Source organism: Streptomyces sp. NBC_00019 (genome assembly GCF_045041015.1).
Taxonomy (GTDB): Bacteria; Actinomycetota; Actinomycetes; order Streptomycetales; family Streptomycetaceae; genus Streptomyces.
The window spans coordinates 2886523-3117208 of sequence record NZ_CP108302.1 but is presented as its reverse complement, the minus strand read 5'-3'; the positions used below and the strand labels follow the sequence as shown (position 1 = coordinate 3117208).

Sequence of the window (230686 nt, the reverse complement as noted above, 5' to 3'; positions counted from 1 at the left end):
GTCCTCCAGGAACGGGCCCGCCTTCGCCGCGACCCCGTTGACCTTGTCGGCGAGTGTCTGGGTGCCCTCCGAGACCTGCTGCGAGCCGTCCTCCAGGTCGCCCGCGCCCTTGTCGAGCTTCTTCAGCCCCTTGGCCAGATCGCCGCTGCCGCTCTTGGCGTCCTTCAGTCCGTCGGCGAGGTCCTTGGACCCCTTCTCGGCCTTTCCGAGCCCGCCTTCGAGCTTGTCGGCGCCCTTGGCGGCCTTGACCGTCGCGCCGTGGATGTCGGAGAACGAGATGAAGATCCGGTCCAGGAAGGACCGCGACGCCTTCGTGGACGCGGCCTGGCGCACCTCGCTGAAGACCGTGCGCGAGATCTGCCCGACGATGTAGTTGTTCGCGTCGTTGGTCCGCACCTGGAGTGCGCCCGTCTCGGGGGAGTCGCCCGCGCTGGACGCGATCCGCGCGCTGAAGTCGGTCGGCACGGTCAGCGACAGGTAGTACGTGCCGTCCTCCACGCCCGCGCGTGCCTCGGCGGCGCTCACCTCGTGCCACTCGAAGACGTCGCTGTCGTGCAGCCCCCGGGTGATGTCGTCGCCCGCCGCGAGCTTCCTCCCGTCGGCGGTCGTCCCCTTGTCGTCGTTCACGAGCGCCACGGGGATGCGGTCCAGCCGGCCGTACGGATCCCAGAACGACCACAGGTACAGGGCGCCGTAGAGCAGGGGCAGCACCAGCAGCGCGACCAGCGCGGCCCGCGGCAGCTTCCCCCGTCCGAAGCGCCGCAGCTCAAGCGCGGCCAGTCGCGGCGAGCGCATCGACGTCCTCCTTCTTCCGAGCCGAGCCCTGAGGGGCGCTTTGCGTGGACACCTTCACGGCCTCCTCGGGGGCCTCACTGCACGCCGCCACGACCGTGGTCCCCGTCTCGGCGATCGACGTCAACAGCGCCCAGACCTCGGCCCGTTCCGCGTCGGACAGCTTCAGATCCGTGTCGTCGACGCCGAGCAGCCGCGGCCGCCCGATCAGGGCGAGCGCGACGGACAGGCGCAGCGCCTCCAGCCGCTCCAGATCGCGTACGGCGGTCCGGGAGCCCTTGGGCAGGGCCTCCCGGTCGAGACCGGCGGCGCTCAGGGCGGTGTCGATCCGCAGCTTCGCCTCGTCCGTGCGCTCGGCACGCGGCCGCAGCAGTCCGCGCAGGGAGTCGCCGAACCGGTGCTGCAGCAGCGCCCGTTCGCGCAGGTGCTCCCCGACGGTCAGGGCCGGGTCGAGGTCGGTGACACCGGCGACGTTGGCCACGGCGCTCATCTGCCGCACCGCCGCGAGCTGCTTCGGCAGCCGGGCCCCGCCCACGGCCGCCGTCCCCTCGGACGCCTTCATCCGCCCGGTGAGCGCGAGCAGCAGACACGTACGGCCCGACCCCGACGCCCCCTCGACGGCGATCAGCGCCCCGGGCTCCGCGTCGAGGCCGATCCCTCGGAACGCCCAGCCGCGCGGCCCCTTGAGCCCGAATCCCTCGGCTGTGACGGCGACTCCGCCCACAGCCCACCCCCTGATGTCCAGAACTGCCGGAGTTTTTGAACTGACTGGTCAGTGCAAAAACTAACCCGAACCTTCGATCGAAGCAAAAGCCCAGGTCAGAACGGATTGTCAGTGGCATACCTCACGATGGGCACATACGGCATCCCGTATCGGGACGTGCCGTCACACAGACGACAGGAGGTTCGTCATGGCCACCTACCACGCAGCAGCCGCCCGCCGGCGCCGCGCCACCGGCCCTGCCCCCTCACTGACCGGACCGGCGAGCGACGTACACCCCGTGCTCCGCCGGACCACGGCCCCGCCCGCCGCCCTCGACCTGCTCGCCCAGGCCCGTGCCGGACTCGACGAGGCCGCCGTCCTGGAGACACCGAACGAGCGCTATGCGACAGCCCACCTCGCCGCCCTGCGCACCGCCGCCGCCGTGCTCGCCGCGCGCGGGCGTCCGGAGCCCTCGCCCCGACGCCGGGCCAAGATCCGGAGCGCCTGGGAAGTGCTCCCCGAAATAGCTCCCGAGCTCGCCGAGTGGAGCGCGCTCTTCGCCGCCGGCGCCCGGCGCCGTGCCCGAGCCGAGGCCGGCATCCAGGGTGCGGCCACGCGCCGGGACGCCGACGACCTCATACGCGACGTGGCGATGTTCCTGCGCCTCGTCGAGCGGATGCTGGTCCTCCAGCCGGTCCTGCCCCAGCCCCGCCAGGACACGGACCGGCCGGAGCCCGACGACCACGACACGGGCCGGGACATGCCGGACGCGGGCTGACCCCTCCGGCACGGCACGGGCTCTGCCGCCCGGATGCCACGGTGGTCGGGCGAGGTGACGGAGGCAATAGGGTGGAGGGCGCCTGAAGCCCTCTTTCTCCGGTACCCGGTCGGGGAGGGCAGACCGATCGCTCCGCCGCGCAAGAGGCGGTGCCGCGCCGAGGAGTCAACTGCCGTGTCGGACCCGCTGCGACCCCGCGCCTCTCTCCGTACCGCCGTGGTCTGGGAGGTCCTCCAGGACGCCCTCGAACGGCGGGTCAAGGCCACGGGCCGGGACGCCCTGGACGTCCTCGACACCGGCGGCGGCAGCGGCAACTTCGCCGTGCCCGTCGCCCGTCTCGGACACCGGGTCACCGTCGTCGACCCCAGCCCCAACGCGCTGTTCGCCCTGGAGCGCCGAGCCGCCGAGGCCGGCGTCGCCGACCGGGTGCGCGGTGTCCAGGGCGACGCCCACGGTCTCTTCGACGTGGTCGAGCGCGGCGCCTACGACGCGGTGCTGTGCCACGGCGTCCTGGAGTACGTGGACGACGCGGCCGAGGGCATCCGCAACGTGGTGGCCGCCCTGCGCTCCGAGGGCGTCCTCAGCCTGCTCGCGGCGGGCCTCGGCGGCGCCGTGCTCGCCCGCGCCCTCGCCGGCCACTTCAAGGAGGCCAAGCAGGCGCTCGAGGACCCGAACGGACGCTGGGGCACCGGCGACCCCGTACCGCGGCGCTTCACCGCCGAGCAGCTCACCGAGCTGGTCGAGGGCGCGGGCCTCGAGGTCGGTGCCGTGCACGGCGTGCGGGTCTTCGCGGACCTGGTCCCCGGCGTGCTGGTCGACACCGAGCCCGGAGCCCTGGAGGCCCTGCTCAAGCTGGAGGAGGCGGCGGCCGAACTCCCCGCCTTCCACTCCGTGGCCACACAGCTTCACGTGCTCGGTGAGACCCGAGGGACCGTCGAGACCTGAGGCAGCCCTCCTGGTGCAGCGCTGATCAGGGACTTGGGTGCACATGGAGTACGCCACAGGCCCCCCGATCGGGCGCCCGGCGCCGTATGATCGAGGGAGACCGTCCGGCATGACGGGTCGGCCGCTGGGGAATGCAAGATCTAGCGGGCCGGGACGTGCATGGCGGAATCCCGGTTGGCCAATTGGCGTAGAGGGGCGGGTTTCAAGGGGGCGATTCCCTGCCTATCCTGAAGGGACCCCCCGGGTCGCCCCGGCGACTGCACGATGAGGAGGATTCCGTGCCGCTCTCGGAGCACGAGCAGCGAATGCTCGAGCAGATGGAGCGAGCGCTGTACGCCGAAGATCCCAAGTTCGCGACAGCGCTTGAGGGAAGCGGGCTGCGCACGTACACCCGGCGACGGGTCTACCAGGCGGTCGCGGGCTTCCTCGTGGGTATCGCGCTCCTCATGGCAGGAATGGTCGCCAAGCAGGTCTGGCTCAGCGTGGTGGGCTTCCTCGTCATGCTCGGCTGTGCGGTACTCGCCGTGACCGGCTGGCGCAAGGCCCCCAAGCCGGGTGAACAGCCCGCGGCCGGTGCCCCGCACGCGCGCCGTCAGGCCAGGCAGAAGCGCTCCATGATGGACCGTATCGAGCAGCGCTGGCAGAAGCGCCGCGACGAGCAGGGCGGCCATTAGCTCGACCAATAGCTGACGCGTGAGGGGGTGACCACCCTCCGGGAGGGTGGTCACCCCCTCACGCACGCCCTTTTGACAGCGCCGATCGCCCCTTCGGTGATCGGCCCGATCAACGCCCGATCCAACGGCTGAGGCCCCGACCCGCTCGCACGGGTCGGGGCCTCAACCGTTGCTCCGAGGGCTCAGCTCTCCTGGCCCGACGGCTGCTTGCGCAGCGTCGGCCTGGCCGCCGCCGCACGGGCCGTCACACCGGTCCACCACTCCGAGACCGCCCACACCACTCGTACGGTTGAACGCGGCGCGAACATCGCCCGCAGCTTCGTACGCCGGGTCACCGGGACGGCCAGTCCGGCGATCGCCCGCCGGACGTCCTCCGCGAGCCCCGCCGTCGGGCGCGGCCGCGGCGCGTAGAGAACCTGCTCCACCGCGTCCGCCACCCGGTGCACCGCGATCGCGGCCGTCGGGTCGAGATGCCCCAGTCTCACGATCCGCGCCGCCGCCTTGCGCGGGGTCTGCGAATCGTCCGGCAGGATCCCGAAGTCCCACGCCGTATCGGTCAGTTCCAGCCAGACCGCAAGGGTGTGCAGCGCCGCGTCCGCCTCACTGCGGCCGTGCGCACCCAGCCGAACCGCCCGGGTGCGGCGGCGCCACACCATCGGCGCCAGTGGGATCGCCAGCGCGGCGAGCCCGCCGAGGACCCAGGCGAGCACGACGGTCCACTTCGGACCACCGCCGTCCGTGACCGGCAGGGCCGCGGCGGACTCGCTCGGGCACGCCTCCAGCTTCTTCTGCTCCGCCGTGCAGCTCTCGCTCGCCGAGGGGGCGGTGGAAGGCGCGGCGCGCGCCGACCGGGACGGGACGCCCGGGTCGGGCAGGTTGCTGTTCGGGCTGTCCGTCTGCGTGTACTCGGGCTGGGTGCCCCGGGTCGGAGTCGGCTCGAAGCGGGTCCAGCCCACGCCCTCGAAGTACAGCTCGGGCCAGGCGTGGGCGTCCCGCAGCCCCACCGACACCGTGCCGTCGGCCTGCGGCGTACCCGGCGCGAAGCCCACCGCCACCCGGGCCGGGATGCCCAGGGTGCGGGCCATCGCCGCCATCGCGAAGGAGAAGTGGACGCAGAAGCCCTGCTTGTCCTTCAGGAACCGGGCGATCGCCTGGGAGCCGGAGCCGACCTGCACCTGGGTGTCGTACTGGAAACCGCCCGTCAGGGAGAAGTACTCCTGGAGCTTGACCGCCTGCTCGTAGTGGTTCGCGGAGCCCTGGGTGACCTCACGAGCCGTGGTGGCCACGACCGCCGGAAGCGAGTCGGGCACCTCGGTGTAGTCGCGCCTGATGTCCCCGGGCGGCGCCGGGGCGGCCGCCAGCTGCTCCGCCGTCGGCTGCACGACGAGGCTCTTGACCTCGTACGTCGCCCCGCTCGTGGTCTGGTCGTGGTCGCCGACGAGGGTCATGCCCTCGGGTTCGTAGCGCCAGTCCCCGTCGATCTGCACACCGCTGGGCGGGTACGGCATCGGCAGCCAGTCCTGGCGGTAGTCCTTGGCGGCCGTGACACTGGTCGTGATCTCGGCGCGCCGGATGTCGGCGCCGAGGCCGATCGGCGTGGGCAGCTGGTCCGGCACCTTCTCGATGTCGCGCTTGGACGGCTTCCAGGTCCGGCCGTCGAAGTCGTCCAGCGAGACGATCCGCAGATAGAGGCTGCCCTGGTCCTCGGGCTCGGTGCGCAGGGACAGGACCTGGCGGTCCTCGTCCACGTTGAGGTTGTCGCGCAGGGACACCAGCGGGTTCACCGCGGAGATGGTGCCGCCGCTCCCGCTGCCGCCGCCCACACCCGCCCCGGTGCCGTCCAGGAGGCCGCCGTCCATCGCGGGCAGCGCGACCGGTACCACCAGGGCGAGCCCCAGTGCGACCGCGCCGATGCGCCGCCCGGTGCGGACCGGCGCCACCACGCCGGGCTCCCCGCCCGGGGTGCGCGGTGCCCCGCCGAAGACCCGGCCCCACTGGGAGAGCCGGTCGCGTCCCTCGGACAGCAGCAGCATCAGATAGCCGGCCGCCGCGACCAGGAACCACAGCCAGTCGGCGCCGCCGTCGGAGAGCCCCGCGGCGACGGAGTACAGCGCCAGCAGCGGCAGCCCGGCCGGAGCCGCGCTGCGGAAGGTCACCGCGAGGGTGTCCACCGCGAGGCCGATGACCAGCACACCGCCGATGATCATCAGCCGGATGCCGTCGGACTCCAGCGGTGCCGGGATCGCGTACCGCGCGACGTCGTCGCCGCCCTGCTGGAGCAGATCGGCGAACCGCTGGAACGCCTCCGGACCCGGGACCAGCCCGGCGACCGCCTGCTCCCGGGTGAAGACCAGGGTCAGCATCATCAGCGTGACCAGGGCCTGTGCGGCCACGGTCAGCGGCCGCGCCAGCGGCACCCGCCGGGTCGCCGCGCCCACCAGCGACTGGACACCGAGCAGCAAGGCCGCCTGCAGGATCCACGAGGCCGGTTCGACCAGGGGCAGCAGGGCGCAGGACGCCATCAGGGTGGCCGCCCAGGCGCACAGCGCCAGTCGTGCCCGCCCGCTCATGCGCGTGCCCCCTCACTGCCCGGCCCGCTCGTCGCACCGATGCCGGAGCGCTCACGGTCCGCCTGGCGCCACAACTCGCCCAAGGAGGCGCCCCGCGGCACGCTCAGCGCCGTCCAGCCCGCCTCACGCAGCATCCGCAACCGCTCCTCGCTCCTGTCCAACGGGCCGGCCACATCGGTCGGTTCCCGCCCCCAGCCGCCGCCGTCCAGCACGAAGGCGACCGCGCCGCCACTGCGCTGACGCATCTTGGCGGCCACTGCGGCCTGCTCCTCGTCGAGGTCGCCGAAGAAGGCGATCAGCAGTCCCTCGTTGCCCCCGCGCAGCAAGTCGTACGCCCGGGACAGACCCGTGCCGTCGGAGTGGTCGATCACCGCGAGGGTGTCCATCATCAGCCCGGCCGCGTCCGCCGACTCCTGGCTCGCGCCCGCGAAGCCGTCCGCGCCCTCGCCGGGCACCGAACTGCCGGTGTCCGTCAGCAGTCGTACGGAGAAGCCTCGTTCGAGCATGTGCACCAGCGCCGACGCCGTGCCCGACACAGCCCACTCGAAGGGCGAGTCGGGGCCCGCGCCGCGGAAGGCGAGGCCCCGGGTGTCCAGCAGCACCGTGCAGCGGGCGCGCTGCGGCTGCTCCTCGCGGCGCACCATCAGCTCGCCGTAGCGCGCGGTGGAACGCCAGTGCACCCGTCGCAGATCGTCGCCGTAGCGATAGCCGCGCGGGATGACGTCGTCCTCGCCGGCCAGGGCGAGCGAGCGGTTCCGCCCGTCGCCGTACCCCTTCGCCTCACCGGCGAAGCGCACCGGCGGCAGCGGCTCCACACGCGGGATCACCGTCAGGGTGTCGTACGACGAGAAGGACCGGGTCAGCTCGCACATGCCGAATGGGTCGGTCAGACGCAGCTGGAGCGGGCCCAGCGGATAGCGGCCGCGCAGGTCGGAGCGGACGCGGTAGGACACCTCGCGGCGGCCGCCCGCCTCCACCCGGTCCAGCACGAAGCGGGGACGCGGGCCGAGGACGTACGGCACCCGGTCCTGGAGCATCAGCAGACCGGTGGGCAGCCGCGAGACGTTGTCCATCCGCAGATGGACACGGGCCTCGCTGCCGGAGGGCACGCGCGCGGGGGAGAGCCGGCGGCTGCCGGCCACCCGGTAGCGGGTGCGGTAGAGCACGGTCGCGCAGACCAGCGGCAGCAGCGCGAGGAGCAGCCCGACCCGGAGCAGATCGCTCTGCCCCAGGACGTACGCGCAGATGGCGGCTGCGATCCCGGCGGCCAGGAACGAGCGGCCGCGGGTCGTCAGACCGGCCAGCGCGGTGCGCACCCCGCCCTTGTCGCCCCGGTCGGCCTCGCTGTGGGCCGGCCCGGCGGCGGTGGTCATCACAGCCTCCGCGGCGGCTGCTGGCCGTACGCCTGCGTGCCGTGCCCGAGCCCGGCGCCGCCCTGCTGCTGGGGCACCGGAGTGCGCTGCAGGATCTCCTGCACCACCTGCTCCGCCGTACGCCGGTTGAGCTGGGCCTGGGCGGTGGGCAGCAGACGGTGGGCCAGGACAGCGACGGCGAGCGCCTGGATGTCGTCCGGCAGCGCGTACTCCCGGCCGCTCAGGGCGGCGGATGCCTTCGCCGCGCGCAGCAGATGCAGCGTCGCGCGCGGGGAGGCGCCGAGTCTGAGGTCGGGGTGGGTGCGCGTGGCGGCGACCAGCTCCACCGCGTACCGCCGGACCGTGTCGGCGACGTGGACTCCGCGCACGGCGTCGACCAGCTTCACGATGTCGTGCGCGTGCGCCACCGGCTGGAGGTCGTCCAGAGGGCTCGCCCCGCCATGGATGTCGAGCATCTGCAGCTCGGCCTCCGCGCTGGGGTAGCCGATGGAGACCCGCGCCATGAAGCGGTCGCGCTGGGCCTCCGGCAGGGGATAGGTGCCCTCCATCTCGACCGGGTTCTGTGTGGCCACCACCATGAACGGGCTCGGCAGCTCGTACGTCTGCCCGTCGATGGTCACCTGCCGCTCCTCCATGGACTCCAGGAGTGCCGACTGGGTCTTCGGCGAGGCGCGGTTGATCTCGTCGCCGATCACGATCTGCGCGAAGATCGCCCCCGGCTTGAACTCGAAGTCCCGGCGCTGCTGATCCCAGATGGACACCCCGGTGATGTCCGAGGGCAGCAGGTCGGGCGTGAACTGAATACGCCGCACCGAGCAGTCGATGGACCGCGCCAGTGCCTTCGCGAGCATGGTCTTGCCGACGCCCGGTACATCCTCGATCAGAAGATGCCCTTCGGCGAGCAGTACGGTCAGCGAAAGCCGTACGACCTCGGGCTTGCCCTCGATCACACCCTCTACCGAACTGCGGACACGCTCCACAGTGGCAGTCAGATCTGTGAGGCTCGCTCGATCGTCATAGGTCGTCACCCGGCCCTCCTCGGCCCGTTCTTTCTCCGGGCCGACGCTCTGCGTTGCGGACCGGCCCACCCCGAATCACGGACACCGCCCGGAAAAGGTTCCGCGCGACGTCCATCCACGCATTCTGGCTGCCGTTACCGATTCGTGTCACTCGCCTGTGGACAACTGCCCGCGATATGTCGGGGCTTGCGGCCTTTTGGGCACCCCTGAACCGGAAATCAACAGGAGAACGACAGCTTCGGTGGTGGGTCAGGAGGGGTCGATCTCGCGCAGCAGGCCCGTCTTCACGTCGAACACGAAGCCACGGACGTCGTCGGCGTGCAACAGGAACGGCGAGGTGCGCACCCGCTGCATGGACTGCCGTACGTCCTGGTCGACGTCCCGGAAGGACTCCACGGCCCAGGCCGGGCGCTGGCCGACCTCCATCTCCAGGTCGGTGCGGAAGTCCTCGGTGATCTGCTCCAGGCCGCAGCCGGTGTGGTGGATGAGCACCACGCTGCGGGTGCCGAGCTTGCGCTGGCTGATGGTGAGCGAGCGGATCACGTCGTCGGTGACCACGCCGCCCGCGTTGCGGATGGTGTGGCAGTCGCCGAGCTCCAGGCCGAGCGCCTTGTGCAGGTCGAGACGGGCGTCCATGCAGGCCACCACGGCCACGTGCAGGACGGGACGGGCGTCCATGCCGGGGTCGGTGAAGGCGGAGGCGTACCGCTCGTTCGCGTCGACGAGACGGTCGGTGACGGTGTCGCCCGGTATGGCGCCTTCGGTTGCGGTGGCGCCGGATGCAGAAGTCGTCATAGCCACGACGGTACTGGTCACAGCCGTTCCGGTCCTGTCGTGAGATGGGAAAAAGAGCGTCATCACGTCCTTCGTGTGAGGTAACCCACAGCGGACGGTATGCGTATGAGCGGGTGATTTCCGGTGGTCCGTCGCTCCGTCCCGGAGCCGGGCCGCGACGCGCAGGCCGGTTGATTGACCGCGAGTCACCGTGGACTAAAGTGACGCGAAGCGGGAGGCGAGGTCTCCCTGCTGGACTGAATTCCCCAGGAGAAACCGGCCAGATCGCCGGATCTCCCCACGTGCGCGGCGCGCACGTACGGCTCGGCCTCCTCCCGCTCCCGGCCGGCTGACGCTTTTGGCGCCGGCAGGCCTCCCCTTCACGAGCGGGCGGGGACCCGGCGGTGCGTACCGCCTCGCCGGATCTGAGAGGGCCCCTTGAGCCAGAGTCGACACGTCCCGGTGATGCTCCAGCGGTGCCTGGACATGTTGGCCCCCGCCCTCCAGACCCCCGGAGCGGTCGTCGTCGACTGCACGCTCGGCCTCGGCGGCCACAGCGAGGCACTCCTCCAGCAGTTCCCCGAGGCCCGGCTCGTCGCCCTCGACCGCGACAAGGAGGCCCTGCGCCTGTCCGGCGAGCGCCTCGCGCCGTACGGGGAGCGCGCCACCCTCGTCCACGCGGTCTACGACGAGCTGCCCGAGGTACTGGAGCGGCTCGGCCTCCCGCGCGTGCAGGGCGTCCTCTTCGACCTCGGCGTCTCCTCCATGCAGCTCGACGAGGCCGACCGCGGCTTCGCCTACGCCCAGGACGCCCCGCTCGACATGCGCATGGACCAGACGACCGGCGTCAGCGCCGCCGAGGTCCTCAACACCTACCCGGCCGGCGAACTCGTGCGGATCCTGCGGGCGTACGGCGAGGAGAAGCAGGCCAAGCGGATCGTGTCCGCGATCGTGCGCGAGCGCGACAAGGAGCCGTTCTCCCACAGCGCGCGGCTCGTCGAGCTGATCCGGGACTCCCTGCCGCAGGCCGCCAAGCGCACCGGCGGCAACCCGGCCAAGCGCACCTTCCAGGCGCTGCGCATCGAGGTCAACGGCGAACTGGCCGTCCTGGAGCAGGCGATCCCGGCCGCCGTGCAGGCCCTCGCGGTCGGCGGGCGGATCGCCGTCCTGTCGTACCACTCGCTCGAGGACCGCCTGGTCAAGCAGGTGTTCGCGGCCGGTGCCGCCACCACCGCGCCCCCCGGGCTGCCGGTCGTCCCCGAGCAGTACCAGCCGCGGCTCAAGCTGCTCACGCGCGGTGCCGAACTTCCCACGGAGGAAGAGGTCGCCGAGAACCGGCGAGCGGCTCCCGCGCGGTTGCGCGGCGCCGAGCGCATCAGGGAGGCGCTGGAATGACGGACACGAGGGGGCTGGGGCGCGTGAGCGAGTGGGGAAACCGGACTCACTGGAGGTGCAGTGAGCAGGAAACCTGAACTCAAGGGCCGGGCCGCTCGTCTGGCACGGCTCTTCCCGACCACGGGGGGCCGAGGACAGGCCGCCCGCACCCCGTTCGTACTCCTCGTCGTCCTGCTCCTGGGCGGCGGTCTCATCGGTCTCCTCGTGCTGAACTCCGCGCTCTCCGAAGGGTCGTTCAAACTCGACGACCTCCAGAAGGAGACCAAGAGCCTCACCGACCAGGAGCAGGCCCTCCAGCGGGACATCGACTCCTACTCCGCCCCGGACGCTCTCCAGCGCCGCGCCCGCGAGCTCGGCATGGTCCCCGGCGGCGACCCCGCCTTCCTCGACCCCGACGGCACCGTCAAGGGCGTCCCGGGCGCCGCGGCCGAGCAGTCCTCGGCCCAGGTCGTACGGCCGCCCGAGGCGATCGTCCCGCCGGCCGTCACGTCGGCACCCCCTTCGCCGTCGGTCACCCCCACGCCCACGCCCACCCCCTCCACCGCCCCGTCCTCCGCGACCCCGACCCCCGGCAGGTGACGGAAGTGTCCGACAGGGAACCGCCGCGCCGCCGCGTGCCCGGACCCACCAAGCCCGCCCCCGACGCCCGACGGCGCCCCGCGGGCCCCGGTGCCCGCCCGGCCCGCCGCCCGGCGCCCCGCCCCCAGGCCGCGCGCCCCACGGGCCCGCGCATCATCCGGCTCGGCAGCCCCCGGCCCCGGCTCCGCATGGTCGGCCTCGGCCTGGCCCTCGTACTGATCGCCTTCGCCGTACGGCTGCTCCAGGTCCAGGCCGTCGACGCCAGCACCTACGCCGCCAAGGCCGAGCAGAACCGGTACGTCGGCTACACCCTGGCCGCCGAGCGCGGCCAGATCACCGACCGCTCCGGCGTGGCCCTGGCGACCAGCGTGGACGCGTACGACATCACGGCCGACCCCACGCTCTTCACCCGCGAGCAGCTCAAGATCGACGACGGGCCCGAGCAGGCCGCCGCCCTGCTCGCCCCGATCCTCGGCCAGGAGCAGGCCGAGCTGACCGAGAAGCTGCGGACCAACGGGCAGTACGTCAAGCTCGCCGGCCGGCAGACGCCGCAGGTCTGGAAGCAGATCAAGGACCTCAAGAGCGCACTGGCCAGCAAGGCGGACGACGACCGCACCACCGTCAACGTCCTCGCCGGTGTCTTCGCGGTCGCCACCAGCAAGCGCGTGTACCCGAACAGCGACCTCGCCGCCGGGATACTGGGTTGGGTCAACGCCGACGGCAAGGGCGGCGGCGGGGTCGAGCAGAAGCTGAACTCCCTGCTGTCCGGCAAGGACGGCAAGATCCGCTACGCCCAGTCCGGCGGCCGCCAGGTCCCGACCGCGGGCTCCACCGAGACCCCGGCGGTGCCCGGCAGCGACGTCGAACTCACCATCGACCGCGACATCCAGTGGGCCGCGCAGGACGCCATCACCGAGCAGGTGAAGAAGTCCAAGGCGGACCGCGGGTACGTGATAGTGCAGGACACACAGACCGGCGAGATCCTCGCCATGGCCAACTCGCCCGGCTTCGACCCGGGCGACCTGTCCCAGGCCGACCCGGGCACCCTGCACAACTGGGCTCTGGAGGACGCCTACGAGCCCGGCTCCACCGCCAAGGTCATGTCGATGGCCGCCGTGCTGGAGGAGAACGTCGCCACGCCGCAGACGCACGTCGTCGTGCCCAACCGGCTGCACCGCGGCGACCGGCTCTTCAAGGACGACATCGACCACGAGACCTGGTACCTCACGCTCAACGGCGTGCTCGCCAAGTCCAGCAACATCGGCACCATCCTGGCGACCGGTCAGCTCGGCAAGACCCAGGCGCAGGCCAACCAGGTCCTCTACTCGTATCTGCGCAAGTTCGGCCTGGGCAGCTACAGCGGCCTCGACTTCCCCGGCGAGACCAAGGGCATCCTCGCGGCGCCGCAGGACTGGTCGACCTCGCAGCAGTACACGATTCCTTTCGGCCAGGGCGTCTCCCTCAACGCGATGCAGGCCGCGTCCGTCTACTCGACGATCGCCAATGGCGGCGTACGCGTCGAACCCACGCTCGTCCGCGGCACCCAGGGACCCGACGGACGCTTCGCCCCCGCCGCGAAGCCCGAAAAGGCGAGGGTGATCAGCGAGAAGACGGCGAAGACCCTCGCCCGGATGCTGGAGTCCGTCGTGGACGACCGGGAGGGCACCGGCGCCAAGGCGCGCATTCCCGGCTACCGGGTCGCGGGCAAGACGGGTACGGCCAACCGCGTGGATCCGGCCACCGGCAAGTACCGCGGCTACACCTCCTCGTTCGCCGGATTCGCGCCCGCCGACAACCCCCGTGTCACCGTCTACTGCGCCATCCAGAACGCCACCAAGGGCAGCTACTTCGGCGGCCAGATCTGCGGACCCGTCTACAAGCAGGTCATGGAGTTCGCCCTGAAGACCCTCCAGGTCCCGCCCACCGGGGCCAAGTCCGCCAGTCTCCCCGTCACCTTCAAACCCTGACCTGCACTGCTCGGCACGGAACCACCCAGGAACCAGCTCGTGACAACGATCACTCCCGATTCCGGGAACCAGGGCGCGCCCATGCCCTCACTTCGCTCCGAACGGGGTGTGCCCGGTACGCTCACCGCCGTGCCACACGCTGATCAGTCCCAAACCACCCAGAAGGGCCATCCCGTGACATATCCGGGGCCGCCCAGGCCGGTTCAGGTCTCCGCCACACCCCTCGCGGAGCTCGCCGGTCAGCTGGGTGCCGAACAGCCGGGGAGCACCGCGGAGGTCACGGGCATCACCCATGACTCGCGGGCCGTCCGCCCCGGCGACCTGTACGCCGCCCTCCCGGGCGCCCGCCTGCACGGCGCCGACTTCGTCACCCAGGCCGCCGGCCTCGGCGCGGTCGCCGTGCTGACCGACCCGACCGGCGCCGAGCGCGCCGCGGCGACGGGGCTTCCGGTACTGGTCGTCGACGACCCGCGCGCGCGGATGGGCGAACTCGCGGCCACCATCTACGGCCGTCCGGGCCGCGATCTGCTCCAGATCGGCATCACCGGCACCTCCGGAAAGACCACCACCGCGTACCTGGTGGAGGGCGGTCTGAAGGCCGTCCGCAACACCGGACTCATCGGCACCGTCGAGATGCGGATCGGTGACGAGCGCATCAAGTCCGAGCGCACCACCCCCGAAGCCACCGATCTCCAGGCCCTGTTCGCGGTCATGCGCGAGCGCGGTGTCGAGGCGGTCGCGATGGAGGTGTCCAGCCACGCGCTGGTGCTCGGCCGGGTCGACGGCTGTGTCTTCGACATCGGCGTCTTCACCAACCTCAGCCCGGAACACATGGAGTTCCACTCCGACATGGAGGACTACTTCCGGGCCAAGGCACAGCTCTTCACGCCGAAACGCAGCCGGCTCGGCGTGGTCAACGTCGACGACGAGTACGGCCGCAGGCTCGCCAAGGAAGCCACGGTCCCGGTCGTCACCTTCTCCGCCGAGGGCCACCCCGACGCCGACTGGCGTGCCGAGGACGTCCACGTCGGCCCGATGGACTCGACGTTCACCGTGGTCGGCCCCAAGGGCGAGCGGATCGCCGCCAGGTCCCCGATCGCCGGGCCCTTCAACGTGGCCAACACCCTCGCCGCGATCACCGCCCTCGCCGCCGCGGGCCTCGATGCGCAGACCGCCGCCGACGGCATCGCCGCGGTGCCGGGCGTGCCGGGGCGCCTGGAGCGGGTGGACGCCGGCCAGCCGTATCTCGCGGTCGTGGACTACGCCCACAAGACGGACGCCGTCGAGTCCGTTCTCAAAGCGCTCCGCAAGGTCACCGAGGGCAAGCTGCACATCGTGCTCGGCTGCGGCGGGGACCGCGACACGACCAAGCGCGTGCCGATGGGCGCCGCCGCGGCCCGGCTCGCCGACACCGCCGTACTGACCTCCGACAACCCCCGCTCGGAGGACCCGCTCGCGATCCTTGCAACCATGCTCGAGGGCGCGGCGTCCGTACCAGCACACAAGCGCGGCGAGGTCCAGGTCTTCGAGGACCGGGCCGCCGCGATCGCCGCCGCCGTCTCCCGCGCACAGCCGGGCGACACCGTGCTGGTCGCAGGCAAGGGCCACGAGCAGGGCCAGGACATCGCCGGAGTGGTCCGTCCCTTCGACGACCGCCAGGTGCTTCGAGAAGCCATCCAGAAGACCCAGGGATGAACTTGTGATCGCCCTCTCTCTCGCCGAGATCGCCTCAGTCGTCGGCGGGCAGACCCACGACATACCGGATCCGTCCGCCCAGGTCACCGGATCCGTGGTCCGGGACTCCCGCGAGGTGGAGCCCGGCAGTCTCTTCGTCGCCTTCGTCGGCGAACGCGTCGACGGCCACGACTTCGCCGAGCAGGTCGTCGCGTCGGGCGCGGTCGCCGTACTGGCGTCGCGGCCCGTCGGCGTGCCCGCGATCGTCGTGGACGACGTGCAGAAGGCCCTCGGTGCCCTCGCCCGTCATGTCGTACGACGTCTCGGCGCGACCCTCGTCGCCCTGACCGGCTCGGCGGGCAAGACCAGCACCAAGGACCTCATCGCCCAGGTGCTGCAGCGCAAGGCGCCGACGGTGTGGACCCCCGGCTCGCTCAACAACGAGATCGGGCTGCCGCTGACCGCCCTCAGCGCCACCGACGAGACGAGGTTCCTCGTCCTGGAGATGGGCGCCCGCGGCGTCGGCCACATCCGCTACCTCACGGATCTGACGCCCCCGAAGATCGGCCTCGTCCTCAACGTCGGCACCGCACACATCGGCGAGTTCGGCGGCCGGGAGCAGATCGCGCAGGCCAAGGGAGAGATCGTCGAGGGTCTGCCGGAGGACGGCACGGCCGTTCTCAACGCCGACGATCCTCTCGTACGGGCCATGGCCTCCCGTACGAAGGCGAAGGTGATCCTTTTCGGAGAGTCCGACGAAGCGGACGTACGCGCCGAGAACGTGAGACTCACGGACACCGGACAGCCCTCCTTCAGGCTTCGCACACCCTCCGGTGCAAGCGACGTGACCATGCGCCTGTACGGTGAGCACCACGTGTCGAACGCGCTCGCAGCGGCCGCCGTCGCCCATGAGCTGGGTATGTCCGCGGAAGAGATCGCCACCGCGCTCTCCGAGGCGGGCTCCCTCTCCCGCTGGCGGATGGAGGTCACCGAGCGCCCGGACGGCGTGACCGTCGTCAACGACGCCTACAACGCCAACCCAGAGTCCATGCGGGCCGCCCTGCGCGCCCTGGCAGCCATGGGCCGGGGGCGGCGGACCTGGGCGGTGCTCGGCAAGATGGCCGAGCTCGGGGACGAGGCGCTCGCCGAGCACGACGCGGTCGGACGGCTCGCCGTCCGGCTCAACGTCAGCAAGCTCGTCGCGGTCGGGGGCAGGGAAGCGTCCTGGCTCCAACTGGGCGCATATAACGAGGGTTCGTGGGGTGAGGAGTCGGTGCACGTGTCCGACGCACAGGCGGCGGTCGACCTGTTGCGCAGTCAGCTGCGCCCGGGAGACGTCGTACTCGTGAAGGCGTCCCGTTCGGTCGGCCTGGAGAGCGTCGCCACGGCGCTGCTCGGCGCCGAGGGTGAGGTTGCCGCCCGATGATGAAGCAGATCCTGTTCGCAGGAGTCATTGGTCTGTTCCTGACCCTGGTCGGCACCCCGCTGCTGATCAAGCTGCTCGCGCGCAAGGGGTACGGCCAGTACATCCGCGACGACGGCCCGCGTGAGCACGCCAGCAAGCGCGGTACGCCGACCATGGGCGGTATCGCCTTCATCTTCGCGACGGTGGCCGCCTACTTCCTGTCCAAGGTCATCACCGGCTACCCGCCGACCTACTCGGGTCTGCTGGTGCTCGGCCTGATGGTCGGTATGGGTCTGGTCGGCTTCCTCGACGACTACATCAAGATCGTCAAGCGCCGCTCGCTGGGCCTCAGGGCCAAGGCCAAGATGGCCGGCCAGCTGATCGTTGGCATCAGCTTCGCGGTGCTCGCGCTGATGTTCCCGGACGCCCGCAACAACACCCCGGCCTCCGACAAGCTGTCGTTCATCACGGACTTCGGCTGGAAGATCGGCCCGGTGCTGTTCGTGGTCTGGGCGCTGTTCATGATCCTCGCGATGTCGAACGGCGTGAACCTGACGGACGGTCTGGACGGCCTGGCCACCGGTGCCTCTGTACTCGTCTTCGGTGCCTACACCTTCATCGGTGTCTGGCAGTTCCAGGAGTCCTGTGCCAACGCGGGCACCCTGACCAACCCGGGGGCCTGCTACGAGGTACGAGATCCCCTGGACCTCGCGGTCATCGCCTCGGCGCTGATGGGCGCCTGCCTCGGCTTCCTGTGGTGGAACACCTCGCCGGCGAAGATCTTCATGGGCGACACCGGTTCGCTCGCCCTCGGCGGTGTCCTCACGGGCCTGGCGATCTGCTCCCGCACCGAGCTCCTCGTGGCCATCATGGGCGGCCTGTTCGTCCTCATCACGATGTCGGTCGTCATCCAGGTCGGCTCCTTCAAGCTCACCGGCAAGCGCGTCTTCCGAATGGCGCCGCTCCAGCACCACTTCGAACTCAAGGGCTGGTCGGAAGTCCTTGTCGTGGTCCGTTTCTGGATCATCCAGGGCATCTGTGTGATCGTCGGCCTGGGGCTCTTCTACGCGGGATGGGCAGCGGAAAAGTGACCGACTGGCAGGGGAAGCACGTCACCGTCGCCGGACTCGGCGTCTCCGGCGTCCCGGCGGCCAAGGTGCTGCACGCGCGTGGAGCGATCGTCACGGTCGTCAACGACGGCGACGACGCACGCGCGCGTGAGCAGGCCGCCGAACTGGAGGCACTGGGCATCCCGGTGCGTCTCGGCGACGGCGCGACCCTGCCCGAGGGCACCGAGCTCATCGTCACCGCACCCGGCTGGAAGCCCGACAAGCCGCTGTTCACGGCGGCCCGCGAGGCCGGCGTCGACGTCTGGGGCGACGTGGAGCTCGCCTGGCGGCTGCGCGGCCCCGACGCGGCCCCCTGGCTCGCGATCACGGGCACCAACGGCAAGACCACGACCACCCAGATGCTGGCGTCCATCCTGAAGGCGGCCGGCCTGCGCACCGCCGCCGTCGGCAACATCGGCGTCTCCCTGCTGGACGCGGTGCTCGGCGAGGAGCAGTACGACGTACTCGCCGTGGAGCTGTCGAGCTACCAGCTCCACTGGGCGCCCTCCCTGCGCGCCCACTCCGCCGCCGTCCTGAACCTGGCGCCGGACCACCTCGACTGGCACGGCTCCATGGAGGCGTACGCCGCCGACAAGGGCCGTATCTACGAGGGCAATCGCATCGCCTGTGTCTACAACGTGGCCGACAAGGCCACCGAGGACCTGGTGCGCGGGGCGGACGTCGAGGAGGGCTGCCGGGCCATCGGCTTCACCCTCGGCGCCCCTGGCCCCTCCCAACTCGGCGTCGTGGACGGCATCCTGGTCGACCGCGCCTTCGTCGAGAACCGGCAGAAGAACGCCCAGGAGCTCGCCGAGATCTCCGACGTCAACCCGCCGGCCCCGCACAACATCGCCAACGCCCTTGCCGCGGCGGCGCTCGCACGCGCCTTCGGGGTGCCCCCCAAGGCCGTACGGGACGGTCTGCGGGCCTTCACGCCGGACGCGCACCGCATCGCGCACGTGGCCGACGTGGACGGCGTCGCCTACGTCGACGACTCCAAGGCCACCAACACCCACGCGGCGGAAGCCTCGTTGGCGGCGTACGAGTCCATCGTCTGGATCGCGGGAGGGCTCGCCAAGGGCGCCTCCTTCGACGAACTGGTCGCCAAGTCGGCAAAGCGACTTCGTGCTGTGGTTCTGATCGGCGCCGACCGGGCTCTGATCCGCGAAGCCCTCGCGCGACACGCGCCGGAAGTACCCGTGGTCGACCTCGACCGGACCGACACTGGGGCGATGCTCCAGGCGGTGACGGAGGCGAAGCGGCTGGCACAGCCCGGCGACACGGTGCTGCTGGCCCCGGCCTGTGCCTCCATGGACATGTTCACCAACTACAACAAGCGCGGTGACGCGTTCGCGGAGGCGGTTCGCGAACTCGGCTCCTGACCGACGTAGCGGAGGCTCTGATGCCCAGCAGCCGTACCGGCCGACCGCCCGTGCAGCGGGCCGTCAGACGTCCCGCCGCTTCCCGGACAGCGCGCCAGAATCCCGTCCAACGGCTCTACACACGCGCGCGCCACGCCTGGGACCGGCCGCTGACGGCGTACTACCTGATCCTCGGCGGCAGTCTGCTGATCACCGTGCTCGGTCTGGTGATGGTCTACTCGGCCTCCCAGATCAAGGCGCTGCAGATGTCGCTGCCGGGCTCGTACTTCTTCCGCAAGCAGCTCCTCGCCGCCGCGATCGGCGCCGTACTGCTGCTCGTCGCCTCGCGGATGCCGGTGAAGCTGCACCGGGCGCTGGCCTACCCGATCCTCGCGGGCGCCGTGTTCCTCATGGCGCTGGTGCAGGTGCCGGGGATAGGGATGGCGGTCAACGGCAACCAGAACTGGATCGCGCTCGGCGGTTCCTTCCAGATCCAGCCCAGTGAGTTCGGCAAGCTCGCCCTGGTGCTGTGGGGCGCCGACCTGCTGGCCCGCAAGCAGGACAAGAAGCTGCTGACCCAGTGGAAGCACATGCTGGTGCCGCTCGTCCCGGTCGCCTTCATGCTGCTCGGGCTGATCATGCTCGGCGGCGACATGGGTACCGCGATCATCCTCACAGCGATCCTTTTCGGCCTTCTGTGGCTCGCGGGGGCGCCGACCCGGCTGTTCGTCGGGGTACTGTCGGTCGCCGCCGCGATCGGCATGATCCTCATCAAGACCAGCCCCAACCGGATGGCCCGGCTCCAGTGCATCGGCGCCACCGACCCGGGCCCGGGCGACGCCTGCTGGCAGGCCGTGCACGGAATCTACGCGCTCGCATCCGGCGGAATCTTTGGCTCCGGGCTCGGCGCCAGTGTGGAAAAATGGGGCCAACTCCCGGAAGCACACACGGACTTCATCTTCGCCGTCACCGGTGAGGAACTGGGCCTGGCGGGGACGCTGTCGGTGCTCGCCCTCTTCGCGGCTCTAGGCTATGCGGGTATCCGCGTGGCCGGCCGCACGGAGGACCCCTTCGTCAGGTATGCCGCGGGAGGCGTGACCACCTGGATCACCGCACAGGCGGTGATCAACATCGGTGCGGTGCTCGGCCTGCTGCCGATCGCCGGTGTCCCGCTCCCGCTGTTCTCCTACGGAGGATCCGCCCTGCTGCCGACCATGTTCGCCATCGGGCTGCTGATCGCCTTCGCGCGCGACGAGCCCGCTGCACGGGCAGCGCTTTCGCTGCGGCAGCCCCGCTTTGGTAGAAAGCGGGGTGGCGGGGGACCCACGGGGCCTCGGAGATGGAACACGATGCGACGGCGTGCCTCGGCGCGTTCGTCCGGAGAGCGGTGAATTTCGGTGCATGTCGTACTCGCCGGTGGGGGGACCGCCGGCCACATCGAGCCCGCGCTCGCCCTCGCGGACGCCCTGCGCAGGCAGGACCCGACCGTGGGGATCACGGCCCTCGGCACGGAGCGCGGCCTGGAGACCACGCTCGTCCCGCAGCGGGGCTATGAACTCGCGCTGATCCCGGCGGTGCCGCTGCCACGCAAGCCCACCCCTGAGCTGATCACCGTCCCGGGCCGGCTGCGCGGCACGATCAAGGCCGCCGAGCAGATCCTGGAGCGCACCAAGGCGGACGCCATCGTGGGCTTCGGCGGTTACGTGGCCCTGCCCGGCTATCTCGCCGCCAAGCGGCTCGGGGTGCCGATCATCATCCACGAGGCCAACGCCCGCCCCGGCCTCGCGAACAAGATCGGCTCGCGGTACGCCGCCCAGGTCGCCGTCTCCACCCCGGACAGCAAGCTCCGGGGCGCCCGCTACATCGGCATCCCGCTGCGCCGCACCATCGCCACCCTCGACCGGGCCGCGGTCCGCCCCGAGGCCCGCGCGATGTTCGGCCTCGACCCCAACCTGCCGACCCTTCTGGTCTCCGGCGGCTCCCAGGGCGCCCGCCGCCTCAACGAGGTCGTCCAGCAGGTCGCCCCCTGGCTCCAGCAGGCCGGCATCCAGGTCCTGCACGCGGTCGGCCCGAAGAACGAACTGCCGCAGGTGCACCAGATGCCGGGGATGCCCCCGTACATCCCGGTACCGTACGTGGACCGGATGGATCTCGCGTACGCCGCGGCCGACATGATGCTCTGCCGTGCGGGCGCGATGACCGTCGCCGAACTCTCCGCCGTCGGACTGCCGGCCGCCTATGTCCCGCTGCCCATCGGCAACGGCGAACAGCGGCTCAACGCCCAGCCGGTGGTCAAGGCGGGCGGCGGTCTGCTGGTCGACGACGCGGAACTCACCCCCGAATGGGTCCAGCAGAACGTGCTGCCCGTGCTCGCCGACCCGCACCGGCTCTACCAGATGTCCCGCGCCGCCGCCGAGTTCGGCCGCCGGGACGCCGACGACCTGCTCGTCGGCATGGTGTACGAGGCGATCGCCGCCAACCGTGCACACCGCTAGGCACATGTGACGAAGGGCAGGCAGCGTGGCCGGAACGACGACCGCCGAGCGCGGTGAACGCCAGCAGGAGTCGTCCGGCCCGCCCCCTGTCCGACGGTTGAGGGTGCCTCAGCCTCGTACGATCATCGTTCTCGCCGTCGTCCTGGTCCTGCTGGGCGCGGGCGGCGTCTGGGCCCTGTACGGCTCGCAGTGGCTGCGCGTGGAGCGGGTGGCCGTCTCCGGTACCGGCGTTCTGACGCCCGGACAGGTGCGCGAGGCGGCCGACGTACCGGTCGGATCGCCGCTGATTTCCGTCGACACCGATGCGATTGAGGCACGGTTGCTCCGGAAATTGCCCCGAATTGACTCGGTTGACGTGGTCCGCTCCTGGCCCCATGGAATCGACCTGAAAGTGGTCGAGCGCACTCCGGTTCTGATTGTCGAAAAGGGCGGAAAGTTTGTCGAAGTGGACGATGGCGGCGTCCGTTTTGCCACGGTTTCCCAGGCTCCGAAAGACGTTCCCGCACTGGAATTGACGGTCTCCGAGTCGGGCTCCGCCGCCGCGAGCCTGCGCCGCTTCGGCGAGGACCGGCTCGTGCGCGAAGCCGTCCGGGTCGCCGGTGACATTCCGGCCGCCGTCGCGAAGAGCGCCCGGACCGTCAAGGTGCGTTCGTACGACGACATCTCACTGGAGTTGGGCGACGGCAGGGCCGTCGCGTGGGGGAGTGGCGAGAAGGGTGCCGCCAAGGCCCGTACGCTCACTGCTCTTCTGAAAGCGGCGCCCGATGCGCGGTACTTCGACGTCTCGGTCCCCACCGCCCCTGCGTCATCAGGGAGTTGACGTACATCCGCGCAGGCCAGCACCCTGGTTGGCTACCGCTACGGCTGATCACATAGGGTGAAAAGAAAAACGGGAGGTTCGGCGTGTTCGTTGAACGTGCGCCACTTGTCGACTTAGTGTCCTGTTCAGAAGACTCCAGGGAACAGACACACTGGTAACCCTAAACTTCAACGTTAGGGTTCGGGTCGGCGCTATGGACCGTCCCATTCGGCATCCGTCGCGTATCGCATCACCCGCGAGACGACGACACGTAACTCGAGGCGAGAGGCCTTCGACGTGGCAGCACCGCAGAACTACCTCGCAGTCATCAAAGTCATCGGTGTCGGCGGCGGTGGTGTCAATGCCATCAACCGGATGATCGAGGTCGGTCTCAAGGGCGTCGAGTTCATCGCCATCAACACCGACGCTCAGGCGCTGTTGATGAGCGATGCCGACGTCAAGCTCGACGTCGGCCGTGAACTCACCCGCGGACTCGGCGCCGGAGCCAACCCGGCCGTCGGCCGCAAGGCGGCCGAGGACCACCGCGAGGAGATCGAGGAGGTCCTCAAGGGGGCCGACATGGTCTTCGTGACGGCCGGCGAAGGCGGCGGCACCGGTACCGGCGGCGCGCCCGTCGTGGCCAACATCGCCCGCAACCTCGGCGCCCTCACCATCGGCGTGGTCACCCGCCCCTTCACCTTCGAGGGCCGCCGTCGCGCCAACCAGGCCGAGGACGGCATCGCGGAACTCCGCGAAGAGGTCGACACCCTCATCGTCATCCCGAACGACCGGCTGCTGTCCATCTCGGACCGCCAGGTCTCGGTCCTCGACGCCTTCAAGTCGGCCGACCAGGTCCTGCTCTCCGGTGTCCAGGGCATCACCGACCTCATCACCACGCCGGGTCTGATCAACCTCGACTTCGCCGACGTCAAGTCGGTCATGTCCGAGGCCGGTTCGGCTCTCATGGGCATCGGCTCGGCCCGTGGCGACGACCGCGCGGTGGCCGCAGCCGAGATGGCGATCTCCTCGCCGCTCCTCGAGGCGTCCATCGACGGCGCCCGCGGCGTCCTCCTTTCCATCTCCGGTGGCTCCGACCTCGGTCTGTTCGAGATCAACGAGGCCGCCCAGCTGGTCTCCGAGGCGGCCCACCCCGAGGCCAACATCATCTTCGGCGCGGTCATCGACGACGCCCTCGGCGACGAGGTCCGGGTCACCGTGATCGCGGCCGGCTTCGACGGCGGCCAGCCGCCGGCCCGCCGGGACACCGTCCTCGGTTCGACCTCGTCCTCGGCCCGCCGCGAGGAGCCCACCCCGGCGCGGCAGACCGAGAGCCGTCCGTCCTTCGGCTCGCTCGGCAGCGTCACGCCGAAGGAGGAGCCGGAGCCCGCGCCCGATCCGGTGGCCGACCTCCCGGTCGCCCCGCCGGTCCCGCCGTCGCGGACCTACTCGGACAGTGCGGCCGAGGAGCTGGACGTGCCGGACTTCCTGAAGTGATAGGACAGCGCGACACCGTGAGCGGCGCGCACTTCGCCTTCACCGACAGGTGGGGCGGGGTGAGCGCCGTTCCGTACGAGGAGCTCAACCTCGGCGGGGCGGTCGGCGACGACGCCGGCGCCGTACGCACGAATCGCGAACTGGCCGCCAAGTCGCTGGGGATCGACCCCGGCCGGGTGGTCTGGATGAACCAGGTGCACGGGGCGGAGGTGGCCGTGGTCTCCGAGGCGTGGGGTGACCGTCCGGTGCCGGAGGTCGACGCCGTCGTCACCGCCGAGCGCGGCCTCGGCCTCGCCGTCCTCACCGCCGACTGCACGCCCGTTCTGCTCGCCGACCCCGTGGCCGGAGTCGTCGGCGCGGCCCACGCGGGGCGGCCCGGCATGATCGCGGGGGTCGTCCCCGCCGCCGTACGGGCCATGACCGAACTCGGCGCCGAGCCCGCCCGGATCGTCGCCCGCACCGGACCCGCCGTCTGCGGCCGGTGCTACGAGGTGCCGGACGCGATGCGCGCCGACGTGGCCGCCGTCGAACCGACGGCGTACGCCGAGACGAGCTGGGGCACCCCCGCGGTGGACGTGACCGCCGGAGTGCACGCGCAGCTCGAACGGCTCGGGGTGCGCGACCGGGAGCAGTCGCCGGTGTGCACGCTCGAGTCGGGCGACCACTTCTCGTATCGCCGCGATCGCACCACGGGGCGACTCGCGGGATATGTCTGGCTGGACTGAGAGAGCATGACGGACCGTAAGGGCGAACTCGCCGCAAACCTGGCGCAGGTGGAGGACCGCATCGCCGCCGCGTGCGCGGCCGCGGGCCGCAAGCGCGAGGAGGTGACCCTGATCGTGGTCACCAAGACCTACCCCGCGAGCGATGTACGCATGCTGTCGGAGCTCGGTGTGCGCGACGTCGCCGAGAACAAGGACCAGGACGCGGCACCCAAGGCTGCCGAGTGTTCGGATTTGCCGCTGACTTGGCATTTCGTGGGCCAGCTACAGACCAACAAGGTGCGTTCTGTGGCTGGTTATGCCGATATGGTGCAGTCCGTCGACCGTGGTCGACTCGTCACGGCGCTCTCCAAGGAAGCGGAGCGGCAGGGGCGGGAACTCGGCTGTCTGATCCAGGTCGCGCTCGACGCGAACGAAGGCGGACGCGGGGAGCGCGGGGGCGTTGCACCCGATGGAATCGAAGAGTTGGGCGAACTCGTGGCAGAGGCGCCGGGTCTGCGGCTGGCGGGTCTGATGACCGTCGCACCGCTCACCGGTGTTTACGCGGGACGCGAACTCGCGGCGTTCGAGCGGTTGATGGATTTGTCGACCGACCTGCGCCGAGCCCATCCGGCTGCGAACATGGTGTCGGCAGGGATGAGTGCGGATCTCGAGCAGGCCGTGGCGGCCGGAGCGACACATGTGCGCGTCGGTACGGCGGTACTCGGAGTCCGCGCGAGGCTCGGGTAACGTCGCCAGGAAGTCGGACCACAGCAGAAAATATGGTCATTACCGCCGAAAGGCGGGTGTAACGACCACGTGGATCGCGGGCACTTGGCAGTTCGTCAGCCGATCCACCACAGAGCGGAGGACTCAGAGCATGGCCGGCGCGATGCGCAAGATGGCGGTCTACCTCGGCCTCGTGGAGGACGATGGTTACGACGGCCGCGGGTTTGACCCCGACGACGACTTCGAACCCGAACTGGACCCGGAGCCCGAGCGTGACCACCGGCGGCATGAGCCGGTGCATCAGGCGCACAGCGCACATCAGTCCCAAAGGGACGAAGAGGTGCGAATCGTACAGCCGTCGGTGTCGCGCGAGCCGATCGCCCGTTCCGCTTCGCTGGCCGCTGAATCCGGACGTCCCGCGCGCATCGCGCCCGTGGCGTCCATCACACAAGAACGTCAAAGCCTGGAGAAGAACGCACCGGTGATCATGCCCAAGGTCGTGTCGGAACGAGAGCCTTACCGGATCACCACGCTTCACCCGCGGACCTACAACGAGGCCCGTACCATCGGGGAACACTTCCGTGAGGGCACCCCGGTGATCATGAATCTGACTGAGATGGATGACACAGATGCCAAGCGACTTGTCGACTTTGCGGCTGGTTTGGTGTTTGGTCTTCACGGCAGCATCGAGCGGGTGACGCAGAAGGTGTTCCTGTTGTCGCCTGCTAACGTCGATGTCACGGCGGAGGACAAGGCCCGTATCGCAGAGGGCGGGTTCTTCAATCAGAGCTGAGACAGCCGACCGGTAAGAAGTAGGAACAGGGGAGAGGGAAAGACAGGCCATGAGCGTGTTCGCGCAGGTGATCTACATCGCGCTGATGGTGTTCCTCATCGTGCTCATCTTCCGGTTGGTCATGGACTACGTCTTCCAGTTCGCCCGCTCGTGGCAACCTGGCAAGGCGATGGTGGTCGTTCTGGAGGCCACCTACACTGTCACCGATCCACCGCTGAAGCTGCTGCGGCGGTTCATCCCGCCGCTGCGTCTCGGGGGCGTGGCGCTCGACCTGTCCTTCTTCGTACTGATGATCATCGTCTACATCTTGATCTCCATCGTGGGGAATCTCGCGAGGTGAGAGTGGACGATACGGTCTTGCCGACTGCCGATGACTACGTTGAGGTGAAGAGATGCCGTTGACCCCCGAGGACGTGCGGAACAAGCAGTTCACGACCGTCCGCCTCCGAGAAGGCTATGACGAGGACGAGGTCGATGCCTTCCTCGATGAGGTCGAAGCCGAACTGACGCGCCTGCTGCGCGAGAACGAGGACCTGCGCGCCAAACTGGCCGCGGCGACGCGTGCTGCTGCCCAGAACCAGCAGAACATGCGCAAGCCTCCGGAGGGCCCCGGCGGCCCCCAGGACCAGCAGCAGGGCGGTATGCAGCAGCAGGGTATGCCCCAGCAGGGCGGTATGCCGCAGCAGGGTATGCCCCAGCAGGGTGGAATGCCGCAGCAGGGCATGCGTGGGCCCGGCGGCCCCGTGCCGGCCGGCATATCGGGCCCGCCGCAGCAGCAGATGGGCGGCCCCATGGGTGGCCCGCCCCAGCTGCCGAGCGGTGCGCCGCAGCTGCCTGCCGGTCCCAGCGGTCAGGGTGGCCCGCAGGGTCCCGGCCCGATGGGTCAGGGTCCCGGTCCGATGGGCCAGGGTCCGATGGGTGGCCAGCCCCCCATGCAGCAGCAGATGGGCGGCCCCATGGGCGGTCCGATGGGTGGCCCCATGGGCGGTGGCCCCATGGGCGGCCCCGGTCAGGGTCCCGGTGGCGACAGCGCCGCGCGTGTCCTCTCGCTGGCCCAGCAGACCGCCGACCAGGCGATCGCCGAGGCCCGTTCCGAGGCCAACAAGATCGTCGGCGAGGCGCGTTCGCGTGCCGAGGGTCTCGAGCGTGACGCCCGTGCCAAGGCCGACGCCCTGGAGCGGGACGCGCAGGAGAAGCACCGCGTCGCGATGGGCTCCCTGGAGTCCGCCCGCGCCACGCTGGAGCGCAAGGTCGAGGACCTGCGCGGCTTCGAGCGCGAGTACCGCACGCGGCTGAAGTCCTACCTGGAGTCGCAGCTGCGTCAGCTGGAGACCCAGGCCGACGACTCGCTGGCCCCGCCGCGTACCCCGGCGGCCGCGTCGCTTCCGCCGTCCCCGGCGCCCTCCATGGCCCCGGCCGGCGCGAGCGCCCCGTCGTACGGCGGCAACCCGGGTGGCATGGGCGGAGCCCCGGCTCCGGCGGCGCCGTCCTACGGTGGCCAGCAGCAGATGTCGCCCGCGATGACCCAGCCGATGGCTCCGGTCCGGCCGCAGGGCCCCGGCCCGATGGGCCAGGCCCCGTCGCCGATGCGCGGGTTCCTCATCGACGAGGACGACAACTGACGTGTAGTACGCCTTAGGCGTCGGCAGCGTTCAAAGGGGCGAGCCCTGGACTCCGGTCCGGGGCTCGCCCCTTTTACGCGTGTTGATCGTCGTGCCCTGTGTCTGTATCCGTGCAGGCGAGGGAACCGGAAGGGCCCGGCCCCCCGAGTGGGGAGACCGGGCCCTCGGCTGTCCTGCGGTTACGCCTTGCGCAGGCGGAACGTCAGCGACAGACCCTCGTCGGTGAAGGCATCGCCGTATGTGGCGTCCGCCTCATCCTGGTGGCTGGGCTCATTCAAGAAGGCGGTCGCCAGGACCTCGTCGGCGATCAGGCCTGCGTGCTCGGTCAGGGCCGCGAGCACCGCCGGGTCCGTGGACGTCCAGCGCAGCGCGATGCGGTCGGCCACGTCGAGGCCGCTGTTCTTGCGGGCCTCCTGGATCAGACGGATCGCGTCACGGGCGAGGCCCGCCTGCCGCAGCTCCTCGGTGATCTCCAGGTCGAGAGCGACCGTGGCACCCGAGTCGGACGCCACCGACCAGCCCTCGCGCGGGGTCTCGGTGATGATCACCTCGTCCGGGGCCAGGGTGATCGTCTCGCCGTCGACCTCGACCGACGCCGTGCCCTCGCGCAGGGCGAGGGACAGGGCGGCCGCGTCGGCGTTCGCGACGGCCTTCGCCACCTCCTGGACGCGCTTGCCGAAACGCTTGCCCAGGGCGCGGAAGTTGGCCTTGGCGGTGGTGTCCACCAGGCTGCCGCCGACCTCGCTCAGCGACGCCAGGGACTCGACGTTCAGCTCCTCCGTGATCTGCGCGTGCAGTTCACGGTCGAGGGCGTCGAAGCCGGTCGCGGCGATGAGCGCACGGGACAGCGGCTGACGGGTCTTCACACCCGACTCCGCGCGCGTGGCCCGGCCCAGCTCCACGAGCCGGCGCACCAGGACCATCTGCTTCGACAGCTCCGGGTCGATGGCGTCGAGGTCCGCCTCCGGCCAGGACGCCAGGTGCACCGACTCCGGGGCGCCCGGGGAGACCGGAACCACCAGGTCCTGCCAGACCCGCTCGGTGATGAACGGGGTCAGCGGGGCCATCAGCTTCGTCACCGTCTCGACGACCTCGTGCAGCGTGCGCAGCGCGGCCTTGTCGCCCTGCCAGAAGCGGCGACGGGAGCGGCGGACGTACCAGTTGGACAGATCGTCGACGAACGCGGACAGGAGCTTGCCGGCGCGCTGGGTGTCGTACGCCTCCAGAGCCTGCGTCACCTGGTCGGTGAGCGCGTGGAGTTCGGAGAGCAGCCAGCGGTCCAGGACCGGGCGGTCGGCCGGGGCCGGGTCGGCCGCGGACGGCGCCCAGTTCGACGTACGCGCGTACAGGGCCTGGAAGGCGACGGTGTTCCAGTACGTCAGGAGCGTCTTGCGGACGACCTCCTGGATCGTGCCGTGGCCCACGCGGCGGGCCGCCCACGGGGAACCGCCGGCCGCCATGAACCAGCGGACCGCGTCCGCGCCGTGCTGGTCCATCAGCGGGATCGGCTGCAGGATGTTGCCCAGGTGCTTGGACATCTTACGGCCGTCCTCGGCGAGGATGTGGCCGAGGCACACGACGTTCTCGTACGAGGACTTGTCGAAGACCAGGGTGCCGATGGCCATGAGGGTGTAGAACCAGCCGCGCGTCTGGTCGATGGCCTCGGAGATGAACTGCGCCGGGTACCGGCTCTCGAACAGTTCCTTGTTCTTGTACGGGTAGCCCCACTGCGCGAACGGCATCGAACCCGAGTCGTACCAGGCGTCGATGACCTCCGGCACGCGCGTGGCCGTCTTCGCGCACTGCGGGCAGTCGAAGGTGACGTCGTCGATGAACGGGCGGTGCGGGTCCAGGCCCGACTGGTCCGTGCCCGTCAGCTCGGTGAGCTCCGCGCGGGAGCCGACCACGGTCAGGTGGTCGTCTTCGCAGCGCCAGATCGGCAGCGGGGTGCCCCAGTAGCGGTTGCGGGACAGCGCCCAGTCGATGTTGTTGTTCAGCCAGTCGCCGTACCGGCCGTGCTTGACCGTGTCCGGGAACCAGTTGGTCTTCTCGTTCTCCTGGAGGAGACGGTTCTTGACCTCGGTGGTGCGGATGTACCAGGACGGCTGCGCGTAGTAGAGGAGCGCGGTGTGGCAGCGCCAGCAGTGCGGGTAGCTGTGCTCGTACGGGATGTGCTTGAAGAGGAGGCCGCGCTGCTGGAGGTCCGCGGTGAGCTGTTCGTCCGCCTTCTTGAAGAAGACGCCGCCGACCAGGGGGACGTCCTCCTCGAAGGTGCCGTCGGGGCGGACGGGGTTCACCACGGGCAGGCCGTACGCGCGGCAGACCTTGAGGTCGTCCTCACCGAAGGCGGGGGACTGGTGGACCAGGCCCGTACCGTCCTCGGTCGTGACGTACTCGGCGTTGACGACGAAATGTGCCGCTTCCGGGAACTCCACGAGCTCGAACGGACGTTGATAGGTCCAGCGCTCCATCTCGGCGCCGGTGAAGGACTGGCCGGTGGTCTCCCAGCCCTCGCCGAGCGACTTGGCGACGAGCGGCTCGGCGACGACGAGCTTCTCCTGGCCGTCGGTCACCACGACGTAGGTGACGTCGGGATGGGCGGCGACCGCGGTGTTGGAGACCAGCGTCCAGGGCGTGGTCGTCCACACCAGGAGCGCGGCCTCACCGGCGAGCGGACCGGAGGTGAGCGGGAAACGGACGTACACGGACGGGTCGACGACCGTCTCGTAGCCCTGCGCCAGCTCGTGGTCGGAGAGGCCGGTGCCGCAGCGGGGGCACCAGGGGGCGACGCGGTGGTCCTGGACCAGCAGGCCCTTGTTGAAGATCTCCTTGAGCGACCACCAGACCGACTCGATGTACTCGGGGTCCATCGTGACGTAGGCGTCGTCGAGGTCGACCCAGTAGCCCATGCGGGTCGTCAGCTCGGAGAAGGCGTCGGTGTGGCGCAGCACGGAGTCGCGGCACCTGGCGTTGAACTCCGCGATGCCGTACGCCTCGATGTCCTGCTTGCCGGAGAAGCCGAGCTCCTTCTCCACCGCGAGCTCCACCGGGAGGCCGTGGCAGTCCCAGCCGGCCTTGCGGGCCACGTGGTAGCCGCGCATGGTGCGGAAGCGGGGGAAGACGTCCTTGAAGACGCGCGCCTCGATGTGGTGGGCGCCGGGCATGCCGTTGGCGGTGGGCGGGCCCTCGTAGAACACCCACTCGGGGCGGCCCTCGGACTGCTCCAGGCTCTTGGCGAAGATCTTCTGCTCGCGCCAGAATTCGAGCACGGCGTGCTCGAGGGCGGGCAGGTCGACCTGGGCGGGCACCTGGCGGTACGTAGGCGATGTCATCAGCGAGCTTCCTCCGGCGGACTTGCTGCCTTCCGTCCGGAGGGACGAGAGCTGTCTTGTGTACGCCGGTCTCGGCGCGCTCCCGCGGTACCACCCTCCTTGGCTCCCCGGTGCGCCTTCCACACCGATGAGCCCCCTCATTGGGGTCGCGATGCCGGGTCTACCACCCCACGAGGGGGCTTCTTCCGGCGGCTCCGGGGTGATCTTCGCGTCGCGCTCGCCCCCGGGCTTCCACCGTCCCCGGGTCGCTCTTGGCTGCGTACGCCGCTACTCGTCCCCATCCATGCTTTTCGCTCCGCCCAGTGTACGGCGCCGCACGGACAGCGGCCGACCGGTTTTCCGGGCCCCGGGGACGCGGGCGTCGCGCGGCGGGGAGTGACCCGAATGGAGCGGTACGCGTGTTCGGATTCTGGGACGCACGGCACGGCGGATTACCCGGCGGGGAGCTGGGCACAACGCATGCAGGTTCGGCGCGCCCCATGCGCGAGCCGGGCGAATCGGGCGGTGTGCCCCGTTGCCGTGGGACTCAAGTCGATTTATCGTCCCAGCACGATTCGCGTGCAAGATCACAATATGTGAAGGGGCCGCGGCCATGGTGGCGAAGAAGACCGCCGTACAGCAGTCGGCGTCGGGCAGTTCGGGGGCTGCCAAGGCCTCCGGTGGTGCGGCCAAGGACGTGGGTGGGAAGAAGAGCGCACAGGGGGGTGCAGAGGGGCGTGCCGCCAAGGCCGTGAAGACGGTGGGCGGCGCCGCGAAGAAGACCCCGGCCAAGAAGGCCACGGCGTCCAAGGCGGCTCCCGCGCGGAAGGCCGTCGAGGAGGAGGGGCCCGAGAGACCGGCGGCCAGGAAGTCCGCCGCGAAGAAGGCGGCGGCCACGAAGACGACTGCCAAGAAGGCGGCGGCGAAGAAGGCGGCGGCGAAGAAGGCGGCGGCGAAGAAGGCGGCAGCCAAGAAGACGGCCGCCAAGAAGACCGCTGCCGCGAAGAGCACCTCGACGAAGAGCACCTCCACGAAGAGTGCGGCCGGCAAGAGCACGGCCGAGAAGGCGGGCGCGGCGCAGGCCGCGAAGCAGACGGGAGCCACGACGGTGGTTGCGAAGAAGACTCCTGGCACGGCCACGGCGGCGCAGACCGCCGTCCCCAAGGCACGCCTCGCCGCGGCGGTGGAGCCGGGCGAGCTCGCGGTCCGCCCCGGCGAGGACCCCTGGACGCCGGAGGAGGTCCAGGAGGCGCGTACCGAGCTGCAGTCCGAGGCGCTGCGGCTGAGCTCCGAGATCACGTCGTCCGAGGAGTCCCTCGTGGGCCTGATGCGGGACTCCGGGGACGGCGCGGGCGACGACCAGGCCGACACCGGCACCAAGAACATCACGCGCGAGCACGAGATGGCCCTCGCGGCCAACGCGCGCGAGATGCTCATCCAGACCCAGCGTGCCTTGGACCGCCTCGACGCGGGTACCTACGGCCTGTGCGAGAACTGTGGCAACGCCATCGGCAAGGCACGTATGCAGGCCTTCCCGCGGGCCACGCTCTGCGTGGAGTGCAAGCAGAAGCAGGAACGCCGGTACTGAGGGTGCGGTGGGGCGTGCCGTACCCTCGTCCTCAGTCAGGCACCTAGGTCGAGGGACTCACGTGGCAGAGGCGGAGCGCATCATCGGTACGCCGGACTCCCCGGAGGGAGCGGAGACCGAGCCGGAGCAGTCATCCGGTGCGGAGAGGCAGGGGAGCGCCGAGGCGCGGCCCAGGGGGAAGCGGCGGATCGCCGTGCTGTTCGCGGTCGCCACGTTCGCGTACGCCCTCGACCTGGTCAGCAAGATGATTGTGGTCGCCAAGCTGGAGCACCACGCGCCGATCGAGATCATCGGGGACTGGCTGAAGTTCGAGGCGATCCGCAACGCGGGCGCGGCCTTCGGCTTCGGCGAGGCCTTCACCGTGATCTTCACGGTGATCGCGGCCGCCGTGATCGTGGTGATCGCCCGGCTCGCCCGCAAGCTCTACAGCCTGCCCTGGGCGATCGCGCTGGGCATGCTGCTGGGCGGTGCCCTCGGCAACCTCACCGACCGGATCTTCCGCTCGCCCGGCGTCTTCGAGGGCGCGGTCGTGGACTTCATCGCGCCCAAGCACTTCGCGGTGTTCAACCTGGCCGACTCGGCGATCGTGTGCGGCGGCATCCTGATCGTGCTGCTGTCCTTCAAGGGCCTCGACCCGGACGGGACCGTCCACAAGGACTGAGGGGCCGAGAGGGGTCCCGGCCGAGGGTTTTCCACAGGCTCGCGTCGGGGCCGTCGGCGCTGTCCTGCATACTCGTCGGGTGAGCCCGATTCCCGAGATCCGTACCCTGCCCGTGCCCGACGGCCTGGAGGGCGAGCGTGTCGACGCCGCCATCTCCCGCATGTTCGGCTTCTCCCGTACCAAGGCCGCCGAACTCGCCGCCGCGGGGAAGGTCGCGGTCGACGGGTCGGTGGTCGGGAAGTCCGAGCGGGTCCACGGCGGCGCCTGGCTCGAGGTGGAGATGCCACAGGCGCCGGCGCCCGTGCAGATCGTCGCCGAGCCCGTCGAGGGCATGGAGATCGTGCACGACGACGATGACGTGGTCGTGATCGTCAAGCCCGTCGGCGTCGCCGCGCACCCCTCGCCGGGCTGGAGCGGGCCGACCGTCATCGGCGGTCTCGCCGCCGCCGGCTACCGGATCTCGACCTCCGGCGCCGCCGAGCGCCAGGGCATCGTGCACCGGCTGGACGTGGGCACCTCCGGCCTCATGACGGTCGCCAAGTCGGAGCGGGCGTACACCTCGCTCAAGCGTCAGTTCAAGGAGCGCACGGTCGACAAGCGCTACCACACGCTCGTGCAGGGCCACCCGGACCCGACGAGCGGCACCATCGACGCGCCCATCGGCCGCCACCCGCAGCACGACTACAAGTGGGCGGTCACGGCCGAGGGCAAGCCGTCGATCACCCACTACGACCTCATCGAGGCGTTCCGCGCGGCCTCCCTGCTCGACGTGAAGCTGGAGACCGGCCGCACCCACCAGATCCGCGTCCACATGGCCGCCCACCGCCACCCCTGCGTCGGCGACCTGACCTACGGCGCCGACCCGACCCTCGCCAAGCGGCTGCACCTGAGCCGCCAGTGGCTGCACGCCGTCCGCCTCGGCTTCGAGCACCCCGGGGACGGACAGTGGGTCGAGTTCGAGAGCGACTACCCGGCCGACCTGCAGAAGGCCCTGGACCAGGTCCGCGAGGAGACGTACGGATGAGCCTGCCGTCGTACGCGGTCCGGGTCGCCAAGGACCCCGCCGACCGCGAGCTGTGCTTCGCGGTCCGCAAGGAGGTCTTCGTCGCCGAGCAGGGGGTGCCGGAGGACCTGGAGTACGACGCGTACGACGCCGTCGCCATGCATGTGCTGGCCGTGCGGGACGACGGGGTGCCGCTGGGCACCGGGCGGCTGCTGTACGGCTCTCCGGCCGCGGACAAGGTCGGCGGTGATCTGACGCTGGGGTCGCTCGGGCGGCTCGCCGTCACCCAGGAGGCGCGCGGACTGGGGGTCGGCGTCGCGCTCGTGCGGGCCATCGAGGACGCGGCACGCGCGCTGGGGCTGGCGGCGGTGGATCTGCACGCGCAGACCCATGCGCTGGGGTTCTACGAGCGGCTGGGGTACGAGGCGTACGGGCCGGAGTACCTGGAGGCGGGGATAGCGCACCGGGGGATGCGGCGCGCTCTGTAGCGCGGGGTGCGCTCGGTGACACAGGGTGCCGAAAACGCTGGTGAGAACCGTGGCGTGGCAGGCTTGAGGTCTGTCGTCCGAACGCCCCAGAGCTCATCGGAGTGCTGACCGTGGATCAGTTGGCCCTGCTGTTCGTGCTGTTGCTCGGGGCCGTGGTGAGCGTCCCGGTCGGGGACCGGGTCGGGTTGCCGGCGCCGGTGCTGATGACCCTGCTCGGGATCGTCCTCGCGCTGCTCGACTTCGTGCCCAACGTCGAGATCTCGCCGGAGCTGATCCTGCCGCTCCTGCTGCCACCGCTGCTCTACGCCGCCGTACGGCGGACTTCCTGGCGGCAGTTCGTGGCCAACATCAGGCCGATCTTCCTGCTCGCCGTGGCGCTGGTGTTCGTCACCACCCTGTGTGTGGCCGTCGTCGCGGGCGCGATCGTGCCGGGGCTGCCGATCGCCGCCGCCGTGGCGCTCGGGGCGCTGGTCGCACCGCCCGACCCGGTCGCGGCGACCGCCGTCGCCGGGCAGCTCGGGCTGCCGCGCCGACTGGTGTCGATCCTGGAGGGCGAGGGGCTCTTCAACGACGTGACGGCGATCGTGCTGTACCACGTGGCGATCGCCGCGGCCGTCAGCGGCTCGTTCTCGCCCTGGCGGGCCGGCCTCGACCTGGTGCTGTCCGCCGTGGTCGCCGTCGTCGTCGGCGTCGCCCTCGGCTGGGGCGCCAACAAGCTCATGGATCTGCTCGACGACGCGACCCTGCAGATCGGCCTCAGCCTCCTCGTGCCGTACGCCTCCTATGTGCTGGCCGAGGAGCTGCACGGCTCCGGGGTGCTCGCCGTGCTCACCACCGCCCTCTTCCTCGCCGAGTACGCCACCGACGCCGACGACGTGCTCACGCGCCTCGCCGGGCACACGTTCTGGGACATCGTCGACACGCTGGTCACCGGCGTGGCCTTCGGGCTGATCGGGCTCGAACTGCACAACGCCATCCGGACCGCGTCCGGGCGGTGGGGCGAGATGCTCGGCTGGGCGGCCGCGATCGTGGGGGTCGTCGTCCTCGTACGGCTGCTGTGGCTGTTGCCCGCGACCTGGGTCGCCAAGCGGCTGCACGCCAAGCAGGACTACGACGAGGAGATCCCGATGACCTGGCGGGAGACCGTCGTCATGTGGTGGTCCGGGATGCGCGGGGTGGCGTCCGTGGCGCTGGCCCTGGCGATCCCGCTGAAGACCGACGACGGGTCCGCCTTCCCCGACCGGGACGAGATCGTCTTCATCGCGTTCGGCGTCATCATGGCGACCCTCGTGCTCCAGGGACTGACCCTGCCCTGGCTCGTGAAGAAGCTCGGCGTGAAGGCCGACACCGAGCGGGAGAAGGAGTTCGAGAAGACGCTGGCGATCCGGGCGGCCAAGGCGGCCAAGCGCAGGCTGAAGGAGATCGAGGAGGTCGAGGAGCTGCCGGAGGAGCTGTCCGAGCAGATGCTGCGACGGGCCTTCGACATCGGGGTGCGGATCAGCCCGGACATGGGGGACGAGGAGCGGCGGGAGGCGCACGAGCAGCGGGCGCGGCGGCTCAAGCGGATCCGGCGGATCCAGGGCGAGATGATGAGCGCCGCGCGGCACGAGGTGCTGGCGGCGCGCAGTGAGCCGGGGGCCGATCCCGAGGTCGTGGACCGGGTGTTGAGACACCTCGACGTGCGCAGCCTGCGGTGAGCTGTCCGTCGTATGGCAGTCGTGTGAAGGGCAACGACTGCACGGGCGGCCCTTCTTAGGGTGGTGCCATGTCTCGCAACATCGTGATCAGTGGTGGCGGTACAGGGATCGGGCTCGCGGCGGCGCAGGCCTTCGCGGCGGACGGGGACCGGGTGCTGCTGCTCGGGCGGCGGGCCGAGGTGCTGGAGAAGGCCGGGGTGCCGGGGGCGCTGACGTACGCGGCCGATCTCAGTGACACGGCGCAGGTGCGTGGGGTCGCCGGGTTCGTCGCCCGGGAGCTGGGGACCGTGGATGTGCTGGTCCACAGCGCGGGCGGGACCGGGCAGCTCGAACCGCCCGCCTCCGGTGAGGATCCGCTGGACGCCGTCGCCCATGCCTGGACCGTCAACTTCCGGCTCAATCTGCTGACCGCGGCGCTGCTCACCGAGGCCCTGAAGGACCGGCTCGCCGAGCCCGGCGGGCGGGTGCTGTTCGTCAGCTCCATCGCCGCCTACCGCGGGTCCGGCAGCGGGGCGTACGCGGCGGCCAAGGCCGGACTGCATCCGTACGCCCATGATCTGGCCCGGGAGCTCGGACCGCGCGGGATCACCGTGAACGTCGTCGCGCCCGGCTACATCGAGGACACCGAGTTCTTCGGGGCGGCCATCGACCCCGCCCGCCGCGCCCGGCTCGTCGCCGACACCGCGAACGGTCGCGCCGGGACGCCCGGGGACATCGCCGGCACGCTGCAGTGGCTGGCCTCGCCAGGGGCCGGACATGTCACTTCGCAGATCGTGCAGGTCAATGGGGGCGCCGAGCGGGGGCGTTGATCTCGGCGAGGTGAGCGGGTTGGTGCGGGTGGGGCTGTTTCGTCCGTCGGCTCCGGTCGTCCGCGTTGGCCCGTCCTTTCTGCTGGGGGTTCGGGGGTCGACCCCCGGGAGAATGCAGTACTTCGCAGATCGTGCAGGTCAATGGGGGCACCGAGCGCGGTCGGTGAGTGGTCGTCAGTGCCGGGGGTGTCGAACTGCTCGGCGAGCGAGGTTCAGCGGCCGGTCCTCGGGGGCTCGTGGGCACGGCGGGGGGCGCCGTCCGGGGAGGGGGACGGGCGGTTGCCGTTGGTGCCCGGGGGCAGGGACGCGTCCGCCGTGTTGACGCGGGGCAGGGCGTGCGGGTGCTGTTCGGACAGCCACTGGATCATGCGCTCGCGGACCGTGACCCGGACCGTCCAGATGTCGTCCGCGTCCTTGGCGGTCACCAGGGCCCGCACCTGCATGGTGTTCGGGGTGGAGTCCGTGACGGTCAGGTCGCAGGCGCGGCCGTCCCAGGCGGGGCAGTCGCGGAGGATGTCGCGGAGTTTCTCGCGCATCGCCTCCATCGGCGCCGAGTGGTCCAGATGCCAGTAGACGATGCCGGTCATCTGGGCACCGCCGCGCGACCAGTTCTCGAACGGCTTGGACGTGAAGTAGGAGACGGGCATCGTGATCCGGCGCTCGTCCCACGTCCGCACGGTCAGGAAGGTCAGCGTGATCTCCTCGACCGTGCCCCATTCGCCGTCCACCACGACCGTGTCCCCTATGCGCACCATGTCACCGAACGCGATCTGCAGCCCCGCGAACATGTTGCTCAGCGTGGACTGCGCCGCGACACCAGCGACGATGCCGAGGATGCCGGCCGAGGCCAGCAGCGAGGCGCCGGCCGCGCGCATCGGCGGGAACGTCAGCAGCATCGCGGCGACCGCCACCACACCGACGACCGCGGCGACCACCCGTGTGATCAGCGTCACCTGCGTGCGCACCCGGCGGACCCGGGCGGGGTCGCGGCTGGCGCGCGCGTAGCGCGTGTACGTCGTCTCGACGACCGCGGCCGCGATCCGGATCACCAGCCAGGCCGTCGCCCCGATCAGCACCAGCGTCAGCGCCTGCCCGACGCCGACCCGGTACTCGCGCAGCAGCCGTGCCTCGTCGTACGACCCTCTGAGCAGGGCCGCGCAGATGACCAGTTGGTAGGGGATGCGCCCACGGCGCAGCAGACCCCACAGCGGGGTCTCGTGGTGCCGTCCGTCGGCCTTGCGCAGCAGCAGGTCCGTGGCCCAGCCGATGACCAGCGTGAGCAGAACCGAGCCACCGATCACGATCAGCGGGCGGAGTACGTTCTCCATGTCCCCGAACCTAACCGGCCCGGGGCGGACATGAACATGTGACTTCGGCGGCGATGTGGGTACGGCCGCGGAACGGCACTGTCGTACCCGGCTGGCACCATGGCCTCATGAACATCATGCTCTTTCACTCGACCTACGGCCTGAGGCCCGCGGTGCGGCAGGCCGCCGACCGGCTCCGCTCCGCGGGGCACGAGGTGTGGACGCCGGACCTCTTCGAGGGGCATACGTTCGAGACGGTCGAGGAGGGCATGGAGTTCAAGGACCAGGTCGGCAAGGACGAGCTGCTCAAGCGGGCGGTGCTGGCCGCCGCGCCCTACTCGGAGCGGGGCCTGGTGTACGCCGGGTTCTCGTTCGGCGCCTCCGTCGCGCAGACCCTCGCCCTCGGTGACGACAAGGCGCGCGGGCTGCTGCTTCTGCACGGCACCTCGGACATCGCGGCCAACGCCTCCGTGGACGACCTGCCGGTCCAGCTGCATGTGGCCGAGCCGGACCAGTTCGAGACCGACGACTGGCTGAGCTCCTGGTATCTGCAGATGGGCCGGACCGGCGCGGACGTCGAGGTGTACAGATACGCCGGGGCCGGCCACCTCTACACCGACCCCGGCCTGCCGGACTACGACGAGGAGGCCGCCGAGGCCACCTGGCGGGTGGCGCTCGGCTTCCTGGAGTCCCTCTAGGGTCAGCCCGCGGCGCGGTAGGCGGCCCAGTTCTGCTGCATCCGCGTCACCTGGCCCGAGGTGAACTGGTACATGCAGTCGTCGTACGTGTAGTCCATGAAGTTGTGGATCGGGTCGACGCCCGGCTTGCTGGTGCAGGTGTCGCGGCCGACCGGGCACTCGTAGGCGGCGCTCTTCTCGGCCGGGGTGTCGTCGACGTAGTCGCCCTTGCCGGTACAGCCGCCCTGGAAGGTGTGGTAAAGCCCCATCCAGTGGCCGACCTCGTGGGTCGCGGTGTCGCCCTCGTCGTAGTTGGCGGCCGAGCCGCCGGGCAGGGACTCGTCGAGGAGGACGACGCCGTCCATCGAGGGGCCGGACTTGTAGGAGCTGGGGAAGGTGGCCCAGCCGAGGAGGCCGTCGCCGAGGTTGGCGGTGTAGACGTTCAGCGCGTTCGCGCCGCCCTTGCGCAGGGCGGTCTTCATCGCCTTCTCCGCCGTGGAGCCGTAACCGACGTTGTACCAGGCGGCGTTGTCGGTGTAGTCGGTGCCGGCCAGCGTGAACTGGTAGCCGGAGTCGACGTTTCCGGTGCCCTGGCCGGCGTAGGCCGCGTTCAGGACGCTCAGCTGGGCGCTGATGTCGGAGGAGCTGAGCTGGCCGGTCGCCCCGTTGTGGATGACGTGGAAGTACACCGGGATGGCCGTCGAGGCGGCCGCGGCGAGGCTGCGGCTGCCGGAGGACGGCAGCTTGTCGAGCTTCTGCCTGAGGTCGGCGTCCAACGACTGGGCCTTCGCGGAGCTGATCTCGTTGGGCTCGGCGACGGTCCCGCCGTGCGCGGGGCGGGCCTCGCGGGCCGCGGTGTGGGTGTCCGTGTCGGCGCAGTCGGCGGCCGGAGCCTGGGCCGCCGCGATACCGGTGGGCGCCGACAGGGGAGTGAGCATCAGGGTTCCGGCCACAACGGCCGTGCCGAGAAGGCGTCTGCGCATAACAGGGGATATCCGGGCAAGCGCACGCATGCTGACTCCTAGCTGATGCGTTGGGGAGAGCGGACGCAGGGGTCTTCCTGGCCGCCGCCCGGAGATTACGTGTACATGCTCAGCCTGTAAATGCCTTCTGACCGGGCGAGTAGCGCTTCCGTATACGAATGCGGCTTGCGCTACCCGCCGTTGGCCAGAAGGTGACTACACGGGGTCGTATGTCCGTTCGACCTTCTGGGTGCCGCTGCGCGTGCGGTACGAACGGGCCCAGGACGAGGTCGCGTTCGCCTTCGTCTTGTCGGACAGCACGTAGTAGTCCATCTGCGCCCGCTCGGCGGTGATGTCCAGGACGCCGTATCCGTGGCGGTCCGTGTCGACCCAGTGGACGTGCCGGTTGGCGAGCTGGATGACCGGCGCCGCGAGCGCGGTGACCGTGCCCTCGGGGACCTTGAGGATGTCGTCGAGGTTGTCGGAGGTCACCGAGGTCACGACGAACTCCGTGGCGGCCGAGGCGGACAGCGGGTACGTCCCGGCGTTCACCGGCACGTCATTGGCCCACGCCATGTGGATGTCGCCGGTCAGGAACACGGTGTTGCGGATCGCGTTGGCGCGCAGATGGGCGAGGAGCTCGCGGCGGTCGTCCGTGTAGCCGTCCCACTGGTCCGTGTTGAGGGCGAGCCCCTCCTTCGGCAGGCCCAGCAGCTCGGCGAGCGGCTTGAGGAGGTCCGCGGAGAGCGAGCCGATGGCGAACGGCGAGATCATCACGGAGTTGCCGACCAGCCGCCAGGTGGTGTCGGAGGACTTCAGCCCCGCCTTCAGCCAGTCGAGCTGGGCGCGCCCGGTGAGCGTACGGTCCGGGTCGTCGACCGAGCCGTTGCCGACGGCCACCTGCTGCGAGCGGAACGAGCGCAGGTCGAGGAGTGAGAGGTCGACGAGCTTGCCGAAGCGCAGCCGACGGTAGGTGGTGCCGGCGATCGCCGTGCGCACCGGCATCCACTCGAAGTAGGCCTGCTTGGCGGCGGCCTGACGCGCGGCCCAGGCGCCCTCCGCGCCCTCGGTGTGGTTCTCGGCGCCGCCCGACCAGGCGTCGTTGGCGAACTCGTGGTCGTCCCAGATGGCGACGACCGGAGCGGCCGCGTGGAGCGCCTGAAGGTCCGGGTCGGTCTTGTAACGGCCGTGCCGGGTGCGGTAGTCGGCCAGCGAGAGGATCTCGTGGGCCGGCGCGTGCGGGCGTACGACGGTGTCGCGCGTCCCGTACTCGCCGGTGCCGTACTCGTAGATGTAGTCGCCCAGGTGCAGCCAGGCGTCCAGGTCGCCGCGGGCCGCGAGATGGCGGTACGAGGAGAAGTAGCCGGCCTCCCAGTTGGCGCAGGAGACCACGCCGAAGCGGAGGTTCGTCACGGCCGCGTCCGCCGCCGGCGCGGTGCGGGTGCGCGCCGGCGGGGAGTCGGTGCCGCCCGCGGAGAAGCGGAACCAGTAGTCGGTGGCCGGTTCCAGGCCGCGGATGTCGGCCTTGACGGTGTGGTCGGTGGCGGCGGTGGCGGTCGTGGTGCCCTTGGCGACGACGTTGGTGAACGCCTTGTCCTTGGCGACGACCCAGCCGACCTCGGTGTCCGGGCCGAGCCCGGAGCCGGGTATCGCCTCGGCGGAGGGTGTCACCCGGGTCCACAGCAGGACACCGTTCGGGAGCGGGTCGCCGGAGGCGAGACCGTGCAGGAAGGCGGGGGCCTCGGCGGCGCGGGCCGGGATCGCGGCGGCGAGGGGGCCGGCCAGTACCGCGCCGGCAGCGGCGGCCTTGACCACCGTACGGCGGCGCGGTGACAGGGAGTTGAGACGCTCGGATGCTCTGAATCTACTGGTCACGACCGATCAGGTTACTGATCGGTATGAACGAGAGCGGGCGAACCGGTAAAAGTTCGCCCGCTCTTCGGATGACGGTCGGTCAGGCCTTGAGGGCCGCCTCGAGCGCCGTGTTGAAGTCGGCCACCGTCATCGGCGCGTTCTTGCCGTCGGAACCGGTCAGCGCCTTGCCGTCCATCTTCAGCGTCGGGGTGCCGGTCACCCCGCTGTCGTCGAACGTCTTGGACATCTCCAGCGCCCACTTGTCGTAGGTGCCGTTCTTCACGGCGTTCTGGAACGTCTTGTTGTTCTTCAGGGCGTCGACGGTGTTCGCGATCTTGATGAGGTAGGCGTCGTCCTTGAACTTGTCGTCGGACTCCTCCGGGTGCCACTTCGTCGAGTACATCGCGGTCTTGTACTCGAGGAAGGCCTCGGGGCTGACGTTGAGCGCCGCGCCGAGCGCGCTGAGCCCGTTCTTGGAGCCCTCGCCGCCCAGGCCGTTGTCGAGGAAGGTGGCGCCGACGTACTGGATCTTGAACTTGCCGTCCTCGACGTCCTTGTCCACGGTCGAGCCGACGGTCTGCTCGAACGAGGCGCAGACGGGGCAGCGCGGGTCCTCGTACATGACGAGGGTCTTCTTGGCGGTGCTCTTGCCGATGGTGACGGTCGTGCCGTTCGTGCCCGTGGTGTTGGCCGGCTTGACGAGCTTGTCGTCCTTCGCGGCCTCCCAGTAGTCCGGCTTGTTGCCCTGGACGACCGCGTAGCTGATGCCGCCGGCTATCGCGAGGACGCCGACGAGGGAGCAGGCGACGATGACCTGCCGCTTGACCTTGTCGCGCTTGGCCTGGCGCTCGCGCTCCTGGCGCAGCCGCTCACGGGCCGCCGACTTCGACGCCTGGCTGTTCCGCTTGCTCATGGGTGATCTCCGTAAGGGGACGCGCACACCTCGTGTGCGGGATGCATGGGGGGGACTGGTGGTGCTCGGGTGCTGTCCGGTCAGGCGAAAGCGACCGAGCACGGCGGTCCACGCCGTCCCAGGGAGTGCACGAGGATCCGGTCGCGCACGACGGCCGTACGACGACCGGGGTGCCGCGGGGCGCGGGTCGCCGGGGTCCGTCGTACCGCCACCGCGGCGACGGCCAGCAGGAGCGGCCGGAACGTGGTCGCCGTCACCGCGCCGACCAGCTGGGCCAGGGCGCGCTCGCCGCGGCGCAGCCAGGCGGCGGCGAGCAGGCCGACGCCGATGTGCGCGCCGAGCAGCAGCCAGGCGGCCTGCGGATCGGCGTGGGCGAGGGCGCCCGCGAGGCGGTCGGTGTCGGTGCCGGTCACACGGGCCAGCGGACTGCCGACGCTGCTGCCGTCACCGCAGAACACATCCCAGCCGACCGAGCGCAGCGGACCGGTGACCGGTCCGCCCGCCGCGCCGTAACAGACGTGCTGGCCGGCGGTGAAGACGGTGTCGGCGGCCAGCTCCAGCGGCACCAGCAGGGCGGCGATCCGCCCGAAGCCGCGCTCGCGGCCGGCGAGGGCGTAGGCGAGGACGAACACGGCGGCCGCGACGAGGGCCACCGTGTTCAGCGGCAGCGGGACCCGGGACAGCAGCACGTGCGACGTGGTGCTGAGTGTCACGACGAGTGCCGTGAACAGCGCCGCGCGGAGCGCTCGCAGTCGGGTCCCGGATATGTCCATAGCGGAGGAGAGTGTGTCACGCGGGCCTGTAAGGGACCCCTAAAGGGTCCCTGTGAGCGGCCCTATCGTTATCGATCGATTCGGTCAGAGGCCGGTCTGCGGTCGGTCGGCGGACCGAGGATTCAGAGGCCCGGAATGCGGCCGTTGCGGAACAGGTCCACGAAGATCTGGTGGTCGGTACGCGCGCGTGCCCCGTAGTCGTGGGCGAAGGAGACCAGCAGGTCCGCGAAGCCGTCCTCGTCGGCCGCGATGGCCGCGTCGATGGCCCGCTCGGTCGAGAAGGGCACCAGGGACTCGCCGGACTGGTCGTCCGCCGCCCCGTGCATGGTGGCGGTGGCCCGGCCGAGGTCGGCGACGACCGCCGCGATCTCCTCCGGGTCGTCGATGTCGCCCCAGTCCAGGTCGACGGCGTACGGCGAGACCTCGGCGACCAGCTGACCCGAGCCGTCCAGCTCGGTCCAGCCCAGCCACGGGTCGGCGTGCTGCTGCAGGGCGCGCTGCGAGAGCACCGTGCGGTGGCCCTCGTGCTGGAAGTAGTCACGGATCGCCGGGTCGGTGATGTGCCGGGAGACGGCCGGGGTCTGGGCCTGCTTGATGTAGATCACCACATCGTTCTCGAGGGCGTCGCTGTGGCCCTCCAGGAGGATGTTGTACGACGGCAGCCCCGCCGAGCCGATGCCGATGCCGCGGCGGCCGACCACGTCCTTCACCCGGTACGAGTCCGGGCGGGTCAGCGAGGCGTCCGGCAGCGTCTCCAGGTAGCCGTCGAAGGCGGCGAGCACCTTGTAGCGGGTGGCCGCGTCCAGCTCGATGGAGCCGCCGCCCGGCGCGAAGCGGCGCTCGAAGTCGCGGATCTCGGTCATCGAGTCCAGCAGGCTGAAGCGGGTCAGCGAGCGGGCGTCGCGCAGCGCGTCCAGGAGCGGGCCCTCGGCGGTGTCCAGGGTGAAGGGCGGCACCTCGTCGCTCTTCGCGCCGGTGGCCAGGGCGTGGATCCGCTCGCGGTAGGCGGCCGCGTAGACCTTGACGAGCTCGGTGATCTGCTCGTCGCTGAGTGCCTTCGCGTACCCGATGAGGGCGATCGAGGCGGAGAAGCGCTTGAGGTCCCAGGTGAAGGGGCCGACGTACGCCTCGTCGAAGTCGTTGACGTTGAAGATCAGCCGGCCGGTGGAGTCCATGTACGTGCCGAAGTTCTCGGCGTGCAGGTCGCCGTGGATCCACACGCGCGAGGTGCGCTCGTCCAGGTACGGGCCGCCCCGCTTGTCCGAGTCGAGGTCGTTGTAGAACAGGCACGCCGTACCCCGGTAGAACGCGAACGCCGAGGCCGCCATCTTCCGGAACTTCACCCGGAACGCGGCCGGGTCGGCGGCCAGGAGCTCGCCGAAGGCGGTGTCGAAGACGGCGAGAATCTCCTCGCCGCGAGGCTCGTCGTTGAGCTGCGGTACCGACATCGCTGGGTGCCTCCTGGTGCATGTGTACGACAGCGTTTCTGTCGTCTCAACGGGCGGGGCCGGACGAAAGTGCCCGCGAAACCCTCGCTGTGAAGGTACGCGGGGCAGGCCTCGGAGTGTCAGTGCCGAGGCATAGACTTCGACGCTGTCCCCCGAACTGTCCGTCCGCCTGTCGCCGACCGTTTTCCATGGAGGCCGAACCGTGTCAAAGCCGCCGTTCACGCACCTGCACGTCCACACCCAGTACTCGCTGCTGGACGGTGCCGCGCGGCTCAAGGACATGTTCGACGCGTGCAACGAGATGGGCATGACCCATATCGCCATGTCCGACCACGGCAACCTCCACGGGGCGTACGACTTCTTCCACACCGCGAAGAAGGCCGGGGTCACCCCGATCATCGGGATCGAGGCCTATGTCGCTCCCGAGTCCCGGCGCAACAAGCGCAAGATCCAGTGGGGCCAGCCGCACCAGAAGCGGGACGACGTCTCCGGTTCGGGTGGTTACACCCACAAGACGATCTGGGCGGCCAACTCGACCGGTCTGCACAACCTCTTCCGGCTCTCCTCGGACGCGTACGCCGAGGGCTGGCTGCAGAAGTGGCCCCGGATGGACAAGGAGACCATCTCCCAGTGGTCCGAGGGCCTCATCGCCTCCACCGGCTGCCCCTCCGGCGAGCTCCAGACCCGCCTGCGCCTGGGCCAGTTCGACGAGGCGCTGAAGGCGGCCTCCGAGTACCAGGACATCTTCGGCAAGGACCGCTACTTCCTGGAGCTGATGGACCACGGCATCGAGATCGAGCGCCGGGTCCGCGACGGCCTCCTGGAGATCGGCAAGAAGCTCGGCATCCCGCCGCTGGTGACGAACGACTCGCACTACACCTACGCGCACGAGGCGACCGCGCACGACGCCCTGCTGTGCATCCAGACCGGCAAGAACCTCTCCGACCCGGACCGCTTCCGCTTCGACGGCACCGGCTACTACCTGAAGTCCACGGACGAGATGTACGCCGTCGACTCCTCGGACGCCTGGCAGCAGGGTTGCGCCAACACCCTCCTGGTCGCCGAGCAGATCGACACCTCCGGCATGTTCGAGGCGAAGAACCTCATGCCGAAGTTCGACATCCCCGAGGGCTTCACCGAGGTCACCTGGTTCAAGGAGGAGGTCCGCCTCGGCATGGAGCGCCGCTTCCCGGGCGGCGTCCCCGATGACCGGCAGAAGCAGGTCGAGTACGAGATGGACGTCATCATCCAGATGGGGTTCCCGGGCTACTTCCTCGTCGTCGCCGACTTCATCATGTGGGCCAAGAAGAACGGCATCGCGGTCGGCCCCGGCCGAGGCTCCGCGGCCGGCTCGATCGTCGCCTACGCCATGGGCATCACCGACCTCGACCCGATCCCGCACGGCCTGATCTTCGAGCGGTTCCTCAACCCCGAGCGCGTCTCCATGCCCGACGTCGACATCGACTTCGACGAGCGCAGGCGCGTGGAAGTGATCAGGTATGTGACCGAGAAGTACGGCGCCGACAAGGTCGCCATGATCGGCACCTACGGCAAGATCAAGGCCAAGAACGCGATCAAGGACTCCGCGCGCGTGCTGGGCTACCCGTACGCCATGGGCGACCGCCTCACCAAGGCCATGCCCGCCGACGTCCTCGGCAAGGGCATCGACCTCAACGGCATCACCGACCCCTCGCACCCGCGCTACAGCGAGGCCGGCGAGATCCGGGCGATGTACGAGAACGAGCCGGACGTGAAGAAGGTCATCGACACCGCCAAGGGCGTCGAGGGCCTGGTCCGGCAGATGGGTGTGCACGCCGCCGGCGTGATCATGTCCAGCGAGCCCATCGTCGACCACGCCCCGATCTGGGTGCGGCACACGGACGGTGTGACCATCACGCAGTGGGACTACCCGCAGTGCGAGTCGCTCGGCCTGCTGAAGATGGACTTCCTCGGCCTGCGCAACCTGACGATCATGGACGACGCCGTCAAGATGGTGAAGTCCAACAAGGGCATCGACCTCGACCTGCTGGCCCTGCCGCTCGACGACCCCAAGACCTTCGAACTGCTCCAGCGCGGTGAGACCCTCGGCGTCTTCCAGTTCGACGGCGGCCCCATGCGCTCGCTGCTGCGTCTGATGAAGCCCGACAACTTCGAGGACATCTCCGCCGTCTCGGCGCTCTACCGTCCCGGCCCGATGGGCATGGACTCGCACACCAACTACGCGCTGCGCAAGAACAAGCTCCAGGAGATCACCCCGATCCACAAGGAGCTCGAGGAGCCGCTCGAAGAGGTCCTCGCGGTCACCTACGGCCTGATCGTCTATCAGGAGCAGGTGCAGAAGGCCGCCCAGATCATCGCCGGGTACTCGCTCGGCGAGGCCGACATCCTGCGCCGCGTGATGGGCAAGAAGAAGCCCGACGAGCTGGCGAAGAACTTCGTCCTCTTCCAGGAGGGCGCAAAGAAGAAGGGCTACAGCGACGAGGCGATCAAGGCCCTGTGGGACGTCCTGGTCCCCTTCGCCGGCTACGCCTTCAACAAGGCGCACTCCGCCGCGTACGGCCTGGTCTCGTACTGGACCGCCTACCTCAAGGCCAACCACCCCGCCGAGTACATGGCCGGACTGCTCACCTCCGTCAAGGACGACAAGGACAAGTCCGCCGTCTACCTCAACGAGTGCCGGCGCATGGGCATCAAGGTGCTCCCGCCGAACGTGAACGAGTCGGTGCACAACTTCGCCGCCCAGGGCGACGACGTGATCCTCTTCGGCCTCGAAGCGGTGCGCAACGTCGGTACGAACGTGGTCGAGTCGATCATCAGGAGCCGCAAGGCCAAGGGAAAGTACGCCTCCTTCCCCGACTACCTCGACAAGGTCGAGGCGGTCGCCTGCAACAAGCGCACCACGGAGTCGCTGATCAAGGCGGGCGCCTTCGACACCATGGGCCACACCCGCAAGGGCCTCACCGCGCACTTCGAGCCGATGATCGACAATGTCGTGCAGGTCAAGCGCAAGGAGGCCGAGGGCCAGTTCGACCTCTTCGGCGGGATGGGCGAGGAAGAGACCAGCGAGCCCGGCTTCGGACTCGACGTGGAGTTCACCACCGACGAGTGGGACAAGGCCTATCTGCTCGCCCAGGAGCGGGAGATGCTCGGTCTGTACGTCTCCGACCACCCGCTCTTCGGCCTGGAGCACGTGCTGTCCGACAAGGCCGACGCGGGCATCGCCCAGCTCACCGGAGGTGAGCACGCGGACGGCGCGGTCGTCACCATCGGCGGCATCATCTCGGGCCTGCAGCGCAAGATGACCAAACAGGGCAACGCCTGGGCGATCGCCACCGTCGAGGACCTCGCCGGCTCCATCGAGTGCATGTTCTTCCCGGCGACCTACCAGCTCGTCTCGACCCAACTCGTCGAGGACGCAGTGGTGTTCGTCAAGGGCCGCCTCGACAAGCGCGAGGACGTGCCCCGGCTGGTGGCGATGGAACTCCAGGTCCCCGACCTGTCCAACGCGGGCACCAACGCGCCCGTGATCCTCACCATCCCGGCCACCAGGGTCACCCCGCCGATGATCAGCCGCCTCGGCGAGATCCTCACCCACCACAAGGGCGAGAGCGAGGTCCGGATCAGGCTCCAGGGTCCGACGAAGACCACGGTCCTGCGCCTCGACCGGCACCGGGTGAAGCCGGACCCGGCGCTCTTCGGCGACTTGAAGGTGCTGCTCGGCCCGTCCTGCCTGGCCGGATAGGACATGTCGAGAGGGCGTACCCGTGAACCGGGTACGCCCTCTCTGTGTGCCTGGGTCTCAACGGCCCGTTATGAAGATGTCAGTTGTGGCCGAAGCGCTTCTGCTTGCCCTTGCGGGCCATGTCACCCGGAGTCACCTGGGTCATGCGCTGCTCGGCCTGCGCCTCCATCGAGGACTGCTGGGCCTCCTGCTGACCACGCTCGGACTGCGGCTGCTTGCGGTCACGGTTCTTGTTCTTGGCCATGGTGATCTGCCTCCTGAGGGGGATCTAGGGGCCAGGGCCGGGACCAGATTCACATACGCTGACAAAGAACGCATTTCGGATAATTACCGTCTGTGACAGGGCTTGTCGCCCTGCGATGTTCCGAAACGCCACGCCGAAGATCGAGTTCCGGCCGTTAACCTCCGCGCGGTCGGGCAGACTCGAAGGAAGTCCGAAGTAAACCGCCTCGGAAGAGGGTGAGTCGCGTGGACCGATGCATCGTCCTGGTGGACGCCGGGTATCTGCTGGGCGCCGCCGCCTCCCTCCTTGCCGGGGAACCCTCGCGATCCCGGATCACCGTCGATCACACCGCCCTCATCCACGGCCTGCGCGAACGCGCCGAGTCGGACACCGAACGGCCCCTGCTGCGCATCTACTGGTTCGACGGCGCCCCCGACCGCGTCCCCCAGCCCGAGCACCGCAGGCTGCGTGTGATGCCCCGGGTCACCGTCCGGCTGGGCGCCCTGACCCGCAGCGACGGACGCTGGGCCCAGAAGGGCGTCGACGCGGCCATGCACGCCGAGCTCACCGAGCTGGCCCGCAACCGCGCCTGCTCCGACATCGTCCTCGTCACCGGCGACGGCGATCTGCTGCCGGGCATGATGGCCGCCAAGGAGCACGGCGTCGCCGTACACCTGTGGGCCGTCCAGGCCGCCGACGGGGACTACAACCAGTCCGAGGACCTCGTCGCCGAGGCCGACGAACGGCGCGTCCTGGACCGTACGTGGATCACCAAGGCCGTACGCGCCAAGGATCTCGGCGGGATCTGCGCGCCGCCGCCCGCGCCGCGTCCCGAGATCGCCGCGATCCTGTCCGCGCCGCTGCCCGACTCCGCACTCGCCGCGGCGGCCGAACGGTCCGCCGACGAGAGCGACCACGCCCCCGCCGCCTCGGAGAACGGCACCCAGGAGCGGGTGCCCGCGCCCAAGGGCGTGCCCACCCCCAAGGACCTGGCCGCCCTGCGCGGTCCCGGCGCCCAGCCGCAGCAGCCCGCGAACGCGACCCTGCGCTGGTCCTCCGACAAGGGCTGGGTCGACCGCCCCGGCGGCGCCGCCGAGCCGCCCGAGGTCGCCTCGATGCCCACCCTCGCCCAGCTGACCAGCGCCGAGCAGCGATGGGCGGACCGCGAGGAGGACATCACCACCGTCGGCGGCGATCCGTTCGAGGTGGGGCAGGTCTTCGCGCGGCGCTGGATGGAGCGGCTGGGCGACCAGGGCCATCTGCAGAAGCTCTCGGGCATGTATCCGCGCGTCCCGCACCGGATCGACGGTGAGCTGCTGCGGTACGCCGCCCGGTTCGGACTGCTCGCCCACAAGGACGACCAGATCGACGAGCACGACCGGTACGCCATCCGTGCCGGGTTCTGGCGCGAGATCGACGTACGGACCGCCGCCGAGCACGCTCCCGCGGGGGAGTGAAACGGCACATACGCCGCCCCCAAGGGCGAGCGGAGCTTGCCGACCCCGTACTCTCGTCCCTTGTGAGTACGCGCGCGGCACAGGCACTTCGGCACGGTGACGATGTCGTGTGCGCCGTGCGCGGGCTGACCAAGACCTATCCCGCGGTGCGCGGCCGGCGCGGGGTTCCCGCGACCCCCGAGGTGCGTGCCACCGACGATGTACGGCTCGACATCCGGCGCGGCGAGATCTTCGGACTCCTCGGGCCGAACGGCGCCGGCAAGTCCACCCTCGTACGGCAGCTCACCGGGCTGATGCGGCCCGACCGGGGCAGCGTCGAGATCCTCGGCCACGACATCGTGCGGCACCCGGAGCGGGCCGCGCGGATCCTCGCCTACCTCGGCCAGGAGTCCACCGCCCTGGACGAACTGACCGTCTCGCTCGCCGCCGAGACCACCGGGCGACTGCGCGGACTCGAGGCGCGGGCGGCGCGGGCCGAGCGGGACGCCGTACTCGACGAACTGGGTCTCACACCGCTCGCCGGACGGGCCATCAACAAGCTCTCCGGTGGCCAGCGGCGGCTGGCGTGCCTCGCGGCCGCGCTGGTCGGGGAGCGGCCGCTGCTGGTGCTCGACGAGCCGACCACCGCGATGGACCCCGTCGCGCGGCGGGCCGTCTGGTCCGCCGTGGACCGGCGGCGGGCCGAGCGCGGGACGACCGTGCTGCTCGTCACCCACAACGTCATCGAGGCCGAGACCGTCCTCGACCGGGTCGCCGTCCTCGACCAGGGCAAGGTGATCGCCTGCGACACCCCCGTCGGGCTCAAGGAGCAGGTCGCCGGGGAGGTCCGGGTCGACCTCGTATGGCGCGAGGCCGCTCCGCTGCACGTCCCCGAGGTCGCCGCGCTCCAGGACCGGGCCGTCGCCTCCGGGCGCCGCTGGACGCTGCGGCTCGCGCCCGAGGAGGCGCGGGCGGTCGTCGCGACGGTGACCGGGGGAGCGGCTTTCGCCGCCCTCGACGACTTCACCCTGGCCACGCCGAGCCTGGAGGACGTCTATCTGGCGCTCGGCGGGGCGGCGCAGCAGGGGCTGGTGAAGGCGTGAGCGCGACGCGGGACCTTGAACCGGGCTTGAGCGCGCGGGCCGTAGCATCCGTACGGAACAGGACGAACGCCGGAGTGAACCCGTCTGTGAGAGGGAGCAGCGCCACGTGAGTGTCGTACCCGCCGAGGTTCTGCCGGGCAGCGCCCGGGCCGTCGAGGAGACGGCCCGCGGCGCGGCCGAGCTCGGGCCGCGTGCGCGGCTGTGGCCGTCGCTCGCGGCCGTGTACCGGGCGCAGCTGTCCCGTGCGCGGGTGGCACGCATCCCGCTGCTGTTCGTGGCGACCTTCCAGTCGGTCGGGATCATGGTCCTCATGCGCGGGGTCGTGGACGGTGGGGCCGAGGCGCAGGCCGTGGTCGCGGGGTCGTCGGTGCTCGTCGTGGCCTTCGTCGCGCTGAACCTGCTCGCGCAGTACTTCGGACAGCTGCGGGCCAGCGGTGGGCTCGACCACTACGCCACGCTGCCGGTGCCGCCGGCCGCCGTGGTGCTCGGGGCCGCGGGGGCGTACGCCTCCTTCACCGTGCCGGGGACCGTGGTGACCGCGGTGTTCGGGTGTGTGCTGTTCGGGCTGCCGCTGGCGAATCTGTGGGTGCTCGTCGCCGTGATCCCGCTGGCGGGTGCGGCCCTCGCGGGGCTGGGGGCGGCCTTCGGGCTGCTCGCGCCACGGCCGGAACTGGCCACGGTGCTCGGGCAGTTGGGGATGTCCGCGGCGCTGCTGCTCGGGGTGCTGCCGGCCGACCGGATGCCGGAGGCGGTGCGGTTCCTGCGGGATCTGCTGCCGTCGACGTACGGCGTGGAGGCGTTCGCGCGGACGTTCGGACCGGATCCCGACTGGGCGTTCGTGCTCGGTGACCTCGCCGTGTGCGGGGTCGTGGGGGTCGTGTCGCTGGCCGTCGCCACCTGGGCGTACCGTCGGGCGGCCGTCCGGTGACGCGCCGCACAGGCGGGCCTGGCACGATGTCAGGGTGACCGCACCGTTGACTCCGCCCCCGCCGCCGCACGAACAGCCCCCGCACGACGCGTGGCAGTCGCCTGCCGCCGGGTACGCGGCTCCCGCGCCCCATGAGGCCGCGTACGACGGTCCCGGAATGGCGACCGAAGTGATCGAGGCCGTTGTCGTCGCTGTCGCCATGGCGGTCGGTGGGGTGCTGCTCGGGGTGCTGTGGTGGTGGCTGGCTCCGCATGTGCCGCTGGTCGGGGACGTCGTCGACAAGAGCTGGGTCGTCTACCTCGGGGACACCGAGGGGGAGCAGGCGATCGGGGTCGACGGAACGTTCACTCTGCTGGGGTTGGCGTTCGGCCTCGTGAGTGCGCTCGTGGTGTTCCTGGTGCGGCGGCGCGGTGGTGTGCCGCTGGTCGTGGCGCTGGGGGTCGGGGGGTTCCTCGGGTCGCTGCTGGCCTGGCGGGTCGGGATCTGGCTGGGGCCCGCGCAGGATGTGATCGCCCATGCGAAGTCCGTGGGCAAGGGGGTCACGTTCTCGGCGCCGTTGAAGCTGGAGGCGAAGGGGGCGTGGCTGGCGTGGCCGCTCGGGGCGCTGGTGGTGCATCTGGGGCTCACGGCGCTGTTCGGGCCGCGGGATCCTGAGCCGTATCCGCAGCAGGGGCCGTACGGGCCTCATGGGGCGCCGTCGGTGTAGGGCTTCGGTGGGCGGTGGTCGCGGCGAGGGTTTCTTCGCCCCCGCCGCCCCTACCCGTCCCATCCCTGGGGGCTGCGCCCCCAGACCCCCGCTGTCGGCCCTGAAGGGGCCTTGTCCTCAAACGCCGGGCGGGCTGAGATGCCTGACCGGCGTTGAGAGGAGCCCCCAGCGGGTGGGTGGGGGCTCGGGATGGCAAACCCCGTCCTCGCACGCCGGACCGGCTGAGATGCCTGGTTCTATGCCGGTCGGCTGCCGTGGTTTGCTCGGCCCTTTTTTGTGCGCCACTTTCGCTTTCGCGTTTTCTTCGACATGTCCCTCGTGCTTAGTCGAGGAACACGGCCGCGTCGAGGGGTCAGGCGCGGCCGATGGGGGCCAGGGTCGCTTCGGTCAGTTCGGAGAGGGACTCGGGGGTGAGTTCGACCTCCAGGCCTCTGCGGCCCGCCGAGACGCAGATCGTGGGGTGGGCCGAGGCCGAGGCGTCCAGGACCGTCGGGAGCTTCTTGCGCTGGCCCAGCGGGGAGATACCGCCCCGGACGTAGCCCGTGGTGCGTTCGGCCAGGGCCGGGTCGGCCATGGCGGCGCGCTTGCCGCCGACCGCCGTGGCCAGCGCCTTCAGGTCCAGCTGGCCGGCGACCGGGACCACCGCCACCGTCAGGGCGCCGTCGACGTCGGCCACCAGGGTCTTGAAGACGCGCTCCGGGGAGACGCCCATCGCCTCGGCAGCCTCCTCACCGTAGGAGGGGTGGTTCGGGTCGTGGTCGTAGGCGTGGACCGTGTATTCCACGCCCGCCGCCGTCAGCGCCACCGTCGCGGGCGTGCCGCCCGACTGCTGCTTCTTCGACTTCTTCGCCATTGAGGGCCCCGGCTCAGTTCAGGCTCGTCGGACCGCGCGTCAGGTCCGACGCCGGCAACGACGGCAGGTTACGGATGATGGACGTCTCCGAGCGAAGGAGTTTCAGCTCGTCGCGCAGGCGGGACGCGGAGTCGGGAGCCTGGAGCAGGCGCTGCCTGGTCGGGGTGTCCAGCATCATCGCCGCGGCCACCAGGTAGGACACCACCGAGGGCTCGTCCGGCAGCTCCGAGCCCGCCGTGAGCGAGCGCTCGCGGGCGCCCGCCAGGCGCTTCTGGTACTGGCGGAAGGCCCTGAGGACGCCTTCTGCCAGCGCGCCCGCCCCCTCGCCCGGCTCCTCCGGGAGCTCTTCCAGCTCCGCCGTCAGGAACGGGCCCGAGGCGTCCACCGACAACAGACGCACGCGCCTGGTGCCCGTCGCCAGCACCTCGAACGTGCCGTCCTCGCGCTCCCGGATGGTCGCCGCGTCGGCCACGCACCCGGTGCCGTGGAACGCCTTGATCGGGTCCGTGCCGAAGCCCGCCGCGGGCCCGCGTTCGGGCAGGGCCGTCGGGTCGGGCATCCCGGGGGAGCTCACGGCGACCTCGAGGCCGTCGCGGATCGCCACGACGGCGAAGCGGCGCGATTCGTCCTCGGGGGTTTTGAGCAGTTCGCGCATCATGGCGCGATAGCGCTCCTCGAAGACGTTCAGCGGCAGCACCAGCCCCGGGAACAGAACCGAGTTCAGAGGGAAGAGGGGAAGACGGACGGTGGTCACGGCGCAGAAGCCTAATGGTCGCCGGGGTGTGCACGTTCCGTGTGCCCACTCCGTGGATGTCCGGAGGCCGCGTGCAGGCGGACCTCTTCGCGCAGTTCCAGGAACCGGCCCAGCGGATCGTCGGAGAGCTGGTCCCAGGGGAACGACGTGGCGTACGGGCCGATGAGCCTCACCTGTTCGAGAGCGTCCGTCCAGCGGCCCAGGCGGGACAGGACGTACGCCAGCTTGTTCCGCATCTCCGCCGGCCACGGGTCGGCCGCCGGGAAACGGTCCGACAGCGCGATCGCCCGGTCCGCCGCCGCGTCCAGCCGCTCGTGCGGTACGTCGGGTCCGCAACCGTCGGTCAGATAGGCGAGGGCGGCACGCGTCGGCAGTGCCTGGACGAGGGAGTCCGCGGGGGCGTCCTGCGCGGCCGTCTCCGCGAAGTCGAAGCACTCGTGGTGGGAGCCGTGCCAGCTGTCGGCGAGGTAGCGCATGGCGGCGGCATGGCAGCCGTAGTGGTGCGGGGCGCGGCGGATCGCCGCTTCCCACAGCTCCTCGAAGTACTTGTGCCCGGCGTTCGAGCCGTGTGCGTGGTCCAGCGCTATCCGCCACGGCACCGGATCGCGGTCGTCGCCGCGCGCGGCGGCCGTGATCAGCGGGCTCACCTCGCGCAGCAGCTCCGCCCTGGCCGGCGACTGCCAGGCGCGGGCCACCGCGAGCTGGGCGCCGACCAGCAGCATGTCCGGGTCGTGCGGGGCGGCCGTACGCCAGTCCTCGAACCACTCGGCACGTGACTGCGCGAAGGACGCCAGTCGTACGGCGTACCGGTCCCGGTTCTCCCACCCGGCGCCCTCGCGGGTCGCGGCGAGCAGCTGGGACGCGGTCCGCCAGGAGCCCTGCCCGGCGGCCACGAGGGCGGGGCCCAGACGGTCGTCCGGCGCGTCGAGGAGCACCTCGCCGTCGGCCGGGAGCGCGACGGCGGGTTGCTGGACGAGGGTCCTGGTCGTCCTTGAGGTGCGGACGAAAGGAGGCAGCAGAGCCATGGTGTCGACCATTGAAAAGCCGCTGGTCGAGGATGCGCCAGAGGTTTCGAGCAAAGTGCGGAAAGTTGTACGGCGGTAGGTCAAGAATCGGTAAAGCGTTTACTGTTCAACTACTGTTCCATCGCTGTGCCCTGCGGCCTAGCTCCGCCGCAGCAGCCTCGTCGCTCCGGCAGCCACCGTCGTCGCCAGGATCCAGCCCAGCAGGATCATCACCGCGGCCAGCCACTGCCAGCCGCCCCTGAGTTGCCAGAACCCGACCTGCCCCAGGTCGATGACCGGCAGGAGCAGGTCGAGGGCGAACAGGGCCGGGTTCCAGTACGGCGCCTCGCCGCTCTTGATCGGCGGATGGTTCGCGTGTGCGAAGGCCAGCGAGGCCGCCGCCCACAGCACCGCCATCCACACCAGGGCCCGCCCCGGCCGGTACCCGTAGGCGACCGTCCAGTCCTGCGCGTACCCCCACAGCTTGGCCGCGGGCGGCAGCGTCTCGCGGCGTCGGCGCTGCTTGGCGAGCAGCACCTCGCGCGCGTCCTCGTCCTCGCCGCCGGTCCGCAGCACGGTCGCCAGCCGCTCGTACGGCTCCGGGTTGTACTCGGCGGTCGCCGCGGTCACCCACTCCAGCCGCTCGGCCAGCGGGAACGGGCCCCTCGGTACCAGGTTCTCGTAGCTGAAGCCGCCCATGTGCAGCCGCCCAGGGCCCGGCCAGCTGTCCGTGCGGTCCATCAGGTTCACCACACGCGCCCCCGACAGCACGACCGTGCCGCGAGCCGGCCGCTCCCCGAGGAAGCGCAGCTCGGGCGTCTGGATGCGGCGCAGCGACACCTCCTGGTCGTCGGTGAGCGTGAACCGCGCCCGCTCGAAGTCGAGGGCATCCCCGAACCGCCCGTCGTCCAGGCGCAGTCCGCCCTCGCACGTGAACCGCTGGATACGCGTCCCGCGCGCCGGAGTCGCCCCGCTCAGCAGCGGGCTGCCGATGCCCGCCGGGGTCAGGTACATCGAGCGCTCGACGGTCAGCTGCGGCGCGTTCAGCGCGAGCCGTGTGTACGGGTTGGCCAGCTTCGCGCCGCGCAGGCTCAGCGAGACGCCGATCTTGGCGCTGCGCAGGCTCAGCTCGCCGTGCGACTCAAGGAGCTCGGCCTGGAGATCCTGCCCGACGGTCATGCCGTCGGCGGCGATCGAGCGGCCGCTGCGGTCCCGGTAGACGATCGCCTGGTTGAGCAGCAGATCGGTGCCGATGTGGGCGTCGGTCAGCCGTACGCCGTTGTGGAAGCGGCAGCGGGGGAAGTGCAGGTCGCCCTCCGTGTGGATGCGGGCCGCCTCCAGGCGCGGCACCGAGCAGTCCACCATCCGCATGGTCGTGAAGCGGGCCTCCGGCATCAGGACGTCCCGCTCGAAACGGCAGCCCCGCATCTCCACGTACGGCACCACGATGCCGCCGGCCAGCTCCAGCGTGCCGCTGATCTGCACCCCGCTGAGCTTCAGGGACGACACCCGGCCCGCGAGCGCGGGCGGTCCGTCGAGGAGCAGCCAGCAGACGATGCGGGCCCGCACGGTCCGCTCGGGTCCCCACGGATGCCCGCCGTGCGGATCGTCGACGACCGAGTCGCCGCTGCTCAGGTCGTACACGCTGCCGTTACGGAAGGCCTGCCACATCCCGGCCTCGGCGGCGGTCAGATCGTCCGGCAGGTCCCCGTCCTGGATGCCGGCCCCGTCGGTCACGGCTCTTCCGTCCCTCTCAGTCGCTCACTCGTTTCGCACAACTGTTCATGCCCGCTCGGTGACGCCCTGAACGCTAGACGTGAAGGGGATCTTCCAGGTTGCGTATCAGCCATTGGAATGCCCGAACGACGCCGAACCGCGGTCTGAGAGAATTGACCCCGTGATCTCCCGAATCGATCTGCGCGGCGACGCCCTCCCCGAGGGTCCCGCCCTGCGCGACCTGCTGCCCCGAGCCGACTTCGACGTTCAGGCCGCCCTCGAGAAGGTGCGTCCGATCTGCGAGGCCGTGCATCATCGGGGCGACGCGGCGCTGATCGACTTCGCCGAGAGGTTCGACGGAGTGCGGCTGGAATCCGTACGGGTCCCGGCCCAGGCCATCAGCGACGCGCTGGAATCCCTCGACCCGGCCGTGCGCGCGGCCCTCGAGGAGTCCATCCGCCGCGCCCGTCTCGTCCACCGCGAGCAGCGTCGCAGCACCCACGCGACCCAGGTCGTGCCCGGCGGTTCCGTCACCGAGAAGTGGGTGCCGGTCGACCGGGTCGGGCTGTACGCGCCCGGCGGACGGGCCGTCTACCCGTCCTCCGTGATCATGAACGTCGTCCCGGCCCAGGAGGCCGGCGTCGAGTCCCTCGCCCTCGCCTCCCCGGCGCAGGCCGACTTCGGCGGCCTCCCGCACCCCACGATCCTCGCCGCGTGCGCGCTGCTCGGCGTCGACGAGGTGTACGCCGCCGGTGGCGCGACCGCCGTCGCGATGTTCGCCTACGGCACCGAGTCCTGCGCGCCCACCACCATGGTCACCGGCCCCGGCAACATCTGGGTCGCCGCGGCCAAGCGCTACTTCACCGGCAGGATCGGTATCGACGCCGAGGCCGGGCCGACCGAGATCGCGATCCTCGCGGACGACACCGCCGACCCGGTGCACGTCGCCTCCGACCTGATCAGCCAGGCCGAGCACGATCCGCTCGCGGCGGCCGTCCTGGTCACCGACTCCGTCGCGCTCGCGGACGCGGTCGAGAAGGAACTGGAGCCGCAGGTCGCGGCCAGCAAGCACATCGACGACCGGATCGTCCCCGCCCTCAAGGGCCGGCAGTCCGCGATCGTCCTCGTCGACGGCATCGACGAGGGGCTGCGGGTCGTCAACGCCTACGGCGCCGAGCACCTGGAGATCCAGACGGCCGAGGCCACCGCGGTCGCCGAGCGGGTCCGCAACGCCGGTGCGATCTTCATCGGCCCCTGGGCTCCCGTGTCCCTCGGCGACTACGCCGCCGGATCCAACCACGTCCTGCCCACCGGCGGCTGCGCCTGCCACTCCTCCGGGCTGTCGGTGCAGTCCTTCCTCCGGGGCATCCACATCGTCGACTACTCGAAGGACGCGCTGGCCGACGTGGCGCATCACGTGGTGACGCTGGCGGAGGCGGAGGATCTGCCCGCGCACGGCGCGGCGATCAAGGCTCGGTTCGGGTGGAAGGTTCCTGAAGGCAAGTGACTGGCATCGACGATCTCCCCGTACGGGACGAGCTGCGCGGCAAGTCCCCTTACGGCGCGCCCCAGTTGGACGTCCCCGTACGACTGAACACCAACGAGAACCCCTACCCCCTGCCCGAGCCGCTGGTCGAGCGCATCGTCGAGCGGGTGCGCGAGGCGGCCCGGAACCTCAACCGCTACCCGGACCGGGACGCCGTGGAACTGCGCACGCAGCTCGCCAAGTACCTGACGGACACGTCCGGTCACGAGGTGGGCCTGGCCAACGTCTGGGCCGCCAACGGCTCCAACGAGGTCATCCAGCAGCTGCTGCAGACCTTCGGCGGACCGGGCCGAACGGCGATCGGCTTCGAGCCGTCGTACTCGATGCACGGGCTGATCTCGCGCGGCACCGGCACCGGCTGGATCTCCGGTCCGCGCAACGAGGACTTCACGATCGACCTCGCCGCCGCCGAGCAGGCGATCGCCGAGAACCGGCCGGACGTCGTCTTCATCACCACGCCCAACAACCCCACCGGCACCGCGGTCCCGGCCGAGACGGTCCTCGCGCTGTACGAGGCCGCGCAGGCCGCCAAGCCGTCGCTGGTCGTGGTGGACGAGGCGTACATCGAGTTCAGCCACGGCGCCTCGCTGCTGCCGCTGATCGAAGGTCGGCCGAATCTCGTCGTCTCCCGGACGATGTCGAAGGCCTTCGGCGCGGCCGGCCTGCGCCTCGGCTACCTCGCCGCGCACCCGGCGGTCGTCGACGCCGTACAGCTCGTACGACTGCCCTACCACCTGTCGGCGATCACCCAGGCGACCGCCCTGGCCGCCCTGGAACACACCGGCACGCTGCTGAAGTACGTCGAGCAGCTGAAGTCGGAGCGGGACCGGCTGGTCACCGAGCTGCTGGCGATCGGGTACGAGGTCACGGCGTCGGACGCCAACTTCGTGCAGTTCGGGCGGTTCGACGACTCCCACACCGTGTGGCAGAAGATCCTCGACCGGGGTGTCCTGGTCCGGGACAACGGAGTACCGGGCTGGCTGCGGGTCACCGCCGGAACCCCCGAAGAGAACGACGCGTTCCTCGACGCGGTCCGTGAACTGAAGAAGGAGCAGAGCGCATGAGCCGCGTAGGCCGCGTAGAGCGGGTGACGAAGGAGACCTCGGTCCTCGTCGAGATCGACCTCGACGGGTCCGGCAAGGTCGATGTGTCGACGGGTGTCGGTTTCTACGACCACATGCTCGACCAGCTCGGCCGCCACGGTCTGTTCGACCTGACCGTGAAGACCGAGGGCGATCTGCACATCGACTCGCACCACACCATCGAGGACAGCGCCCTCGCCCTCGGCGCCGCCTTCAAGCAGGCGCTCGGCGACAAGGTCGGCATCTACCGCTTCGGCAACTGCACGGTTCCGCTGGACGAGTCCCTCGCCCAGGTCACCGTCGACCTCTCCGGCCGCCCCTACCTCGTGCACACCGAGCCCGAGAAGATGGCGCCGATGATCGGCGAGTACGACACCACGATGACCCGGCACATCCTGGAGTCCTTCGTCGCCCAGGCCCAGATCGCGCTGCACGTGCACGTGCCGTACGGTCGCAACGCGCACCACATCGTGGAGTGCCAGTTCAAGGCGCTGGCCCGGGCCCTGCGCTACGCCTCCGAGCGCGACCCGCGCGCGGCCGGCATCCTCCCGTCCACGAAGGGCGCGCTGTGAACGGGCTGTCGACCGTCCTGATCGTCGTCGGCCTCTTCCTGGCCGGCGGGATCTACTCCTTCGTCAAGCAGGGGATGCCGAAGCAGCTCATCGTGCTGCTCTCCATCGGCGCCGCGATGTGTCTCGTCGCGGGCGTCATGAGGCTGGAGGTGTGGAATTGAGCGCGTCCGCCAAGAAGGTAGTCGTCTTCGACTACGGCTTCGGCAACGTCCGTTCCGCCGAACGGGCCCTCGCACGCACCGGGGCCGAGGTCGAGATAACGCGTGACTACGACAAGGCCATGAACGCCGACGGCCTGCTGGTGCCCGGCGTCGGCGCCTTCGCCAGCTGCATGAAGGGCCTCAAGGAAGCGCGCGGCGACTGGATCATCGACCGCCGGCTCTCCGGCGGGCGCCCGGTCATGGGCATCTGCGTCGGCATGCAGATCCTCTTCGCGCGCGGCATCGAGCACGGCGTGGAGACCGAGGGCGTCGACGAGTGGCCCGGCTCGGTCGAGCCGCTGCAGGCCGACATCGTGCCCCACATGGGCTGGAACACCGTGGACGCGCCGGCCGGCACCCAGCTGTTCGCCGGCCTGGACGCGGACGCCCGCTTCTACTTCGTGCACTCCTACGCCGTCCACGACTGGACCCTGGAGACCTCGAACCCGGCGATGCGGGCACCGCTCGTGACCTGGTCCACGCACGGCAAGCCCTTCGTGGCCGCCGTGGAGAACGGTGCCCTGTGGGCCACGCAGTTCCACCCCGAGAAGTCCGGCGACGCCGGTGCGCAGCTGCTGAACAACTGGATCGGAACCCTCTGATGCCCTCGAACCCCTCACGGCTCGAACTCCTGCCCGCCGTCGACGTCCGTGACGGCCAGGCCGTCCGCCTCGTGCACGGCGAGTCCGGCACGGAGACCTCGTACGGCTCGCCGCTGGAGGCCGCCCTCGCCTGGCAGCGGGCGGGCGCCGAGTGGCTGCACCTCGTCGACCTGGACGCCGCGTTCGGCACCGGCGACAATCGGGACCTGGTCCGCCAGGTCACCGAGGCGATGGACATCAAGGTGGAGCTGTCCGGCGGCATCCGCGACGACGCCTCCCTCGCGGCGGCCCTCGCCACCGGCTGCACCCGAGTGAACCTCGGCACCGCCGCGCTGGAGACCCCCGAGTGGGTCGCCAAGATCATCGCCGAGCACGGCGACCAGATCGCGGTCGGCCTGGACGTACGCGGTACGACCCTCAAGGGCCGCGGCTGGACCCGCGACGGCGGCGACCTCTACGAGACGCTGGAGCGCCTCGACAAGGAGGGCTGCGCGCGGTACGTCGTCACGGACATCGCGAAGGACGGCACGCTGCAGGGCCCGAACCTGGAGCTGCTCCGCAGCGTCTGCGCGGCCACGGACCGGCCGGTCGTGGCCTCCGGCGGGGTGTCGTCGCTGGACGACCTGCGGGCCATCGCCGAGCTGGTACCCCTCGGTGTCGAGGGCTCCATCGTCGGCAAGGCCCTGTACGCGAAGGCGTTCACGCTGGAAGAGGCCCTGGAGGCGGTGGCCGAGTGAGCGATCTGCGACGCGTCTCGACCGGCGCGCCCTGGGAGGAGGCCTTCGGGTACTCCCGCGCGGTGGAGCTGCCCAACGGTCTGGTGCTGGTCTCCGGCTGCACGTCGATCGTGGACGGTCAGATCGCCGGGGGCGGTCCGTACGAGCAGACGGTCAACTCCTTCAACGTCGCGTTCGCGGCGCTGGAGCAGCTGGGACTCGGCCCGGCGGACGTCGTGCGTACGCGCATGTACCTCACCCATGGCCGGGACGTGGACGAGGTCGGACGCGCTCACAAGGAGCTGTTCGACGCCGTCCGGCCCGCCGCATCCATGATCATCGTCTCCGGCTTCGTGGACCCCAGCCTGGTCGTCGAGGTCGAGGTGGAGGCATTCCGCCCCGGCGGAGAACCCGGAGTGTCCGTATGACCCTCGCCGTACGAGTCATCCCCTGCCTGGACGTGGACAACGGCCGGGTCGTCAAGGGCGTCAACTTCCAGAACCTGCGCGACGCGGGCGACCCCGTCGAGATGGCCAAGGTGTACGACGCCGAGGGCGCCGACGAGCTGACGTTCCTGGACATCACCGCCTCGTCGGGCAACCGCGAGACCACGTACGACGTGGTGCGCCGCACCGCCGAGCAGGTCTTCATCCCGCTGACCGTCGGCGGCGGTGTGCGCACCGCCGAGGACGTGGACAAGCTGCTGCGGGCGGGCGCGGACAAGGTGGGCGTGAACACGGCCGCCATCGTGCGCCCCGAGCTGATCAAGGAGATCGCGGAGCGGTTCGGGCGCCAGGTCCTGGTGCTGTCGGTGGACGCGCGGCGCACTCCCGAGGGCACCTTCGAGGTCACCACCCACGGCGGCCGCAAGGGCACCGGTATCGACGCCGTCGAGTGGGCGCACCGGGCCGCCGAGCTGGGCGCGGGCGAGATCCTGCTCAACTCGATGGACGCGGACGGCACGAAGGACGGCTACGACCTGGAGATGATCGCCGCCGTCCGCAAGCACGTGACGGTTCCGGTGATCGCCTCCGGCGGTGCGGGCAGGCTCGCCGACTTCGCTCCGGCCATCGAGGCGGGGGCGGACGCGGTGCTGGCGGCTTCGGTCTTCCACTTCGGGGATCTGCGGATCGGCGAGGTGAAGGACGCGCTGCGGGAGGCCGGACACCCCGTGCGGTGACGTGTGTGAGGCGTTGACGTAAGCCCCGGGCACCTGGTGGTCGGGGCTTACCTGTGGGCAGATGCAAAAGAGAAATTGCGCAAAAATCATTGCGCAACTTTTCTTTCGTATCTACGGTGGAGGCATGACAGGCAAGGAACGGGACCGGCGGATCACGGACGTGGGCACCCTCAAGGCGCTCGCGCACCCGTTGCGGATGAGGCTGTACCGGAATCTGACCCTGGCCCGTGTCGCCACCGCCTCGCAGCTGGCCGAGGCGGTCGACGAGGCCGTCTCGCTGGTCAGCTACCACCTGCGCAAGCTCGCCGAGCACGGCCTGATCGAAGAGGCCCGGCCGCAGAGCGCGGACGGCCGGGAGCGGTGGTGGCAGCCCGCCTCGGACGGCGTGAGCATCCGCGACGAGGACTTCCGCGACGCCCCCGAGGGGGCGGCCGCGCACACCGCGGCCAGCAGGCTCTTCGCCGAGCAGCGCATGGACATGTACCGCCGCTGGCTCGACGAACGCGCCCACTGGAGCCACGAGTGGAACCGGACGGCCGAGTCCTCCGAGGCCGCACTCCGCCTCACCGCGGACGAACTGGCCGAGCTGAACAAGGAGATGCTCGCGCTGCTTCACAAGTACGACGAGCAGGGCCGGACCGCCGACGCCGCAGGCGACACCGAGGGCCGCGAGAACGTCGCGGTGCACACGTACGCGTTCCCGTTCCGCGCCTGAGAGGACCCGGTTCCGTGCCCGCCACGCTCATACCCGCGCCCGACGTCACCCCCCGGCCCGCCCACCGCGACGGCAACGTTCTGCGCTGGCTCGCCGCCTACACCTCCTCGATGGTCGGCGACAGCGTGTACTACATCGCCCTGTCCTGGGCCGCCGTACAGGCCGGAAGCCCCTCGCAGGCCGGTCTCGTGATGGCGGCCGGCGCGCTGCCGCGAGCGGTCCTCATGCTGGGCGGGGGAGTGATCGCCGACCGGCTCGGGCCGCGCAGGGTCGTCATCGGGAGCGACGTGGTGCGCTGCGCGGCGGTGCTGGCAGTGGCGGCTCTGCTGTTCCTCACCAGCCCGGGCCTGTGGCCGCTGGCCGTGCTCGCCCTGGTCTTCGGCGCCGTCGACGCCGTGTTCGTGCCGGCCGTGGGCGCCCTCCCCGCGCGCGTGACGTCACGCGACCAGCTCGCGCGCGTGCAGGGCATGCGAGGTCTGGGCATCCGCTTCGCGAGTGCCGTCGGCGGACCGCTCGGCGGGTTCGGCGTGGCGGTCGGCGGCTCGGCGGCGGCGTTCGGCCTCGCGGGGCTGCTGATCGCCGTGTCCGTGCCGCTGCTGGTCTCCGTACGCATCCGGGAGGTGCCCGCCGACGACGGGACGCCCGGGGCCCAGGGCACCGCCTGGAGCGACCTGACGGCCGGCCTGCGCTACATCCGCGGCCACCGTGTCCTCGCCCCGCTGATGCTGGCCATCGCGCTCGGCGACCTCGGCTTCGTCGGCCCCCTCAACGTCGGCCTGACCCTCCTCGCCGACGAGCGCGGCTGGGGCGCCGCGGGGATGGGCTGGATGCTCGCCGGGTTCGGCGTCGGCGCGGGTGCCGCGTCCCTGCTGCTGACCGTCCGAGGGCGGCTGCCGCACGCGGGGCGGGTGGCGGCGTACACGATCATCGCGGGCTCGGTCGCGATCGGGGCCCTCGCCCAGGCGCCGAGCATCGCCGTCGCCGTCGGCACGGCCCTGCTGGTCGGGCTGCTCGCCGGGCTCAGCGGCGCGATGTGCGGGGCCCTGCTGCAGACACAGGCCGACCCCGCCTACCTGGGCCGGGTCACCGCCGTGGCCAGTCTGGTGAGCCTGGGCTTCGCCCCGCTGAGCATGCCGCTGTCCGCCGCGGCCATCGGAACGTGGGGGACGGGCCCGGTGTTCGTCGTCAGCGCGGCGGTCTGCGGGCTCGGCGGGGTCGTGGCCCTGTGCGTAAGGGATCTGCGCCGCGCCGAGCTCCCGAAGTAGCTCCTAGATCCCCAGCTCCTTCGCCTCGTGCAGCTTGGCGATCGCGTCCTTGTCACCGTCCAGCTCCACGTGCGCGGCGCTGTGCCGGCCGTACAGGAACAGCAGGAGCTCCGAGGGCTCGCCGGTCACCGTCACGACCGGGGCACCGCGGTGGGCCACCGCCGTCTGGCCGTCAGGGCGGCGCAGGACGAGGCCCGTGGGAGCGCTGCGGCCCATCAGGCGGGCGGTGCGCTCCAGACGGGTCCAGAGGGCGTCCTGGAAGACCGGGTCGAGTTCGCGTGGAGTCCAGTCGGGCTGGGCGCGGCGGACGTCCTCGGTGTGGACGTAGAACTCGATCGTGTTGGACGCCTCGTCGATCTGCTTGAGGGAGAAGGGGGAGAAGCGCGGCGGGCCGGTACGGATCAGCTGGATCAGTTCCTCGTACGGCTTGGCCGTGAACTCCTCCATCGCCTTGTCCAGACGGGAGGCGAGCTGCTTGATGAGCAGACCCCCGGCGGCGTCGGGGCGGCGCTCGCGCACCGTCACGTGCGCGGCCAGGTCCCGGGTCTGCCAGCCCTCGCACAGGGTCGGGGCCTCGGGACCGGCGGTCTCCAGAAGATCGGCGAGCAGAAGTCGTTCACGCTTGGCGAAAGTCGACATGCCGTCAGCCTACGACCGCACGTCGGGTCCGCACAGTGGACACCACGCCAGCCGTGTCAGTGGCGCGCGGCACAATGGCAACCATGACCAGCACGCCCCAGCCCAGCAACACCCTCGACCCCGAGATCGCCGCCCGCCTCAAGCGCGCCGCCGACGGGCTCGTCCCCGCCATCGCCCAGCAGTACGACACCGGTGAGGTGCTGATGCTCGGCTGGATGGACGACGAGGCGCTGCACCGCACGCTGACCACCGGCCGCTGCACGTACTGGTCGCGCAGCCGCCAGGAGTACTGGGTCAAGGGCGACACCTCCGGCCACTTCCAGTGGGTCAAGTCGGTCGCGCTCGACTGCGACGCCGACACCGTGCTGGTCAAGGTCGACCAGGTCGGCGCCGCCTGTCACACCGGCGCGCGCACCTGCTTCGACGTCGACGTGCTGCTCAAGGACGCCGATTCCGGCGTGTCCGCCTCGGATCAGTAAGGTCAGCCGCCATGGACCTCGAGACCTTCCGCAAGCTCGCCACCGACCGGCGTGTCATCCCGGTCACGCGCAAGCTCCTCGCCGACGGCGACACCCCGGTCGCCCTCTACCGCAAGCTCGCCGCCGAGCGCCCCGGCACCTTCCTGCTGGAGTCCGCGGAGAACGGCCGCTCCTGGTCCCGCTACTCGTTCGTGGGCGTGCGTTCCGCCGCGACCCTCACGTCGAGGGACGGCCAGGCCCACTGGCTCGGGGCCCCGCCCGTCGGCGTCCCCGTCGACGGCGACCCCCTCGCCGCCCTGCGCGCCACCATCGAGGCCCTGCACACCCCCCACCAGGAGGGCATGCCGCCCTTCACCGGCGGCATGGTCGGCTACCTCGGCTACGACATCGTGCGCCGCCTGGAGAAGATCGGCCCCGGCGAGCGCGACGACCTCCAGCTGCCCGAGCTGACCATGCTCCTCACCAGCGACCTCGCGGTGATGGACCACTGGGAGGGCTCGGTCCTGCTGATCGCCAACGCGATCAACCACAACGACCTCGACACGGGCGTCGACGAGGCCTACGCGGACGCGGTGGCCCGCCTCGACGCCATGCAGGCGGACCTGTCCCGCGCGGTGTCCCAGCCACCCGCCGTCCTCCCGCCCTCCGAGGTCCCCGAGTACACCGCGCTGTGGGGCGGCGCGGACTTCCGCGAGGCCGTCGAGGACATCAAGGAGCGCATCCGCGCGGGCGAGGCCTTCCAGGTCGTCCCCTCGCAGCGCTTCGAAACGCCGTGCACGGCAAGCGCGCTGGACGTGTACCGGGTCCTGAGGGCCACCAACCCCTCCCCGTACATGTACCTCTTCCGCTTCGACGGCTTCGACGTCGTCGGCTCCTCCCCCGAAGCCCTGGTGAAGGTCGAGGACGGGCGGGCCATGGTCCACCCCATCGCCGGCACCCGGTGGCGCGGGGCCACCCCGCAGGAGGACCAGGCTCTCGCCGACGAACTGCTCGCCGACCCCAAGGAGCGCGCCGAGCACCTGATGCTCGTCGACCTGGGCCGCAACGACCTGGGGCGCGTCTGCGAGCCGGGCTCCGTGGAGGTCGTGGACTTCATGTCCATCGAGCGGTACTCGCACGTGATGCACATCGTCTCGACGGTGACCGGCAAGGTCGCCCAGGGCCGCACCGCGTTCGACGTCCTGACGGCATGCTTCCCGGCGGGCACCCTCTCCGGCGCCCCCAAGCCGCGCGCGATGCAGATCATCGACGAACTCGAACCGTCCCGGCGCGGGCTGTACGGCGGCTGCGTCGGCTACCTCGACTTCGCGGGCGACTCCGACACGGCCATCGCCATCCGCACGGCCCTCCTCCGCGACGGCACGGCCTACGTCCAGGCCGGCGCCGGCATCGTCGCCGACTCCGACCCGGTCGCCGAGGACCAGGAGTGCCGGAACAAGGCGGCCGCGGTGCTCCGCGCGGTGCACACGGCGAACCGACTCGGGCAATAGGGCGCTTCTCATACGAACCCCGGGTGACGCTTCGCCTGGGGTTCGGGCGATAGTGGACTACGTGACTGTTGTTCCTCCCCCCCGTTCCGAAGCCGCCGGACCCGCCAGGGCCGGACGGCTCAGCCTCGCCGTAGCCCTACTCTCCGGCGCGCTCGGCGCGGCCGTGGCGCTGCTCGCGACCCGTCAGCAGTGGTCGGAGGGCACCGCGACCGTGGCCGGCGGCGACTTCCCGCTGACCGCCAAAGGCAGCGACGTCACGGGCGTGCCCGCGGCCCTCGCCATAGTGGGCCTCGCCGCGCTCGTCGCCGTCTTCGCCGTCCGTAAGGCCGGCCGTTTCGCGGTCGCCGCGCTGCTCGCGCTCTCCGGCGCCGGGATCGTCGCGGCGGCGCTGCTCGGTGTCAACGACGCGTCCGCGCTCGACGAGCAGGCCGCGAAGGCGTCCGGCGACGCGTCCGCGACCGTCGCCGCGCTGAGCCATACCGCCTGGCCGTACGTCGCCGCTGCCGGCGGGGCGTTGATCCTGCTGGCCGGGTTGCTCGCGCTGCGGTACGGGCGGCTGTGGCCCGCGATGTCCGGTCGGTACGAGCGGAACGGTGCGCCGCGTCCCGTCCGCAGGCCGAAGGCGGCCGACCCCGACCGGCCCGAGGAGATGTGGAAGGCCCTGGACCGAGGGGAAGACCCCACAGGGGCGTAGCGGGGATTGATTTTCGGCTGCGCGCCGGTGGGGGCTGGTCGCGCGGTTCCCCGCGCCCCTTAGGTTGGTTGGACCACCCCCGATCACTCTGCACGCGTGCGTGCGGAACAATGGATCCTGAGCGTCCGGCTCAGACACGTTTACAGCAACGAGGAGCAAGTCATGGCGGGCAGCAGCCACGGTCACACCCCGGCCGCCTGGACCGGTGTCACTATCGCCTTCATCGGTTTCTGCGTCGCGGGCGCCTTCATGGTGCTGGCCGAGCCGCTGGGATTCTGGGCGGGCATGGTGATCGTGGTCGCCGGCGGCATCATCGGCTGGATCATGAGCGCCATGGGTCTGGGCATGCCGAAGGATGCGCACAAGGCGCTCGTGACCTCGGCGCAGACCGAGAGCTGATCGCTGTACGGCAGTCACGTACGACTTCCTGAGGGGCGGCCCCGTGCCGCCCCTCACGCGTGTCCGGGCCCGGGCGAGGCACAATGCAAGGCGTGAACGCCGACAGCCACAGGGTGACGCCGTACGCGGCGAGGGCGGGACGGCTGGCCGTGCCCGCGGGGGTCCTCGCGGCCGTCGCGGGCGCTTTCGCGTACGTCGCCGCCGTGGACCCCAATGAGCCGGGCCACTACCCCGTCTGTCCCCTCCTGCGCTACACGGGCCTGTACTGCCCCGGCTGCGGGGGACTGCGCAGCGCGCACGCGTTCATCCACGGGGACTTCCTGACCGCGCTCCAGGCCAACGCGCCCGCCGTGCTCGGCTATCTGGGCTTCGCCGTGCTGTGGACCGTCTGGGTGGTCCGTGCCGCGCGCGGTCGACCGCTGCGGCTCGATCTCGGGCCCGTGCACCTCTGGGCCGTCGGCGCATCGCTGCTGGTCTTCACGGTTGTCCGGAACCTACCGTTCGGTGGCTGGCTGCACCCTTGATCAATTGGCGAACGTCCAGGTAGTGGGACCGGCGTCAACCGGATGCGAGGCCTACGCCTTCCTCCGGATACCATCGCAGTGACCACCTCTTTTCTCTGGTCGCTGGAACTGTCAACCGTCTGGAAGGGGGCCGCTCGCGTGAGTGTGCTCGACGAGATCATCGACGGAGTCCGTGCCGACCTCGCGGAGCGGCAGGCGCGCGTCAGCCTCGACGAGCTCAAGGAGCGCGCGGCGAAGGCTCCCGCGGCCAAGGACGGCGTGGCCGCACTGCGCGGCGACGGCGTCAAGGTCATCTGCGAGGTCAAGCGCTCCAGCCCCTCCAAGGGCGCGCTGGCCGCGATCGCCGACCCGGCCGGGCTCGCCGCGGACTACGAGGCGGGCGGCGCGGCCGTCATCTCCGTCCTCACAGAACAGCGCCGCTTCGGCGGCTCGCTGGCCGACCTGGAAGCCGTCCGCGCGCGTGTGGACATCCCGGTCCTGCGCAAGGACTTCATCGTCACGTCGTACCAGCTGTGGGAGGCCCGCGCGTACGGCGCCGACCTCGCCCTGCTGATCGTGGCGGCCCTCGACCAGCCCGCCCTGGAATCCCTCATCGAGCGCGCGGTGTCCATCGGACTCACCCCGATCGTCGAGGTCCACGACGAGGACGAGGTCGAGCGCGCGGTGGACGCCGGCGCCAAGGTCATCGGCGTCAACGCCCGCAACCTCAAGACCCTCGAGGTCGACCGCGGCACCTTCGAGCGCGTCGCCCCCGAGATCCCGGACCACATCGTCAAGATCGCCGAGTCCGGCGTCCGCGGCCCCCACGACCTCATCGCCTACGCCAACGCCGGCGCCGACGCGGTCCTGGTCGGCGAGTCCCTGGTCACCGGCAAGGACCCGAAGTCCGCGGTCTCCGACCTGGTCGCGGCGGGCGAGCACCCGGCCCTGCGGCACGGGCGCAGTTGATCTTTAGATAGGCTTGCCCCGATGACGCTCACCATGACACCCACGGACAGGTACGCCCGCCTCGCGCGCGGCTGCCGCCCTCGTGGCTGCCGCGCGCCCGCACGCCGGGTGCACGGCAGGCGTGTGCGCTACGTCATCGGAGACGAACCTGGGCAGGTAAACGGCCGTCGATGGCAGCGCGCCCTATAGGGGCGCGGGGAACTGCGCGACAAGCCACGGACGGCCTTTCGCCGTCGAACAAACCCCGCCCCCACGGCGATTAGTGCTGTTCACACACCACTCACCGTGAGGTTCACTCATGCCCAGCGAGTTCTTCATCCCCGACCCCGAGGGTCAAATCCCCAGCGCCGAGGGCTACTTCGGCGCGTTCGGCGGCAAGTTCATCCCGGAGGCCCTCGTCGCCGCCGTGGACGAGGTCGCCGTCGAGTACGACAAGGCCAAGCACGACCCCGAGTTCGCCCGCGAGCTCGACGACCTGCTGCTCAACTACACGGGCCGCCCCAGCTCCCTCACCGAGGTACCCCGCTTCGCGGAACACGCGGGGGGCGCACGGATCTTCCTGAAGCGGGAAGACCTCAACCACACCGGCTCGCACAAGATCAACAACGTGCTCGGCCAGGCCCTGCTCACCAAGCGCATGGGCAAGACCCGTGTCATCGCCGAGACCGGCGCCGGTCAGCACGGTGTGGCGACGGCGACGGCCTGCGCGCTGTTCGGCCTCGAGTGCACGATCTACATGGGTGAGATCGACACCCAGCGCCAGGCCCTCAACGTGGCCCGGATGCGCATGCTCGGCGCCGAGGTCATCGCCGTGAAGTCGGGGTCGCGCACCCTCAAGGACGCGATCAACGAGGCGTTCCGCGACTGGGTCGCCAATGTCGACCGCACGCACTACCTCTTCGGCACGGTCGCGGGACCGCACCCCTTCCCGGCCATGGTCCGTGACTTCCACCGTGTCATCGGTGTCGAGGCCCGCCGGCAGATCCTGGAGCGGGCCGGCCGCCTCCCCGACGCGGCCGTCGCCTGTGTCGGCGGCGGCTCCAACGCCATCGGTCTCTTCCACGCCTTCATCCCGGACGCGGACGTACGCCTCATCGGCTGCGAGCCCGCCGGGCACGGTGTGGAGACCGGCGAGCACGCGGCGACCCTGACCGCGGGCGAGCCCGGCATCCTGCACGGTTCGCGCTCCTACGTCCTGCAGGACGAGGAGGGCCAGATCACCGAGCCGTACTCGATCTCGGCCGGTCTGGACTACCCGGGCATCGGCCCCGAGCACTCCTACCTCAAGGACAGCGGCCGCGGCGAGTACCGCGCGGTCACCGACGACGCGGCCATGCAGGCCCTGCGCCTGCTGTCGCGCACCGAGGGCATCATCCCGGCCATCGAGAGCGCCCACGCGCTGGCCGGTGCGCTGGAGGTCGGCAAGGAGCTGGGCAAGGACGGGCTGATCATCGTCAACCTGTCCGGGCGGGGCGACAAGGACATGGACACGGCCGCGCGCTACTTCGGCCTGTACGACACCGACGCCGAGGTCGCGGCCGACGCCGCCGACCTCGCCGAGATCGAGGGGGACGCCAAGTGAGCGGGAACATCCAGCTGTTGACGGACACCCTCGCCGGCGCCAAGGCCGAGGGCCGCTCCGCGCTCATCGCCTACCTCCCGGCCGGGTTCCCGACCGTGGACGGCGGCATCGAGGCGATCAAGGCCGTCTTCGACGGCGGTGCCGATGTCGTCGAGGTGGGTCTGCCGCACAGTGACCCCGTCCTCGACGGCCCGGTCATCCAGACCGCCGACGACATCGCCCTGCGCGGCGGCGTCAAGATCGCCGACGTCATGCGGACGGTGCGCGAGGCGTACGAGGCGACCGGGAAGCCGGTGCTCGTGATGACGTACTGGAACCCGATCGACCGCTACGGCGTCGAGCGCTTCACCGCCGAGCTCGCCGAGGCGGGCGGGGCCGGGTGCATCCTGCCCGACCTGCCCGTGCAGGAGTCGGCGCTGTGGAGGGAGCACGCGGAGAAGCACGGGCTGGCCACGGTCTTCGTGGTCGCGCCCAGCAGCAAGGACGCGCGGCTCGCCGAGATCACCGCGGCGGGCAGCGGGTTCGTGTACGCGGCCTCGCTCATGGGCGTCACCGGCACCCGTGCGTCGGTGGGCGCACAGGCGCAGGAGCTGGTCGAGCGCACCCGTGCCACCGGCAGCGGCCTGGCCGTCTGTGTCGGGCTCGGGGTCTCCGACGCCGCGCAGGCCGCCGAGGTGGCCGGCTTCGCGGACGGCGTGATCGTCGGTTCGGCCTTCGTGAAGCGGATGCTGGACGCGCCGGACGACAAGGCGGGGGTCGAGGCCGTCCGTGAGCTCGCCGGTGAGCTGGCGAAGGGCGTGCGCAAGCAGGCGTGACATCCCGTAGGCAGGCGGGACATTTCGTACGGGTCACTCGAACGGGTGGACCTGGGACCGGGGAGGCGCGGTGCGCCTCCCCGGTTCGTTCTGCGGGTGTGAGCGAGAAGAACCGTGAGGGAAAGCGCACCGCCCGCGAGCGGCTGGCGGTCGAGCGAGAGAAGCAGAAGACCGCGGAGAAGCGACGGCGGACGCTGATCGTGGGTGCGAGCGTCGTCTGTGTCCTGGGCCTCGCGGCGGTGATCGGAGTGGTCGCCGCCAACGCGGGCAAGGACGACACCGGCGACTCCGCGGACGGCCCGGTCGTGGCGCCCTCTGGGGCCAACGGCGACGACAACCTCGCCATCCCGGTCGGAAAGGCGAGCGCCAAGTCCACGCTCACGATCTGGGAGGACTTCCGCTGCCCGGCCTGCAAGTCCTTCGAGGACGCCTACCGCTCGACGATCCATGAGCTGACGGACTCCGGCCAATTGAAGGTGCAGTACCACCTCGCGACGATCATCGACGGCAACATGGGCGGCTCCGGCTCCCGCAAGGCGGCCAACGCGGCGGCCTGCGCCCAGGACGCGGGCAAGTTCACCGCCTACCACGACGTGCTGTACGAGAACCAGCCGCAGGAGACCGACGACGTCTTCGCCAAGGACAGCAAGCTCATCGAGCTGGCGAAGAAGGTCGACGGCCTGGACACGACCACGTTCCGTACCTGTGTCGAGGACGGCACTCACGACACCTGGGTCGCCAAGTCCGCGGCGGCCTTCAGCAACGGCGGATTCTCCGGCACCCCGACCGTCCTCCTCGACGGCAAGAACATCTACCAGGACCAGACCATGACCCCGGCGAAGCTCAAGCAGCAGGTGCTGGAGGCGAACAAGGGGTAGGAGTCTTCCGACCCTCCCGTTATGGACCCGTAGCCGGGCTGCCTGCCGTGGGCGGGGCCCGGCACGGTAGCGTCGGACCTGCCATGGAACTTGCCTACATTCCCAGCCCGTCGCGCGGGGTGATCCACCTCGGCCCCATCCCGCTGCGCGGCTACGCGTTCTGCATCATCATCGGTGTCTTCGTCGCAGTCTGGCTCGGCAACAAGCGCTGGATCGCCCGAGGCGGACGGGTCGGCACGGTGGCCGACATCTCCGTCTGGGCCGTGCCGTTCGGTCTGCTCGGCGGCCGGCTCTACCACGTGATCACGGACTACGAGCTGTACTTCAGCGAGGGCCGCGACTGGGTGGACGCCTTCAAGATCTGGGAGGGCGGTCTCGGCATCTGGGGCGCGATCGCGCTCGGTGCCCTGGGCGCCTGGATCGGCTGCCGCCGCCGGGGCATCCCGCTGCCTGCCTACGCCGACGCCATCGCCCCCGGCATCGCCCTCGCCCAGGCGATCGGCCGCTGGGGCAACTGGTTCAACCAGGAGCTGTACGGGCGGGAGACGGACCTTCCCTGGGCCCTGCACATCACGTCCTCGACGGACGGCCGGGTGCCGGGCTACTACCACCCGACCTTCCTGTACGAGTCCCTGTGGTGCATCGGCGTCGCCGTCCTCGTCATCTGGGCCGACCGCCGCTTCAGGCTCGGGCACGGGCGGGCGTTCGCGCTGTACGTCGCCTCGTACTGCGTGGGCCGGTTCTGGATCGAGTACCTCCGCGTCGACGACGCCCACCACATCCTGGGCCTGCGCCTGAACAACTGGACCGCGCTGGTCGTGTTCCTGCTCGCGGTGGTCTACATCGTGGTGTCGGCGAAGAAGCGGCCGGGCCGGGAAGAGATCGTGGAACCCGAGGTCGACGGTTCCGACGGAGAGACCGCGGCTGAGGAGAAGGCCGAGGACGCCGACTCCGCCGAGGCCGCGGAAGAGGCGAACGACGACGCAAAGGATGACGTCAAGGACGAGGCGGAGTCCGCGAAGAAGACCTGAGAATCTGTCGTACGACGATGAGGGGCGCCCCTGGATCCAGGGGCGCCCCTCATCGTCGTACGGGGTCAGATCCGGTGGGCCAGGGACAGGGTGCGTTGTGCCGTTGCCACCACTGCCGCGTCGATGAACCGGCCGTCGGGCAATGCCTGGGCTCCCCGTTCCACCGCTGCCGCCTTCACGATCGTTTCCGCCTGTTCGATCTCCCATGCCGTGGGGAGGTAGGCCTGTTCGATCACCGGGAGCTGGCGGGGGTGGATGGCGGCCCGGCCCAGGAAGCCCAGGGTGCGGCCGTGGGCGCAGGAGGCTGCCAGGCCCTCCAGGTCGCGGATGTCGGGGTGGATCGACTGAGGCGGGGGAGGGAGGGACGCCGCTCTGGCCGCCACGATCACTCGGGAGCGGGACCAGTCGAGGCCCGGGTCGTCCCGTACGCCCAGGTCGGCCCGTAGGTCCGTCTCGCCCAGGGCGATGCCGCGCAGGGACGGGTGGGCGGCGGCGATCTCGTAGGCGCGTTCCACACCGAGGGCTGTTTCGAGGAGGGCGTACAGGGCGAGGGCGGCTCCGGCGGTGGGGGCCGTGTGTGCGGCGATGCGGGTGATCTGCTCCGGGGAGGTCACCTTGGGGAGACGCAGGCCGGTCAGGCCGGGGAGGGCGGCCAGGGCTTTCAGGTCGGCGGCGGCGAGGGGACCGTCCAGGGCGTTGACCCGGACGTGGACGGGCTGCGGCTGCGGCTCGGCGAGGAGTGCCGCGGTGGCGTCACGGGCGTAGGCCTTGCGGTCGGGGGCGACCGCGTCCTCGAGGTCGATCACCACGACGTCGGCGCCGGCGGTCAGGGCCTTCGCCACCACCGGGGAGCGGTCGCCCGGGACGTACAGCCAGGTCAGTGGTGTCATACCGCGCCCTCCTCGCGCAGCCTCGCCAACTCGCCCTCCGTCAGGCCCAGTTCCGCCAGGACCTCCTTGGTGTCGGCGCCGTGTGGCCGGCCCGTCCAGCGGATCGCGCCGGGGGTGTCGGAGAGGCGGAAGAGGACGTTCTGCATACGGAGGGGGCCCAGGTCGGGGTCGGCGACCGTGGTGATGGTGTCCAGGGCCTCGTACTGGGGGTCCGTCATCACGTCCCGGACGTCCTGGATCGGGGCCACCGCGGCCTCCGCCTTCTCGAAGGCGGCCAGGACCTCCGTGCGGGTGCGCTCGGCGATCCAGGTGCCGACCGCCTCGTCGAGGACGTCGGCGTGGCGGGCCCGGTCGGCGCCCGTGGCGAACCACGGCTCGGCGGTCAGGTCCTCGCGGCCCACCAGACGCAGGACGCGTTCCGCGACCGACTGGGCCGAGGTGGAGACGGCGACCCAACCGCCGTCCGCGGTGCGGTAGGTGTTGCGCGGGGCGTTGTTGGCGGAGCGGTTGCCGGAGCGTTCCTGGACATAGCCCAGCTGGTCGTACCAGGTCGGCTGCGGGCCCAGGGCCATGAGGATCGGCTCGATGATCGCCATGTCCACGACCTGGCCCTCGCCCGTGCGGTCGCGGGCGGCGAGCGCCGTCATCACCGCGTACGCGGTCGCGAGTCCCGCGATGGAGTCGGCGAGGCCGAAGGGAGGGAGCGTCGGGGGTGCGTCCGGTTCGCCGGTGATCGCGGCGAAGCCGCTCATCGCCTCGGCGAGGGTGCCGAAGCCGGGGCGGTGGGCGTAGGGGCCGAACTGACCGAAGGCGGTCACGCGGGTGAGGATCAGACGGGGGTTGGCCGCGGAGAGTTCGTCCCAGCCCAGGTCCCACTTCTCCAGGGTGCCGGGGCGGAAGTTCTCGATGACGACGTCCGCCGTCGCGGCGAGGCGCAGGAGCGTCGCCCGGCCGCCCGGCCTGGAGAGGTCCAGGGTGATCGTGCGCTTGTTGCGGCCGAGGAGCTTCCACCACAGGCCGATGCCGTCCTTCGACGGGCCGTGGCCACGGGAGGGGTCGGGCTTGGACGGGTGCTCGACCTTGATGACCTCCGCGCCGAAGTCGCCGAGCATCGTGGCGGCGACGGGGCCGGCGAAGAGGGTGGCGAGATCGAGGACGCGGAGGCCGGTGAGGGGGGCGGTGCCGTGCGGGACCTTCATGCCGTGCACTGCTTGTCGATCTCGGGGCGGTACGGCATCGACGCCGAGGCGCCCGCCCGCTGGACCGAGATGGCCGCCGCCGCGGCCGCCCACTTCAGGGACTCGCGCATGGGCCGGCCTTCGCCGAGTGCCACCGCGAGGGCGCCGACGAAGGTGTCGCCCGCGCCGGTCGAGTCCACGGCGGCGACCTGGGGGGCGGGGACGGTGAAGGGCTCGGCGTAGCGGGACACGTAGAGGCTGCCCGCGGAGCCCAGGGTGACGACCACCTCCGGCACCTCGTCGAGGAGGGCGATCGCCGCGGCGTGCGGGTCGGTGCGGCCGGTGAGGGTGGACGCCTCGTGCTCGTTGGGGATCAACAGGTCGGTGGCGGCCAGGAGTTCGATGGGCAGGGGCTGGGCGGGAGCCGGGGTGAGGATGGTGCGGACACGGTGGGCGCGGGCCGCCTCGGCGCCCGCGATGGCCGCGGCGAGGGGGATCTCCAGTTGGAGGAGCAGGGCGTCGGCGCTGGCGATGAGGCCGTCGTCGCCGGGCGCGAGGCGGTCGACCGTGCCGTTCGCGGCGGGGATCACGACGATCGCGTTGCCGCCCTCGTCGTCGACGACGATGTGGGCGGTGCCGGACGGGCCCTCGACGGTGCGGAGGTGGTCGGTGTCGACGCCGGAGTGTTCGAGGGTGGAGCGCAGCTGGGTGCCGTAGGCGTCGTTGCCGACCGCGCCGATCATCGAGACGGTGGCGCCCGCGCGGGCCGCGGCGATCGCCTGGTTGGCGCCCTTGCCGCCGGGGATTGTACGGAACTCCCGTCCCGTCACGGTCTCTCCGCGCTGCGGGGCCTTGGCGACATAGGCGACGAGGTCCATGTTCGTGCTGCCGAGTACGGCGATGTGCGTCATGGGCGGGAAGCCTCCAGGCGGGTGAGGTGGGCGAGGGCGTCGAAGCCGGTGCCGTCGAAGTCGGCGACGGAGGTGGCGAGGCGGTTCTTGAGGGGGGTGGTCCAGCGGTCGGGGAGTCGCTCGGGGGTGCCGGTGAGGAGACCGGCGACGCTGCCCGCGGTGGCGCCGTTGGAGTCGGTGTCCCAACCGCCGCTCACCGCCCGGCAGATGGAGCCGGTGAAGTCGCCGTCGGCGTGGGTGAGGGCGGCGGCGATGAGGGCGGTGTTGGGGATGGCGTGGACCCAGTGGTGGGTGTCGGCGTAGGTGGCGTGGAGTTCGTCCACGACCTCGTCGAAGTCGTCGGTGCGCCGGGCCAGCCGGATCGCGTGGTGGACGGCCCGGGAGAGGCGGGAGGCCGGGGGGATCACGGTCAGGCCGGTGCGCAGACAGGAGTGGATGTCGTGGGTGCCGGTGGTCGCGGTGGCGATCGTGGCCGCCGTGAACATCGCCGCGTAGACGCCGTTGGCGGTGTGGGTGAGGGTGGCGTCCCGGTGGGCCTGTTGCGCCGCGGATGCCGGGTCGCCGGCGTTGGTCCAGCCGTGGACGTCGGCTCGGATCAGGGCGCCGATCCATTCGCGGAAGGGGTTGCGGTGGCGGGCCGTGCGCGGGGGGTTCAGGCCGAGGAGGAGGTTGCGGTAGGCGATGCGTTCGGCGGTGAAGGTGCGGCCGGCGGGGAGTTCGTCCAGCCAGAGGCCGGCCACGTCCGTGGGGGTGAAGTCCCTGCCGTGGCGTTGGAGCAGGAGGAGGTTGAGGAGGGGATAGTTGAGGTCGTCGTCCTCGGGCATGCCGTCGATGTTCTCGGCGAGGGAGGTGGGGGCCGAGCGGCGGTTCCAGGGGTGGGCTCGCAGGAGGTCGGAGGGGACTCCTCGGGCGGTGAAGTAGGTGTTCAGGGGCCAGTTGCCGGTGGATCTGGCCAGGTCACGGATGGCTTCCAGGGGGAGCTTTTCGACGGGTTTGCCCAGAAGGCAGCCGACGGCTCGGCCCAGCCAGGCTGCTTCGAAGCGGGAGCAGGGGACGAGGGGTACGGCGTCGGCGCCGGACGGCCAGTCGGGGCACAGTCGTCTGATCTTTGCCAGGTCCGTCGGTTCGTGGTCCTCCAGCCTGCTCGGCAGATCCGCCAGTTCGTCCAGCAGGTCCTTGGCCAGTTGCCGGAGATACCTGGACGGAGGTTCCGGGGAGGCGCCTGCGCGGAGGGGGGCCTCCTTGCCGCCCGCCGCCTTCCATCTCGCCGCGATCACCGACGCCTCGCGGCCGTCCAGCGCTGCCTGGCGGAGTTCGTGGCCCAGGAGGTCTTCGGGTTGGACCCAGGTCAGTCGGAGCATCTCGGGCCTTCGATCTCGGTGAAGGCGGACTCGTGGGCGCGCCGGCGGCGTACGTCCCGTTCGAAGATCTCCCGGGTCACCTCGGTGAGCGTGGTCGCCGGGTCCCAGAGGTCCAGGCGGCTGGCCTCCGCGACCTGCTTCGCCCAGTCGTCCGGGGGCGGTGAGCCGAGGGCGCCCGCGATCGCGCCCGCCATCGTCGCGGTCGAGTCGCAGTCACGGCCGTAGTTCACCGCGCCCAGGACCGCGTGGCGGTAGTCGCCGCCGGCCACCAGCAACATGCCCAGCGCGACGGGGAGTTCCTCGATCGCGTGCAGGCGGGAGGGGCGGCGGGCGCCGAGGGAGGGGGCGCGGTAGTCGGGGCCCACCGTGTCGTACGGCGCGATCGCCTCCCTGAGCGGCTTCAGGGCCGACTCGAAGTCCGTGTGGTCCTGGGCTGCCTCGCAGACCTTCAGGATCGCCGTCCGGGTGCCGTCCTTCGCCAGGGACAGACAGGTGGTCACGACCGACTCCGGGGTCGCGTTCGGGGCGCAGGCCGCCGCCACCGCCGCCGCGAAGACTCCCGCCGCCTCACGGCCGTACGACGACTGGTGGGCGCCCGCGATGTCCAGGGCCTCGGCGTAGGCGGTCCGTGGGTCGGCCGCGTTGACCAGGCCGACCGGGGCCATGTACATCGCGGCGCCGCAGTTGACGATGTTGCCCACGCCTGCCTCGCGGGGATCGACGTGGCCGTAGTGGAGGCGGGTCACCAGCCACTTCTCCGCCAGGAAGACGCGGTGGAGGGGGAGAGCCTCCTGTTCGAGCTCCGGGATCCAGCGCGGCGTTGTCATCAGGTCCGGGACCAGGTGGTCCGCGATCGCGTACGCGTCCAGGTGGTCGCGGACCTTGGCGTAGACCCTGACCAGGGCGTGCGTCATCAAGGTGTCGTCGGTGACGTGCCCGTCGCCCTTGTGGTACGGGGCGATGGGGCGGGCGGTGCGCCAGGCGTCGCCGCTCCAGGGGCCGACGATGCCGTGGACGCGGCCGGCGTGACGTTCGAGGATCTGGTCGGGGGAGTAGCCCTCCACCGGGCCGCCGAGGGCGTCGCCGACGGCCGCGCCCACGAGGGCGCCGGTGATCCGGTCCTCGAGGCTGGTTTCTGATTCTTTGGGCGTCATGCCCGAATCATCCTCCCGGGAGGGCCGGTTGTGTGGCTTCCAGGAGTTCGGCGAGTTCTACGAGGTCGGTGCCGGTGAGCCGGGGGAGGGCGCAGCCGGAGAGGGTGCGGCAGGCGTCCCGCCAGGTGGCGGGGATCGCCTGTCCGCCGCCCAGTGCGCCGGTGAGGGCGCCGGTCAGGGCGGGGGCCGAGTCGGCGACCCGGGAGAGACAGGCCGCCGCCGGTACGGCCTCTGCGATCCGGCCGTTCGCCGCGGTGGCCAGGGCCAGGGCTACCGGGACCGTTTCGGCTGCCGCGATGCCGTAGCTGTAGACGTGGTCGACGATCTGGTGTTCCAGGAGGGGGATCAGGGCGAAGGCGTTCTCGGCGTCGCTTGCCAGCTTGAGGGCGTGGCGGGCGTTGCGGCCGATCTCGGTCGCTTCGGGGAGTTCGGTGAGGGCGGCTGCGGTGCAGGTGTGGATGTCGGCGCCGTTGAGGGCGAGGGAGAGGGCTGCGGCCATGGCTCTCGCCCCGTGCACGCCGTCGCCGTCCTGGGTGTAGCGGGCATCGAACTCGGCCAGGTCCGCGGCGAGTCGGGGGTTGCCGGGGTGGGCTGCGGCGAGGACGCAGGCGCGGATGCAGGCCGCGTCGTCGAAGTAGTGGGGGTTGTCGTGGCCGGTTGCGGGTGGGCGTAGGCCGGTGGCGAGGTTGCCGAGGCCCGCTCTCACCGAGATGCGGGCGCGTAGGGGGAGTACGGCGGATTCGATCTCGGGGGCGCGGTCCGCCGCGGCGGCGACCTCGCTGGCGAGGGCGTTCCAGGTGAGGTCGATCGCGGCTCTGGCGCGGCGTTCCCGGCTGAGGTCGCCCAGGGCGGTGTCGTCGCCGGCTCGGAGAAGGGCCTCTGCGGCGAACGCCGCCCATTCCGCGTCGTCGGAGGGGCCCAGGCGGAGGGGCTCCGGGGGTTGGTTCAGGGCGATGGGGACGGGGAGGGTCGTCGTCGCGTTCTGTTCGGCGAAGGTGTCGAGTTCGCGGGTCAGGCGGCGGGTCCAGTCGGGCATGCGGGCGGCGCGGTGGCGGGCTGCGGGCCAGCCGGCGGCGTCGCCTGCGGCGAGTCCGAGGAGGAGGCCTTCGATACGCCGGGGGCGGGCGGGTGCCTGTGGCAGCGGTGCGGCGCCAACGGCCTCGGCTTCGCCTTCGGCCCGGGTGTTCTTGCCCGCACCGCCCGTGCGGGTTTCGTTGTCGGGTGCGGGTGGCCCCTGTGGGGCTGCTTCGCCGTCGGCGGCCGCGACTGTGTTCGTTCCTTCCCCCCACGGTGCCGGTGGTCTCATTCCGCCGCCTCCAGCGTGAACGTCGTCGGATGTGTTCCTCGTACCGCCCCCGTCAGCCGGTCCGCCACGTCCAGTACGTGATGGCCCGCCATCGCCGGGAGGCAGCTGCCCTTCGCCGGGCCGATCGCCGCTGCCCAGTCCGCCGGGATCGCGGACGCGCCCTTTGTCGCGCCGGCCAGGGCGCCGGCCACCGCTGCTGTCGTGTCCGCGTCCCTGCCCATGTTCACGGCGGTCAGGACCGAGTCCACGAAGTCGCCGTCGGCTGCCGCGTACGCGCCGAAGGCCAGGGCGACCGCCTCGGGGGCCAGGTCGGTCCAGGGGTAGCCGCCGATCACGACGGCTGAGCGGACGGCGCGTTCGCCTCGGTGGGCCACCGCCACCGCACGGCGCAGCGATCTCGCCGTCCAGGAGTCGTCCGGGACCACCGCCAGCGCCGAAGCCACCACCGCGATCGTGGGGGCGCCCGCCATCGCCGCCGCCACGCCCGCCGCGACCGCCTGGCCGCCGTAGATACCCTCGCCGTCGTGGCTCACCGAGCCGTCGATCGCCACCAGCCGCGCCGCCTCCGCCGGGCGCCCCGCCGCGAAGACGCCGAAGGGGGCCGCCCTCATGGCCAGGCCGTCGCTCCAGGCATGGCGGTGCTGGGCCGAGATGGGCGCCGCCAGCCCTCTGCGGAGGTTCTCCAGGGTGCCGCGTTCGCTGAAGCCGGCGCCCCGGAACGGGCCCTCGTCCCGGTCCGCGATCCACTCGTGCCACGCCGCCTCCACATGGGACGGCGTCAGCGCCGAGCCGTGGCGGCACAGGAGCAGCCCCGAGAAGATCGCGTACTCCGTGTCGTCCGTGCCCGCCGGGGTCTTGGCCACGTAGCCCGTGATGCGGCCCCAGCGGGCCCGGATCTCCGAGGGCTTCATGTTCTCCGCAGGGGCGCCCAGGGCGTCGCCCACGGCCAGGCCCAGCAGTGCGCCGCGTGCCCGCTCGCGGAGTCCGGCGGCGTCCCCGGGCGTCGGGACCGAGGGAATGCAGGCGATGGATGCCATACGCGGCCTCTCCTACGGAGGCTCCGCACAGGGCGCGGGGCCTTTGCGGATGTGTCCCACCGGCACACGTCACCAGAGCATCAGGGGACCCAGCGTCACCCGGTCGACATCTGAGCGGGCTCCCGATCGTATGCGCATTCGACGGTAAAACCGCAGGTTAGCTCAGCCTTTCCTTGCTGGCGGGCAGGAATTTCAGTGCGTAGAGTCTGGTTGTCGATAATTAGAATCAGTCCAAACATAGCTTTGGCTCAGCTTCCTGGGGGATCCCGCATGGCCATCATCGAGACCGAGGCGCCACTGCACGTGGCGCACCGTGACAACCACACGCACCGGGATGTGAACGGGGGGTGGTTGCGGCCCGCCGTCTTCGGGGCGATGGACGGGCTCGTCTCGAACCTCGCCCTCATGACCGGTGTCGCCGGCGGGGCTGTCGGGCAGCAGGCCATCGTGCTGACCGGACTTGCCGGGCTCGCCGCCGGCGCCTTCTCCATGGCCGCCGGTGAGTACACCTCCGTCGCCTCGCAGCGCGAGCTCGTCGAGGCCGAGCTGGATGTCGAGCGGCGGGAGCTCCGCAAGCATCCGCAGGACGAAGAGGCTGAGCTCGCGGCTCTCTACGAGGCTCGGGGCGTCGAGCCCTGGCTCTCCCGCGAGGTGGCCAAGCAGCTGTCGCGGGATCCCGAGCAGGCCCTGGAGATACACGCGCGCGAGGAGCTCGGGATCGATCCCGGGGATCTGCCGTCGCCGCTCGTGGCCGCCGTGTCGTCGTTCGGCGCGTTCGCGCTGGGGGCCCTGCTTCCCGTACTGCCTTATCTGTTGGGCGCCACCACGCTGTGGCCCGCCTTGCTGCTCGCGCTGGTCGGGCTCTTCGCCTGCGGTGCCGTTGTGGCCAAGGTGACCGCACGGAGCTGGTGGTTCAGTGGACTGCGACAGCTCGCGCTCGGTGGTGCCGCGGCCGGTGTGACGTACGCCCTGGGCAGTCTGTTCGGAACGGCCGTAGGATAGGTCGACTGGAACTTATGCGATGGGCCGCATAAGTAGCCGTTACTCACTGGTTTCGAATGCTTAACCACTGGGCATGAGCCGTAAGCGCTGTGGGCAATGACGCCTGCCGCGCACCCGCGAGGTGGGCGACGCCGCTCCCCCCGCCCCCTGGGCCGATGGACACTGATCTGTCCTGTTCGGTCCCACATACTTCAAGCCACGTCCGCGACACCCGCTTCGCGACCTCGTGGCGTCCGCATGTTGGAACGGGGTATCCGGTTCCCGAGATCCGCTCCATCATGTAACCTGCACGAAATTTTGCGCACACGCAGAGGGCCAACGTCGTCCCTCGGCACGCAGATATGCCACTTGAGACGACGACGGGAGAGCCGATGCGTACGCCGCGCCAGCCGTCCCAGCACTCCGCGAATGGCCAGAAGTGGTCCTTCATGGATGCTCGCCCTGCTGCGCAGGGTATGTACGACCCCCGCAACGAAAAGGACGCCTGTGGCGTCGGATTCGTGGCCACCCTCACCGGCGAGGCGAGCCATGCGCTGGTCGAGCAGGCGCTGACCGTTCTGCGCAACCTGGAGCACCGCGGTGCCACCGGCTCCGAGCCCGACTCGGGTGACGGCGCGGGCATCCTGACCCAGGTCCCGGACGCGTTCTTCCGCGAGGTGGCCGAGTTCGAGCTGCCCGAGGCCGGTGCGTACGCCGTCGGTATCGCCTTCCTCCCGGAGGACGGCACCGAGGACGCCATCTCGCAGATCGACACCATCGCCGCCGAAGAGGGCCTCACCGTCCTCGGCTGGCGTGAGGTTCCGGTCGCGCCCGGACTCCTCGGCGCCACCGCGCGTTCGACGATGCCCGCCTTCCGCGAGCTCTTCGTCGCCGACGGCACCAGCACCGGCATCGACCTCGACCGCAAGGCGTTCGTGCTGCGCAAGCGCGCCGAACGCGAGGTCGACGTCTACTTCCCGTCGCTCTCCGCGCGCACGATCGTCTACAAGGGCATGCTGACCACCGGCCAGCTCGAGCCCTTCTTCCCGGACCTGTCCGACCGCCGCTTCGCCTCGGCCGTCGCCCTCGTCCACTCGCGCTTCTCCACGAACACCTTCCCGTCGTGGCCGCTCGCGCACCCCTACCGCTTCGTCGCGCACAACGGTGAGATCAACACCGTCAAGGGCAACCGCAACTGGATGGTCGCCCGCGAGTCGCAGCTCGTCTCCGACCTGTTCGGCAACGACGACAAGGCCCTCGAGCGCGTCTTCCCGGTGTGTACGCCGGACGCCTCCGACTCGGCGTCCTTCGACGAGGTGCTCGAACTGCTCCACCTCGGTGGGCGTTCGCTGCCGCACTCCGTGCTGATGATGATCCCGGAGGCGTGGGAGAACCACGACTCCATGGACCCGGCCCGGCGCGCCTTCTACCAGTTCCACGCCACGATGATGGAGCCCTGGGACGGCCCGGCCTGTGTCACCTTCACCGACGGCGTCCAGGTCGGCGCGGTGCTCGACCGCAACGGTCTGCGCCCCGGCCGCTACTGGGTCACCGACGACGGCCTCGTCGTCCTCGGCTCCGAGGTCGGCGTCCTCGACATCGACCCCGCCAAGGTCGTCCGCAAGGGCCGTCTGCAGCCCGGCAGGATGTTCCTCGTCGACACCGCCGAGCACCGCATCATCGAGGACGACGAGATCAAGGCGCAGCTCGCCGCCGAGGCCCCCTACGCGGAGTGGCTGGAGGCCGGCGAGATCGAGCTCTCCGACCTGCCCGAGCGCGAGCACATCGTGCACACCCACGCCTCGGTCACCCGCCGCCAGCAGACCTTCGGTTACACCGAGGAAGAGCTGCGCATCATCCTCGCGCCGATGGCCAAGACCGCCGGCGAGCCGCTCGGTTCGATGGGCACGGACTCGCCGATCGCCGCGCTGAGCGAGCGACCGCGTCTCCTCTTCGACTACTTCACCCAGCTGTTCGCGCAGGTCACCAACCCGCCGCTGGACGCGATCCGCGAGGAGCTCGTCACCTCGCTGCGTTCCTCGCTGGGCCCGCAGGGCAACCTGCTGGAGCCGACCGCCGCGTCCTGCCGGACCGTCACCCTGCCCTTCCCGGTCATCGACAACGACGAGCTGGCCAAGCTCATACACATCAACGCCGACGGCGACATGCCCGGCATGAAGGCCGCGACGCTCTCCGGCCTGTACCGGGTCTCCGGCGGCGGCGACTCCCTCGCCGCGCGCATCGACGAGATCTGCGCCGAGGCCGACGCCGCCATCGACAACGGCGCCCGGCTGATCGTCCTGTCCGACCGGCACTCCGACGCCGAGCACGCGCCGATCCCGTCGCTGCTGCTCACCGCGGCCGTCCACCACCACCTCATCCGCACCAAGCAGCGCACCGAGGTGGGTCTGCTGGTCGAGGCCGGTGACGTCCGCGAGGTCCACCATGTCGCCCTGCTGATCGGCTTCGGCGCCGCGGCCGTGAACCCGTACCTGGCGATGGAGTCCGTCGAGGACCTCGTCCGCGCCGGCACCTTCCTCTCCGACATCGAGGCCGAGCAGGCCATCCGCAACCTGATCTACGCGCTGGGCAAGGGCGTGCTGAAGGTCATGTCCAAGATGGGCATCTCGACCGTCGCCTCCTACCGCGGCGCCCAGGTCTTCGAGGCCGTCGGTCTCGACACCGCCTTCGTCGAGAAGTACTTCAACGGCACGGCCACCAAGATCGGCGGCGTCGGCATCGACGTCATCGCCAAGGAGGTCGCCGCCCGGCACGCCAAGGCGTACCCGGCGTCCGGCATCGCGCCGGCCCACCGCGCCCTGGACATAGGCGGCGAGTACCAGTGGCGCCGCGAGGGCGAGCCGCACCTGTTCGACCCGGAGACGGTCTTCCGCCTCCAGCACTCGACGCGCACCAACCGCTACGACATCTTCAAGAAGTACACGGACCGCGTGAACGAGCAGTCCGAGCGGCTGATGACGCTCCGTGGACTCTTCGGCTTCAAGTCGGACCGCCCGTCGATCTCCGTCGACGAGGTCGAGCCGGTCTCCGAGATCGTCAAGCGCTTCTCCACCGGCGCCATGTCGTACGGCTCCATCTCCAAGGAGGCGCACGAGACCCTCGCCATCGCCATGAACCAGCTGGGCGGCAAGTCCAACACCGGTGAGGGCGGCGAGGACGCGGACCGGCTGTACGACCCGGCGCGGCGGTCCAGCATCAAGCAGGTCGCCTCCGGCCGCTTCGGTGTGACCTCCGAGTACCTGGTCAACGCGGACGACATCCAGATCAAGATGGCCCAGGGCGCCAAGCCCGGTGAGGGCGGTCAGCTGCCCGGCCACAAGGTCTACCCGTGGGTCGCCAAGACCCGTCACTCGACGCCGGGCGTGGGCCTCATCTCCCCGCCGCCGCACCACGACATCTACTCCATCGAGGACCTGGCCCAGCTGATCCACGACCTGAAGAACGCGAACCCGCAGGCGCGGATTCACGTGAAGCTGGTCTCCGAGGTCGGCGTCGGCACGGTCGCCGCGGGTGTCTCCAAGGCGCACGCGGACGTCGTCCTCATCTCGGGCCACGACGGCGGTACGGGCGCGTCGCCGCTGACGTCCCTCAAGCACGCCGGTGGTCCCTGGGAGCTGGGCCTCGCCGAGACCCAGCAGACCCTGCTGCTCAACGGCCTGCGCGACCGCATCGTCGTCCAGACCGACGGCCAGCTCAAGACCGGCCGTGACGTCGTCATCGCCGCGCTGCTCGGCGCCGAGGAGTTCGGTTTCGCGACCGCGCCGCTCGTCGTCTCCGGCTGCGTCATGATGCGCGTCTGCCACCTGGACACCTGCCCGGTCGGCATCGCCACCCAGAACCCGGTGCTCCGCGACCGGTTCACGGGCAAGGCCGAGTACGTCGTGAACTTCTTCCAGTTCATCGCCGAAGAGGTCCGCGAGATCCTCGCCGAGCTGGGCTTCCGCACCATCGAGGAGGCCGTCGGCCACGCCGAGACCCTCGACGTGACCCGCGCGGTCAACCACTGGAAGGCGCAGGGCCTGGACCTGGCTCCGCTCTTCTACGTGCCCGAGCTGCCCGAGGGCTCCGCTCTGCACCAGGTGATCGAGCAGGACCACGGCCTGGAGAAGGCGCTCGACAACGAGCTCATCAAGCTCGCCGCCGACGCCTTGGCCGCGTCCAGCGCCACCGACGCCCAGCCGGTGCGCGCCCAGGTCGCGATCCGCAACATCAACCGCACGGTCGGCACCATGCTCGGCCACGAGGTGACGAAGAAGTTCGGCGGTGCGGGCCTGCCCGAGGACACCATCGACATCACCTTCACCGGGTCCGCGGGCCAGTCCTTCGGCGCCTTCCTGCCGCGCGGTGTCACGCTGCGCCTGGAGGGCGACGCCAACGACTACGTCGGCAAGGGCCTCTCCGGCGGCCGGGTCGTCGTCCGCCCGGACCGGGGCGCCGACCACCTCGCCGAGTTCTCGACGATCGCGGGCAACACGATCGCCTACGGCGCGACCGGCGGCGAGCTGTTCCTGCGCGGTCGTACCGGTGAGCGCTTCTGCGTCCGCAACTCCGGTGCGCTGGTGGTCTCGGAGGGCGTGGGCGACCACGGCTGCGAGTACATGACCGGCGGTCACGCGGTGGTCCTGGGCGAGACGGGCCGTAACTTCGCGGCCGGTATGTCCGGTGGCGTCGCGTACGTCATCGACCTGGACCGCGACAACGTCAACGCCGGCAACGTGAGCGCCGTAGAGACGCTGGACGAGGCCGACAAGCAGTGGCTGCACGACGTGGTGCGCCGCCACGCCGAGGAGACGGGCTCGACGGTCGCCGAGAAGCTGCTCGTCGACTGGGAGACGTCCGTGGAGCGCTTCAGCAAGATCATCCCCAGCACGTACAAGGCAGTGCTCGCCGCCAAGGCCGCCGCCGAGCAGGCCGGTCTCTCCGAGACCGAGATCACCGAGAAGATGATGGAGGCGGCGATCAATGGCTGACCCGAAGGGCTTCCTGAACCACGGCCGTGAGGTCGCCAAGTCCCGCCCCGTCGACGTACGTCTGAAGGACTGGAACGAGGTCTACGTCGCCGGCTCCCTGCTGCCGATCATCAGCAAGCAGGCCAGCCGCTGCATGGACTGCGGTATCCCGTTCTGTCACAACGGCTGTCCGCTGGGGAACCTCATCCCCGAGTGGAACGACTACGCCTACCGCGAGGACTGGGCGGCCGCGAGCGAGCGTCTGCACGCGACCAACAACTTCCCGGAGTTCACCGGTCGCCTCTGCCCGGCTCCCTGCGAGTCGGCGTGTGTCCTCGGCATCAACCAGCCGGCCGTGACCATCAAGAACGTCGAGGTCTCGATCATCGACAAGGCGTGGGACAGCGGTGACGTCGAGCCGCAGGCCCCGGAGCGTCTGTCGGGCAAGACCGTCGCGGTCATCGGCTCGGGCCCGGCGGGCCTGGCCGCCGCCCAGCAGCTCACGCGGGCCGGCCACACCGTCGCCGTCTACGAGCGCGCCGACCGCGTCGGCGGCCTGCTGCGCTACGGCATCCCCGAGTTCAAGATGGAGAAGCGGCACATCAACCGCCGTATCGAGCAGATGCGCGCGGAGGGCACCCGCTTCCGTACCGGTATCGAGATCGGCCGCGACCTCAAGGCGACCGACCTGCGCAAGCGGTACGACGCCGTCGTCATCGCCGCCGGTGCGACGGCCGCCCGTGACCTCCCGGTCCCCGGCCGCGAGCTCAAGGGCGTCCACCAGGCGATGGAGTACCTGCCCCTGGCCAACAAGGTGCAGGAGGGCGACTTCGTGGCGCCCCCCATCACCGCCGAGGGCAAGCACGTCGTGGTCATCGGCGGTGGCGACACCGGCGCCGACTGCGTGGGCACCGCCCACCGCCAGGGCGCGGCCTCCGTCACGCAGCTGGAGATCATGCCCCGCCCCGGCGAGGACCGGGCGCCGAACCAGCCGTGGCCGACCTTCCCGATGCTCTACAAGGTCACGTCCGCGCACGAGGAGGGCGGCGAGCGGGTCTACTCCGTCTCCACCACCCACTTCGAGGGCGACGAGGACGGCAACGTCCAGTGGCTGCACCTCAGCGAGGTCGAGTTCATCGACGGCAAGCTGACCTCGAAGCCGGGCACGGAGCGCAAGATCCCCGCCCAGCTGGTCACCCTGGCGATGGGCTTCACCGGCACCGACCGGGAGAACGGTCTGGTCGAGCAGTTCGGCCTGGAGCTCGACGAGCGTGGCAACATCGCCCGTGACGCCGACTTCCAGACCAACGTCCCCGGTGTGTACGTCGCCGGTGACGCGGGCCGTGGCCAGTCCCTCATCGTGTGGGCGATCGCGGAGGGCCGCTCGGCCGCCCGCGGCGTCGACCGCTTCCTGACCGGTGCCAGCGAACTGCCGGCCCCAATCCGTCCGACGGACCGTTCCCTGATGGTCTGACTGTTCGTCAAAAAGCCTTAACCGGCTCACAGAACGTCCCGTACAAAGGCGTACGGAACACTGACGGCGCCTGCCTTTCCAGTCCCCGACCGGACGGACGGCAGGCGCCGTCGCATGCTCAGGAAGCCTCGAGCCCCTCGAACTCCACCGTGGCGTCCTCGGTGTAGGCGCCCACCCGGCCCTGGAGATAAGGGCGTTCGGCGTCGGTGAAGTTCACGAGCTTCTTCCCGTCGACCTCCACGGTGAGCACCGTGCCCTTCTGCTCCACCCGTACCGAGGATCAGTCGCCCACCGGGTACTCCTCGTGCCCCGTGGCCAGGAACCGCTGGCCGCCCGGATACGCCGGGTCCCGCTTGCCGAGTTCCCAGCCGTTCGGCTTGAGGGTGATGTAGTAGAAGTGCTCCGGGTCCGTGTACGCCCATACCAGCCAGGGCACTTCCCGCGGGTTCGGGTGCGGGGTGCGCAGCTGCTCGACCGTGCGCATCCGTGCCTCGAAGCTCAGGTCGTCGTAGGACGCGGTGCTGACGACGAGCCCGGCATGGGTGGTACCGGGGTCCTCGGCGGGCATCGGGGACAGCGAAAGCGAGTCGTCGTCGCCGGTGTTGGTGCCGTGGCCGTTGAACACGGAGGTCCAGCGGCCGTGGGTGGAGCCGTCGGACCAGGGGGCGGTCCGTCGTGGCTCCGGGTCCGAGCCGCACTGGCTCACCATGACGGACAGTCCGATCGCGAGCGTGAGGGCCAGTGCGACTCCGGCCAGGATGCGGCTCCTGCGCCCCGGCCCCGACGGAAGCTCCGGCGAGGGCCCTGGTGGACGCGCCGACGGAGGCCCCGACCGAAGTCCCGGCCGAAGCCCCGCCCGAAGTCCCCGCGGAATCAGGGGAATCCGTCGGCGCGAGCGCAGGAGTGACGGTGTCATGCCGTCGAGTATGGCCCGGATGCCGTCAGCCCGACCGGGACATCGGCGGCGAAGTCCTCGGCCAGTTGGTCCAGGATCCGGCGCGCGGCCCTGCCGTCGCCGAACGGATTGCCCGCGCTCGCCATCCGCCGGTACTCCACCGGATCGTCGAGGAGCTTCTCCGCCCAGGCCACGATGGTGTCCGGGTCCGTGCCGACCAGCCGGGCCGATCCGGCCTCGACCGCCTCGGGCCGCTCGGTGGTCGTCCGCAGCACGAGCGAGGGCTTGCTGAGACTGGGGGCCTCCTCCTGGATGCCGCCGGAGTCGGTGAGGACGAGGTCGCACTCGGCCAGGGTCGCCGCGAAGTCCAGATAACCGAGCGGCTCGACGAGCGAGACGCCCTGATGACCGTCGAGTTCGGGCAGCAGCACGTCGCGCACGGCCGGACTCTTGTGCAGCGGCAGCACGATCTCCACGTCCCCCCCGCCGGGCGAGCCGGACCAGCGCCCGTCCCATGCCGCGCATCCGTTCACCCTGGTTCTCCCGGCGGTGCAGGGTGACCAGGATCCGCTTGGGGCCCGTGGTGCGGAACGCGGAGGCTCCGGTGCCCTCGGCGAGCACCCACAGCAGGTTGTCGATCACCGTGTTGCCGGTGGTGAACACCTGCTCCTCGGAGACGCCCTCGTCAGTCAGGTGCCGGGCCGCGGCCGGGGTGGGGGCGAAGTGCCAGCGGGCGATACGGCCGATGAGGCTGCGGTTGAGCTCCTCCGGGAACGGGTTGTCGATGACGCCGGTGCGCAGCCCCGCCTCCACATGGGCGACCGGGATCTTCTCGTAGAAGGCGGCCAGGGCACCGGCCAGCGCGGTCGTGGTGTCCCCCTGCACCACGACCAGGTCGGGTCGTTGCTCCCGCATGGCCCCGCCGAGCTCCCCGACCAGCCGGGCGGTGAGGTCGGACAGCTGCTGCCGGCTGCGCATCACGTCCAGGGCGATGCGTACGTCGACGCACAGCATGCCGAGCATCTGGTGGAGCACCTCGCGGTGCTGGCCGGTGGTGACGACGATCGGCTCGAACTGCGGGCTCGCGGCCATCGCCCGCGCCACGGGCGCCAGTTTGATGGCTTCCGGCCGGGTGCCGAGCACGAGCATGGCGCGTACGGGCATGACAGACGGAGGTGTGGACATGGGTGCCCCCCTTGGGCATGCGTGATCGGCGCAGCGACCACGTCGAGGGTGATGAGAGAGGTCCTACGAGAAGGAGATGAGGACCCGCGCGGGGATCGGGCGCGGCCTGAACGTCCTCAGGTGCGTGCGGTCTTCAGCCAGCCCCGCTGGCCGGTGAGCATCCACCAGAAGCCCCACCAGCCGGCGAAGAACCAGATGTAGCCGTAGAAGACGAAGACATGGGCGAGCAGGACCGAGCGCACCAGGCCCAGCTCCCGCTCACGCTTGGCATAGATGAAGCCGTACGCATAGGCGGCCGTGAACGAGAGCAGATACGGGCCGAGCAGCCACATGGGCGAGACGAGCGACTGTCCTGCCTGGACGGAGGCCACGGTGGTGGCGCCGACGGCGACGAGGAAGGACAGCGGCAGCAGCGAGGTGAGCAGGATGAGCACCGGGCTGGAGAGGTGGTAGAGCAGGTCGAGTGCGGCACGGGTCGGGACGTCCCTGAGGATGAGCGGGACGAGATTGGCCGACTGCAGGTGGCCCTGGAACCAGCGGGATCGCTGGCGGATCAGGCGCCGCAGGCTGAGCACGGCCTGCTGGGAGACCGCGGCGGTGGTGCAGTGCTGGTTGGTCCAGCCCTTGGCGATCAGCCGCACCCCGAGGTCGAGGTCCTCGGTGAGGCTGTCGCTCCAAGGACCGACTCCCTTTTCGGCGTTCAGGGTGTTGAGCGCCGACAGCCGCATGAACTGCCCGTTGCCGCCCATGCCCACGCTGCCGATGGAGCGGCGTGCGCTCTGGAAGACGTCGCCGTAGACGACGAACTCCATGTCCTGCATGCGGGCGAGCAGCCCGAGATGCCGGTTGTACATACGGACGCAGATCTGGACAGCGCCTGTTCTCGGGTTGTCGAAATACGGGTCGACCGACTGCACGACATGCGGATCGAGCCGCCCGTCCGCGTCGACCACGCACAGGACCACGTCTTCCGGGTCATGACCGGCGAGCAGACCGGATTCCCGCAGGTGACGTACGCCGTCGTTGAGTGCTGCACCTTTGCCTTTACGGGCATTCGGCGGAGCGCGCCGGTGCAGTCGGACCACGGTCGGGTCGGCGGCCAGAGCGATCTCCGAAGTGTGGTCGTCCGAACCGTCATCGATCACCAGTGCCATAAAATTCCGGGCAGGCAGCGAAGTGATCCGCGCCAGACTTTCGGAAAGTACTTTCTCCTCGTTGAGGCAGGCGAGAAGAAATACATAGAACCGGTCTCTCCGGTCTGTTCGAGAACGGCGAATTCTGCGCCTCGACAGCAGAAAGAGGCTGGTGTTGTAGCAGCCTGCCATAATGATCAAAGTGACGCTCGACCACAGGAGCAGCTCAGTGATCATGACTGCTCCCGGCGGTGGCCTGCGCTTTTTGTGCCTGGCGGCGCAGTCGTATCCGGACCAGCAGTATCAGGCAGGCGGTCAGGCAATAGAGCAGGAATCCGGCCCCCACTTCGGCACTGGGGCCTGCCGATCAATAACTCTTAGGTTTTCGTGGGCTGTTGGGTCGTAGGATGCGGGGGTGTCGGAGGGGACGAAGGCAGAGTTGGTGGATGCGTTCGGGCTGTTGCTGCCGCATCTCGATGAGCGCCAGCAGCGCCTGATGCTGGGCGCCGCGGCCCGCGTTCTGGGCCACGGTGGGATCCGCATGGTGGCCGGAGCGGCCGGGGTGGCGGAGTCCACGGTGTCGCGCGGGAAGCGGGAGCTGGAGCACGCGGAGGAGCCCGCTGGCCGGGTGCGGGCACCGGGCGCGGGGCGGAAGCCCTTGCGGGAGGCCGATCCGGGGCTGGTGCCCGCGTTGCTGGCGCTGGTCGAGCCGGACCAGCGCGGCGACCCGGAATCTCCGCTGCTGTGGACGGTGAAGTCCACCCGGAATCTGGCGGCCGAGCTGACGCGCCAGGGGCACCGGGTCGCTTCGGACACGGTGGCCACGCTGTTGAAGGCGGAGGGCTTCTCCCTGCAGGGCACCTCGAGGACCACCGAGGGGGCCCGGCATCCGGACCGGGACGCCCAGTTCCGCTACATCAACGACCAGGTCACGGCGTACCTCGCCGACGGGCAGCCGGTCATCAGCGTGGATGCCAAGAAGAAGGAGACGCTGGGCAACTACGCGGTCATCGGACGCGAGTGGCATCGCGCCGGGCAGCCGGTGCAGGTGCGTGCGCACGACTTCCCCGAGAAGGGCGCCCAGAAAGCGGTGCCGTACGGGATCTACGACATCGGCGCGGATACCGGCTGGGTGTCGGTGGGCTGCGACGGGGACACCTCTGCCTTCGCGGTGGCCACTTTGCGCCGCTGGTGGAACGGTGAGGGGCACCGCCGCTACCCGCACGCTTCTCGCCTGCTGGTCACCGCCGATGCCGGAGGCTCCAACGGCTACCGTGTGCGTGCCTGGAAGAAGGAACTCGCCGATTTCGCCTATGAGTCGGGCCTTGATGTGACTGTCTGTCACTTTCCACCGGGAACATCGAAGTGGAACAAAATAGAGCACCGGCTGTTCTCGCAGATCAGTATCAACTGGCGTGGCAGGCCCCTGACCAGCCACGAAGTCGTCGTCAGCACCATCGGAGCGACCACGACACGCAGCGGGCTGTCCGTCCACGCCGAGCTCGACCCCGGCGCCTACCCCACCGGCGTCACCGTCCCCGACACCGTCATGGAGCGTCTGCCCCTGACGCCGCACGAGTGGCACGGCGCATGGAACTACACGTTGCGCCCCGAACCACTCGCTCCCGAACCGCCCCCGCCCAGCACCGAGTTCGGGCGCTTTCCCACCGGGGACAAGCTCCCCGCCTGGCTGCGGCACCCCAGCCTCACCGGACTCGAGCCCGCCGCCTTTGACGATCTCGCCGTCCGCTACCGAGCCTGGCGTGCCGAGCACCCGCCGATCTTCCTGCCCGGGAAACGCCCCGACGGCGGCCCCGGCGCCGGCGGCAGACGGCTCTCCGTCTCCGACCAGCTTGTCGTCTTCCTCCTCAAGCGGCGCTGGTCCATGACGAACACCGTTCTCGCCGAGGCGACCGGCCTGGCCAAGAGCAGAATCGGCGCGACCCTCCAGGAGGTCACCCCCGTGCTCACCGCGCTCGGGCACAAGATCCCGACCGGCGCCCTCACCGTGACCACGGCACAACAACTCGCCGCGATCGCCGGGCACGACCCCACCCTCCCGTAATCCCCATCAAGATCGACGAGTTATTGATCGGCAGGCCCCTGGGCTTCGGCGTAGTCGCGTGACGCCCGGTTTGTGATCAGTTGAGGCCGAGGAGCGTGAGCGGGCGCCGGGGGTCGCGGGCGTTGTGGCGGAGGCCGGCCGCGATGTTCTTCGCTCCGGCTGTTCGGAGGGCTCCGATGGCGAGGTTGCGCCAGGTGGCCATCGCGCGAGGCGCGTTGCCGGTCCGTACTTGCGAGGCGTCCTCGGCGAAGGTGGTGTCGCGGACGTGGTGCAGGGCCTCGATCGTCCAGTGGTCGTGGACAAGTCGGGCGAGCTGGGACGGGGTGGCCTGCTCGGCGGTCAGGCTGGTGACGGCGTACACGGTCTTGACAGCGGTCTTGCCGGTCTTGCGGTCGGTGCGACGGCGCTTGATCTGGACGGCCTGGCGGGCTCCGGGGAAGAGAAGGTTGTTCACCGTGGCGACCTTGATCCGGCGGATCTCCGAACGTCCGTGGCCGGTGCCCTTGGTGCGGCCCTGAAGCGGGATGTCCCGGATACAGAGACTCGTTGGTCTTCTCCCCTACGTCCAACTGGGCAATGACCAGGCCGGTGGTGTGCTCCAGCGCCGCGAGCAGATGGACCTTCCGGTCCTTTGCCCTGGCCGCACCCCGTAGGCTCTTGCCGTCCACGGCCAGGCCGCGCAGCCCGGCAGCCCCGGCCGTCTTTGGTCTGCGGGTCCGCGAGCCAGCTCCCGACGGCTCGGTCCAGCGCGTCGCCGTCGATGCGGACCAGCAGCCGGCGGACCGTGGTCTCGGCGGGCAAGACCCTCCTGGGCAGAAGCGGATCAGGGCGGGCGCCGACCTGTTCCAGCACATACTCTGGGGCGTCGGTGATCCACTCGCCGACCGCCAGCAGCGATGTCGCCCCAGCCGGCACCGCGCACGCGGTGAGTGCGAGCACGACGGTCAGGCGGTGGCGCACCCCGCGTGGATCACGCGGGTCCGGCACCTCGGCCAGCCGCTCCAGCAGGCCCGGGACCTCCTCGGGTCCGACCTGCGGATTCTCGCGCAGTTGGTCAAGGGCAGGAGGGATCAGAGATGATGCGTCGGCAGGCACGGTCTTCCACTTGGATCACGGGGCGTAGTGAACTCTATGATCTTGGAAGCCGTGCCTGCCATTACGAGAGGGCCGCTGAGCTGGCAGATCGCCACGAACCTGGCGTCACGCGACTACGCCGAAGCACTGAGGTCCAAGCCCTCACGTCGAACGCTTCGGCGCAGTTGCGGATCACGAACCAGGCATCGTGCAATTACGCAGAAACCTTGCTACAAGCCGGTGCGCAATTCACTGGAACCCTGCGAGTAATTTCAGTGGCGGATCTTCGTGCGGTCCTCTTCGATGAAGCTTGTCGTGCGGGTCTCCGTCCTGATTTGATTTGACTCGCCCGAACCGACCGGCGGCAGGTTCACCGTAATGTTGCAGGTCTGGGTTTGCGTAGCGGTTGTGGTGGCTGCCCCGCCCGTAGCGGCCGCATCACCAGTTGTCGCGTCACCGCCGGTGGTAGTGACGGATTGGCTACACAGAGCGTCCGCTGGTACTTCGGCGACGGGGGCGGGCCTGCTGGTTTCTTCGATCCTGCTGAAGTACTTCTTGCGGTGATACTTCGTGACATAGAGCGAATCGTCGGAGTGGCCGTCGTGGGACTCTCCGGCGTGCGCGGGGCGGGATTCGTGATTGTGCCCGGGGGGGAGATCCTCGGCATGGGCACTGCCCACGCCGGAGACACTCAGCGCGCCGATTGCTGCACTGAGTAGGGCGGTCTTCATGCCAAGTCGCATGGGAGCCTCCATGGAGTAGCTGCCAGGGTTTGTCCAGGGACCTCTGTCCAACGCGGCAGTGGCCATTTCGTTCTCCTATATTCACCCGCTTGCTTCACGCACTTGCGGGGCGACTTGGAGAAGAGGGTCCCCCAGGTGTCCGGGTGCGTACACACCCCCGGCTGTCTCGATCGTGCGCGTGATTGTGATTCCCCCCGAGATGCGGAGGATTAGTGGGTGAGAACCCAAGGCTTCAGCGTTCTCGTGTGGGCCCGGTTCCTGGCGGCTTATCAGCTCGGTGGCGCTCCGGAAGTCGACAGCCCAGACCGCGACACCACCTTCGCCGAAGACGCCTCCCAGCTGTGGACCGGCAACACCCCCGCGCGATGGCCACCTGGCGCAACCTCGCCATCAAAGTCCTCCGCGCGGCCGGAGCGAAACATCGCGACCGACCTACGCCGCGACCCTCGCCGCTCCCTCGCACTCCCCGACCTCGAATGATCACGAACCGGACGTCATGCGACTACGCCGAAGCCCTTCACTTCGGCACGGTGACCGCCAAGCCCGTCCAGCAGTACACGGCCGGCATGGTCAACTCGTACACGGCCGTGGTCTACATCGGCTCGACCTACTGCTGCTGCGACACCCCGGACGCCTTCTACCAGGACGCCTCCACCACGACCAAGCCAGTGATCTGGATGGGCGCCAACATCTGGAACATGGCGAACTCCGTGGGCGTAGCCCAGTTCACGCAGAAGTACGGCTGGGACCCGACGACGTCGTACTACGAGGACGGCGGTTCGATCGGCACCGTGACACAGGTGACGTACAAGAACCAGACCCTCACCCGGAAGATCCCGGCGGGCCAGGACGGCGGCGTGCTGCGCCCCAACGTCCTCACCGGACCCGGCTATCCCGCCGTCACCAGGGTCGCGGAGGGCCTGGACAGCTCCAACGCCCACACCTTCGGATGGGCCGTGCGGTCGTCCAACCTGACCTACATCGGTGAGATCCCGTTCGCGTACGTCTCCGAGAGCGACCGGATCATCGTCCTGGAGGACCTCCTCTTCGACGCCCTCGCGCCGGCCACCACCGAACGGCACCGCGCGCTCCTGCGCCTGGAGGACATCAGCCCCAGCTCGGAACCCTCCGAACTACGGTCGATGGCCGACCTGTTGAAGGCGGAGAACATCGCGTACGGCATCAACGTGATCCCCGTCTACACCGACCCCAACGGACCTACAACAACGGGGTCCCCGAGACGGTCACCCTCGCCCAGCGGCCGCAGGTGGTCAGCGCCCTGAAGTACATGCTGGCCCGGGGCACGGTCCTCATGAACCACGGCTACACCCACCAGCTGGGCACCGTCGCCAACCCCTACAACGGCGTCACCGGCGACGACTTCGAGTTCTACCGGGCCCACGTCGACGCCTCCGACAACGTCGTCTACGACGGCCCGGTCGCCGGGGACTCCACCGCCTGGGCACAGGGCCGGGTGACCAGCGCGCTCGCCGCGTTCACCGCCGCGGGGCTGCCGAAGCCGACGCTGTGGACCACCCCGCACTACGCGGCATCGGCCACCGACTACCAGGTGTTCAGCGCCAACTACGCGGCCCGACTGGAGCGTTCGCTGTACTTCTCCGGAACGCTCAGCGGGAACTCCGCCGGACCCAACGTGTTCATCGGCCAGTTCTTCCCGTACGTGGTGCGGGACGTGTACAGCACCAAGGTGCTGCCCGAGAACATCGGCAACTACGAGCCGGACGCGTACAACAACCATCCGCCACGGCTGCCGGCCGACCTCATCGCCTCGGCCAAGGCCAACCTGGCCGTCCGGGACGGGGTCGCCAGCTTCTTCTACCATCCGTACTTCCCGACCCAGCCGCTCAAGGAGACGATCGACGGCATCGAGGCCCTGGGCTACGCCTTCGTCAGCCCGACGAGCCTGTGAGGACATCGGTCATGAAGAGGAGGGCCGTCGCCGCTGCCGCGGTGGCGGCCCTCCTCGCCGCCGGCTGTACGACCACGAAGGCCTCCAGCGGCGCCGGCGGCAAGGAAGCGACCTCGACGATGCGCGGCATCACCCTGCCCTCCTGGTACCGCACCGACTACGAAAGCCCCGCCGCCGACCGCTATCTGCGGGACATCCGGGCGACCGGGGCCCGCTGGGTCACCTTCACCCCGACCTGGTACCAGCGGCGGCGCACCGACACGGTCATGCGCCCCACCGAGGAGACCGCGAGCGACGCGAGCCTGGAACGGATCGTGCGCCGCGCGCACGCGGCCGGCCTCGAGGTGATGATCAAGCCGCATGTGGACCTGCCCGGCGACGGCGACCGCGCCGAGATCCGCCCCCGCGACAGCTCCGCCTGGTTCGCCTCCTACCGCCGATTCCTCACCCACTACGCCGACCTCGCCACCGACACGGGCGCCGAACAGCTCGCGGTGGGCACCGAACTCGCCGGGGTCTCCCGCGACACCGAGGCCTGGACCAGGGTCGTCGACACCGTCCGCGACCACTACGACGGCCCCCTGACCTACGCCGCCAACTACGACGAGTACCGCAGGATCCGCTTCTGGAAGGAGCTCGACCTCATCGGCATCGACGCCTACTGGCCGCTGTCCGGCAAACCCACCGCGGACACCGCACGGCTGCGCCGCGCCTGGCAGCCGATCGCCGAGGAGCTCGCCGCGTTCGCCCGGCGCCAGGACCGGCGGATCCTGTTCACCGAGGCCGGCTACGTCAGCCAGCGCGGCTCCACCACCGCGCCGTACGCCTGGGACCTCAGCCACCGCGGCGGGGAGGCCGAACAGGCCGCCGCCTACCGGGCGTTGCTGGAGACGTTCACGGGCCGCGACTGGTGGGCCGGGGTGTGCTGGTGGATGTGGGACGACTGGCCGGACAGCGGCGAGACCCCCGCGAAGCTGGCGTACACCCCGCACGGCAAGCCGGCGGAGCGGGTACTGCGGGAGACGTGGGGCGCGTCCCCGGACGTCTCCGAGGGGGCCTCCTAACGCACCTCGAAGGTCTCCCCGTACACCTGCCACGTCAGCGGCGTGCCCAGGTCCAGCTTCCCGTCGTACAGGAACCGCCGTTGCGCGGTGTCGACGCGGGACGTGTCGATGTCCCCGTGCCTGGTGCGCATGGCCTGCTCGCGGATGTCGAGGAAGATGTCGAGGTAGGCCTTCTCGGAGCCGCCCTCGGAGGGCGGGTCGGCCTCGTGGATCGCGCGTTCGCGCAGGCCGTAGAAGCTGGTGGCGTTGGTGCCGGGGCCGTGGAAGACCATGGCGTCGTAGTAGACGAACTGGCCCAGCGTCCCCAGACCGTCCAGCTTGGCGAGGCGGACCGCGGGGTCGAAGTAGACGCGGTCGCGTTCCTCGTCCTGGGCCTGCCGGAAGGCCGCCACCTCGGCCTCCGCCTTCCACGCCTTCGTGAAGCCGGGGTCCAGGCCCTCGTGGGAGTCCGTGCCGTCGACCTCGCGCAGGGCGGGCAGATAGCGGGCCAGACCGTTGTCCGGGTGGGCCTTCGTGTAGCGCTCGACCAGGGTGAGCAGGTCGTGGGTCCCGGTGCAGAAGCCGATGATGCCGGCCGTGTAGCCCTGGCCGTCCCCGATGTCCTCGATGTAGCCGTAGGCGGAGCGCCAGTCGAGGGTGGAGTTCTCGGCGCTCGCCACGATCTGCTGGGCCAGCTCCTTCTTGGCGGGTGCGGACAGCCCGGCCGGCAGGGCGGCGATCGCCTCGTCGTCCGCCGCCTGTTCCTCCTCGGCACGGCTCTTGGCCTCCTCGAGCGCCCGCTGCGAGGCGGACACCGACGGCTGTCCCGGGGTGTCGGCGGAGTCCGTGGGGGCGAGCAGGTAGGCCGCCGCCGTGATGACGACGGGTACGGCCGCGAACAGCACAACGGTCCTTGCTCGTTTCACCGGGTCAGCTCCGAGACTTTCGCGATCGACAGGACCACGAGCAGCGCCAGCAGCGCCACACAGGCGACCGTCTGGATCAACCCGCGCCGTGGTCCGCGGGGAGCATACGCGTACGCCAGCGTCACGGCGCCGCCCGTGAGCAGGCCGCCGAGGTGGCCCTCCCAGGAGGTGAAGGCCGCGGAGGCCACGAGCCACACGAGCAGGAAGACCATGAGGCGGTTGACCGCCCCCATGTCCGCGCCCACGCGGCGGGCCAGGACGTAGTACGCCGACCCCAGGCCGAAGATCGCCCCCGAGGCGCCCACGGCCCCCTCCCCAGGGGCGGCGAGCAGGAGCACCGCGACCGAACCGCCGACCGTCGACAGAAGGTACAGCGCCAGATAACGGACCCGGCCCAGCATCGGCTCCACGACCCGGCCGAGCTGCCACAGCGACCACATGTTCATCACGATGTGCATCAGGCCGAACGTTCCCTCAGTGGGCTCCAGATGCAGGAAGCCGCCGGTCAGCAGCCGCTCCCACTGCCCCGCCACCACGCCCTCCGCGTGGAAGTCCGACGGGTAGGAGGACTGGTAGACGTAGGGGCCGCCGTCCGGGCCCACCAGACCGGCGGTCAGCATCGAGAAACGGTCGACGATCTCCGGGCGGATCACCTCGCCGAGGTACGCCAGGACATTGAGCCCGATCAGGACGTACGTCACCAGCGGCACCGCCGACACCCGCCCGCCGACGACCGTACGGGCCTGGCGGATGGATCGCGCGCCCTCCTTCACGCACTCCACGCACTGGTGGCCGACGGCCGCCTCGCGCATGCAGTCCGGGCAGATGTACCGCTCGCAGCGGGTGCAGCGGACATGGGACTCCACCTGGGGATGGCGGTAACAGGTGGTGACGGCGGACTCGGGTTCCACGGCCGGCTCCTAGGGACAAGGGACGATCGATGAGCCGGTTGGTACGGCGGCGAACAAAATAGCGAACGCCTGGGGACAGGGCGAGCGGCGGGCCTCCGGTGACGTACGCTCGGCACGTTCAAAGGGGCGACAAGGGGGAGCTCGGATGTCCGCGATCAGTCTCACCAAGGTCGAGGAGACCGCGCCCGCGCTGGTCAGCCTCTACAAGAGCGCAGGGGTCTCGCTGCGCAAGCACGGCCTGGACGGGCTGCGGGCGGCGGTCTACCTCGTCGTCGACTACTCCGGGTCCATGAAGCCGTACTACAAGGACGGCAGTGTGCAGGCGCTCGCCGACCGGGTGCTGGGACTGTCCGCGCACCTCGACGACGACGGCACCGTGCCGGTGGTGTTCTTCTCCACCGAGGTCGACGCCGAGACCGAGATCGCCCTCGCCGATCACCAGGGGCGGATCGAACGGATCGTGGCCGGGCTCGGGCACATGGGCAAGACCAGCTACCACCTGGCCATGGACGCGGTCATCGACCACTACCTCGACAGCGGCTCGCGGGAACCCGCCCTCGTCGTCTTCCAGACCGACGGCGGCCCGATCAACAAGCTCGCCGCCGAACGGTACCTGTGCAAGGCGGCCAGGCTGCCGCTGTTCTGGCAGTTCATCGGCTTCGGGGACGCCAAGAGCAAGCAGTTCGACTACCTGCGCAAGCTCGACGAACTCGCCGTCCCGGACAAGCGGGTCGTCGACAACGCCGGGTTCTTCCACGCCGGCGCGGAGCCGCGGAAGGTGTCCGACACCGAGCTGTACGACCGGATCGTCGGGGAGTTCCCGAAGTGGCTGGTGGCCGCGCGAGCGCAGGGGATCATCCCGCCGGGCGCCTGAACCGGCCGCCGGCCGGGGCGAGTTCGCGGGAGTCCCTCGCGGGGCTGCGCTCGCCGTTGGCTTAGCCGCGTCGTCGTGTCACTCTGAAAGGTGATCCGACGAGAGAGGCGACGGCCTATGGACGGCGCGCGATCGGTGGACGAGGCGCGGGGACGGGCCCCCGCGAAGGGCGAGAAGATCGCCGACTGGGCGGACGGGCGGCTCGGCCTGTACGGGCTGGCCAAGGCCAATATGCGCAAGGTCTTTCCCGACCACTGGTCCTTCATGCTCGGCGAGATCTGCCTCTACAGCTTCCTCGTCATCATCCTCACCGGCATCTATCTCACCCTGTTCTTCGAGCCCAGCGGCGTCGAGGTCGTCTACCACGGCTCGTACGAGCCCCTCAACGGCATCGTGATGACCCGGGCGTTCGAGTCCACGCTCGACATCAGCTTCGATGTGCGCGGCGGGCTGCTGATCCGGCAGATCCACCACTGGGCGGCACTGGTCTTCGTCCCCGGGATGCTCGTGCACATGATGCGGGTGTTCTTCACCGGAGCGTTCCGCAAGCCGCGCGAGCTCAACTGGGTGTTCGGCTGGACCCTGTTGATGCTCGGCATCCTCACCGGACTGACCGGCTACTCCCTCCCCGACGACCTGCTGTCCGGCACCGGCATCCGCTTCGCGCAGGGCGCGATCCTGTCGGTCCCGATCATCGGGACGTATCTCTCCTTCTTCCTGTTCGGCGGGGAGTTCCCGGGCCACGACATCATCCCGAGACTGTTCCCGATCCATGTCCTGCTGCTGCCCGGGATCATGCTGGGCCTGGTGGTCGCGCATCTGATCCTGGTCTTCTACCACAAGCACACGCAGTACCCGGGGGCCGGCCGTGACGAGAGGACGGTCGTGGGGATGCCGTTCCTGCCGGTGTACACGGCCAAGGCGGGCGGCTTCTTCTTCCTCGTCTTCGGGGTGCTGGCGCTCATGGGCGGTCTCGCCCAGATCAACCCCGTGTGGGCGTTCGGCCCCTACCGTCCCGACCTGGTCACCACCGGCGCCCAGCCCGACTGGTATCTCGGCTTCTCCGAAGGCCTGATCCGGGTGATGCCGGGATGGGAGATCAACGCCTGGGGTCACTCCCTGGTGCTGGGTGTCTTCATCCCCTTCTCGCTCTTCCCGCTGATCCTGCTCGCCATCGGCGTCTATCCCTTCGTCGAGGCGTGGATCACCGGCGACAAACGCGAGCACCACATCCTGGACCGGCCGCGCAACGTCCCCGTGCGCACCGGCCTTGGCGTGGCCTGGCTGAGCCTGTACGTCGTCCTGCTGATCGGCGGTGGCAACGACATCGTGGCCACGCATCTGCATCTGTCCATCAACGCGATCACCTGGTTCGTGCGGATCTCCGTCTTCGTCGTGCCGGTACTCGCGTTCATCGTGACGAAGCGGGTCTGTCTGGGGCTTCAGCGCCGGGACCGGGACAAGGTGCTGCACGGCCGGGAGTCGGGCGTCATCAAACGGCTGCCGCACGGGGAGTACGTCGAGATCCACGAACCCCTCGCGCAGGACCAGCTGCACACCCTCACCCAGCACGAGCAGAACCCGCCGTACGAGATCGGACCGCTCGTCGACGCGAACGGTGTGCGGCGGCCGGTCACGGTCTCCCAGCGGGTGCGGGCGCGGCTGGCGTATGTGATGTTCGGGCCCGAGACGCGGATTCCCAAGCCGACGGTGGAGGAGTACCGGCAGATCAGCAGCGGCGACCACCACTGAGGAGGACGGCGGCCCGGCACTCGTCCGGGCTGCCCCAGGCGGTCCGCAGGGCGCGGGCCTTGGTCAGCCACAGCGACAGGTCGTACTCCGCCGTGTACCCGATCGCGCCGTGCAGTTGGAGCGCGGTACGGGCGGTGGTGTACGCCGCCTCGCACGCGGTGACCTTCGCGGCGGCGACGTCCTCCGGGGCCAGGGTCAGGGCGGCGCCCAGGAGCAGGGGACGGGCGAACTCCAGGGCGATCTCGGCGTCGGCGAGTCGATGCTTCACGGCCTGGAACGAGCCTATGGGGGTGCCGAACTGGGTGCGCTGTCTGACGTAGGAGACGGTCTTGCCGAGAAGTGCGAGGCCGACGCCGAGGGCCTGGGCGGCGGTGGTGAGGCGGGCCAGCAGCAGGGCGGGGGCGAGGGACGCCGGGTCGGTGGCGAGGAGCTCACCGTGGTGGGGGGTGGCCGGGAAGAGGCGGCGGGCGGGGTCGAGGGAGGGGAGCGGGGGGCCGGGTGGGGGTGCGAGGCGGAGTTCGGTGGGGGTGACCGCGGCGGGACCGCTGACGGACGCGGAGACCGTCAGCCGTACGTCGGCCATGTCCGCGTCCAGTGCGTACGGCCCCGTGGTCAGGGTCGCCGCCGATTCGCCCGAGGCCAGTGCGGGCAGCAGGCGTTTCGCCGGGCCCTGGTCGTCCAGGCCCGCCAGCAGGGTCGCCGCCGCGACCGTCTCCACCAGCGGGCCGGGCACCGCGTGCCGGCCCAACTCGACGAAGGCCAGCGTGAGTTCGACGGGTCGGGGACCCAGACCCTCGTATGCCTCCGGAACCGCCAGCGCGAAGACCCCCGCCTCCGCGACACGCGCCCACAGCGCGCGTCCCTTCACATGGTCGCCCCGGCTCCAGTCCCGTATCACCGCCGGGGTGTCCGCGGCGGTCAGCATCGCGTCCAGCGAGGCGCTGAAGGCATGCTGCTCGGCGTCCATGAGGAACCTCATCACCGGCGTCCCTTCGGCAGGCCGAGCAGGCGCTCGGCGATGATGTCGCGCTGGATCTCGTTGGTGCCCGCGTAGATGGGGCCGGCGAGGGAGAAGACGTAGCGCTCGGACCAGTCGGTGTCCGCCAGTTCGCCCTCGGGGCCGAGGAGATCCAGGGCCGTCTCCGTCAGCGCGATGTCGTACTCCGACCAGAAGACCTTGTTGAGGCTGGACTCCGGGCCCAGTGATTCGCCGTCCAGGACGCGGGAGGCCGCCGCGAAGGTGAAGAGCCGGTAGGCGCGGGCTCCGATCAACGCGTCCGCCACCCGGTCGCCGGTCTGTGCCGGGCTGCCCTGGGATTCCCAGAGGCGGTGCAGACGGTCCGCGGCGGCCAGAAAGCGGCCGGGGGAGCGGAGCTTCAGCCCCCGTTCGTTGCCCGCCGTCGACATCGCGATCCGCCATCCCTGCCCCGGTTCCCCGATCACGTCCTCGTCCGGCACGAACACCTCGTCGAGGAAGAGTTCCGCGAAGGCCGGCTTGCCGTCCAGGCGGGCTATCGGGCGGACCGTGACGCCCGGAGCACGCAGATCGAACATCAGGTACGTCAGGCCCTGGTGAGGCTTCGGGGCGTCCGGGTCGCTGCGGAACAGGCCGAACGCGCGGTCCGCGAAGGCCGCCCGCGACGACCACGTCTTCTGCCCGCTCAAGCGCCAGCCGCCCTCCGTACGGACCGCCTTCGAGCGCAGGGACGCCAGGTCCGATCCGGCCTCCGGCTCCGACCACGCTTGCGCCCAGACCACCTCGCCACCGGCCATCGACGGCAGCACCCGCGCGCGTTGCTCCTGCGTGCCGTGGTCGAAGAGGGTCGGTGCGAGCAGGCTGACGCCGTTCTGGTTGACGCGTCCGGGGGCGCCCGCCGCGTAGTACTCCTCCTCGAACAGCAGCCAGCGGACCAGCCCCGCGTCCCGGCCGCCGTACGCCGTCGGCCAGTCGACCACCGACCAGCGGTCCGCGGCCAGTTCGGCCTCCCACGCGCGGTGCGCCGCGAAGCCCTCCGCCGTCTCCAGGGAGGGCAGCGGCTCGGACGGCACATGGGCGGTCAGCCACGCGCGGGCCTCGGCCCGGAAGGCCTCCTCTTCCTGCGTGAAGGCGAGGTCCATCGGCAACAGCCCTTCGACGGCGCTTCCCTAACAAGTGTTTGGTAGGTTAGCGTGGTCCTATGACAGGCGTCGAGACTCCGGCGTACGAGCCAGGGCACGCACTGCTGAGCGGGCGCACCGCCGTCATCACCGCGGCGGCCGGCGCCGGCATCGGCGGCGCCACCGCACGGCGGTTCCTGGAGGAGGGTGCGCGGGTGCTGATCAGCGACGCGCACACGCGGCGGCTCAAGGAGTCGGAGGCCGAGCTCGGGCGGGACTTCCCGGGCGCGGTGACGGCCCTGCCGTGCGATGTCACCGACGAGTCCCAGGTGCGAGCCCTGTTCGACACCGCCGTGGCGGTACACGGACGGCTGGACGTCGTCGTCAACAACGCAGGGCTCGGCGGGACCGCACCTCTCGTCGACATGTCCGACGACCAGTGGTCCCGCGTCCTGGACGTCACGCTGACCGGCACCTTCCGCTGCACCCGGGCCGCGCTGCGGCTGATGCGCGACTCCGGCACCGGCGTCATCGTCAACAACGCCTCCGTCATCGGCTGGCGAGCCCAGGCGGGGCAGGCGCACTACGCCGCCGCGAAGGCGGGCGTGATGGCGCTGACCCGGTGCGCGGCCCTGGAGGCGGCCGAGTTCGGGGTGCGCGTCAACGCGGTGGCGCCGAGCCTCGCCATGCATCCGCACCTCGCGAAGGTGACCACGCCGGAGCTGTTGGAGGAGCTCACCGCGCGGGAGGCGTTCGGGCGGTACGCCGAACCCTGGGAGGTGGCCAACGTGATCGTGTTCCTGGCGTCCGGCTACTCCTCGTACATGACGGGCGAAGTCGTCGCCGTCAGCAGCCAGCACGCCTGACGAGCGGAGCGTCCAGAATGATGTCGTGCCGACCAAGAAGAAGCCGCAGGTGACCCCCGCCGCGCCCGCCCGTCGCCGGGAACTCCTCGACACCGCCGCCGAGGTCTTCGCCGAGCAGGGCTACAACGCCACCACCGTCCGCAAGATCGCGGACCACGCGGGCATGCTCGCGGGCAGCCTCTACTACCACTTCGACTCCAAGGAATCGATGCTCGAGGAGATCCTGCGGACCTTCCTCGACGAGCTCTGGGACGGCTACGACACCGTCCTGGCCGCCGAACTCGGGCCCCGCGAGACGCTGGAGGCCCTGGTCACCGAGTCGTTCCGGGAGATCGACCGGCACCGCGCCGCCGTCGCGATCTACCAGAAGGAGAGCCGGCAGCTGGTCGCGCAGGAGCGGTTCGGGTTCCTCGCCGAGTCGCAGCGCAAGTTCGAGAAGGCGTGGCTGTCCACGCTGGAGCGCGGGGTCGCGGCCGAGGTGTTCCGGGCCGACCTCGACGTCCGGCTCACCTACCGGTTCGTCCGCGACACCGTCTGGGTCGCCGCGTCCTGGTACCGGCCCGGCGGACAGCACAGCCCGGAGGAGATCGCCCGGCAGTACCTGTCGATGGTGCTGGACGGGATCGCCGTACGTACGTAACTCATTGAGGATTCCGAGGAGTCTGGGGAGTTGGCATGGCCGAGGCCTACATCGTCGAAGCGGTCCGGACGCCTGTCGGGCGGCGCAAGGGAGGGCTCAGCGGGGTCCATCCCGCCGACCTGGGCGCGCATGTCCTGAAGGAACTGGTGGCGCGGGCCGGGGTGGACCCGGGGGCCGTCGAGGACGTCGTCTTCGGCTGTCTGGACACGGTGGGGCCGCAGGCCGGGGACATAGCGCGGACCTGCTGGCTGGCGGCCGGGCTGCCCGAGGAGGTGCCGGGCGTGACCGTGGACCGGCAGTGCGGATCCTCCCAGCAGGCGGTGCACTTCGCGGCGCAGGGCGTGCTGTCGGGGACACAGGATCTGGTGGTCGCGGGCGGGGTGCAGAACATGTCCCTGATCCCCATCGCCTTCGCCACCCGGCAGGCCGCCGAGCCGCTCGGGCTCACCCAGGGTCCCTTCGCGGGCAGTGAGGGCTGGCAGGCGCGGTACGGGGGCAAGCCGGTGAACCAGTTCGTCGGCGCCGAGATGATCGCCTCGAAGTGGGGGATCAGCCGCCAGGACCAGGAGGAGTTCGCGCTGCGCTCGCACCAGCGGGCGGTGCGGGCGATCGACGAGGGGCGATTCGAGCGGGAGACCGTCGCCTACGGGGACGTATCCGTCGACGAGGGCCCGCGCCGGGACACCTCGCTGGAGAAGATGGCCGGGCTGAAGCCGGTCGTCGAGGGCGGCACGATCACCGCCGCGTGCTCCTCGCAGGTCTCGGACGGGGCGGCGGCCATGCTGCTGGCCTCGGAGCGGGCGGTACGCGAACACGGGCTGACGCCACGCGCCCGCGTGCACCACCTCTCGGTGCGCGGCGAGGACCCGATCCGCATGCTGTCGGCACCGATACCCGCCACCGCCCACGCCCTGAAGAAGACCGGCCTCTCCATCCACGACATCGACCTCGTCGAGATCAACGAGGCCTTCGCTCCGGTCGTCCTGGCCTGGCTGAAGGAGACCGGCGCCGACCCGGAGAGGGTCAACGCCAACGGCGGAGCCATCGCCCTCGGCCATCCCCTGGGCGCGACGGGCGTCAAGCTGATGACCACCCTGCTGCACGAACTGGAGCGCACGGGCGGCCGGTTCGGCCTGCAGACGATGTGCGAGGGCGGGGGCCAGGCGAACGTGACGATCATCGAGCGGCTCTGAGCGGTTGAGGTGCGGGACCGCGCCCCGTAAGGGGCGCGGGGAACTGCGCGATCCACCACGGACGACCGGCACTCGCCGAACAGCATCAGCCTCCCGAGCTGCTGGGCGCCCGGCGCGCCTCGCGCACCCCGCCCGCCGACAGCGCCCCCACGACTTCCGCGGCCTCCGCCATCACCCGGTCCACCAGCTCCGCACACGACGGCAGGTCGTCGATCACCCCGGCGACCTGCCCGGAGGCCATCACTCCGAGATCCGTACGGCCGTCCACCATCGCCGACCTGAGCAGCATCGGCGTGTTCGCGGCGAGGAGGACCTGGCTCCAGGTGAGGTCCTTGCCGTGCTTCAGGGAGAGGCCGTCGCGGATCATCTGTCGCCAGGTGAGTCCGGACAGGCGGCGGAAACCGGTCGCGTGGCGGACCGCCCGCACAAGGACCTTCGCGCGGCCGGAGTTCTCCAACCCGGTCACCAGGTCCGTGCGCAGCATCCGGTGCGGCAGGCCGTCGACCGCCCGCGTCACCATCACGTCCTTCACCGTCGCCGCCAGATATCGCGCCTTCACCGCGTCCGGCACCGTCGAGTCCGACGTGAGCAGGAACCGGGTGCCCATCGCGACGCCCGCCGCCCCGTACGCCAGCGCCGCGACCAGCCCCCGCCCGTCGAAGAACCCTCCGGCCGCCACGACCGGGATGTCCACCGCGTCCACCACCTGCGGCAGCAGCACGGTCGTCGCCACCTCGCCGGTGTGACCGCCGCCCTCCCCGCCCTGCACGATCACCGCGTCCGCCCCCCACGCCGCCACCTTCTCGGCATGCCGGCGGGCACCGACGGACGGGACGACGACCACCCCCGCCTCCTTGAGCTCGGCGATCAGCTCCGCGGAGGGCGCGAGGGCGAAGGAGGCGACCCGCACCCCCTCGTCGATCATCAGCCGCACCCGGTCGCCCGCGTCCGCCGCGTCGGCACGGAGGTTGACCCCGAAGGGCTCGTCCGTACGGGACTTGACCTCGCGGATCGCCGCTCGCAGCTGATCGAGGGTCATCGTCGCCGAGGCCAGGATGCCCAGCGCGCCCGCGTTCGCCGTGGCCGACACCAGGCGGGGGCCCGCCACCCAGCCCATCCCGGTCTGCACGATCGGATGGCGGACCCCGACCAGCCGGGTGAGTGCCGTGTCCATCAGACGGCGACCTCCCGGGCGCGGATGCCGGCCGGGTCGAGCACCTCGCGGATCAACTCCAGCTCGTCCACGGTCGGTTCACGCGTGTACGGCACCTCGTCCGGGATGTTCAGGGCGAACCCCGTGGCCTCCGCCACCTGCTCGAGGCTCACCCCGGGATGCAGCGAGGCCAGCCGCATCGAGTGGTCCGGCGTCGCGAAGTCGAAGACGCCGAGGTCGGAGACGACGCGCGGGATGCGATGGAAGCGGGCGCCGGCAGCACGGTCGTAGCCCACCCCGCACACCAGGTCGACCTTCTCGACGAAGACCCGCCGCGAGTGCCGGGGCACCCAGTAACTCGTCGGGTTGTTGAGGGTGTTGACCGGCGCCCCCCGCACCCCGAGCAACTGCCGCTTCGGCTGCGCCCAGTCGCCGATGCAGGAGATGTTCTGGTTGCCGTACCGGTCGATCTGGCTCGCGCCCATCATCACGTGCCGCCGCCCGCCCGTGACCAGGGTCAGATGCTGCCGGTACGGCAGCCAGCCCTCGACGGTGCCGTCCGGGCGGACCAGCATCGCCTCGCCGTCCGTCAGCAGCAGATCCGGGGCGAAGGTGAGCCGCGCGAGACGGGCGCCGACGGACGGGATCAGACCCATGGGGCTCGCCAGGATCTCACCGCCGTCCCGCCAGGCCTCGGCACAGGCGATCACGCAGTACTCGGCGCGGGTGGGCGGCACAAGCGAGGCGTTCACGATCCCTCCTTCAGGTACCGTGCCGCGAACTCCGGCCAGGGCGTGGTCGCATAAGCCTTCTGCCAGGCCTCGTCCCGCCCGTAGTCCGGCGCGCAGGACGTGAAGTGCGCCCCGTTCGGGGCCTCGACGACTCCGGTCACCACATGCCGCTTGACCAGCAGCGACTGCGGCGGAGCCTCCTTCGTCAACTCGGCTGTGTCGACGACCCGTTCGCACGAGACGTACGCGGTGTCCGCCGCCTCGCAGAAGAGGTCGTCGAAGTACGGGTCCGGGCCCAGACACTGCCCGTTGCCCAGCCGGTCGGCGCGGTTGACGTGGACCAGGGCCGCGTCCAGACGCAGGGCGGGCATGGCCACGAACGTCTCGCCGTCGTCGTACGGCGAAGTCACCGTCCGCAGCCCGGGGTTGACCCGCATCACGTCCGAGCCGACGCCCGCCCGCACCGGCAGGAAGGGCATGCGGTTCGCCGCCGCGTGCAGCCCCCACATGAACATCGCCTCGTCGATCTCCATCAGCTCGAAGGCGCCGCGCTCGCGGGCCGCGCGGTAGTGCGGTTCGAGGGGGATCGAGTCGAGGGTGACGAAGGCAGCCACCAGCTTGCGGATCCGTCCGGCCGCGGCGAGCATGCCGACGTCCGGGCCACCGTACGAGACGATCGTCAGGTCGGTGACATCCGACCGGAGCAGCGCCCTGACCAGGGCCATCGGTTTGCGGCGCGAGCCCCAGCCGCCGATGCCGAGGGTCATGCCGCTGTGCAGCCGGGCCACGGCCTCGTCCGCGGTCATGGTCTTGTCGCTCACCTATCGGCCCTCCTTCCCGAACCTGTCACGGATGCGGTCGGCCACCCCGGCGGTGCTCGCCTCGAAGGTGAAGCCCTGCTCGAAGCGGTAGCTGCGGTGCACGTCGACCGGGTCGATACCGTTGATCGCGGCCTTGGCGAGCCGGAGCAGTTCCCCGTCCTTGGAGGCGATCTCACGCGCCAACTCCAGGGCCGCCTCGAGGAGTTCGGCGCGCGGCACCACCCGCCACACCGAACCGTGCGCGTGCAGCTCCGCCGCGGTCGCCGTGCGGGAGGTGAAGTACAGGGCACGCATGAGGTGTTGGGGGACCAGCCGGGCCAGATGCGTGGCCGCGCCCAACGCGCCCCGGTCCAGCTCGGGCAGCCCGAAGGTGGCGTCCTCGCTCGCCACGATCGCGTCCGCGTTGCCGACGAGGCCGACACCGCCGCCCAGGCAGTAGCCCTGCACGGCCGCCACCACCGGGACCTCGCAGTCGTACACCGCCGAAAAGGCCTCATAGCAGCCGCGGTTGGCGCCGACGAGAGCCGAAGGGCCCTGTGCCTGGATCTCCTTGATGTCCACGCCCGCGTTGAACCCCCGGCCCTCGGCGGCCAGCACCACGCACCGCACCTGCGGATCGCGGCCCGCTCCGCGCACCGCGTCGGCGAGCGCGAACCAGCCGTCCACCGGCAGGGCGTTCACCGGGGGGAAGTCGACCGTGACGACGGCGATGCCGTCTTTTCCGTGCCCCGTTTCCGGGGACGAGGTGGAGACACCCATGGAAGCATCAGCTACCTTTCCACCAAACGTTTGTTAGGTGAAGGGTAGCGGCGAATGGAGCTGAAGGGGAGGGTCGCGGTCGTCACGGGCGGCACGAGGGGAGTCGGTGCCGGGATCGCGCAGGCGTTCGTGAGCGCGGGAGCGGACGTCGTGGTGTGCGCGCGACGGCCACCCGAAGTGCCGCTGGAGGGCGCCGAGTTCGTGTCCGTGGATGTGCGGGACCCGGACGCGGTACGCGCCTTCTTCGCCGCGTTGCCCCGTCTCGACGTCCTCGTCAACAACGCGGGCGGCGGGCCGTTCCGGCTGCTGGCGGACGCGGACGCCGAGCGGCACACACGGGTGGTCGAGCTGAACCTGCTCGCCCCGCTCACGGCCTCCCTCGCGGCGTACGAGCACCTGAAACGGTCGAAGGGCTCGGTCGTCATGATCGGCAGCGTCAGCGGCAGCCGCCCCTCGCCGGGATCGGCGGCGTACGGGGCGGCGAAGGCCGGGCTGGAGAACCTCGCCCGGTCGATGGCGGTGGAGTGGGCGCCGGACGTACGGGTGAACACGCTGGTCGTCGGCATGGTGCGCACCGAGCTGGCCCACCTCCACTACGGCGACGAGGACGGCATCGACGCCGTCTCCCGCACCGTCCCGCTCGGCCGGCTGGCCGAGCCCGCGGAGATCGGCGCCGCGGCCGTCTTCCTCGCCTCGGACGCCGCCGCGTACATCACCGGGGCGTCGCTGCTGGTGCACGGGGGCGGGGAACGACCGCTTTTCCTGGACGCGGCAACTGCCAACAAGGAGACCTGAGATGAGCGGAATCTGCGACGGCCGGGTCGTCGTCGTCACCGGGGCCGGCCGCGGACTCGGCCGGGCGCACGCGCTCGCCTTCGCCGCCGAGGGGGCCCATGTCGTCGTCAACGACCTCGGCGTCGGCCTCGACGGGGCGCCCGACGCGGACAGCCCGGCCGCACAGGTGGTCGCGGAGATCCGTGCGGCGGGCGGCGAGGCCGTCGCCCACGGCGGCGACATCGCGACGACCCCAGGGGCGAGCTCCCTGATCACCGCCGCGCTGGAGACGTACGGCCGCCTCGACACCCTCGTCAACAACGCCGGGTTCCTGCGCGACCGGATGCTGGTCAACCTCGACGAGGACGACTGGGACGCGGTGATGCGCGTCCACCTCAAGGGCCACTTCCTGCCGCTCAAGCACGCCGCCGCGCACTGGCGGGCGGAGGCGAAGGCGGGACGAACGCCGGTCGCCCGGATCGTCAACACCAGTAGCGGGGCCGGGTTGTTGGGCTCGGTCGGGCAGGGCAACTACAGCGCGGCGAAGGCGGGGATCGTGGGCCTGACACTCGTCGCCTCGGCGGAACTCGCACGCTACGGCGTCCAGGTCAACGCGATCGCCCCGGCGGCACGGACACGGATGACGGAGCACACCTTCGCCGACACCATGGCGGCACCGGGCGAGGGCTTCGACGCGATGGCCCCGGAGAACGTCTCCCCGCTGGTGGTGTGGCTGGGGTCGGCGGCGAGTGAGGGGGTGAGCGGCCGGGTCTTCGAGGTGGAGGCCGGCCGGATCACGGTGATGGAGGGCTGGAGGCCGGGACCGAGCACGGACAAGGGGGAGAGGTGGACCCCGGCGGAGGCGGGGGAGACGACACGGAAGCTGCTTGACCAGGCGGAAATGCCGGGACAGGTCTACGGAGCGTAAGTGGACCCACTCAGGGGCGCGGGGCTGTATCGATTTACGGCTCCGCCGCGTGGGCGCGACCAGCCCCCACCGACCCGCAGACGACGACACACCTCCTACGTGTCACACTCCAGCACGGTCCTGCACAACCCACACCGCGCCCGAACCCGCCCCCGCACCGGCACCCTGATCTTCTGATGACAGGTAGGACAGGGAAAGGACACCCGCAACCCACCGGCACCCCCGTCAGGAGTGAACGCATACGACGCACCGGACTGCGGAACATGAGCCCGCCGGTCACGCGCGTACCGCCGCCGCCCAGCCCAGCCGGCAGCGGTGAGCGGAGGCTGCTGCTCGTCCTGCCGCGCCTTCGCCATCCCCTTCACATACGCCGTGTAGGCCTGCGCACTGGTGAACCACACCGACGGATCCTCACCGAACACCAGCGACCGCTTCGCCAGCACGTACCCGAACTCCTCCGGCGTCAGATACCCCAGCTTCTGCGAGGACGCCGCGTCCTCCCGGTACGCGTCCAGCAGCAGCCACCCCGCACCGAGATACGTCGTCGCCGTGTCCGTGAGGATCTCGTTCTCCCTCAGACCCGGGAACGACAGATCGAGCCGGTGCAGATAGACATGCATCACCTCGTGCGCCAGCGCCGCCCCGATGTCCCGGCGATGGGTACGGAAACGGTCGTTCAACTCCACGAAGTACTCGGGCCCCGCGGCCAGTTCGACGTTCGCCGCATGCGTCATCTCCCGGAAGCCGACGATCATCCGGGCGTCGGGGAGCCGGTAGTGCCGCACCAGCTCACGGGCCACCCGCTGCGTCCCCAGATGGAGATCGTCCGTGTCGCAGAACGCCATGTCGGCGGGGGCCACGCTGGTCGAGAACGTCTGGACGGTGTCGTACGACAGCCGTTTCCAGAGCGCGGTGATCGAGGCCCGCACCGTCTCCAGGTGCGGGTAGCCGTGCTCGACCGGTCCGTCGTTCGCCACGCCGGTACCCCCAAGACGCCCTGAACCCGACTCCACTCTACGAGGGTGCGGGCGGATTTTCCCCGGCCGACGACCGCCCTGGCATACTCCCGGCCGTGACCATCGAACCCGGGACCTCCCTGCAGGTAGGCGACAAGGACGAGGCCCTGGAGCAGCGCCTCGACGACGAGCTCACCGCCTTCAACGCCGAGGCGACCGGCGCCGGCACCCCGGCACCCCTCACCGTCCGTGCCACCGACGCCGGCGGAGAGCTGGCCGGCGGGCTCACCGCGTGGATCTGGGGCTCCTGCTGCGCCGTCGACATGCTGTGGGTGCGCGCGGACCAGCGCCACGCCGGCTGGGGGACCCGGCTCATGGGCGCCGCCGAGGAGGAGGCCGTGCGCCGCGGCTGCACCGAGATGATCGTGTCCTCCTTCACCTTCCAGGCCCCCGGCTTCTACAAGGGCCTCGGCTTCCGCGAGACCGGCCGCACGGAGGGCATCCCCGGCGGCCACCAGGACGTGCACCTGCACAAGGTCATCGGCGCTTGAGAAGCGGCGCCCGGGACGCCTTCTCCCACTCCAGCACCCATACGTCGTTCAGGCCCTCCCGCAGCACAGGGCCGGGCACGTACAGCGCCCGCTGCGGGCCCGCGGACCAGTAGCGGCCCAGGTTGAAGCCGTTGACCCACACGAACCCCCGGGTCCAGCCCGGCAGTTCGAGCAGCGCGTCCCCCGCGCCCCGCACGGTGAGGGTGCCCCGGTGGAGACCCGGGGCTCCTTCTTCGGGAAGCGGCCGGAAAGCCATCCCGTCGACGTCCTCCAGCGCGTCCAGCCGCAGCCCACGCGCGCGTACCCCGTGCAGAAACTGCCGCTCGTGCAGCAGCCCCCCGGTGATCCCCTTCGCCTCCCCGGTCCGCGGCCCGTAGTTGACCCGCCCCAGGGACTCCACCCACAGCTCCACGCGCGCGTGCCCCGCCACGGGCTCCTTCAGCCGCTCGTCCTCCTCGGTGAGCACCCCGGCCCGCTCCCCGTCGACGTACACCACCGCCAGATCCCGCACCCCGCGCGCGATCAGCGGGTAGGGCTGCCGGGGCCCCGGGACGGTCACTGCGTAGCGCACCAGGCCCCGGTCCACGTCCAGTTCCTCGAAGGTCGGAGGGACGGGGGAGAGGGTCTCCGGGCCGCCGAGCGTCTCCAGCACGTCGCTCAGGGACGCCCAGCCGGTCAGCTCCACCTCGGCGGGAGAGCCCAACTGCGCCGGCTCCAACGGCAGTTCGGGAAGCGGGCCGTCCGCGTACTCGGCGAGGACTTCCCTGAAGCGCCAGAACTTGTCCGTGGGAAGGCCGAACTCGTCGATCGGCGCGTCATAGTCGTACGACGTCACATCCGGCTCCAGCACACCGTCGTGCAGATCGCCACCGCCCCGGTTCGCGCCCGCCCACCCCGCGAAGCTCGTCCCGCCGTGCGCCATGTAGAGGTTCACGGAGGCCCCGCACTCCAGGATCTCCCGCAGGGCCGCCGCCGCGTCCCCGGGATCCCGTACGACGTGCTCGGCGCCCCAGTGGTCGAACCAGCCGCACCAGAACTCCATGCACATCAGCGGCCCGGCGGCCCGGTGCCGGCGCAGGGTCTCGAAGGCCACGCGCGCGTGGGAGCCGAAGTTCACCGTGGCGAGGACACCGGGGAGCGAGCCGCCGGTCAGCATGTGGTCCTCGGGGCCGTCGGAGGTGAACAGCGGGACCGTGACGCCCGTCTCGCGCAGGAGGGAGGCCAGCCGGCGCAGATACTCCGCGTCCGAGCCGTAACTGCCGTACTCGTTCTCGACCTGCACCATGATCACCGGACCGCCGCGGTCGATCTGCCGGGCCACGACCTGGGGCAGCAGCCGGCGGAACCAGCGCTCGACATGCCCCAGGTACTCCGCGTCGCCGGTGCGCGGCCGCCCCGTCAGCCAGTGCGGCAGCCCGCCGTTCTCCCACTCGGCGCAGATGTACGGCCCCGGCCGCACGATCGCCCACAGCCCCGCCTCCCGCGCCGCGTCCAGGAAACGGCCGAGGGCCTCCACATCGTCGTAGGAACCCGGCCTCGGCTCGTGAAAGTTCCACGGGACGTACGTCTCCACGCAGTTCAGGCCCATCGCCCGCAGCATCGCCAGCCGGTGCCCCCACTGCGCCTCGTGCACCCGGAAGTAGTGCAGCGCACCGGACAGCAGCCGCACCGGCCGCCCGTCCAGCAGAAAGTCCTTTTCCCCCACCGTGAACTCGCTCATACGCCCCACCCTCACCTCTGGCGCAGGTCAGGGTCCATGGACAAAGATCGGCGCAGCTTGGACGGATGAAACGGGGCCTGCCGATGTACCACACCTGGATGCGGTTCCTCACGCCCGGCCCCGCCCACCACCGCCTCGGCCTCGTCTGCCTCGGCGTCGGCCTCCAGTACGGCGCCCTGCCCACCGTCGGCCCCCGCACCCTCGACCACCACGTCGCCGTCGTCATCAGCACCGGCGGCGGCTGGTACGAGGACGCCCGCGGCCGCCGTACGACCGTCACCGCGCCCGCCCTGCTGTGGCTCACCCCCGGCGTCCCCCACCACTACGCGCCCGACCCCGAAACCGGCTGGGACGAGGGCTTCGTCGACTTCACCGGGCCCGCCACCGCCACCTACACCGAACTCGGCTACATCGAACCCGGCCGGCCCGTCGTCCCCCTGACCGACGCCACCGGACCCCGCGCCGTCATCGGACGCATGGCCCGCGCCGCCCGCCGCGACAACCCCCTCCTGGAGGTCGAGACCGGCGCCGCCGTCCACGAACTCCTCGTCGCCCTGCGCCGCGCCCGCGCCGACCTCACCCCCGACGGCCACCAGGTCCTCAAGGCCCTCGCCCGCGACGCCTTCACCCCCATGTCCGTCGCCGACCACGCCGCCCGGCACGCCATGACCCTCGCCGAACTGCGCACCGCCGTGCGCCGCGGCGCCGGCTGCAGCCCCAAGGACTACCTGCTCGGCATCCGCCTGGGCCGCGCCAAGGAACTCCTCGCCGCCACCGAACTCCCCGTCGCCGCCGTCGCCCGCCGCGTCGGCTACGACGACCCCGCCTACTTCTCCCGCCTGTTCACCCGCCGCGTCGGCACCGCCCCCGTCCGCTTCCGCGCCCAGCAGGGCCGCGCCGTCCCCGGCGGCTGGAGCGACCAGGTACCCGACCCCGACGATCCACCCAGACTCCCCGGCACCGACGCCACCTAGGGGCCACGGCGGCCGCCTCCGGCCCCACCGAGGCGACTCCGGCGGATCCTTCGCGTGCTGAGCCCCGCGCCGAGGCGACCCGAGCCGACCCGACGACCGAGCCGGGCCGCTCCACGCGCCTTCGCGGGCGGCTCTCCGCAGGGACCGGGCCCGATCGCGGACACCTCGACGGCGTCCCCGCAGCCGCCACGTAGGGTGGTCGCCCATGACCACCAGCACCAACGGAACCGGTGACGTCGACCCCGCCGTGCGCGAGGAGCTCGCCCGGCTGCGCGACAGCATCGACAACATCGACGCCGCCGTCGTCCACATGCTCGCCGAACGCTTCAAGGCCACCCAGCAGGTCGGCCACCTCAAGGCCCAGCACCAACTGCCGCCCGCCGACCCGGCCCGCGAGGCCCGCCAGATCGAACGGCTGCGCACCCTCGCCGAGAACGCCAAGCTCGACCCGGCCTTTGCTGAGAAGTTCCTCAACTTCATCATCGCCGAAGTGATCCGCCACCACGAGCGGATCGCAGAGGATGCGGTCAACGGCACCTCGTCACAGGCGAGCTGACCTCGGCCGACGCCGAAAGGGCGTGACAGGCGGGCCCGCGAGAGGCATGCTGCGCTGTGCACTCCTTGTCAGCTGACGAGCACTCCCCGTCAGCTTTTCGGACATAAGCTGGTTGTCCCACGCGGGAGGGACGTCGGGCCATGCCGTCGGATGCCAAGATCCTCATCGTCGACGACCACGAGGACACGCTGTACGCCCTGGAGAGCGCCCTCGCCCCGCTGGGGTACCGGCTCAGCCGAGCCACCAGCGGCGACGAGGCCCTCAAGCAGGTACTCCGCGGGCAGGTCGGCCTGCTCCTCCTCGACGTCCGCATGCCCGGCGTCAGCGGCCTCGACGTCGTGCGCTACATGCGCCGCCTCGAACAGACCCAGCACATACCCGTCGTCCTGCTCACCGGCTTCGGCACCGACCACGAACTGACCTCCACCGCCTTCGGGCTCGGCGTCGCCGACCTGATCACAAAACCCATCGACCCCTGGATACTGCGCACCAAGGTCCGCTACCTCTACGACGACCACCGGCGCCAGCTCGTCCTCCAGGAGGAGATCCGCGAACTGCGCGCCCTCGTCAAGAACCACGGCGAGGCCCACGACCGCCCCTCACGCCCCGCCCTGCCCCACCCGGACACCAGGGTCCCGCTCCAGCGCGCAGAAGGGGCGCACCACAGCAGTCTCGAACAGGACCGGACATAGGCCGCGTACCGATCCGCCCCTGTGCCCGGCCAGTCCCATCAGGCAGCATGTCCTGCATGTCCGTACTGACGCGCGACGAAGCGCAGACCCGTGCCAAGCTCCTCGACGTCCACCGGTACACGATCGACCTCGATCTGACGACCGGCGACGACACCTTCGACTCCCGCACCGTCATCCGCTTCACCCTGCGCACGGACGGCGACACCTTCGTCGAGCTCAAGCCCGCACAGCTGCGCTCCGTCGCCCTCGACGGACAGCCCCTCGACCCGGAGGCCCTGGACGGCGATCGGCTGCCCCTGAAGAACCTCACCGCCGGCGAACACGAACTCCGCATCGACGCGAGCATGCGCTACTCCCGCACCGGCGAGGGCATGCACCGCTTCACCGACCCCACCGACGACGAGACCTACCTCTACACCCAGCTCTGCATGGACGACGCCCCCCGCGTCTTCGCCGCCTTCGACCAGCCCGACCTCAAGGCCGTCTTCGAGCTGACCGTGAAGGCCCCCGAGAACTGGACCGTCCTCGCCAACGGCATCACCGAACACCTCGGCGACGGCCACTGGCAGGCCGCCCCCACCCCGCAGATCTCCACCTACCTCGTCGCCGTCGCCGCCGGCCCCTACCACTCCGTCACCACCGAACACCGAGGCCTGCCCTTCGGCCTGCACTGCCGCCGCTCGCTCGCCCCCTACCTCGACGCGGACGCCGACGAACTGTTCGAGGTCACCAAGCAGTGCTACGACCGCTACCACGAGAAGTTCGAGGAGCCCTACCCCTTCGACTCCTACGACCAGGCGTTCGTCCCCGAGTTCAACGCCGGCGCCATGGAGAACCCCGGACTGGTCACCTTCCGCGACGAGTTCGTCTACCGCTCCGCCGTCACCGACACCGAACGCCAGACCCGCGCCATGGTCATCGCCCACGAGATGGCCCACATGTGGTTCGGCGACCTCGTCACCCTGCGCTGGTGGGACGACATCTGGCTCAACGAGTCCTTCGCCGAGTACATGGGCTACCAGACCTGCGCCGAAGCCACCCGCTTCGCCGACACCTGGACCGACTTCGGCGTCGCCCGCAAGGCCTGGGGCTACGAGGCCGACCAGCGCCCCTCCACCCACCCCGTCGCCCCCGACCCCGAGGTCGTGCCCGACACCGCCTCCGCCATGCTCAACTTCGACGGCATCTCCTACGCCAAGGGCGCCTCCGCGCTACGGCAACTGGTGGCCTGGCTCGGCGAGAAGGACTTCCTCGCCGGCATCAACACCCACTTCGCCCGCCACAAGTTCGCCAACGCCACCCTCGCCGACTTCATCGACTCCCTCGCGAGCAGCACCGAACGCGACGTCCACGCCTGGGCGGAGACCTGGCTGCGCACCACCGGCGTCGACACCCTCAAGCCCCAGGTCACCCCCGGCGACGAAGGCACCTACACCCTCCAGGTCGAGCAGACCGGCAGCCGCCCGCACCGCATCGCCGTCGGCCTCTACGACCGGACCCTGGCGGAAGGCGCGGCCGACACGGGCCGCCACCTCGTCCTGCGCGAACGCCTCGACCTCGACATCCCGCAGACCGCACCCCAGCCCATCGGCAAGCGCCCCGCCCTCCTGCTCCTCAACGACGGCGACCTCAGCTACGCCAAGGTCCGCTTCGACGCCGACTCCTTCGACACCGTCCGCGCCGCCCTGTCGGGCCTGCCCGACCCGCTCACCCGCGCCGTCGTCTGGAACGCCCTGCGCGACGCGGTCCGCGACGGCGAACTGGCGCCCACCGCCTACCTCGAGGCCGCCCGCACCCACCTCCCGCACGAGACCGACCTCGCCCTCGTCCAGGGCGTCCTCGCCTTCGCCTCCGTCCAGGTCGCCGGCCGCTACGTGAATTCCGAGGAGCGCCCCGCCGCCCTCGCCACCCTCACCTCCCTGTGCCGCGACCTCATCCGCCGCACCGAGGACGGCGACAACCCCGGCCTGCGCCTGATCGCCGTACGCCACTTCATCGACGTCGCCGCCCACCCCGACACCATCGCCGCCTGGCTCGCCGACGGCACCGTCCCCGGCGGCCCCGAACTCGACCCCGAACTGCGCTGGCGCGTCCTGGCCCGCCTCGCCGTACTCGACGCCACCGACGAGACCGCCATCGCCGCCGAACTCGACCGCGACCCGTCCGCCACCGGCCAGGAGGGCGCCACCCGCTGCCGCGCCGCCCTGCCCGACGCGGCCGCGAAGCGCACCGCGTGGGAGGCCATGTTCGCCCACGACGACCTGTCCAACTACCTGTTCACCGCCACCGCCCAGGGCTTCTGGCAGCCCGAACAGGCCGAACTCCTGCAGGAGTACGTCCCGCGCTACTTCGAGGACGCCGTCGCCCTCGCCGCCCGCCGCGGCCCCGCCATCGCCGACGCCGCCGGCCGCTACGCCTTCCCCGCCTACGCCGTCGACGCCGACACCCTTGGCCACGGCGAACGGTGCCTGCGCAACGCCGAGCCCATCCCGGCCCTGCGCCGCAAGCTCGCCGACCAACTCGACGACCTGGCACGCGCGCTGCGAGTGAGGGAGTCCTAGTACCTCAGGCGTAGGCCGCGGTTGCTCCCGGGAGACGACGCGGGAGGGTGATCGTCCGCCCTAGGCTACGGACAGTCAAGGACGATCAACTCTGGGAGACAGACCCGTGATCTTAGTAACCGGCGCCACCGGAAACGTCGGCCGTGCCCTCGTCGACCGCCTCGTCGCCGCAGGCCGACCCATACGCGCCCTCAGCCGCGACCCGCAGAAGGCCGCACTGCCCGACGGGGTGGAGGTCATGCGCCTCCACCCCGACAGGTCCGTCTTCGAAGGCGCCACCAAACTCTTCCTCTACGTCCAGGCCGCGAACGCCGAACTCCTCACGGCGGCCCGCGAAGCCGGCGTCCGGCACGTCGTGTTCCTGTCCGCCGGATACGTCAAAGCAGGCGCCGACGACAGCAACCCCCTCCAGGTCATGCACGCCAACGCCGAACGCGCCATCCGCGACAGCGGCCTGGAATGGACCTTCCTGCGCCCCCACGCCTTCGCCGTCAACGCCCTTTCATGGGCGGCGCAGATCCACGCCGGCGACACCGTCCGCGGCGTCTTCGCCGACGCGATGAGCGCACCCATCCACGAGGACGACATCGCCGCCGTCGCCGAACACGCCCTCCTCGACGTCGGCCACGAAGGCGCCACCCACATCCTCACCGGACCCGCAGCGACCAGCAACGCCGACCAGATCGCCGCGATCGGCCGGGCCCTCGGACGCGACCTGGAGTACGTCGAACTCCCGCCGGAGCAGGCCGCCACCGAACTGTTCTCCCACATGCCGCCACACCTCCTCCAGTTCCTGCTGAAGAGCTGGGCCGCCACCGTCGGCGTGACCCCGGAGATCACCGCCACCGTCGAGAAGATCACCGGAAGGCCGGCCCGCACCTTCGAGCAGTGGGCCCGGGACCACGCCGAGGACTTCCGGGGCTGACCCCCCCAACACGTTCTCCCCGCACGGAAGTACCCCCTTTCGGGTCTGAATCGTTGAACCTTTCGGGCGCGCCCACGCAACCGCGTACAAGCTGGAACTCCCTCTGGCGGCGCGCCCCGGAGGACAACCATGAGCACCCCGCCACTGGCTTCCGGCCCCGAAGGCCCCCGCGCCCTGCGCCCGTTGCTCGACACCGTCCTCGAAGCGCTACGAGACGGCGCGAGGGAGCGCGGGGGCCCGCTGCCGAGGGGAGGCCCGGAAACGGTCGGGACCCGCGTACGGCACGCGGTGGGCGACGTACTCCCCGACGAGGGCGACCCGGAGGCGCTACGCCACCTGGTACGGGCCCTCGCGGCAGGCTCCGCCGACCCGGCGGACCCCCTATGCGCCGCCCACCTGCACTGCCCACCCCTCGCGGTAGCAGCGGCAGCCGACCTGGCGGCATCAGTCCTCAACCCGTCCCTGGACTCCTGGGACCAGGCACCGGCAGCGTCGGAGCTGGAGCGACTGGTAACTCGGGTACTTGCCAATGAGGTCTACGTCGATGTGCCTAGGGGCGCGGGGAACTGCGCGACAAGCCCCTACGGGCCCGCAGCCGACAACGAGCCCGACTCCCTCGTGACAACTGGCGGCACCGAATCGAACCAACTGGCCCTTCTCCTGGCCCGAGAAGCCCTGGGCGCCGGTGTCCGCCTGGTCTGCGGAGCCAACACCCACCACTCCCTGCCCCGAGCCGCCTGGCTCCTGGGCCTCCCCGACCCGGTGATCGTCCCCGCGCCCGCAGGCACCCTGGACCCCGCCGCCCTGGACGCCGCACTCACCGACCTCCCCGGCCCCCACCTCGTCGCCGCCACCGCAGGAACCACCGACGCCGGCCTTATCGACCCGCTCCCCGAGATCGCCGCGGTCTGCCGATCCCACGGCGCCCGCCTGCACATCGACGCGGCGTACGGCGGAGGGCTCCTCTTCAGCACCCGGCACCGGGACAAGCTCACCGGCCTGAGCGCCGCAGCCACCGTCACACTCGACCTGCACAAACTCGGCTGGCAGCCGGTCGCCGCAGGCCTCCTCGCCGTCCAGGACGCCCGCGACCTCGCCGCACTCCAACAGCGCGCCGACTACCTCAACGCCGACGACGACACCGAAGCCGGCCTTCCCGACCTCCTCGGCCGCTCCCTGCGCACCACCCGCCGCCCCGACGCCCTCAAGATCGCCGTCACCCTGAAAACCCTCGGGCGCACCGGACTCGGCCGACTCGTCGACCAAGTCTGCGCACGGGCAAGGGAGTTCGCCGAACTCGTCCAGAACCACCCGGGGTTCGAGCTCCACGACCCGCCCACCATCAGCACGGTCCTGTTCCGGCCGGTCCACGCCACCGACGACGACATCGCCGCCGTACGCCGAAAACTCCTCACCGACGGCCGCGCCGTCCTCGGCCGGGCCCGCCTCGACGGCCGGCTCTGGCTCAAGGCCACCCTCCTCAACCCCCACACCCGGCCCGACGACCTGGCCGCGCTCCTGAAAGTCGTGGAAGGAACCACCCACAGATGACCCCCACACCGCCCCACCAGCAGCCCGACGCACCCCGCGACCTCGTCGGCATCGGCATCGGCCCCTTCAACCTCTCCCTCGCCGCCCTCGCCCACCCCCTCGCCGAACTCGACACCGTCTTCTACGAACAACGCCCCGCCTTCGACTGGCACCCCGGCCTCCTCATCGACGGTGCCAGAATCCAGGTCCCCTTCCTCGCCGACCTGGTCACCCTCGCCGACCCCGCCAGCCCCTGGACCTTCCTCAACTACCTCAAGAGCCGCGACCGGCTCTTCCCCTTCTACTTCGCCGAGCGCTTCCACATCCAGCGCGCCGAATACGACGCCTACTGCCGCTGGGTCGCCGAGAACCTCCCCGGACTCCACTTCGGCCACCAGGTCGACGCCGTCCGCTGGAACCCCGAACGCGACCTCTTCGAGGTCGACTTCACCCAGCTCGACACCGACGGAGAAGCCGAAGCCCTCGGCCGGACGTACACGAAGAACATCGTCCTCGGCGTCGGCACCGAGCCCTACATCCCCGAACCCCTCAAACCCCTCGTCGAGGCCACCGGTGTGCCCGTCATCCACGCCGCCGACTACCTCGCCCACCGGGACGCCTTCCAGCGCGCCGAACACGTCACCGTCGTCGGCACCGGACAGTCCGGCGCCGAGATCTTCCTCGACCTGCTCCGCACCCGCCCCGCGGGCCGCGAAGGCCTCCACTGGCTCGGCCGCACCGAGGCCTTCGCCCCCATGGAGTACTCCAAGCTCGGCCTGGAACACTTCACCCCCGACTACACCCGCTACTTCCACGCCCTTCCCGAAGCCGAACGCGACCGCCTCGTCACCGCCCAATGGCAGCTCCACAAAGGCATCGACGCCGACACCATCGCCGCCATCCACGACGAGCTCTACCGGCGCGCCCTGCACGGCGGCTGGCCCGACACCGTCCTCACCCCCGGCGTCCGCGTCCGCACCGCGGGATGCGTCGCCACCACCAAGGTCGAACTCCACCTCGAACACACCGAGCAGAACACCCGCTCCCGCCTCACCACCGACGCCGTCGTCCTCGCCACCGGCTACCGCGAACGCCCCCTGGACCGCATCCTCGCCGGACTCGACCCCTACCTGCGCCGCGACAGCCGCGAACGCCCCCGCGTCGACGAACAGTTCCGCCTCGTCCTCGACCCCTCCGTCACCGGCACCCTCTACGTCCAGAACGCCGAACGCCACACCCACGGCGTCGGCACCCCCGACCTCGGCCTCGCCGCCTGGCGCAGCGCCACCATCCTCAACTCCCTGACGGAGAAGGCCCCTTACCCCCTCCCCACCCGAACGGCCTTCACCACGTTCGGCCTCGACCAACAGCCCCAGATCCCGGCCGCCCGCCAGGCCCAGACACTCACCCCACTGGTCGAGGGACGCTAGGAGAAGAGCGCGCACGCCAACGGCGCCGACGTGAAAGCCTCGCCGGCGCCGTGGACGTAACTCTGCCGAACCCTGTGGAAGGCCCGGACCACTAGAAGACCGGCGTACCGTTCCGCGTCAGCTTCCAGTCCACCGACGCGAAGTCGGCCGGGTTCAGCACACCCTTCGCCGTCACCCACTCCGCGATCCGCGTACGGATCTCCGTCGACTCCGCCCACAGCTCCTTCGCCGAAGCCACGTGCGGGAACGCACCGCCACCGTTGGCACGGTAGTTGTTCACCGCGAACACGAACTGCTGCGCGTCGTCCAGCGCCGCACCGTTGTAGGTGAGGTTCTTGATCCGCGAACCCGCCGCCTGCGCGATGTCGATCTCGTACGACAGCCCCGACACGTAGTCGTAGTTGTAGTCCGGACGGCTGTTCGCGTTCGTCAGCTTCTCCACGTCCACCACGGCGTCCGCCGCGGTCTGCACGAAGTACTGCGCCGAGTACTCCAGGTACGCCTTGATCTGCGCACCCGTCAGCAACTTCGCGACCAGCGTGTTGTCGTACACGTACAGGCTCGACAGGTCCCGGATCGTCACATTGCCCGCCGGGATCTCCGACGTACGGGAGAACGGCGAGGCCTGCGAGAGGACCGGCAGCGCGGCGTACTCGGTGCTCGCCAGCGCCGCCTTGACCACATCCTCCTGGACCTTCGTGATCAGGTCGATGATCGGGGCGTCCTTGTAGCGGGCCTCGACCGTCGTCAGCGTCTCCGTGGCCGTACCGACGACCTGGTTGACGTACTCCACCACGATGTCGTGGTCGTCCTTCAGCAGCTTCGTGATCTTCGGGTCGTCCGCGACCGTCTTCGAGTCACGCACCGTCGCCTTCACCGACTCGACCGTCCAGCGGCCCTTCGAGAAGACCAGCTCGAAGTCGAACAGGGACAGCCGCTGCGCGTAGCAGAGCGGCTCCGACAGGACGACCGTCCTGCCGGTCTTCTCGTTGGTGACCAGCAGCTCGGCGATCTCCGTGTGCGCGTGCCCGACGAGGATCGCGTCGATGCCCGGCACCTGCTGGGCCACCAGCGCCGCCGAGTTCTCGATGTACGGCAGTTGGTCACCGTACGACGAGGTGCCCGAGGAGCCGGAGTGCGCCGACACGACGACCACGTCCGCACCCATCGACCGCAGCTTCGGCACCCACTTCGCGGCCTGCTCCTCCAGGCCCGGGAACACCAGCTTGCCCTCGACGTACGCCTTGTCCCAGATCGCGATGCCCGGGTTGGTCAGACCGAGGACGGCCACCTTGACCGGCGGGAGACCGGGCGGGCAGATCTTCTTGATGAAGTAGGGCGGGAAGGCCGGCTTCAGCGTCGTCGCGTCCAGCGCGTTCGCGCCGAGCAGCGGGAAGTGGCACTGGTCCTCGAACTTGCGCAGCGTCTCGATGCCGTAGTTGAACTCGTGGTTGCCCAGCGCCACGGCGTCATAGCCGATCGCGTTCATCGCCGCGGCCATCGGGTGGACCGGACCGCCCTTGGCGGTGATCGGGTCCACCTTCGCGTAGTAGTACGTCAGCGGCGTGCCCTGGATCGTGTCGCCCGCGTCGATGAGCAGCGTGTTGCGGCGGCCCTTCTCCGCACGGACCTGATCGACCAGGGTCGAGACCCGGGCCAGACCCTTCGCGTTGCCCTTGGCGTCCGTGTACTCCGTGTCCTTGAAGTAGTCCCAGTTGAAGATGTTGCCGTGCAGGTCGGTGGTGCCCATCACCGTGAAGGAGTACCGCTTTGCGGGCTTCTGCCCCTTCTTGGCCTCCGCCGCCTCAGCCGCAGGAGCCCCCACGGCACCGGCCAGCGCGACGCCCGCACCGGTCACGGCGGACTTCTCCAGGAACTTCCTGCGGTTCAACGGCATGTCTTGATCTCCTCGGGGAACGGTCAACAACGCGCGTAGATTCTGACCCGCACACGCCGAACCGCAACACCCCCTACAGGTTTCGATCTGATGACCCAACCTGTCACCCGACGAGCTGACAACACGCCAAGAAGTGACAGAGTGGGTCGTATGACCACACCAGCTGCGGACGACCCCCAACCCTTCGTGCCCTACGGCACCCCCGACGCCCCCCGCATCGCCGTCCGCGGCGAAGCCCGCCTCGAAGTCGACCCCGAAATCGCCCGCATCGGCGTCAGCGTCGCCGCCCGCGGCAAAGACCGCCGCACCGCCCTCGACGACCTCACCCGCCGCAACGCCACCGTCCTCGACCTCATCAAGACCTACGGCGACGCCGTCGAAAGGCTCGAGACAGGCGCCTTCTCCATCACCCCCCAGCTCAAGGAGAAAGGCCGCGGCGAACGCGTCCACGCCTACCACGGCAGCGTCCACGTCACCGCCGAACTCACCGACTTCACCGCACTCGGCGAACTCACCACACGACTCGCCGACCTGGACCTCACCCGCGTCGACGGCCCCTGGTGGGCCCTACGCCCCAACTCCCCGGCCCACCGCCAGGCCCGCCAGCAGGCCGTCAAAGAAGCCGTCCAGCGAGCCCGCGAATACGCCGAGGCACTCGGAACCACACTCGCCGCCCTCGTCGAACTCGCCGACATCGGCGCCGAGAACGCCCAACCCCTCGCCCCCGCCGCCCCCGGCAGCCGCATGCGCTCCATGTCCTACGCCGCGGCCGAGGACGACGCCGCCGCCCCCCTCGACCTCGAACCCCAACGCCAACGCGTCTACGCCCAGGTCAACGCCCGCTTCACCATGGCACCACCGAAGCTCTGAAACCGAGGGGAATTCGCACAAGGGAACGCTCATCGGAGCACCCCGGCGCACAATTCAACCCTTGTCAACAACCCGTCATCCAAAGGTTGTTGAGTAGTCACCGCCCACCAAATCCCTACCCACCGGTAAGCCCTAGGGTCAAAACATGCGCCGAGCAAAGATCGTCTGCACCCTGGGCCCCGCCACCGACTCATACGACCAGATCAAGGCACTGGTCGAAGCCGGAATGGACGTAGCCCGCTTCAACCTCAGCCACGGCAGCTACGCCGAGCACGAGGAGCGCTACCACCACGTCCGCAAGGCCTCCGACGAGACCGGCCACAGCGTCGGCATCCTCGCCGACCTTCAAGGCCCGAAGATCCGCCTCGGCCGCTTCACCGAAGGACCCGTACTCCTTGAACGCGGCGACACCTTCACCATCACCGTGGAAGAAGGCGCCGAAGGCGACCGGCAATCCTGCGGAACGACATACGCGGGCCTCGCCGACGACGTCAGCGCGGGCGAGCGCATCCTCGTCGACGACGGCAAAGTCTGCCTCGAAGTCACCGCCGTCGACGGCCCCCACGTCCACACCACCGTCATCGAAGGCGGCATGGTCTCCGACAACAAGGGACTGAATCTGCCGGGTGTGGCCGTGTCGGTGCCGGCCCTCTCGGAAAAGGACGAGGCAGACCTGCGCTGGGCCCTGCGGACAGGCTTCGACGTCATCGCACTGTCCTTCGTCCGATCCGGCCGCGACATCGACGACGTCCACCGCATCATGGACGAAGAAGGCCGACGCCTCCCCGTCATCGCCAAGGTCGAAAAACCCCAGGCCGTTGAAGCGATCGAGGACATCGTCGCCGCCTTCGACGGCATCATGGTGGCGCGCGGCGACCTCGGCGTGGAGATGCCCCTCGAACAGGTCCCCATCGTCCAGAAGCGCGCGATCAAGCTGGCGAAGCGCAACGCCAAGCCCGTCATCGTCGCCACCCAGATGCTCGACTCGATGATCGAGAACTCCCGCCCGACAAGGGCCGAGGCGAGCGACGTGGCGAACGCCGTCATCGACGGCACGGACGCCGTGATGCTGTCCGGCGAGACCAGCGTCGGCAAATACGCCATCGAGACCGTCCGCACCATGGCGAAGATCGTCACAGCCGCCGAGGAAGACATCCTCGCCAAAGGCCTCCCGCCCCTGACCGAACGCAACAAACCCCGCACCCAGGGCGGCGCGGTCGCCCGCGCGGCAGCCGAAATGGGCGACTTCCTCGGCGCCAAATTCCTCGTCGCCTTCACCCAGTCCGGAGACACCGTCCGCAGACTCTCGCGCTACCGCTCCCCGATCCCGCTCCTGGCGTTCACCCCCGAGCCGGCGACCCGCTCCCAACTGAACCTGACGTGGGGAGTGGAGACCTTCCTGGGCCCCCAGGTCGACTCCACGGACGCGATGGTCGACCAAGTGGACGAACTGCTCCTGAAGTACGGCCGCTGCGAGAAGGGCGACACCGTGGTGATCACCGCGGGTTCGCCGCCCGGGGTTGCCGGGTCGACGAACCTCGTCCGGGTGCACCACATCGGCGAGGACGACAGTCCCAAGTAGTCAGTGTTTCGGGCCTACGTGGGTGTCCATGAGGGCGACTGAGGCTTTGCGGGCGATGGAGATGTTGAAGGGGTCGCTGCCTCGGGCGAGGGTCGTCCATTCGACGCCGACGAGGTCGAGGGTGTTCGTGAAGAGCTTCCTGATGTCGTCGGACTTGTTGGTGAAGAAGTACCGGGGGTATTCGTAGCGCTTGCGTTCACCGGCTACGAGGCGGGTCGTCCAGTTGGTGATGCGGCAGCCGTCGGAGTGGATGAGGCCGCGGATGAATTCCCAAGGGTGGGCGTCGACGATTTCCTGCTGCCAGGGTTCGAGGGCGATGAGGCGGTCGTGCTTCTTGCCGGGTCCGTGCTGGGGGAAGAGGTGGGGCCAGTGCTTGCTGGAGCCCGTGACAGCGACGCAGCCCTGCTTCTTGACACGGCACACGCTGTTGTCCGGGCGAACGGAGCGCATCGCGGCCTCGCACTCGTCGATCACACCTGGCCAGGCGTTGTCCAGCACGATGCGCATGAAGTAGACCCCGCGCCGGTGGAGGTTGATGCACCCGTCGCCGAGGTAGAGGCCCAGTAGATACGAGTACTTCTCGGGTGCGTCCGGAGGCCCGGGGAATTCCTGGCATCGCGGGCATGGTTTGCCACTGCGCCTGACGGGATCAATGCGTGTTTGCCAGGAGCGGATCGCGAACCGCGAGACGCCGACTTCTTTGCTCACGGAGTTCAGGCTGCGCCCTTGAGCGACGAGGGCCAAGGCTCGCTTGCGTGTGCTGACGTCGTACATGCGGCCACTCTGTGCGAGTGATCGCGAAGACACGCAGCAAAAAGCGGATGTTCACGAGAACGTGGACATCCGCTTACTGGGTTAACCTTCGAATCGAAGGAAAAGTGCCCCGGGTGGGATTCGAACCCACGCTGTCGGTGGTTTGAGCACCGTGTCTCTCCCGCTGGACTACCGGGGCTTCCTCTAAAACAAAGGTTGGCGGTCACCCGCCGTGCCCCCACCTTACCGCAGCTAGGTAGGCTCTTGGGAGCAGCACCCCTGCCCTGAACGAGGAGCCCCCGTGACCGCCCCCGAGTCGCCCCAGCCCGTAGACGCGCCCGACGACGACAAGTCGCACGTGCCTCCGCTGACGACCCGTGTCGTCATCGCCGAGGACGAGGCCCTCATCCGGCTCGACCTCAAAGAGATGCTGGAGGAAGAGGGCTACAGCGTCGTCGGCGAGGCCGGTGACGGTGAGCAGGCCATCGAGCTCGCCCGTGAGCACAAGCCGGACCTCGTGATCCTCGACGTCAAGATGCCGAAGATGGACGGCATCTCCGCGGCCGAGAAGATCGCCGAGGAGCGCATCGCCCCCGTCCTCATGCTCACCGCCTTCTCGCAGCGCGACCTCGTGGAGCGCGCCCGCGACGCCGGTGCGATGGCGTACCTGGTGAAGCCCTTCAGCAAGAGTGACGTCGTACCGGCGATCGAGATGGCCGTGTCCCGGTTCACCGAGTTGAAGGAGCTGGAGGCCGAGGTCGCCGACCTGACCCTGCGCCTTGAGACCCGCAAGCTCGTCGACCGGGCGAAGTCGATTCTTCAGACCGAGTACGGGCTGACCGAGCCTGCCGCGTTCCGTTGGATCCAGAAGACGTCGATGGACCGCCGTATGTCGATGCAGCAGGTCGCCGAGGCTGTCATCCAGGACGCCGACGAGAAGAAGGCCGGGAAGGGCTGACCTTCCCCGAACACATCCATGCGAGAGGCCCGCGTCCCCAGCAGGGGGCGCGGGCCTCGTCGTACAGCGGTCACCGGGACGAGGACTCAGTCCTCGCCGAGGTACGCCTTCCGTACCGACTCGTCGTGCAGCAGGTCCTGGCCCGTGCCCGACAGTACGATCTTGCCGATCTCCATCACATGGCCGTGGTCGGCCAGCGACAGTGCTGCTTGGGCGTTCTGCTCGACCAGCAGGATCGTCGTGCCCTGGGACTTCAGCTCGGCGATGGTCGCCATGATCTTCTGCATCATGATCGGTGAGAGACCCATGGACGGCTCGTCCAGCATCAGCAGCTTCGGCTGGGACATGAGCGCGCGGCCCATGGCCAGCATCTGCTGCTCGCCACCGGACAGGGTGCCCGCGGCCTGCTTGCGGCGCTCTCCGAGGATGGCGAAGAGGTCGTAGGCGCGCTGGATGTCCTTCTCGATGCCCGGCTTGTCGTTCCGGAGGAAGGCGCCGAGCCGCAGGTTGTCCTCGATCGTCATGCGCGGGAAGATGTGCCGCCCCTCGGGGGAGTGGGCGAGGCCGAGCGAGACGATCTGGTGGGCCGGGGTCTTCTTGAGGGACTTGCCGTCGAACTTGATCTGGCCGCCGACGGGCTTGAGCAGACCGGACAGTGTCCGAAGCGTCGTCGTCTTGCCGGCGCCGTTGGTGCCGATGAGGGTGACGACCTCGCCGGCCTCGACCTTGAACGAGATGCCCTTGACGGCCTCGATCTTGCCGTAGGCGACCCGGAGGTCCTCTACTTCGAGCAGTGCGGTCATCGGTCGTTCTCCTTGCCGGGCGCGGCGTCGGTCGTGGTGTCGGCCTGGGCCTCGGCTGCTTCGACCTCCGCGGCTTCTTCGTCGCCGGGGGCGTCCTCGAAGGGCTCTCCGAGGTAGGCGGCGATGACGCGCTCGTCGCCCTGGACGGTGGCGCTGTCGCCTTCGACGAGTTTTTCGCCTTGGACGAGGACGGCCACGCGGTCGCAGAGGTTGAAGATGAACCGCATGTCGTGCTCGATGACGAGGACGGCGATGCCCTTGTCGCGTATGGCGAAGACCAGTTCTTCGGTGGCTCGCGTCTCCTGGGGGTTCATGCCGGCGGTGGGCTCGTCCAGGAGGAGCAGGCCGGGTTCGCTCGCGAGTGCTCGTGCGATTTCCAGCTTGCGCTGTTCGCCGTAGGGGAGGTTGCGTGCGAGGTGTTCGGCCTTGTTGGCGAGGCCGATGAACTCCAGGAGTTCCATGGCGCGTTCGCGGGAGGCCTTTTCGGCGCGGTGGAAGCCGGGGCCGCGCAGGAGTGCGGACCAGAGGCCTTCCTTCGTCCTGGTGTGGCGGCCGACGAGGACGTTTTCCAGGACCGTCATGTTGGCGAACAGGCGGATGTTCTGGAAGGTGCGGGCGACGCCGGCGGCGGTGACCTTGAACGACTTGGGCGGCAGGACGTTGCCCTTGTAGCGGACCTCTCCCTCGGTGGGGATGTAGAGGCCGGTGAGGCAGTTGAAGAAGGTCGTCTTGCCGGCGCCGTTGGGGCCGATGAGTCCGACGATCTCGCCGCTGTTGACGGTGAGGTCGACGTTGCGTACGGCGGTGAGGCCGCCGAAGCGCATGGTGACGCCGCGGGCGTCCAGGACGGTCGTCCCGGTGACGGTGGTGGTGTCGGTGGTCATGTGTCAGGCCCCTGTCTTGCCGAGGACTGTGGGCGCTTCGGCCTCTTCGTGGAATTCGAGCTGGCGACGCCGGTTCGGGATGAGGCCCTCGGGGCGGAAGCGCATGAGGAGGACGAGCGCGAGTCCGAAGGCGAAGAGCTGGTAGTCGCCGAGGAACTGGAGCTTGGCCGGGATGAGGTAGAGGAGTGCGGCGCCGACGAGGGGGCCGGCGATGGTGCCCATGCCGCCGAGGACGACCGCTGCGAGGAGGAAGGCCGAGTTGGGCGGTACGACGTGGGCGAACTGGTACTGCTCGGGGGTCACGGTGTAGGTGACGTGGGCCTGGACGGCGCCGGCGAGGCCGGCGAGGGAGGCGCCGAGGGCGAAGGCGATGAGCTTGACGCGGAAGCCGTTGATGCCCATGGCGAGGGCGGCGGTCTCGTCTTCGCGGATGGCGATCCAGGCGCGGCCGATGCGGGAGTCACTGCTGCGCTGGAAGACGACAACGACGATCAGCGTGATGATGAGCATCAGCAGGAAGTAGTTGGCGAATCGCGCGATGGTGAACCCGAGGATGGTGTGTTCGGCGCCGAAGTCGAAGCCGAGGATGTTGAGGTTCGGGATCGAGGAGATGCCGTTGGAGCCGTTGGTGATGTCGGGTCCGGAGGTGCCGTCCATGTTGAGGACGGTGATGCGGAAGATCTCACCGAATCCGAGGGTGACGATGGCGAGGTAGTCGCCGCGCAGTCGGAGGGTGGGGGCGCCGATGAGGACGCCGAAGACCATGGCGACTGCGGCGCCGAGGATTGCGGAGAGCCAGAACGGCAGGTGGATGTCGAACGGTGAGGAGGGGGAGCCGGAGACCATGGCCGCGGTGTAGGCGCCGACGCCGAGGAAGGCGACGTATCCGAGGTCGAGGAGGCCGGCGAGGCCGACGACGATGTTGAGGCCGAGGGCGACGGTGGCGAAGATCAGGATGTAGACGCCGATGGTCGCGTACTGGTCGTCGGACTGGGTGAAGGGGAAGAGCGCGGCGGCGATGAACGCGCCGAACATGGTGATGGTGCGGTGCTTGCCGGTGACGGCCGAGACCCGGGCCACGAGCCCGGCCTTGGCGAGGGCGGCGAAGCCGAAGCCGACGGTGATGAGGAAGCCGATGAACTGTTCGTCGTATTCGGTGCCGATGCCGTAGGTGAAGACGGTCAGGCCGACGGCCATGGCGGCGACGATGACGAGGATCTCGGCGTAGGCGGGGAGCGTGGGTGCCTTGCTGGGGGTGCCGGAGGCGATGGAGGCCTTGAAGACGGTCCACTTGTGGCGTGCGTTGTGCCTGAACTGCTCCCAGCCGGTGTCGTCGGGGTCGACGGGGTCGGGCTCGGGTCGTACGAAGGGCAGGGAGAAGGCGCCGAGGACGCCTGCCAGGGTGACGATCGCGACGATGTAGCCGCCGGGTTCCAGGTTGACGATGCCGCCGAGCTGGACGGTGATCGCGATGACGGTGTACCAGGCGGTGGCGAAGGTGCCGAGTGCGGCGAGTTTCAGGGCGCTGTCGGCGCCGGCGGGGGTGAGCCAGCGCAGGCCCGTGACGCCGTAGGAGGCGACGCCGAAGAGGGCGGTGAGGGCGCCGCCGATGAGGACGAGGACCTGGAGGCCGCCGGGGTAGCCGGTGACGGTGAGGTCGCCGGGGAATTCGCTGGTCCAGGTCCAGGCGAGGAAGGTGGAGACGACGGCGAGGGCGCCGCCGGCGGTGGCGAGGGCGCGGCCGACGTTCTCGGGGAGGCCGATGAGGCCCTTGGCGTTGCCGTCCTTGCTGACGGGGGCGCTGGGGGTTTCGGTGGTCTGTGTGGTCATCGGTGTCACGCCCTGTCAGCGACGCGCTCGCCGAGCAGGCCTTGTGGCCTGACGAGGAGTACGAGGATGAGGAGTACGAAGGCCCAGACGTTGGCCCAGGACTGGCCGCCGAGCAGGTCGAAGCCGGGGACGTCGGAGATGTAGGCGGTGGCCATGGTCTCGGCGAGGCCGAGGACGAGGCCGCCGAGCATGGCTCCGTAGATGTTGCCGATGCCGCCGAGGACGGCTGCGGTGAAGGCCTTGAGGCCGAGGATGAAGCCCATGCGGAACTGGACCTGGCCGTACTTGAGGCCGTAGGCGACGGCTCCGACGGCGGCGAAGACGGCGCCGAGGGCGAAGGCGACCACGATGATGCGGTCGGTGTTGATGCCCATGAGCCTCGCGGTGTCGGGGTCCTGGGCGGTGGCCTGCATGCCGCGGCCGGTGCGGGTCTTCATGACGAAGTAGGCGAGGATCGCCATGCTGATGGGGGCGGCGATGAGCAGGAAGATGTCACCGGTCTGGATGGTGACGCTGCCGATCTCGAAGGGGCCGCCCGCGATCTCGGGGAAGTTGATGGATTCCTTGGCACCGGGGTACCAGGCCCACACCGCCTGCTGGAGGGCGAGGGAGAGGCCGATGGCGGTGATGAGGGGGGCGAGGCGTGGCGCGGTGCGCAGCGGGCGGTAGGCGAACCGTTCCGCCCCTACGGCGACGAGGACTGCGGCGATGACGGCTCCGAGGAGCATCAGTGGCAGTGCGAGCCACATGGTGGTGCCGTCGGGCAGCACGTACAGGTAGACCGTGAGGGCGCCGAACCCTCCGATCATGAAGATCTCGCCGTGGGCGAAGTTGATGAGCTGGACGATGCCATAGACCATCGTGTAGCCGATGGCGACCAGCCCGTACATGGATCCCAGTAGCAGGCCGTTGACCAGCTGCTGCGGCAGTTCGTTCACCGCATGTCCTCCGAGACTTCGGATTGGTTTCGACGGATGTGTGGCCGGATGCGAGTCCGCGCGGGGCGCCAGTGGAACAGCGCCCCGCGCGGCTCGTTCAGGTGGTGCTGCGGGTCTCGATCAGCCGGTGTAGGTGCCGGACTTGACGGCCTTCCAGGCGCCGTTCTCGACGGCGTAGACGGTGAGCTGCTTGTTGGTGGCGTCACCGTACTCGTCGAAGGCGACCTTGCCGGTCACTCCGTCGAAGGAGACGTTCTGCACGGCGGCGGTGATCTTCGCACGGGCGTCGGACGGCAGCTTGCCGTCGTTGTCCTCGACGACCTTCTTCACGGCGAGGATGATCGACCAGGCGGCGTCGTAGGAGTAGCCGCCGTAGGCCGCGTAGTCGTCCTTGTAGCCGGCTGCCTTGTAGTCGGCGACGAACTGCTTGGCGGAGTCGAGTTCCTCGACCGGGGCGCCGACGGAGGTGGCGAGGTCGCCGGCGCTGCCGGCGCCCGCGAGCTCGACGAACTGCGGGTCGAAGATGCCGTCGCCGCCGACGAGCGGGATCTTGGCGCCGGAGGCCTTGATCTGCTTGCTGAGCGGGCCCGCCTGCGGGTACTCGCCGCCGTAGTAGACGACGTCGGCGCCGGAGGACTTGACCTTGGTGGCGACCGCGGAGAAGTCCTTGGTCTCGGGGTCGATGTGGTCGGTGCCGACGACCTTGCCGCCGAGCTTCTTGAACTCCGCGGTGAAGGTGGCGGCGAGGCCGGCGCCGTAGGTCTTCTTGTCGTCGATGACGAAGACCTTGGTCTTCTTGGCGTCGTTGTAGACGTACTGCGCGGCGAACGGGCCCTGGATGGCGTCCGTGGTCGAGGTGCGGAAGTACGACTTGTAGGTGCGGACCTTCTCCTTCTGCCAGTTGACACCCTGGGTGAGGGCCGGGCCGGTGTTGGCCGGGGAGACCTCGACGAGCTTGGCGTCGTCGAAGACCTTCTGCATGGACTCGGCGACGGAGGAGTTCAGCGGGCCGACGACACCGAGGACGCTCTTGTCGGCGACCAGGGTGGAGGCGTTCGCCTGGCCCGAGGAGGGCTGGGCCTGGTCGTCGAGGGCTTTGATCTCGAAGGTGACGCCGTCGACGAGCTTCTGCTTGTTGGCGGTCTTCGCGGCGAGGTCGACGGAGTTCTTGATGCCGAGGCCCAGCGCGGACAGGTCGCCCGTGAGGGGGGCGTCGACGCCGATGACGACCTTGGTGCCGCCCGCGGAGTCCGAGCCGCCGTCGTCGTCTCGCGAGCCGCAGGCGGTGAGGGTGAGTGCTCCCGCCGCCAGCGCGGCGGTGATGCTGATGAGCGAACGTTGACGCACGATTCGTCCTTTCACTGGCGCGGCGCTTCCCCCTGGAAGCCGCCGAGTCGTTGCGCTGGGTCCCTGACGTGACAATCCGGTGGCGCGGTGACTGGCCGTGACTCTAAGCGGGTGTGGGGATCGTGGAGGAGGGTCCGGGCCAGGCTGTGACGCTCTTGTTATGACACGTCGTAATGCAGAGCGGTACTGAGTGGGTGGAACAGTGGAATTAGGCCCGATTCGCCCGGTCCGCATAGTGAGAACCCGCAGGACCCGACCTGGGTAGTTCAGGCGTCTCGGGGGTTTTGGTGATTACCCAGAATTGTTGCTGCAGGCGACTTGTAGGGCCTCTGAGAGCTGCTGCGCATAGCGCTGTCCGAGGATGAAGCTGTGGACTTCTATTGCGCGCGTATTACGTAGAGTTACGTCGAGGAAAGGGAGTCCGGCGTTCCACGGCACTTTTCTGCATTGCGTCACGTGCATGGTGACAATGATCTTGCGGCTTGAGCCCGCTGTCGTCCGGAAAGGGGCCGTTGGGGTGGATTTCACGGACAGCCCGGCGTACGGCTGGGAGATCCGGGTCACGGTGACCGGGGGCCCGGCCAGTACGGTCAGCTCCACCCCGAGGCTGAAGCTCCGCCTCGGCGCGCCCTCGGGCGTCGGCTCCCAGCTCAGGTAGTGCACATCGGTGACCTGGGAGGGGTACGGCGGGGGGAGGGCCGCCGGCGGCTGCGGGCGGGTGGCATACAGGTAGCCGCCGCCCGCGACGAGAACGGCGCACGCGAGAGCGCCGAGGGCGGCACGCCGGTGCCTGCCGTACAGCTCGGCGAGCCTGCCTCGTGGACGGCGGGGGAGCGGCGGGCCGTCGAGAACGTCCCACGCGTGCGTGCCTTCGCCCGGCTCCACGGGGCCTACGCCGCTCACCGGCGGGGCCGTTCGCCGACGGCGGGCGGGGGGCTCGCGCCGATGGGGGGCGGGGCCGTGCCGCCCCGGAGCTCCGGGGATCCTCCCGTTCTCATGCCTTGACGCTAGGCCCTGGGGGGTGGGTCGGGCCAGAGTCCGTTGGGGCCGGGGCGAGTTGGGCGCGGCCAGTGGGGGCTGGGATGCGGGGCCCGGGGTGGTCCCGGGCCGGTGGCCCGGCGTGGTCAGTTGGCCGCCACGACGTGGGCCGCGTCGCCGGGGTTCACGTCCCGCAGGAGACACGTCAGCCGTGCGCTGCACACCCGGCGTCCCTGCTCGTCGCTGATCACGATCTCGTACGTCGCGGTCGACCGCCCCCGGTGCACGGGTGTGGCCACGCCGGTCACCAGGCCGGAGCGCGCCCCGCGGTGGTGGGTGCAGTTGAGGTCGACGCCCACGGCGATCTTGGAGCTGCCGCCGTGCAGCATCGAGCCGACCGAGCCGAGCGTCTCGGCGAGGACGGCGGAGGCGCCGCCGTGCAGCAGCCCGTACGGCTGGGTGTTGCCCTCCACCGGCATCGTCCCGACGACCCGGTCCGCGGAGGCCTCCACGATCTCCACGCCCATGCGGGTGCCGAGGTGCCCCGCGGAGAACAGTGCCAGCAGGTCGACGCCGAGCGCGGCGTACTCGTCGATGACCTCTTGCGGGAACTTCACATGCTGCTGCTCGCCCATGGGGCCCGGCTCCGTTTCGTCGGGATCACTGCTCGGCTGAGCAAACGCTCAGTCGGTCGCCGATTGTTCCAGACGGACCACGACGGACTTGCTGGCCGGGGTGTTGCTGGTGTCGGCGGTGGCGTCCAGCGGCACCAGGACGTTGGTCTCCGGGTAATAGGCCGCCGCACAGCCCCGTGCCGTCGGGTAGTGCACGACCCGGAAGCCGGGCGCCCGCCGCTCCACGCCGTCCTTCCACTCGCTCACGAGGTCGACGTACGAGCCGTCGGCGAGCTTCAGCTTCTGGGCGTCCTCGGGGTTGACCAGGACGACCCGGCGGCCGTTCTTGATGCCCCGGTAGCGGTCGTCCAGGCCGTAGATCGTGGTGTTGTACTGGTCGTGCGAGCGCAGCGTCTGCAGCAGCAGCCGGCCCTCGGGCAGCGCGGGGAACTCCACGGGCGCGGCGGTGAAGTTGGCCTTGCCGGTGGTGGTCGGGAAGCGGCGCTCGTCGCGGGGGGCGTGGGGGAGGGCGAAGCCGCCCGGGTGGGCCACGCGCGTGTTGAAGTCGTCGAAGCCGGGGACCACGCGCGCGATGCGGTCGCGGACGGTGGCGTAGTCCTTCTCGAACTCCTCCCACGGGGTGCGGGACCCGGAGCCCAGCACGCGGCGTGCGAGGCGGCAGACGATGGCCGGCTCGGACAGCAGGTGCCTGCTCGCGGGCTCCAGGCGGCCGCGGGAGGCGTGCACCATGCCCATGGAGTCCTCGACGGTCACGAACTGCTCGCCGCTGCCCTGAAGGTCGCGCTCGGTGCGGCCCAGGGTGGGCAGGATCAGGGCACGCGCGCCCGTGACCGCGTGCGAGCGGTTGAGCTTGGTCGACACGTGCACGGTCAGCCGCGCGCGCCGCATGGCCGCCTCGGTGACCTCCGTGTCGGGGGAGGCGGAGACGAAGTTGCCGCCCATCGCGAAGAAGACCTTCGCCTTGCCGTCGCGCAGCGCCTGGATGGCCCGTACGACGTCGTAGCCGTGCTCGCGCGGCGGCGCGAAACCGAACTCCTTCTCCAGGGCGTCGAGGAAGGCGGGCGCGGGGCGCTCGAAGATGCCCATCGTGCGGTCGCCCTGGACGTTGGAGTGACCGCGGACCGGGCAGACGCCCGCGCCGGGGCGGCCGATGTTGCCGCGCAGGAGAAGGAAGTTGACCACCTCGCGGATGGTCGCCACGGAGTGCTTGTGCTGGGTGAGGCCCATGGCCCAGCAGACGATGGTGCGCTTCGAGGCGAGCACCATGCCCAGGGCCTGCTCGATCTCCTCGCGGGTGAGGCCGGTCGCGGTGAGTGTCTCGTCCCAGTCGGCGGCGCGGGCCTGGGCCGCGAACTCCTCGAAGCCGTGGGTGTGTTCGTCGACGAACGCCTGGTCGACGGCGCCCTCCGTGTCCAGGATCAGCTTGTTGAGGAGGCGGAAGAGGGCCTGGTCGCCGCCGATGCGGATCTGCAGGAACAGATCGTTCAGAGCGGTGCCCTTGAGCATCCCCTGGGCGGTCTGGGGGTCCTTGAAGCGCTCCAGGCCCGCCTCGGGCAGCGGGTTGACGCTGATGATCTTCGCGCCGTTCGCCTTCGCCCGGTCCAGGGCGGAGAGCATGCGGGGGTGGTTGGTGCCGGGGTTCTGGCCGGCGACGATGATCAGGTCGGCCTTGTAGAGGTCCTCGAGCAGGACGCTGCCCTTGCCGATGCCGATCGTCTCGTTCAGGGCCGAGCCGGAGGACTCGTGGCACATGTTGGAGCAGTCCGGCAGGTTGTTGGTGCCGAGCTCGCGCGCGAACAGTTGGTAGAGGAAGGCGGCCTCGTTGCTGGTACGGCCCGAGGTGTAGAAGAGGGCCTCGTCGGGGGAGGCGAGGGCGGTGATCTCCTCGGCGACGATGTCGAAGGCACGGTCCCAGGACACCGGTTCGTAGTGTGTGCCCCCTTCGGGGAGGTACATGGGGTGGGTGAGCCGCCCCTGCTGCCCCAGCCAGTAGCCGCTGCGCGTCGCGAGGTCGGTGACCGGGTGCGCGGCGAAGAACTCCGGGGTGACCCGGCGCAGGGTGGCCTCCTCGGCGACCGCCTTCGCGCCGTTCTCGCAGAACTCCGCCTTGTGCCGGTGGTCCGGCTCCGGCCAGGCACAGCCCGGGCAGTCGAAGCCGTCCTTCTGGTTCACGCGCAGGAGGGTGAGCGCGGTGCGCTTGACGCCCATCTGCTGCTGAGCCATCCGCAGCGTGTGCCCGATGGCGGGCAGCCCCGCCGCCGCGTGCTTCGGCTCGGCGACCTGCGGAGCGTCCTGAACCGGATCACCCTTGGGCGGCTTGGTGGCCATCGCACTCTCTCCTTCGCACACATGTGAGGTACGTCTCCGATCCTCGCACGCGGGGGTGACAACGGCGTTCGCCGGGCGTGGGGAGGGCAGCAGCGATGGCTGGGCGGCCGAGGACGTGGGGTGGGGGTGGCCGAACGGGTGGGCTCGGGTCGAGGAGCCGGGCGAGCCGACCCGGCGGCGAACACGGTCTGCCGACAGCCGGCCTCGGAGGGTCACGGAGGCGCCCAACTCCTCGTCCCGGTCAACCTTTCGCCATGGCCGCCGGCAAGGCCGCACCGGCAGGAGGGCGGTGCCGAACCGGCCTGAGCCCCGGATGGCGGCCGACTGTCAGTGCGGCGTGGCAGGATCGGGGTCGTGGCAGAGACAGCAGCGAAGCAGACCGACAACAGCCCCGGCGGCAGCCGCCCGCGCCTGATGCTCATGGACGGGCACTCGCTTGCCTACCGTGCGTTCTTCGCGCTGCCCGCGGAGAACTTCACGACCGCGACGGGCCAGCCGACGAACGCGATCTACGGCTTCGCCTCGATGCTGGCCAACACCCTGCGCGACGAGGCGCCCACGCACTTCGCGGTGGCCTTCGACGTGTCCCGCAAGACCTGGCGCTCCGAGGAGTTCACGGAGTACAAGGCCAACCGCTCCAAGACCCCGGACGAGTTCAAGGGCCAGGTCGAGCTGATCGGCGAGGTCCTGGACGCGATGCACGTCTCGCGGTTCGCGGTCGACGGCTTCGAGGCCGACGACGTCATCGCCACGCTCGCCACCCAGGCCGAGGCTGCGGGCTTCGACGTGCTGATCGTCACCGGTGACCGCGACTCCTTCCAGCTCGTCAGCGAGCACACCACCGTGCTCTACCCGACCAAGGGTGTCTCCGAGCTGACCCGGTTCACCCCGGAGAAGGTGTTCGAGAAGTACGGTCTGACGCCCGCCCAGTACCCCGACTTCGCGGCCCTGCGCGGCGACCCGTCCGACAACCTGCCCGGCATCCCCGGCGTCGGCGAGAAGACCGCCGCGAAGTGGATCAATCAGTTCGGTTCCTTCGCGGACCTCGTCGAGCGCGTCGAGGAGGTCAAGGGCAAGGCGGGCCAGAACCTGCGTGACCACCTGGAGGCGGTCAAGCTCAACCGCCGCCTGACGGAGATGGTCCGCACCGTCGAGCTGCCGAAGACGGTCGCCGAGCTGGAGCGGGCGCCGTACGACCGCAAGAGCCTCGCGATGATCCTCGACACCCTCGAGATCCGGAACCCGTCCCTGCGCGAGCGCCTGCTGGCCGTCGACCCGGGCGCCGAGGAGGCCGAGCCGGCCCCGGCCGCGACGGCCGGCGTGGAGCTCGACGGCACCGTGCTCGGCACCGGCGAGCTGGCGGGCTGGCTCGGCGAGCACACCACCGACACGCTCGGCGTCGCCACGGTCGACACCTGGGCGCTGGGCACCGGCTCGGTCGCCGAGATCGCCCTCGCGGCGTCCGGGGGAGTGGCCGCCTGGTTCGACCCCACCCAGCTCGACGAGGCCGACGAGACGGCGCTCGCCGCCTGGCTGGCCGACGCCGGCAAGCCCAAGGTCTTCCACAACGCCAAGGCCGCGATGCGCGTCTTCGCCGAGCACGGCTGGAGCATCGCCGGCGTCTCCATGGACACCGCGCTCGCCGCGTACCTCGTCAAGCCCGGCCGCCGCTCCTTCGACCTGGACGCCCTGTCCCTGGAGTACCTGCACCGGGAGCTGGCGCCCGCCGCCGCGGCCGACGGCCAGCTCGCCTTCGGCGCGGACGACGGCGCCGAGGCCGAGGCCCTGATGGTGCAGGCCCAGGCCATCCGCGACCTCGGCGAGGCCTTCACCGAGCGCCTCCAGGAGGTCGGTGCCACGGACCTCCTGCGCGACATGGAGCTGCCCACCTCCACCCTGCTGGCCCGCCTGGAGCGGCACGGCATCGCCGCCGACCGGGCCCACCTGGAGGCCATGGAGCAGATGTTCGCCGGCGCCGTCCAGCAGGCCGTGAAGGAGGCCCACGCCGCCGCCGGACACGAGTTCAACCTGGGCTCACCCAAGCAGCTCCAGGAAGTCCTCTTCGGCGAGCTCGGCCTGCCCAGGACGAAGAAGACCAAGACCGGCTACACCACCGACGCCGACGCTCTGGCCTGGCTGGCCACCCAGACGGACAACGAACTGCCGGTGATCATGCTCCGCCACCGCGAGCAGGCCAAGCTCCGCGTCACCGTCGAGGGCCTGATCAAGACGGTCGCGGCCGACGGCCGTATCCACACGACGTTCAACCAGACCGTGGCGGCCACCGGCAGGCTCTCCTCCACCGACCCGAACCTGCAGAACATCCCGGTCCGCACCGACGAGGGCCGGGCGATCCGCCGCGGGTTCGTGGTCGGCGAGGGCTTCGAGTCCCTGATGACCGCGGACTACAGCCAGATCGAACTGCGCGTGATGGCCCACCTGTCCGAGGACGAGGGCCTCATCGAGGCGTTCACCTCCGGCGAGGACCTGCACACCACGGTCGCCTCTCAGGTGTTCGCGGTCGAGCGCGCGGACGTCGACGCGGAGATGCGCCGCAAGATCAAGGCGATGTCGTACGGGCTGGCGTACGGCCTGTCCGCCTTCGGTCTCTCCCAGCAGCTGAACATCGACGCGGGCGAGGCACGTGCCCTGATGGACACGTACTTCGAGCGCTTCGGCGGTGTGCAGGAATACCTGCGCCGGGCCGTCGACGAGGCCCGGGCGACCGGCTACACGGCGACCCTCTTCGGCCGCCGTCGCTATCTGCCCGACCTCAACAGCGACAACCGCCAGCGCCGCGAGGCCGCCGAACGCATGGCCCTCAACGCGCCCATCCAGGGCACGGCCGCCGACATCGTCAAGATCGCCATGCTCAACGTCGACAAGGCCCTGCGGGAAGCCGGTCTCACTTCCCGCATGCTGCTCCAGGTCCACGACGAAATCGTCCTGGAGATCGCCCCGGGGGAGCGCGCACAGGTCGAGGAACTCGTCCGCCGGGAAATGGCGAACGCGGTCCAGCTCACGGTCCCGCTGGGCGTCTCGGTCGGAGTGGGCCCGGACTGGGAGTCGGCGGCGCACTAGCCTCCGGCGGCCGGGTGTGCGGGTGGGCTGAATGCCGGGCGGCTCGCCATCGGCGGCTACGGCAGCCGACCCAGGGGCGCGGGGAACTGCGCGACCAGCCCCCACACACCCGCACCGCCTACGAACCCTCCCCGCCCCCACCTGATTGCGGCGGGGGCGAAGGGGGCGCGGCCCCCTGGGGATGGGACGGGTAGGGGCGGCGGGGGCGAGAACAAGCGCCCCACCCACCCCCGCCCCCGTCACCCACGTGGTCCCCGACAACACGCTCCCCATCCCCCGGCCCGTAAAGATGCGGACATGGGTATACGCACGCTCCACCGCCACACGGCTCCGGCGCAGGCGACCACCGATGCGACCGCGTCCACCCCACCGCCGTCGGTCCCGCCCTTCGCGGCAACGGCCAGTACCGCCCGCATCCCGACCGACCTCGCGACGGCCTTGCGCAAAAGGGCCGCGGACCTGCGTCACCGGCTCACCCGGAGGGACTGGCGGCTCACCGCCGACCAGGCCCGCAGCTATCTCGCGCTGCTCCTCACGGCACTGACCCGCTCCCGTCAGGTCCGGACCGTCACCGTGTTCGTCGCGACCGCCGCCGCGGTCAGCGACCGCCTCGACGGCTCAGCTCCCGGCCAGGACCGGGCACCGGGACCGGACGCCAGACCCTGACGCCCACGGCGTACACCAGCACCCCCAGCACGAGCCCGGCGCCCACCCCGAAGCACAGCGTCGGGATCAGCTCCCACGGCTTCGCGGTGGACCCCCAGTAGTCCCACCACCGCGAGGCCCGCTGCACCGCCCCCACCAGCGCACAGCCACCGATGACGACAGCGGCCCACCACCGGTCCGCGCCGGTCAGCACAGGCACTCCCACCGGCTCGGCGGCAGCGACCCGCACCCGCCGCAGGGCGACCACGAGGAACACCGTGATCACGACCGTGGCCACCGCCGAACTGCCGTACTGCAGGTACCAGTACAGCGGCGAGCCCGCGATCGTCTCGCCCAGGACCGGGAACACCCGCATCCCCCACCGGTCGAAATGAGTGAACGCGTCCCACACGACATGCGTCAGCGCACCGAACGCCGCCGACACATACCAGCGCGCCACCAGCGACGGCCGGACACGCGCGCGTGGCACCCCGCAGCGCAACAAGGACGCCGGCCGTGCCTGCCGGCGCCGTGGCAGCAGCGCCACCAGTGGCTCACGGATCAGCAGCCACAGCCCCACCAGCGCCCACGCGATGAGCACGTCGACGGTGAAGACGCCCGCGAAGGAGTGGGTGAAGTCCCCGAACTCCATCGCCTCGGACAGGACACTCGCCGCGAAATAGGTCATGTCGGGGGCGAAGGAACCCGCCACCAGCACCGCCGGGACCAGCGAGGCGCGGCCGGTTCCATCGGTGCGTAAAGCGGGCAGTACAGCGGCCGCGTGGCTCAGCGTGAACGGCAAGAAGGCCCCCGGGCTCGGTGTGGTCGGACCGGCCCAGTATGGCCAACTGGTGAAAACCGGGCACGAACGGGTGCCCGCGCAAAGCAAGTTGTCGTAGGGTCGCCTGGGTCACCGCGCCGGGGAGCGCGGTCGAACAGAAGAACACGGCACTGAATGGCTCCACGAGGGCAACCCGCACCACGGGTCGATCGTCACACCATGGCGAGCACGTCGAACGGAGACGGGCGCTCGGGCGTCCACGGGAGGGATTCACTTTATGTCGGCGCAATTCGGCAGGAGGCTGCGCAAGGGAGCGGTGGCCACCACCGTCGCCGCGGCGGCTGTCGCGGCACTCTCAGCGTCCCAGGCACCCGGCGTGACGGTCGACGACAGTGGCAGATCGACCGCCGCCGACGCCCAGCCCTCTCCCGACGCGACCGGCGACGACAGCGGTGCGACCGGCAACTCGCCGTACTACACGGACCTGCCGCCGCTCAACAGCCCGAGCCCCGCACCGACCGTCGGCACTCCCGCCGCCACCGGCTCGACCGAGGCCGGCATACCCGCGACCGTCCTGGACGCCTACAAGCAGGCCGCGTCCTCGCTCCAGTCGTCCAAGCCCGGCTGCAACCTGCCCTGGGAACTCCTGGCCGCCATCGGCAAAGTGGAGTCAGGGCAGGCCCGCGGCGGCCGCGTCGACGCGGACGGCAACACCATCGGCAAGATCCTCGGCCCCAAGCTGAACGGCGTCGGCTTCGCGCACATCAGCGACACCGACGGCGGCGCGTACGACGGTGACAGCGTCTACGACCGGGCCGTCGGCCCCATGCAGTTCATCCCCTCCACCTGGGAGTGGGCCGGCCGCGACGGCAACGACGACGGCAAGAAGGACCCCAACAACATCTACGACGCGGCGCTCGCCGCCGGCCACTACCTGTGCCGCTTCGGCTGGGACCTGTCCACCCAGTCCGACCTCAACAGCGCGATCCTCAGCTACAACAACTCGCAGGACTACCTGAACACGGTCCTGTCGTGGCTGGAGTACTACCGCAAGGGCACCCACGAGATCCCCGACGGCACCGGCACCGTTCCGGGCAACCGCAGCGACGAGAACGACAGCGCGGACCCGACGCCGTCGCCCACTCCGCCGTCGACACCCAGCACGCCCGGCAGCAACACCCCCAGCCCCACCCCGCCGCCGTCGGACAAGCCGAGCACGCCGGGCACCCCCACGCCGACGCCCACCCCCACCGACACGGTGGACCACCTCGAGGACGCGGGCACCGCCAAGCTCACCGCGCAGGCCGGCGACACCTTCACCAAGAGGATCAGCACCCGCGCCGAGACCTCGGCCGGCAAGGCCGTCGGCAAGGTCCGGGTCCGCTTCACGATCGTCGGCGACACCGACACCACCTTCACGGGCGGCGAGAGCGTGGCCACGGTGGTCACGAACAGCTCCGGCGTGGCCGTCGCGCCCACCCTCAAGGCGGGCGAGACGACGGGCGAGTTCACCGTCCGCGCCACCGTCGTGGGCCGCTCGGTCACCGGCCTCGACTACAAGGCGACCGTCACCGAGCGCGTCGCCGACACCCTGGCCCGCACCAGCGACACCGCGCTGACCTGCACCCCCGGCGGTGAGTTCGCCGACCAGGTCGAGGTGAAGGCGACCTACGACGGCGCCGTCGCGGACCGAGTCGCCGCCACCGCCACCCTGATCACCTCGGCGGACGACGCAACCGCGAACACCAAGGGCCCCTACTTCAAGGACGCGGACGGCAAGACCGTACGCACCCTCACGGGCCTGGAGACGGACGCCAACGGCCTGCTCAAGCTGCCGAAGCTGTACGCGGACGACACCACCGGCACGTTCCTGCTCCGTATCAACACCTCCGGCGGCGCGACCCTGACGGTCGAACTGACCGTGGCGGCGCCCGCCGAAACGTCGGAGTCCCCGAGCCCGTCGGCCAGCCCGAGCGCGTAACGGCTCGTTCCTGACGTACGACCATGGCGGCGCCCCTCGTGAGGAGGGGCGCCGTCGTCGTGTGCAACGTGTTCTCATCTCGCCCACCCGTTGCTACGGTGCCGGACCTGACGACCTATCAGTTCCAGACCGTCGGGAGGCCCGCATGCGTGCTCTGATCGCCGCCGCGATCGGCCTGGCCGTGGCGCTCGCCCTGGTCCTCACGATCACCGCGATGGGGTCGCCGGCCGGCAAGACGTCCCCGAAGCCGCTGCTGACGACGGTGCCGTCACACCCGTAACCACCCGGGAGGGAGGCCGAGATGCGCCGCAAGGCCAGCCTGATCCTGCTCGCTCTCGCCGTGTTCTTCGCGGCACTGTCCCCGCTGCTGCGCTGGTACGCCTTCCCGCGCCTGGCCAAGATCCCGGCCGGCCAGTACCAGGACATGGTCCTGGAGGCGAAGGACGCCACCCTCATGAACAACGCGATGCAGGTCGAGAAGGTCTCCAAGGTCACCATCGTGCAGACCCTCAAGGGCAACGTCGAGGCCTCCGAGAAGATCGAGAGGACCCTCGGCCGGGACGTCGTCGTCTGGGACGGCCTGTCCTACGCCCAGGGACCCGACGGCCAGCAGGTCGCCTACATCCCCGAGCGGTACATCTTCGACGCCCACACCCAGGAACCGGTCCACGCCACGGGCGAGATGGTCGACGGCGACCCGGTGAAGCGGGAGGGCCTCGAGTTCAAGTGGCCCTTCCTGACGGAGAAGCGGGACTACGAGTACTTCGACGCCCAGACCCGCACCTCGTCCCCCATCCACTACAAGGGCACCCAGGACTTCCGCGGCCTGGAGGTCTACTACTTCGAGCAGACCATCCCCTGGAGCCAGGTGAAGTGGCCCAAGAAGCTGCCCATCGCGGGCGTCACCCCCGAGCAGCTCGCCAAGACCGGCACGACCCGCTGGTACACCACGGTCCGCAAGTTCTGGGTGGAACCCGTCACCGGCGCCCCCGTCTACGGCGAGGAGATCCACAAGGAGGAGCTCCGCGGCGGCACCCTCCTCGGCGACCGCGACAAGGTGACGGCGTTCGCCGGCCACGTGAAGATGCGCGAGGACTACATCGAGCACACCGTCGACCTGGTCAAGTCCAACCGCACCCTGGTGCTCCTGATGACCTCGTACCTCCCCTGGGGCTTCGCGACCCTGGGCGTGCTCCTGTTGGCCCTGTCCCTGTACCTGGAGGCCCGCAGCCGCCGCCCCGACGAACCGGAACCCGCCACGGACTCCGCACCCGAACCGGTCACCGCCTGAGCCGCGCGTTCGTATACCGTGTCGGCTCGGCTCCAGCCGGGTCCTCGGGCCAGGGATGCTTCGGATACCGGCCCCGCAGCTCCGCCCGCACGCCCTTGTAGCCGTCCTTCCAGAACGACGCGAGATCGGCGGTCACGGCGGCCGGGCGCCCGGCGGGCGAGAGCAGATGGACGAGCAGCGCGACCCCGGCGACCGCGGGCGACTCGTGCAGCCCGAACATCTCCTGCAACTTCACCGCGAGAACGGGCTGCTCGGGGTTCGCGTAGTCGATCCGGATTCTGGACCCACTGGGCACGGTGATCCGCTCGGGAGCGAGTTCGTCGAGCCGCGCGGCATCCCCCGAGGCCCAGGGCAGCAGTCGGCCCAGCGCGTCCCCGGCGTCGATCCGTGCCAGATCGGCCCGCCGCCGGGCACGACCGAGCTCCGGCTCCAACCACTCGTCCACGCGCGCGTGCAGTGCTTCGTCGGAGACGTCCGGCCACGGCTCCCCGAGGTGCAGCCGCAGAAAGGCGAGCCGCCGCCGCAGCACGTCGGCCTCGGGCGACCAGCGCAACAGACGCAGCCCTTCCTGCCGTAGCCCTTCAAGAAGCGCGTCGCGTACGAGAACGGGGTCAGGGTTCCGGAGCGTGCGCACCGCCAGCTCCACGGCCCCCAGCCGCTCCACACGCCGCGCCACGACGTCCCCGTCGGCCCAGTGGACCTCGTCCCGCTCGTCGAGCAGCGCCCCTGCCGCCTGCCGCGCGGTCTCCTCGCCGACGACCGCGCCGAGCTGCACGCGTGCGTGGCCCTTCCCGACGGGGCGGTCCGCGACGGCGACGGCGATCCAGGGCGCCCCGCGCAGACCGGTGGCGTCACGGACCTCGGCGCGGGTGCCCGACACCATGCGATAGGAACCGCCGTCGGCCTTGGCGACCCGCTCGGGGAAGGCGAGGGCGGCGACGAGCCCGACGAGGGCATCCTCCGTGAGAGAGGACGCGCGGGTCGGCTCGTCGGTGAGGGCCTGCAGTCGTCGCACCTCCGTACGCCAGCGCCCCGCATAGGCGTCGCCCCCACGCCGGGCCGTCCGTACGGCGGCCGCCAGATCGTCGCCGTACTCCCGCGGCGGCTCCTCACCGAGCAGCGCGACCACCTCGGCCACCTCCCGCGAGGGTCCGGCGTCCAGCAGGGCCCGCCCGAGCCGGGGATGCAGCCCCAGCCGGGCCAGCCGTGCCCCGCGCTCCGTCGCCCGCCCGGCGGAGTCCACCGCGCCGATCGCCGACAGGACGCTCCGCGCGGCGGCCATCGCCCCGGTCGGCGGCGGATCCAGCAACGCCAGCCCGGAGGCGTCCGGATCGCCCCAGCAGGCCGTCTGGAGGGCGAACGCCGTCAGGTCGGCCACCTTGATCTCCGGGGCCGGGAAAGCAGGCAGCCGGAGGTCCTCCGCCTCCGTCCAGCAGCGGTACGCCACACCCGGCGCCTCACGCCCGGCCCGCCCCAGCCGCTGACTGCCCACCGCGCGGGAGGCCCTGACCGTGGTCAGCGCGCTCAGCCCGCGCGCGTGGTCCACCCGAGGCTCCCGCGTCAGCCCCGAGTCGACGACGACCCGCACCCCGGGCACCGTCAGCGACGACTCGGCGACGGAGGTCGCCAGCACCACCCGGCGCCGCTCGCCGGGCGCCAGCACCGCGTCCTGCACGGCGGCCGGCGCCCGCCCGTGCACCTGGAGCACGTCCACGTCGAGACCGCCCAGCTGCCCGGCGACCCGCGCGATCTCGCCCACGCCGGGCAGGAAGCACAGCACGTCCCCCTCCCGCTCGGCCAGCGCCCGCCGCACCACCGACGCCACATGCGTCAGCAGCGACGGATCGACCCACATGCCGTGCGAGGGCCGTACCGGACGGGCCGGGGGAGCCCAGACCACCCCGACCCCGTACGCCCTCCCGTGCGCCTCGACCACCGGCGCCCCGCCCAGCAGCCGCGACCAGCCCTGCGCGTCGGTCGTCGCCGACGCGGCCACCAGCCGCAGCTCCGGCCGCAGCGCCTGCCGTACGTCCCACAGGAACGCCGCCGTCGTGTCCGCGTCCAGATGCCGCTCATGACACTCGTCCAGGACCACCACGTCGACGCCCGCGAGCTCCTGGTCCCGCTGGAGCCGCTGCAACAGGACACCCGTCGTCACGACCTCCACGCGCGCGTGGCGCCCGACGACCCGCTCCCCGCGCACGGTGTAGCCGACGCTCCCGCCGACCTTCTCGCCCAGCAGCCACGCCATCCGCCGGGCCGCGGCGCGGGCCGCGATCCGCCGCGGCTCGGCCACGACCACCCGCCGCGCGGGAGCGTCACCGCCCAGCAGCCCGGCCAGCGCCAGCGGTACGAGGGTGGTCTTGCCGCTGCCGGTCGGCGCGACGAGAACGGCGGTGCCGTGCGCGTCCAGGGCGTCGGACAGGGCGGGCAGGGCACCGCGTACAGGAAGGGCGTCCAGAGCGTCGTAACGGATCACGCCCCCAGTGTCGTACGACCGCGAGCACGCCCCGCTACGCGCGTGCTCCTCTTTGAGCCACGCGCGCGTGCGTGGCTGTCAGTCCCGCTCGCACACGAAGATCGCCGACCCCGGGATCAGATTCCCGCGCAGCGGCGACCAGCCGCCCCACTCCGCGGTGTTCCAGGCCGGCCACTCCGGCTCGACCAGGTCCACCAGGCGGAAGCCCGCGGCGACGATGTCCCGGACGCGGTCGCCGACGGTCCTGTGGTGCTCGACGTACACCGCGCTGCCGTCCTCGGCCTGCTCGACGTACGGCGTGCGGTCGAAGTACGAGGCGGAGACGGTCAGCCCCTCCGGGCCGGGCTCGTCCGGGAACGCCCAGCGGATCGGGTGGGTGACCGAGAAGACGAAACGCCCGCCCGGCCGCAGCACCCGGCGCACCTCCGACAGGACCAGCACAGGGTCCGCCACGAACGGCAGCGCGCCATACGCCGAACACGCCAGGTCGAAGGAGGCGTCCGCGAAGGGCAGCGCGCCGGCGTCCGCGCAGATGAGGGGAAACGATCCGCCGATGCGCAGCGCGTGCTGGAGCTGGCGGTGGGAGAGGTCCAGGGCGACCGGGCGGGCCCCCTGCTCGGCCAGCCAGCGCGAGCACTGGGCCGCGCCGGCGCCGATCTCCAGGACGTCCTTGCCCTTCAGCTCCTCCGGCGGGCCGAGCAGCTCGGCCTCCACCTCGTCCAGACCCTCGGGACCCCACACGAAGCGGTCGTCGCCGAGGAACGTGCCGTGCTCGACCTGGTACTCGTCCGCGTTGCGGTCCCACCAGCCCCGGTTGGCCCGGGAGCTCTCCGCGACATCGGCGTCACGCCGGGTGGCCTCGGACTCGGAGTCTGGTGTGACGTTGGGCTCGGACGCTACGGGCTCTTGGATGATCGGCTCCCTCGTCGTACTCTTCCCTCCAATCCGTCCCCTCGGGGGGTGTCACGGAGGAGGTGTCTCGGGGCCCGGATGGCCTCCAGAGACAGTTCTTGTGCCGGGTATGCGGCGATCCGCCCCGGGTGTGCGCCTTCGCGCATTGACCCTGTCCGGCTGCCCCCGTATGCTACAAGTTGCGCTGCGGGCCTGCGCTCCTCAGACGTAGCAGGCTGCGCTCGCATCTGTTGTATGTCCCCTCGGTTTTCGAGGCGCCATCGGCTTTGTCCGGTGTGGTGCTTCCTTGGCTGTCCGGCTTCTTCAGAGCGATACGGGCTCCCGGCGTAGCAGTACCTACGACTTTCTGTCCGTAACCGGAGCCCTTTCCCACATGACGAGCAGCACCGAGACCACCGCCACCACCCCGCAGGTTGCGGTCAACGACATCGGTAACGAGGAAGCCTTCCTCGCCGCGATCGACGAGACGATCAAGTACTTCAACGACGGCGACATCGTCGACGGCGTCATCGTGAAGGTCGACCGGGACGAGGTCCTGCTCGACATCGGTTACAAGACCGAAGGCGTGATCCCGAGCCGCGAACTCTCGATCAAGCACGACGTCGACCCGAACGAGGTCGTCGCCGTCGGCGACGAGATCGAGGCCCTGGTCCTCCAGAAGGAGGACAAGGAAGGCCGCCTCATCCTGTCCAAGAAGCGCGCTCAGTACGAGCGTGCCTGGGGCACGATCGAGAAGATCAAGGAAGAAGACGGGATCGTCACCGGTACCGTCATCGAGGTCGTCAAGGGTGGTCTCATCCTCGACATCGGCCTCCGTGGCTTCCTCCCGGCCTCCCTCGTCGAGATGCGCCGTGTCCGCGACCTCCAGCCCTACGTGGGCAAGGAGCTCGAGGCCAAGATCATCGAGCTGGACAAGAACCGCAACAACGTGGTCCTGTCCCGCCGTGCCTGGCTGGAGCAGACCCAGTCCGAGGTCCGCCAGACGTTCCTCACGACCCTCCAGAAGGGTCAGGTCCGCTCCGGCGTGGTCTCCTCGATCGTCAACTTCGGTGCCTTCGTGGACCTGGGTGGCGTCGACGGTCTGGTCCACGTGTCCGAGCTGTCCTGGAAGCACATCGACCACCCGTCCGAGGTTGTCGAGGTCGGCCAGGAAGTCACCGTCGAGGTCCTCGACGTCGACATGGACCGCGAGCGTGTCTCCCTGTCGCTGAAGGCGACCCAGGAAGACCCGTGGCAGCAGTTCGCCCGCACCCACCAGATCGGCCAGGTCGTGCCCGGCAAGGTCACGAAGCTGGTTCCGTTCGGTGCGTTCGTCCGCGTGGACGAGGGCATCGAGGGTCTGGTCCACATCTCCGAGCTGGCCGAGCGCCACGTGGAGATCCCGGAGCAGGTCGTCCAGGTCAACGACGAGATCTTCGTCAAGGTCATCGACATCGACCTCGAGCGTCGTCGCATCAGCCTCTCGCTGAAGCAGGCCAACGAGTCCTTCGGTTCCGACCCGGCCTCGGTCGAGTTCGACCCGACGCTGTACGGCATGGCCGCGTCGTACGACGACCAGGGCAACTACATCTACCCCGAGGGCTTCGACCCCGAGACCAACGACTGGCTCGAGGGCTTCGAGTCCCAGCGTGAGGTGTGGGAGAACCAGTACGCCGAGGCGCAGACCCGCTTCGAGCAGCACCAGCAGCAGGTCATCAAGTCCCGCGAGGCCGACGCCGCTGCTGCGGCCGAGGGCGGCGACGCTGCGGGTGCGGCTCCGGCCGCGGGTGGCGGCGGTGGCGGTTCGTACTCCTCCGAGGGTGCGGACACCTCCGGTGCCCTCGCTTCGGACGAGGCGCTTGCCGCTCTGCGCGAGAAGCTGGCCGGCGGCCAGAGCTGAACGGCTGCCGCTGAGGCTTAGCTGTTGACTGAGGGACCGCACCTTTCGAGGTGCGGTCCTTCAGTCTTTTGCGTCGGGCCTCCACCGGGTATGCACAGAGGCAGCGGTGTCTCTCTCACCCGCATTCAGGGCGGCCGTAGGTCGTCGACGCCGACCACTCCATCGCCGCGTTCCCGCCCGACACCCTCGCCAAGGCCGGACCCCCTCTTCCTCCCTCTCGCGCCACGCGCGTGGGGGCCCCTCGTGACGCAGTGGAGCGAGGCATGGGAACGCAGTAAGAGGTGCCTGATCAGAGGCGTGGGCGGGAATGCCCACGTCACAAAGGGCGTTGTGCAGTACGAACACGAGGAGGAGCGGTCACTGTGCTTGATCCGCAGGGTTTGTACGCATGGGAGCCGAAGGGCCTGGCTGTCGTCGACATGGCGCTCGCCCAGGAGTCGGCCGGCCTTGTCATGCTCTACCACTTCGACGGATACATCGACGCGGGCGAGACCGGCGACCAGATCGTCGACCGGCTGCTGGACTCGCTGCCCCACCAGATCGTGGCCCGGTTCGACCACGACCGGCTCGTGGACTACCGCGCCCGCCGCCCGCTGCTGACGTTCAAGCGCGACCGGTGGACGGAGTACGAGGAGCCCACCATCGACGTCCGGCTCGTCCAGGACGCCACCGGGGCGCCCTTCCTGCTGCTGTCCGGACCCGAGCCGGACGTGGAGTGGGAGCGCTTCGCCGCGGCCGTCCAGCAGATCGTGGAGCGGCTCGGCGTCCGCCTGTCCGTGAACTTCCACGGCATCCCGATGGGCGTCCCGCACACCCGCCCCGTCGGCCTCACCCCGCACGGCAACCGCAACGACCTCGTGCCGGGCCACCGCAGCCCCTTCGACGAGGCGCAGGTTCCCGGCAGCGCCGAGGCGCTCGTCGAATACCGCCTCATGGAGGCCGGCCACGACGTCCTGGGCGTCGCCGCGCACGTGCCGCACTACATCGCCCGCTCCCCGTACCCGGACGCGGCGCTGACCGTCCTGGAGTCCATCACTGCGGCGACGGGCCTCGTCCTGCCGGGCATCGCACACGCCCTGCGCACGGACGCCCACCGCACCCAGACCGAGATCGACCGCCAGATCCAGGAGGGCGACGAGGACCTGGTCGCGCTCGTCCAGGGCCTTGAGCACCAGTACGACGCGGCGGCCGGCGCCGAGACACGGGGCAACATGCTCGCCGAGCCGATCGACATTCCCTCGGCGGACGAGATCGGGATGGAGTTCGAGAAGTTCCTGGCGGAGCGCGAAGGCGACAACTGACCTCCGCCGGGTGCGCTGTCAGTGGCAGGCCCTAAGCTTCCGGTCATGCTGAAGGTTGGTCTGACCGGCGGGATCGGCGCCGGCAAGAGCGAGGTGTCGCGGCTGCTCGTCGAGCACGGGGGCGTGCTGATCGACGCGGACCGTATCGCGCGCGAGGTCGTCGCCCCGGGCACGCCGGGGCTGGCGGCGGTCGTCGAGGCCTTCGGCCGGGACGTGCTCGCCGCGGACGGCGCTCTGGACCGGCCGAAGCTGGGCTCGATCGTGTTCGCCGACCCCGACAGGCTCGCCGTACTGAACTCGATCGTGCACCCGCTGGTCGGCGCCCGCTCCCGCGAGCTGGAGGCGGCCGCCGCCGCGGACGCGGTCGTGATCCACGACGTCCCGCTCCTCGCCGAGAACGCCCTCGCCCCGCTGTACGACCTCGTGATCGTCGTCGACGCGAGCCCCGGGACCCAGCTCGACCGGCTGGTGCGGCTGCGCGGCATGACCGAGGAGGACGCACGCGCGCGCATGGCCGCCCAGGCGACGCGCGAGAAGCGCCTGGAGATCGCGGACATCGTCATCGACAACGACGTCCCCCTGGACGACCTGCGGCGACGTGTGACGGACGTATGGGCCGATCTCGCACGAAGAGCCCGCGCCTCGCACGCCTCGTCCCAGCCGCCCCAGGAATAGCAGGCCCCTGTCCGGGCGTTGAACGCTTCCAGTGAGGGAAGGACTCTGCCGTGCCCCAGACCAGCGGTTCGACCGGACGTACTCCGGAGACGCATGTCATCGACTTCCGTGCCGCCGAGCAACTGCTCGCCGCACGGGATCCGCAGGGCGCGGTGAAGCTGCTCGACCAGGTCATCGCCGCGCACCCCGAGAACACCGCCGCCCGCTTGCTGCGCGCGCGTGCCTTCTTCGCGGCCGCGCAACTGCGTCCCGCGGAGCTGGAGTTCACGATCGTGCTGGAGCGCGAGCCGGACAACGCGTTCGCGCACTTCGCGCTCGCCCGCACCTACGAGCGGCAGGCACGCCCGGACCAGGCCAAGCGCCACTTCCGGCTGGCCGCGGCACTCGACCCGAACCCGCAGTACCTGAAGGCGGCGCGGTTCGAGTCGTGAGCCTGCCCTAGGGCCGCCGGTTCTCCGGCGGCCGGTACGGCGGGATGCCCGGGCCCGGCTGGTAGTGCGGGCCCTGGCGGATGTGCCGGACGATCAGCGTCAGATCCACGGTGATCACCAGCCACAGCACTCCACAGGCGATGGCCCAGCCGGGGCGCCCCGTGAGGGCGAACGCCGCTGTGCCGAAGACCGCCCAGACCAGCCCCCACACGCTCAGCCAGAAGCGCGTGCGCAGCGCACTGCGCGCGGTCGTCGGCTCACTGCCCGTACGCATCGGGATCACCACTCCTTCTTGAAACGTACTCTTCGGTGCGACGTTCACCAAAGGCTCCGACCAGGGGGAGGACCACGTGCTTCCGGATACCGACGAGCTGGCCGAGGTGCTTCTGGACCTCGCGGTACCCCATGAGGACATCGACGAACTGATCGCGTCGCGCCGGACGCTGACGGCGGACACCGGGGCGATGCGGCTCCTGGCGGAGTGCGCCGAGGAACTGGTCCGCGACATCGGGAAGATCATCGAGTACGGCGACGGACTGCAGCTGGGGGAACGGGTCGCCGACGCACCGGTGGCGCTGCGCCGCTTCTTCGCCGCGTACGTGTTCGTCGCGGCGCTTCCGCACGCGCGCGCGTACCACCGCGCACTCGGCATCCCCGTGGACATCTCCCGGCGTACCCTCGCCGACCTCGGGCGGAACATGGTCGTCCACCGCCGACGGCACGGCAGTGCAGGGGTGCAGTCCCCGCAGTGGCTCACGCTCCATTTCCGCGGCGAGCTGTACCAGTTGGGGCGGTTGCAGTTCCAGCGGGCGAACCTCTGGACGGGCGCGGCGTCGGTGCTCGCACAGGCCGGGTTCGACGGGGCTGCGGGCACGCCCTGTCTGGACATCCACATCCCCGAGTTCCTCGGTCCGCTGACCCCGGCGGCCTGCGACCGGTCCGTGGCGCTCGCCCGGGAGTTCTTCGCCCTGCACCATCCCGAGGAGCGGTATCGGGCGGCGATGTGCCATTCCTGGCTGCTCGACCCGCAGTTGAAGCGATATCTGAACGCCGACTCCAACATCGTCCGGTTCCAGGAACGGTTCCGGATCGCCCGCCGGGGCAGCGAGCCCGCTGACACGGAACCGGTCCAGTTCGTGTTCGGGGACCCGGAGCTGGCGGTGGCGGGGCTACCGCGGCGGACGTCGCTGGAGCGGGCCGTGGGGGACCACCTGCGGGCGGGTGGGCACTGGTACATGGGGCGCGGCTGGTTTCCGCTGTGACGGCGGGCCGGACGTCTGCTGTAGCTCGGACGGGTGAATCTGTGCGAGTGGGGAACGGGCGTGCGGAGGTGGGCCGTTGGACGGGCATGGAGCTGAGAATGCGTGAGGGGTACGAGGGAACCGGGCCCGGTGCGATCACTCCCGACGGCTGCGCGGTGGAGCTGTACGCACGGCTGCCGGTGGGGGGCGAGCCGGACATCATCGCCGCGGCCGTGCCGGCGGGGGCGCACATCCTGGAGCTGGGCTGCGGCGTGGGGCGGATGACCCATCCGCTCCTGGAGCGGGGCTTCACGGTGACCGCGGTGGACGAGTCCCCGCAGATGCTGGAGCGCGTCCGCGGGGCCCGCACGGTATGCGGCCCGGTCGAAGGGCTCGACCTGGACGAGACGTTCGACGTGGTGATGCTCGCGTCGTTCCTGGTGCACGCCGGGGATGCCGAGGTGCGGCGGGGGTTGCTGCGCGCCTGTGCGCGGCATGTCGCTGAGGGCGGGTGCGTGCTGATCCAGCGGGAGGGCGCGGACTACCACACCAACCTGCCGCGCGAGCGGGTCGACCCCAGCGGCTTCACCGTCCGGATGGTGTCGGCGGAACCGGTCGGGGACGGGGTGAACTCGGTGCGCGCGGAGTACGAGTTCCCGGACGCGGTGTGGACCCAGACGTTCCTGGCACGGCCGTTGACGAAGGAGCAGTTCGAGGAGGCGCTGGGGGAGGCGGGTCTAGGGGTGGACAAGTATCTGACGGAGGACGGGACATGGGTGAGGGCGGTGCGGGTGGCCTAGATCGGGGATTTGGTCCGCGGGCGGCGATGAGTTTCGGAGTGGGTCCCGGTCTATCTCTCTGACAGCAGCACGGACCGCTTCCCACAGGAGACCCCGATGTCCGAGACCACTCTCCCCGCCAACGCCACCGCCGCCGCGTCCGTCCGGTCCGGCACCGTCGTCGCCGAGTCCGCGACCGCGCGCGGACGCCGTGCCCGGATCGCCCTGCGCACCCTGCAGGTGGTGCTCGCCCTGTTCTACGCCGTCGCGAGCGCCCTGCCCAAGCTGATCGCGCACCCCTCGGCCTCCGAGGGCTTCGCCGAGATGGGCTGGGGCGACGCCGGGATGTACACCATCGGCGTGCTCGAACTGGCCGGTGCCGTCGCGCTGTTGATCCCGCTGCTGCAGTCGGTGTCCGCGATGGCGCTGAGCGCGCTCATGGTGGGCGCGTTCGTCGTCCAGGTCTCCGTCTTCGACGGGGAGAACGCCGCGACACCTCTCATCCTGATCGTGCCGCTGGCCCTCATCGCGTGGGCCCGGCGGGACCAGAACGCGCGCCTGCTGGGACTGGTACGCCGACGCGCCTGACCCCCGCTGCGCGACGACGCGCGGCGAGGTCGGGTATCAGCACCGACGCACAGGGCGGTGGCGTCCGGAGAGCCTGAGGGCTTGCCCCGGACGCCACCGCCGTGTGCGTCGGGTGGGGTGCCAGGGCACGGGGGAGGCCCCTGGGGTGCGCGGTGTGTGGTCAGTGGCCTCCGGGGCGCCCGCCGGCTCCTCGCAGGCGTTCCATGTCGCGTCGGTCCCGTTTGGTGGGGCGGCCCGTGCCGCGGTCGCGGATGCCGGCGGGGGCGACGGCCTCGCGGGGCGGGGGCGGGGGGCTGTTGTCGACGTAGCACTGGACGGCGACCGGGGCGCCGACCCGCTTGCGGATGAGGCGTTTGACGACGACGATCCGCTCGTGGCCCTCGTGCACCAGGCGTACCTCGTCGCCGACGCGGAGGGAGTGGGCCGGCTTGACCCGGTCGCCGTTCACTCGTACGTGGCCGCCCTTGCAGGCGGTCGCGCCGGCGGAGCGGGTCTTGACCAGGCGTACGGACCAGATCCAGCTGTCGATGCGGACGGTCTCGCCGTTCTGCGGCCCGGCGGCCTCGGCGGCGGCCACCGCGGCGGCGACCTTCGGATCGACGGCCACGGCCGCTTTCGCGTCTCCGCCGGGCGCGTCCTCGCCGTCGCCGTCACCGGAGGGGCCCTCGGCGCCGACCGCGCGGCCACCGGGCGCCTCGGACTCCGTCCCCGTCACGGCGGCCCGACCCCGGCTGTTCCTGTCCGCAGCCTCACCCACACCGTCATCAGCACGTTCAGCAGCCATGCCCCGACGATAGTCGCCGCGCACACCCGACCCCACGGGATTTCCCCAGGGAGCGTGCTTCCCGCCCGGTTCGTGTGGCCGCTGCCGGCACTCGGGGCGGCCTGGACACCGTCGTACGGTTGAGGCGTGGACCCTCTCGCTGAGCTCGACCGGCGCATCGCGGACTGCCGTGCCTGCCCCCGGCTGGTCGACTGGCGCGAGGAGGTGGCCCGTACCAAGCGGGCCGCCTTCGCCGACCAGACGTACTGGGGCCGTGCGGTGCCCGGCTTCGGACCGCCCGACGCCCGGCTGCTGATCGTCGGCCTCGCGCCGGCCGCGCACGGCGGCAACCGCACCGGCCGTATGTTCACCGGTGACCGCTCCGGAGACGTGCTGTACCAGGCGCTGTACGACGTCGGCCTCGCCTCCCGGCCCACCGCGGTGAGCGTGGACGACGGCCTGGAGCTGCACGGCGTCCGCGTCACCTCGCCCGTGCACTGCGCGCCGCCCGCCAACAAGCCCACGCCGGGGGAGCGGGACACCTGTCGGCCCTGGCTGGTCCAGGAGCTGAGGCTGCTGCGGCCGACCCTGCGGTCCGTGGTCGTGCTCGGTGCCTTCGGCTGGCAGGCCACGTTGCCCGCGCTGGCGGAGGCGGGGTGGAACGTGCCCCGGCCGCGGCCCGTGTTCGGGCACGGGGCGCGGGTGCCGCTGGACGGGATCGACCTCTTCGGGTGCTTCCACGTCAGCCAGCGCAACACCTTCACCGGCCGGCTGACCCCGGAGATGCTGCGGGAGGTGCTGCGTTCGGCGGCAGGTCTCCATTGAGGGGACCGGGCCGTCGTGCGGGGGTTAAGGTCGCCGGATGCCTCTCTACCCGGACATCGAACCGTACGACCACGGCATGCTCGACGTCGGTGACGGCAACCGCGTCCACTGGGAGATCTGCGGGAACCCGCGCGGCAAGCCCGCGGTGGTGCTGCACGGCGGGCCGGGGTCCGGCAGCGGGCCGTACTTCCGGCGGCTCTTCGACCCGGCCGCGTATCGGATCGTGCTGCTCGATCAGCGGGGCGCCGGGCGTTCGACGCCGCCCGCGAGCGTGTACGACACCGACATGAGCGTCAATACGATGCCGCACCTCATCGCCGATCTGGAGCTGCTGCGGCAGCACCTCGGGATCGATCGGTGGCTGGTGTGGGGTGTGTCGTTCGGGTCGGTGCTGGGGCTGCGGTACGCGCAGACGCATCCGGCGGCCGTGAGCGAGCTGGTGCTGACGGGGGTCGCGACCGGGTCGGACGCCGAAGTCGCCCTGTTGACCAGGGGACTTGGGCAGATCTTTCCGCACGCGTTCGAGCGGTTCGTCGGCGAGCTGCCCATGCTTGAACGGTCCGGAAACCTCGCCGCCGCCTACAACCGGCTCGTCGAGTCGCCCGATCCCGACGTGCGGGCACGGGCGGCCCGGGCCTGGACCGACTGGGAGACGGCGACCATTCCGGCGCCGCCCAGGTCGGTCGAGCGCTTCGAGGACCCGGATTTCCGGATGGGTTTCGCCCGCACGGTCACGCACTACTGGGGAAACGGTCACTTCCTGGGCGCGGACGAGGTCGTCCTGCGCGAGGCGCCTCTGCTGAAGGGCATCCCGGGCACGCTGGTGCAGGGCAGCCTCGACTTCGGGAACCTCGCCGGGATCGTCTGGCGCCTCCATCACGCCTGGCCGGGCAGCGAGTTGGTGGTGATCGACGAGGTCGGGCACAACGCCGGGGCGCCCGGAGTGGCCGAGGCGATGGTGGCGGCGACGGACAAGTACGCGCGTCAGTGGAAGAGTTCGCCCAGGTGAGTTCGGCTAGGTGAGTTCGGCGTCCTCGCCGAACAGCTGGCGGACCGTCGACTCGTAGTTGGTCCGCACGTGCGCGAGTGCGTGCGCGCGGGCCCGCTCCGGGTCGCCGGACGCGATCGCCTCGTACAACTCCCGGTGCTCGACGAGGAGTTGGGGCCACTCCTCGTTCCGTCGGGTCATCCAGCGCAGTCGGCCCGCGACCGGTTCGAGCGCCTCTATCAGCAGGCTGTTCCCGGCCATCGCCACGATCCGGTCGTGCAGCCGGCTGTTGATGTCCGTGATCGTCTCCGCGTCACCGGCTTCGGTCGCGGTGGCCGCCTGGTCGAGGAGCTGCTCGACCTCGGCCAGATCCTGCGGGGTCGCGCGGGCCGCGGCCAGGGCGGCGGCGTACACCTCCAACGCCTCGCGCAGCTCGAAGAGTTCCTTGACATCCTTCGGGGTCAGCCGTCGTACGACCGTACGGCGGGGTGTCTCGAAGTGGACGAAGCCCTCGGTCACCAGTGCCCGGATCGCCTCGCGGACCGGCACCCGGGAGACTCCGAAGCGCTCTGCCAGCTCCCGCTCGACCAGTCTGTCGCCCGGCCGGAGATGGCCCGCGATGATCTCCTGCCGCAGTGTGACCAGGACACGCTCACGGACGGCGCCCAGGGGTTCGATCTTCGTCGTGGAGCTCATGGAGCAATCTTCGCCGACTCCGGAGGTGTTTTACGGAGCGTTAACGAACACGACATCGGTCGGAACGCTTGACGGGAGGACTATGACCGCAGTTTGGTATACCAAAACGGCTGCCAGGCTACCGCCGCCCTCCTCCCTCCCCGTCCCTGGAGGCCCCCGTGTCCCTCGCCGACCACGCCGAAGCCACCGGCGCGCCAGCGTTCGTCCCCGACCCCCGGCTCACCAACGAAGACCTCGCGCCCGCAGGCAAGCGGAACTGGAAGGTCTTCGACCTCTTCGCCATGTGGATGTCCGACGTCCACAACCTGGGCAACTACACGTTCGCGGCGGGCCTGCTCGTCCTCGGCATGAACGTGTGGCAGGTCTTCACCTCCCTGCTCGTCGGCTTCGTGATCATCTACATCGGCATGAACTGGATGGGGAAGATCGGCCAGCGCCACGGTGTGCCCTTCCCCGTCGTCAGCCGCATCAGCTTCGGCGTGTGGGGCGCGAACATCCCGGCGCTGATCAGGGCCGTCATCGCCATCATGTGGTACGGCATCCAGACCTACCTGGCCTCCGTCGCGGTCAACGTGATGCTGCTGGCCGCCTGGCCGGGCCTGGAGTCCTGGACGCACAACTCCTTCCTCGGCCTGGACGCGCTCGGCTGGGTCTCCTTCCTCTCCCTGTGGCTCGTCCAGGCGCTGATCATCAGCCAGGGCATGGAGTCGGTGCGCAAGTTCCAGGACTTCTGCGGACCGGCGATCTGGCTGGTGATGATCGCGCTGGCGATCTGGGTCCTGGCCAAGGCCGGCTGGACCATCTCGCTCACCTCGACCCCGCACCCGGTCTCGGTCGGCGAGCAGTGGCGGCAGTGGTTCGGCGCGATCGGCCTGATCCTCGCCACGTACGGCACGCTGATGCTCAACTTCTGCGACTTCTCCCGCTTCGCGCCGGACTACCGCACGGTGCGGCGTGGCAACTTCTGGGGCCTGCCGATCAACTCCACCGCCTTCGTGGTGGTTTCCGTCATCGTCACCGCCGGCTCGCTGGAGGTGTGGGGCGAGGCCATCACCGACCCGGCGGAGCTGGTGGCCAAGGTCGGCAACACCTGGGTCCTGGTCCTCGGCGCGCTGACCTTCGCCATCGCCACCATGGGCGTCAACATCGTCGCCAACTTCGTCTCCCCGGCGTACGACCTCGCCAACGTCTGGCCGCAGAAGATCACCTTCAGGGTCGGCGGCATGATCAGCACGGTGGCGGCGCTGCTCGTGACCCCCTGGAACCTCTTCTCCAACCCGACGGTCGTCAACTACTTCCTCGGCGGCCTCGGCGCCTTCCTCGGCCCGCTGTTCGGCGTGATCATGCTCGACTACTACTGGGTCAAGAAGCGCCGCGTGGACGTGAACGAACTGTTCGACGCCACGCCCGGCTCCCGCTACTACTACCGCAAGGGCGTCAACCCCAAGGCCCTGTGGGCGTTCCTGCCGGCGGCGGGGGTCGCGGCGGTGCTCGCGCTGGTGAAGACGTTCAGCGATGTGGCGCCGTACTCCTGGTTCATCGGCACCGCGCTGGCCGCGGGACTGTACGCGCTCCTGTGTCGGAGCGAGCGAACTTCTCCCGAGGCGGCGGAGGTCTGAGCGGAGTGCGGATCGTCGTCACCAACTGCAACACCACGCAGGAGATGACCGAGGAGATCGTACGAGGTGCCCGGGCCGCGGCAGGCCCGGGCACCGCCGTGACCGGGCTGACGCCGCAGTGGGGGCCCGAGTCGGCGGAGGGCTGGCTCGACAGCTATCTCTCGGCGGCCGCGGTGATCGACCTCCTGCGGACCTACGAGGGTCCCGCGTACGACGCCGTCGTCATGGCCGGCTTCGGCGAGCACGGGCGCGAAGGCGTCCGGGAACTGGTGGACGTCCCCGTCGTCGACATCACGGAGGCGGCGGCCCATCTGGCCTGTCTCCTCGGCCGTCGGTACGGGGTCGTCACCACGCTGGAACGCTCCTGCGGCCAGATCGAGGACAGCCTGGAACTGGCGGGCGTGGGCCGCAACTGCGTCGCCGTGGTCGGCACGGGACTGAACGTGCTGGACCTCGGGGACGCCGCCCGTACGGAGGCGGCGTTCCTCGCCGCCGCGGAACGGGCCCGTCAAGCCGGCGCCGAGGTACTGGTGCTGGGCTGCGCCGGGATGACGGGGCTCCAGCGGGTGGTGGGGGAGAAGCTGGGGCTGCCGGTGGTCGACGGGGTGGGCGCGGCGGTGAAGCTGGCGGAGTCGCTGGTGGGGCTGGGGCTGCGGACCAGCAAGGTGGGGGGATATGCGGGGCCGCTGCCCAAGGGGCGGGTCTGGGGGCGGGGAACGGGGTGACACGGGCGGCGAGGTGGCCTCCGCCCGGGTGATCCCGAGGGCGACCTGTCCGGTGCTGCGTCCGGTCGGGCAGGCGCGGCCCCCGGCGGCCCGCTGGTGGCCGTCGTACGCAGTGGAGCCGGCCGGCAACGCCGGTGGCTGAAACCGCCCGTGCCCTACGGCTGCCAGACGTACCGCACGTCCGGCTCCCGCTCCTCGTTCTCGCTGCCGTCCGTGTGCTCGACGGCGACGAAGCCGTGCCGTTCGTAGAAGCGGTGGGCGGGCTTGTTGACCTGGAAGGTCCACAGGTGGAGGCCTTGCGGACTGCGCCCCTTGGCCAGCTCGACGAACCGGTCGCCGATGCCGCGCCCACGCCAGTCGGGGGCGATATAGAGCTGGGACAGGAGCTCGCCGTTCAGCACCATCACTCCCACGATCCCGTCCGAGTCCGCCACCCAGGTCTCCCGCAGCGGTACGACCACCTCCCGGAAGTAGTCCCGCACCTCGTCGTCGGACCGAGGCCGGACGACGGTCGGCAGCGCGGCGGCGAAGGAGCGCAGCCAGACGTCGGCTGTTGCTGCGGCGTCGGGGGCGGTCGCCCGACGCAGGGTGATCGTGGAGTCGTATGAGGTCACGCGACGGGATCCTGCCAGGGCGCCGACAGCCACCGCACCGCATTTCCGGGGGGAAGGAGCGACAGCGGGTCGACCGTCGACGCACCGTGCCGGTGCCGTGAAACCCGCACCCCAAGCCTCGGGTGCGGGCGGCGCTGCGAACAAGCGGGCCGCCAACGCCCGCATCACGCCCGGCTCATCGAGGGTCTCGTCAGGTGAGGTTGCTCACCCAGCCGGAGCAGGTACCCGCAGTGATCGTCTTGGTGGACCAGTGGCCCAGGCAGACGCGGAAGCGGACCGTGGCACTCTCGGTGAAGTCCTTGTTCTTGTAGCGGTCGGCGCCGGAGCCGTCAGCGTTGAAGATGGAGCCCCATCGGCTCCCCACTTCCCAGTCGATGACGGCGGAGGAGCCGTCCGGCTTCCCGTCGTAGACCTCGAACCAGTCGCCGGGGGGAGAGAAGCAGGCCCGGTATACGTTGCTGCCGTCCTCCTTGATGACGGCGCACTTCACCCACTCGACCTCGTTGGAGGAATCAGTGGCGGTCGCGCGCTCGACCTCGGCGGCGGCGTTTGCCTGGGTGACGGTGAGGAGGAGGGCAGCGGACAGGGTGCCTGCGACGGTGCCTATTCGCTTGAGCCGGCGGTTCTTAGTCACACGGTTCCTTCTGTGAGTGGTGTCCAACGAGGTGTTGGCGAGCTCAAAAGGCTAGCCACGAGGGATGTGTTAATCAAGCAACTGTTCGATTTGGCCACTTGGTGGACGATGAGCGTGAGGGATGCAAATCCCCTTGTTCCCAGGCCTGTTGGGCGCTCCCGGTCATGATCCGTCGGACAGGCCTCAGGGGACGACGGCTGTCGCCGTGATCTCCACCAGCTGTCCCGCGTACCCGAGGCAGGCCACCCCGAGCAGCGTCGACGAGTGCGGGCCGGTGCTGAGGCCGGACGCCTCCACGACCTCCCAGACGGCCGAGAGTACCGAGGTCTCACTGCTCACGACGTACACCTCGGTGTGCAGGACGTGCGCCAAGTCGCTGCCGACCGCCCGCAGTTGCTCCTGGAGGTTCGCCATCACCTGCTCGGCCTGCCGAACCGGGTCCCCCTCGCCGACGATGCTGCCCTCGGCGTCGAGCGGCACCGAACCGGCGAGAAACGCGAGCTTCGTGCCGGCCTCCACGACGGAGGCGTGGGAGTAGGTGGGCGGCGGAAAGAGGGCGGGGACGGTGACGCGACGGATCACGAGGGCTCCAGCGGTGGGCGGAGGACGGTCAACTTCGCGATCATCCAAGCCCTGTTCCAAGGCCGCATCCGATTTTCCCGCCGGGGGATCCTCCCCTCGCCGAGATGCCAGCGAGCGCCTTCTCCCGGTCGGGCTCCTCTCTCCTCGCCGGCCTGGAGCGGAACTCATGACTCTGCTCGGCCGCTTCGACCCGCTCGAGCCGGTACAGACGTGCCGGGATCGAAGCCCGGACGCGCGGATCGACGCTCAGTCGGTGCGGCGGCCCGAGCAGCCGGTGCACCATGCCCCCGGCCGTCCATCCCCGCATCCGCAGGCCGGCGAGCGAGACATGCCGCCGCCCGTCCTCCTCGTGCTCCCCGCGACCCATCACCATCGCTACCTCCCCCGTGGCACGCCTCGGCCCCTCGACCGCGGCCATCAGTAACTCTCCGTGACGCACATCCCATTGAAGCGCACCCCACTGACAATCGCCCGCGACGGACGCCGCCTGTGGATAACCACTCGACAGCACGGCCCGCGGCTGCCAGCCTCCCGCTATGCGCGACCAACACCTGGGACGTTTCACGGCGGCGGACTTCTAGCGCCGCACCGGACACTCCGGTGGGCCGCGGAAGGTCTGCCATGTCACGCACCGTTCACCACGTCCCCAGCCGCCACCGCACCCTGCCCGCCTTCTGGCCGCTCGGTCTGCCGGGCCCCTGGACGGGCCACGCGCTCACCGAACTCCGCTACTCCGACACGGAGTTGAGCCGAGCCGAGCGCGAGGGGCGCCGCCCCGTGCCGAGGCTCGCCGGGCGGAGCTTCACCTCGTACACGTACTCCCGCGCCGTGAACGAACGCCGGTACAGCCCCTACGAACGCCGGGCCAGAGCCGCCCTCCAGGTCTTCCGCACCGCCGCCCGACGGCACCTGCGTGCGGCCCCCACGGATGCGCTGCTGCTGTGGGCCGAGGATCTGGACCACCCGCCGACCCGCCACCGGCATCGCGACCTGTGGGAGGCGTGACGGATGCCGCACGTCATGTCCGCGGTGGACCGAACTCCCGGTCGCGCAGCTGCCGTTCGCACTCCTGCGCAAGGTCCGGGTACGCCTCGGCGATGGCGGCGTAGACCCTCCGGCGCAGCAGCTCCTCCGCGGCCGCGCGGCCGGTGTGTCCACGCAGTCCGTCGAGCAGCTCGTCGTGGCGTGTCAGCCGGTGACGCAGATAGTTGACCTTCCACCGGGCCAGCGCTTCCGGTGCGGCGCTCTCGACCGCGGCGGGACCGGGTGCATGGTCCCGACGCCCGTGCCCTCGTTCCTCGTCACGGTGGTTGCGATGCGCGACGGCCGCCGCCGACAGCCGGTCGGGAGGCAACCGCGGGACGTCGACGGGCTCCGCGGCGATACGCGCCAGCACTTCCCGCCGCCTGCGCTGCGCGGCGGCCTTCGCCGCGACGGAGCGACGGACGGAAGCCGCCGACACCGCCCTGAACTCCTCGCTCGCCTCCACCGCTTCGACCCGCTCGACGCGGTAGAGGCGGGTCTGCGGAGCCGTCCGGAAGTACGGGTTGGCCCGCAGCAGATCGGGCTCGCCGAGCAGTTGTCGCACCATCCTGACGGTCCAGCCGCGGGCGCGCAGACCGGCCGTGGAGAGGTGGGTATCGCGCGGTCGGCATGCCTTGTCGTGCGTCATCGCAAACTCCCCCGTCGTTACAGTGAGTGACGAGTTCATTGATAACGCGTGCCACTGACAATGGGGCGAGCCCGTTTCAGCTCTGGGCGCCCTCCGGGCTCACCCGGCCCGCGGGAGCCGTGCTTTCCGGCCAGCGTGGTGCCGGAAGGTTGATCAGGTCGCTGACGTCCGCCACCTCCCGCAGGTTCTCCGCCAGCGAGGCGAGGGTCACGCGCACCTCGGCGATCTGTGCACGCAACGCGTCCGCGTGTTCCCACTGCCGTTCCCACACCACCGGATCCACTCCCTCCGGGCGCTGGGACTCGTACGCCGTCAGTCGTGGATGCCACGACGAGAGCAGGGGCCGCAGCACACGGTTGAGGACCGTGACGGCGAGGACGCCGAAGCTGACGTGCCCGGGGGCCAGCGGAGGGGCGACCTCGGGGCCGTAGCGGCGCAGGATCTCGCGGGTGGTGTCGAAGAACGTGTAGAGGGACGACAGCGCCTCCCGAAGGAAGCCCTCCTCGGGGTCGAGCTCCTCGACCGACACGCGCGTGACGAGCTCCAGGTACAACTCCCAGGCCGCACTGCGCTCCGCGTCGGCCGGTTCCCACGTGCCGGTGATGTCGCCGACGAACGGGATCGCCAGCCTGGCCGTGATCTGCGTCGGTCCGCTCGGTCGACGCCGCTTGCGCTGCCTGATTCCCATGATCACTCTCCCCGCAACCACAGTAGGGCAACTCGCAGTCGGGGAGGACTGCTTCGGCCGTCGATGTGAGGGTGCGCAATTGCGTGGAGCCACGTCACCCGCCCACCTACGCTGCAGCACATGCCCACTCTCCCCGACCCCGTCTTCCTCGACACCACCGCCGACCGCCTCGCCACCCTCCCCGCCGTCCACGCCGTGGCCCTCGGCGGCTCGCGAGCCCAGGGCACGAACCGGCCGGACAGCGACTGGGACCTCGCCGTCTACTACCGCGGCCCCTTCGACCCCGCCGACCTCCGCGCTGTTGGCTGGGAGGGCGAGGTGTCGGACGTCGGCGGATGGGGTGGTGGCGTCTTCAACGGGGGCGCGTGGCTGACCATCGACGGACGGCGGGTCGATGTGCACTACCGCGATCTCGACGTCGTGGAGCACGAGTTGGCGGAGGCGGAGGCCGGGCGCTTCCGGGTGGAGCCGCTGATGTTCCATCTCGCGGGGATTCCCAGTTACCTGGTGGTGGCGGAGCTGGCCGTCAACCAGGTGCTGCGGGGCGGACTGCCGAAGCCCGCCGCGTATCCCGAGAAACTGAGGGCCTCCGCCCCCGAACGCTGGCACGGCACCGCCCGAGCCACCCTCGCCTACGCCAAGTCCGCCCACGCCCCGTCCGGCCGCGTCACCGAACTCGCCGGCGCGATCGCCACAGCCGCCACGCAGGCGGCGCACGGGGTGTTGGCGGGGCGGGGGGAGTGGGTGACCAATGAGAAGCGGTTGTTGGAGCGGGCGGGGTTGCGGGGGGGTGGACGCTGTCATCGCGTCACTGTCCACGGGAAAGGATCCGGCCGCGCTGCACGAGGCGGCCGATCACGCTCAGGCGCTCTTCGAGCAGGCCGGTGGGCAGAAGCACGCGGACGCCCAGGCGCCCGTTCCTGCCGGATCCGCCGACGAATAACCTTTCGAAATGCGGCCGTTGTCGCTGGTAACGTCCCTGACGTGGCGAAACTCAATCAGATCATCGCAGTCGAGAAAGGCGTCAAGTCCAAGGCGCACCAGGACCTGACGGCAGCTCACCATGGGCTGCAGAAGCCCGCGTTGCTGGCCGGTATCTCGCGTACCTATCAGCCGAAGGACGAGGAGGGTGAGCAACTGCCGCCCGAGTCGACCCGGGTGCAGGTGAAGGCGGAGGACGTGCTGCGGGAGACCGCGGCGACGCTTACGCGGCTGTTCGATGTGACCGCCACGAAGGACTGGGCCAACTGCGCCGCGCGCGCGGATGTGAAGGTGGACGGGCGGGTGCTCGTCGCCGATGTGCCGGTGTCGTATCTGCTGTTTCTGGAGAAGCAGCTCGTCGACCTCAACACGTTCGTACGGAAGTTGCCCGTGCTCGACGCCTCCGAGGGGTGGGTGCAGGACCCGTCCACGGACTCCTGGAAGACCGAGCCGGTGCGGACCCTCCGTACGAAGAAGGTGCCCCGCAACCATGTGAAGGCCGAGGCGACCGAGAAGCATCCCGCCCAGGTCGAGGTCTATTACGAGGACATCCCGATCGGATACTGGACCACCGTGAAGTTCTCCGGTGCGCTCCCGGCGCGGCGCGTCAATGAACTCCTCGACCGGGTCGAGAAGTTGCAGCAGGCCGTGAAGTTCGCCCGGGAAGAGGCGAACGGCGTGGATGTCGTCGACCAGCGGGTCGGGGACGCCGTGTTCGGTTACCTCTTCGGGTAATCTCAGAGAATCCCCGGTCCTTTGCGGCCGGGGTGCGCGAGGAGCGCAAGCTGAAGCTGAAGCTTGTCGTGACTTCGCGGTTCCAGTGGAGGTTCGAGTCCTCCCCGCGGCACCATCACGCGCCGCGGTAGCCCAACTGGCAGAGGCAGACCGCGATCAATCTCAGACTCTTGCTCCAGACTCAGTATTCGCCGTCGATCGCCGGATCGACCGGGCCCAGACCCAGGGCGTCGAGATGCTGGTTCAAGTCCAGTCCGCACAGCTCGATGTGCGGTGGTCCAAAGGCAGGACGCGACGACATGACGACTGATCTGGGTTCTCAAGTGTGCCGGCGTGCGAAATGGACGGCATTCACAGGGCCCGGGGGCAGGCTACGCCCTCGGGCCCGCTCCTTTTCCGCCATGCGCCCAGCGGTCCGCCGCGAGTTGCGTTCATAAAGAACCCGCCTCTCCGGCCAACCGTCACATCCCCGAAATACGACGGCCCCATCCTCTCCAAGAACGCGATCTACCGTGGACACCGACAGCCCGGCCACCGTCGCCCGAAGGCAGCCCCCGCCCTCGACCAGCCGACAGGAGCCCTGTGTCCCGCGCCACCCTGCGATCCCTTCCGCCCTGGCTCGACCACCCCCTGCGCGCCCAGCGCGGCCCCGTGCCCTGGAGTGCCGTCACGCGGGGCGCGCTGTCCGCCGGGCCGCTCCTCCTCGCCGCCGTGCTCGCCGGCGGCACCTCGCTCGGTGTCGTCGCCGCCATCGCCGCCATGCTCGCCGGCATCAACGACCGCCCCGGCAGCCGACGGACCTCCGTCAAGCGGCTCGGCATGCCCGCCCTGGCCGGAGCGGTCGGGCTGCTCGCCGGGACGTACGCCGGTGATCACCTCGGGGCCGTGACGCTCAGCCTGCTCCTCACCGGCGTCGGACTCGTCGCGGGCGGCGTGAGCGCCATCGGACCCGTCGCCTCCGGAGCCGGAACGCAGTTGCTCGTCGCGTGCGCCATCGGTGCCGGGATGCCGTTGCCGGACGAGGGGTGGCAGCGCGCCCTCGCCTATCTCGTGGGGGCCGGCTGGCTGCTCGGGCTGCGGCTCGCGCTGCCGACACCCGGTTCCCTCGCCGGGGACTTCCGGTTCGACGGCGAGCGGGAGGCGGTGGCGGCGGTCTACGACGCCGTCGCAGAGCTTCTCGACGCCGTCGGCACCTCGCATGCCACCACCCGGCGCGCAGCGCTCACCGCCGCTCTCGACCATGCGCAGGACGCCTTCGCCGGACCGCGGCTGCGCCGCTACGCCAGCTCCTCCGCCGAGCGGCGGCTGCACGCGCAGTACACCGCCGCGCTGCCGCTCGCCGAGGCCGCGACCGCGCTCGCGTGGGCGGGGGAGGCCGGCTCCGGGCGGGCGTCCGCGGGACCCCGACGGCTCGCCACCGCCGTACGCGAGAACACGCACACCGGGCCGCTGCCCGCGCCCACCCGTTCCGCACCCGCACTGCGGGCCCTCGACGACGCCCTCCTGCGCGCCGCCGAGGCCTTCGACCAGGCCGAGGGGAGCGACCTGCACACCCGTCGGCGTACCGGAAAGGACCTGCTGCGGGCCGTCTTCGGGGCCGGTGGACGCGAGTACGGGCTGCGGGTCGCCCTCTGCTTCGGGGCCAGCGCGGCCGTCGCGCAGGCCCTGCACCACGCCCGCTGGTACGGCCAGCACGAGCACTGGTACTGGCTGCCCGCCACCGCGGTCTTTCTCGTCAAGCCCGACCTCGGACCGCTCGCGTCCAGGGTGCTGTGCAGGGCCGCGGGGACCGTGCTCGGTGCGCTCGTCTTCGCCGGGTTCGCCGCGGTGCTGCCCAGGCCGGAGGGGCTCATCGCGCTCGTCGCCGTCAGCGGGGCCCTCATCCCGGTCGCCACCCGGCACTTCGCCGCCCAGACCGCCGTCGTCACCGTCCTCGTCCTGGCCCTGGTCATGGTCGGCGGCGAACCGCAGGCCTCCGCAGGGCGGATCGGCGAGACCCTGCTGGCCTGCGCGATCGTCCTCCTCGTCGGCCACCTCCCGATGCCGGGACAGCGCGGCGGGACGGTACGCGCCCGACTCACGGCGGCGAGCGGCGCGGCCCAGGCGTACCTCGACCACGTGCTGCGCGAGGCCGACATCGACCTGCGGGGCGACTCCGACCCCCGCGCCCTGCGCTGGGCCCTCCGCCGAGAGGCCTACCGCACCCTCGCCCAGGCCCGCACCGCCATCACCCTCGCCGCCGCCGAACTCCCCGCGCTCGCCCGGCACTCGGAAGGCGCGGACCACATCGTCGCCACCCTCGAACGCCTCGTCGACACGACCACCGCCTGCGCCGTCCACCTCGACGACTCGGGCCGCCTCACCCCGCACCACACCGAACGCCTCACCGAACTGCTGGGCGAACTGGAGAAGGACCGCGAACGGGTGGGACTACGACTGCCCGAACTGCCCCTGGCCGTATAACGCCGGGCCGCGAAACGCCCCTAAGGGGCGCGGGGAGCTGCGCGACCAGCCACAGCGGACCCGCATCCGCCAACGTCGGAAACCCCCCACGACGACCATGCGCACCGGTACTACCCCACCCGCACCCACACAGGCGCATGATCCGACCCCGCCACCCCCCGCCGCTCCACCGGATCGTCCCCCACCGGCGGCAGCCGCAGCGACTCCTCACCCGGCAGCCCCGTCCCCGCGACCGTCACCCGGCCGACCAGCCGACGGCTCAGCAACAGGTGGTCGATCAGCTCCCGGCGTCCGGAGTTGACACGGGAGAAGCGCTGCTCGGCCGGGATCTTCGGAGCCACGTTCCACAGCCGTACCGCATCGCCCCCGTCGGGCCGGTCGAAGGCGGGGGTGCCGAGCTCGGAGCCGGGCGGGCCGAGCAGGATCTGTGTGGTCGCCGCCTGGACCTCGTCGTTGAGGTCGCCCAGCACGACCACGTCCCGCTCGCGGCCGTCACCGTCCAGCAGCTCGTCGGCCAGCGCCCGCAGGGACGCCGCCTCCGCCGCCCGCCGGTACAGCGCGTACGCACCGAAGCGGGCCCGCTCGCCCTCGTCGCGCGGCTGGAACCGGCCGCCCGGATACGACAGCAGCTTCGACTTGAGATGGCACACCGCCGCCCGCAGCGGCCCGCTCTCCACAGCCGCCTCCACCGCCAGGAGGCCGCGGCCCGCCTCCGCCACCTCGAGCCCCTTGTCGTCCCCCTGCACCGGGCGCAGCTTCACCGGGAACCCCTTCGTGTCGTGCAGCACCTCGAACGGCGTGCGACTGAGGAAGCCGACCCGGATGCCCCGGCCGTCCGCGTGCCGGGAGAGCGCGGTGTGCCAGTCGCCGCCCAGCATGCCGACCAGGTCCCGCAGCGCCTCCGGCTCCCCGACCTCCTGCACGCCCAGCAGCGTCGGATCGAGCTCCGTGATCACCTCGGCCAGAGCGGCCAGCTTCGTCTCGTACGCCGCCTTGTCCCTGGGGCCGAACGGGCCGCCGGGCCGGTACAGGTTCTCCAGGTTCCAGGTGCCGATGAGCATGCCGGACCCCCTTCCAGATGCCGTGGTGAGGCCAGGGTGCTCGTCCGGCCGACCTCACGACAGAGTCGGGACAGGATGCGCGGTTCGGCTCACGCGGCGCGAGGACCCCGTCGTACGTTGGCGTGATGACCGACTCTCCCGCCGACCTCGTCATCACCGGATGCACCGTTCTCGTGCACGACGATCAGGAGCGCATCGGGTTCGAGGAGAACGCCACCATCGTCGTACGGGACGGAGTCATCGAGTCCGTCACGACGTCCTCCGAAAGCCCGCCCGTCGCCGAACACATCGATGCCCGTGGACAAGTCGCCCTCCCCGGACTCGTCAACTGCCACACCCACGCCCCGATGGTCGCCCTGCGCGGCGTCGCCGAGGACCTGCCCACGGAGGAGTGGTTCAACGACGTCGTCTGGCCGATCGAGTCCAACCTCACCGCCAAGGACGTGGAGTTGGGTGCACGGCTCGCCTGCGCCGAGATGATCCGCGCCGGTGTCACCTGCTTCGCCGACCACTACTTCTCGATGGACGCCGTCGCCTCCGTCGTCGAGGAGTGCGGGATGCGCGCTCATCTCGGCGAGGCCTACTTCTCCTCCCAGGGTCCCCAAGGGCGGGAGAAATCACTGGAGTTCGCGCTACGGCACCGGGGCGCCGCCGGCGGCCGCATCACCACCGCCCTCGCCCCGCACGCCCCCTACACCGTCGACGAAGACGACCTCGCCGCCACCGCCGCACTCGCCCGCGAGCACGGACTGCCTGTCCACCTCCACGCCTCCGAGAACCGCGATCAGGCGGAGACCAGCCTCGAACGCCACGGTGTCACCCCCATCGAGGTCCTGGCACGCACCGGCATCCTCGACGCCGACGTCCTCATCGCCCACGGCACCGGCATCCTCGACCGCGACCTGCCCGTTCTCGCCGGCGCTTCCGGCCGCGTCGCCGTCGCCACCGCACCCCGCGGCTACCTCAAGTTCGCCTGGCCCACCACCACACCCGTACGCGCCCTGCACGACCTCGGTATCCCCGTCGGACTCGCCACGGACGGCGCCGCCTCCAACAACTCCCTCGACGTATGGGAGTCGATGGCGCTCACCGCCCTCATCCAGAAGTCCACGACCGGCGACCCGCGATGGCTGACCTCCCGCCAGGCCCTGCACCACGCCACGCTCCAGAGCGCCCGCGCGGTCGGACTCGGCGACACCCTCGGCACCCTCGCCCCCGGCCGTCGCGCCGACATCGTCCTCGTCGACCTCACCGGCCCGCACACCCAGCCCGTCCATGACCTCGCCGCAACCCTCGTGCACAGCGCCCGCTCCTCCGACGTCCGCACGACGATCGTCGACGGCCGGATCCTGATGCGCGACCGCGAGCTGCTGACCCTCGATGTGGCCGAAGTCGTCCGGGAGTTGGGGGAGCGGATGCCCGCCCTCCTCGACCGCAGCCACGGAAAGCGCATCCAGGACTACGACACGTAAAAATCTTCCGACACGGCGATGAGTTCCGCCGCCGCCTTCGGTCAGCACTCGGAACGGACCGTCGCAGCAGGAGGAGCCATGTCGCTTCCGGAGACCGTCTCGCGTGAGCAGTGGCGCGCGGCGCGCAGGGAATTGCTGGTCAAGGAGAAGGCGGCCACGCGCGCGCGTGACGCGCTCAACGCCGAGCGGCGCGGGCTGCCGATGGTGGAGATCGACGCGGAGTACGTCTTCGAGGGCGGTGACGGGAAGGCCACGCTGCTCGACCTGTTCGAGGGACGGGACCAGCTCGTCGTCCACCACTTCATGTTCGCGCCCGAATGGGACGCGGGCTGCCGCAGCTGTTCGGCGTTCCTGGACCAGATCGGGCATCTCGCGCATCTGAAGGCACGCGGGACGACCTTCGCGGCCGTGTCCCGGGCGCCGTACACCAGGATCCTGCCGTTCAAGGCGCGGATGGGATGGACCGTGCCCTGGTACTCGTCGTTCGGCGGCGACTTCAACCACGACTTCGAGGTGACCCTGGAGCACGAGGGGGAGTCCTTCGAGCGGCCCGGCCTCAGCTGCTTCCTGCGGGACCGCGACCGGGTCTTCCACACCTACTCGACGTACGAACGCGGTCTCGACGGACTCGGCTCCACCACCAGCCTCCTGGATCTCACCGCGCTGGGCCGGCAGGAGGAGTGGGAGGAGCCGAAGGGGCGCGCGTCGGCGCTGGGGGCGCCTGCGGGGAGTGAGCGCATTCGCTATCACGATGAGTACGAGATATGACACGAACGGTAGTGGAAGTGACCGTTCGGTAACCAGATTCTCACGCTGAGCGCTGAACGCGTGTCAGCTACGTCTCAGTCCCGCAACTCACCGAGCCCTTCAGGCCCTCCAGAGCGTTAACTCCTAAAAGAACGACGCTTTATCGGAGGTGCAGGATGGTGAACGGGCGGACCGTGCTCGAGTGCTTTCCCGCAGGTGGGCCGCGAGGCTCGTGGCCGGCGGAGGAGTTCGCGCACGCGCGACGACTTGAGGGACTGCCCGCCGAGGTCGTGATGGACCTCGCGACGGACGCGTTCCTGGTGATCGTGCGGGGCGGCGAGGCCGCCGCCGTGGCGTGAGCGTCAGCTCGCCCTCGGCGCGGTGAACTGGTCCGCCTGGAGCGAGTACAGCTCCGCGTAGACCCCGCCCGTGGCCAGCAGTTCCTCCGGTGTGCCGGACTCCACGAGCCGGCCCTGTTCCAGGACGTGCACCAGGTCCGCGTGGCGCACGGACGCCAGCCGGTGGGTGATCAGGACCACCGTCTGTCCCGTGCCCGCCAGGGCGCGGATCTTCTCGAATACCTCCAGCTCGGCCCGGGCGTCCAGGGCCGCCGTCGGCTCGTCCACGATCAGGATGTGGCCGCGCCGGTACGCGGCCCGGGCGATGCCGAGCCGCTGCCACTGCCCGCCCGACAGCTCGTGCCCGCCGCTGAAGTGGCGGGCCAGCAGCGTGTCCAGGCCGCGCGGCAGATCGGCCACCACCTCCTGGGCCCCCGCCTCGGCGACCGCGTCGGCCAGCCGCTCCTCGGTCAGGGGCGCGGCCGAGCGGCCCACCGCCACATTGACCCTGGCCGTGAACGGCCACCTCTTGAAGTCCTGCGCCACCATCGCGATCCGCTCGGCGAGCAGCCGCCGGTCCGCACCGGCCGCGTCCACGCCGTCCCACAGGATCCGGCCCCGGTCGGGTGTGTAGAGACCGGAGAGCAGCTTCACGAGGGTCGTCTTGCCGGAGCCGTTCTCGCCGACGAGCGCGACGATCCGGCCGAGGGGGAGAGCCAGGGTGATGTCGTCGAGGGCGGGCCGGGTGGACTCGCCCGGATAGCTGAACGTGACGTTTTCGAAGCGGATCTCCTGAGGATCCTCGGGCAGCTCCTGCCCGCCGACCGGGATCGCCCGCTTCTCCGCCTCGACGTACAGCCGCTGAAGATCGCCCACGAACAGGGCCTCCTGGTGGAGCTGGTTCAGCTCCAGGACGAGACTGTCGAGGCTGGACGAGCCGGAGCGGATCGCGATCACGGCCGTGCCCGCGACGGACAGTGCCATGGCCCCGGCCAGCAGCAGACCGCCGAGCGTCGCGTACGTCGCCACCGTCGCGATCCCCGTCCAGGACGCCGCGATGAGTCCCGTACGGGCCGCGAGCCGGGCCAGTCGGGCCTGCTCCGCCTCCGCGACCTCCGACATCGCACGGTAGTGGTGGAGCAGGAAGGGCCCGACGCCGTGCAGACGGATCTCCGGCGCGGACTCCGGCTCGGTGAGCAGGCCGCTGAGGAGATGGCCGGCGCGGGCGTGCTGCACCCAGGTGTGGAAGGACTCGTACCGGCGGCGCGCGACGGTCAGGGCGCTCCAGGCGCTGGGCAGGGTCATCGTCACGAGCAGCGGTAGCAGGGCGGGGTGCAGCACGGTCAGGACACCGGCGGCCGCGATCAGGGAGATCGCCGCGTTCATGACCCGGGTGGCGTAGGCGATCATGCGGCGGGCGGAGGTGGCGCCGTACTGGGCGGTGTCCAGCAGCTTGTGGAAGGCGTGGTCCTCGATGGCGGCCAGCTCCACGGCCGCGGCCCGCTCCAGATACCGCTCGGTGGCGACGCGCTCGACCTTGGGCTCGAGGCGGCCGGTGGCGTACGTGGACGCGGCCCGCAGCAGCGCGGAGACCAGCATGACGCAGGCCATGGCGACGAGGGCGGGAACGGCACCGTGCAGCCGCTCCTCGATCGATCCGCCGCCCATCAGCCGGCCCAGCACGCTGTTCACGGCCAGCAGACTCACCGCCTGCGCCAGACCCCGGCCCGCCTCGGCGCCGAGCACGATCCGCGCGGCCTTGCGGTCCGCCTGCCAGGCCAGCCGGAAACTGAGCGCGAGCAGCGCCGGCAGCTGGCGCACCATGGCCCGGAAGCTCAGCTGCAGCCGGGCGTCGGAGTGACTGTTCCAGCCCGTGTCGTACCGCAGGGGCCCGCCGAAGAGCAGCCGCTCCGACTCGGACAGCTCGGGCTCCCTGACGTCCCGTTTCTTCGCCACCGTCGACCTCCCCCGCTCGTGGACGGAGGGCCACTATCGCGGGAGGGGGATGCCGGGGGCAGGGCGCAGACGGATGCGCGGGGACGCGCGGGCGTACGCCGTGGTGGCGGCCGGCCGGGGTTCGCGGCTCGGCCTCGGGTCGGCCACCCAGGTGGGGCTTGCGCCTCGGATACCCACTGCCGCGGTCCGCGCCCCGCTGCGCGGTCGCCCTGCCTCAGGGCCGACCTGCCGGAGGCCTACGGCGATCCCCCGCCTCGCCTGCCTCACGGACCGTCCTAGGACACGGCGTCCTCAGCCCCTTCGGCCAACCGTCGGAGACCTACGCGCTGATCGACCGCGACCAGGTCGGCGTGGTCCCCGTGACCCGGCACAGCGCCAGATACAGCGGGATCGGCGGTGTGTACGGAAGCTTGCCCTCGGGGCGGTGGATCAGGTCGGGGGCCACCGGCGCGTCCGGAACGATCGCGCCGGTGGTGTACTGGGCGGGAGCGGGCCACTCCAGGGCGTAGTCGGAGTCCGACGGGACGAGCCACCACCAGTGCGTCTCATCGGCGTAGACGCACCCCGCACGGGGCAGCCGGGGCATCAGGAGCGGGCCGAAGCGGGCGGGTATCGCCACCGCGTCGCAGCCCAGGGGGGTGGTCATCCCGTCGGGGACAGGGAGGCGGCGGGGTGCGGCCGGGGTGTGCAGGCCGCGCCGGAGGCGGACCAGCGTGTCCAGGGTCAGTACCTTGCCGCCGGTCGCGGGCCTCACAGCCATGGACCCCCCGTCCCGTGATGCCGCGCCGTTCCGTCGTGTCGCGCGTCCGCGTCGTCGTGCTGGCCGCCCGAGCCGTCGGCGGGGCCGGGCTTGGGGCGGGCTCCCCAGCCCAGGTCGTTGCAGGGGCCGCAGTCGTGGCGCGGGGCGTCGGCCTTGCGGGGCAGCTCCGCCCAGACCAGCAGACCGGGGCCGTGTTCATGGGCTCCCCAGGCGTGACAGAGGGCGTCGACGAGGAGCAATCCCCTCCCGTGCTCCTCCTCGCCCCGCTGCGCCACCGACGGATGGACCTCACCCGGTGCGCAGCCCTCGTCACGCACGGCTATTCGCACCAGCTCGTCGCCGTCGTGGAGCTCGCACACTATGTGGCTGCTCGCCGTGTGCACGATCGCGTTGGTGACCAGCTCGGTGACCACCAGGGCCGCCGAATCGCAGATGTCCTCGCAGACGGACCAGCCGTTCAGCCGGGCCCGCGTCAGCCGTCTGGCCTGGGCGGGAGAACCCGGATGGGCGGCCAGCTCAAACCGGAACCGGCGCTCGGCAGCGGCCCCACCAGGGGTTGCTCCCGGAGCAGCGCCGAGGCTGTGGGGGCCTGCGGCGGCGTCTGTTCCTAAGGGCGCGGACGGAATCACGCTTGCCACTATCGCCCCGCCGTGAACACTTGGCAAGTGTCACTCTGAAAATTGCAGAGTGCTGTGTGACGGTCTGGAAGGCCGTGGCACACTGCTCGCAACAGCATGTCGAGCGGCGCCAGTTGAGATCACCGGAGATCCGACCAGGTCTTCGAATAGGTCTTCGAATGGCGCCGTCCGGCTGCCAGGATTCTTTTGCACAGGTTTTTACGGGTCTTCGGACCTCAGGGACGTCCAGGAGGTGGAGGGTGAGCGAGCCGCGGTCCGCGCCGACGGTCGGCCAGGTCGTCCTCGGCCGGCGCCTGCTGGACCTGCGTGAACGCGCCGGTCTCAAGCGTGAGGAGGCCGCCCGCGTCCTGCGCGTCGCCCCCGCCACGGTCCGCCGGATGGAGATGGCCGAGGTCGGCCTCAAGATCCCGTATCTCCAGCTGCTCCTGAAGTCCTACGGCGTCTCCGAGGAGGAGGCCGACGCCTTCGTGGAGCTGGCCGAGGAGGCCAACAAACCCGGCTGGTGGCAGCGGTTCCACGACATCCTGCCGGGCTGGTTCTCGATGTACGTCAGCCTCGAGGGCGCCGCCGGCCTCATCCGGTCCTACGACCCCCACTTCCTGCCCGGACTGCTGCAGACCGAGGAGTACGCGCGCGGCGTCCTGAAGTCGGGGGCCATCGGCCAGACCAGCCCGGACGACATCGAACGGCACGTCGCACTGCGAGTACAACGCCAGGAACTGCTCACCCGTCCCGACGCGCCGCGGTTCTGGGCCGTGGTGGACGAGACCGCGCTGCGCCGCCCCGTCGGCGGCCCGGAGGTGATGCGTGCCCAGATCGACAAGTTGCTCGAGGCCACGAAGCTGCCCAACGTGACCCTGCAGGTCGCCCCGTTCGCCAACGGGCCGCACCCCGGCACGTACGGGCCCTTCGTGCTGTTCCGATTCGCCGTGCCGGAGCTTCCGGACATGGTCTACAGCGAGTACCTGACCGGCGCCGTCTATCTCGACGCGCGCCCCGAGGTGGCGACCCATCTCGAGGTCATGGACCGCATGGCGGCGCAGGCCGCTACGGCACATCGCACGAAGGAGATCCTCCGGGATCTCCGCAAGGAGCTGTGAATGGATCGCATCAAGCCGCGCATACCGGTCTACAACGGCATGCCCGCGCGGGAGTTGGGCAGCGAGGGCTGGCACAAGCCGTGGAGCGGCGGCAACGGCGGCAACTGCCTGGAGGCGATGAAGCTGGCCGACGGACGGATCGCCGTCCGTCAGTCCACGGACCCGGACGGTCCGGCGCTGATCTACACCAGTGACGAGATGACGGCCTTCATCGAGGGCGCCAAGGCGGGGGAGGCGGACTTCCTGCTGTCGTGACGTGGTTGCTGTGACATAGGCATGCTTAAGCAATGGTTGAGATCGACACCGGCAAACCCCACCCCGCCCGGATGTACGACTGGTACCTCGGCGGCACTCACAACCACCCGGTAGACGAGGCGATGGGCCGGCAGATGCTGGCCCTCGATCCCAGAGTTCCGGTCATGGCCCGGGTCAACCGGGCCTTCATGCACAGATCCACGAACTGGCTGGCCCGCCAGGGCATCCGCCAGTTCCTGGACATCGGCAGTGGCATACCCACGGAGCCCAACCTCCATCAGATCGCCCAGAAGATCACGCCCGGCGCGCACGTCGTCTACTGCGACAACGACCCGATCGTCCTCGCCCACGCGGCGGATCTGCTCCGGGGCACGGACGACGCCGTGACGGAGTACCTGCGGGCCGACTTCCGTGACACGGACGCCATCGTGAAGGGCGCGCGGAAGATCCTGGACTTCGACCGCCCCGTCGCGCTGTCGCTCGTGGCCCTGCTGCACTTCGTTCCGGACGAGGACGGCGCGTACGAACTGGTCGCGCGGCTTCTCGACCGACTGCCCTCCGGCAGCTACCTGGTGGCCAGCCACGCGACCGCCGACTTCACGGGGCGAGCGCGGGATCCAGGGTCCGTACGACGAGCACGGCGTCCTCGGGCTGCGGCCCCGTCCCGTCCCAGACGGTCCCGACGGCCCGCCCACCGGACACCCCTCGCATCCCGTCGCGGTTCCCGCCGCCCCGCTCGGCGACGACACCTCCGGCCTCCGTCAGCCGGAACGCGTCCGGCAACGGCGCCGACTCGTCCAGCGGCACCCGTGCCCCGAGATCGGCGGGCAGCGGCGCGCCGCGCAGCCCCGCGGCCAGCTCCCGTCACCGCAGGAGCCCGACCCGCTCCGCGTCGAGCCCGAGCCGCCGCGCCGCCTCCCGCACGAGCCGCACCTGGAGCTCCTGCACCCAGCGGATGCGGAGGCGGAGGGATTCACGGGGCGGGAGGGCGGTGGTGGGGGAGTGGAGCGTGCCGAGCCCGGGTTCCGACGGGACGTTCTCGGCGGCCTCCGGCACGCGGGACCTCGGCACGGCCTGCTCCTCGTCGCCGGCCACGTCCGCCGGCGCCGGGAGCCGCCTCCGCTTCCGCAGACTCGGTGAGGTGAGCGCCAGGACCACCGGGTTCTCGGCGATCACCCGCTCGTCGGGCAGGCCACGCGCGCGTGCCGTCTCCAGGGCGGCCAGTGCCGTGCCCGCCGCAGTACGGCTCTTCGGGGGCTCCTTGAGGAGCGTTCCCGCGAGGGCCTTCTGGGCGTGCAGGGAGACCAGGGTCCTGCGGGTCCAGCGGACCTCCGCGACCAGGGGGGACGAGGAGAGCGCCGACAGCCGCGGTATCTCGGCGAGGCGGCGGTCGACGTCCGCCACGAGGTCCGTCGCCAGACCCGGCAGCGCCGCGGCGAGGCGGCCCACCCGCCAGGCGGCGCCCAGTCGGCGGGCTCCCGGCGCCGGGTTGAGCAGCGCCAGCCACCGGTGCCGCGGACCCGTGGTGCCGAGCAGCCGCAGGTCGGCGGCGGCCCGACCGCCGACCGTCGTGACCACCGGCACCGTCCGCAGCAGCCGCCGCGGCGCGCTCCCGCCGATGTCGAGCGCGGCGGCGAGCCCGCGGGCCATCGGCGCCACCCACAGGTCCTCCTCCAGTGGCACCAGCTGCCCGGGCAGCGTCTCCGCCACCGGACCGGGCCCGAGCAGCCGTGCCCCGTGCGGCGGCCGCGCCGCCATCGCCGTGATCGGGCGGCTCTGGAACAGCCACAGCCGCCCGTCCCCGTCGAACCCGAACTCGATGTCCTGAGGCCCGCCGAAAATCTGCCGGGCCCGCCGCGCGAGCCGCGCGAGGCGGGCCAGCTCGGAGCGGGTGAGCAGCGAACCCGCCTCGGAAGGCTCCGTCCGCAGCAGTCGTCCCCGCCCGCTCAGCCAGTAGTTGGTGCCCGCCTGTTCCCCGCTGACCAGCGTGTCAGGACCGCCCCGCACCGCGCTCACCAGCATCCGGTCGGTCCGCCCCTCCACGGGATCGGCACCGAACATGACCCCGCCGACCCGCGCCGCGAGCATCGGCTGCACGAGCACCGCCATCGGCGCCGTGGCCCCGTCGGGCCGTACCGCGGAATCGAGCACGGTCCGCACCGCCGTACGGAAGTCCTGCCATCCCCGCACGTCCAGGACGGAGGCGAACTGGCCCGCCAGGGACGACTCCTCCGTGTCCTCCTGGGGCGAGGAGGACCGTACGACGAGCGGGCGTGCGCCGCCGTCGGAGAGCTCCTGCCAGGCCCGCCGCAGGGCGACCGGGTCGTCGCCCCCTTCGTACGGGATCACGAAGCCGGGGAGCACCGCCAGCCCCGCACCGGCCGCGCGCGAGGTTCGCGGCCTTGGACCCCGCGTCGGCGGGCACCGCGGCGCCGGGACGCTCGAGCGGGACGGTGACCGGGGCATGGGCGTCGGCCAGACCGAGGGCCACCTCGCCCCGAGGCCTGTCCCCGTCGCGTGCACCTTCTCCGTGACGTTCGTCGAGCGTCGTCATCGCTCACCCTCCAGGACCGGCCGCCAACAGGGGGGACGCGCGGGGGTGGCCCTGCGCCTGACGGCGGAACGAAGGATGGGGCGAGCCGCTGCCGATCCCGCCGGGGGTCCGACGGCAGCACACCTCCTGCTGGAATGATCCCACCGCTGTCGGTTCCCAGGTCGGTCGGAAGCCACTTTTCGGACGTACGGCGAGGAATCAGGAGCACCGGAGGAGAGCGTCCGGGGCGCGCTCCTTCGCAGGCAGTACGCCGCGCCTCCTCCGGGGGAAGGAGACCCCTCAGCCGGCCTCGGGGGGCAGGACCCGGCACAGGGCGTCCAGCGCCGCGCCGTACGCGTGCTCCGAGGGCGTCGCGTATCCGACGACGAGCCCGTCGTAGGCCGGTACGGCGGTCTCGGACGGCTCCGGTGCCTTCGATGCCTCCGGCGCCTTCGGTGCCCCCGGGTGCCGGAACTCGGCGAGGCCGTCCAGCGCGATGCCCGCCCAGGCGGCCGCCTTCAGCGCGGACCGCTCGGTGCCGGGCGGCAGCCGCAGCACCGCGTGCAGCCCGGCCGCGACCCCGGTCACCTCGATGTGCGGGGCGTGCTCGGCCAGCGCCGCGACCAGGCGGTCACGGCGGCTCCGGTAGTGCTGCCGCATGCGCCGCACATGACGGTCGTACGACCCCGACGACAGGAAGTCGGCGAGGCTCAGCTGGTCGAGGACGCTCACCCAGGCCTCCCGCTCGCCCTTGGCCGCGAGCACGCCGGCGACATAGCGTTCCGGCAGCACCATCCACCCCAGCCGCAGCGCGGGCGACAGGCTCTTGCTGACCGAACCGACGAAGATCACCCGCTCCGTGTCGAGGCCCTGGACCGCGCCGACGGGTTTGCGGTCGTAGCGGAACTCCCCGTCGTAGTCGTCCTCCAGCACCACCCCGCCACGCGCGCGTGCCCAGTCGACGACGGCCGCCCGCCGCTCGGCGTGCAGCGGCCCGCCGGTCGGGAACTGGTGCGCGGGCGTGAGCAGCACGGCCCGCTCCCGCGCCAACCGGCTCACGTCGGCGCCGTGTTCGTCCAGGGGGAGCGGTACGGTCCGGACGCCCGCGTCGGCGAGGAGCTCGCGGTGGAAGGGCAGACCGTACGCCTCGACGGCCAGGGTGCCGCGCAGGACCGCCGTCCGGGACAGCAGCCGCAGCGCGTGCGCGAAACCGGAGCAGATCACGATCCGGTCCGGCTCGGTGCGCACGCCACGCGCGCGTGCCAGGTACTCCGTGAGCGCTTCCCGCAGCTCGACGCGGCCCGCGGGGTCGCCGGGGCCGAACACCTCGTGGGGCGCCTGCTGAAGGGCCCGCCGGTAGGAGGCCAGCCAGGCGGCGCGCGGGAACGTCGACGCGTCCGGGGTGCCCTGCCGCAGGTCGTGCCGGGGGCCACGCGCGTGTGGAGGCGTTTTCACGGGTACGCGCGCGTGCTTCGGGCCGGGACGCAGCGGCTCGGTCCGCTCCGCGACCCGCGTCCCCGAGCCTTGGCGGGCGGTGAGCCAGCCCTCCGCGACGAGCTCGGCGTAGGCGTCGGCCACCGTGTTGCGGGCCACGCCCAGGTCGGCGGCGAGCGAGCGGTACGGCGGCAGCCGGGTGCCGGGGGTGAGCCGGCCACTGCGTACGGCCTCGCGCAGGGCATCGATGAGAGCGGCCCGTCTGCTGCCCGGCCCGGAGAGCTCCAGGTGCAGGTCGGAGCCGATCCGCTCCGCGGAATTGACCCACGATCTCGCCATGAAAATGCACCCTACAGCGGGTCTATCGGCCCCGTAGGTTGAGGGACATGACGACGAACACGAACACCGCCGCCGCTCCTCGCCTCAACTTCGCCAAGTCCGCCCCGAAGGTCTTCCGCGCCCTCATCGGCTTCGACGCCGCCGCCCGCGCGGGACTGGACCCGGCCCTGGTGGAACTGATCCAGATCCGCGCCTCGCACCTCAACCACTGCGCCTACTGCCTCCACATGCACACCAACGACGCCCGCAAGGCGGGCGAGAGCGAGGACCGGCTCCACATGGTCGCCGTCTGGCGCGAGGCCCGGCACTTCTTCACGGAGAAGGAGCAGGCGGCCCTGGCCCTGACCGAGGCGGTGACGCTGGTGGCCGACGGGGGCGTACCGGACGAGGTGTACGCGCAGGCCGCGGCGCGGTTCGAGGAGGAGGAGCTGGCGCAGGTGCTCGGGCTGATCTTCGCCATCAACACCTGGAACAGGCTGGCCCTGGCGACGAAGAAGGTGGCGGGGACGGACGAGCGGGTCTGAGTGTGGTCCGGGAGAGCCGGACGATCTTCGACTCGTCACGGAGACGACGTGGACGAGCGGATCCGAACGAGGGAGGGGCCGGCGGGCCGTGGCGCCCGCCGTCGCCGCCTGCGGCTCGGCCCGGCTACACCGTCATCGGCCGGTCGTACGGCCCGATCGGCGCCGGCAGTCGCGAACTCCCCGTCAGATGGCGGTCGACCGCCGCCGCCACCGCCCGCCCCTCCGCGATCGCCCACACGATGAGCGACTGTCCCCGGGCGGCATCCCCCGCGGCGAACACCCCGGGAGCGCTGGTCGCGAATTCGGCGTCCCGGGTGATCGTGCCGCGCGGCTCCATCGCCAGCCCCAGCTGATCGACGAGCCCGTCCGCCCGGTCCGGCCCGGAGAAGCCGAGGGCGAGCAGGACGAGATCGGCGGGGAGCGTCCGCCCGGTGCCCGACACCGGGCGGCGCTCGGCGTCGACCTCGACCAGGTGCAGCGACCGCACCTGCCCGTCCGCGTCGCCGGTGAAGCGGAGCGTGGACGCCGCGAACAGCCGCGCGTCAGCGTCGGCCGCCGGCGCGGTCCGGAGATCGCCGGCCTCCTCGTGCGCGGCCGACAGCCGGTAGATCTTCGGATACGTCGGCCAGGGCTCGGCGTCCTCGTCGCGCTCGGCGCCGGGCTGGGCGTAGATGTCCAACTGGCTGACGGACGCGGCCCCTTCGCGCACCGCCGTCCCCAGACAGTCGGCCCCCGTGTCCCCACCGCCGACGATGACGACATGCTTCCCGGCGGCGGACATCGGGGAGCTCTCCAAGTCCCCCTCGCACACCCGGTTGGCCAGCGGCAGATACTCCATCGCCTGGTGGATCCCCGCCAACTCCCGCCCAGGCACGGACAGTTCACGCCATGTCGTGGCCCCGGTCGCGATCACCACCGCGTCGTACCGGGCCCGCAGCTCCGCCGCCCCGATGTCCCGCCCGACCGCCGTCGACGTACGGAACTTCGTGCCCTCGGCCCGCATCTGCTCGATCCGCCGCTGAAGATGGTGCTTCTCCATCTTGAACGCGGGGATGCCGTACCGCATCAGCCCGCCGAGGCGGTCGTCCTTCTCGTACACCGCGACCGTGTGCCCCGCCCGGGTCAGCTGCTGCGCCGCCGCGAGTCCGGTCGGCCCCGACCCGATCACCGCGACCGTGCGCCCGGAGAGCCGGTCCGGCGGCCGCGGTGGCGCGAACCCCAGCTCCCAGGCCCGGTCGGCGATCGCGGCCTCGACGTTCTTGATGGTGACCGCGGGCTGGTTGATGGCGAGCACACACCCCGCCTCGCAGGGCGCCGGGCACAACCGACCCGTGAACTCGGGGAAGTTGTTCGTGGCGTGCAGCCGGTCGGCGGCCTGCCGCCAGTCGTCCCGGCTGACCAGGTCGTTCCACTCGGGGATCAGATTCCCGAGCGGACAGGCCTCGTGGCAGAAGGGTATGCCGCAGTCCATACAGCGGTCTGCCTGTTTGTTGATGATGGGCAGCAAGGCCCCGGGGACGTACACCTCGTCCCAGTCCCCGACCCGTTCCTCGACGGGCCGGCGAGGCCACTCCTGGCGAGGGGTGGTCATGAATCCCTTGGGATCGGCCATGGCCGTCTTCCTTGCGTGGGCGTCGACGGGCCGTGCGTCATCGGGCGGCACCCTTTCGGCCACGATACGTCCCGTCGGCCACTCGCGCAGGGGGGAAGACAGGGTGAGGGGACAGCGCTTTCCGGCGGCTCCTCGGGGCTGTCCCCGTGCCCGCGCGCGACTACGTGAGGGCCAGCACGTACGACACCGCCGCGGCGCCCGAGGCGACCATGCGGACGTGGTTCCAGACCGTCCACTCACGCACATACTCCGGCCAGTACGCGGCCGCTTCGGCCGTCCCCGCGTCCAGCCTCATCAACGTGTCGTTGCGCGGCACGTTCGCGACCATGGTCACGCCGAACGAGCCGAACAGATACAGCGCGCTGCCCAGCAGCAGTTCCACCGTCCCCTCGTCCGGCCACAGCACGAACGTCACCACCGCGATCACCGCGCACAGCACCGCCGACCCGGCGAACACGAGCATGAACGCGGGCCGCAGCGCGGTCACGTTGATCGCCTTCATCGCGGCGACGCCCTGCGCCGGCGGCAGCGCGGCGAGCCCCTTCATCACGAAGGTGGAGAAGGCGCAGAAGACCCCGGCCACCAGGCCGGTCCCGAGCACACCCAGCACCGTCAGTACGAAGTACGGTCCCTCGATCATGTCGTCAACTCCCGCATCGAGCCGAGATCCTGCCCGGCACCAACCGTCACCACAAGTGAATTCCCGTACGGGAAGGGTCACCATGGCCGAAGGCCGCGCGGGCATACGCGAGCGTCCAAAGAGGAGAACCTCCCCCTGCCGCCGCCCTCCGAATCACCGGTCCACTCCCGGGCGCGGCGGCACGGCGGCACAGCCCGGCGGTGCCGTGGGACCGCGGCCCGCCCCCTCAACCGGCCTCGGCCTCCGTCGCCCGCCATCCGCCCAGCATCGTCTCCACGGCCGCCGCGATCCGCCTGCGCGCCTCGTGCCGCGACACCCCGCTCATCAGCAACTGGTCGTACGGCGTGTCCAGATGCCGTACGGACGCCACGACCGCCGAGACCACCGCCCCCTCGGACAGCGCCCGCCCCGCCGCACTCCGCCCCACGCGCCCACTGCCCCGCACCGAGGCATGCGCCGCGATCCCCTGCGCCCGCTCCACCGGGCAGCCGGGAAACAGCCGCCGTATCTCCGCCGTGAACGCGTCCGTGAACCGCACGTCCGCCGCCGCCCGCCGCCGCGCGTCCCGCGACCGGCGCCGTCGCCGCGCCTCGGCGTCCGCGAGGCACCGCACCTCCGCCCGCGTGAGCGCCTCCTCCTCGACGAGCACGCCCTGCCGCTCGTATCTCGCCCTGCGCCGGTTGAACCGGACGACCACCGCCGACAGCGCGCTCTCCTCCCGCGCCCTGCGCGTCAGCGCGGTGTCGCCGCGCGGCAGGAACACCAGATGCCCGAGGTCGGCGCAGTCCAGACACCGCGGCGCCCCCTCCTCCAGCACCAGCAACGACAACGGCCCGCCCCGGCACTCGGCGCACTGCTTCCGCCTGAGGGGCTGGACGACGAGAATCCCGGTGCGGCGCGGGGGAGTCGCGAGGCGAGACATACCGGGTTCATTCCCGCGAGCGGGCCATGAACCACGGCCTTGTCCTACTCGGTGTCCTATTCGGCGTCCGATTCGGTGTCCTGTTCGGCGTCGACCACCGACACCCGCGTCCGATGCGCCGTGGGCCGCTCGATCTCGTCGACCACCGCCACGGCGAGGTCCGCGTACGACAGGACACGCGTCCCCTCGGGCACCCGCTCCCCGCCGAGCACATAGCGCCCGGTGCGCGGAGCGTTCTCCTCCAGTCCTCCTCCCGGTGTGAGCATCGCCCAGTCGACGAAGCCGCCGTCACTCTCCGCCCGCAGCCGGCTCAGCCCCGCCGTGTGCGCCAGCGCGAACGGCCGGATCTCCGGCGGGAACACCGAGGGGTCGTCCATCACCGGCCGCCCGTCCGCCCCGAGCAGATTCGCGCCCAGCCCCACGGCGACCAGTCGCCGCACGCCCGCCGCGGTGAGCCCGCCGACCAGCGCGTCCGCCGCCTTCACGAAGAAGTCCGGGTCGAGCGTGTCGAAGCCCTGCTCCGGCCCGCTGAACGGCGACACCGCGTGCACGGCGGCCAGGTGTCCGCCCGCCACGGAACCGACCGAACCGGGATCCGTCACATCACCCCGGACCACGGCCACCCCGTCCGCCCCGAGCTCCGCATACCGCGCCGGATCCCGCACCGCGGCCGTCACCTCGTACCCACGCCGCCGGGCCTCCGCCGTGACGGCCCGCCCTGCCCGCCCGCCTGCTCCGAAGACGACGATCCCACTCATGCCCGACCTCCTTGCCACGCACCGCGGTTCGGTGCCTGACCTGGACGTTAGAGACACAAGGGCCGGTTACTTCAACGGTATCGGCGCTAACCTCGACCGATGACCGACTCCCCGGACGGCACCCGACCGGCTCCGCTGGATCCCGACATGTTCGACGCTGTCTGCCCTTCCTCGGTGATGCCCTTCCGGGTCGGGGACAAGTGGACCGGCATGGTCATCCGCTGCCTCGAAGGGGGCCCGCGCCGCTTCACCGAACTCCGGGTCCCGCTCAGGGCCGTCACCCCCAAGGTCCTCGCCGAGACCCTGCGCGCGATGGAGCGCGACGGCCTTCTCACCCGCACCGCGTACGAAGAGAACCCGCCCCGCGTCGAATACGCCCTCACCCCTCTCGGCCGCACGCTGATCCCCCTGCTCGACGCCGCCCGCGCCTGGAGCGAGACCCACCTCCCGCATCTGCTCGCCGCCCGTCGGGTCCATGAGCGGGACGCGTCCTGACCGTCGGCTGACGCATCATGGGCCGTGTGCGACTCGAAGCGATCACCTGGGAGCGGCTCGGCGACGTGCTGGCCGACCGTCTGCTCGACCTGAAGCCGGCCGACGACAGTCCCTGGCCGCGCGTCGCCTTCGACGGTGCCCCCGCGGCCCGCCCGCAGGATCTCGCCGAGCGCGTCTCCGAGGCCCTGCGGATACGCGGCCGCCCTTCGCTCGTCGTCGGCACCCAGGGCTTTCTGCGCCCTGCCTCGCTCCGTCTGGAGTACGGCCGCCAGGATGTGGAGGCGTACTACGACGGCTGGTTCGACACCGGCGCCCTGTGGCGCGAGGTCTTCGGCCCCCTCGAACCGGGCGGCGACGGCCGCGTCCTGCCCGACCTGTGGGACCCTGACACCGACCGCGCCACCCGCAGCCCCTACGTCCAACTCCCGTCCGGCGGCGTCCTGTTGCTGCACGGCCCCCTCCTGCTGCGGCACTGGTTCCCCTTCGACCTGTCCGTCCACGTCCTCCTCTCCCCGGGCGCCCTGCGCCGACGTACCCCCGAAGCCGACCAGTGGACCCTGGAGGCCTTCGAGCGCTACGCGGACGAGACCGACCCCGCCGGCACCGCCGACGTCCTGGTGAGGGCCGACGACCCCCGGCACCCGGCATGGGGCGGCTGATCCGCTACTTCCGGCCGTTCTCCGGGGGAGATCCACCAAACCGCTTTTATATGCGCGTGCATATAACTAGGGTGAGTGCCATGACGACTTCCTCGAGCGATCCCCTCCCTTTCGGCGACTCCGTCCGCGCCCTCCTCGACGGCAAGAACTTCGCCAGCGTCGCCACCCTCGGCCCCGACGGCTCCCCGCAGAACTCGGTGGTCTGGATCAAGCGCGAGGGCGACACCGTCCTCTTCTCCTCCACCGACCGCCGCCAGAAGGTCCGCAACCTCCGCCGCGATCCCCGGATCAGCGTCTCGGTCTACGACCTCGCCAACCCCTACACCTCGGTCGAGATCCGCGGCACCGCCGAGATCCTCCCGGACCCGGACAAGCAGCTCCCGTACGACCTCTCGCACAAGTACCTCGGCGTCGACCCGCCCGCCGAGAAGGAGGACGAGGTCCGCGTGATCATCCGCATCGTGCCGCGGAAGATCGTCGGATTCTCGGCCTGAGCGGCTCCCCGGTTCCGGGTGCGGGGGCCCGGCGGCGCGGCGAGAATGTAGGGCGCCGGGACCAGCGGCGCGCCCCGCGCCGCGCCGGCCGTCCGGCACCGGGAGGTACTTCATGACCACCGCCGGAGACATCATGCACCGCGGCGCCCAGTGGATCCCCGCCCACGAGACCCTGGACCGCGCCGCCCAGCTGATGCGCGAGCTCAATGTCGGAGCCCTGCCCATCAGCGACGAGAACGAACGGCTCTGCGGCATCCTCACCGACCGCGACATCGTGATCGGCTGTGTGGCCATGGGGCACGACCCCGCCAAGGTCACGGCCGGTGAGATGGCCCAGGGCACCCCGCGCTGGATCGAGGCGGGCGCCGACGTCGGCGACGTGCTCCGCGAGATGCAGGACCACCAGATCCGCCGGCTCCCCGTCATCGAGAACAAGCGCCTGGTCGGCATGATCAGCGAGGCCGACCTGGCCCAGCACCTGTCGGAGGACCAGATCCACACCTGGGCGGAGAGCGTCTACGCGAAGAGCTCGATGCGCTGATCCGCGAGGCGCGGTCGGGGGTGGGCACGGTCGGGGGTGGACTCCGCCCGCCTTCGACGGGTGGAGTCCACCCCGTCCACCCCCGGTTCCTCCTCGGGGTTCAGAGCCAGCCGCTGCGCCGGAAGCCGCGGTACAGCGTCAGACACGCGACGGCTATCACGCTGAGGACCAGGGGATAGCCGAACATCCAGCGCAGTTCCGGCATGTGCTCGAAGTTCATGCCGTACACCCCGCAGACCATCGTCGGCACGGCGACGATCGCGGCCCAGGCCGTGATCTTCCGCATGTCCTCGTTCTGTGCGACCGAGACCTGGGCGAGGTGTGCCTGCAGGATCGAGTTGAGCAGTTCGTCGAAGGCGGCGATCTGCTCCTTGGCGCGCAGCAGATGGTCGGACACATCGCGGAAGTAGGCCTGTATCTCCGGGGCGACCGCCCGTATCGGCCGGGTGGAGAGCTCCTCGATGGGCCGGGTCAGCGGGACCACGGCCCGCTTCAGCTCCAGGAGTTCGCGCTTGAGCTGGTAGATACGCCCCGGGTCCAGCCGTGCGCCGTTCTCGGAGAAGACGTCCGACTCGACCTGGTCGAGGTCGGCCTGCACCAGGTCGGTGACGTGCAGATAGTCGTCGACCACATGGTCCGCGACCGCGTGCAGCACCGCGGCGGGGCCCTTGGCGAGCTGCTGCGGGTCGGCCTCCAGTTCCTCGCGCAGCGGGCCCAGCGAGCCGTGCATGCCGTGCCGGACCGTGATCACGAAGTCCTCGCCGACGAACACCATGATCTCGCCGGTGTTCACCACCTCGCTCGTCGCCGTGAGCTCCTCGTGCTCGACGTAGCAGACCGTCTTGAACACCGCGAACAGTACGTCGTCGTACCGCTCCAGCTTCGGCCGCTGATGTGCCTCGATCGCGTCCTCCACCGCCAGCGGATGGAGCTCGAAGAGTTCCGCGATGCCCGCGAACTCCTGGTCCGTCGGTTCATGGAGACCGAGCCAGACGAAACCGTCGCCGTGCTTGCGCACCCGCTCCACCGCGTCGACCAGGTCGCTGCCGCCCAGGACGCGTCCGCCGTCCCGGTACGTCACGCAGTTCACCACGGAGGAACCCAGGGGGGATCGGGCCGGGTGGCTCAGGTCGACGCGCCGGCGCCGCCGCGCCAACCGCGCCACCTTGCGGAGGCCGCCGACCCTGCTGAGGCTCGTGACCTTCCGCAGATTCCCTGCCATGGACATCTGGATCTCCTTGGGTGGATCCCCGCTCACCGCATCTCTGCGCCCTGGCCGGCCAGTCTGCCAGCTTGGGGTAAAAGGCGTGCAAGCCTGTGGGAACAGGATGTTCCGCTTTGTTCCCGCCTGTGGACGACGGGCTTCGGCCGCTGTGACGGCGGGGTGACTGCCGTTGGTTCCGGCGTGCACCGTCGTACGGTGGCGTTTCGGGGCGCCGGAGCGTCGACCCGTATGGACAAGACTGGCAAATGGGATGATCGCGACATGATGCGAACCGACGGGTATCTCCTCGACAACCAACAGGCCGAGGCCGCAGAGCGCTTCGACGCCTTCGCCGCCCTCTTCGACCCCACGACGTTCCGGCACCTCGAGTCGTTCGGCATCGGACCCGGCTGGCGCTGCTGGGAGGTCGGCGCCGGCGGCACGTCCGTGGTGTCCTGGCTGGCCAAGAAGGTCGGCCCGACCGGACGGGTCGTCGCGACCGACATCGACACCTCGCGGCTCGCCCCGGCCGCCCGCCCGCCGGTCGAGGTCCGGGTCCACGACGTGGGCGCGGAGGAGGCGCCGGGGGAGGGCTTCGACCTCGTCCACGCCCGCCTCGTCCTCGTCCACGTGCCCGACCGGGAACGGGCGTTGCGGTCGATGGCCGAGTCCCTGCGCCCCGGCGGCCGCCTCCTGATCGAGGACGCCGACCCCGCCCTCCAGCCCCTGACCTGCCCCGACGACCGCGGCCCCGCCGAGCAGTTGGCGAACCGTCTGCGCCAGGGCTTCCGCCGGCTGCTAGCCGACCGCGGCGCCGACCTCTCCTACGGCCGCCGCCTGCCGCGCCTGCTCCGCGAGGCGGGCCTGCACCGTGTGGAGGCCGACGCGTACTTCCCGCTCAGCTCACCCGCCTGCGCGGCCCTGGAGTCCGCCACGATCCGCCAGATCCGCGGTCAACTCGTCACCGCGGGCCTCGCCACGGACGACGACATCGACCAGCACCTGGCGAACGTCGCGGCGGGCGGCATGGACCTGGCCACGGCGCCGATGATCTCGGCGTGGGGGCGCAAGGCGTAGGGCGGGGCGGGGATCGGCGTGCGGGAGGGGCCGGCAGCCGCGGTCCCTTTCGTTGACGGCGGCCGGGAACGGCCGGCGATCGGGCGCCGACAGGGGCGGGTGACGGACGTTGGGGCGGCGCCGCTCGGGTCCGGGAGGCGGCGCGGAGCGGCCCACGGCGCCGGTCCACCACGGGCCACCGCCCGGCACTCTGTGGGGATCGGCGGTCCGCTCCCCACGAGCCGCCGCCCCGGTGCCGAACGTCAGCCGGCCACGGCCGGCGGTCTGCCGCCCACCCGCTCGACCGCCATCGCCCCCGCCCGGCACCCCTCCCGCGCCGCCTCCTCGGGCTCGGCACCCGTGAGGAGAGCGGCGAGGAACGCGCCCGTGAACGCGTCGCCCGCGCCCGTGGTGTCCCTGGGCGTCGCCGGTACGGCCGGGACCTGGGTGAGCACCGTGCCCGAGCGGGCCAGCAGCGCACCGTCCGCCCCCTGTTTGGCGACCACCAGCGGGACGTGGTGGCTCAGCTTGGCCGCCGCGTCCGCCGGGTCGGGCAGCCCCGTCAGCAGACACGCCTCGTCACGGCTGGGCAGCAGGACGTCGATCCCCTCCACCAGCGTCAGGAAACGGTCGACGCCGAGTTCCACGAGGAACCCCGTCGACGCCGGATCCAGGCTCACCGGCACACCACGCGCGCGTGCGGCGGACAGGGCCACTTCCACCAGCGCCCGGCTCGGCTCCGAGAACAGCAGGTAGCCCGACAGATGCAGGCGGGCCACCCCGTCGAGCAGTGCGTCCGACCAGTCGTCCGGATCGAACCGCAGGGCCGCGCCGCTGTCCGTGAGGAACGTCCGCTCGGCCGCGGCGCCCGTGTCGACGAGGCAGATCACCGTCCCGGTCGGCGCCTGCGCATCGACGACGAGACGGGGCCGTACCCCGCAGGCCACCAACTCCCGCTCGTGCCATGCGGCCGCGTCCGCACCCACCCGCCCGAGCAGCCGTACCTCGACGCCGCCCCGACCGGCCGCCCAGCAGGCCACGTTGGCCCCCGCCCCGCCCGGCAGCGTCCGGATCGCCGCAGCCGTGTCGGTGCTCGGCGCGAGTGGTCCCCGGTGCCGGGCCACGATGTCGGTGACGACGTCACCGACGACCAACAGCGCACCACCCGGAGCCGGTTCGGCCCAGGCACCGTCCGCCGCGACCGTCACGCCCCGGCCCAGGCCGCCGCGATCCGCCCCGCCAGTCGGACGTTGCCCCGCACCGCCGCCAGATTGGCGCTCAGGGAGGCGCCGTCGGTGTGCCGTACGAGGTAGGAGAGGAGGAACGGCGTGACCCCCTGACCGGTGACCCCCGCCTCCTCGGCGGCCCGCAACGCGTCCGCGAGCACGCGCGCGTGGAGCTCCGGGTCCAACTGCTCGGCCTCGGGGACCGGGTTGGCGACGATCAGCGCCGACCTGGGTCCGTCCAGGGTGTCCTGGGCCCGCATCACGTCCGCGACCTGCTGCGGGGAGTCCAGCGTCCAGTCCACCGGATGCCCCGAATCGGACAGGTAGAAGCCGGGGAAGCGGTCCGTGCCGTACCCGGCCACCGCCACGCCCAGTGTCTCCAGCCGCTGCAGGGTCGCCGGCACGTCGAGGATCGACTTCACGCCCGCGCAGACCACCGTGATCCGCGTGCGCGCCAGCAGCCCCAGGTCCGCCGACTCGTCCTGCGTCACCGTCCACTCCCGGTGCACCCCACCGAGCCCTCCGGTCGCGAACACCCGCACACCCGCCAGCGCCGCCAGCTGTGCCGTCGCCGACACCGTGGTCGCCCCGCTCGCCCCGGCGGCCACCGCGAGCGGCAGGTCACGATGGCCCAGCTTGCGGATCCCGTCCTCGTTGGCCACCCGCTCCAACTGCTGCTTGTCCAGGCCGACATGGGGTCGCCCGTCCAGCACCGCGATCGTCGCGGGAACGGCACCCTCCTGCCGTACGACGTCCTCCAGCTCCAGCGCCACCTGCAGGTTCCGCGGCCGCGGCAACCCGTGGGCGATGATCGTGGACTCGAGGGCCACCACGGGTCGACGCGCGTCGACCGCCTCGCGCACTTCCTCCGACAACACCAGCACCACGCGCCTGCCTCCTGTCGATGGGTCCTCCCTGATCTCTGGCGGGCAGCACACCCGGCCAAACCCTTGCGGGCTGTGGGGGACGACATCAGCCTGGGGACATGACGGACAACGCCACACGTCTCGACCATGTCGTCCTCTGGGTGCGCGACCCGGTGGCATCGGCCGACTTCTACGAGAAGGCAGTCGGCATGGCACCCCTGAGGATCACCGACTACGCCGCGGGAGCGGTGTCCTTCCCCTCTGTACGACTCAATGACGAGACCATCTTCGACCTGATGCCGCTCACCATGACGCACCGCATGACGATGCTCCCCGGCGCCACCGAGAGCTCGGGACATCCCGTCAACCATGTCTGCCTGGCCCTGCCCGGCGACGACTTCCAGGCACTCCGCGTCCGCCTGGAGGAGCAGGCGGTGCCCGTCTCGGACTTCTTCTACGACTCCTTCGGCGCCCGCGGCATGGCCCGCCGCAGCTTCTACTTCCGCGACCCCGACGGGAACGTCTTCGAGGCCCGCCACTACGAGTAGTGGGGCGTGGCGAGGGGGCCACACGTGCGTGGCCCCCTCCAGAGGTGTCAGACCGGCCGTACGCCGTCCAGCGCCCCATGCGGGTCGAGCACGTACTTTCGGCTGGCGCCCTGGTCGAACTCGGCGTAGCCGCGGGGTGCGTCCTCGATGCCGATCACGGTCGCGTTGACCGCTTTGGCGATGTGCACGCGCTCGTGCAGGATCGCCCGCATCAGGTTCCGGTGGTACTGCATCACCGGGCACTGACCGGTGGTGAAGCGGTGACTCTTGGCCCAGCCGAGCCCGAGCCGCACCTTCAGCGTCCCGGACTTCGCGTCCGCGTCGACCCCGCCCGGGTCGTCCGTGACGTAGAGACCGGGAATGCCCAGAGCGCCGCCCGCGCGCGTGATGCCCATCAGCGAGTTGAGGACCGTCGCTGGCGCCTCAGGGGCCTGCGGGCCGTGGGCCCGTGCCTCGAAGCCGACCGCGTCGACCGCGGCGTCCACCTCGGGTTCCCCGAGGATCTGCGCGATCTGCTCGCCCACGCTGCCCCGAGAGACGTCGACGGTCTCGCAGCCGAAGCTCCGCGCCTGGGCGAGCCGCTCGGCGTTGAGGTCGCCGACGATGACGACCGCGGCGCCCAGCAGCTGCGCGGACGCGGCCGCCGCCAGGCCCACCGGCCCCGCTCCCGCGACGTACACCGTCGAACCGACGCCGGCACCCGAGCTCACCACGCCGTGGAAGCCGGTCGGGAAGATGTCCGACAGCATGGTCAGGTCGAGCAGCTTCTCGCGCGCCTGGTCCCGGTCCGGGAACTTCAGCAGGTTGAAGTCCGCGTACGGCACCATGGCGTACTCGGCCTGGCCGCCGACCCAGCCGCCCATGTCGACATATCCGTAGGCCGCCCCGGGCCGTGCCGGGTTGACGTTCAGACAGATGCCGGTCTTGCGTTCCTTGCAGTTGCGGCATCGCCCGCAGGCGATGTTGAACGGTACGGAGACGATGTCGCCGACGTCGAGGGTCTCGACGTCCGGTCCCCGTTCGACGACCTCTCCGGTGATCTCGTGTCCGAGGACCAGCCCCTCGGGCGCGGTCGTCCGCCCGCGCACCATGTGCTGGTCGCTGCCGCAGATGTTGCTGGCGAGCACCTTGAGGATCACACCGTGCCGGCACTTGCGGCCGACGTTGGCGACTGCGACCCCCGGCCCGTCCTGGAGCTCGAGCGTCGGGTAGTCGATGGTCCTGACCTCCACCGCGCCCGGCTTGAGATACGCGACTGCCCTGTTTCCGGTTGCGCTCATGCGTGATCGCCGTCCCTTCGGCTCCGAAGTCTTCGGATGCCAGTGGCTGTGCGCATGGCGGAGTCTGCTACCGCCGCAGCTTTCCGGCCAGCCTTCGCGCGGGGACGGATCCGGCCCGCTTTCCGGTCCTCAGAACAGCGGTTCCGGAAGCACTCCCTCCAGGGCGAGCAGCTTCCGCTTGGTCTCCAGACCGCCCCCGAACCCGCCGATGCCGCCGTCGCTCGCGACGACCCGGTGGCAGGGCACGACCACCGGCAGCGGATTGGCGCCCATTGCCGCCCCCACGGCCTGAGCCGCCCCCGGCTGGCCGACCCGTCCGGCCAGGTCGCCGTATCCCACGACGCTGCCGAACGGCACCCCGGACGCCAGCTCGCGCAGCACCTCACGGTTGAAGCCGGAGATCAGCGACCAGTCCAGCGGTAGCTCGAAGTCGTGCCGCGCGCCCGCGAAGTACGCCTCCACCTGGCGTATCGCCTCGGCCAGCAGCGGGGAGCCGGGCGTTTCCACGGGCTCGGTGCCCAGCCGGGACGCCAGCCGGTCGAGCGCGTGGTCGCGCACCGCCTCGGTGGCGTGGAACACGACGTTGACCAGACCCTCACGGGTCGCGGCCAGCAGCAGCGGACCGATGTCGGTGCCCACCACGGCCCACACGACCTGCTGCTCGTACTGCCCATGGCTGTTCATGCGACCCACCGTACGACCCGCCACTGACAACGCCCGGGGTGCGGCCGGAGTACGGCGGCTCCCCGGGCGGGGCGGCTCTCAGGGCGCTCCCACCGCGTCCCGCACCACGTCCGGCGTGTTGGTGATGATGCCGTCGACGCCGTACCTCGCGACCCGCCTCGCGGTCGCGGCGTCGTTGACGGTCCAGGTGAAGACCTCCAGCGGCTTGCCGTGCGCCCCCGTGAACGCCTGTACGGCGGAGACGTACCCGGTGGAGATGGTGCTGTGCGACGGGTTGATCTGGTCGGTGAACTGCGCGTAGACGGTCAGGTCCGCCACGGTCGGCGTGCCGAGCAGGCCGGTCTTGACGTCGGGCTTCAGCTTGTGGACGGTCCGCACGGAGTCCGCGCTGAAGCTCTGCACGATCAGCTTGGACCGGTGCTGCCGGTCGAGCCAGCTCTCGTTGGCGAGGACCTTGAGGGTCTGCTGCTCGATCCCCGGGTACAGCTCGGGGTTCTTGATCTCCAGCAGCAGCTTCTGGTGGTTGCGGTCGACGCGGTGCACGTACTGCTCCAGCGTCGGAACGCGCGCGCCCGCGTACGCGGGGCCGAACCAGCTTCCCGCGTCGAGACGCGCGATCTCGGCCGCCGTGAAGTCTTTCACCTTCCAGGGCGCCCGGTCGGGGAAGACCTCCTCGACGTCGGTGGTGCGCCGCAGGTTGTCGTCGTGAAGGACGACGAGCTCGCCGTCATGGGTGCGCTGGACGTCGTTCTCGACCCAGCGGATGCCCAGCTCGGCCGCCTTGTCGACGGCGGCCAGGGTGTTCTCGGGGGCGTAGGCGGACGCGCCCCGGTGGGCGATGACCGTCGGCGGTTCGCCGACCTCGACGGCGCGGACGTCGGAGGCTGGGAGCAGGAGGGTGGCAGCCCCCAGGAGCGCGGAGGTCGTGGCGGCAACTGCGCGCGCGTGCATGCTGACTCCTTGCGTCGAGCGATCACGGACAGCTCAACTGTGACAGCAGTGGGTCAACAGCAGGGGGGTACAGAATGACCACAGATTGAATGGGGTTGCCCAACTCCGCTCACTGGTGCCGCACAACTGCGGCAAGGGCGTGTTTCTTTGCCGGAAAATCGTTCGACCATTCCGGTGGGAGTCATACTCTCTGCCTCAACCCTGACCGCCCGGGCGGTCCTGGGAGGGGGCGTATTTCAGCACATTCCGGGACGCAAGAGGGCGGGAAGGACAGCCGCGCATGCAAGGCACGGTCGACGGATTCAGCTACGGACTCGTCACACCGCTGGTGGCCTACCTCATGGCTTGTCTGGGAGGTGCCCTCGGCCTGCGCTGCACCACCCGGTCCATGCTGGTCTCGAACTCCTGGAGACCCGGCTGGCTCGCCCTCGGATCCGCGGCCATCGGTTCCGGCATCTGGACCATGCACTTCGTCGCCATGATGGGCTTCACGGTCAAGGGCGCCCCGATCCACTACGACAAACCGACGACCTTTGCGAGTCTGGGCGTCGCCATAGTCATGGTGGGCGTCGGGATCTTCATAGTCGGCTACAAGGGCGCGAGCGGCACGGCCCTGTTCACCGGCGGCACCATCACCGGCCTCGGCGTCGCCTCCATGCACTATCTCGGCATGGCCGGAATGCGGTTCAACGGAAAGCTGGAATACAACACGCTCACCGTGGCCGCGTCCGTCGTCATAGCCATGTGCGCCGCCACCGCGGCCCTGTGGGCGGCCGGCCAGGTCAGAGGCTTCCTGTGGAGCGTCGGCGCGAGTCTCGTCATGGGGCTCGCCGTCAGCGGTATGCACTACACCGGCATGGCAGCCCTCAGCGTCCATCTGCACGGCGCCACCGGCGCCCCCTCCTCGGGCGACTCGCCCGCCGAACTGCTCGCGCCGATGATGGTCGGCCCCCTGGCCTTTCTGCTGATCGCCGGCGTCGTCGTGATGTTCGACCCGCTGATGGTCATGGGCAAACCCGAGTGGACCCCCGAGAACAAGCCCGGCATCCCGGCCCACGCCGACGCCCCGCACACCCCGCGCCGCACCTCGATCCGCACCCGCCGAGGCGTCGGCCACCGCAGCTCCCGCACCCCGCAGAACCGGTGATCGGACCGCGTTGTCAGTGGGGGGTCGTACGGTGGACTCCATGCGGCCCGTTTCCCAGATCGAACGCACGGTGGCGCCCTTCGAGGTCGTCAGTCCCTACCAGCCCAGCGGCGACCAGCCGGCGGCCATCGCCGACCTGGCCAAGCGCATCGAGGCCGGTGAGAAGGACGTCGTCCTCCTCGGTGCGACCGGCACCGGCAAGTCCGCCACCACAGCGTGGATGATCGAGAAGCTCCAGCGGCCCACCCTGGTGATGGCCCCGAACAAGACCCTGGCCGCCCAGCTGGCGAACGAGTTCCGGGAGCTGTTGCCGAACAACGCGGTCGAGTACTTCGTCTCGTACTACGACTACTACCAGCCCGAGGCCTACGTCCCGCAGTCGGACACCTACATCGAGAAGGACTCCTCGATCAACGAGGAGGTCGAGCGCCTGCGCCACTCCGCGACCAACTCGCTGCTCACCCGCCGTGACGTCATCGTGGTCGCCTCGGTCTCCTGCATCTACGGCCTCGGCACCCCGCAGGAGTACGTGGACCGCATGGTCCCCCTCAGGGTCGGCGACGAGATCGACCGCGACCAGCTGCTGCGCCGCTTCGTGGACATCCAGTACACGCGCAACGACCTGGCCTTCAGCCGCGGCACCTTCCGCGTCCGCGGCGACACCATCGAGATCTTCCCGGTCTACGAGGAACTCGCCGTCCGCATCGAGATGTTCGGCGACGAGATCGAGGCCCTGTCCACCCTCCACCCGCTCACCGGCGAGATCATCAGCGACGACCAGCAGCTGTACATCTTCCCGGCCTCCCACTACGTCGCCGGCCCCGAGCGCCTGGAGCGGGCGGCCAACGACATCGAGAAGGAACTGGGCGAGCGCCTCACCGAGCTGGAGAAGCAGGGCAAACTCCTGGAGGCCCAGCGTCTGCGCATGCGAACGACGTACGACCTCGAGATGCTCCGCCAGATCGGCTCCTGCTCGGGCGTCGAGAACTACTCGATGCACTTCGACGGCCGCGAGCCCGGCTCCCCGCCGAACACCCTGCTGGACTACTTCCCGGACGACTTCCTGCTCGTCATCGACGAGTCGCACGTCACGGTCCCGCAGATCGGCGCCATGTACGAGGGCGACGCCTCCCGCAAGCGCACCCTCGTCGACCACGGCTTCCGGCTGCCCTCCGCCCTCGACAACCGCCCTCTGAAGTGGGAGGAGTTCCAGGAGCGGATCGGACAGACCGTCTACCTGTCCGCGACGCCGGGCAAGTACGAGCTCTCCCGGGGGGACGGCGTCGTCGAGCAGATCATCCGCCCGACGGGCCTCATCGACCCGGAGGTCGTGGTCAAGCCCACCGAGGGCCAGATCGACGACCTGGTGCACGAGATTCGCAAGCGCACCGAGAAGGACGAGCGTGTCCTGGTCACCACGCTCACCAAGAAGATGTCCGAGGACCTCACCGACTACTTCCTGGAGCTCGGCATCCAGGTCCGTTATCTGCACAGCGACGTCGACACCCTGCGCCGCGTCGAACTGCTGAGGGAGCTGCGCTCCGGCGAGTACGACGTCCTGGTCGGCATCAACCTCCTGCGCGAGGGCCTCGACCTGCCCGAGGTGTCCCTGGTGGCCATCCTCGACGCCGACAAGGAGGGCTTCCTGCGCTCCGGCACCTCCCTGATCCAGACCATCGGCCGCGCGGCGCGCAACGTCTCCGGTCAGGTCCACATGTACGCCGACAAGATCACCCCGGCGATGGCGAAGGCCATCGACGAGACCAACCGGCGCCGGGAGAAGCAGGTCGCGTACAACACGGCGAACGGCATCGACCCCCAGCCGCTCCGCAAGAAGATCAACGACATCGTGGCGCAGATCGCCCGCGAGGACATCGACACCGAGCAGCTGCTCGGCTCCGGGTACCGCAAGCAGAAGGACGGCAAGGCCGCCAAGGCCCCCGTGCCCTCTCTCGGCGGCAAGGCGGCCAAGGGCGCCAAGGGCAAGGCCAAGGAGACCGTGCCCACCGACCGGCCCGCTGCCGAGCTCGCGGGGCAGATCGAGGAGATGACCGAGCGCATGCGCGCCGCCGCCGGCGACCTCCAGTTCGAGATCGCGGCCCGGCTGCGCGACGAGGTCTCCGAGATGAAGAAGGAACTGCGTCAGATGAGGGAGGCCGGCCTGGCCTGACGGGCGCCCCGTCCCCGCTGCGAACGCGCTGTGTTGCAAGACCGACACAAAGTGCGGACCTGGGTAGCGGCACTGTCAGTGCCACTGCGTAGGGTTCTGGTCAACCGCGGAGCCCGCGGTAACAGGGGACAGTTCGAGAGGGGAATCAGCGCGTGACCGTCAACATGACCAAGGGTCAGGCCATCAGTCTGCAGAAGAACGATGGCGGCAGCCTGACTTCGGTGCGCATGGGTCTCGGCTGGCAGGCGGCTCCCCGTCGCGGCCTGTTCGGCTCGCGCACCCGGGAGATCGACCTCGACGCCTCCGCTGTCCTGTTCGCGGACAAGCAGCCGGTCGACGTCGTCTTCTTCCGCCACCTGGTGAGCGACGACGGCTCGGTGCGCCACACCGGCGACAACCTCGTCGGCGGTGTCGGCCAGGGTGGCGACGACGAGGCGATCCTCGTCGACCTGGCGCGCATCCCGGTCCACATCGACCAGATCGTCTTCACCGTGAACTCCTTCACGGGCCAGACCTTCCAGGAGGTGCAGAACGCGTTCTGCCGCCTGGTCGACGAGACCAACGGCCAGGAGCTGGCCCGCTACACGCTCGCGGGCGGTGGCGCCTACACGGCCCAGATCATGGCGAAGGTGCACCGCACGGGCCCTGGCTGGACGATGACGGCCCTGGGTACTCCGGCCAACGGCCGTACCTTCCAGGACCTGATGCCGGCGATCCTGCCGCACCTGTAAGCCGCGCGAGCGGTACCCGACACCGAACAGCGACACAGGGGGACGAAGGCATGACGGCCGAGCTGGTGCGGGGGCAGAACCACCCGCTCTCCCAGGCCCGTCTCGAGATCCGGGTCTCGGCCGGCAAGCCGATCGTGGCCGGAGCCGCGTTGAGCGACGAGCACGGCAAGGTCCACGGCGTGGAGTGGGTGGCCCACCCGGGCGCACCCACCCTGCCGGGCCTGGAGGTCTCCCGGCAGGCAGCCGCCGACCACCGCCTCGCGGTGGACCTCGGCGCCATGCCGGAGGTGGTGCACCGGATCAGTGTGCTGCTCGCCCTGCCCACGGGAGTGGCGGGCCCGGTCCGCTTCGGCGGCCTGGCCGCCCCCTTCGTCGCGGTCACCGGCCTCGACGGCGCCGAGGTCGCCAGCTACACCATCACCGGCCTGGAGGCCGAGTCCGCCGTCGTCGCCCTGGAGCTCTACCGCCGTCAGGGCGCCTGGAAGGTGCGCGCCGTCGGCCAGGGGTACGCCGGCGGCCTCGCCGAACTCCTGGCGGACCAGGGCATGCCGGAGGCCCACACGCTCGCCGGCAGCATCAACGAGGCCGTGGCCCAGGGTCTGGCCCGCTCCGTCCCGGCCCCGCCGCGCACCGCCGACGGCGACCGCACCCGGCAGACGGCCGCACCGGCACTCGGCCCGGACCAGGGGGGTACGGCACCTCAGGGAGCCGTACCACCGCAGCCGCCGACCTCGCCCTACGGCGCCCAGACGTCCGGCCAGCCCACCTCTCCCTACGGTGCGCAGGGCGCCCAGCCGGGCTCCACGGACCCCTCCGCGGCCACCCAGCCGTCCGCGCCCACCGCGGGCGGTCCGGTCGACTACAGCCACCCGCACCGGCAGACCACCGCACCGCCGCCGCCCCCGCCGACCGCGCCCCCGGCCCAGCCCGGGCAGCCGCAGCAGCCCGTCGCGGGGGACGCGACCGGCTGGTCCATGGACGAGCGGCTCTACAACCAGGTGTGGGGCATGTTCGAGGACCTGGCCCGCTCCATGGCCGCGTACCGCAGTGCCGTCGACTTCGCCGAGTCACGCATGGAGAAGGAGCTCGACCAGGTCCTGTCCGACCCGCGCAGCCGGATCGGGGGCCAGGGCGACGCCGCGCGCGAGGCGGCCCGCGCCAAGCACGCCCAGCTCGTCGACCAGGCCCAGGCGGCCCTCGACCGGGACCTCGCGCAGCTCGCCGCCGAGGCCGATGTCGTGGAACCTGCGCTGCCGCCGGCGTACGCCCGCTGGGACAACCCTGTCTGGCACGGCTACCGGGTGCCGATGGAGATCCCCATGGCCCTGCGCCTGGGCGACCTCCACCTTCCCGAGGCCCCGCAGGTGAGCATCCCGATGCTGGTCAGGCTCCCGCTGGAGCGCGGACTGTGGATCGACAGCGGGCGGGCCGGCACGATCGACGGCTCGTACACCGACTCCCACGAAGTGAAGCGCCTGGCCATGGACACCGCGGTGGCGGTCGCGGCCCGGCTGCTCGCCGTCTATCCCGCGCGCGAGTTCACCGTCCACGTCATCGACCCGGCGGGCTCGGGCGGACAGGCGCTGGTGCCACTGGTGCAGAGCGGCGTGCTCGCGGCCCCGCCCGCGGTCGGCGCGGCGGGTGTGACGGACGTCCTGGCCCGGCTCACCCAACGGGTCGACCTGGTGCAGATGGCGGTGCGGGGCGGCGCGCCCGACGCGCTCCCGCCCGGCTTCGACACCTCCGAGCAGCTCCTGATCGTCAACGACTTCCCGCACGGCTTCGACGACCGCGCCGTGACCCAGCTGCGCTACCTCGCCGACGAGGGCCCGGCGGTCGGCGTCCACCTGATGATGGTCGCGGACCGCGAGGAGGCCTCCGGGTACGGTCCGTTGCTCGACCCGCTGTGGCGTTCGCTGATGCGACTCACACCGGTTCCCGACGACCATCTCGCCGACCCGTGGGTGGGGCATGCCTGGACGTACGAGCCCTCGCTCGTGCCGGCGGGCAGTCAGGTGCTCCAGCAGGTGCTTCAGCAGGTGGCGGCGGCCCGTACCAAGTACACGTAAAGTCGCCTGACCAGGTGCTTTGACCTTTCTTTTGCCAATCGCTTTACCTTTCCTTGGTGATTGGGGTACCGTCTTCCTCACGGAGGGGAGTACTCCCTGTCGATGCGGCGTACCCGTCAATACGGATCGGATCTGATCCCGGGGCGTCGGCCCACCTTGGGTGGAAGAGACCTCCGGCAGCGCGACGACGCTGGTTATTTGCCGTTACGTCATGCCGGAGGCGCAGCAGTGGATGTTTCCGTGACCCTGTGGGTCCTGACAATCGTGGGCCTCGCAGCCCTGATCGCGGTCGACTTCTTCATCGGCCGCAAGCCGCACGACGTGTCCATCAAGGAAGCCGGAATCTGGACGGTCGTCTGGATCGCCCTGGCCGGCCTCTTCGGGCTGGGCCTGTTCATCTTCGGCGGTGGCCAGGCCGGCGGAGAGTTCTTCGCGGGCTTCATCACCGAGAAGTCCCTGAGCGTCGACAACCTCTTCGTCTTCGTCCTGATCATGGCGAAGTTCTCGGTCCCGTCGCAGTACCAGCAGCGGGTCCTGCTCGTCGGTGTCCTCATAGCCCTGGTGCTCAGGGCCATCTTCATCGCCGCGGGTGCCGCGATCCTCGCCAGCTTCGCGTGGGTGTTCTACATCTTCGGTGCTTTCCTCATCTGGACCGCCTGGAAGCTCATCCAGGAGGCCCGGGCCAGCGAGGAGGACGAGGAGTGGGAGGAGAACAAGCTCCTCAAGGCGGCCGAGCGCAGGTTCGGAGTCGCCGACCGCTACCACGGCACCAAGCTGTGGATCCAGCAGAACGGCAAGCGGGTCATGACCCCGATGCTGGTCGTGATGCTCGCGATCGGCACCACCGATGTGCTCTTCGCCCTGGACTCGATCCCCGCGATCTTCGGCCTGACCCAGGACCCGTACATCGTGTTCACGGCCAACGCGTTCGCCCTGATGGGTCTGCGCCAGCTGTACTTCCTCATCGGCGGTCTGCTGAGGAAGCTGGTCCACCTCAGCTACGGCCTGTCGATCATCCTCGGCTTCATCGGCGTCAAGCTGGTGCTGCACGCGCTGCACGAGTCCGGGGTCCATGTCCCGGAGATCTCCATCCCCGTCTCCCTCGGCGTGATCTGCGCGGTCCTGATCGTCACCACGATCACCAGCCTCCGCGCCTCCAAGAAGCAGGCGGCGGCCGAGGCGGCGCAGGCGCAGAGCGATGGCGCTCCGAAGGACAGCATCGACGTCTGACCACGTCGGTCGTAGGAACAACCAGCACCGGGAGCGCCGTGCGGCCAATTGCCGCCCACCGCTCCCGGTGCTTCCGTTGTGTGCGGAGCGTCTCCCGCCCGGAGACGCCACGGCCGGGTGGAGGCACCATGGACGCACCCATGAAGTTCGTGCAGATCATCGACTACGAGACCGACCGCATCGAAGAGATGCAGGCAATGGGCCGGCGGGCGGAGGAACAGTTCGCCGGCCGCACCGACGGCCCCACCCACCGCATGGTGCTGAGGGACCGCAGTAATCCCAACCGCTACCTCGTCGTCATCGAGTTCGACTCCTACGAGGAGGCCATGCGCAACAGCGGCGACCCGGAGACGGGCAAGTTCGCGGAGCAGATGGCCGCGTTGTGCACCAAGGCGCCGACCTTCACGGACTGCGATCTGGTGGACGTCACCGAGCTCAAGTGAGGCCCGTGGGGCCCCGTCCCGCCAGGGTGCGGGGCCCTACCCCCTCTGCGACGATCGCCGCATGATCACTCGGCTCAGGTCGCTCACCACCCAGTGGACGATCCTCGTGCCGGTGCTCGCCGTCGTCCTCCTGGCCCTTACCTGGGGGCGCGATCTGCCGGGCGTGATCGTCGCCCTGGTGACCCTGGTCCTCGCGGGCGCCGTCCTGGCCGCCGTGCACCACGCCGAAGTGGTCGCGCACCGGGTCGGCGAACCCTTCGGTTCCCTCGTTCTCGCCGTCGCCGTCACCATCATCGAAGTCGCCCTCATCGTCACCCTGATGGCCGACGGCGGTGGCAAAAGTTCGACTCTCGCCCGGGACACGGTCTTCGCGGCCGTGATGATCACCTGCAACGGCATCGTCGGCATCTGCCTCCTGGTCGCCTCGCTGCGCCACGGCATCGCCGTCTTCAACCCCGAGGGCACCGGCGCCGCCCTCGCGACCGTCGCCACCCTGGCCACCCTCAGCCTGGTCCTGCCGACGTTCACGACGAGCAAGCCGGGCCCGGAGTTCTCCGGCGTCCAGCTGACCTTCGCCGCGCTCTCCTCGCTGGTCCTGTACGGCCTGTTCGTGGCGACCCAGACCGTGCGGCACCGCGACTACTTCCTCCCGATCACCCGCCAGGGCGTGGTCGTCACCGTCGACGACCACGCCGACGCGCCGTCCTCCCGCACCGCCCGGATCAGCCTCGGGCTGCTGGGACTGGCCCTGATCGGCGTCGTCGGCCTGGCCAAGGGCGTGTCGTCCACCATCGAGTCCGGGGTGTCCGCGGCCGGACTGCCCCATGCCGTCGTCGGCGTGATCATCGCCCTGCTGGTGCTGCTCCCCGAGACCATCGCCGCGCTGCGCTCCGCGCGCCGCGACCGCGTGCAGACCAGCCTCAACCTCGCGCTCGGCTCCGCGATGGCCAGCATCGGCCTCACCATTCCCGCCGTCGCCCTGGCCTCCATCTGGCTCGACGGCCCGCTCGTCCTGGGCCTGGGCGCCACCCACATGGTGTTGCTGGCCCTGACCGTGGTGGTCAGCTCCCTGACGGTGGTGCCGGGCCGGGCCACCCCGCTCCAGGGCGGCGTACACCTGGTGCTGTTCGCGGCCTACCTGGAGCTGGCGATCAATCCGTAGACCGACCTGCTGACCGATCCATGGACCGATTCCCCGGATCAATCCATGGCCCGCTCCGCCGCGGCGGCCACCGGCACCGGACGCGTCTCCGGCAGCAGCGCGAAGCACCCCAGGCTCAGCAGCGCGATCCCCGTCAGATACGCCCCCACGCCCCACGGCACCCGGCCCCCCCGCTCGGCGAGCGCCGTCGCCACGATCGGTGTGAGCGCGCCCCCGAGGACCCCGCCGAGGTTGTAGCCGACCGCGGCGCCCGTGCAGCGCACCCTCGGCTCGTACAGCTCCGGCAGATACGCGGCGATCACGGCGAACATCGTGATGAACGCGAGCAGCGCGCCCAGGAACCCCAGGAACATCAGCAGCGGTTCGCCGGTCGAGAGCAGCGCGACCATCGGGAACATCCACACGGCCGCCACCGCGCACCCCGTCAGACACAGCGGCCGCCGCCCGTAGCGGTCGCCGAGCAACGCCGCCACCGGCGTGAGCGATCCCTTCACCACGACCGCGGCCATGATGCAGGCCAGCATGACCGTACGGCCCACGCCCAGCCGCTCCGTCGCATACGCGAGGGACCAGGTCGTGACGGCGTAGAAGATCGCGTACCCGACCGCGAGCGCCCCGGCCGTCAGCAGGACGAGCCGCCAGTGGTCGCGCACGACCTCGACGAGCGGCACACGCGCGTGGTCGTCGATCTCGAGGAAGCTGGGACTCTCGGCGAGCGACGACCGCAGCCACAGCCCCGCCACGGCCAGCACCCCCGCAGCCCAGAACGGCACCCGCCACCCCCACGCGGCGAACTGCGCCTCGGTCAGCGACGCCGACAGGACGAGCATCACGCCGTTGGCGAGCAGAAATCCCACCGCGGGCCCGATCTGGGGGAAGCTCGACCACAGGGCCCGCCGCTCGGGCGGCGCGTGCTCGGCCGTCAGCAGCACGGCCCCGCCCCACTCCCCGCCGAGCCCCAGGCCCTGCAGGAACCGCAGCACGAGCAGCAGCAGGGGAGCGGTCACCCCGATCGAGTCGTATGTCGGTACACAGCCGACCGCGACCGTGGCGCCGCCCGTCAGCAGCAACGACGCGACGAGGACCGGCCGCCGCCCGCGCCGGTCCCCGATGTGCCCGAACAGCACCGAACCCAGCGGCCGCGCCACGAACCCCACGCCGAACGTGGCGAAGGCGGCCAGGGTCCCCGCCAGCGGCGAGAACGTCGGGAAGAACAGCGGCCCCAGGACCAGCGCCGCCGCGGTCCCGTAGACGAAGAAGTCGTAGAACTCGATGGCCGTCCCGGCGAGCGAGGCGGCCGCGAGCCGCAGCATGGAGGGCGCCCTTACGGTGCGTACGTCGTGCATGCCGCGTCAACTACCCACGGTGACGACGGGTTACGGGGGCGTGCGGGCGCGTCAGTAGGTGACCGTGATGCGCCGGGCGGGACCGTCGACGCGGACGAGACCCCCGTAGGGAATGACGAGTTGGGGATCGGTGTGGCCGCAGTCCACGTCGAAGACGATCGTGGTGTCGGGGGCATACATCCGCATCGCGCGCAGTACTGCGGCACGTTGCGCCGCCGCGTAACGTTCGGCCTGCTCCGGGTTGTTGGGCTGCTCGAAGGACCAGGTCTTGGCGCGCGCCATCAGCAGTGCTGAGAAGCGCCGGAGCAGGCCGCGCTCGCCCATGTTGCGCAGGATCCGGAAGACCTCCTCGCCGCTCGGCATCTCCTCGGAGGTCTCCAGGAGCAGAACGCTGCCGTCGTACTCGCTCAGGTCGTGTGCGATCTCGCGGTCGGCCATCAGCAGCCAGGCCAGGATCTCCAGACAGCCGCCCCACGTCCGGCCCTCGACCACGCGGTCGGGATTCACCCAGGTCCAGCCGCTGCCGGGCCTGGTCTCCGGCTCCGCTTCGAAGGTCGCAGGGTCCGCCCAGTCACGGTTGACGTCGTTCCAGCGGTCGGCGGGCCTCAGCTCGTACTCGCCCGAGGCGAACAGCGCGGCCCGCAGGGAGTCCGCGGTCTGCGGGTTCATGGCGCCGGGGCGGCCCAGCTCGCACATCACGGTCGCGCCGTGAAAGCCGACGATCCCCGTGTTGCGCAGATACACGAGCAGGTTCGTATTGTCGCTCGTCCCGAAGAACGGCTTCGGGTTCGCCCGGATCAACTCCCGGTCCAGGTAAGGCAGCACGGTGATCTGGTCGTCGCCGCCGATCGACGCGATGACCGCCTTGATGTCCGGGTCGGCGAAGGCGGCGTGGATGTCGTCGGCGCGCTCTTGCGGCGTCGTGCCCAACTTGCGGGTCGTCGGGTACTCGACCGGGACGAGGCCGTAGTCCTCGCGCAGTCGTTCCAGGCCCAGTTCGAAGGGGCGCGGGAACAGCTCGGGCAGGCCGGCGCCGGCCGAGATGACGGCTATGCGGTCGCCGGGGGAGGGCTTGGGCGGGTACGAGATCGTCGTCATCCGTGGAGGGTACGGCTGTCCGCTCCCCGGGTGCACCGTGATAAACCGGGGTCTGAGCAGCGGTCTTCAACGGATCGCGCACCCGCCACCGGACCGGAGGAACCGTGCCCCGCACCCTGGCCAACGCCCCGATCATGATCCTCAACGGCCCCAACCTGAACCTGCTCGGCCAGCGCCAGCCGGAGATCTACGGTTCCGACACCCTCGCCGACGTCGAGGCCCTGTGTGCCAAGACCGCGGCCGCGCACGGCGGCACCGTGGACTTCCGGCAGTCCAACCACGAGGGCGAGCTGGTCGACTGGATCCACGAGGCGCGGCTGAACCACTGCGGGATCGTCATCAACCCCGGCGCCTACTCGCACACGTCGGTCGCGATTCTGGACGCACTCAACACCTGCGACGGACTGCCGGTGCTGGAGGTCCACATCTCCAACATCCACAAGCGCGAGTCCTTCCGGCACCACTCGTACGTCTCCCTGCGCGCCGACGGCGTCATCGCGGGCTGTGGTGTGCAGGGATACGCGTTCGGCGTGGAGCGGGTCGCGGCGCTGGCGGGGACGGGACAGGCCGAGGCGTAAGTCCCGCCCTCCTGGTGGGCGCCTGTTACAGGCGCCCGGCCTCCACGATCCGCCGCAGGAAGCGCTGTGTGCGCTCCTGCTGCGGGTCACCGAAGATCTGCTCGGCCGTCCCGCTCTCCAGAACGACGCCTCCGTCCAGAAAACAGACCTGGTCGGCGACATCGCGGGCGAAGCCCATCTCGTGCGTGGCCAGCACCATGGTCATGCCCTCGCCCTTCAGATCACGCACGACGCTGAGCACCTCGCCCACGAGCTCCGGGTCGAGGGCCGCGGTGATCTCGTCGAGGAGCAACAGCCGAGGACGTACGGCCAGAGCGCGCACGATCGCGACCCGCTGCTGCTGACCGCCGCTCAGCCGGTCCGGGTACTCGCCCGCCTTGCCACCGAGCCCGAGCCGCTCCAGCAGCTCCTTGCCGCGCTCCTCGGCCTCCGCGCGGGACACCCCGTGCACACGGCGCGGGGCGAGCGTGATGTTCTCCAGCACCGTCATGTGCGGGAAGAGGTTGTACGCCTGGAAGACCACGCCGATACGGCGGCGTACCGCGTCCTGGTCGACCCGCGGGTCGGTGATCTCCTCGCCGTCCAGCCAGATCGCGCCGTCGTCGATCTCCTCCAGGAGGTTCGCACAGCGCAGCAGCGTGGACTTGCCGGAACCGGAGGCGCCGATCAGCGCGGTCACCGTGTGCGAGGCGACCTCGAGGTCCACGTCCCGCAGCACGACAGAGCCGCCGAACGTCTTGCGGACGGACTCCATCCGCAGCACCGGTGCGTCGCTCATGTGGTTCCTCCCTGGGCCCGCTGACGGTCCATCCGGGTCGTCACCCAGTCCGTGAACCGGGTCATCGGAATGGTCAGCGCGACGAAGACCAGGCCCGCGACGATGTACGGCGTGTAATTGAGGCTGCGGCCCACGATGATGTCGGCGGCCCGTACGGCGTCCACCGCACCGCCGATCGACACGAGCCCGGTGTCCTTCTGCAGCGACACCAGGTCGTTCAGCAGGGGCGGCACCTGGCGTCGTACGGCCTGCGGCAGCACCACGTGCCGCAGCGCCTGCCGGTTGGAGAGGCCGAGCGAGCGGGCCGCGGCGCGCTGCGAGGGGTGGATGGACTCGATGCCGGCGCGGAACACCTCGGCCACGTACGCGGAGTACGTCAGCGTCAGCGCCGTGCCGCCCAGCAGCACCGGGTCGACGGTCACGCCCTGGAGCCGCAGCGCCGGGACGCCCAGGACCACGATCATCAGGTTGATGATGAGCGGGAGGCCCCGGAAGAAGTCCGTATAGGCGGCGGCCAGCACCCGCAGCGGGAAGAACACCGGGCCGCGCAGGGTGCGGGCGATGGCGATGAGCATGCCGAGGACGAGCACGGCCACGCCGCAGATCAGCAGCAGCCGGAGGTTGAGCCACAGCCCTTCGAGGACCTTGGGGAACGCCTCGCGCGCGTACTCCCCGTTGAAGAAGGTCTCCTTGGTGCGCGGCCAGCCCGGCGCGTTGACGACGACCAGGTAGAGGACGACGGCCGTGACGAGCGTGGAGAGCGCGGCGATCGCCGTGGCTCGTCGGGAGCGGGTCCGCTTGTGGCGTTCCCGCTCGAGCCGCCGCTCGGAGGGCGTGTACCCGTCGCCCGAGTCCGGCGACTCCGCGCCGGACTCCTCCTTCGTGAGCGTCACTTGAGCACCGGGGCGTCGACGGCGTCGGACAGCCACTGCTGCTCGATCTTCGCCAGCGTGCCGTTCTCGCGCAGGGTGTCGACCGCGTCGGTCACGCAGGACGTGAGCGCGCTGCCCTTGTCGAGGACGAGGCCGAACTGCTCCGGCGTGCCGCCCTGGTTCTCGAACTGGCCGACGATCTCGGCGTCGGTCACCTCGGCCGCGGTGATGTAGAAGGCGGTCGGCAAGTCGACGACGATGGCGTCCACCTGGCCGTTCTTCAGCGCGGACTTGGCCTGGTCGTTCTTGGCGTAGGCGGCGACCTGCTGGGTCGGCTTCACCACGTCCTCGAGGTAGTTGAGGCTGGTCGTGCCGACCTGGGCGCCCAGCTTGAGGCCCTTCAGGTCCGCGATGCTCGTCGCCTTCGCCGCCTTGGTGCCCTTGAGGGCGATGACCGCCTGACGCACGTCGTAGTAGCCGGACGAGAAGTCCACGGCCTTCTTGCGCTCGGTGCTGATCGACACCTGGTTGATGTCGAAGTCGAAGGTCTTCTCACCGGGCGCGAACGCCTTGTTGAAGGGAACGCTCTGCCAGACGACGGCACTCTTGTCGTAGCCGAGCTGCTCCGCCACGGCGTAGGCGACCGCGGACTCGAACCCCTTGCCGTTGGCGGGCTGGTCGTCCTTGAACCACGGCTCGTACGCGGGCTCGTCGGTGGCGATCGTCAGCTTGCCGGACGTCTCGGTGGCCAGCTTCCCCTTGGCACACGTGGTGCCGGTCGACGACCCCGAAGGCTTGGCGGCCGAGTCCTCCTCCGGCTGCGGTGCGCAGCCGACGGCGGTGGCGAGCAGGGCTATGGTCGCGGCGGCGACAGCGCGGCGCAGGGTGCGGGGGGCGAGGTGCATGGCGGGAGATTGACAGCAGGGCGACCCGTTTGTCGAGGTCACAGCGGTATTTGTCCGCATACTGGGAACGGGTGTTGCGTTCTTGTGAACGCCCCCTGTGCACGTCGCCGGGGCCGCCGGCCGAGGGCGGGGATCGGAAGACCGGCGGCCCTTGCCGCGCAGGAGCCGTCATCCTGTGCGGGGCTGCTACCAGTTGACCGCGCAACCATGTGCGCGGGGAGCGTGCGCAGGGCACCGGCGTGTGTGAACGGTTCACACGGGGCGCGTGCGCTGTCATGCGCGCCGGGGGCGCGAAGGTGCGGCGCGTAAAGGTGTGTTGTGCGCGGGGCGCTCGAGGGTCGTTATGCCCCGGGCGTGCGCGAGTTGGTTACGCGCCGGTGCGCAGGGATTCGTCGCGCGCCCCGTCGTTCACCATCCGCGCGCGTGCCACTCCGGCAACTGCGGACGCTCGGCGCCGAGCGATGTGTCGTTGCCGTGGCCCGGGTAGACCCACGTCTCGTCCGGCAGGACGCCGAAGATCTTCGTCTCCACGTCGTGGATCAGGCTCGCGAACGCCTCGGGATCCTTGCGGGTGTTGCCCACGCCGCCGGGGAAGAGACAGTCGCCGGTGAACACATGGGGGTGGCCGTGCGGGTCGTCGTAGACGAGGGCGATCGACCCCGGCGTGTGTCCGACGAGATGGCGCGCGGTCAGCTCCACACGCCCCACCCGGATCGTGGCGCCGTCGTCGACGAGGACGTCGGTCGGAACGGGGATGCCGGCGGCGTCCTCCCGGCCCGCGTACGTACGGGCGCCGGTGGCGTCGACGACCCGGGCGAGGGCCTGCCAGTGGTCGCCGTGCTGGTGCGTGGTGACGACGGACGCGATGCCGTCGTCACCGATCATGCCGATCAGCGTCTCCGCGTCGTTGGCCGCGTCGATCAGCAGCTGTTCGTCCGTGGCCCGGCAGCGCAGCAGATAGGCGTTGTTGTTCATGGGACCGACCGCGATCTTGGTGATCATCAGGTCCTTGAGTTCGTGCACGTCCGCCGGGCCACCGACCGTGACCTGTCCGCTGTACGTCATGGCGGTCAGTCTAGGGCGCCCCTACAGCGGAGGAAGCTCCGGCAGCCTTCCGCCCTCCACCCTCAGCGCCGATCCGTCACGGCGCCCGGCGAGCCAGCCGAGCAGGTCGGCGGGGGATCCCGTCACCGTGACCACGAGCGCCTCCGCCACCCGGCCCGTGGTCCACGCGCGCGTGTCGTCCGTCAGGCGGGTCGGCGGTACGTCGGGGTGCCCGGTGAACCGCTCGGCGAGGAAGACGATCTCCCGGTCCGCGAACTCCGCGGGCACGTCCTCCAGCTCGTACCCGATCCCGAGGTCCACATGGTGCAGCTCCACCTCCACCCACCGCCGGAACGGCACCCGGGCCGCCGAGTCGGTGACGCCGTTGCGCAGCTGCACGACGCGCGACCAGTCGGCCGGGACGGCTCCCGCCTCCTGGAAGCGGGCGGCGCTGTCACGGACGTCCGTGAGCTGGATGTCGAGGGGGCGCGGGGCGTCCCGGTCGATGTCGGCGTCCCGGGCCTCCCCGGAGACGTACATCGGCCGGCCCTCCAGAACGTTCACGAGGGCGTCCGCGTTGCGGGCGAGGTGGGCGAGGATGTGGCCGCGGGTCCACCCGGGGAGCCGTGACGGCTCGGACACAGACGCGTTGTCCAGTTTGGCGGCTGCGGTGAGCAGCCGCTCCGTCGCGTCACGTACAGACGCCAGGTCATGCGCGTGATCAATCATGCTGCTGACACTAGCTGCGCCACACCTTTGGGTGAAGGTGGTGAAGCAGTGCCGTAAATCGAATGCGCGTGCTATATGGTCGACAGCGGCGTCGGGCATGCTGGAAGGCCGGGGATTGTTATGCATCCGGGAATCCGACCGGCGTTGTCAGTGGCTCCCCCTAGTCTGAAAAAGCACGGGGGCCTCGCCCCTGTCACTTCTTCTCAAGAAAGGTGCGGACCGGCGTGGCCGACCGTCTCATCGTCCGTGGCGCGCGCGAGCACAACCTCAAGAACGTCTCGCTCGACCTGCCGCGTGACTCGCTCATCGTCTTCACGGGCCTGTCCGGGTCGGGCAAGTCCTCCCTGGCCTTCGACACGATCTTCGCCGAAGGTCAGCGTCGGTACGTGGAGTCGCTCTCCTCGTACGCCCGCCAGTTCCTCGGCCAGATGGACAAGCCGGACGTCGACTTCATCGAGGGCCTCTCGCCCGCGGTCTCCATCGACCAGAAGTCGACCTCTCGCAACCCGCGCTCGACGGTCGGCACCATCACCGAGGTCTACGACTACCTCCGGCTGCTCTTCGCGCGGATCGGCAAGCCGCACTGCCCCGAGTGCGGCCGCCCGATCGCGCGCCAGTCGCCGCAGGCCATCGTCGACAAGGTGCTGGAGCTGCCGGAGGGGAGCCGCTTCCAGGTGCTGTCGCCGCTGGTGCGCGAGCGCAAGGGCGAGTTCGTCGACCTCTTCGCCGACCTCCAGACCAAGGGCTACAGCCGCGCGCGTGTGGACGGCGAGACCATCCAGCTCTCCGAGCCGCCCACACTGAAGAAGCAGGAGAAGCACACCATCGAGGTGGTCATCGACCGCCTCACGGTGAAGGAGTCCGCCAAGCGCCGGCTCACCGACTCCGTGGAGACCGCCCTCGGCCTCGCCGGCGGCATGGTCGTCCTCGACTTCGTCGACCTCCCCGCGGACGACCCCGAGCGCGAGCGCATGTACTCGGAGCACCTGTACTGCGCGTACGACGACCTGTCCTTCGAGGAGCTGGAGCCCCGCTCCTTCTCCTTCAACTCCCCCTTCGGCGCCTGCCCCGAGTGCAGCGGCATCGGCACCCGCATGGAGGTCGACGCCGAGCTGATCGTCCCCGACGAGGACAAGTCCCTCGACGAGGGCGCCATCCACCCCTGGTCGCACGGGCACACCAAGGACTACTTCGGCCGGCTGATCGGCGCCCTCGCGGACGCGCTGGGATTCCGGACCGACATCCCCTTCGCGGGCCTGCCGCAGCGTGCCAAGAAGGCCCTGCTGTACGGCCACAAGACGCAGATCGAGGTCCGCTACCGGAACCGGTACGGACGCGAGCGGGTCTACACGACGCCCTTCGAAGGAGCCGTCCCCTTCGTCAAGCGCCGGCACAGCGAGTCCGAGAGCGACGCCAGCCGTGAGCGCTTCGAGGGCTACATGCGCGAGGTGCCCTGCCCCACCTGTGAGGGCACCCGCCTCAAGCCGATCGTCCTCGCGGTCACGGTGATGGGGAAGTCGATCGCCGAGGTCTCCGCGATGTCCATCAGCGACTGCGCGGACTTCCTGGGCGAGCTGAAGCTCAACACCCGCGACAAGAAGATCGCCGAGCGGGTGCTCAAGGAGGTCAACGAGCGACTCAAGTTCCTCGTCGACGTCGGCCTCGACTACCTCTCGCTCAACCGCGCGGCCGGCACCCTGTCCGGCGGTGAGGCCCAGCGCATCCGCCTGGCCACCCAGATCGGCTCCGGCCTCGTCGGTGTGCTGTACGTCCTGGACGAGCCGTCCATCGGTCTGCACCAGCGCGACAACCACCGGCTGATCGAGACCCTGGTCCGGCTGCGCGACATGGGCAACACGCTCATCGTCGTCGAGCACGACGAGGACACCATCAAGGTCGCCGACTGGATCGTCGACATCGGCCCCGGCGCCGGCGAGCACGGCGGCAAGGTCGTGCACAGCGGCTCCCTGAAGGAGCTGCTCACCAACGCCGAGTCCATGACCGGCCAGTACCTGTCCGGCAAGAAGGCGATCCCGCTCCCCGACATCCGGCGCCCGCAGGACCCGTCCCGCCGGCTCACGGTGCACGGTGCCCGGGAGAACAACCTCCAGGACATCGACGTCTCGTTCCCGCTCGGTGTGTTCACCGCGGTCACCGGCGTCTCCGGCTCCGGCAAGTCCACGCTGGTCAACGACATCCTGTACACGCACCTGGCCCGTGAGTTGAACGGCGCCCGGAGCGTTCCGGGACGCCACACGCGCGTGGACGGCGACGACCTCGTAGACAAGGTCGTGCACGTCGACCAGTCGCCCATCGGCCGCACCCCGCGGTCCAACCCGGCGACGTACACCGGCGTCTTCGACCACGTCCGCAAGCTGTTCGCCGAGACCACCGAGGCGAAGGTCCGCGGCTACCTGCCCGGCCGCTTCTCCTTCAACGTCAAGGGCGGCCGCTGCGAGAACTGCTCGGGCGACGGCACGATCAAGATCGAGATGAACTTCCTCCCGGACGTCTATGTCCCGTGCGAGGTCTGCCACGGCGCCCGGTACAACCGGGAGACCCTGGAGGTCCACTACAAGGGCAGGTCCATCGCCGAGGTCCTGAACATGCCCATCGAGGAAGCCATGCACTTCTTCGAGGCCGTCCCGGCGATCAACCGCCACCTCAAGACGCTCAACGACGTCGGTCTCGGCTATGTCCGCCTCGGCCAGTCCGCGACCACCCTGTCCGGCGGCGAGGCCCAGCGCGTGAAGCTGGCCAGCGAGCTTCAGAAGCGCTCCACCGGACGCACGGTCTACGTCCTGGACGAGCCGACCACCGGTCTGCACTTCGAGGACATCAGCAAGCTGCTGAAGGTCCTCTCCGGCCTGGTCGACAAGGGCAACACGGTCATCGTCATCGAGCACAACCTCGACGTGATCAAGACCGCCGACTGGGTCGTCGACATGGGCCCCGAGGGCGGCGCGGGCGGCGGCCTCGTCGTCGCCGAGGGCACCCCCGAGGAGGTCGCCGGAGTCCCCACGAGCCACACCGGCAAGTTCCTGCGGGAGATCCTCGGCGCCGACCGGATCAGCGACGCGTCCTCGGTGAAGGCCCCGCGCAAGACGGCGGCCAGGAAGACCGTCGCCGCCAAGACGGCCGCGAAGAAGACGGCCACGGCGAGGACGACCGCGACCAGGGCCGCCGACACCACGGCGACCAAGAAGGCGGCCGGCGCCACCAAGAAGGCGGCACCCGCGAAGAAGGCGACCCGGGCCCGCAAGGCCTGAGCCCCATGGGTGACAGGTCCTGAGAAATGCGGAAAAGTTCGGCGCCCCGTGGGAACTCCCCGCGGGGCGCCGGTCGTTGCATGATCAGCCGCCCGATCCCTGCGGCTGAGACGCACCTTGACTCCTGAACAGTGGAATCGGCGGAAGGCCGAACGCCCCTACAGGTCCCCGAGTTCGGAGGCGTACGGCGGTTCCGCCCCCGCCCGGGAGCAGGTGATCGCGGCTGCCCGCGCCGCGAATCGCAGCAGCCTTGTCCAGCCGTCGGCGCCCAGTCCCAGGAGCGCCTCGGCGGACAGGGCGTCCTGGACGGACAGACCATGCAGAAGCGCCGCGTTCACCGTGTCACCGGCCCCGATCGTGTCGACGACGTCGACCTTCTCGCCCGGCACGGAGTGCTCCGAGCCGTCCCGGGTGAACGCGGTCAGACCCTCACCGCCGTGAGTGATCACAACGGCCGAAGGTCCCGCGGCCAGCCACTCGCGCGGGGTGCCGCCCAGCCACAGCGCGTCCTCCTCGGAGAGCTTGAGCAGTGACACCGACGGCAGCCAGCTCTTGAACCGGGCCCGGTAGGCGTCCGGATCGGGGATCAGCCCGGCCCGGATGTTCGGGTCGAGCGCGGTGAACACGCCCTGGGCGGCCGCGGTCCGCATCAACTCCTCATAGGCGCTCGCCCCCGGCTCCAGGACGAGCGAGCAGGTGCCGAAGGACACCGCGCGCGTACCGGCGGGGAGCTCGGCGGGGGCCGCGAACAGACGGTCGGCGGTGCCCTCGACATAGAAGGAGTAGGCGGCCGAGCCGCTCGCGTCGATCGTGGCGACCGCCAGGGTGGTCGGCTCCGGCCCGCGCTGCACCGCCGACACGTCCACCGACGCCCGCCGCAGCCCGTCGAGCAGGGCCTCGCCGAACGCGTCGGACGACGTACGGGAGCAGAAGGCGGCGGGGGAGCCGAGGCGGCCGAGGGCGACGGCCGTGTTGTACGGGCCGCCGCCGAGCGCGGGCGTCAGTCCCGCCAGGGCTCCCGTGCCCTGCGGTACCAGGTCGATGAGGGCCTCACCGGCGACGACGATCACGAACGTGTTCCTTTCTCGGGCTTGCGGGGCTGTCCTGCGGTACGGGGACAGACGGAGCGATGGCAACTTCCCCTCGGGTAGCTGCCGTTAGGGCACCCTGGCCACTTCGGGCGGCTGCCGTTGGGGCACCCCGACCTCTTCGGGCAGCCGCTGTCGTGACACCTCGGCCCCCTCGGGCAGCCGTCATTCGGACACCACCGCCTCCTCGGGGCACCCGCACGACGTGCGATGCACGAGGGCACACGGCAGGCGGACGGTCTGGGCCGGCCGGTCCGGATCGGCCAGGCGGTTCAGGAGCACCCGCACCGCCAGGGCGCCGATCTCCTTGCTGGGCTGGGCGATCGCGGTGAGCCGGGGTGAGAAGAGGTCGGCCCAGGCGAAGTCGTCGAAGCAGCACAGGGCGATATCGCCGGGCACGGCGAGACCACGGTCGCGCAGGGTGCGCAGTGCGCCGATGGTCATCGCGTTGTTGGCGGTGACGAGCGCCGTCGGCGGTTCGGCGAGGGCCAGCAGGGCTGCGGTGGCCCGCTCGGCACCGGCCGACGCGGAGTCGCCGTGGACCACGAGCCGTTCGTCGTACGGCAGACCGGCGGCCGCGAGCCCGCCACGGTACCCGGCGACCCGCTCACTGCTGGTGCTGAGCCCGGGCAGGCCCGCCACCAGCCCGATCCGCCGATGGCCGAGCACGGCGAGATGGGCCACCAGCTCGCTCATCGGCGCGGTGTTCTCGGCGCAGACCTGGTCGAAGCGCGGCGCGGCGTCGACGACACGGTCGAGGAGCACTGTGGGCACGGCATGGCGGCCGAGGTAGGCCAGCAGCTCCCCGGGGTTCGCCGAGGGCGCGACGATCATGCCGTCCACCCGCCGCTCGTGCAGCAGCTGGACGACCTTGCGCTCATGGGCGGGATCGTCGTGCGGATCGGCGATCAGCAGGCTGTAGCCGCGTTCCAGGACCTCTGCCTCGACTCCCTGGAGGATCTCCGTGAAGTACGGATTGCTGATCGCCGACACCGCGAGTCCGATGGACCGGGTGCGGGAGGTCACCAGGGAGCGGGCCAGGGTGTTGGGTGTGTAGCCGAGCTCGTCGATGGCGTCCAGGACGGCCTGACGGGTGTGCGGGAGCACCGGCCGGGTGTCGTTGAGCACATGCGAGACGGTCGCCACGGACACGCCCGCACAGCGCGCGACATCGGCCATGGTCGGCATGACGTTCCCTCCTGGACAGCCCTCGGGCGACACCTCTCGGCGGACACCCCTCAGGCCGGGAACGTATCCCATCCGACGCCTGACGTAAACGCTTGCGCAAGCGTTTACGTCAGGCGGGCCCTACACAGCTCACTCCCAGTCCCAGCCGATCCCCACGATCCCCGTCCGCACCCGTGGCTCGACGATGTGCACCGACCGGTGCGTCCCGGTGAGCGCCAGCTCCTGGCGCCCGCTGCGCGGGGCCGCCGCCGAGTGCTGGGTGAACCGGTGGCAGCGGGCCGGCAGCACGTTCTCGTCGAAGCGCACCTGGAGCGCGTACTGCCCGCCGGACGGGCCGAACCCGCGGATGTACTCGCGGGAGACACCCGCCGTGCCGTCCTCGACGCCGTAGCGGAACAGGAAGGTGTCGCCGGCCCGCAGCCGTGTGTCGAAGAGCAGCTCGGCCACGAGCACGCCGGTCTCGTGGTGGGAGCGGACGCGTCCGGTGCGGCAGTTCTCCAGGGCGTGCACCTGCATGCGCTCCGGCGCGCACCCCGGGTCGCCGTGGTGCACGGCCACGAACCGGTCGACGCCGTCCTGGTGGGCGCGCACGATGTGGTGCGACTCGCGCCCGAGAAGCTCCCGCCGTCCCCCTATCCGTACCCGCTCGTGGTGCCCGAGGGTGTGCAGCCCGCCGTCCGGCGGTGAGTCCAGCTCGGCCAGCAGCCGCTCCAGTACGCCGGAGGCCTCGACAAGGGAACGGTAGGAGCGGACGGCGGGGCGCTGGCCGGCCGCGTGTGCGTCGGCTTCGGCGAGCAGCCGGATCAGTGACTCCTCCGGCAGCTGGAGGATCTCCTCCAGGGCCCGCACCGCGCGCAGCGACTCGGGGCGCTGGGGGCGGCGGGCACCCTGCTGCCAGTAACTCAGGCTGGTGACGCCGACCCTGACCCCGTAGCGCGACAGATGGTGCTGCACGCGCTGGAGCGGCAGTCCGCGGGCGGCGATCGCCGCCCGCAGGGCGACATGGAAGGGGCCGCCTCGCAGGGCCGTGTCCAGTTCCGCGTCGGCGACGGCGGAAACGTCCCCGTGCTGTGTGGCGTGCGGCATGCAGGGGCCTTTCTGTGTGGTCACGACGGCTGGTCAGACCGTTCGTGCGGATTCGCACCGGGGCCGGGGCGTCTTCACATCCGTACGCCGTTCTTCACGGTCCCGAGTTCCCCCGCATTGAAGCGTGTTGACCAAGTCCCGACAACACCTCATGCCCAACAGTCACGCACTCCTGGCCGGGATACGGCCTGGAGAAGTCAAGTCGGCGCGCCCGGGCCGTCGTTGCCCAGTACGTCTCTGATCGCCCGCGCGGAGAGCGCGGACTTGTGAAGGAAGCCTCGCGCCGGGCTGGCGGCGACGAGTTCCTCGAAGTCGTCCAGGGAGTGTGTGGAGATCAGGATGATCACGGATGTGACATTGACGGCGAGCTCCACCGCGAGGTCGAAGCCGTTCTCCCCGTTGAGGTCGAGATCCACCAGGACGATGTCCGGAGCGAGTTCGGTGGCCCGTGCCAGCGCTTCCGGACCTGACATGGCGACGCCGACGACGGGTATCCCGTCGCGCTCCAGCAGAGTGCGCGCGGCTTCCAGGAACCGAATGCTGTCATCGACGAGAAGACAGCGCATGGACATGCCCCACAGGGTCCCAGCAGGCAGATGATTGCGCTTTCCGGCTACCCGGAAAGAGTCGACGCGCGTTGCTTCCGGGCAGCTGGAATGTGCTGAAGTCCCTTGCCGAATCCACCGGTTCCCGCTCACACAGCGCAGCGGCATGTCACCGGGGGTAGCATGTGGGCTGCCCTGGGAAGGCCGCTGAACGCCGGTCGAGTGGGGGTGCGCGATGCAGGCGTGGATCAGGAACGTCGGAACGGATCGGCATCATCGCGCCCTGGCCGCAGGGCTGTTGGGGGTCGTCCTGTTGCTGGCCGCGTGCGGTGGGGGAGGCGATGACGACGACGGCACGGGTGGCAGGGCACGCAGTGACACGACCTGCGACGGCAGGATCGAGGGCACCGAGCATCTGACGATGTGGTTCCACGCCGGACCGAGCGGGGAGCTCAGCACCCTGCAGAAGCAGGTCGTGGAGTTCAACAAAGCGCAGAAGCAGGTGCGGGTGGAGCTCGTCACCCTGCCCGAGCACCGCCCGTACACCGACCTGGTGAACTCCGCCGCGGCCAGCGGCGACCTTCCGGACCTGCTCGACTTCGACGGCCCTAATCTCTACAGCTACGCCTGGTCCGGCAAGCTCAAGCCGATCGACTCCTGCGTCCCCGAGAGCGTGCGGAGCGATCTGCTGGCCTCGATCCGCCAACAGGGCACGTACGCGGGGAAGCTGTACGGCATCGGCACCTTCGACTCCGGGCTCGGGCTGTATGTGCGCCCCTCGGTGCTGGAGAAGGCCGGCATCCGTATCCCCCAGGGCGTCGACGACGCCTGGACCTCCGGCGAATTCACGGATGTTCTGCGCACCCTGCGCAAGGGCCACAAGAACCCCCTCGACATCGGGCTCGTCTACGCGAAGCCCGGCGAGGAGTGGAACACCTACGGCTTCGCGCCCGCGGTGTGGTCGGCGGGCGGTGATCTCATCGAGCCCAAGACGTTCCGCACGGCCGACGGCTTCCTCAACAGCCCGGAGGCGGTCAAGGCGCTCACGACCATCCAGACCTGGGCCGAGGAGGGGCTCGTCGAGCCCGGCAGGACCGACGACCAGGCGTTCACCGAGGGCCGTAGCGTCATCTCCTGGACCGGCCACTGGTGGTACCCGGACTACAGCAAGGCGCACCCCGGCGACGTGGCGATCGTGCCGCTGCCCGACTTCGGCCGGGGCACGGTGACCGGGATGGGCTCCTGGCAGTGGGGCGTCACCTCCGACGCGGCCGACGGGGACGCCGTCTGGCGCTTCCTCGCCTATCTGCTGAAGCCGGACCAGGTCCACCGGATGAGCGAGGCCAACGGCGGTGTCCCGGCCACGCACAGCGCGGTGAAGCTCTCGTCCGCCTACGGCACCGACGGCGCCGAGCATCTGTTCATCGAGCAACTGACGGGCGGAGTCGCCCGGCCGCGGCCGCAGACGCCCGCCTACCCGGCGATCACCGACGCCTTCTCCCGGGCCTTTTCCAAGATCATGTTCGACAGGGCGCCGGTGAAGGCCACGCTCGACGGGGCGGTGGAGGCCATCGACAAGGACCTGGCGGACCACCAGTACTACCCGCCCACCGGGCGCTGAGGAACGAACGTGCGCGGCGTGGGACCGACACGGACGGGGCGTCCCGCGCTCCTGGCCCGCCTGCGTGTCGGACGCAAGCTGATGCTTCTCGTACTGCTGCCGGTGACCGGGCTGCTGGCTTTCACCGCCCTCAGCGGCGTCGCCCAGTGGCAGGAGGCGAGCCACCTGCGGGCCTTCCACACCACGACCCAGGTGTCGTTCGCGCTCACCGAGGTCTCCGACGCCGTCGCCCGGGAGCGGATCGCCGCCGTACAGGCCCGGCTCCGCCCGAGCACGGTCACCCCGGGGGCCCGTGCCGCGGCCGAACGGGCCACGGACCAGGCCCTGGAGCGGGCCGTCGACCGAACCGCCGGCTGGACCGGGGCCGACACCGCCGGAGACCTCGACGCCGCCGGCCGCCGACTGAACGCGCTTCGCGTCCAGACGGGCACCGCCTCACTCACCGCCCGCACGGTGGCCCAGAACTACGCGGGCATCGAGGACGCCCTGCTCGACAACGTCGCCGGGTTCGAGTCGGGGAGCCCCACCCGGACCTCGGGCCGCGCGGCGGACGCCCACATCGCCCTCGTACGGGCCATCGAGGCCGCCGAACGCGAGCGCGTGGAGCTGGCGATCCTGCTGGACGCACCCGCCGGGCAAGGCCCCACCGCAGCCGGACGCTGGCCCGAGCTCGAGGCGGCCGAACTGGACACGTTCAAGCAGAACACCTCGGACGAACTGCGGGGAGAGCTGTACAGAACCCAGTTCGAGGCGCCAGGACGGGCCGTCCGCAAGGTCCGCGAGACGCTCGCCGCGCCCGTACCCGAGACCGTCCACCGGCCGTCGTACGAGAGCTGGCTGACCGACTCCACGGCCCGCATCGACTCCCTGCGCGGCATCCAGGACCAGGCCGCGCGGGCCCTCGAGGTCACCGCCGCGCGCGACCGTCACAGCGCGGAGACCCGCGTACGGCGCGACCTCGCCGTCTCCCTGGCCGTCCTCGGCGTCGTCACCGTCCTCGCGCTGGCCTTGCGCCGCTCCATCACCCGCCCCCTCAGCGAGGTCTCGCAGGGCGCGCGGGCCCTGTCGTACGGCGATCTCTCGTACGACATCCGGTACGCCGGCCGTGACGAACTCGGCGATGTGGCCGACACCTTCCGCGAACTGCGCGTCACCACCGAGCGGCTGGCCGGCGAGATCCGGGCCATGACCACGGCGATCGACCACAACCGGCTCGGACACCGCGCCGACGTCGCCTCCTTCGACGGCACCTGGGCCCAGCTGCTCGGCGGCATGAACGGCACCATGGCATCCTTCGCGGCGGCCCACGGGCGGCGCGAGAAGGCCGAACAGGAAGTGGAGAGCATCTTCAACCTCTCCCTCGACCTGCTCTGCATCAGCGGCCTCGACGGCTACTTCAAGCGGGTCAACCCGGCCTTCGAGAGGACCCTCGGCCATTCGGGCGAGGAACTGCTGTCCAAGCCCTACATCGAGTTCGTGCACGAGGACGACCGGGACAGCACCCGCGTCGTCCTCGGCCGTCTCGCGAGCGGCGTCGACGTGGCCGAGTTCGAGAACCGCTACCTGCGCGCGGACGGCACCGAGTGCTGGCTCCAGTGGAGCGCCCGGCCGGTCCCCGAGGAGGGCCTCATCTACGCCACCGCGCGCGACGTCACCGAGAGCCGCCGGGCCGCACTCGAGCAGGCCGCGCTGCGCCGGGTCGCCACCCTGGTGGCCCGCGGAGCCCCGCCGTCCGAGGTGTTCACGCGGGTGGCGGAGGAGGTGGGGGCCCTGCTGAACACGACCGCGGCCGTGCTGCGGCAGGAGCCCGACGGCAGCCACACGGTCCTCGGTACCGCGTACGGGATCCCGGAGGAGCTCGAGCGAGCGAGCCGCGAGGAGCGTCGGCAGGCGGGCCTCAAGGCGCTGCGCGAGGTGTCCGGGACACGGCGCGCGGCTCATGTCGGACAGGTCGTGGGCGCGCCCATCGTCGTCGACGACCGGCTGTGGGGCTTCATCCTCGCGGCCTCCCCGCTGGACGCGCTGCCCGGCGGCACCGAGTCGCGGCTGGCCGACTTCACCGAGCTCATCGCCACCGCCATCGCCAACGCCGACAGCCGCGCCCAGCTGACCGCGTCACGCGCGCGCGTGGTGGCCGCCTCGGACGCCTCCCGGCGCAGGATCGAGCGCGATCTGCACGACGGGGTCCAGCAGCGGCTCGTCGCCCTCCAACTGGACCTGAGGCTGGCCGAGTCCCTGCTGACGGACCCGTCCTGCGAACTCGCCGAGCAGCTCGCCCATGTGAGCAAGGGCCTCGACGACGCCTTCCAGGACCTGCTCCAGGTGGCCCGCGGCATCCACCCGGCCATCCTCTCCAAGGGCGGCCTCGGCCCCGCCCTGCGCTCCCTGGCCCGCCGCTCCGCCGTCCCCGTGGAACTCGACCTGAAGCTGCCCGCGACGCGCCTCCCGGAGCAGCTGGAGGTGGCCGCGTACTACGTCACCTCGGAGTGCCTCACCAACGCCGCGAAACACGCCCACGCGCGCGTGGTGGAGGTCGCGGCCGAGATCCGGGACGACTGGCTGGAGATGGTCATCCGCGACGACGGCGTCGGGGGAGCCGAGCCCGGCCGTGGATCCGGGCTGATCGGGCTCATCGACCGCGTCGAGGCGATCGGCGGCAAGCTGGATGTCAGCAGTCCGCCGGGCGAGGGCACCACCATGGGGGTACGGCTGCCGCTGACCCCGCCGTCGACGAACGTGTGACCGCCCGACGCGCACACGGGGGGAGTTGTCCGGGCGGGGGACCTCGGACTCGGTGACGTCGCGTACGCACCGGGCGGTCATGTCGGACGGAGAGGCTGCCGTCCGGTTCTAGGGGCGGTGGGTACCGCCTTGGTGTGCCGACTGCAGACGCTTGGCGCGCGCTAGGTCGGGATCCCGGGGGTCGAGGACGTGGCCGAAGCCGTACGTGTCCCCGGTGCCGGGGCGGACACGGGTCGACCGCCTCGCCTTCTGGATCCGCGTCCGTCGCATGTCCCGCAACCCTTCGGTTCCGCGACCCGTCGCCTCTCGCCCGAAGCGACCGGTCCCGCTGCATCGCACTGGTTCGAGAATCGCTCGCACACGTCCGTGTGTCGTCACGGCAGGCCCCCAATCCCGCTTCCGGCTAGCCGTAATCCGGCCGGTGGGGCAGGCTGTTGGGCGCGCAGCAGATCGGTCGGGCAAGGGGAGCCGGGGCCATGGACGACGCATCGCAGCGGCAGGTGCGGGGACGGGTGGTCCTCGCCGACGACGACATCCTGCTCCGGGAGGGACTGGCGAGTCTCTGCGAGAGAGTCGGGTACGAGGTGGTCGGCCAGGCGGGTGACGCGGAGCGGCTCCTGGAGCTGGTCCATGAGGAGCGCCCCGACATCGCCATCGTCGACATACGGATGCCGCCCGACCACTCCACGGAGGGACTCAAGGCGGCCCGCACCATCCGGGAGCGCCACCCCGGCACCGGCATCCTCGTCCTGTCGGCGTTCGTCGAGGTCGAGGACGCCCTGGAGCTGCTGGCCGGCGGGCGTGGGGTCGGCTACCTGTTGAAGAGCCGGGTCACGGTCGTCGACGAGTTCATCGAGGCCCTGGACCGCGTCGGCAAGGGCGGCGCGGTGGTCGACCCCTCCCTGGTCCACGAACTCTTCACGGCCCAGCGCCGCGACGACCCTCTGTCCCACCTCAGCGCCCGAGAGAGGGAGGTCCTGGCCCTGATGGCGGAGGGCCGCTCCAACGCCGGCATCGGCCGCCGTCTGTGGGTCACCGAGGGCACGGTCGAGAAACATGTCCGCAGCATCCTCGGCAAGCTCAGCCTGACGGAGGACACCGACGACCATCGCCGGGTCCTGGCCGTCCTGACGTTCCTGGAGTCCAGGTAGAGGTCGCGCGGCCATCGTCCCCGGCCCCGTCGGAC

213 protein-coding genes, 1 tRNA gene and 3 pseudogenes (1 of these 217 cut by a window edge) are annotated in these 230686 nt (G+C 70.5%); 122 read left to right on the top strand and 95 right to left on the bottom strand.

The genetic code is table 11. The annotated features are described in order from the left end of the window. Together OHU89_RS14900 and OHU89_RS14895 are read right to left on the bottom strand one after the other, a co-directional pair. A protein-coding gene (locus tag OHU89_RS14900) for a YhgE/Pip family protein (protein ID WP_405643063.1) crosses the window boundary here: on the bottom strand, positions 1–795 show its 5' portion. Its footprint begins 1290 nt before the window's first position; only the first 795 of its 2085 coding nucleotides appear in the window; its start codon is at positions 793–795; its stop codon lies off the left edge, out of view. Further along, positions 767–1516 (bottom strand): ATP-binding cassette domain-containing protein, encoded by a 750-nt coding sequence (locus OHU89_RS14895; protein WP_405643062.1) that lies wholly within the window; start codon positions 1514–1516, stop codon positions 767–769. Before OHU89_RS14895 ends, OHU89_RS14900 begins: the two co-directional genes overlap by 29 nt. Before the next feature lie 187 nt (positions 1517–1703). On the opposite strand from OHU89_RS14895, the gene OHU89_RS14890 reads away from it, so the two are divergent. From OHU89_RS14890 to OHU89_RS14880, 3 genes are all read left to right on the top strand, one after another. Further along, the gene (locus OHU89_RS14890) at positions 1704–2273 is read left to right on the top strand and encodes an SAV_6107 family HEPN domain-containing protein (protein ID WP_365402244.1); all 570 of its coding nucleotides are present in this window, start codon (positions 1704–1706) and stop codon (positions 2271–2273) included. 174 nt (positions 2274–2447) lie between these two features. Then, positions 2448–3218 (top strand): methyltransferase, encoded by a 771-nt coding sequence (locus OHU89_RS14885; protein WP_405643060.1) that lies wholly within the window; start codon positions 2448–2450, stop codon positions 3216–3218. 278 nt (positions 3219–3496) lie between these two features. Next, the gene (locus OHU89_RS14880; protein WP_171144436.1) at positions 3497–3892 is read left to right on the top strand and encodes a DUF3040 domain-containing protein; all 396 of its coding nucleotides are present in this window, start codon (positions 3497–3499) and stop codon (positions 3890–3892) included. Between the two features lie 182 nt (positions 3893–4074). Here OHU89_RS14880 and OHU89_RS14875 read toward each other — a convergent pair whose 3' ends face one another. The 4 genes from OHU89_RS14875 to OHU89_RS14860 all read right to left on the bottom strand — a co-directional run bounded on the left by OHU89_RS14875 (position 4075) and on the right by OHU89_RS14860 (position 9712). Then, the gene (locus OHU89_RS14875; protein ID WP_405643057.1) at positions 4075–6462 is read right to left on the bottom strand and encodes a DUF3488 and DUF4129 domain-containing transglutaminase family protein; all 2388 of its coding nucleotides are present in this window, start codon (positions 6460–6462) and stop codon (positions 4075–4077) included. Then, positions 6459–7835: a DUF58 domain-containing protein gene (locus OHU89_RS14870; protein ID WP_405643056.1), complete on the bottom strand. Its 1377-nt coding sequence runs from the start codon at positions 7833–7835 to the stop codon at positions 6459–6461. The genes OHU89_RS14875 and OHU89_RS14870 overlap by 4 nt, the downstream gene beginning before the upstream one ends. Continuing rightward, the gene (locus OHU89_RS14865; RefSeq protein WP_266893611.1) at positions 7835–8863 is read right to left on the bottom strand and encodes a MoxR family ATPase; all 1029 of its coding nucleotides are present in this window, start codon (positions 8861–8863) and stop codon (positions 7835–7837) included. Before OHU89_RS14865 ends, OHU89_RS14870 begins: the two co-directional genes overlap by 1 nt. A 240-nt stretch (positions 8864–9103) precedes the next feature. Further along, complete coding sequence (locus tag OHU89_RS14860; protein WP_405643055.1) at positions 9104–9712, bottom strand: beta-class carbonic anhydrase; 609 nt, start codon at positions 9710–9712, stop codon at positions 9104–9106. A 354-nt stretch (positions 9713–10066) separates the two neighbouring features. On the opposite strand from OHU89_RS14860, the gene rsmH reads away from it, so the two are divergent. The 16 genes from rsmH (at position 10067) to OHU89_RS14780 (ending at position 27751) form a co-directional block, all read left to right on the top strand. Further along, positions 10067–11023, top strand: a complete 957-nt coding sequence (gene rsmH / locus OHU89_RS14855) for a 16S rRNA (cytosine(1402)-N(4))-methyltransferase RsmH (protein ID WP_405643053.1) — start codon at positions 10067–10069, stop codon at positions 11021–11023. A 60-nt stretch (positions 11024–11083) separates the two neighbouring features. Next, positions 11084–11602 carry a septum formation initiator family protein gene (locus tag OHU89_RS14850; protein WP_405643051.1) on the top strand — a complete coding sequence of 173 codons (519 nt, stop codon included), beginning with the start codon at positions 11084–11086 and terminating at the stop codon, positions 11600–11602. 5 nt (positions 11603–11607) lie between these two features. Further along, on the top strand, positions 11608–13569 hold the full coding sequence (locus OHU89_RS14845) for a peptidoglycan D,D-transpeptidase FtsI family protein (RefSeq protein ID WP_405643050.1): 1962 nt from the start codon (positions 11608–11610) through the stop codon (positions 13567–13569). 174 nt (positions 13570–13743) lie between these two features. Continuing rightward, on the top strand, positions 13744–15264 hold the full coding sequence (locus OHU89_RS14840; RefSeq protein WP_405643048.1) for a UDP-N-acetylmuramoyl-L-alanyl-D-glutamate--2,6-diaminopimelate ligase: 1521 nt from the start codon (positions 13744–13746) through the stop codon (positions 15262–15264). A 4-nt stretch (positions 15265–15268) separates the two neighbouring features. Next, positions 15269–16669: a UDP-N-acetylmuramoyl-tripeptide--D-alanyl-D-alanine ligase gene (gene murF / locus OHU89_RS14835; protein WP_405643046.1), complete on the top strand. Its 1401-nt coding sequence runs from the start codon at positions 15269–15271 to the stop codon at positions 16667–16669. After that, complete coding sequence (gene mraY, locus OHU89_RS14830; RefSeq protein WP_266828289.1) at positions 16666–17739, top strand: phospho-N-acetylmuramoyl-pentapeptide-transferase; 1074 nt, start codon at positions 16666–16668, stop codon at positions 17737–17739. The genes murF and mraY overlap by 4 nt, the downstream gene beginning before the upstream one ends. Beyond that, positions 17721–19139, top strand: a complete 1419-nt coding sequence (gene murD / locus OHU89_RS14825) for a UDP-N-acetylmuramoyl-L-alanine--D-glutamate ligase (protein ID WP_405643044.1) — start codon at positions 17721–17723, stop codon at positions 19137–19139. Before mraY ends, murD begins: the two co-directional genes overlap by 19 nt. Before the next feature lie 20 nt (positions 19140–19159). Then, on the top strand, positions 19160–20509 hold the full coding sequence (gene ftsW, locus OHU89_RS14820; protein ID WP_266893625.1) for a putative lipid II flippase FtsW: 1350 nt from the start codon (positions 19160–19162) through the stop codon (positions 20507–20509). 6 nt (positions 20510–20515) lie between these two features. Further along, the gene (gene murG, locus OHU89_RS14815) at positions 20516–21613 is read left to right on the top strand and encodes an undecaprenyldiphospho-muramoylpentapeptide beta-N-acetylglucosaminyltransferase (protein ID WP_405643042.1); all 1098 of its coding nucleotides are present in this window, start codon (positions 20516–20518) and stop codon (positions 21611–21613) included. Between the two features lie 25 nt (positions 21614–21638). Next, positions 21639–22433 carry a cell division protein FtsQ/DivIB gene (locus OHU89_RS14810; protein WP_405643040.1) on the top strand — a complete coding sequence of 265 codons (795 nt, stop codon included), beginning with the start codon at positions 21639–21641 and terminating at the stop codon, positions 22431–22433. Between the two features lie 276 nt (positions 22434–22709). After that, entirely contained in the window at positions 22710–23906 is a 1197-nt protein-coding gene (gene ftsZ, locus OHU89_RS14805; protein ID WP_405643038.1) for a cell division protein FtsZ, read from the top strand. Continuing rightward, positions 23903–24631 carry a peptidoglycan editing factor PgeF gene (pgeF, locus tag OHU89_RS14800; RefSeq protein ID WP_405643036.1) on the top strand — a complete coding sequence of 243 codons (729 nt, stop codon included), beginning with the start codon at positions 23903–23905 and terminating at the stop codon, positions 24629–24631. The genes ftsZ and pgeF overlap by 4 nt, the downstream gene beginning before the upstream one ends. Positions 24632–24637: 6 nt before the next feature. Beyond that, entirely contained in the window at positions 24638–25357 is a 720-nt protein-coding gene (locus OHU89_RS14795; protein ID WP_266893633.1) for a YggS family pyridoxal phosphate-dependent enzyme, read from the top strand. A 130-nt stretch (positions 25358–25487) separates the two neighbouring features. Next, on the top strand, positions 25488–26129 hold the full coding sequence (locus tag OHU89_RS14790) for a cell division protein SepF (RefSeq protein WP_046263059.1): 642 nt from the start codon (positions 25488–25490) through the stop codon (positions 26127–26129). Between the two features lie 49 nt (positions 26130–26178). Continuing rightward, complete coding sequence (locus tag OHU89_RS14785) at positions 26179–26469, top strand: YggT family protein (protein ID WP_004932337.1); 291 nt, start codon at positions 26179–26181, stop codon at positions 26467–26469. Between the two features lie 52 nt (positions 26470–26521). After that, positions 26522–27751 carry a DivIVA domain-containing protein gene (locus OHU89_RS14780; protein ID WP_405643032.1) on the top strand — a complete coding sequence of 410 codons (1230 nt, stop codon included), beginning with the start codon at positions 26522–26524 and terminating at the stop codon, positions 27749–27751. Positions 27752–27930: 179 nt separating this feature from the next. Here OHU89_RS14780 and ileS read toward each other — a convergent pair whose 3' ends face one another. Next, positions 27931–31083, bottom strand: coding sequence for an isoleucine--tRNA ligase (gene ileS, locus OHU89_RS14775; protein ID WP_405643030.1), 3153 nt, complete (start codon positions 31081–31083; stop codon positions 27931–27933). A gap of 592 nt (positions 31084–31675) precedes the next feature. Between ileS and OHU89_RS14770 the strand changes: the two genes are divergently transcribed. The 6 genes from OHU89_RS14770 (at position 31676) to OHU89_RS14745 (ending at position 37308) form a co-directional block, all read left to right on the top strand. Then, complete coding sequence (locus OHU89_RS14770) at positions 31676–32650, top strand: TraR/DksA family transcriptional regulator (protein ID WP_405643028.1); 975 nt, start codon at positions 31676–31678, stop codon at positions 32648–32650. A gap of 61 nt (positions 32651–32711) precedes the next feature. Continuing rightward, complete coding sequence (lspA, locus tag OHU89_RS14765; protein WP_405643026.1) at positions 32712–33311, top strand: signal peptidase II; 600 nt, start codon at positions 32712–32714, stop codon at positions 33309–33311. A 79-nt stretch (positions 33312–33390) separates the two neighbouring features. Continuing rightward, positions 33391–34335, top strand: a complete 945-nt coding sequence (locus OHU89_RS14760; RefSeq protein ID WP_266893643.1) for an RluA family pseudouridine synthase — start codon at positions 33391–33393, stop codon at positions 34333–34335. Then, complete coding sequence (locus tag OHU89_RS14755; protein WP_405643023.1) at positions 34332–34802, top strand: GNAT family N-acetyltransferase; 471 nt, start codon at positions 34332–34334, stop codon at positions 34800–34802. The genes OHU89_RS14760 and OHU89_RS14755 overlap by 4 nt, the downstream gene beginning before the upstream one ends. Positions 34803–34912: 110 nt before the next feature. Beyond that, the gene (locus OHU89_RS14750; protein ID WP_405643022.1) at positions 34913–36499 is read left to right on the top strand and encodes a Na+/H+ antiporter; all 1587 of its coding nucleotides are present in this window, start codon (positions 34913–34915) and stop codon (positions 36497–36499) included. Between the two features lie 68 nt (positions 36500–36567). After that, complete coding sequence (locus tag OHU89_RS14745) at positions 36568–37308, top strand: SDR family NAD(P)-dependent oxidoreductase (protein ID WP_266893646.1); 741 nt, start codon at positions 36568–36570, stop codon at positions 37306–37308. A gap of 212 nt (positions 37309–37520) precedes the next feature. Here the strand turns inward: OHU89_RS14745 and OHU89_RS14740 are convergent, their stop codons facing one another. Beyond that, positions 37521–38636 carry a mechanosensitive ion channel family protein gene (locus OHU89_RS14740; RefSeq protein ID WP_405643020.1) on the bottom strand — a complete coding sequence of 372 codons (1116 nt, stop codon included), beginning with the start codon at positions 38634–38636 and terminating at the stop codon, positions 37521–37523. A 107-nt stretch (positions 38637–38743) separates the two neighbouring features. Here OHU89_RS14740 and OHU89_RS14735 point away from each other — a divergent pair, with 107 nt between their 5' ends. Further along, on the top strand, positions 38744–39313 hold the full coding sequence (locus OHU89_RS14735) for a dienelactone hydrolase family protein (RefSeq protein ID WP_405643018.1): 570 nt from the start codon (positions 38744–38746) through the stop codon (positions 39311–39313). A gap of 2 nt (positions 39314–39315) precedes the next feature. Here OHU89_RS14735 and OHU89_RS14730 read toward each other — a convergent pair whose 3' ends face one another. The 5 genes from OHU89_RS14730 to OHU89_RS14710 form a co-directional block, all read right to left on the bottom strand. Then, the gene (locus tag OHU89_RS14730; RefSeq protein ID WP_405643016.1) at positions 39316–40305 is read right to left on the bottom strand and encodes a zinc metalloprotease; all 990 of its coding nucleotides are present in this window, start codon (positions 40303–40305) and stop codon (positions 39316–39318) included. A gap of 165 nt (positions 40306–40470) precedes the next feature. Next, a complete protein-coding gene (locus tag OHU89_RS14725) occupies positions 40471–42129 on the bottom strand; it encodes an alkaline phosphatase D family protein (RefSeq protein WP_405643014.1) in 1659 nt (552 codons plus the stop codon). A gap of 79 nt (positions 42130–42208) precedes the next feature. Next, positions 42209–43021 (bottom strand): thioredoxin domain-containing protein, encoded by an 813-nt coding sequence (locus tag OHU89_RS14720; RefSeq protein ID WP_405643013.1) that lies wholly within the window; start codon positions 43019–43021, stop codon positions 42209–42211. Positions 43022–43101: 80 nt separating this feature from the next. Continuing rightward, positions 43102–43794, bottom strand: coding sequence for a hypothetical protein (locus tag OHU89_RS14715; RefSeq protein WP_405643011.1), 693 nt, complete (start codon positions 43792–43794; stop codon positions 43102–43104). 122 nt (positions 43795–43916) lie between these two features. Next, positions 43917–45242: a DUF2252 domain-containing protein gene (locus OHU89_RS14710; RefSeq protein WP_266893657.1), complete on the bottom strand. Its 1326-nt coding sequence runs from the start codon at positions 45240–45242 to the stop codon at positions 43917–43919. A gap of 202 nt (positions 45243–45444) precedes the next feature. On the opposite strand from OHU89_RS14710, the gene dnaE reads away from it, so the two are divergent. Continuing rightward, positions 45445–48984, top strand: coding sequence for a DNA polymerase III subunit alpha (gene dnaE / locus OHU89_RS14705; RefSeq protein WP_405643010.1), 3540 nt, complete (start codon positions 45445–45447; stop codon positions 48982–48984). 79 nt (positions 48985–49063) lie between these two features. Here the strand turns inward: dnaE and OHU89_RS14700 are convergent, their stop codons facing one another. After that, positions 49064–49228, bottom strand: a complete 165-nt coding sequence (locus OHU89_RS14700; RefSeq protein ID WP_266893661.1) for a hypothetical protein — start codon at positions 49226–49228, stop codon at positions 49064–49066. Between the two features lie 224 nt (positions 49229–49452). On the opposite strand from OHU89_RS14700, the gene OHU89_RS14695 reads away from it, so the two are divergent. The 4 genes from OHU89_RS14695 to OHU89_RS14680 all read left to right on the top strand — a co-directional run bounded on the left by OHU89_RS14695 (position 49453) and on the right by OHU89_RS14680 (position 53380). Next, positions 49453–50664 (top strand): NYN domain-containing protein, encoded by a 1212-nt coding sequence (locus OHU89_RS14695; RefSeq protein ID WP_405643007.1) that lies wholly within the window; start codon positions 49453–49455, stop codon positions 50662–50664. 107 nt (positions 50665–50771) lie between these two features. Next, positions 50772–51746, top strand: coding sequence for an ABC transporter ATP-binding protein (locus OHU89_RS14690; protein WP_266830124.1), 975 nt, complete (start codon positions 50772–50774; stop codon positions 51744–51746). A gap of 106 nt (positions 51747–51852) precedes the next feature. Continuing rightward, positions 51853–52674 (top strand): ABC transporter permease, encoded by an 822-nt coding sequence (locus OHU89_RS14685; protein ID WP_266893665.1) that lies wholly within the window; start codon positions 51853–51855, stop codon positions 52672–52674. 34 nt (positions 52675–52708) lie between these two features. Next, positions 52709–53380, top strand: coding sequence for an AAA family ATPase (locus tag OHU89_RS14680; RefSeq protein ID WP_405643005.1), 672 nt, complete (start codon positions 52709–52711; stop codon positions 53378–53380). 352 nt (positions 53381–53732) lie between these two features. On the opposite strand, the gene ybaK is transcribed toward OHU89_RS14680, so the two are convergent. The 4 genes from ybaK to OHU89_RS14660 form a co-directional block, all read right to left on the bottom strand. Then, entirely contained in the window at positions 53733–54233 is a 501-nt protein-coding gene (gene ybaK / locus OHU89_RS14675; protein ID WP_365396084.1) for a Cys-tRNA(Pro) deacylase, read from the bottom strand. A gap of 13 nt (positions 54234–54246) precedes the next feature. After that, entirely contained in the window at positions 54247–54987 is a 741-nt protein-coding gene (locus OHU89_RS14670) for an LON peptidase substrate-binding domain-containing protein (RefSeq protein WP_405643003.1), read from the bottom strand. 11 nt (positions 54988–54998) lie between these two features. Continuing rightward, positions 54999–56024: a hypothetical protein gene (locus OHU89_RS14665; RefSeq protein WP_405643002.1), complete on the bottom strand. Its 1026-nt coding sequence runs from the start codon at positions 56022–56024 to the stop codon at positions 54999–55001. A gap of 126 nt (positions 56025–56150) precedes the next feature. After that, complete coding sequence (locus OHU89_RS14660) at positions 56151–57728, bottom strand: oxidoreductase (RefSeq protein WP_266893674.1); 1578 nt, start codon at positions 57726–57728, stop codon at positions 56151–56153. A 160-nt stretch (positions 57729–57888) separates the two neighbouring features. On the opposite strand from OHU89_RS14660, the gene hisD reads away from it, so the two are divergent. The 10 genes from hisD to OHU89_RS14610 all read left to right on the top strand — a co-directional run bounded on the left by hisD (position 57889) and on the right by OHU89_RS14610 (position 65585). After that, a complete protein-coding gene (gene hisD, locus OHU89_RS14655; protein ID WP_405643000.1) occupies positions 57889–59214 on the top strand; it encodes a histidinol dehydrogenase in 1326 nt (441 codons plus the stop codon). Then, positions 59211–60317, top strand: a complete 1107-nt coding sequence (locus OHU89_RS14650; protein WP_405642998.1) for a histidinol-phosphate transaminase — start codon at positions 59211–59213, stop codon at positions 60315–60317. The genes hisD and OHU89_RS14650 overlap by 4 nt, the downstream gene beginning before the upstream one ends. Then, the gene (gene hisB / locus OHU89_RS14645; RefSeq protein ID WP_046261880.1) at positions 60314–60907 is read left to right on the top strand and encodes an imidazoleglycerol-phosphate dehydratase HisB; all 594 of its coding nucleotides are present in this window, start codon (positions 60314–60316) and stop codon (positions 60905–60907) included. Before OHU89_RS14650 ends, hisB begins: the two co-directional genes overlap by 4 nt. Continuing rightward, positions 60904–61068 (top strand): hypothetical protein, encoded by a 165-nt coding sequence (locus tag OHU89_RS14640; protein ID WP_046261881.1) that lies wholly within the window; start codon positions 60904–60906, stop codon positions 61066–61068. Before hisB ends, OHU89_RS14640 begins: the two co-directional genes overlap by 4 nt. After that, positions 61059–61709 carry an imidazole glycerol phosphate synthase subunit HisH gene (gene hisH / locus OHU89_RS14635; RefSeq protein WP_405642997.1) on the top strand — a complete coding sequence of 217 codons (651 nt, stop codon included), beginning with the start codon at positions 61059–61061 and terminating at the stop codon, positions 61707–61709. The genes OHU89_RS14640 and hisH overlap by 10 nt, the downstream gene beginning before the upstream one ends. After that, the gene (priA, locus tag OHU89_RS14630; RefSeq protein ID WP_405642995.1) at positions 61709–62446 is read left to right on the top strand and encodes a bifunctional 1-(5-phosphoribosyl)-5-((5-phosphoribosylamino)methylideneamino)imidazole-4-carboxamide isomerase/phosphoribosylanthranilate isomerase PriA; all 738 of its coding nucleotides are present in this window, start codon (positions 61709–61711) and stop codon (positions 62444–62446) included. Before hisH ends, priA begins: the two co-directional genes overlap by 1 nt. Next, a complete protein-coding gene (locus OHU89_RS14625) occupies positions 62443–62853 on the top strand; it encodes a RidA family protein (protein WP_405642993.1) in 411 nt (136 codons plus the stop codon). The genes priA and OHU89_RS14625 overlap by 4 nt, the downstream gene beginning before the upstream one ends. Beyond that, the gene (gene hisF / locus OHU89_RS14620) at positions 62850–63605 is read left to right on the top strand and encodes an imidazole glycerol phosphate synthase subunit HisF (protein ID WP_405642991.1); all 756 of its coding nucleotides are present in this window, start codon (positions 62850–62852) and stop codon (positions 63603–63605) included. The genes OHU89_RS14625 and hisF overlap by 4 nt, the downstream gene beginning before the upstream one ends. Before the next feature lie 124 nt (positions 63606–63729). Further along, complete coding sequence (locus OHU89_RS14615) at positions 63730–64320, top strand: transcriptional regulator (RefSeq protein ID WP_266893690.1); 591 nt, start codon at positions 63730–63732, stop codon at positions 64318–64320. A gap of 14 nt (positions 64321–64334) precedes the next feature. Further along, positions 64335–65585, top strand: a complete 1251-nt coding sequence (locus OHU89_RS14610) for an MFS transporter (protein ID WP_405642989.1) — start codon at positions 64335–64337, stop codon at positions 65583–65585. A gap of 3 nt (positions 65586–65588) precedes the next feature. Here the strand turns inward: OHU89_RS14610 and OHU89_RS14605 are convergent, their stop codons facing one another. Continuing rightward, the gene (locus tag OHU89_RS14605; RefSeq protein ID WP_266893694.1) at positions 65589–66224 is read right to left on the bottom strand and encodes a TIGR03085 family metal-binding protein; all 636 of its coding nucleotides are present in this window, start codon (positions 66222–66224) and stop codon (positions 65589–65591) included. A gap of 83 nt (positions 66225–66307) precedes the next feature. Between OHU89_RS14605 and hisI the strand changes: the two genes are divergently transcribed. From hisI to lgt, 11 genes are all read left to right on the top strand, one after another. Further along, positions 66308–66703 (top strand): phosphoribosyl-AMP cyclohydrolase, encoded by a 396-nt coding sequence (gene hisI, locus OHU89_RS14600; RefSeq protein WP_405642987.1) that lies wholly within the window; start codon positions 66308–66310, stop codon positions 66701–66703. Positions 66704–66714: 11 nt separating this feature from the next. Next, a complete protein-coding gene (locus OHU89_RS14595) occupies positions 66715–68193 on the top strand; it encodes an anthranilate synthase component I (RefSeq protein WP_405642985.1) in 1479 nt (492 codons plus the stop codon). A 52-nt stretch (positions 68194–68245) separates the two neighbouring features. Further along, entirely contained in the window at positions 68246–68887 is a 642-nt protein-coding gene (locus OHU89_RS14590) for a TIGR02234 family membrane protein (protein WP_405642984.1), read from the top strand. A 162-nt stretch (positions 68888–69049) separates the two neighbouring features. Beyond that, positions 69050–69286 carry an HGxxPAAW family protein gene (locus OHU89_RS14585; protein ID WP_046261892.1) on the top strand — a complete coding sequence of 79 codons (237 nt, stop codon included), beginning with the start codon at positions 69050–69052 and terminating at the stop codon, positions 69284–69286. Between the two features lie 83 nt (positions 69287–69369). Beyond that, on the top strand, positions 69370–69810 hold the full coding sequence (locus OHU89_RS14580) for a DUF2752 domain-containing protein (RefSeq protein ID WP_405642982.1): 441 nt from the start codon (positions 69370–69372) through the stop codon (positions 69808–69810). 138 nt (positions 69811–69948) lie between these two features. Next, the gene (trpC, locus tag OHU89_RS14575; protein ID WP_266828420.1) at positions 69949–70758 is read left to right on the top strand and encodes an indole-3-glycerol phosphate synthase TrpC; all 810 of its coding nucleotides are present in this window, start codon (positions 69949–69951) and stop codon (positions 70756–70758) included. Positions 70759–70779: 21 nt separating this feature from the next. Beyond that, complete coding sequence (gene trpM, locus OHU89_RS14570; protein WP_405642979.1) at positions 70780–70947, top strand: tryptophan biosynthesis modulator TrpM; 168 nt, start codon at positions 70780–70782, stop codon at positions 70945–70947. Between the two features lie 109 nt (positions 70948–71056). Next, entirely contained in the window at positions 71057–72340 is a 1284-nt protein-coding gene (trpB, locus tag OHU89_RS14565; protein ID WP_266893705.1) for a tryptophan synthase subunit beta, read from the top strand. Next, the gene (gene trpA / locus OHU89_RS14560) at positions 72337–73155 is read left to right on the top strand and encodes a tryptophan synthase subunit alpha (protein WP_405642977.1); all 819 of its coding nucleotides are present in this window, start codon (positions 72337–72339) and stop codon (positions 73153–73155) included. Before trpB ends, trpA begins: the two co-directional genes overlap by 4 nt. A 98-nt stretch (positions 73156–73253) precedes the next feature. Next, complete coding sequence (locus OHU89_RS14555; RefSeq protein WP_405642975.1) at positions 73254–74033, top strand: DsbA family protein; 780 nt, start codon at positions 73254–73256, stop codon at positions 74031–74033. An 83-nt stretch (positions 74034–74116) separates the two neighbouring features. Then, a complete protein-coding gene (lgt, locus tag OHU89_RS14550; RefSeq protein WP_405642973.1) occupies positions 74117–75064 on the top strand; it encodes a prolipoprotein diacylglyceryl transferase in 948 nt (315 codons plus the stop codon). A gap of 65 nt (positions 75065–75129) precedes the next feature. Here lgt and OHU89_RS14545 read toward each other — a convergent pair whose 3' ends face one another. Genes OHU89_RS14545 through OHU89_RS14515 form a run of 7 tightly spaced genes read right to left on the bottom strand, consistent with a single transcriptional unit; the run spans position 75130 to position 82901 of the window. Next, entirely contained in the window at positions 75130–75954 is an 825-nt protein-coding gene (locus OHU89_RS14545; RefSeq protein WP_405642971.1) for an HpcH/HpaI aldolase/citrate lyase family protein, read from the bottom strand. After that, positions 75951–77153 (bottom strand): CaiB/BaiF CoA transferase family protein, encoded by a 1203-nt coding sequence (locus tag OHU89_RS14540; RefSeq protein WP_405642970.1) that lies wholly within the window; start codon positions 77151–77153, stop codon positions 75951–75953. The genes OHU89_RS14545 and OHU89_RS14540 overlap by 4 nt, the downstream gene beginning before the upstream one ends. After that, positions 77150–78043 carry a ribokinase gene (rbsK, locus tag OHU89_RS14535; protein ID WP_405642968.1) on the bottom strand — a complete coding sequence of 298 codons (894 nt, stop codon included), beginning with the start codon at positions 78041–78043 and terminating at the stop codon, positions 77150–77152. The genes OHU89_RS14540 and rbsK overlap by 4 nt, the downstream gene beginning before the upstream one ends. Continuing rightward, positions 78040–79404, bottom strand: coding sequence for an ADP-ribosylglycohydrolase family protein (locus OHU89_RS14530; RefSeq protein WP_405642967.1), 1365 nt, complete (start codon positions 79402–79404; stop codon positions 78040–78042). Before OHU89_RS14530 ends, rbsK begins: the two co-directional genes overlap by 4 nt. Beyond that, complete coding sequence (locus OHU89_RS14525) at positions 79392–80558, bottom strand: ADP-ribosylglycohydrolase family protein (protein WP_405642965.1); 1167 nt, start codon at positions 80556–80558, stop codon at positions 79392–79394. The genes OHU89_RS14530 and OHU89_RS14525 overlap by 13 nt, the downstream gene beginning before the upstream one ends. Positions 80559–80565: 7 nt before the next feature. Continuing rightward, positions 80566–81864: an ADP-ribosylglycohydrolase family protein gene (locus OHU89_RS14520; RefSeq protein ID WP_405642963.1), complete on the bottom strand. Its 1299-nt coding sequence runs from the start codon at positions 81862–81864 to the stop codon at positions 80566–80568. Continuing rightward, positions 81861–82901 (bottom strand): ADP-ribosylglycohydrolase family protein, encoded by a 1041-nt coding sequence (locus OHU89_RS14515; RefSeq protein ID WP_405642961.1) that lies wholly within the window; start codon positions 82899–82901, stop codon positions 81861–81863. Before OHU89_RS14515 ends, OHU89_RS14520 begins: the two co-directional genes overlap by 4 nt. A gap of 270 nt (positions 82902–83171) precedes the next feature. Between OHU89_RS14515 and OHU89_RS14510 the strand changes: the two genes are divergently transcribed. From OHU89_RS14510 to OHU89_RS14500, 3 genes are all read left to right on the top strand, one after another. Beyond that, positions 83172–83903 carry a VIT1/CCC1 transporter family protein gene (locus OHU89_RS14510; protein WP_405642959.1) on the top strand — a complete coding sequence of 244 codons (732 nt, stop codon included), beginning with the start codon at positions 83172–83174 and terminating at the stop codon, positions 83901–83903. A gap of 371 nt (positions 83904–84274) precedes the next feature. After that, positions 84275–88873: a glutamate synthase large subunit gene (gene gltB, locus OHU89_RS14505; RefSeq protein ID WP_405642957.1), complete on the top strand. Its 4599-nt coding sequence runs from the start codon at positions 84275–84277 to the stop codon at positions 88871–88873. After that, positions 88866–90326, top strand: coding sequence for a glutamate synthase subunit beta (locus OHU89_RS14500; RefSeq protein WP_266893731.1), 1461 nt, complete (start codon positions 88866–88868; stop codon positions 90324–90326). Before gltB ends, OHU89_RS14500 begins: the two co-directional genes overlap by 8 nt. A 118-nt stretch (positions 90327–90444) precedes the next feature. On the opposite strand, the gene OHU89_RS14495 is transcribed toward OHU89_RS14500, so the two are convergent. From OHU89_RS14495 to OHU89_RS14475, 5 genes and pseudogenes are all read right to left on the bottom strand, one after another. Continuing rightward, positions 90445–90594, bottom strand: a complete 150-nt coding sequence (locus OHU89_RS14495; protein ID WP_405642955.1) for a hypothetical protein — start codon at positions 90592–90594, stop codon at positions 90445–90447. A 12-nt stretch (positions 90595–90606) separates the two neighbouring features. After that, a complete protein-coding gene (locus OHU89_RS14490) occupies positions 90607–91035 on the bottom strand; it encodes a hypothetical protein (RefSeq protein ID WP_405655105.1) in 429 nt (142 codons plus the stop codon). 203 nt (positions 91036–91238) lie between these two features. Next, positions 91239–91754 carry a UDP-N-acetylglucosamine 2-epimerase gene (locus OHU89_RS14485; RefSeq protein WP_405642953.1) on the bottom strand — a complete coding sequence of 172 codons (516 nt, stop codon included), beginning with the start codon at positions 91752–91754 and terminating at the stop codon, positions 91239–91241. A 10-nt stretch (positions 91755–91764) separates the two neighbouring features. After that, a pseudogene (gene wecB / locus OHU89_RS14480) lies at positions 91765–92370 on the bottom strand (non-hydrolyzing UDP-N-acetylglucosamine 2-epimerase); the annotation flags it as partial. A 152-nt stretch (positions 92371–92522) separates the two neighbouring features. After that, positions 92523–93731: a glycosyltransferase family 2 protein gene (locus tag OHU89_RS14475; RefSeq protein WP_405654499.1), complete on the bottom strand. Its 1209-nt coding sequence runs from the start codon at positions 93729–93731 to the stop codon at positions 92523–92525. Between the two features lie 250 nt (positions 93732–93981). Here OHU89_RS14475 and OHU89_RS14470 point away from each other — a divergent pair, with 250 nt between their 5' ends. Next, positions 93982–95604, top strand: a complete 1623-nt coding sequence (locus OHU89_RS14470) for an ISAzo13 family transposase (RefSeq protein WP_405654237.1) — start codon at positions 93982–93984, stop codon at positions 95602–95604. 76 nt (positions 95605–95680) lie between these two features. On the opposite strand, the gene OHU89_RS14465 is transcribed toward OHU89_RS14470, so the two are convergent. The 3 genes from OHU89_RS14465 to OHU89_RS14455 all read right to left on the bottom strand — a co-directional run bounded on the left by OHU89_RS14465 (position 95681) and on the right by OHU89_RS14455 (position 97421). Then, positions 95681–96058, bottom strand: a complete 378-nt coding sequence (locus tag OHU89_RS14465; protein WP_405642951.1) for a transposase — start codon at positions 96056–96058, stop codon at positions 95681–95683. Further along, on the bottom strand, positions 96055–96564 hold the full coding sequence (locus tag OHU89_RS14460) for a transposase family protein (RefSeq protein ID WP_405654497.1): 510 nt from the start codon (positions 96562–96564) through the stop codon (positions 96055–96057). Before OHU89_RS14460 ends, OHU89_RS14465 begins: the two co-directional genes overlap by 4 nt. Before the next feature lie 386 nt (positions 96565–96950). Then, on the bottom strand, positions 96951–97421 hold the full coding sequence (locus OHU89_RS14455; protein ID WP_405642949.1) for a hypothetical protein: 471 nt from the start codon (positions 97419–97421) through the stop codon (positions 96951–96953). 530 nt (positions 97422–97951) lie between these two features. On the opposite strand from OHU89_RS14455, the gene OHU89_RS14450 reads away from it, so the two are divergent. From OHU89_RS14450 to OHU89_RS14440, 3 genes are read left to right on the top strand one after another with little or no spacing between them, the layout of a single operon-like run. Beyond that, a complete protein-coding gene (locus tag OHU89_RS14450) occupies positions 97952–98704 on the top strand; it encodes a DUF2334 domain-containing protein (protein ID WP_405642948.1) in 753 nt (250 codons plus the stop codon). Beyond that, the gene (locus tag OHU89_RS14445; protein WP_405642946.1) at positions 98689–99351 is read left to right on the top strand and encodes a DUF2334 domain-containing protein; all 663 of its coding nucleotides are present in this window, start codon (positions 98689–98691) and stop codon (positions 99349–99351) included. Before OHU89_RS14450 ends, OHU89_RS14445 begins: the two co-directional genes overlap by 16 nt. 11 nt (positions 99352–99362) lie before the next feature. Further along, complete coding sequence (locus OHU89_RS14440) at positions 99363–100415, top strand: glycoside hydrolase family 113 (protein ID WP_405642944.1); 1053 nt, start codon at positions 99363–99365, stop codon at positions 100413–100415. Here OHU89_RS14440 and OHU89_RS14435 read toward each other — a convergent pair. Together OHU89_RS14435 and OHU89_RS14430 are read right to left on the bottom strand one after the other, a co-directional pair. Beyond that, positions 100412–101320, bottom strand: a complete 909-nt coding sequence (locus OHU89_RS14435; RefSeq protein ID WP_405642942.1) for a chitosanase — start codon at positions 101318–101320, stop codon at positions 100412–100414. The two genes, OHU89_RS14440 and OHU89_RS14435, sit on opposite strands and share 4 nt — an antisense overlap. Then, positions 101317–102231, bottom strand: a complete 915-nt coding sequence (locus OHU89_RS14430; protein ID WP_405642940.1) for a rhomboid family intramembrane serine protease — start codon at positions 102229–102231, stop codon at positions 101317–101319. The genes OHU89_RS14435 and OHU89_RS14430 overlap by 4 nt, the downstream gene beginning before the upstream one ends. 145 nt (positions 102232–102376) lie before the next feature. On the opposite strand from OHU89_RS14430, the gene OHU89_RS14425 reads away from it, so the two are divergent. Beyond that, positions 102377–103105: a VWA domain-containing protein gene (locus OHU89_RS14425; RefSeq protein ID WP_266893749.1), complete on the top strand. Its 729-nt coding sequence runs from the start codon at positions 102377–102379 to the stop codon at positions 103103–103105. A gap of 117 nt (positions 103106–103222) precedes the next feature. Continuing rightward, the gene (locus tag OHU89_RS14420; RefSeq protein ID WP_405642937.1) at positions 103223–104857 is read left to right on the top strand and encodes a cytochrome bc complex cytochrome b subunit; all 1635 of its coding nucleotides are present in this window, start codon (positions 103223–103225) and stop codon (positions 104855–104857) included. Here the strand turns inward: OHU89_RS14420 and OHU89_RS14415 are convergent. Further along, a complete protein-coding gene (locus OHU89_RS14415; protein WP_405642936.1) occupies positions 104835–105836 on the bottom strand; it encodes an acyl-CoA dehydrogenase family protein in 1002 nt (333 codons plus the stop codon). The genes OHU89_RS14420 and OHU89_RS14415 overlap by 23 nt on opposite strands. Then, positions 105836–106975, bottom strand: coding sequence for an acyl-CoA dehydrogenase family protein (locus OHU89_RS14410; protein ID WP_405642934.1), 1140 nt, complete (start codon positions 106973–106975; stop codon positions 105836–105838). Before OHU89_RS14410 ends, OHU89_RS14415 begins: the two co-directional genes overlap by 1 nt. Before the next feature lie 59 nt (positions 106976–107034). Here OHU89_RS14410 and OHU89_RS14405 point away from each other — a divergent pair, with 59 nt between their 5' ends. Genes OHU89_RS14405 through OHU89_RS14395 form a run of 3 tightly spaced genes read left to right on the top strand, consistent with a single transcriptional unit; the run spans position 107035 to position 109653 of the window. Beyond that, complete coding sequence (locus tag OHU89_RS14405; RefSeq protein ID WP_405642932.1) at positions 107035–107820, top strand: SDR family oxidoreductase; 786 nt, start codon at positions 107035–107037, stop codon at positions 107818–107820. Between the two features lie 25 nt (positions 107821–107845). Further along, entirely contained in the window at positions 107846–108460 is a 615-nt protein-coding gene (locus OHU89_RS14400; RefSeq protein ID WP_046262769.1) for a TetR/AcrR family transcriptional regulator, read from the top strand. A gap of 35 nt (positions 108461–108495) precedes the next feature. Next, positions 108496–109653, top strand: coding sequence for an acetyl-CoA C-acetyltransferase (locus OHU89_RS14395; protein ID WP_405642930.1), 1158 nt, complete (start codon positions 108496–108498; stop codon positions 109651–109653). Between the two features lie 85 nt (positions 109654–109738). Here the strand turns inward: OHU89_RS14395 and OHU89_RS14390 are convergent, their stop codons facing one another. From OHU89_RS14390 to OHU89_RS14375, 4 genes are read right to left on the bottom strand one after another with little or no spacing between them, the layout of a single operon-like run. After that, entirely contained in the window at positions 109739–110827 is a 1089-nt protein-coding gene (locus tag OHU89_RS14390) for an NAD(P)H-dependent flavin oxidoreductase (protein WP_405642928.1), read from the bottom strand. Further along, a complete protein-coding gene (locus OHU89_RS14385) occupies positions 110827–111543 on the bottom strand; it encodes a CoA-transferase subunit beta (protein WP_405654495.1) in 717 nt (238 codons plus the stop codon). The genes OHU89_RS14390 and OHU89_RS14385 overlap by 1 nt, the downstream gene beginning before the upstream one ends. Before the next feature lie 11 nt (positions 111544–111554). Next, positions 111555–112358: a CoA transferase subunit A gene (locus OHU89_RS14380; protein ID WP_405642926.1), complete on the bottom strand. Its 804-nt coding sequence runs from the start codon at positions 112356–112358 to the stop codon at positions 111555–111557. Beyond that, entirely contained in the window at positions 112359–113117 is a 759-nt protein-coding gene (locus OHU89_RS14375; RefSeq protein WP_405642924.1) for an enoyl-CoA hydratase family protein, read from the bottom strand. A gap of 54 nt (positions 113118–113171) precedes the next feature. On the opposite strand from OHU89_RS14375, the gene OHU89_RS14370 reads away from it, so the two are divergent. Both OHU89_RS14370 and OHU89_RS14365 read left to right on the top strand, forming a co-directional pair. Beyond that, entirely contained in the window at positions 113172–113912 is a 741-nt protein-coding gene (locus tag OHU89_RS14370) for an SDR family oxidoreductase (protein WP_405642922.1), read from the top strand. A 1-nt stretch (position 113913) separates the two neighbouring features. Beyond that, positions 113914–114819: an SDR family oxidoreductase gene (locus tag OHU89_RS14365; RefSeq protein WP_405642921.1), complete on the top strand. Its 906-nt coding sequence runs from the start codon at positions 113914–113916 to the stop codon at positions 114817–114819. Positions 114820–114914: 95 nt separating this feature from the next. On the opposite strand, the gene OHU89_RS14360 is transcribed toward OHU89_RS14365, so the two are convergent. Continuing rightward, positions 114915–115796: a hypothetical protein gene (locus OHU89_RS14360; RefSeq protein WP_405642919.1), complete on the bottom strand. Its 882-nt coding sequence runs from the start codon at positions 115794–115796 to the stop codon at positions 114915–114917. 95 nt (positions 115797–115891) lie between these two features. On the opposite strand from OHU89_RS14360, the gene OHU89_RS14355 reads away from it, so the two are divergent. Further along, positions 115892–116326, top strand: coding sequence for a GNAT family N-acetyltransferase (locus OHU89_RS14355; RefSeq protein WP_405642917.1), 435 nt, complete (start codon positions 115892–115894; stop codon positions 116324–116326). On the opposite strand, the gene OHU89_RS14350 is transcribed toward OHU89_RS14355, so the two are convergent. After that, positions 116313–118046: a glycoside hydrolase family 35 protein gene (locus OHU89_RS14350; RefSeq protein WP_405642915.1), complete on the bottom strand. Its 1734-nt coding sequence runs from the start codon at positions 118044–118046 to the stop codon at positions 116313–116315. The genes OHU89_RS14355 and OHU89_RS14350 overlap by 14 nt on opposite strands. Positions 118047–118129: 83 nt before the next feature. On the opposite strand from OHU89_RS14350, the gene OHU89_RS14345 reads away from it, so the two are divergent. The 7 genes from OHU89_RS14345 to OHU89_RS14315 all read left to right on the top strand — a co-directional run bounded on the left by OHU89_RS14345 (position 118130) and on the right by OHU89_RS14315 (position 126714). Continuing rightward, positions 118130–119020 carry a helix-turn-helix domain-containing protein gene (locus OHU89_RS14345; RefSeq protein WP_405654492.1) on the top strand — a complete coding sequence of 297 codons (891 nt, stop codon included), beginning with the start codon at positions 118130–118132 and terminating at the stop codon, positions 119018–119020. Positions 119021–119225: 205 nt separating this feature from the next. Continuing rightward, complete coding sequence (locus tag OHU89_RS14340; protein WP_405642913.1) at positions 119226–119576, top strand: chorismate mutase; 351 nt, start codon at positions 119226–119228, stop codon at positions 119574–119576. A gap of 140 nt (positions 119577–119716) precedes the next feature. Then, positions 119717–120268: a two-component system response regulator gene (locus OHU89_RS14335; RefSeq protein WP_405642911.1), complete on the top strand. Its 552-nt coding sequence runs from the start codon at positions 119717–119719 to the stop codon at positions 120266–120268. 56 nt (positions 120269–120324) lie between these two features. Then, positions 120325–122829: an aminopeptidase N gene (pepN, locus tag OHU89_RS14330; RefSeq protein ID WP_405642909.1), complete on the top strand. Its 2505-nt coding sequence runs from the start codon at positions 120325–120327 to the stop codon at positions 122827–122829. Positions 122830–122935: 106 nt separating this feature from the next. Further along, entirely contained in the window at positions 122936–123754 is an 819-nt protein-coding gene (locus tag OHU89_RS14325) for an NmrA family NAD(P)-binding protein (RefSeq protein ID WP_405642907.1), read from the top strand. A gap of 129 nt (positions 123755–123883) precedes the next feature. Beyond that, a complete protein-coding gene (locus tag OHU89_RS14320; protein ID WP_405642905.1) occupies positions 123884–125305 on the top strand; it encodes a pyridoxal phosphate-dependent decarboxylase family protein in 1422 nt (473 codons plus the stop codon). Beyond that, positions 125302–126714: a lysine N(6)-hydroxylase/L-ornithine N(5)-oxygenase family protein gene (locus OHU89_RS14315; RefSeq protein ID WP_405642903.1), complete on the top strand. Its 1413-nt coding sequence runs from the start codon at positions 125302–125304 to the stop codon at positions 126712–126714. The genes OHU89_RS14320 and OHU89_RS14315 overlap by 4 nt, the downstream gene beginning before the upstream one ends. Positions 126715–126805: 91 nt before the next feature. On the opposite strand, the gene OHU89_RS14310 is transcribed toward OHU89_RS14315, so the two are convergent. Continuing rightward, a complete protein-coding gene (locus OHU89_RS14310) occupies positions 126806–128611 on the bottom strand; it encodes a bifunctional metallophosphatase/5'-nucleotidase (RefSeq protein WP_405642902.1) in 1806 nt (601 codons plus the stop codon). Between the two features lie 150 nt (positions 128612–128761). On the opposite strand from OHU89_RS14310, the gene OHU89_RS14305 reads away from it, so the two are divergent. Then, the gene (locus tag OHU89_RS14305; RefSeq protein ID WP_405642900.1) at positions 128762–129481 is read left to right on the top strand and encodes an SIMPL domain-containing protein; all 720 of its coding nucleotides are present in this window, start codon (positions 128762–128764) and stop codon (positions 129479–129481) included. Positions 129482–129626: 145 nt separating this feature from the next. Next, on the top strand, positions 129627–131063 hold the full coding sequence (pyk, locus tag OHU89_RS14300) for a pyruvate kinase (RefSeq protein WP_405642898.1): 1437 nt from the start codon (positions 129627–129629) through the stop codon (positions 131061–131063). On the opposite strand, the gene OHU89_RS14295 is transcribed toward pyk, so the two are convergent. Further along, a complete protein-coding gene (locus OHU89_RS14295) occupies positions 131064–131837 on the bottom strand; it encodes a transcriptional regulator (protein WP_405642896.1) in 774 nt (257 codons plus the stop codon). A gap of 105 nt (positions 131838–131942) precedes the next feature. After that, a tRNA-Leu gene (locus tag OHU89_RS14290) sits at positions 131943–132015 on the bottom strand. Between the two features lie 102 nt (positions 132016–132117). Here OHU89_RS14290 and OHU89_RS14285 point away from each other — a divergent pair. After that, positions 132118–132774 carry an ANTAR domain-containing response regulator gene (locus OHU89_RS14285; RefSeq protein WP_171147617.1) on the top strand — a complete coding sequence of 219 codons (657 nt, stop codon included), beginning with the start codon at positions 132118–132120 and terminating at the stop codon, positions 132772–132774. Between the two features lie 86 nt (positions 132775–132860). Here the strand turns inward: OHU89_RS14285 and OHU89_RS14280 are convergent, their stop codons facing one another. The 8 genes from OHU89_RS14280 to OHU89_RS14245 all read right to left on the bottom strand — a co-directional run bounded on the left by OHU89_RS14280 (position 132861) and on the right by OHU89_RS14245 (position 142517). Continuing rightward, positions 132861–133577, bottom strand: coding sequence for an ABC transporter ATP-binding protein (locus OHU89_RS14280; protein ID WP_405642894.1), 717 nt, complete (start codon positions 133575–133577; stop codon positions 132861–132863). Continuing rightward, on the bottom strand, positions 133574–134461 hold the full coding sequence (locus OHU89_RS14275; protein WP_405642892.1) for an ABC transporter ATP-binding protein: 888 nt from the start codon (positions 134459–134461) through the stop codon (positions 133574–133576). Before OHU89_RS14275 ends, OHU89_RS14280 begins: the two co-directional genes overlap by 4 nt. A gap of 3 nt (positions 134462–134464) precedes the next feature. Then, positions 134465–136291 carry a branched-chain amino acid ABC transporter permease gene (locus OHU89_RS14270; RefSeq protein ID WP_405642890.1) on the bottom strand — a complete coding sequence of 609 codons (1827 nt, stop codon included), beginning with the start codon at positions 136289–136291 and terminating at the stop codon, positions 134465–134467. A gap of 5 nt (positions 136292–136296) precedes the next feature. Then, positions 136297–137229, bottom strand: a complete 933-nt coding sequence (locus OHU89_RS14265) for a branched-chain amino acid ABC transporter permease (RefSeq protein WP_405642888.1) — start codon at positions 137227–137229, stop codon at positions 136297–136299. Between the two features lie 120 nt (positions 137230–137349). After that, complete coding sequence (locus OHU89_RS14260) at positions 137350–138576, bottom strand: branched-chain amino acid ABC transporter substrate-binding protein (RefSeq protein WP_405642886.1); 1227 nt, start codon at positions 138574–138576, stop codon at positions 137350–137352. 291 nt (positions 138577–138867) lie between these two features. After that, positions 138868–139479, bottom strand: coding sequence for a Tat pathway signal sequence domain protein (locus OHU89_RS14255; RefSeq protein ID WP_405642884.1), 612 nt, complete (start codon positions 139477–139479; stop codon positions 138868–138870). Positions 139480–139700: 221 nt separating this feature from the next. Then, on the bottom strand, positions 139701–140189 hold the full coding sequence (locus OHU89_RS14250) for a hotdog fold thioesterase (protein WP_266893811.1): 489 nt from the start codon (positions 140187–140189) through the stop codon (positions 139701–139703). A 48-nt stretch (positions 140190–140237) separates the two neighbouring features. Continuing rightward, complete coding sequence (locus OHU89_RS14245; protein WP_405642882.1) at positions 140238–142517, bottom strand: FdhF/YdeP family oxidoreductase; 2280 nt, start codon at positions 142515–142517, stop codon at positions 140238–140240. Between the two features lie 354 nt (positions 142518–142871). Between OHU89_RS14245 and polA the strand changes: the two genes are divergently transcribed. Both polA and OHU89_RS14235 read left to right on the top strand, forming a co-directional pair. Further along, positions 142872–145598: a DNA polymerase I gene (gene polA, locus OHU89_RS14240; protein ID WP_405642880.1), complete on the top strand. Its 2727-nt coding sequence runs from the start codon at positions 142872–142874 to the stop codon at positions 145596–145598. A gap of 297 nt (positions 145599–145895) precedes the next feature. Continuing rightward, complete coding sequence (locus tag OHU89_RS14235) at positions 145896–146264, top strand: hypothetical protein (RefSeq protein ID WP_405642878.1); 369 nt, start codon at positions 145896–145898, stop codon at positions 146262–146264. On the opposite strand, the gene OHU89_RS14230 is transcribed toward OHU89_RS14235, so the two are convergent. After that, a complete protein-coding gene (locus tag OHU89_RS14230) occupies positions 146197–147045 on the bottom strand; it encodes a DUF4184 family protein (RefSeq protein ID WP_405642876.1) in 849 nt (282 codons plus the stop codon). The two genes, OHU89_RS14235 and OHU89_RS14230, sit on opposite strands and share 68 nt — an antisense overlap. A gap of 256 nt (positions 147046–147301) precedes the next feature. Between OHU89_RS14230 and OHU89_RS14225 the strand changes: the two genes are divergently transcribed. From OHU89_RS14225 to OHU89_RS14215, 3 genes are all read left to right on the top strand, one after another. Continuing rightward, complete coding sequence (locus OHU89_RS14225; protein ID WP_405642874.1) at positions 147302–149005, top strand: lytic murein transglycosylase; 1704 nt, start codon at positions 147302–147304, stop codon at positions 149003–149005. A gap of 145 nt (positions 149006–149150) precedes the next feature. Then, positions 149151–149285, top strand: a complete 135-nt coding sequence (locus OHU89_RS14220) for an SPW_0924 family protein (protein ID WP_107080587.1) — start codon at positions 149151–149153, stop codon at positions 149283–149285. A 21-nt stretch (positions 149286–149306) separates the two neighbouring features. Continuing rightward, positions 149307–150296: a DUF3068 domain-containing protein gene (locus tag OHU89_RS14215; protein WP_405642872.1), complete on the top strand. Its 990-nt coding sequence runs from the start codon at positions 149307–149309 to the stop codon at positions 150294–150296. Here OHU89_RS14215 and hrpB read toward each other — a convergent pair. Continuing rightward, positions 150286–152775: an ATP-dependent helicase HrpB gene (gene hrpB / locus OHU89_RS14210; RefSeq protein ID WP_405642870.1), complete on the bottom strand. Its 2490-nt coding sequence runs from the start codon at positions 152773–152775 to the stop codon at positions 150286–150288. The two genes, OHU89_RS14215 and hrpB, sit on opposite strands and share 11 nt — an antisense overlap. A gap of 78 nt (positions 152776–152853) precedes the next feature. Then, complete coding sequence (locus tag OHU89_RS14205; protein WP_405654489.1) at positions 152854–153690, bottom strand: class I SAM-dependent methyltransferase; 837 nt, start codon at positions 153688–153690, stop codon at positions 152854–152856. Between the two features lie 370 nt (positions 153691–154060). On the opposite strand from OHU89_RS14205, the gene rpsA reads away from it, so the two are divergent. From rpsA to OHU89_RS14185, 4 genes are all read left to right on the top strand, one after another. Further along, a complete protein-coding gene (gene rpsA / locus OHU89_RS14200; RefSeq protein WP_046263549.1) occupies positions 154061–155566 on the top strand; it encodes a 30S ribosomal protein S1 in 1506 nt (501 codons plus the stop codon). Between the two features lie 362 nt (positions 155567–155928). Beyond that, positions 155929–156867, top strand: coding sequence for a PAC2 family protein (locus OHU89_RS14195; RefSeq protein ID WP_266893834.1), 939 nt, complete (start codon positions 155929–155931; stop codon positions 156865–156867). Positions 156868–156912: 45 nt separating this feature from the next. Then, positions 156913–157542 (top strand): dephospho-CoA kinase, encoded by a 630-nt coding sequence (coaE, locus tag OHU89_RS14190; RefSeq protein WP_405642867.1) that lies wholly within the window; start codon positions 156913–156915, stop codon positions 157540–157542. A gap of 50 nt (positions 157543–157592) precedes the next feature. Next, positions 157593–157973: a tetratricopeptide repeat protein gene (locus OHU89_RS14185; RefSeq protein ID WP_046263552.1), complete on the top strand. Its 381-nt coding sequence runs from the start codon at positions 157593–157595 to the stop codon at positions 157971–157973. 7 nt (positions 157974–157980) lie between these two features. Here the strand turns inward: OHU89_RS14185 and OHU89_RS14180 are convergent, their stop codons facing one another. Continuing rightward, the gene (locus OHU89_RS14180; RefSeq protein WP_266893839.1) at positions 157981–158247 is read right to left on the bottom strand and encodes a DUF6343 family protein; all 267 of its coding nucleotides are present in this window, start codon (positions 158245–158247) and stop codon (positions 157981–157983) included. Positions 158248–158323: 76 nt separating this feature from the next. Between OHU89_RS14180 and OHU89_RS14175 the strand changes: the two genes are divergently transcribed. The 3 genes from OHU89_RS14175 (at position 158324) to OHU89_RS14165 (ending at position 160581) form a co-directional block, all read left to right on the top strand. Beyond that, positions 158324–159235, top strand: a complete 912-nt coding sequence (locus tag OHU89_RS14175) for an acyltransferase domain-containing protein (RefSeq protein ID WP_405642865.1) — start codon at positions 158324–158326, stop codon at positions 159233–159235. A gap of 86 nt (positions 159236–159321) precedes the next feature. Continuing rightward, positions 159322–160014, top strand: coding sequence for a class I SAM-dependent methyltransferase (locus OHU89_RS14170; RefSeq protein WP_405642863.1), 693 nt, complete (start codon positions 159322–159324; stop codon positions 160012–160014). Between the two features lie 96 nt (positions 160015–160110). Next, complete coding sequence (locus tag OHU89_RS14165) at positions 160111–160581, top strand: DoxX family protein (RefSeq protein WP_405642861.1); 471 nt, start codon at positions 160111–160113, stop codon at positions 160579–160581. Between the two features lie 160 nt (positions 160582–160741). On the opposite strand, the gene OHU89_RS14160 is transcribed toward OHU89_RS14165, so the two are convergent. Continuing rightward, positions 160742–161365, bottom strand: coding sequence for an RNA-binding S4 domain-containing protein (locus OHU89_RS14160; RefSeq protein ID WP_405642859.1), 624 nt, complete (start codon positions 161363–161365; stop codon positions 160742–160744). Positions 161366–161491: 126 nt separating this feature from the next. Here OHU89_RS14160 and OHU89_RS14155 point away from each other — a divergent pair, with 126 nt between their 5' ends. Both OHU89_RS14155 and pip read left to right on the top strand, forming a co-directional pair. Next, positions 161492–162169 (top strand): uracil-DNA glycosylase, encoded by a 678-nt coding sequence (locus tag OHU89_RS14155; RefSeq protein WP_405642857.1) that lies wholly within the window; start codon positions 161492–161494, stop codon positions 162167–162169. A 37-nt stretch (positions 162170–162206) separates the two neighbouring features. Continuing rightward, entirely contained in the window at positions 162207–163178 is a 972-nt protein-coding gene (gene pip, locus OHU89_RS14150; RefSeq protein WP_405642855.1) for a prolyl aminopeptidase, read from the top strand. Between the two features lie 6 nt (positions 163179–163184). On the opposite strand, the gene OHU89_RS14145 is transcribed toward pip, so the two are convergent. Further along, positions 163185–163853, bottom strand: coding sequence for a GntR family transcriptional regulator (locus OHU89_RS14145; RefSeq protein WP_266893852.1), 669 nt, complete (start codon positions 163851–163853; stop codon positions 163185–163187). 158 nt (positions 163854–164011) lie between these two features. Between OHU89_RS14145 and OHU89_RS14140 the strand changes: the two genes are divergently transcribed. Both OHU89_RS14140 and OHU89_RS14135 read left to right on the top strand, forming a co-directional pair. Continuing rightward, positions 164012–165472: an NCS1 family nucleobase:cation symporter-1 gene (locus OHU89_RS14140; protein ID WP_405642852.1), complete on the top strand. Its 1461-nt coding sequence runs from the start codon at positions 164012–164014 to the stop codon at positions 165470–165472. Positions 165473–165477: 5 nt separating this feature from the next. Next, positions 165478–166197 carry an aspartate/glutamate racemase family protein gene (locus tag OHU89_RS14135; protein ID WP_405642850.1) on the top strand — a complete coding sequence of 240 codons (720 nt, stop codon included), beginning with the start codon at positions 165478–165480 and terminating at the stop codon, positions 166195–166197. A 155-nt stretch (positions 166198–166352) separates the two neighbouring features. On the opposite strand, the gene OHU89_RS14130 is transcribed toward OHU89_RS14135, so the two are convergent. The 4 genes from OHU89_RS14130 to OHU89_RS14115 form a co-directional block, all read right to left on the bottom strand. Then, positions 166353–166811 (bottom strand): GNAT family N-acetyltransferase, encoded by a 459-nt coding sequence (locus OHU89_RS14130; protein WP_405642848.1) that lies wholly within the window; start codon positions 166809–166811, stop codon positions 166353–166355. A gap of 190 nt (positions 166812–167001) precedes the next feature. Next, positions 167002–167445: a hypothetical protein gene (locus tag OHU89_RS14125; RefSeq protein ID WP_266893860.1), complete on the bottom strand. Its 444-nt coding sequence runs from the start codon at positions 167443–167445 to the stop codon at positions 167002–167004. Between the two features lie 183 nt (positions 167446–167628). Next, complete coding sequence (locus OHU89_RS14120; RefSeq protein WP_405642846.1) at positions 167629–168027, bottom strand: RidA family protein; 399 nt, start codon at positions 168025–168027, stop codon at positions 167629–167631. A gap of 40 nt (positions 168028–168067) precedes the next feature. Then, positions 168068–168445 carry a hypothetical protein gene (locus tag OHU89_RS14115; protein WP_405642844.1) on the bottom strand — a complete coding sequence of 126 codons (378 nt, stop codon included), beginning with the start codon at positions 168443–168445 and terminating at the stop codon, positions 168068–168070. A gap of 203 nt (positions 168446–168648) precedes the next feature. Between OHU89_RS14115 and OHU89_RS14110 the strand changes: the two genes are divergently transcribed. Then, positions 168649–169032, top strand: coding sequence for a hypothetical protein (locus OHU89_RS14110; protein WP_405642842.1), 384 nt, complete (start codon positions 168649–168651; stop codon positions 169030–169032). A gap of 13 nt (positions 169033–169045) precedes the next feature. Here OHU89_RS14110 and OHU89_RS14105 read toward each other — a convergent pair whose 3' ends face one another. Together OHU89_RS14105 and OHU89_RS14100 are read right to left on the bottom strand one after the other, a co-directional pair. Beyond that, positions 169046–169699 carry a hypothetical protein gene (locus OHU89_RS14105; RefSeq protein WP_405642841.1) on the bottom strand — a complete coding sequence of 218 codons (654 nt, stop codon included), beginning with the start codon at positions 169697–169699 and terminating at the stop codon, positions 169046–169048. Between the two features lie 76 nt (positions 169700–169775). Continuing rightward, positions 169776–170387 carry a hypothetical protein gene (locus OHU89_RS14100; RefSeq protein ID WP_405642839.1) on the bottom strand — a complete coding sequence of 204 codons (612 nt, stop codon included), beginning with the start codon at positions 170385–170387 and terminating at the stop codon, positions 169776–169778. Between the two features lie 120 nt (positions 170388–170507). Between OHU89_RS14100 and OHU89_RS14095 the strand changes: the two are divergent. From OHU89_RS14095 to OHU89_RS14085, 3 genes and pseudogenes are all read left to right on the top strand, one after another. After that, positions 170508–171330 (top strand): annotated as a pseudogene (locus OHU89_RS14095) (nucleotidyltransferase domain-containing protein). 41 nt (positions 171331–171371) lie between these two features. Continuing rightward, a complete protein-coding gene (locus OHU89_RS14090; RefSeq protein WP_171145679.1) occupies positions 171372–172103 on the top strand; it encodes a hypothetical protein in 732 nt (243 codons plus the stop codon). A 582-nt stretch (positions 172104–172685) separates the two neighbouring features. Continuing rightward, a complete protein-coding gene (locus OHU89_RS14085; protein WP_405642837.1) occupies positions 172686–174566 on the top strand; it encodes an FUSC family protein in 1881 nt (626 codons plus the stop codon). 110 nt (positions 174567–174676) lie between these two features. Here the strand turns inward: OHU89_RS14085 and OHU89_RS14080 are convergent, their stop codons facing one another. Continuing rightward, the gene (locus OHU89_RS14080) at positions 174677–175627 is read right to left on the bottom strand and encodes an endonuclease/exonuclease/phosphatase family protein (protein WP_405642835.1); all 951 of its coding nucleotides are present in this window, start codon (positions 175625–175627) and stop codon (positions 174677–174679) included. A gap of 125 nt (positions 175628–175752) precedes the next feature. Here OHU89_RS14080 and OHU89_RS14075 point away from each other — a divergent pair, with 125 nt between their 5' ends. From OHU89_RS14075 to OHU89_RS14065, 3 genes are all read left to right on the top strand, one after another. Then, positions 175753–177099, top strand: coding sequence for an amidohydrolase (locus tag OHU89_RS14075; protein ID WP_405642833.1), 1347 nt, complete (start codon positions 175753–175755; stop codon positions 177097–177099). Between the two features lie 78 nt (positions 177100–177177). Then, positions 177178–177867 (top strand): DUF899 domain-containing protein, encoded by a 690-nt coding sequence (locus OHU89_RS14070; RefSeq protein WP_405642831.1) that lies wholly within the window; start codon positions 177178–177180, stop codon positions 177865–177867. A gap of 155 nt (positions 177868–178022) precedes the next feature. Then, positions 178023–178205 (top strand): hypothetical protein, encoded by a 183-nt coding sequence (locus tag OHU89_RS14065; protein ID WP_405642829.1) that lies wholly within the window; start codon positions 178023–178025, stop codon positions 178203–178205. A gap of 3 nt (positions 178206–178208) precedes the next feature. Here the strand turns inward: OHU89_RS14065 and OHU89_RS14060 are convergent, their stop codons facing one another. From OHU89_RS14060 to OHU89_RS14050, 3 genes are all read right to left on the bottom strand, one after another. Then, positions 178209–180140 carry an ABC transporter ATP-binding protein gene (locus OHU89_RS14060; protein ID WP_405642827.1) on the bottom strand — a complete coding sequence of 644 codons (1932 nt, stop codon included), beginning with the start codon at positions 180138–180140 and terminating at the stop codon, positions 178209–178211. Positions 180141–180459: 319 nt separating this feature from the next. Then, positions 180460–180900, bottom strand: a complete 441-nt coding sequence (locus OHU89_RS14055; RefSeq protein ID WP_405642825.1) for a hypothetical protein — start codon at positions 180898–180900, stop codon at positions 180460–180462. Further along, positions 180891–181538, bottom strand: coding sequence for an ATP-binding protein (locus tag OHU89_RS14050; RefSeq protein WP_405642823.1), 648 nt, complete (start codon positions 181536–181538; stop codon positions 180891–180893). Before OHU89_RS14050 ends, OHU89_RS14055 begins: the two co-directional genes overlap by 10 nt. A 239-nt stretch (positions 181539–181777) precedes the next feature. Here OHU89_RS14050 and OHU89_RS14045 point away from each other — a divergent pair, with 239 nt between their 5' ends. The 3 genes and pseudogenes from OHU89_RS14045 to OHU89_RS14035 all read left to right on the top strand — a co-directional run. Then, positions 181778–182638 (top strand): helix-turn-helix transcriptional regulator, encoded by an 861-nt coding sequence (locus OHU89_RS14045; RefSeq protein WP_266828601.1) that lies wholly within the window; start codon positions 181778–181780, stop codon positions 182636–182638. Next, positions 182639–182893 (top strand): DUF397 domain-containing protein, encoded by a 255-nt coding sequence (locus tag OHU89_RS14040; protein ID WP_266828603.1) that lies wholly within the window; start codon positions 182639–182641, stop codon positions 182891–182893. It abuts the gene before it with no gap. 32 nt (positions 182894–182925) lie between these two features. After that, positions 182926–183495 (top strand): annotated as a pseudogene (locus OHU89_RS14035) (SAM-dependent methyltransferase); the annotation flags it as partial. Here OHU89_RS14035 and OHU89_RS14030 read toward each other — a convergent pair. The 3 genes from OHU89_RS14030 to OHU89_RS14020 all read right to left on the bottom strand — a co-directional run bounded on the left by OHU89_RS14030 (position 183491) and on the right by OHU89_RS14020 (position 187199). Then, positions 183491–183700 (bottom strand): hypothetical protein, encoded by a 210-nt coding sequence (locus tag OHU89_RS14030; RefSeq protein ID WP_405655103.1) that lies wholly within the window; start codon positions 183698–183700, stop codon positions 183491–183493. The pseudogene OHU89_RS14035 and the gene OHU89_RS14030 overlap by 5 nt on opposite strands. 57 nt (positions 183701–183757) lie before the next feature. Next, on the bottom strand, positions 183758–185257 hold the full coding sequence (locus OHU89_RS14025) for a PEP/pyruvate-binding domain-containing protein (protein ID WP_405642821.1): 1500 nt from the start codon (positions 185255–185257) through the stop codon (positions 183758–183760). A gap of 469 nt (positions 185258–185726) precedes the next feature. Further along, positions 185727–187199 carry a PLP-dependent aminotransferase family protein gene (locus OHU89_RS14020; protein ID WP_405642819.1) on the bottom strand — a complete coding sequence of 491 codons (1473 nt, stop codon included), beginning with the start codon at positions 187197–187199 and terminating at the stop codon, positions 185727–185729. 47 nt (positions 187200–187246) lie between these two features. Between OHU89_RS14020 and OHU89_RS14015 the strand changes: the two genes are divergently transcribed. Then, a complete protein-coding gene (locus OHU89_RS14015) occupies positions 187247–187723 on the top strand; it encodes a carboxymuconolactone decarboxylase family protein (protein WP_267016202.1) in 477 nt (158 codons plus the stop codon). Positions 187724–187847: 124 nt separating this feature from the next. Here OHU89_RS14015 and OHU89_RS14010 read toward each other — a convergent pair whose 3' ends face one another. The 4 genes from OHU89_RS14010 to OHU89_RS13995 all read right to left on the bottom strand — a co-directional run bounded on the left by OHU89_RS14010 (position 187848) and on the right by OHU89_RS13995 (position 191655). Further along, positions 187848–189335 (bottom strand): glutamate synthase subunit beta, encoded by a 1488-nt coding sequence (locus tag OHU89_RS14010; RefSeq protein WP_405642817.1) that lies wholly within the window; start codon positions 189333–189335, stop codon positions 187848–187850. 160 nt (positions 189336–189495) lie between these two features. Next, positions 189496–189975, bottom strand: coding sequence for a DUF1772 domain-containing protein (locus OHU89_RS14005; RefSeq protein ID WP_046262712.1), 480 nt, complete (start codon positions 189973–189975; stop codon positions 189496–189498). Between the two features lie 226 nt (positions 189976–190201). Next, positions 190202–190897: a DUF2293 domain-containing protein gene (locus tag OHU89_RS14000; RefSeq protein WP_405642815.1), complete on the bottom strand. Its 696-nt coding sequence runs from the start codon at positions 190895–190897 to the stop codon at positions 190202–190204. Between the two features lie 56 nt (positions 190898–190953). After that, the gene (locus tag OHU89_RS13995) at positions 190954–191655 is read right to left on the bottom strand and encodes an NAD(P)-dependent oxidoreductase (protein ID WP_405642813.1); all 702 of its coding nucleotides are present in this window, start codon (positions 191653–191655) and stop codon (positions 190954–190956) included. Between the two features lie 99 nt (positions 191656–191754). On the opposite strand from OHU89_RS13995, the gene OHU89_RS13990 reads away from it, so the two are divergent. From OHU89_RS13990 to OHU89_RS13975, 4 genes are all read left to right on the top strand, one after another. Next, positions 191755–192150 carry a helix-turn-helix domain-containing protein gene (locus tag OHU89_RS13990; RefSeq protein WP_266893907.1) on the top strand — a complete coding sequence of 132 codons (396 nt, stop codon included), beginning with the start codon at positions 191755–191757 and terminating at the stop codon, positions 192148–192150. Positions 192151–192167: 17 nt separating this feature from the next. After that, the gene (locus OHU89_RS13985; protein WP_405642811.1) at positions 192168–192809 is read left to right on the top strand and encodes a uridine kinase; all 642 of its coding nucleotides are present in this window, start codon (positions 192168–192170) and stop codon (positions 192807–192809) included. 80 nt (positions 192810–192889) lie between these two features. After that, positions 192890–193303, top strand: a complete 414-nt coding sequence (locus OHU89_RS13980) for a PPOX class F420-dependent oxidoreductase (RefSeq protein WP_405642809.1) — start codon at positions 192890–192892, stop codon at positions 193301–193303. 112 nt (positions 193304–193415) lie between these two features. Then, a complete protein-coding gene (locus OHU89_RS13975) occupies positions 193416–193844 on the top strand; it encodes a CBS domain-containing protein (protein WP_266893913.1) in 429 nt (142 codons plus the stop codon). A gap of 100 nt (positions 193845–193944) precedes the next feature. On the opposite strand, the gene corA is transcribed toward OHU89_RS13975, so the two are convergent. Further along, a complete protein-coding gene (gene corA, locus OHU89_RS13970) occupies positions 193945–195072 on the bottom strand; it encodes a magnesium/cobalt transporter CorA (protein ID WP_266893915.1) in 1128 nt (375 codons plus the stop codon). A gap of 258 nt (positions 195073–195330) precedes the next feature. Here corA and OHU89_RS13965 point away from each other — a divergent pair, with 258 nt between their 5' ends. Beyond that, a complete protein-coding gene (locus tag OHU89_RS13965) occupies positions 195331–196125 on the top strand; it encodes a methyltransferase domain-containing protein (RefSeq protein ID WP_405642807.1) in 795 nt (264 codons plus the stop codon). Between the two features lie 242 nt (positions 196126–196367). Here the strand turns inward: OHU89_RS13965 and OHU89_RS13960 are convergent, their stop codons facing one another. Beyond that, complete coding sequence (locus OHU89_RS13960; protein ID WP_405642805.1) at positions 196368–197312, bottom strand: carbohydrate kinase family protein; 945 nt, start codon at positions 197310–197312, stop codon at positions 196368–196370. Next, on the bottom strand, positions 197309–198217 hold the full coding sequence (locus OHU89_RS13955; protein ID WP_405642803.1) for a pseudouridine-5'-phosphate glycosidase: 909 nt from the start codon (positions 198215–198217) through the stop codon (positions 197309–197311). The genes OHU89_RS13960 and OHU89_RS13955 overlap by 4 nt, the downstream gene beginning before the upstream one ends. Positions 198218–198315: 98 nt before the next feature. Between OHU89_RS13955 and OHU89_RS13950 the strand changes: the two genes are divergently transcribed. Beyond that, complete coding sequence (locus tag OHU89_RS13950; protein WP_405642801.1) at positions 198316–198744, top strand: VOC family protein; 429 nt, start codon at positions 198316–198318, stop codon at positions 198742–198744. A gap of 47 nt (positions 198745–198791) precedes the next feature. Here the strand turns inward: OHU89_RS13950 and fdhA are convergent, their stop codons facing one another. From fdhA to OHU89_RS13935, 3 genes are all read right to left on the bottom strand, one after another. Further along, complete coding sequence (gene fdhA / locus OHU89_RS13945; protein ID WP_365394596.1) at positions 198792–200024, bottom strand: formaldehyde dehydrogenase, glutathione-independent; 1233 nt, start codon at positions 200022–200024, stop codon at positions 198792–198794. 129 nt (positions 200025–200153) lie between these two features. Continuing rightward, positions 200154–200708 carry a methylated-DNA--[protein]-cysteine S-methyltransferase gene (locus OHU89_RS13940; RefSeq protein WP_405642799.1) on the bottom strand — a complete coding sequence of 185 codons (555 nt, stop codon included), beginning with the start codon at positions 200706–200708 and terminating at the stop codon, positions 200154–200156. Between the two features lie 78 nt (positions 200709–200786). Next, positions 200787–201659 carry a glycerophosphodiester phosphodiesterase gene (locus OHU89_RS13935; protein ID WP_405642797.1) on the bottom strand — a complete coding sequence of 291 codons (873 nt, stop codon included), beginning with the start codon at positions 201657–201659 and terminating at the stop codon, positions 200787–200789. Between the two features lie 280 nt (positions 201660–201939). Between OHU89_RS13935 and OHU89_RS13930 the strand changes: the two genes are divergently transcribed. The 7 genes from OHU89_RS13930 to OHU89_RS13900 all read left to right on the top strand — a co-directional run bounded on the left by OHU89_RS13930 (position 201940) and on the right by OHU89_RS13900 (position 210611). Further along, positions 201940–202806, top strand: a complete 867-nt coding sequence (locus tag OHU89_RS13930) for an MHYT domain-containing protein (RefSeq protein ID WP_405642795.1) — start codon at positions 201940–201942, stop codon at positions 202804–202806. 40 nt (positions 202807–202846) lie between these two features. Continuing rightward, on the top strand, positions 202847–204976 hold the full coding sequence (gene uvrB / locus OHU89_RS13925) for an excinuclease ABC subunit UvrB (RefSeq protein WP_405642793.1): 2130 nt from the start codon (positions 202847–202849) through the stop codon (positions 204974–204976). Positions 204977–205128: 152 nt separating this feature from the next. Further along, positions 205129–205707 (top strand): TerD family protein, encoded by a 579-nt coding sequence (locus OHU89_RS13920; protein WP_046263565.1) that lies wholly within the window; start codon positions 205129–205131, stop codon positions 205705–205707. 50 nt (positions 205708–205757) lie between these two features. Beyond that, positions 205758–207776, top strand: a complete 2019-nt coding sequence (locus OHU89_RS13915) for a TerD family protein (RefSeq protein WP_405642791.1) — start codon at positions 205758–205760, stop codon at positions 207774–207776. A gap of 228 nt (positions 207777–208004) precedes the next feature. After that, positions 208005–209006, top strand: a complete 1002-nt coding sequence (locus OHU89_RS13910; protein WP_405642789.1) for a TerC/Alx family metal homeostasis membrane protein — start codon at positions 208005–208007, stop codon at positions 209004–209006. Positions 209007–209134: 128 nt separating this feature from the next. Beyond that, positions 209135–209449: a hypothetical protein gene (locus OHU89_RS13905; protein WP_405642787.1), complete on the top strand. Its 315-nt coding sequence runs from the start codon at positions 209135–209137 to the stop codon at positions 209447–209449. A gap of 61 nt (positions 209450–209510) precedes the next feature. Then, entirely contained in the window at positions 209511–210611 is a 1101-nt protein-coding gene (locus tag OHU89_RS13900) for a calcium:proton antiporter (protein WP_405642785.1), read from the top strand. A gap of 38 nt (positions 210612–210649) precedes the next feature. On the opposite strand, the gene OHU89_RS13895 is transcribed toward OHU89_RS13900, so the two are convergent. Together OHU89_RS13895 and OHU89_RS13890 are read right to left on the bottom strand one after the other, a co-directional pair. Continuing rightward, positions 210650–211957, bottom strand: coding sequence for an MFS transporter (locus OHU89_RS13895; RefSeq protein ID WP_405642783.1), 1308 nt, complete (start codon positions 211955–211957; stop codon positions 210650–210652). Between the two features lie 51 nt (positions 211958–212008). Continuing rightward, positions 212009–213055, bottom strand: coding sequence for a S66 peptidase family protein (locus OHU89_RS13890; protein ID WP_405642781.1), 1047 nt, complete (start codon positions 213053–213055; stop codon positions 212009–212011). Between the two features lie 104 nt (positions 213056–213159). Here OHU89_RS13890 and aroQ point away from each other — a divergent pair, with 104 nt between their 5' ends. Beyond that, positions 213160–213633, top strand: a complete 474-nt coding sequence (gene aroQ, locus OHU89_RS13885; RefSeq protein WP_405642779.1) for a type II 3-dehydroquinate dehydratase — start codon at positions 213160–213162, stop codon at positions 213631–213633. A 25-nt stretch (positions 213634–213658) separates the two neighbouring features. On the opposite strand, the gene OHU89_RS13880 is transcribed toward aroQ, so the two are convergent. From OHU89_RS13880 to OHU89_RS13860, 5 genes are all read right to left on the bottom strand, one after another. After that, positions 213659–214411 carry an amino acid ABC transporter ATP-binding protein gene (locus OHU89_RS13880; protein WP_405642777.1) on the bottom strand — a complete coding sequence of 251 codons (753 nt, stop codon included), beginning with the start codon at positions 214409–214411 and terminating at the stop codon, positions 213659–213661. Further along, complete coding sequence (locus tag OHU89_RS13875) at positions 214408–215304, bottom strand: amino acid ABC transporter permease (RefSeq protein ID WP_405642775.1); 897 nt, start codon at positions 215302–215304, stop codon at positions 214408–214410. Before OHU89_RS13875 ends, OHU89_RS13880 begins: the two co-directional genes overlap by 4 nt. After that, positions 215301–216188 carry an ABC transporter substrate-binding protein gene (locus OHU89_RS13870; RefSeq protein ID WP_405642773.1) on the bottom strand — a complete coding sequence of 296 codons (888 nt, stop codon included), beginning with the start codon at positions 216186–216188 and terminating at the stop codon, positions 215301–215303. The genes OHU89_RS13875 and OHU89_RS13870 overlap by 4 nt, the downstream gene beginning before the upstream one ends. A gap of 408 nt (positions 216189–216596) precedes the next feature. After that, complete coding sequence (locus OHU89_RS13865; RefSeq protein ID WP_266893954.1) at positions 216597–217253, bottom strand: MBL fold metallo-hydrolase; 657 nt, start codon at positions 217251–217253, stop codon at positions 216597–216599. 21 nt (positions 217254–217274) lie between these two features. Next, positions 217275–217961 (bottom strand): maleylpyruvate isomerase family mycothiol-dependent enzyme, encoded by a 687-nt coding sequence (locus tag OHU89_RS13860; RefSeq protein WP_405642771.1) that lies wholly within the window; start codon positions 217959–217961, stop codon positions 217275–217277. 224 nt (positions 217962–218185) lie between these two features. Between OHU89_RS13860 and uvrA the strand changes: the two genes are divergently transcribed. Next, positions 218186–221230, top strand: coding sequence for an excinuclease ABC subunit UvrA (uvrA, locus tag OHU89_RS13855; RefSeq protein WP_405642769.1), 3045 nt, complete (start codon positions 218186–218188; stop codon positions 221228–221230). A 158-nt stretch (positions 221231–221388) separates the two neighbouring features. Here the strand turns inward: uvrA and OHU89_RS13850 are convergent, their stop codons facing one another. The 4 genes from OHU89_RS13850 to OHU89_RS13835 all read right to left on the bottom strand — a co-directional run bounded on the left by OHU89_RS13850 (position 221389) and on the right by OHU89_RS13835 (position 225164). Continuing rightward, on the bottom strand, positions 221389–222300 hold the full coding sequence (locus tag OHU89_RS13850) for a carbohydrate kinase (protein WP_405642767.1): 912 nt from the start codon (positions 222298–222300) through the stop codon (positions 221389–221391). A 183-nt stretch (positions 222301–222483) separates the two neighbouring features. After that, positions 222484–223506, bottom strand: a complete 1023-nt coding sequence (locus OHU89_RS13845) for a LacI family DNA-binding transcriptional regulator (protein ID WP_405642765.1) — start codon at positions 223504–223506, stop codon at positions 222484–222486. 129 nt (positions 223507–223635) lie between these two features. Further along, on the bottom strand, positions 223636–224592 hold the full coding sequence (locus tag OHU89_RS13840; RefSeq protein ID WP_405642763.1) for a hypothetical protein: 957 nt from the start codon (positions 224590–224592) through the stop codon (positions 223636–223638). Positions 224593–224789: 197 nt separating this feature from the next. Continuing rightward, the gene (locus OHU89_RS13835; protein ID WP_405642762.1) at positions 224790–225164 is read right to left on the bottom strand and encodes a response regulator; all 375 of its coding nucleotides are present in this window, start codon (positions 225162–225164) and stop codon (positions 224790–224792) included. A 208-nt stretch (positions 225165–225372) separates the two neighbouring features. On the opposite strand from OHU89_RS13835, the gene OHU89_RS13830 reads away from it, so the two are divergent. From OHU89_RS13830 to OHU89_RS13820, 3 genes are all read left to right on the top strand, one after another. After that, the gene (locus OHU89_RS13830; protein ID WP_405642760.1) at positions 225373–226758 is read left to right on the top strand and encodes an ABC transporter substrate-binding protein; all 1386 of its coding nucleotides are present in this window, start codon (positions 225373–225375) and stop codon (positions 226756–226758) included. Between the two features lie 81 nt (positions 226759–226839). After that, positions 226840–229500 (top strand): PAS domain S-box protein, encoded by a 2661-nt coding sequence (locus tag OHU89_RS13825; protein WP_405654487.1) that lies wholly within the window; start codon positions 226840–226842, stop codon positions 229498–229500. A 476-nt stretch (positions 229501–229976) separates the two neighbouring features. After that, positions 229977–230651, top strand: a complete 675-nt coding sequence (locus OHU89_RS13820) for a response regulator transcription factor (RefSeq protein WP_266893972.1) — start codon at positions 229977–229979, stop codon at positions 230649–230651. Positions 230652–230686: the final 35 nt, after the last annotated feature.

Bases quoted from the DNA above. Each gene is read 5' to 3' on its own strand.
- OHU89_RS14890 (WP_365402244.1), top strand. From the start codon at position 1,704: ATGGCCACCTACCACGCAGCAGCCGCCCGCCGGCGCCGCGCCACCGGC.
- OHU89_RS14875 (WP_405643057.1), bottom strand. From the start codon at position 6,462: ATGAGCGGGCGGGCACGACTGGCGCTGTGCGCCTGGGCGGCCACCCTG.
- OHU89_RS14870 (WP_405643056.1), bottom strand. From the start codon at position 7,835: ATGACCACCGCCGCCGGGCCGGCCCACAGCGAGGCCGACCGGGGCGAC.
- OHU89_RS14860 (WP_405643055.1), bottom strand. From the start codon at position 9,712: ATGACGCTCTTTTTCCCATCTCACGACAGGACCGGAACGGCTGTGACC.
- mraY (WP_266828289.1), top strand. From the start codon at position 16,666: ATGATGAAGCAGATCCTGTTCGCAGGAGTCATTGGTCTGTTCCTGACC.
- murD (WP_405643044.1), top strand. From the start codon at position 17,721: ATGGGCAGCGGAAAAGTGACCGACTGGCAGGGGAAGCACGTCACCGTC.
- ftsW (WP_266893625.1), top strand. From the start codon at position 19,160: ATGCCCAGCAGCCGTACCGGCCGACCGCCCGTGCAGCGGGCCGTCAGA.
- OHU89_RS14795 (WP_266893633.1), top strand. From the start codon at position 24,638: ATGACGGACCGTAAGGGCGAACTCGCCGCAAACCTGGCGCAGGTGGAG.
- OHU89_RS14790 (WP_046263059.1), top strand. From the start codon at position 25,488: ATGGCCGGCGCGATGCGCAAGATGGCGGTCTACCTCGGCCTCGTGGAG.
- OHU89_RS14785 (WP_004932337.1), top strand. From the start codon at position 26,179: ATGAGCGTGTTCGCGCAGGTGATCTACATCGCGCTGATGGTGTTCCTC.
- OHU89_RS14780 (WP_405643032.1), top strand. From the start codon at position 26,522: ATGCCGTTGACCCCCGAGGACGTGCGGAACAAGCAGTTCACGACCGTC.
- ileS (WP_405643030.1), bottom strand. From the start codon at position 31,083: ATGACATCGCCTACGTACCGCCAGGTGCCCGCCCAGGTCGACCTGCCC.
- OHU89_RS14770 (WP_405643028.1), top strand. From the start codon at position 31,676: ATGGTGGCGAAGAAGACCGCCGTACAGCAGTCGGCGTCGGGCAGTTCG.
- OHU89_RS14755 (WP_405643023.1), top strand. From the start codon at position 34,332: ATGAGCCTGCCGTCGTACGCGGTCCGGGTCGCCAAGGACCCCGCCGAC.
- OHU89_RS14745 (WP_266893646.1), top strand. From the start codon at position 36,568: ATGTCTCGCAACATCGTGATCAGTGGTGGCGGTACAGGGATCGGGCTC.
- OHU89_RS14740 (WP_405643020.1), bottom strand. From the start codon at position 38,636: ATGGAGAACGTACTCCGCCCGCTGATCGTGATCGGTGGCTCGGTTCTG.
- OHU89_RS14735 (WP_405643018.1), top strand. From the start codon at position 38,744: ATGAACATCATGCTCTTTCACTCGACCTACGGCCTGAGGCCCGCGGTG.
- OHU89_RS14730 (WP_405643016.1), bottom strand. From the start codon at position 40,305: ATGCGTGCGCTTGCCCGGATATCCCCTGTTATGCGCAGACGCCTTCTC.
- OHU89_RS14720 (WP_405643013.1), bottom strand. From the start codon at position 43,021: ATGAGCAAGCGGAACAGCCAGGCGTCGAAGTCGGCGGCCCGTGAGCGG.
- OHU89_RS14715 (WP_405643011.1), bottom strand. From the start codon at position 43,794: ATGGACATATCCGGGACCCGACTGCGAGCGCTCCGCGCGGCGCTGTTC.
- OHU89_RS14710 (WP_266893657.1), bottom strand. From the start codon at position 45,242: ATGTCGGTACCGCAGCTCAACGACGAGCCTCGCGGCGAGGAGATTCTC.
- OHU89_RS14700 (WP_266893661.1), bottom strand. From the start codon at position 49,228: ATGGCCAAGAACAAGAACCGTGACCGCAAGCAGCCGCAGTCCGAGCGT.
- ybaK (WP_365396084.1), bottom strand. From the start codon at position 54,233: ATGGCGAAGAAGTCGAAGAAGCAGCAGTCGGGCGGCACGCCCGCGACG.
- OHU89_RS14665 (WP_405643002.1), bottom strand. From the start codon at position 56,024: ATGGTCGACACCATGGCTCTGCTGCCTCCTTTCGTCCGCACCTCAAGG.
- hisB (WP_046261880.1), top strand. From the start codon at position 60,314: ATGAGCCGCGTAGGCCGCGTAGAGCGGGTGACGAAGGAGACCTCGGTC.
- priA (WP_405642995.1), top strand. From the start codon at position 61,709: ATGCCCTCGAACCCCTCACGGCTCGAACTCCTGCCCGCCGTCGACGTC.
- hisF (WP_405642991.1), top strand. From the start codon at position 62,850: ATGACCCTCGCCGTACGAGTCATCCCCTGCCTGGACGTGGACAACGGC.
- OHU89_RS14615 (WP_266893690.1), top strand. From the start codon at position 63,730: ATGACAGGCAAGGAACGGGACCGGCGGATCACGGACGTGGGCACCCTC.
- OHU89_RS14605 (WP_266893694.1), bottom strand. From the start codon at position 66,224: ATGTCGACTTTCGCCAAGCGTGAACGACTTCTGCTCGCCGATCTTCTG.
- hisI (WP_405642987.1), top strand. From the start codon at position 66,308: ATGACCAGCACGCCCCAGCCCAGCAACACCCTCGACCCCGAGATCGCC.
- OHU89_RS14595 (WP_405642985.1), top strand. From the start codon at position 66,715: ATGGACCTCGAGACCTTCCGCAAGCTCGCCACCGACCGGCGTGTCATC.
- OHU89_RS14585 (WP_046261892.1), top strand. From the start codon at position 69,050: ATGGCGGGCAGCAGCCACGGTCACACCCCGGCCGCCTGGACCGGTGTC.
- OHU89_RS14580 (WP_405642982.1), top strand. From the start codon at position 69,370: ATGCAAGGCGTGAACGCCGACAGCCACAGGGTGACGCCGTACGCGGCG.
- trpM (WP_405642979.1), top strand. From the start codon at position 70,780: ATGACGCTCACCATGACACCCACGGACAGGTACGCCCGCCTCGCGCGC.
- trpB (WP_266893705.1), top strand. From the start codon at position 71,057: ATGCCCAGCGAGTTCTTCATCCCCGACCCCGAGGGTCAAATCCCCAGC.
- lgt (WP_405642973.1), top strand. From the start codon at position 74,117: ATGGAACTTGCCTACATTCCCAGCCCGTCGCGCGGGGTGATCCACCTC.
- OHU89_RS14545 (WP_405642971.1), bottom strand. From the start codon at position 75,954: ATGACACCACTGACCTGGCTGTACGTCCCGGGCGACCGCTCCCCGGTG.
- OHU89_RS14540 (WP_405642970.1), bottom strand. From the start codon at position 77,153: ATGAAGGTCCCGCACGGCACCGCCCCCCTCACCGGCCTCCGCGTCCTC.
- rbsK (WP_405642968.1), bottom strand. From the start codon at position 78,043: ATGACGCACATCGCCGTACTCGGCAGCACGAACATGGACCTCGTCGCC.
- OHU89_RS14530 (WP_405642967.1), bottom strand. From the start codon at position 79,404: ATGCTCCGACTGACCTGGGTCCAACCCGAAGACCTCCTGGGCCACGAA.
- OHU89_RS14525 (WP_405642965.1), bottom strand. From the start codon at position 80,558: ATGACGCCCAAAGAATCAGAAACCAGCCTCGAGGACCGGATCACCGGC.
- OHU89_RS14520 (WP_405642963.1), bottom strand. From the start codon at position 81,864: ATGAGACCACCGGCACCGTGGGGGGAAGGAACGAACACAGTCGCGGCC.
- OHU89_RS14515 (WP_405642961.1), bottom strand. From the start codon at position 82,901: ATGGCATCCATCGCCTGCATTCCCTCGGTCCCGACGCCCGGGGACGCC.
- OHU89_RS14510 (WP_405642959.1), top strand. From the start codon at position 83,172: ATGGCCATCATCGAGACCGAGGCGCCACTGCACGTGGCGCACCGTGAC.
- gltB (WP_405642957.1), top strand. From the start codon at position 84,275: ATGCGTACGCCGCGCCAGCCGTCCCAGCACTCCGCGAATGGCCAGAAG.
- OHU89_RS14500 (WP_266893731.1), top strand. From the start codon at position 88,866: ATGGCTGACCCGAAGGGCTTCCTGAACCACGGCCGTGAGGTCGCCAAG.
- OHU89_RS14490 (WP_405655105.1), bottom strand. From the start codon at position 91,035: ATGGTGAGCCAGTGCGGCTCGGACCCGGAGCCACGACGGACCGCCCCC.
- OHU89_RS14475 (WP_405654499.1), bottom strand. From the start codon at position 93,731: ATGGCAGGCTGCTACAACACCAGCCTCTTTCTGCTGTCGAGGCGCAGA.
- OHU89_RS14455 (WP_405642949.1), bottom strand. From the start codon at position 97,421: ATGCGACTTGGCATGAAGACCGCCCTACTCAGTGCAGCAATCGGCGCG.
- OHU89_RS14440 (WP_405642944.1), top strand. From the start codon at position 99,363: ATGAAGAGGAGGGCCGTCGCCGCTGCCGCGGTGGCGGCCCTCCTCGCC.
- OHU89_RS14425 (WP_266893749.1), top strand. From the start codon at position 102,377: ATGTCCGCGATCAGTCTCACCAAGGTCGAGGAGACCGCGCCCGCGCTG.
- OHU89_RS14420 (WP_405642937.1), top strand. From the start codon at position 103,223: ATGGACGGCGCGCGATCGGTGGACGAGGCGCGGGGACGGGCCCCCGCG.
- OHU89_RS14415 (WP_405642936.1), bottom strand. From the start codon at position 105,836: ATGAGGTTCCTCATGGACGCCGAGCAGCATGCCTTCAGCGCCTCGCTG.
- OHU89_RS14410 (WP_405642934.1), bottom strand. From the start codon at position 106,975: ATGGACCTCGCCTTCACGCAGGAAGAGGAGGCCTTCCGGGCCGAGGCC.
- OHU89_RS14405 (WP_405642932.1), top strand. From the start codon at position 107,035: ATGACAGGCGTCGAGACTCCGGCGTACGAGCCAGGGCACGCACTGCTG.
- OHU89_RS14395 (WP_405642930.1), top strand. From the start codon at position 108,496: ATGGCCGAGGCCTACATCGTCGAAGCGGTCCGGACGCCTGTCGGGCGG.
- OHU89_RS14390 (WP_405642928.1), bottom strand. From the start codon at position 110,827: ATGGACACGGCACTCACCCGGCTGGTCGGGGTCCGCCATCCGATCGTG.
- OHU89_RS14375 (WP_405642924.1), bottom strand. From the start codon at position 113,117: ATGGGTGTCTCCACCTCGTCCCCGGAAACGGGGCACGGAAAAGACGGC.
- OHU89_RS14370 (WP_405642922.1), top strand. From the start codon at position 113,172: ATGGAGCTGAAGGGGAGGGTCGCGGTCGTCACGGGCGGCACGAGGGGA.
- OHU89_RS14365 (WP_405642921.1), top strand. From the start codon at position 113,914: ATGAGCGGAATCTGCGACGGCCGGGTCGTCGTCGTCACCGGGGCCGGC.
- OHU89_RS14350 (WP_405642915.1), bottom strand. From the start codon at position 118,046: ATGAGCGAGTTCACGGTGGGGGAAAAGGACTTTCTGCTGGACGGGCGG.
- OHU89_RS14345 (WP_405654492.1), top strand. From the start codon at position 118,130: ATGTACCACACCTGGATGCGGTTCCTCACGCCCGGCCCCGCCCACCAC.
- OHU89_RS14340 (WP_405642913.1), top strand. From the start codon at position 119,226: ATGACCACCAGCACCAACGGAACCGGTGACGTCGACCCCGCCGTGCGC.
- OHU89_RS14335 (WP_405642911.1), top strand. From the start codon at position 119,717: ATGCCGTCGGATGCCAAGATCCTCATCGTCGACGACCACGAGGACACG.
- pepN (WP_405642909.1), top strand. From the start codon at position 120,325: ATGTCCGTACTGACGCGCGACGAAGCGCAGACCCGTGCCAAGCTCCTC.
- OHU89_RS14320 (WP_405642905.1), top strand. From the start codon at position 123,884: ATGAGCACCCCGCCACTGGCTTCCGGCCCCGAAGGCCCCCGCGCCCTG.
- OHU89_RS14315 (WP_405642903.1), top strand. From the start codon at position 125,302: ATGACCCCCACACCGCCCCACCAGCAGCCCGACGCACCCCGCGACCTC.
- OHU89_RS14310 (WP_405642902.1), bottom strand. From the start codon at position 128,611: ATGCCGTTGAACCGCAGGAAGTTCCTGGAGAAGTCCGCCGTGACCGGT.
- OHU89_RS14305 (WP_405642900.1), top strand. From the start codon at position 128,762: ATGACCACACCAGCTGCGGACGACCCCCAACCCTTCGTGCCCTACGGC.
- pyk (WP_405642898.1), top strand. From the start codon at position 129,627: ATGCGCCGAGCAAAGATCGTCTGCACCCTGGGCCCCGCCACCGACTCA.
- OHU89_RS14295 (WP_405642896.1), bottom strand. From the start codon at position 131,837: ATGTACGACGTCAGCACACGCAAGCGAGCCTTGGCCCTCGTCGCTCAA.
- OHU89_RS14280 (WP_405642894.1), bottom strand. From the start codon at position 133,577: ATGACCGCACTGCTCGAAGTAGAGGACCTCCGGGTCGCCTACGGCAAG.
- OHU89_RS14275 (WP_405642892.1), bottom strand. From the start codon at position 134,461: ATGACCACCGACACCACCACCGTCACCGGGACGACCGTCCTGGACGCC.
- OHU89_RS14270 (WP_405642890.1), bottom strand. From the start codon at position 136,291: ATGACCACACAGACCACCGAAACCCCCAGCGCCCCCGTCAGCAAGGAC.
- OHU89_RS14250 (WP_266893811.1), bottom strand. From the start codon at position 140,189: ATGGGCGAGCAGCAGCATGTGAAGTTCCCGCAAGAGGTCATCGACGAG.
- OHU89_RS14245 (WP_405642882.1), bottom strand. From the start codon at position 142,517: ATGGCCACCAAGCCGCCCAAGGGTGATCCGGTTCAGGACGCTCCGCAG.
- OHU89_RS14235 (WP_405642878.1), top strand. From the start codon at position 145,896: ATGGGTATACGCACGCTCCACCGCCACACGGCTCCGGCGCAGGCGACC.
- OHU89_RS14225 (WP_405642874.1), top strand. From the start codon at position 147,302: ATGTCGGCGCAATTCGGCAGGAGGCTGCGCAAGGGAGCGGTGGCCACC.
- OHU89_RS14220 (WP_107080587.1), top strand. From the start codon at position 149,151: ATGCGTGCTCTGATCGCCGCCGCGATCGGCCTGGCCGTGGCGCTCGCC.
- OHU89_RS14215 (WP_405642872.1), top strand. From the start codon at position 149,307: ATGCGCCGCAAGGCCAGCCTGATCCTGCTCGCTCTCGCCGTGTTCTTC.
- rpsA (WP_046263549.1), top strand. From the start codon at position 154,061: ATGACGAGCAGCACCGAGACCACCGCCACCACCCCGCAGGTTGCGGTC.
- coaE (WP_405642867.1), top strand. From the start codon at position 156,913: ATGCTGAAGGTTGGTCTGACCGGCGGGATCGGCGCCGGCAAGAGCGAG.
- OHU89_RS14180 (WP_266893839.1), bottom strand. From the start codon at position 158,247: ATGCGTACGGGCAGTGAGCCGACGACCGCGCGCAGTGCGCTGCGCACG.
- OHU89_RS14170 (WP_405642863.1), top strand. From the start codon at position 159,322: ATGGAGCTGAGAATGCGTGAGGGGTACGAGGGAACCGGGCCCGGTGCG.
- OHU89_RS14165 (WP_405642861.1), top strand. From the start codon at position 160,111: ATGTCCGAGACCACTCTCCCCGCCAACGCCACCGCCGCCGCGTCCGTC.
- OHU89_RS14160 (WP_405642859.1), bottom strand. From the start codon at position 161,365: ATGGCTGCTGAACGTGCTGATGACGGTGTGGGTGAGGCTGCGGACAGG.
- pip (WP_405642855.1), top strand. From the start codon at position 162,207: ATGCCTCTCTACCCGGACATCGAACCGTACGACCACGGCATGCTCGAC.
- OHU89_RS14145 (WP_266893852.1), bottom strand. From the start codon at position 163,853: ATGAGCTCCACGACGAAGATCGAACCCCTGGGCGCCGTCCGTGAGCGT.
- OHU89_RS14115 (WP_405642844.1), bottom strand. From the start codon at position 168,445: ATGGCCGCGGTCGAGGGGCCGAGGCGTGCCACGGGGGAGGTAGCGATG.
- OHU89_RS14110 (WP_405642842.1), top strand. From the start codon at position 168,649: ATGTCACGCACCGTTCACCACGTCCCCAGCCGCCACCGCACCCTGCCC.
- OHU89_RS14105 (WP_405642841.1), bottom strand. From the start codon at position 169,699: ATGACGCACGACAAGGCATGCCGACCGCGCGATACCCACCTCTCCACG.
- OHU89_RS14100 (WP_405642839.1), bottom strand. From the start codon at position 170,387: ATGGGAATCAGGCAGCGCAAGCGGCGTCGACCGAGCGGACCGACGCAG.
- OHU89_RS14080 (WP_405642835.1), bottom strand. From the start codon at position 175,627: ATGCTCATCGGCACCTGGAACCTGGAGAACCTGTACCGGCCCGGCGGC.
- OHU89_RS14075 (WP_405642833.1), top strand. From the start codon at position 175,753: ATGACCGACTCTCCCGCCGACCTCGTCATCACCGGATGCACCGTTCTC.
- OHU89_RS14070 (WP_405642831.1), top strand. From the start codon at position 177,178: ATGTCGCTTCCGGAGACCGTCTCGCGTGAGCAGTGGCGCGCGGCGCGC.
- OHU89_RS14065 (WP_405642829.1), top strand. From the start codon at position 178,023: ATGGTGAACGGGCGGACCGTGCTCGAGTGCTTTCCCGCAGGTGGGCCG.
- OHU89_RS14055 (WP_405642825.1), bottom strand. From the start codon at position 180,900: ATGGCTGTGAGGCCCGCGACCGGCGGCAAGGTACTGACCCTGGACACG.
- OHU89_RS14040 (WP_266828603.1), top strand. From the start codon at position 182,639: ATGGATCGCATCAAGCCGCGCATACCGGTCTACAACGGCATGCCCGCG.
- OHU89_RS14020 (WP_405642819.1), bottom strand. From the start codon at position 187,199: ATGGCGAGATCGTGGGTCAATTCCGCGGAGCGGATCGGCTCCGACCTG.
- OHU89_RS14015 (WP_267016202.1), top strand. From the start codon at position 187,247: ATGACGACGAACACGAACACCGCCGCCGCTCCTCGCCTCAACTTCGCC.
- OHU89_RS14010 (WP_405642817.1), bottom strand. From the start codon at position 189,335: ATGGCCGATCCCAAGGGATTCATGACCACCCCTCGCCAGGAGTGGCCT.
- OHU89_RS14005 (WP_046262712.1), bottom strand. From the start codon at position 189,975: ATGATCGAGGGACCGTACTTCGTACTGACGGTGCTGGGTGTGCTCGGG.
- OHU89_RS14000 (WP_405642815.1), bottom strand. From the start codon at position 190,897: ATGTCTCGCCTCGCGACTCCCCCGCGCCGCACCGGGATTCTCGTCGTC.
- OHU89_RS13995 (WP_405642813.1), bottom strand. From the start codon at position 191,655: ATGAGTGGGATCGTCGTCTTCGGAGCAGGCGGGCGGGCAGGGCGGGCC.
- OHU89_RS13990 (WP_266893907.1), top strand. From the start codon at position 191,755: ATGACCGACTCCCCGGACGGCACCCGACCGGCTCCGCTGGATCCCGAC.
- OHU89_RS13985 (WP_405642811.1), top strand. From the start codon at position 192,168: ATGGGCCGTGTGCGACTCGAAGCGATCACCTGGGAGCGGCTCGGCGAC.
- OHU89_RS13980 (WP_405642809.1), top strand. From the start codon at position 192,890: ATGACGACTTCCTCGAGCGATCCCCTCCCTTTCGGCGACTCCGTCCGC.
- OHU89_RS13975 (WP_266893913.1), top strand. From the start codon at position 193,416: ATGACCACCGCCGGAGACATCATGCACCGCGGCGCCCAGTGGATCCCC.
- corA (WP_266893915.1), bottom strand. From the start codon at position 195,072: ATGTCCATGGCAGGGAATCTGCGGAAGGTCACGAGCCTCAGCAGGGTC.
- OHU89_RS13965 (WP_405642807.1), top strand. From the start codon at position 195,331: ATGATGCGAACCGACGGGTATCTCCTCGACAACCAACAGGCCGAGGCC.
- OHU89_RS13950 (WP_405642801.1), top strand. From the start codon at position 198,316: ATGACGGACAACGCCACACGTCTCGACCATGTCGTCCTCTGGGTGCGC.
- fdhA (WP_365394596.1), bottom strand. From the start codon at position 200,024: ATGAGCGCAACCGGAAACAGGGCAGTCGCGTATCTCAAGCCGGGCGCG.
- OHU89_RS13940 (WP_405642799.1), bottom strand. From the start codon at position 200,708: ATGAACAGCCATGGGCAGTACGAGCAGCAGGTCGTGTGGGCCGTGGTG.
- OHU89_RS13935 (WP_405642797.1), bottom strand. From the start codon at position 201,659: ATGCACGCGCGCGCAGTTGCCGCCACGACCTCCGCGCTCCTGGGGGCT.
- OHU89_RS13930 (WP_405642795.1), top strand. From the start codon at position 201,940: ATGCAAGGCACGGTCGACGGATTCAGCTACGGACTCGTCACACCGCTG.
- uvrB (WP_405642793.1), top strand. From the start codon at position 202,847: ATGCGGCCCGTTTCCCAGATCGAACGCACGGTGGCGCCCTTCGAGGTC.
- OHU89_RS13915 (WP_405642791.1), top strand. From the start codon at position 205,758: ATGACGGCCGAGCTGGTGCGGGGGCAGAACCACCCGCTCTCCCAGGCC.
- OHU89_RS13905 (WP_405642787.1), top strand. From the start codon at position 209,135: ATGGACGCACCCATGAAGTTCGTGCAGATCATCGACTACGAGACCGAC.
- OHU89_RS13900 (WP_405642785.1), top strand. From the start codon at position 209,511: ATGATCACTCGGCTCAGGTCGCTCACCACCCAGTGGACGATCCTCGTG.
- OHU89_RS13895 (WP_405642783.1), bottom strand. From the start codon at position 211,957: ATGCACGACGTACGCACCGTAAGGGCGCCCTCCATGCTGCGGCTCGCG.
- OHU89_RS13890 (WP_405642781.1), bottom strand. From the start codon at position 213,055: ATGACGACGATCTCGTACCCGCCCAAGCCCTCCCCCGGCGACCGCATA.
- OHU89_RS13880 (WP_405642777.1), bottom strand. From the start codon at position 214,411: ATGAGCGACGCACCGGTGCTGCGGATGGAGTCCGTCCGCAAGACGTTC.
- OHU89_RS13870 (WP_405642773.1), bottom strand. From the start codon at position 216,188: ATGCACCTCGCCCCCCGCACCCTGCGCCGCGCTGTCGCCGCCGCGACC.
- OHU89_RS13865 (WP_266893954.1), bottom strand. From the start codon at position 217,253: ATGACGTACAGCGGACAGGTCACGGTCGGTGGCCCGGCGGACGTGCAC.
- OHU89_RS13860 (WP_405642771.1), bottom strand. From the start codon at position 217,961: ATGATTGATCACGCGCATGACCTGGCGTCTGTACGTGACGCGACGGAG.
- OHU89_RS13845 (WP_405642765.1), bottom strand. From the start codon at position 223,506: ATGCCGACCATGGCCGATGTCGCGCGCTGTGCGGGCGTGTCCGTGGCG.
- OHU89_RS13840 (WP_405642763.1), bottom strand. From the start codon at position 224,592: ATGCCGCACGCCACACAGCACGGGGACGTTTCCGCCGTCGCCGACGCG.
- OHU89_RS13835 (WP_405642762.1), bottom strand. From the start codon at position 225,164: ATGTCCATGCGCTGTCTTCTCGTCGATGACAGCATTCGGTTCCTGGAA.
- OHU89_RS13830 (WP_405642760.1), top strand. From the start codon at position 225,373: ATGCAGGCGTGGATCAGGAACGTCGGAACGGATCGGCATCATCGCGCC.
- OHU89_RS13825 (WP_405654487.1), top strand. From the start codon at position 226,840: ATGCTTCTCGTACTGCTGCCGGTGACCGGGCTGCTGGCTTTCACCGCC.
- OHU89_RS13820 (WP_266893972.1), top strand. From the start codon at position 229,977: ATGGACGACGCATCGCAGCGGCAGGTGCGGGGACGGGTGGTCCTCGCC.